Below are 230686 nucleotides of genomic sequence, written 5' to 3' on the forward strand. Positions count from 1 at the left end.
GGTGCGGATGACATTACGACGGATCGCCTCGGTGACGTCGACGATCGAGGTTCCGTACTCGGCGACGATGGTGAGGTCGATCGCCGTCTGCTTCTCGCCCTTTTCGACGGAGACCCCGCCGGAGAGGTTGGTCTGCGAGCCCGGGATCCGGTCGGCGAGGGTGTCCAAAGCGCGGCGGGCCGCATTGCCCATGCTGAACACGCCGGGAACTTCACGAGCGGCGATGCCCGAGAGCTTGGCGACGACGTTCTCGGCGATCGTGGTGGTGCCTGTCTCGGTGACGAGGGGACTGCGCACCGAATCGTCGGTCCCGGCCTGCTGGGAGGCGGCGGAGGGTTTGTCGTCGGGCATTCTTCGTTCCTTGTCGTCGCGAGGGGTGAATCGTGTGGTCGGTGCTGCCAACAGTACAGACGGCGGTGATCGACGAACCTCACGCACGTTTTCAAAAGAATTCTCCCGTGCTTGCGGAATGGACATTCTGCGGCGTGGAATGCGTGCTCACGACGGGTGTGGTCGCATACGATGTGGACATGACAGGGCACGATGATCGCTTCGATATCGTCACCCTCGTCGTGCGTGCGAGAGAAGGCGACATCGATGCCTTCGAGTCGCTGGTGGACCGGTATGAGACAAAACTCCTGCGGTTCTGCCTGCGCACACTCGGTGGCCGGCAGGACGCCGAGGATGTCGTGCAGGACACGCTGGTCCAAGCATGGAAGTCGATGAACACCCTGAGCGAACCGGCGGCCTTCGGCACGTGGATCTACCGGCTGGCGTCGAACAAGTGCACCGACATGCTGCGCCGGAGGATGGCCAGACCCTCCGATGCGCAGGATCCCGATGACATGAGGATCCACGCCGACAATCGGGTATCGGTCGAGAAATCCGTTGAGGCACGCACCGCTCTGGAGCATTTCTCAGAAGTTCTCCAGACGCTTTCGTCTCAGCAGCGAGTAACCTGGGTGCTCCACCAGATGGAGGGCCTCAGCTACGCCGAGGTGGCCACGACCCTGGGCGTCAGCGAAGGCAGTGTGCGCGGTCGCATCCACAGGGCTCGAGCCGCCCTCGTCGAGGGGATGGAGGGATGGACATGAACGAGCATGTCGCAGGATCCGGCGCTGAACCAGACCCGGCCGATGCTCACCCGGAGTCGGACGCTGCGCTTCGCGGTGTCATCGATGACTATATGAGCACGTTCGAACCAGAACCAGAGGACACCGCTGGACTGCGCGAACGCATTCTCCGGCTGGTCAGAGATGACTTGTATCGGGGGCCCTCGACCCATCTCCAGACCGGTCGCGGGAACCCCTTCTCGATCTCCACCGCCTCGGTGCGATCGATTGTGCGCATTGCCGTCGACTCGGTCGACGGGATCCGGGCCCGCAGCGTCGACGTCGAGCCCGCCGGGGATCCCGAGGGCAGTGCGGCGACCGTGGCGCTGACCGTTGCCATGCGTGCCGGCATCCCCTTCGCCGCCACCGCCGAGGTGATCCGAGGGTCCGTGGCCGCTGCGGTTCTGGCGGAGCTGGGGATCCCGGCCGTGAGGATCGATATCAATGCTGAGGATGTGTACGTTGACTGATCAATCAGAGGCCAATGGCCTCAACCCCACAGGCAACGGCCTGCCCCGCACCAATGGCGCCGGTGCCGAGGGCAGAGGCGAGGAGATTGCGGAGTCAGTGCGTGTGGCAGACTCCGTGACCTCGGTCGCCGGCGTCAGGGCGCTGGCGCCGGGACTGCGAGATCTGGTGGCCACCGCCGCGGCCAAGGTGCTGCGGCGGTCCGGTGACGAACCGGTCGGTGTTGACGTGAGCCGCAGTCGTGACAGCGTGAAGGTGAGGATCGACGCCCACCTCGACGACACCCGTTCGGTCGCCGAGGTCGTCGATGAGATCTTCTCCGTCATCGCCGCCGACCTCAGCGGCGAAGCCGCGGAAGCCGACGGGCGCCTCGACATCGACCTGCGGGTCGTCAGCCGCAGCCGATGAATATACTCTGTCGGACTTGGTCAGTCGGCCTTGGTCTTCGACTTCGACATCTTTCGGCTGATGAAGCCCCAGACGACGAGCACGATCAGTGAGCCGCCGACTGCGCACAGCCACGTGGAGATCGAGAAGAACTCGTTCATGTCGGCGCCGAAGATGGCACCGCCGATCCAGCCTCCCAGCATGGCTCCAATGACACCGACGATGAGTGTGGCGATCAAGCCGCCACCTTGCTTGCCGGGCAGAATCGCCTTTGCGATAGCGCCGGCGATGAGTCCGAGAACCAAATATGCGATGAAACCCATGGGGCTCACATCCCTTCAATAGTGGTCGCTGATCGGGCTTGTCGAGTGCACGTATCTTCAATGTTAGATCCGATGACCGCGGTTCCGACAGCCCCACCTGATTGTTGATGACATTTGTACGGACGTTGGCATGTGCGAAACCTCACGGACATGGTGAGCTCAGACGGTGTGAGCCCAGTCACGGGCACCTCGGTGGCGGTGTGTGACGGGCCTGGTCTGCACACCGGCACAGGCCGATTAGACTTGTGGGCATGACCGATAGCGCAGACACCCGCCGACAACTGCTCGACCTCATCGACGAACTCGCCGTGGTTCGAGGCAAGGTGACACTCTCATCTGGCAGGGAAGCCGACTATTATCTGGATCTGCGCAGGGTCACCCTCGACCATCGCTCCGCACCGCTGATCGGCGATGTGGTGCTCGACCTCCTGGCCGCCGAGGGCCTGCTTGAGACGATCGATGCCGTGGGCGGACTGACGATGGGCGCCGACCCGGTGGGCACCGCCGTCATGCACCGGTCCGTCGTCCGCGGCTCCCCGGTGGACTCCTTCGTCGTCCGCAAGGAGGCGAAGAAGCACGGGATGTCCCGTCGTGTCGAGGGCCCCGACGTCACAGGCAAGCGGGTCGTCGCGGTCGAGGACACCTCGACCACGGGCGGTTCTGTGCTCACCGCGGTCGAGGCTCTCAGGGAGGCCGGCGCCGAGGTGGTGGCCGTGGCTGTGGTCATGGACCGTGACACGGGAGCCAAGGAGCGGGTCGAGGCGACGGGCATTCCGTATCTCACTGCTCTGACGACAAGTGATCTTGGTCTGGACTGAGGCGTCGGCCCAGATCGGACGGGCGAGACTGCGCTCCGTCGATCACCAGCTGGGACTCGACTGGCAATTCTGTCGAAATCGAGGTCCTGGTTTGAAACATCGAGGTCGATTCAACACGATGGATGAGACACTCCCACAGTACTGCTTCTGGAAAAGTAAGGATGACGCGTGCTCACACTGAAAGAGGTTTCCCTGCGCAAGGGAAAGCGAACTTATCTCGACGAGGTGAGTTTCACCGCGCAGGCAGGCCGGATCACCGCAATCGTCGGAACCCGTTCGGCCGGCCGGACCGAGCTGGTTCGCGTCATCATGGGGCTGATCTCGCCCGATGAGGGCACCGTCAAGCTCGAGGACTTCGAGCTCGACTTCGGCGATCGTCAGAACTTCGGCTATCTGCCCGCCGAACGCGGCGGCTACCCGAATATGCGCGTGATCGATCAGATCGTCTACCTGGCGCGTCTGCACGGCATCACGCTGGGGGCGGCCGAGCGCAATGCGCTGACTCTGCTCTCGCGCCTCGAACTCGCCGATCGCGGTTACGCACCGCTGAAGAACCTCAGCGGCACCGAGATCGCCCGCGTCGACATCGCAGCGACTCTGGCCGCCGACCCCGATGTCGTCGTCATCGACGACGCCTTCTCCGGGCTCGACGCACAGTCGACCGAGCTCGTGATGTCGCTGCTGCGCGCCCATGCAGCCTCCGGGGTGCCCGTCATTCTGGCGACCGACAATTGGGAGGCCGCTCAGGCCCATGCCGACGACGTGGTCGTCCTCAATCAGGGCCGGACCAGCGTGTCCGGCAGTGTGCAGGAGCTGCGCTCGGACGTGATGTACCGAGTGAAGGTCAGCGACGCCGAGGCGGCTGCGAAGACAGTGGAGAAGCGCGCGGGCATCAGCGACGTCGCAGTTCTCGATTCGGAGGACAGCGTGATCAGCTTCCGTGCCGCCGATGCGGGCTCTGCCGCGCAGACCGTGGCAGCGCTGAATGGTGTGAAGAGTTTTGAGAGTGTTCGCCCGACATTGGCCGAGCAGTACAAGGAGGCTTTGTGATGGCAGGCAAGGACGAAAGCCCAGACGGAGACTCCCCGGAGGAGCCGCTGGTGTCGAAGGGCACCGCAGGCGAGGGCATCGATGATCTGGGCGTTCCCATCGGCGATGACGTCACAGCGACCGATGACGATGCAGACGCGAAGAGCTCCGCGGCCTCATCCGCCAAGAGCGGCGAGTCCAGCAAGAGCGGCGAGTCCAGCAAGGGCGGCGAGTCCAGCAAGGGCGGTCAGTCTGCTGCGGGTGCAACGTCTGCCGATGACGAAGCGGATGGCGCCGACGCAGACGATGCGACCGAGGGGCTCGACGAGGTTCCATTCGAGCTTGCCGAGGACAATCCCTCATCCGAGGAGCTTCCCGAGACTGGTCTGGTCTCCGAGTTCGTCGACGTGAATAAGCGTCAAGCTGCGTGGCTGGTGTCGAATCGCGAGAGCTCGACCGCCCTGCGCAGTCCTTTCTTCCTGGTCACCGGTGCCGTCATCGTGCTCGGAATTATCGCCGCGATCATCTCCGGCGCTGTCGCGGGATCAGATTCGAAGTCGGGCACTCCGAGCATGGCCATGGTCGGAGTGGGCCAGCAGGCCGCCATGTACGAGCAGCAGCTCGGCGTGAAGATCACCGACGCGAAGGACGCCCAGGCCGCAGAGAAGCTGGTGCGCGAGGGCAAGGTCGATGCGGCCTTCATTCAGGACCCCACCGGACAGGCGCAGCCGACGATCATCGCTTTGGACGAACAGCCCGAGGTGCTGCTGGAGAAGCTGGCGCCGAAGACTGAGGCGACACTGCTGAATGAGCCGGCAGTCGGCGACGAGGTCGCCACTCCGCTGCTGTGGGGCATGGCCGTGTTCGCACTGCTCGTCGTGACTACGCTCGGCGCAGCGCTCTACCAGAACCTGCGTCTGGAGAAGCGCAACCGGATCACTGAGATCATCGCGGCCACGATCCCTCCTCGCGCCTCGGCGTCGGGTCGGATCACGGGCATGATCTCGCTGACAACAGTGCACCTGGTCGTCGCGATCGTCGTGGCCGAGCTTGGACTCTCCATCACCGGCAAGACGTCATTGGCATTCGCCATGCTGCCCGGCCTGGGCTGGTTCGCACTGACCCTGCTGTTCACGGCCTGGACCATCTACGCGCTCCTCGTGTGGGCGTCGACCGTGACCGGCAGCAAGGCACGCAAGACCTTCGTCTCGATCATCGGCGTCATCACAGTGGGCGGCTTCATCGCTCCTGTGATCGTGGGTGCAACGGGAACCGTCGCCAAGGTGCTGTCGTGGACTCCGTTCACTTCGCCGCTGGGCATTGCCGGACGCTTCTTCGGGAGCTCACCCGAGTGGTGGGAAGGCCTGGTCGCCGCTGCCATTACCGCGGTCGTGGCACTCATCGTCCACTCGATGGCCAGCAGTGCCTACGTCCGCGCGGTACTCACCGGCGGCGGACGCGGCGGCAAGACAGTGAAGATGAGCAAGCGTGCGAAAAAGGTCTCCGTCGGCTCAGCCAGTGAAAAGAAGGCTGGTGCCAAGGGAGCGGCTGCGGACTCGGACTCCAAGGACAAAGGCGATTCGGACGGCGCGAGTGATTCCGACGCGGACGCTTCGGACGATTCGGACTCCGACGATGCGGACGCTGACGCCACCTCGGCGAAGGCAGCGAAGTCCGAGGAGTCGGCGGATGAAACCGATGCGGACTCCGATGGCGTCTCGGCGGATGAAACCGATGACAAGAAGTGACTGAAGACAGCGCGCCGCAGTCGAACGCGCCACAGGTGGGGGTCGGTCCGTGGACCGGCCCCTGGCCTGTGTCTGAGCACTTCGATCCCGAGCTGTTGGCAGACGGCGATCGGCGCAATGTCGTCGACAAGTATCGCTACTGGAAACTCGACGCGATCATTGCCGACCTCGACGCATCGCGACACGAATTCCACGTCGGCGTGGAGAACTGGCAGCACGACCTCAACATCGGTTCGGTGGTGAGGACAGCTAATGCCTTCAACGCCGCCGCTGTGCACATCGTGGGCAGAAGGCGGTGGAACAGGCGTGGGGCGATGGTCACCGACCGGTACCAGCACATCATTCACCACCCGAGCATCGACGACCTCCTGCAGTGGTGCACCGACAACTCAGTGCCCCTGATCGGAATCGACAACTTTCCTGACTCGGTGCCGTTGGAGACCTATGACCTGCCGCGAAACAGCCTGCTGCTGTTCGGGCAGGAGGGTCCTGGACTCAGCGAGGAGGCGCACGAGGCGAGCACTGCAGTGCTCTCGATCGCGCAGTACGGTTCGACCCGGTCGATGAATGCGGCCGCAGCGGCAGCGATCACCATGCACTCCTGGATCCGTCGCCACATCTACGACCAGCCGGTGGGCTGAGGGGCTCTGAGCGGCGGCTGTGGCTGCCGCAGCCGCAGCCGCCGCGGCAGCCACAGGCGCTGCAGCTGCCGCTGTGGCGGTCACCTGTCAGCTGCGGTCGAAACAGTCGGTAAGCGGTGGTCGAAGTCCGTGCCGCTGGCGACCACGAGTTACCGACTGTTCCCAACGGTTGGCACACAGAACTTCGACGAGAGCACAGAGAGGGCGGTCCGTGTCGATCCCAATGCTGGAAACGACGCGGACCGCCCTGTGCTCTACGCTGTGAGCTCGATTCTGTTCGGCTGCCCCAGAACCCGGCGGAGGGGTAGCCTCAATCGCGATACTGTTTGACCGCCTCAGTTCAGGTCGGCGGCGTTCGGCTCGATGAGACCGCCGATCTCTGCGAGTTCGGCAGTCAGCGAATCAGCATCGTCGAAGGTGCGTGAGATGACGGTCAGCCGCTTCGCGTAGTGGCCGATCGGGTATTCCATCGTCATGCCGATGCCGCCGTGCATCTGAATCGACTCCTGGCTGATGTTGCGTGCCGATGCGTCGATGATGATCTTGGCGGCGATGACGTCCCGGTGACGATCCTTTTCAGAGCCGGCTTCCTCGTTGGTGACCGCGAGACGCGAGAACAGTGCCATGCTACGGGCGTACTCGAGGTCCGCGTAGAGGTCGGCCGCACGGTGCTGCAGAGCCTGGTTCGCGCCGATTGGGGCACCGAACTGCTCGCGGGTCTTGAGGTACTCGGCGGTCATGGTCATCGAGGCCTCCATGACACCGACAGCTTCGGCCATGATGGCGGCGTTGGCAGTGTCGATGATCTCGGCGACGACGGCATGTGCGTCGGCGGCGCCGAGGGGCTGTGCCGGTGCGTTGTCGAACTTCACGCTCGCGCTGCCCTGGCCGTCTGCCTGGCGGTGAGCGACGCGGCTGACACCCGTCGCTGATGCTGCGACCAGGAACAGTCCCAGAGTGCCGTTCTCGGTTGCGGTGACGATGAAGTGGTCGGCGACGTCGCCGCCGTGCACGCCGTTCTTCTCACCGCTGATGGTGAAGGAGCCGTCAGCGCCCGCCGAGGCGGTGGTGGACGGGGTGTCGATTGCGTAGCGCAGGCCGGGTTCGAGGGCGGCGAATGCGAGGAATGTCTGTCCCTCGGCGACTGCGGGCAGGATTTCCTGCTTCTGCTCTTCGGTGCCGGCCGCGGCGATCGCATTGGCTCCGAGTACGGCCGTGGCCAGGAACGGTTCGAGCACGAGACTGCGACCGAAGGCTTCCAAGACCACGGCAACCTCGGCGAAGGTCATCCCGGCCCCGCCGTAGTTCTCGTCGATAGCGAGACCGAGGAGGCCCATCTCTGCGAACTGTTCCCATTTTTCACGGGAGATGCCCTCGTCGCTTGCCAGGATGGCCTCACGTGCCTGGGCGTCGTATTCGGTGCGCAGGTACTTGTTCAAAGTGCTGGCGAGTTCTTGCTGAATGTCGTTGAGTTCAAGATCCATTGTTGTCCTCTTCTTAAGTGTCCTGGGTTTGGGGAACCTCAGAGACCAAGCAGTGCCTTCGAGATGATTCCGCGCTGCACCTCGGACGAACCGCCGTAGATGGTGACCTTGCGGGTATTGAAATACGCGGGGAGGGCGTCGACGGCGCCGAGCGGAAGATCAGACAGGCCCTCGCCCTGGACGCGGTCGGCGACGAAGTCGAGACCCTGCGGGCCGAGGACGTCGACGAGCAGTTCGCTGATGTCCTCCTGCAGCTGCGAGCCCTTGAGCTTGAGCACAGAAGAGCGCGGATCCGGCTTGTCCGAACCAGCCGCCTGAGTCGAAAGGATCCGCAGCTGAGTCATCTCGAGAGCAGTGAGCTCAGCTTCGATCCGGGTCAGGCGCGCGGAGAACAGCGGATCGTCGAGCAGAGTGCCACGTGCTGTCTTCGTCACCGCAGCGTAGGCCTTGGCGCGTGCGAGGTTGACCTTCGAGCCGCCGATGCGGGCGATGCCGGTGCGCTCGTTGCCGAGCAGGAACTTCGCGTAGGTCCAGCCCTTGTTCTCTTCACCGACGAGGTTCTCAACGGGGACCTCGACGTTGTCGAAGAAGACCTCGTTGACCTCGTGACCGCCGTCGATGAGCTGAATCGGGCGAACCGTGACTCCGGGGGTCTTCATGTCGATGAGCAGGAAGGAGATGCCGGCCTGCTTCTTCACGTTCGGGTCGGTGCGGACGAGGTTGAACATCCAGTCGCCGTACTGGCCCAGGGTCGTCCAGGTCTTCTGCCCGTTGACGATGTACTTGTCCCCATCGCGGACCGCGGACGTTTTCAGCGATGCGAGGTCGGAGCCGGCATCTGGTTCGGAGAAGCCCTGCGACCACCAGATGTCGATGTTGGCAGTGGCCGGAAGGAAGCGCTCCTTGATCTCCTGGCTGCCGAAGGTGGCGATGACCGGGCCGACCATCGAGACGTTGAAGGGCAGCGGCTGGGGTACGCAGGCCAGCTGCATCTCTTCGAGCCAGATGTGGCGCTGCACAGGAGTCCAGTCCTGACCGCCCCATTCGACGGGCCAGTCCGGGACGGCATATCCGTGCTGATTGAGGATCCGCTGGGACGTGACCATGTCGTCCTTGGTCAGCTCCTGACCGGTCGCGACCTTGAAGCGCAGCTCCTCGGGGATCTCCGTGCGATAGAACTGACGCATCTGCTGCGCGAACTCGCGCTCCTCTGCATTCAGCAAGGTGTCCATGAAAACTCCTGATTGATCGTTCGGTAACTTTACTCAATAGTACGTTTCGGTGTTCAGGCTCACAAGTGGGGAGTGGGAATCGGCGGTCCCCTGCGGGCGAGCGGGAAGCGGAAGGATACCGGCAAGTGGTGTTGAGTGCTTCGTCTGCGTCGAAATAAATCAGTGCGGATTCTCGTCTGATGCAGTAAAGTATGACAGTTATAGTAGGAGTTTTCATCTAATCGGCGCTGCTCTTGGCACTCGGCGCCGAACGACATCCACTCAAACGGAATGCGGGCCGACCGGCACCGAAGGCGCTGGCCGATGTTCACGGGAGACTCGAAGCTGAGGTAATCCCGTCGCTGACCGCGCAGTGGGTTGCAAGCGGTACAAAGAAGGCTGAGCAGATGTCCACTGCTGTTCGATCGGTCCAACATCAGATTCTCGGGTACACCGACGAAGTGACGGCCGTGGTCAAATCCCTGACAGACCCGGATGGTTGCGGTGCGCTGATCATCGGTGCTGCCGGTATCGGGAAGACCACGATGATGAACACGGCCCTGGCACGCCTCGACAAGGAGACTCCTGTTCTGCGCTTCCGCGGTTCGGAGACCCTGCGTGACCGGGATCTGGGAATCCTCGAGATACTCCTCTCCCAGTCCGGGAGCGCAACCACCGTGGGCGCGGGCGCCGCACTGTCGGCGATCGGCAGGGCACTGAGCATGCGATATTCAGACTCGGTCCCCATCGTGCTCATCGACAATGCGAATCTTGTCGATGCCACCTCACTGTCGGTGCTGACTCAACTCGCTGTGGCAGGACGGACCAAACTTCTCATCGCGGCGGAGTCGATTCGACCGCCCATCGACCTCGCCACAAGTCTCTGGCTCTCCGGCGGCCTCATCCGGGTCGACCTCAGCGGTCTTGATGAGGCCACTGTGGCCGCGTTGGCCGAGACCTCCGGTTCGCGTCCGTTCGAAGAGCGGTCGGTGACCCGTCTGCATGCACAGACCGGAGGAAATCCGCTTCTGCTCAGCCATGTCCTCTTCAATCACGATCACCTGCGCACCACGGACCGTATTCTGTGGAACATCGATCCGGAGCTGCGCCCCGTGCTCGAAATGGTTGCGATGACCGGAGCGGTCCACTATGAGACTCTCCTGCAGCTCTGTTCAGCCGATGGGCTCGATTCCCTGGTCGATGCCGGGATCATCAGAATGTCCCGGGGCCGGCACGCCGCAGTGAAGATCGTCGAGCCGGTGATCGCGGCCGCGCTGAAGTCACAGGTCAGACCCTCCCATTCACTGTCCCTGTGGAAGGGACTGAGCGACGTCGTCGATATCGATTCGATGGACGGGCCTGCCCTGTTCGGGTACTTGTCTTGGGGGTTGAGTTTGGGCTTCGATCAGCCAGCCGACAAGATCCTCGCCGCCGTGGCCTGGGCCAATCGGGAAGGCAACTATTCCGGTGCGGCCGAACTCGCCGACTGCTCGCGCGAACACTCTGATGAACTGCTCCTCGAAACCGTTCGTGCACAACAGGGAAGCGGCAACATCAGAGCGGCGCGCAGGGCGTTTGACAGCATTCTCGATCGTGTTGAGCAGAGATGGACGGAGATGAGCCCGGAGCTCCTCTCCCGAGCGGCAACGATGGACATGCGCCTGACCGACCCGCGTGAGCCGGATAGACTCCGCATCGGCTGGCTGCGCGAACATCTCGACGCCTCCTCCGACCGTGGCAGATTCGATGTCACAATTGCCCGGTTCGACCTGAAGGGAGGGCGATTCGCCGAGGCCATCGAACGTGCCGAACGTGTCTACCGCGACCATTCGTGTCTGACCCGTCACCGACTCCGTGCCTGCGCCGTGCTCGGAACGGCCTCGGTCCTCACCGGCAATGTTGAGACCGGGCTGAAATTCATCGAGCAGGCGGAGCTGATGTTCGGCCTGCCAGGAATGACGAGTCTCGAACGTGAAGATTCGGCCCCTCAGTTCTTCATCGCCAGATACACCGCCGGTGACTGGGACAGGGCCCGAGCAGCGCTGAGCTGGACGGAGGCGAGAACGTGGAAGAACGTCAGCCCGATGCTGTCCGGGTTCGTCGGAGCCCTCATCGACCTGCGCACCGGCCACCCGGCCCGAGCGCTGGCCGTGTTGGAGAAGATCACGACGACCCGCGAAGACATCGGTTATGTGGGCATCAACGCGGCAATGGACTTCGCGCGCGCACTGTTGGGAGATGCCGTCCCCAAGGAGTCGCCAAGGCGCAGCAGCCAACCGCCGGTCGGTGACGACTATTCGTACTGGGTGGAGTTCGAGTCCTCGCTGTTCCAGCTGCAGACCCTGGCGTTGACGAAGCCGGATGAGGCTGCCGATCGCCTGTACACTCTCGGCGTTACGGCACGTTCGACCGGCGCCGCGACGTTGGCCGCTTCGGCTTGGCTGGAGGCAACATGCCTCGGTCATCGAGCGGCCCTTGTCGAACTCGGAGGAGCGGCTGCGGAGATCGATGGACGACCGGGACGTCTGGCCGGCATTGTCGCAGCTGCGATGACCGACGGATCACCGTCGGCTCTCATCGAGGCGGGCAGAGGTGCCTCAGAGTACGGCGCCGTCGTCCTCTGCTCCGCTCTTGCGAAACTGGCTCAGTCCCGCGCCGTCGATGCTCACGATCAGCAGGCGGCCAAAGACGCCCGCATCCTCATCGGCAACAGCCTGCGGGCGATCAGATTCAGCGCCTCGGGTCCACGACTGCCGGCGGTCCTGTCCGATCTCGAACGGCAACTCGTCGACGGGATCATGGCCGGTCGCAGCAGTCAGGAACTCGGTGCCATGCAGCATCTGTCGGCACGGACGATCGAATGGCATCTCAGCAGGATCTATCGCCGCCTGCACGTGGCCAATCGACGCGAACTGCGCGAGGTGATCGCCTCATGGGAGGACCGTCCATGAGCCACACCGGCGAAGCCATCGTCTTCGGGCGCACCCGCGAGGTCCAAACGATGGAGAACTCGTTGTTGGACTCTTCCTCCGGAGGAATCCTCATCGAAGGTGAAGGAGGCGTGGGAAAGACCTTCCTTGCCTCGCTCCTCCACCGTCGCCGAGGTGGGACAGACCTCTGGCTGCGAGGGAACCGAATATTCAGGTCGGTCGACTTCGGGGCGCTCGGACTGTTCGTGGACCTCGATAAGGACCCGGGCGATCTGCTCTACCGCGTCGTTTCGGTGCTGACAGGAGACCGACCCACCCCCGTGATCTTTGTCGACGATGCCCACGACCTCGACCGTCGGAGCCTCGGCGTGCTCTCGCAGCTGGCCAATGATGGTGATATCAAGATCGTGGCGACACATCGACGCGACTCGACCAGTCGTGAGCATCCGTTCGAGGATCTCGTCGCGGACCACATTCTCGACCACATCGAACTCAGCCCGCTCGATTCCGACTCCTATGCGGAGATGGTTGAGCACCGCCTCGGCGGGATCGTCTCACGTGGGGTTCTCGACATCGTCGAATTCCATTCGGGCAGAGTGCCGGGAAAGATGGTCGAACTCCTCGGCTATACGAATCGGACCGAGAGGTTCTACGACCGACAAGGGGTCTGGGTCCTCGACGGCCGCGATGTCGACTACGACGAACGTGCACGCGACGTCACGCGCATCGATCTTGAAGAGTACCCGGCGCGGACGCGGGACGCTCTTGAACTCGTCGTCCTCGCTGGGGAAGTCGATGTTGAAGTCATGCTCACTGCGGGCCTGGGAGAAGCAGCCGATGCTCTTGCGGCCGCCGGGGAGATCCTGCTCGAAAACCGGGGTCGACGCGTGTACGTGGCTGTGGAGAACCATAAGTCCGAGACGATTCGGTACACGATTCCTGACGGCCGGAGCCGGCAGATGTATGACTTCGTTCTCACCAGCAGTGCGTCGCCCCCGTCCGAATGGGCGCGCATGCTGCGGATGGACTGGGCGCTGGGCTGCGGAGCCGCAACAGAGGTCCAGGACCTCATCGACGCCGCACGCGTGGCGGCACGGATCGGTGAATGGCAGAGGGCGCTGCGAATGCTCATCGAAGTGCCGACCGATCAGATGGAGGCACATGAGCTCTGCGATCTCGGACGTCTCTATTGTGAGGTGAATCAGGCGGCTCTCGGCTTTGATGTGCTTGCGCAAGCTGTGCAGAAGGCCTGCTGTGCCGACGTCATCGTCGAAGCGTTCGTCGTCTGGGTCTACCGGGATTTCGACCACAGCTCTCCGACCTTGACCCTCGACAGGTTCCGTGACGCGCTTGATCATGTCGAAGCTCTTGAAACGAAGGTGCTTCTGCACGGCGGCATCGACCGCGACTCCGACTGTCGCGTGGAAGCAGGCTGCAACGGGCTCGATGTGCACACCGCTCGTGACGTCATCGACCGCCTGGGCACTCGTCCGCTGCTTGTGGGCGCGGCCGATCAGCAATTCCTGACTCGAACTCTCCGCGATGAGCGACTGCCCGATTCCCTGCGCGTGCTTCTGACTGTTGCACTGGTTGACCGGCAGATCGAGATGGGCCGCAATGCGGATGCCCTTGATCTGCTTGACCACGAGTCCGGCCGCAACTACTTCGTGGGGACCGGGTCGATGATCTTGTCCATGGTCCGAGCCAGTGCGCTGACCAATGCCGGCGACACGGAGCGGGCCAAGCGGATTCTGAACGAGTTGCCGAGTAAGGACATCGCATACCTCACCGCTCGCAGCGGCCCCAGCGACCTGGTCTGGAACCGTGTCCACACGCAGGACGGAGCATTGCCTGAGGCGACCCGTTCATCCCACGCAGCCGTCGAAGGACTCGAACACTGGAACCAGACGGTATTTCTCGCGCTGGCAATCGCAGAGGCCGCATACGTGTCCATCGTGGGCGGCAACGTCGACGTCGCTGCGAACTACGAGGCCCGATTCGATGCGCTGCCGACTCGCGGTCCCTACATCGAGTACCGCCGTTCGGTGATCATGATCCATGTCGCGAAGGGACTGCGCACCGGCGCGACCGTGTGGGTCGAGAAGCTTCGACAGCTGCTCGCCGAGGCGATGAACGATGACTTGTTCGGGCTCGCCGCGCTCATCAGGTTCATGCTGTTCAGACACTTCGAGGTGATCGAACCCGAGGAGATGTGCCTGCTGGCCGAGTGCGGAACCGGGGACCTGTTCCGGCTTCTCGGTCAACTGGGAATAGCGCTGCGTGACAAAGACAGTGCGGCTCTGCTCGAGATCGCAGCGACCCGAGACCGGAGTCTCCCGGACCTGGTCGCGCTGTGCCGCACGCTGGCTTCTCGACTCATTGACGGGGCGGAGCCCCGGACGGGCAGAGGCAGTGACGGCAGACTTACACTCACCGTTCGAGAACGCCAGATCAGCAGGCTCATCATCTCCGGCAGCACGAATTCGGAGATCGCGGCGGAACTCGGCGTCCGGGTGAGGACCGTCGAGGGGCACACCTACAGGCTGTTCCAGAAGCTGGGAGTCACTCGACGCGAGCAAGTCGCTGAAGCTCTCGAGGAGCTGCGAGCCGACCGCAACCCGATCGTCCCTGTCTCGCGCCCCACCCGAGCGGACAGAAACGACGGTGCGAGCGAATCTGAGCAGTCCCAAAAGTAGCGTCGCTGCAGGCGGCGATTTCGGGGGCCGCGCTGCCCGCGACGGCCGGACGAACCATATCTGGTCCTTGCGTCTGAGCAGGTGGAAAGCGGATCGAGTACCGGTCCTGCACGCGGATGAGGCTCTCTGGAGCACTGAGTAGCGGCAGTCCCGTAATGACCCTGTGATGACTGAGTAATGATGGAGCAATGTCCAGGATCGACCACCTATTCCTTCGACTGTGCCTTGGCGATGATCGAACCATGAGCATTTCACAGTCACAAGGCACTGACGCCGGCGCGGTGCGAAGGATCGAGCAATGAGTTCCAGGATCAGGCAACGTGAGTTGGACAGGGTCAAAGCGATCCTCGAACAGAATTCAGGGGCAGCCGTCATCGGCGGCATAGGTTTTGGACGATCCTCGCTTCTCCGAGCGCTCGAACGCGATTGGGTCGGCCAGGTCGTCTGGGTGCCCTTCAATCGTTCCGAAGCCGCCACACGCTTCTCGGGCCTTGAGATCCTACTGGCCGCCATGAGCGTTCTGGATGCCGAGGCATTCGAATTCTGGGACGAATTGAGTTCGGAAGGGATGTCCGAGCCCGAAGCGAGCGAATGGGTGATGACCGCATTCAGACAGGCACGGATCCCTGACAACACCCTCATTGTCATTCCCGATGCGGATGGGATGGATACATCGTCCCAGGTCGTGCTCGGACAGATCGTGCGCCGACTTCGGACGGGGCGACTGCGGATCGCAGTCACGGCGCGGCTGGTGCCGGAGGAGAGCCCGCTGTCCGGAATGCCCAGCCTCGAACTTCGGCCGCTCGATGCGACGGATATGACCGAATTCGCCCATGACCTGACTTCGGGACATATCGCCGAGGAGGTCGTGCAGTTTTCGACGCAGATCGCTTCTGGCCGACCGCTCGCGCTCCGACTCATCCTTGCGCAGATGACCCCGAGCCAGAGGCTGGGGCGAACCGCTCTGCCGATGCCGGTGAGGGTCGGTCGGGCAGTGGATCCGATGGTGCGTGAGATCGTGGGCGAGTCCGACCCGGAAGCGGTCACCCTACTCAAGTTGCTGGCGGTGGCGCCTCTGACACCCTTTCGCCCGTTGAGGAGGCAGTTCCCACAACTGTGGGAACACGTTGAGGACTTGGAGACCCGAGGGGTACTGGAGCGCCGAGGGGCCTACATCTTCATTGCTCACGGAATCGTGCGAGCCTCCGTCCATGCGCAGATGGGCGCTGCTGAGCGACTTGCCCTCCACGAACGGCTCGAGCAGCTCTGCGCTGATTCGACTCCGGCGCTCTCGGATTGGCACGCCTCGTTCTCCAGCTTCGACGGTGCTGACAGACTGGCAGACGCGGGTCTCAGCCTCATCGCCGAGGGCTGCCGGGAGGCAGGAATCGAGTTCACCGAGCGTGCGATCAGACTGTCGCCAGATATCGGATTCATCGGGCAGCGCCTGCTCGTTGTCGCGGGGGCCCTCTACGCTCGCGGTGACCTGTCCTTCGCCTCTCGGTACATCCGCATCCTGTCGACGGTCGAAGACTCCGGTCTCATGGTTCGGGCAAGAGCGCTGAAAGTTGAGATCGAGTTCGTTCAGCATCAGCGAGTTCCTTCGCGACTTCTGGACAGTTGGACGAAAGCTGAGATGGATGAGGCTCCCGACGCGGTGGCACGGCTGCAATTGGTGCTCAGCCAATGCCACCTCGAGCGCAGAGAATATGCCGAGGCGCAGCAGCTTCTCCGTGCCGCATCGAGCCTGCAGGAGCGATTCGGTCCTCGAGAGCAGCAGCTGTACGACGCGGCGCGTCTGCGTCTCGATTGCAGCAGAGGCAACGATGAACTGGCACTGCAGAAGTTCGCCGAACTGGGGGAGCGGGAGATCGACTCGGTCGATCCCAACTACCTGCTCTCGATTGCTTCCGGACTCCTCATCACTGAGCACTATGCGTCCGCTCTGGCCGTCCTCGATCGGCTTCGCAGCCGTCATGGGCGAGAAACGATCTGGTGGACTTCAGCCGTGTACCTGCAGGCGGAGACCGCTATCCGATCTGGCAGCATCAGTGTGGCTGTGGAAACCATCGAAACCGTGGGCTCTCAGGTCGGTGCGAACCCCCCGATCAGGTCTGACCGCTGGCTCATGTTGAAGTGCTGGAGTCTGCTGGCGCAGGGGCTGGCCAGTGACGCCGAGCCCGTCGAGATGCAGTTGGCGGCCCATGCGGCGAGCACGCACAACCGTGACCTGATCGCATCCCTCAACGCTCTCCAAGGCTCGTACCTGTTGCGAGCCGGTTATCCTGCCGACGCCTCTCGCCACCTTCTTCGCTGCCAGGAGCTTGCAGGCAACTCGGGGAATGCGAATATTCATCGATATGAGCCAGACCTCATCGAGGCACTCATGCGTGTAGGTCGGAGAGAGCACGCGAGCTTGGTGTTCCAGCAGCTGAAGAAGAAGGTCGAGCGTGCTGATTCCCGCTGGGGTGAACTGGCTCTGAGCCGATGCGAGGCGATGCTGACGGCCGGGGACAAGTCCGTTGAACTCTTCCTCCGCGTGCTGCGGGCATGGACGTCTCAGGATTCTCAGTTTGAGAGGGCGCTGACGCATGAGGCACTCTCGCGCCGCTTGGCCGAGCTCGGCTCGCACGGCCAGTCTCGAGAGCATTCGCACATTGCAGGCACTTTGTACTCCGAGGTGGGTGCTGACCGTTTGGTTGAAGCGCCTCTGGGAGCAGATCGCGAATCAACACCGGAGACACCACAGCTGCCGGAGCTCTTCGAACTCAATGAGGAAGAGCTCAAGGTCGTCGAATTGGTTCGTGCGGGAATGAAGAACCGTGACATCGCCCGCCGAGTCTTCGTGTCGCTGCGCACGGTCGAGCTCCGTCTCACGTCCGTGTACAGGAAACTCGACGTCGCCTCGCGCACCGAATTGGTGGCACGTCTGGCCGGCAGCCCCCGCTTGGCCGCGGTCTGAGCGATCCCCTTGGCGGCTTGCCGCACCCCCGTCGCGGGGCCCCGCACATGCACTCCGCAGGCGGCGAAACAGCGGTGGATCGGATCTAGTTTTGACAGTATTCGCGGTCGGCACGAGCCTCCGCGGTGCACAACATTTATCAGCAGCAGGTCGGAGCCGGCTGCGTGGACAGCGGAGATTGATATGACTGCATTGACCCAACCGAGTCTGGCCGCGGGGTCGACCGGGGCCGGCGCTCTCACACGACTCACGTCGGGTATCTGGGAGCGACGGACATGGCTACAGGTGGCGATCGATATCAGCGCCTGGATATCCAGTGCTCTGCTCGCGTGGCTGGCTCTGGGCTTCAGCTGGGTGGGTGGGGGTGAATTCACCATCGCACTCAGCGCCGCGGTGGCGATCCAACTGGTTCTCGGAGCGATATTGCGACTCTACGGCAGCCGGTACCACTATGGCAGCTTCTCCGAGTACGGCAGCCTCATCGCCATTACGGTGATGATCTCAGGTGCTCTGCTGCTCGTGACCTTCGGAGACACGGCTTTCGTGCTGTTGATGGTCTTTGCCGGACTGATCACCATGTCGGCGAGCCGATACCTCATCCGCTACGTTCACCAGATCGTGACTCGTCCCATCCGTGGCGAGCGAGTTCTCATCGTCGGCGCAGGTTCCGCGGCCGAATCACTGATCCGACAGATGCTCTCGGATTCAGGCGGGTCCTATCTGCCGGTCGGACTCATCGATGACGACCCACAGAAACGTTACCTGCGCATCCACGGGGTGCGGGTTCGCGGCAAGAGCGAGGACATCGCCGAGGTGGCTCACAAGCTCGGAGCCGTCGGCGTCATCGTCGCCATCGCCGACTCCGATGCCCAATTCCTGCAGATCTGCCGCGAGCGGCTCGAGCCGACCGGACGCTGGCTGCGCACGATTCCGCCCCTGGCCGAGCTCGTCGACCGCAGGGTGGAGGTCGCCGACATCCGCGACCTCAAGGTCGAGGACCTGATCGGTCGAAGCCCGATTCACACCGACATGACTGAGATCGCCAGGAACATCGCTGGAAAGCGAGTCCTGGTCACAGGTGCTGGTGGCTCGATCGGCAGCGAACTGTGTCGACAGCTGTTCGCACTCGGCCCGGAAGCGCTCATCATGCTCGATCGAGACGAAACCGCATTGCACGGAGTAGAACTCAATCTCTTCGGGTCGGCGCTGCTGACCTCGCCGAACATCGTGCTCGCGGACATTCGTGACAGGCAGGCACTCGACCGGATCTTTGAGGAGACCAGGCCGGAAATCGTCTTCCACGCCGCTGCGCTCAAGCACCTGCCGATGCTGCAGAGATTTCCGGAGGAGGCGTGGAAGACCAACGTGTACGGCACTCTCAATGTGCTCAGCGCAGCGAGGAGAGTCGGAGTCGACCACTTCGTCAACATCTCCACGGACAAGGCTGCGTCGCCGACGAGCGAATTGGGCAGGAGTAAGCGCATAGCCGAGCGCCTAGTGAGCGGATTCGCCGCCGAGGCGGAAGGAACCTACCTTTCGGTGCGATTCGGCAATGTGCTCGGCTCACGCGGATCCGTACTTCTCTCATTCCAGGAGCAGATTCGCCGAGGCGGTCCGGTCACAGTGACCGACCCCCGAGTGCGCCGATACTTCATGACGATTCCCGAGGCGTGCCAGCTCGTGCTGCAGGCTGCAGTCATCGGTGAGGACGGATACGTCATGGTCCTTGATATGGGAGAGCCCGTGCGCATAGTCGACATCGCCCGCAGCCTGGTTGCGATGTCGAACCAGCACACGGAGATCGTGTTCACAGGCCTCCGTGAGGGCGAAAAGCTCGATGAGGAGCTGTTCGGCGATTACGAAGGCATAGTCGTGAGAATCCACGAGAAGATCAGTCGTGTCGAGGCTCCTGAGCTCGACGCTGCGGCTCTGCCTTCTGATATGGCGTCGAGACAGGAGATCGACAGCTTCTGCTCTCGGTCCTGCCGCCCGTCGCTGGTCGTCACCGACGTCACCAGCGTCACTGACGTCACCAGTGTCACCGACGTCATCGAAGCGGATGCGAGTCGGACGGTCGGTGAGCCTCATGCGGTCTGAGACTCTCGCCCGATCCGAGAACGAAACGATGATGAAGCAGCAGAGCTCTGCGGCAGCTGCGCGCATGCGCATCCTCGATGCCCAGGATCGAGAATCGTGGGACGAATGGCTGAGCGCGTGGCGTCGCTGCGCGAATGGAGACATGTTCTCCCATCCCGCCTATCTCGTCGATCGCGCCGAGTCCGGTCAGACGCCATTGGCGGCGGAGTTCGACGACGGCCGCGGTTCACGCGTGCTGTTCGCCTTCCTTCTGCGCAGGATCGACTCCGATGTCCTCGGACGGTCGTCGGTCGCCCAGAAATTCTTCGACATCACTACGGCGCTCTACTACGGCGGGCCGCTGTGCTCGCTTGCCGACGGGACCGAGGAAGCGACACTGCTGGAGACGTTCTGGGACCGGTTCCGTCAATGGGCTCGTTCTCAGAGGATCGTGAGTGAATTCCACCGTGAGAACCCTGTGTCCGGAGGGTTGAGCAGCTACCCCGGCCAACGCATCGAACAGGCGGGGCACGTCGTCAAGGAGCTGGGTGGGAGGACTGAGGCAGATCTCCTCGGTGACACGTCGAAGAGCTTCCGCCGCAGCGTCCGCAAGGCGGAGGCCGCCGGCATCAACGTCATCGTCGATGAAACGGGAGAACGTCTCGACGACTTCCTCGACCTGTACTACGCCACCATGGACCGAAATCATGCGAGTGCGAGATTCTACTATCCTCGCGAATTCTTCGACATGCTCAACACCAGTCTCGCAGGCAGAGTGGCGTATCTCTATGCGTTGGACAATGGGCGGCCGATCTCTGCAGAGCTCGTGGCGTATTGCGCTGAGATCGGCTACTCGGTTCTCGGCGCCACCGAAGAATCGAGCCTGCGGACCGGAGTGAATAGCCTTCTGTCGCATCAGGCATTCCTCTATGCGCAGACCCGCGGGATCAAGCACTATGTGCTGGGCGGAGGCGTGACCAACGCCGCCGACGACAGTCTGCTGCGCTACAAGCTGTCGATGGCGAAGTCGGGACTGCGCAGCTACTTCACTGCGCAGCAGGTGATCGATGAAGAGCGTTACATTCGCCTGAGCAGCGGCCATTCCTGCAACTCGACGTTCTTCCCGACCTATCGGTCCGACTGCTCTTGTGGATACGGGGACCAGATCGCGGATTCGGAGTCGAAGAGATGAGCGGTGTGCTTTCGGTGCTGAACGCGGATGTTGAGGCCGACCGGTCGGTGTGGTCTCGGCTGTGGGCGGCATCGCCGATGCAGTCGCCCTTCGCCCACCCAGACGTATGCCGGCTTCTCAGCCCCGGTCGGGCCACATTGATGGCAGCTGTATGGACGGAAGACAGCGGCCACATTCTCTACCCGTTCTTCATGCGAAGCATCGAAGGCCCAACGAGGGGTGGGGACGGAAGGTTCGAGCTGAGAGACATCATCTCACCCTATGGCTACGGCGGGCCACTGCACTGGGGTCTTGCGGATGCAGCAGAATCGGCAGCGCGGTTCTGGGCGGATTTCGATTCTTGGGCCCGGGACAACAACGTCGTCAGCGAATTTCTCAGGTGCTCACTGTTCGACGAGGAACTCCTTCCGTACCCGGGCAGGTTGAGACAGCGGCAGACGAATTTCGTACGAGACCTGACAGTCTCCGCCGAGGAGCTCTGGACCGGGGTCTTATCGAAGGTTCGACGAAATGTCAGACGTGCGAAGAGAGAAGGCGTGAGCGCGGTCATCGACACCGAGGGTGAGTTGATTGACGAATTCCTCAGAATCTATCTCTCCACGATGGATCGCCGGTCGAGCGCACAGTGGTACCGATTCGATCGAGAATTCTTCGCCGGTCTGCATGCAGCGCTGCCCGGCAAGTGCGCCTACGTCTTCGCGCAGCACGAAGGTCGGCTGATATCGGTCGACCTGCTGCTTCTCGGCGCAGATGCAGGCTACTACTTCCTCGGAGGCACCGACGAGGCCGCTTTCTCAGTGCGACCCAACGACTTCGTCAAGTGGGAAGTCATGAACTGGTTGCATGAGCGGAAGTACCGCAACTACGTCCTCGGAGGCGGCGTCAGATCCGACGACGGCCTCGAACGATACAAACGTGGATTCGCTCCCGACGGTGGGGTCGCGTTCCTGACCGGAGAGAGAGTATTCGCGACCGAGGAATACGAGAGACTGACCGCTGCCCGTCGAGCCGGCGTGGACGAGAGCGGTCTGACCTGGGACGAAGAGTTCTTCCCTGCATACCGGCAAGGTCCTGATTCGGTAGCCGAATCCGACTTCGAGACTGTGAGGATGTGAAATGGTCGACTACCAACGGGTCAAACGCCTATTCGACTGCATCGCCGCGGCGTTCGGGCTTCTCCTGTGCTCCGGACTCATCGCTGTGACCGCATTGCTGGTGCTCATATTTCACGGCTTACCGGTCCTGTTCGCTCAGGAACGAGTGACCAAAGACGGACGAGTGTTCCACTTGCGGAAGTTCCGCAGCATGCGGCCCTTCGACCCGTCGCGCGGATGGACGAGCGATGAGACTCGACTGACCGGATTCGGTCGGCTGCTTCGCGCAACGAGCCTCGACGAGCTGCCCGAACTGTGGAATGTGCTCGTCGGAGACATGAGCATCATCGGTCCACGGCCTCTCACCACCGACTACCTGCAGCTCTACACTCCACAGCAGGCGCGCCGACATGAGGTTCGAGGGGGCCTGAGCGGACTCGCTCAGGTCAGCGGCCGAAATGCGCTGTCCTGGGATGAGAAATTTGATCTGGATGTCGAATACGTCGACTCACTCTCCCTGATGACCGACCTGAGAGTCAGTCTGCGGACTGTCGGCACAGTCCTCGGAAGGCAGGGAGTCGAGGTCGACGAGGTGGCGACCACGGACAGCTTCGGCGGCAGTCTGCGCTCGGAGCTCGTCATATTCGAACCGGTCTCCCGCACCCGTGAACTCACGGAGTGGGCCGTGCGCACCGTTGGCGGTGCTCCAATCGGCAGGTGCGCGATGCTGAGAATCGACGAGGTGCATCGGATAGTCCGAATCGATCCGACACAAGAGGGAAGAGGAACTCTTACCGGGCAGCCCGTCGTGTATGCAGAAGTCCTCAGGCTGCTCATCAACCGAGCCCGAGGGGCGAACGCGGACCTCGCACTCTGCCCCATACCTTCGGTCGGTTCGGCTGCCGCTGCATACGCCGCTGCTGGATTCCGCACGGTGCCGCCAGAGTTGGAAGCATCAATTTCGGCGGCATTGACGCGGCACACACAGCAGCAGCCGGAGGACGAGGGTTTCCTGTACTGCGATCTCTACCCGGATGAAGCGACAAACGAGAATCTGAGGCTTGCATCATGACGATATCCGAGGCGGAACCCAAGCTGACCACACCAACGATCTCGCAGGAGCGCGTCCTGCTCTCGACCCCTGACGTCGGACCACTCGAGGAAGAGTACCTGCTCGGCGCCTTCCGCAGCGGCTGGATCGCACCCACAGGACCCGACCTCAGAGCGTTCGAAGACGAATTGGCGGCCAAGGTCGGTGTTCGACACGCTGTCGGACTCGCCTCAGGGACGGCAGCCCTTCACCTGGGGCTGCTCGGTTTGGGAGTCCAGCCCGGCGACCGCGTCGTGACGTCGACGATGACTTTCGCCGCAACGGCGAACGCCATCACCTACAGCGGCGCCATCCCCGTGTTCGTCGACTGCTGCAGCGACGGGAACCTGGATCCGCTCATTCTTCATCAAGTGCTCAAGGAGTCGAGTCGGAGTGGAACGCTTCCGACGGCGATCGTTCCAGTTGATCTGCTGGGCAGGCCGGCCGACTACGGACGGATCCTGCCGATCGCCGCCGAATTCGACGTACCTGTTCTCATCGACGCTGCGGAGTCGCTGGGGTCGATGCATGAGGGCGTGCCGGTGGGCAGTCTCGGCCGATGCGCTGCGGTGTCGTTCAACGGCAACAAGATCATGACTACCTCAGGGGGTGGGGCACTGCTGACCGACGATTCCCGCTTGGCCGAATACGCAGCCTATCTCTCCTCGCAGGCGCGGGAACCGGTGGCACACTACGAACATCGGGAGATCGGCTTCAACTATCGACTGAGCAATCTTCTCGCCGCAGTCGGAAGGGCTCAGCTCACCCGGCTCGAGTCCATGATCGAGCGGCGCAGGCAGAACCGGACCCGTTATGCGGACAGACTGGCCTCACATGACGGCATCGCCGTGTTCGGAGCCGAGAACACTCACTGGGACAACGCTTGGCTCACTGCCATCCTCGTCGATGAGTCCCTCACTGGATTCACGGCAAGTCGTCTGGGGCAGTGGCTGGCATCCAGGGGCATCGAAACTCGACCACTGTGGAAGCCGATGCATCTTCAGCCGGTCTTCCGAGACGCCCCGATGGTCGGAGGGCAGGTTGCGGAGGACCTGTTCGCCACAGGACTGACTCTGCCCAGCGGTTCGACGTTGAGCGACGCTCAGCTCGACCGCGTGATCGAAGCTGTCGACGAGCTTCTCTGCGGTGGGCCGCATTTGTGATGCGGACGCCCGTACTGACGCGCGTGAACACTGCCTCGGGCAGGCACGCCGCGCATAGTCTGGTCTCAACTCGGACCGCCGGTTCGAGCTCAAGCATGGTTGCTGTGCCGACGCCTTCTGCGATCGCGCACAGTGCTCGACCGGAGTGGAACGAATCATGAAGCTCAAAGAATATCTGCACTTGCTGCGTCGCAACGCAGTTCTCCTCGTCGTCGCCGCGCTCCTCGGCGGGCTCGGCGGGTTCGGGGCGTCTGCGCTACTGCCGACCGCATACACAGCACGGACCGAGCTTTTCGTATCTGTGGCAACGTCCGGTGACCCCTACGAACTGCAGATGGGGTCGAGCTTCATCCAGGAGCGGATACAGACCTATGTCGACATGGCGGACACTGCGCCGGTGCTGCAGCCGGTCATCGACCGGCTCGATCTGAGTACGACGCCGGAGGATCTTGCTCCGCATGTCGCAGCCTACAGCGATCCGAGAACCGTCCTCATCTCGGTCGAGGCCACCGAGGGAAATCCCGCTGATGCTGCGCGGGTCTCGGGTGCCGTCGCCGACAGCCTCGTCGAGGTCATCGGCACCATGGAGAATCCGACGGGAGACGAAGACAGCCAGATCAGGATGACCGTGTCCAATCCTCCGGCTCCGCCCGTGCGCCCGGACGGGCTGTCGCCGTGGATGTACATCGCCATCGGAGTGACAGTCGGTTTGGCGCTTGGCCTAGGATTGGCTCTGCTGCGGTCGGCTTTGGACAACAAGCTGCGGACACGTGCGGATATCGAGCGCCTCACATCAGCCTCGGTGCTCGCCGCAGTACCTGAGGACCCGAATATCGGCGATCATCCTCTCATCGATGACCTGCCGATCGACGATCCGCGTGGGGAGGCGTTTCGGCGCTTGCGGACGAATCTGCGCTTCGCACAGGTCGACGACACGAATTCGGCGATCCTCGTCACCTCGGCGCAGGCACAGGAAGGGAAATCCTCGACGAGCATCAACTTGGCCATCGCCCTCGCACAAGCGGGGAATCGGGTGGCTGTTGTCGACGTCGACCTCAGACAGCCGACGATTGCCAAGAAGCTGGGCCTGGAGAATTCTGCCGGGCTGACGACCGCGCTTCTCGGCGCCGTTGATGTGGCCGAACTGCTTCAACCATGGGGGCAGGACGAACTGTACATACTCACAGCAGGGGTGATGCCCCGAACCCCGCAGAACTCCTCGACTCACGTGCCATGAGCACACTGGTCGCGCGATTGACGGAAGAGTTCGACTTCGTCATTCTCGACGGACCTCCGCTTCTGCCAGTCGCTGACGGTCTTGCTCTCGCAAAACTGGTCGGGCGAGTGCTCATCGTCGCCGGCGTCGGCCAAGTCCGACTCACGGATCTGCAGGAAACATTGAAGTGTTTGGACGTCCTCAGCGCTCCGGTCAACCTCATCCTCAACCGAGTGCCTCGATCGGGCGTCGAGATGAGCGGCTACTACCAGCGGTACTCAACCCGGTCCGAGGAGGGTGATGCCCTGCGCGAGGGTAGGGAGGCGGGAGCGGTTGGAGCTGAGGCGCAAACGTCACCGTCGAGACCGGCTCCGCCCACAGACTCTGGAAGAGGGAGCCTTCGCCGGACTCAACGCAGACGGCGCAGTCGAGGCGCTGCTCATGCACCGGAGGGTCCGTTGGGCTCCCTGGCCGAAGAGATCTGGGGAGCCGACGGCCAACCGCGACCACACACATGGCCAGGGCGGTTCGGGGACGAGCTCCGCACGCGCCAGGCAGACAGTCTCGCAGGCGAGCACGGCCCCAGCGAAGATCACGGCGCTGCTCCGTTTCGAGATTCCGAGGCCCTGGCCGACAGCCGGAGACCATCATGAGGATAGGACTGCTGGCCAGCGTCGGACATATGATCGATTCGTTCTTCCCAGGCATTGTCACGTCATGGACAGCTGCCGGTCACGAAGTCTTCCCGGCTGCAGGCACCCCCGGGGAGGACGATGCCTGCACCGTCATCGACGGACTCACGCGTCACCCCGGGCTCGGGATCCTCCGGGCTCGGGCCGGACTGCGACGCTGGGTGGCGGAACAGCGGCTGGACGTCGTCGTGACCAACTCGGCGACCGCATCTGCGATCGTTCGAGGCAGCGATGTCGGTGCCCCGATCGTCTACTTCTGTCATGGGCTGCATTGGAATTCTGGGCGACATGCGGCCGAACGCGTATGGCAGGTGCTGGAAGCAGGACTTCTGTCGACGACCGCAGGCGTGATCACGATCAACGCCGACGACCAGGCTTGGTTCGCTCAGCGGTTCCCCCGACGGAGGATCCTCCAGCTGCCCACGGGGGTCGGACTCGACCTCGCCGCCTACCCGGCGTCACCTGTGCCGCGGACAGATGAAGCCCTCCGCCTCCTCTGGATCGGTGAATTCAGTCCAAGGAAGCGGCCTGACCTGGCGCTCGATATTGCCGTCAGGCTCCAGTCGCTCGGTGTTCCGTTCGCACTCCGCATGCTCGGCGAAGGCAGTCTGCTCAAAGCGACCAGAGAGCGAATCCGCGAACTCCGCATCGACTCACTGGTTGAGGCACCAGGACGAGGGGAGGCATCCTCCGAGTTGGCCCGGACGCATTCGCTCATCCACACCTCGACCTGGGAAGGACTGCCCCGGGTGATGCTCGAATCATTGGCAGTCGGCCGCCGGGCATATGCCTTCGATGTCAAGGGCGTGCGCGATATTCCCGGCGCAATCTTGAGCACCGACGGTGATTGCGCCGGATTGGCTGATCGCATCGCCGTCGACTGGGCCTCAGGAGAATTGCTCAAGCCGGTGCGCTTCGACCGGGAGAAGCTGGACTCCTCGCACTCGGCCGGCATGATTCGCCTCTTCCTCGAGGAATCGATTGTGGGAGACCGTGACATCAACGCTCGGGAGAAGCTTGGGAAGCGCCAGGATCTGCCTGCAGCCGAATCCGACCTCATGGTCGAACCCGACGTGCAGAACGGGACGACATGACGGCGCCGCTGGTTTCGGTCATCATTCCCGTCTACAACGGCGAGAGGTCAATTCGAGGGTGTCTGCACTCTGTGACTGCTCAGTCCTATCGCCGTCTCGAGATCATCGTCGTCAACGATGGATCTGCAGATGCGACGGAGGGCATAGTTCGTGAGCTTCGTGATGAGGACCCACGGATCGAACTCATCGTGCAGGACAACCTCGGCGTCTCTGCTGCGCGGAACCGAGGACTCGCCGCTGCTTCCGGCGAGTGGGTGATGTTCGTCGATGCCGACGACGCATTCGCCGACCCAACGCTCGTCGAAGCAGTCGTGCGTGTCGGAGTCGGGGCAGAGCTCGTCAGTTTCGGTGTGCGCAGCGAAGAAGTATCGGTCGGTGCAGACCATGGTGGCGCGGGTGGGCGCCCGCGTGTGGCGGATGCGGCTCCACTCCTCGCTCAGCCCGCTCAAGATATCGAGCTCGAGCCGAACTCGGTTGCCGAGATGATCCTTGATGAGCGCGCGAATGCGCTGTGGGACAAGGCCTATCGGCAATCGCTGATCACAGAGCAGAGGGCCCGCTTCTGTGAGGGAATCAGAATGGGGGAGGACCTGTTGTTCAATCTCGCGTGTCTGCCGGGTGTGCGGCGCATGCGAGTTCTGCCCATCGACGGTTATCTCTACCGTCGCGGCAGTGCCGCATCCGCGACCCAGCGATATCTGCCGGACAGTTTCTCAGACCTCCTGTACGTCAACGATCAGCTGAGGGCATGGGCTCGGTCGACAGGCTCGAGGCAACTCATGGGCGCGGGAGAGTACATCAGAGCCAAGAATGTGCTCTCGTGCATGCGAGATCTCCACCATCGCGACTGCGAACTCCCTGCCGACCAGCGGCTGTCTGCCGCACGGGAGATCAGAGCGAAGGTGCCTGTCGTCAGTATCCGAGGGCTGAAAGGACGCCGTCGAATGCTGTGCCTGGCCTACAACCTGATCGGCTCTCGGTCGATGTTCCATATTGCACGGCTGACAGGTGCACTGCGATGAGCGGCAAATGGGACGTCACGGATCCGCAATTCCGGATACTTCTGGTCTGCACCGGCAACATCTGCAGATCGCCACTGGCCGAATATCTTCTGCGGGCTGGACTCGACGATCTGGCGCCGGAACAGTTCCGGATCTCCAGCGCCGGCACCCAGAGCTGGGAAGGTGGTCCGGTCACCGGTCAGATCAGGAAGATCGCGGAAGAGAGGGGACTGTCCATCTCTGATTTCACCTCGACCAGGCTGCAGCCGCAGCATATTGAAGACGCCGACCTGGTCCTCACCATGGACCGGTCTCATCGCAGCGATGTCGTGCAGATGGTGCCGGCATCTCTCAGGCGCACTTTCACACTTCGTGAGTTCGCGCGAATCCTGCCGTTGGTCCCACCCGAGGGGCAGACGCAGCCGGCGCAGAGAAGGCATTCTCTGGCTGTTCTGGCCCAACGCTATCGTCGTCCCGTCCGTGATCCGGCAGCAGCAGTGTCGGATGATGTGGTCGACCCCTTCGACCGCTCGGATGCTGTCTACGACGCGATGATCGAGCAGATGGTCCCGGCGATCGATTCGCTTATCGTATGGGAACGCCGATTCTGTCCGAAAGTGACATAGTCGCATGGTGATCGCTTGGTTCGTCCTCTGTTCAGCTTGGGTCCTGGCGTTTACCGTGATGGGCAAGCTTCCCTACGTCCGGCACTGGTCCAATGCGGTCTTTCCCCTTGCTTCCTTGGTCGCAATCAATACCTACGTGGCTGCAAGCGGGAACTACGACGTGGTCGACAAATCCCGGTACGCCCTCGAATTCGAGTCCTTGAGCTTCTCAAGCTTCGGTGAAGCCTTCGACAGCTTCATCACCGACGGCCGAGAACCGGCCTTCCTGCTGTTCAACTGGGTGATCGGTCAGTTCACGCATGACGCAGCGGTATTCTTCGCGATCACTGCGGCCGTGTGCAGCATTATGCTGGTCATCACTTTGTGGCTGATCCTCGGTTCCGGGTGGATGACAGCGGTCGTGTTCTACTTGACCTTCTGCTTTGGGTTCTTCACCAACTATTCGAGTTTTCTCCTCCGTCAGGGTCTGTCACTCTCATTCCTTGTTCTTGCTCTCGCTCTGGTCTTCAGGCGAGGCAAGCTCCGCTCGGTGGCGGTTCTGCTGGCGATAGGGGTCCTCTTCCACTGGTCGGCCGCAGTGGCGGCGATTCTCATCCTTGTCGTGCGTCTGTTCAAATTGCGCATCGAGGTTCTCTTGGGTGTTTGGTGCTTGCTGTCGATCACCTATCTGACCGGTGTCAACGAGATTCTGGCCGGTCCTTTGGGGAGCACCTTCAGTGATATCGAGACATACTCCGACCCCGACATGGTCGTCGAGTACACAAGCGGAACGAATCGACTCGATTTCTGGTTGTTGAGCGCAATTCCGCTGAGCTGTGGGTATATCGCCGTCAAGAAGCTCACGTTCCTCCCCGAGTGGTATTCGGGTCTGCTGAAGGCCTACATTCTTCTCAACTGCTATTACGTGGCGATGGGGTTCCTCTACTTCGGCGACCGTCTCGCCGCCTATTCGTGGTCATTGACACCCCTGCTGATGGCGGTGCCGATCTTATATTACGACGGCAGAGGGCAGAAGTTCGTCAGGCCGGGCATTGTCCTCGGTTTCCTGGCGTGGGGTCTGTACTTCGGCACCTTCGAGGCTCTCATCAACTGACGAGCGCAACTATGATGGCCGCTCTTACGAGGTTGTGCCACGTTCAGTAGGCGGCGCGCGAATAGATGCGAGCTGCCCGGTCCCGGTAGTCAGCGGCCGACCGAGTCCATGGTTCAGCCAGTGCGGAATCGTCGGAGTCGATCGCTGTGAGTGTGGGGGCCAGTTCTTCGAACCCGCGGACGAGGAAGCGCTGGTCGAGGCCGATGTCGCGAGCGAACGCGCCGCACTTCTCGTGGTGGTCGACGATCGCAGTGGGAACGCCCGATAGGTAGGAGGCGATCGCGCCGTGCAGTCGCTGGGACCACACCAATCGTGAGCTTCTCAGCACCTCGATGACGCCGCCGATGCCGATGGAGCCGTAGTCGAGGACCCGAACGGCCCGGCCCTGATCGCGCAGCCCGGTCGCGATGTCTTCGGCGATTCTGAGATCACCCAGGTGAGGATGGGAGTTGAGAGCCAGGACAGTGATGACGACATCGGTGGATCCGAGCGCGTTCGCAATCGCCTCGGTGAGCTGGGGGCCTTTGGTCTCAGCTGCAGAAGAGGGGCAGATGGTGATTCCAGCTCCGACCGGTCGGTCGGTGGAAAGCCATGGGGGTGAGAAGCGCCGACTCAACGCCGCGAGGTCTCCACCGAGTTCGCAGGCACCGGAGAGCCGGTCGTAGGACTCCCGATCGCGAACGACGACTCTGTCGAACATGCTCAGGACTCGCACAACGGCTCGGTGATCGTCGACATGGGCAAATGGCCCGACCGATATTCCGAGTGCCTCAAATCGATGAGAACTGAACAGGCGCGTGCGCAGCGCCGAGGTGCCCGCCAATTCGGAAAACACTGACCCGCCGCAATAGGCGAAGGAAGTCGCCCACATAGCCCCCTGAACTGCAGTCCCCAGTCGTCTCACACGAGTTCTGACCGATCGACGGGAGAAATTCGAGGTGTCCCCCTCGAAAGCACGAACCTGGCTCGCGGGCCACAGGCTCGAAGCTCGGTCCTGGCAGGTCTCGAGGAACAGGTCATCTCCGAAATTGCCCCAGCCGAAGTAGCCGAGCAGCTGTACTCGGGAGTTGGCGGTTGTTCCTGTCATGGCAGTCCAGCTTTCTGTTTGGGAGCAGGTGTACGACGGAGAGAGAGGGTATGGGACGACAGAAAGTCCGCACCCATGTAACGGGCGACGGCACTGGCGAGTACGGCCAGAGAACCGGCTTCGACGGGACCGGCGCCGACGTAACCGGCCGCCCCTCCGGCGAAGACGACAGCGACAATGGAGACTGCACCGACGATTGTCATGACCCAATAGTGATTGAGCACGAGATGCAGGGAAGACAGAAGATAGCTCGGCAGAACGATGACTGCCGAAAGTGAGAAGAAGAGCACGGAGAGCCTGCTGATGTCGAAGTCTGCTCCGTAGACGAGTGTGAGAAGGAACGGGCCGATGATGACAGCGAGGGCGACCAGCGGAGACATGACAACCACGGTGATGACGCTGTTCTTCCTGACCATCTGACGAAAGCGCGGCTTCCCCGACTCCCCGAAGCGACGGCGATAGTCGGTGAGGACAGTGATCTGGACCGAAGCCCCGAGAAGATTGGCGAAGGTCACCAGGTACGCGGCGCTCGAATACACGCCGATGTCTCCTGTGCTGCCCAGCCATCCGACGACTGCCAGAGGCAGATATGTGAGAACGGATTGGATTCCCTGGGACAGCGCCAGAGGCGCACCGTGGCGAATCAGGGTGAGAGCGTTGGGACCGAACCGCCCGGCTGAGGCGTCGGCCTGAGCAACGGTCGTTCTGAGTGCGAGGAGGATCGTGGCTGAGGCGCTTGCCACGGCCACCGCTGCGGCGGCGAAGACTGCGAACTCAACCGACCCGGTGTACGTCATAACGGCGGTGGTCACTGCAGCGGTGCATGCGGCGTCGAGAATGAGGAGGACGCCGAATGTGCGCAGGCATTCGGAGCGCTGCAGCCGTGCGAAGTACAGGTCGGCAGCGGAGTTCGCTGTCTTGATGAGGAGGATCGCCACTCCCATCGGCCATGCGGCGCTTGGAGCGAGCACAGCGAGTGCTCCGAGTGCGAGCGTCCCAGCGATGATGATTCCGCTGATTCGGATGGCCAGATAGACCGACCATGTCACCGCCGATTGCAAAGTGATGTAGAGATTGCGCAGCCCCAGTTGTGCAAAGATGAAGATGGGGGTCATATACGCGAGCAGCGATGAGTAGATGCCGACGGCTTGCGGCCCTGCTTCGCGAGCGAACAGCCAGATCAGATACCACTGCGCAGTTGCGACCATGATGTTTCCCAAAGTCACGAGAACCATGGATCCACGATGTCCGGCCACTGCGATTTCCTCCAAGACGCTTCGGCCGCTCAGCCGATGGACTTCAACAGGTGCCTGTCGGAACAGTCACGTGTGCTCACTCATGGGAATGCTATCGGCGTTCGCCCAACTGCAACTGGGATCCGGCGATTCCTTACGGGAAGCCGCACGACCCATGCGGGATCTCATGCTGTCATCGCTCCTGAACTCGTCCGTTAGCCACCGGGAATGGCAACGGTTTGCGGGTGGTTCAAGAGCTTCGCGTTTCGGCACTCTCGTGAGCGGGGGGCTTGGTTCTTGCATTGAGCTGGGGGACGCGCAGGAGAGCAGGAGACCTCCTCACAGTCCGCATGCCGTCCCTGAGCACCGACGAGGCACCCGTGTAAGCCAGCAGCAGCCGGGTGAAAGCCGCGTAGAGGAGCGGCTCGATAGGGAGGTCCCACGCTCCGATGTATTCGTGCGCATCCGCACCCATGTCGGCCTTGAAGCGCACGAGGCCGGAAGCAGCATCTGATTCATCGAGGGTGTCGTCGACTCCACCGATGTCGAACACCTCGGCACCGTCGGCTATCGCCTGACGGACGATCGCCCAATAGACAGCGTTCGATGGCTTCGCCTGCGGCCGCTCTGTTCCGGTCGCGGCGAAGACGCCCTGCGCACGTGCCCCCACTTGGGCGGTCCCACTTGCGGCGATGGCCGACCCCTCATGACGGGCGAGATGCAGCGAGAAGTGTCCGGGAAACCCCTCGCTGAGGCATGACCACATGGTCTCGAAGTATTCCATCGGCTGGGGAGAGAAGCCGTTTCGCTGCGCTGTCTGTGCATAGAGCCGATGGACGTCTGCCAAGTCTCCGCGAGTCCCGAAGGTGACTTCCACTCCTGCCCGTTCGGACTTGCGGATGTTCTTCCGCCAGCTTTTGGTCATGGAAGCGAGGACCGCGTCCTCATCGCCGCCGGCCAGGTCGAGCCAGAAATTGAACCGTGGCTGGCTGGACTCGGTGGCTGCATCATTGGGAGCCCGGCGCCATCCGAGGCTTGTGAGTGAGGAGACAAGATCACCAGAAGAGTGCTGGAGTCGGTCCGGTGGGAGGTCGGAGAGTCTGGTGATATCCGGGATTGAAAGGCCGGTCCTGATCGTCGAGGCATTCCACTGTCTGATACTGATCGGAGGCGTGATTCTGACTGCGAAGACCCGTCGTGAGGTTAGATAGGACTTCAACGGGGTGAGCAGATCGTCGATGTCATGCGCACTCCAGTCGGCGACGGGGCCCTGAGGCACGAAAGCGAAGCGGCGATCGAGACCGGGCAATTTCCGATATCGGATGACGGCGCCCGCGCGCATGACCCCCTCGGCATCGAACCACCCCAATAGTTCAGGGTCCCAGGAAGCGCCCCGTGCCGTTGCCCACTCAGGAGTCTGCTGATAGCCGACCGTGTGCCGGGAATGACTCGAGGCACGGTCGATGAAGAGCCAGAAGGCTGCGGAAGAGACTGTGCGAAGCGTGTACATCGAGCCAGAGTATGCCGCCGTCCCGTCCGGGTCCATAGGATCGAAGGCAACTGCACCATACTGACGGCAAACCGCATCGGCGGCCCACAACGGCCCAGTCGCTGTGGGCAAAGAGCCGACTCCGCAGCATCGTCCTTGCGGATATTGCGGAGTACCGTCATCTTCGCGCCCGTTTCCGCTTCATCATCGATTTCTCTCACTTCCGGGTCCGCCCTCGGACGACAATGAGATCCAGTGCCGGACTGGCGACCCTCGCAGCCTTCGACGGAATCCGCGTGCGAAACCAGCCCATCGGCGATTCAACCGAGGGAAGGACTCAGAACGTGGACTGCCTCGCCACCGAACAGCGACCTACGCGGCCGGACGCGGAACTCATCGACCGATGCCGCAGAACGGAAGATGGAGGCCACGGAGGAGACCACAGATTTGGAGGATGGGGAGTGAAGAAGCCGACTGGCGAGCAGAACCAGACCTCAGGCGTGGCCGAAAGCTCCACGGAATTCGCTCATGAGCTGGGCCTCAAAGACGATTCCGTGACTGCAGAGCTCTTCGCTGCCAGTGGCGGCAACCTCATCCTGGGCCGCGCAGCGGCGGGTGCTGCGGCCAGCGCAGTCGCCAACGAGGCCGATCCCTCGGAGGTTTCTGCGCTTCGGGACGTGTCTTCGACCGTGTTCGCCGATTATGTGGCGTCTCTGGTCTCTGATTTCGACCTCGGTCTCACGAGCTCGGACGCGTACCAGGCCGCGATCCTCTCACACCTGAGCATCTTCACGCGGCAGACAGCGCTCATGGTTGTCTCTGTCGTGGGACCGCGAGTCAATGGCGAATTCGGTCTCGGTCTGAGGGATCCGGAGGGCGTTCTCATGCGCTTGCGTATGGAGGGCACTCTCGTCCCCGTGCACACGGAGGATGAGCGCAGGCTCTACCGGATTCCCAGCCTGATCGCAGGCCACCTACGGCTGGCAATGGCGAAGTCTCCGGGCTCCTCAACTCTCATTTCGGCGCTCGTCGTCGCACTGGCCGATCACCTTGAGAACTCCCAGGTCGTCGAAGCGCACATCCTTGACGATGTGTTGACTCTGAGCAGACGATTCGAGCAGTGGCAGCAGTTGGCGCGAATCCAGGAGTCCGTGGGTCTGCCGATGTTCCTCATCGCTCCACACGCAGCCTGTGCGGCATTCGGGCATCTGCCGGTTCAGGTGCTTTCCGAAGTTCCCGTCCTCGGGTTCCTCGGAGCGATGACCGACGACGTGCTCGATCGGCTCGCCAACGGCAGTTCCGGTGAGGACATTCGCACCGTCGTGATGCAGGAGACGAAAGCTGGGCGGATGCGCGCTTTCTTCCCCGGGCCAAACGACCGTGGAAGAGGCAATCTGCCTCAGCGGCCCAGCCCGTACGCGGAACACAGTTCCACAGATTCCCAGCCCAACGCTGCACATCCGGAGTCCGGGGAGGCTTCGGAACCGGTGGGAACGTCGCCCGTTGATTCAGGACGTGCCGATTTCATCTCCACACTGGGACGAATGATTTCGTTGACGAGAGAGGACCGTCACGAGGAAGCGGTCTCAATCGGGCTCGCGTGGTCCTCGAGAAAACACGGTCGGTGGGCGCAGCTCACCGTTCGACTGCTCACGGCGATCAGTCTCTTCCACCGTTCACAGTTTCGCCGCTCAGTTTCGATACTGGGCGAAATCGAATCCGATGTGGTCAGCGGCCATGTCGACGGAGACTTCCTCCTGCCCGCAGTGACCGCATGGACAGCACTCGCCTCAGTAGTCAGCGGAGACCACGACCGTGCGGACAGGGCCCTGTCGGGATTGGACGAGGAGCTGCGCAGCTCGCTTCTCGTTGAAGAGCTCGTCCGTCCCGCCGCACATGTGGCCTCGGCGCTGCGAGCTCTTGACAGACTCGACCTCGAATTGGCGGAACAGGAGCTCGACAGCCTCTCCGCCTATCCTGAGAACCGGTCCCTCTGGGCCTACCTCCCTGCAATCGGTCGCACGATCGCCATCCTCACTGCTTCGACCGAGTCGAGCCTGCTCTTCGTCAACGACGACGTCGAGAAGTATCAGGACCCGTCTGCGATGTCCGCGACCGGCCGGGACCTGCTGGCGGCCAGCAAGAGCATGATCTTCATCGGCCTGGGTCAGCTCAAGAGGGCAGAAGTCGAGCTCGAGCATATGTCACAGACCTCGGATGCGCGGATCGCGCTCAAAGTTCGTGTCGAACTCGTCGCCGGCAGGCTGGAGAACGTCATCTCCATGGTCGATACCTGGTTCTACCACAGCAGCCTCACACCTGTGAGGCGTGCCGAGTTGGCCGTTATCAAGGCGGCAGCGCTGCTGCGGATCGGTCGGCAGAACGAAGCCGTGGCGGAGTTCGTCACCGCCATCGATCTGTCCACCTGGGTGAGTTCACTGCTGCCTGTTGCCATGCTGCCCCAGGCCGATCGGAACCGCCTGCTCGACCTCACTTCCTCCCACGAAGTCTGGGATGATGCCTACGCGCGATTCTCTGGCCACTTCCACAGCCGCGAAGAGCTCCTACTGCGCTTGCGCACCGTAGGATCAATTGCCGTTGGCAGCGCCACGATTCCGCAGCTGAGCTCCGGAGAAGCGCAGCTTCTCGAGCTGCTGTCCCAGGGCCTGTCCATCTCCCAGATCTCAACCGAGCTGCACCAGGTCACGGGCACGGTGAAGAATCGGCTCTCGGCTCTGTACCGCAAGTTCGATGTCTCAGGCAGAAGTGAAGTGATCACCCGGGCCCGCGCGATGGGGTTCCTCACGCAGTGACGAGGTCCCGCCGCCGGAACCCGAGCACACCGAGGACCACGAGAACCACGGTCGCCGCGGTCAGGACCACGACCGCCTCGGCGGACAGGTCCTGGGCCGGATACTGGCCGATGTGGACGAAGACAGAGGTGTCGAGGACCGCCTCGTCGAGTTGCATCATCTGTCCGAACATGGCCATGCCGGCGCTGTAGACGAAGACGAGCCAGACCAGACCCTGCAGCCTCGGCGCCCATCCGTAGAGTGCGAGGGCGAGCCCGAGGAGAATCCACACGGATGCGGTCTGCGCGACGTGACCGAGGACCGCCGGACCGATCAGCGACCAGTCACCGGTCGAAGCGGCGGCTCCCAGACCCTCGCCCACCCCTGCCAGAGTCATCAGCCAGAGTGAGCCGAGCAGGGTCACGAGTGTCCACGACAGCATCCACCGGCCGCGACCCACGGTTGTGGCGAGGACGGGCTCCGTGCGGAACCCTGCCTCCTCGGATCGCAGGCCAGACGCGGCGATGATCGCGTAGGCGCCGGCGATCATGGCGAAGTAGAGGGCCATGTAGCCGATGTAGCCGTCGACGATTCCGCGCGAACCGCCCATGATGTCGAGGATCTCCTTCGGCATCCCTGCTGCCCCGTCTTTCATGGCTCCGGTGAAGGATCCGAAGACGGCCGCCATAGTGAAGATTCCGATCGACCACCAGGTCAGACTCGAACGCTGCAGGCGCAGCGCCAGTCCCGTGCTCGTAGACAGGCCGGATGAAGCGTGGGCCCGGCCGAGGCGGTCGGCGAAGATGCCGGCCGACAGGTCACGGCGGGACTGGAGGAACAGGCTCACGGGGATGAGGACGACGACGGCCGCCGCCGACAGCAGCAGCGGAGTCCATCGGTCGAGTGTGTACGGAGCCGTCTGCTGCGACCACCCCAGAGGAGAGAGCCAGGACAGCCAGTCCAGGTCGCCTCCGGAGACGGCGGACATGTCGCCGAGACCGCGGACGACGAACGTCGCCGCCAGCACCGCACCGGCGATGCCCGATGCTGCGCGGGCGAACGAGGTCAGCTGCACTGTGACACCGGTGATCGCCGCGAACACGCAGCCGGCCGCGGCGATGCTCGCGCCGAAGAGAAGAGCAGAGGAGAAAGGATCGGGCTTCGCTTCGGAGAAGAAGAACGCCAGGGACATGAGGAATCCGGCCACGAGGTTCATCACCAGGGTGAGAACGAGCGCGGCGAGAAGCTGAGTGTGGCGGCCGGTCACGTTCGCCCGAATCAGCTCCGCGCGACCGGTCTGCTCCTCGGCCCGAGTGTGCCGGGTCATCGTCGTGATCGACATCATTGCGATACCGATCATGAGGAAGACCCCGTACATGCCCACGACGAAGCGAGCGATTGTGATCTCGTCCATTCCGTAGCCCGGGCCGGTGATCAGCCCCATCACAGGGTTCTTTGCGAACACCGCCATTGATGACAGCGAGTTCTCGTCCATGACCAGAGCGATCGCGTTGGAGAAGTAGGCGGTGAGCGCGGCAAGGCTGAGGATCCAGATGGGCGCTCGCCACCGGTCTCGTCTGCCCATGAGCCGCAGCAGGGTCCACAGTCCTGTGATTTCGGAGCCGGCGTGGTTCTCGGCGTGACGGCCGTGGTGGGTGCGGTTCAGTCGTGCATTGTTGCGGTTGGGGGTGTCATCGGCGCTGGTCAGCAGAGTCATGATTTCTCCCTGGTGAGGATCCCCTTGCGGGGTCTGGTGCGGGTGCTCGCGGAGTCACTGCCCTCGGCGCGGTCTGCGCCGTTGCCCGCGGATGGGTCGTTGGGGTCGCCGCCGGTAGGGTCGCCGTAGTGGCGCAGCAGCAGCTGTTCGAGTGTCGGGGGAGTCGCCGTCAGCGATTGGATGTCGTGCTCGCCGAGGGCGCGCATGATGGCGGGGAGTTCGGCGGTGTCGGCGCTGAAGTGCAGCCGTGTCCCCTCGCGCACCAGGTCGTGGATGCCGGGCATGGTCGTCAACTGAGGAATGTCGGTCTCCACCTGCACGGCGACTGTCGTCCGGGACAGGTGGCGCAGGTCCGACAGGGCTCCGGATTCGACGATCCGTCCGGATCGGATGATCGACACACGATCAGCCAGGGCCTCCACCTGCGCGAGGATGTGGCTGGAGAGGAGAACCGTGCGCCCCTCCTCCTTCGCTTCCCTGATGCACTGCTGGAACACGGCCTCCATGAGCGGATCGAGGCCGGCGGTCGGTTCATCGAGCAGCAGGAGATCGACATGTGAGGCCAGCGCGGAGATCAGTGCGACCTTCTGCCGATTGCCCTTCGAATACGTTCGGCCCTTCTTGCGCGGGTCGAGATCGAAGCGTTCGATGAGTTCATCGCGTCTGCGTGTGTCGACTCCGCCGCGCAGTCGCGCGAACAGGTCGATGGCTTCGCCTCCAGTCAGGCTGGGCCACAGTTCGACGTCGCCGGGGACGTAGGCGAGTCTGCGGTGCAGCGACACCGCTTTTGCCCAGGGGTCTTCGCCGAGGAGGCTGATGCGTCCCGAGTCGTGTTTGAGGATTCCGAGCAGGATCCTGATGGTGGTGGACTTACCGGCGCCGTTCGGACCCAGGAAGCCGTGGACTTCGCCGCGCGCGACGTCGAGGGACAGTCCGTCGAGCGCGCGCACCCGGCCGTAGCTCTTGACCACATCCTGCATGGAGATGGCCGCTGTGTCGTGGTCGGCGGTCGCCGAGGTGGGCGTTGGGGTGCTTGTCGTTGTGGTCATGGCTGATCGCCTCCAGAGGAATCGGTGGGTTCGGTGGGTTCCGGGGAGTCGGGGGAACCGGACGGGTCGGGCTCTCCCTCCGGGGTCGCGCTGAGGACGCCGTTGAGGTAGAGGTCGAGCAGATGGGGGGCGAGGCGTGTCATCGTCTCTGCCGTGTCGGCGGTGCCCAGCGATATCTGCAGCCGTTGGGCGAGTATTGACGGGGAGAGCGCGAGGACCGCGATCGTCGCTGCCTGCCCCCGGGGATCGTCGCTCTGCCGGAACGAGTATCCGGCGAAGCCGTGGGCGATGTAGTCCTCGACGAGGTCGACATAGTGCTCGAAGTACCGCTGACCGTGCTCGCTGGGATCGAGCAGGGACTTCATGAGGTAGTCGATCTTCGTGCTCATGCCGGGATCGCTGAAGATCATCTGCATGGCGTGGGCAGCGTATTCGGCGTGCTTGGCCTTCGACTCGGTGATCGCTGTGAAGACGTGATCGTCGCAGGCTGTGCGCAGGCCTTCCTTCGATCCGAAATGGTGGATGACGAGTCCGGGGGAGACCCCAGCCGCCGAGGCGATGCCACGAATCGTCGATTTCGTGAACCCGTGCTCGGCGAACGCTGCGATGGCAGCCGTGAGGATCTTCTCCGCTGTCTCCGGTGAGGCATTGGGGGAGCGGGTGCGTTTCGCCTCGGGCGCGCTGGGCTTTTTCGAGTTCGAATCGTCATGTGTTGAACGCATGTTTAATATTAAACGCATGTTCAAACAAGCTGTCAATGGCTGACTGAAAAATCCTTCACATACAACCAGGGAGTTGTATGATTTAAGTTATGGAAGCACTTCTCGACGATCAGGTGGATGCGATGTTCCAGGCATTGGCCGATCGCACGCGTCGCGATATCGTGCGGCGAATCATGGATGAAGAGCTTTCGGTGTCTGAGCTGGCTGATTCCTATGAAATGAGTTTCGCGGGGGTGCAGAAGCACGTTGCTGTGCTCGAGCGTGCTGGCCTTGTGTCGAAGCGGCGGGTCGGACGGGTGCAGATCGCGCACGTCGAAATGGGTGCAATCCGCGCCGTGACTTCAATGCTGAACGAACTCGAGGACATGTGGCGTGCGCGGGTTCAGCGCATCGACGATCTGCTGGCTTCGGATGAGGTCGACGGCCGATGAGGCGCGTGCCGGTCGATGAAGCGAACAAAGGGGTTGTCATGCCAGTCATTGAAACCAGCCACGACGAAGAGAACCTGACTCTGACGATGGTCGCCGATTTCGCGGCACCTCCCGAACGGGTCTGGGAGGTCTACGCCAACCCGCGCCAGCTTGAGAAGGTCTGGGGGCCGCCCACCTATCCGGCAACGGTGGTCGACCATTCTTTGGTGCCAGGGGGCCGGGTCACCTACTTTATGACCAGCCCTGAGGGTGAGAAGTTCTGCGGGCTCTGGGAAGTGTCCTCGGTCGACGCTCCGAGGCAATTGGCATTCCGCGACTATTTCGCGGACGAGGACTTCAACATCGATGAGTCGATGCCCGGCAGCAGCAGTGTCTTCACCTTCAGCGAGGTCGACGGGGGGACGCGAGCCACCTACGAATCGACCTTCGACTCCCTCGAAGGCCTCAAGACCGTACTCGAGATGGGCATGGTCGAAGGCGCCACGAGCGCGATGAGCCAGATTGACGACCTGCTTGCTCAGGACTGAGGCGGACTCGGCACGAGAATGCGAAACGGTTGGCAAGTTCTCTTCGATCTGAGACTCAATTATCGAAGAGAACTTGCCAACCGTTGGCGCAGCGGCGGCGCAGGCTCCAGCGGCGGTGCAGGCTCCCACATCTGCGAGGCGGCTCAGCGCTTGGTCTGTGCCTGCATCGACTTCGCCGGGGACTCAGGTTTGACCGGGATGATGAGGATCAGGCCGACGAAGAGTACGAGGAGGATCCCCAGGGTGCCGGCCCTCTGGAAGCCGAGGAGTGAGATGAAGACCGCGAACATGGCCGGGCCAAGGAAGCTCACGGCGCGACCGGTCGTGGCATAGAGACCGAAATTCTCCCCGGCCCGCTCGGTTGGAGTGATCCGGGCCAGGAACGACCGGCTCGAGGCCTGCACCGGTCCGACGCAGAAGCTGAGGACAAGAGCGCAGGCCCAGAACACGACCGGGTTGTCGCTGAAGAGGATCGGCATGCCGCCGATGAGGATGACGATGAGTCCGACGATGATGACAGGTTTCGGACCGAGCCGGTCATCGAAGTATCCGGCGATCATGGCGCCTGCGCCGGCGGCGACATTGGCCGCCACGCCCAGGATGATGATCTCCGAGGCGGAGAAGCCGTAGCTGCCCGCCGCGAGGACTCCGGCGAAGGCGAAGATCGCGGCCAGCCCATCGCGGAACACCGCCGAGGCGATGAAGAAGCGCAGCGTCTGGTGCTCCTCCCTCCACATCCGCACGAGACGTCGGACGAGTGCGCCGTAGTCGGCGATGAACGCCTTGATCGGGTGTCCGCCCGAGGGTTTTGAGGCTTTGGCACTGGGTGCGGTGAACAGCACGGGCAGGGCGAAGAGCGCGAACCAGACCGCGGACAGGGCGGCGACGACTCGGAATCTCAGGCCACCCTCATCGCCGGCGCCGAAGAGTCCCACCTCGGGCTGGATGACGAGGACGAGGAGGATGACGAGGAGCACGAGTCCGCCAGCGTAGCCCATGCCCCAACCGAAGCCGGAGACCTTCCCGACGTTGTCAGGGTGGGTGATGCGAACCATGATGCCGTTGTAGGACACCTCGGCGAATACGAAGAACACGTTGCCCATGGCGATGAGGAGGAGTCCCACCCACAGGTATTCGGGGGAGTCGCGGACGAAGAAGAGGCCGAACATCGTGAGAATGACGATTCCGGTGTGGACCCCCAGCCACAGCTTGTGCCGACCGCCGGAGTCGGCCCGGGTGCCTGCCGCCGGTGCCACCAGGGCGATGATGAGTCCGGCCGCGGCCGTCGACCATCCGAGAGCCGTAGAACCGGCCTCCTCGGTCGCCGCCACGCTTTTCGTCAGATACGGGGCGAAGACGAAGGTGATGATGACGGCGTTGAAGGACGCCGACCCCCAGTCCCAGAGGGCCCAGCTCAGTATCTTCGAACGGGAGCCCGCTGACGGTCTCGGATTCGTCTGCATGACGCCACTGTACTGAATCATCGTCGGCAGCCGCGGCCGACTGCGCCCGCCGACGCTTACCACGGCCGACTCCGCCCGCCGACGCTTACCGCGGCCGACTCCGCCCGTCGACGCCTACCGCACCAGCCGCGTTCGACCCTGTCGGCCTTCGGGCCGTGAAATTGGTGACTTCTCCGATAGTTCTCCGAGAATTACTTGATAGTGGCGGTGCTGTGCGGCAGAGTTGGTAGACGCTTACGTCCAATCGAACCGAAAGGTCCTATGACTGCCTCCGACGACAATGGGAACGGTGAGGCGGGGGAACGCCCACCTCGGCGCCGGTAGATGATGCCCGCCGCCCGCATATGCTGTTCGAAGACCCCGAACCGATCAGGCTGCACCTGCCACACGATGTCTCGATCACCGATGATGACAGCGACGAGCAGATCACCGCCAAATTGCGTGCTCAGGGAGTGCGCATCGGCAAGGGAATGGTGGCTCCGGCCGTCTTCTGGCCTTCGCTGATCGCCATTCTTGGCGTTGCGCTGCTTGCGATCTTCCTGCCCGATGGCACCAGCACGGTCCTGACGAGCATCAACGATTGGATCGTCGCCGACCTCGGTTGGTACTACATGCTCGTCGTCGGCGGATTCGTCATCTTCTCCATTGTGATCGGATTCTCGAAGTTCGGGAAGATCACGCTCGGCCGCGACGGGGAGAAACCCGAGTTCGGAGTCTTCTCCTGGTTCGCCATGCTCTTCGCCGCTGGCATGGGCATCGGCCTGGTCTTCTACGGCGTCGGCGAGCCGCTGACCTATGCCACATCCGGCCCCAAGCCGGGATGGGACGGCAGCGAAGCGGATATCTCCAAGCTGGCGATGGCCCAAACCTTCATCCACTGGGGACTGCATCCTTGGGCGATCTACGCGGTGATCGGATTGGCGCTTGCCTACGCGATCCACCGTCGCGGACGTCCCGTCTCGATCCGCTGGGCGCTCGAGCCTCTGCTCGGGCACCGCGTCAAAGGGTGGATGGGCGATATCATCGACATCCTCGCCATCTTCGGCACCGTCTTCGGCATCGCGACCTCACTGGGGCTCGGCGTGCAGCAGATTTCGTCGGGGCTCCAGGCAATCGGGCTGGTCGGCGAGGTCGACAACACATTCCTGGTCATACTCATCGTCGTCATCACCTTCCTGGCGACCCTGTCCGTGATCTCGGGAGTGGGCGCGGGAATCAAGTGGCTGTCGAACATCAACCTGTCACTGGCGGGCCTTCTGCTCATCGCCGTGCTGCTGCTCGGCCCCACCCTGTTCCTGTTCCAGAACCTCATCGAATCCCTCGGCGTCTACCTGGCGAACTTCTTCAACATGACCTTCGACGTCGGTGCCTACACCGGCGAAGCAGGCGCCGAGTGGGCATCCAGCTGGACGATCTTCTACTGGGGCTGGTGGATCTCCTGGGCCCCGTTCGTCGGTGTGTTCATCGCCCGCATCTCGCGGGGACGCACCGTCCGGGAGTTCATCGCCGGCGTCCTCCTCGTGCCCACCGTGGTCGGATTCATCTGGTTCGCTGCACTCGGCGGCACGGGAATCTACAAACAGCTCTTCGGCGAGGGCGGCCTAGTCGACCCGGAAGACGGAGTCGTGGCGGAGAAGGTGCTCTTCGATGTGCTCAGCTCCCTGCCGATGGGCAGCATCCTCTCTGTGATTGCCATCATCCTCGTGGCGATCTTCTTCATCACCTCCTCGGACTCGGGATCGCTGGTCGTCGACATGCTGGCCTCCGGCGGACACCCGAACCCGCCGGTGTGGTCACGTGTGCTGTTCGCCGCACTCGAGGGCGCTCTGGCGATCGGACTGCTCCTGGCCGGCGGCCTCGGTGCTCTGCAGGCGGCCTCCCTGGCGACGGCGCTGCCGTTCAGCATCATCCTGATATTCATCGCGATCTCGATGGTGCGGGCGTTCCAGATCGAATCCGTCAGAGCTCGGGAGATCGAGACCGGTCAGCGTTTCCACGAGGTCGGTGAGCACATCGCCGATGACTTCGACGAATACCTCGGCGACAAGGTCGATGCACGCATCGACTATCGGCTGTCACGGACCAAGGGTGTGTTGAACAGAGCACCCAAGGAGGAGCGGAAGCCCAAGGGCTCGCGGTAGGAGCCAGCCTTCCGTAGGCATCTGTCTGCGGAAGGACCCGTCGAAGCAGCAGAGGCGACCAGGGTATTGATCCTGGTCGCCTCTGCTGTCTGCGCTGGTGCTGTCCGCATTTTCGAGGAGAGGCGAGAATTCACTGTGCACGGCGGGGACTGCTTCTGTCGCCCGCCGGAGACCGAGTAGTCTGGGGGCAACCGAAAGCGCATTGAATCCACCGATCAAGGAGCCCGTATGCCCATTGCAAGCCCCGAAGTGTATTCCGAGATGATCAACCGTGCGAAGTCCGAGGGATTCGCCTACCCGGCGATCAACTGCACCTCCTCGCAGACGATCAACGCAGCCATCCGCGGTTTCGCAGAGGCCGGTTCCGACGGCATCGTCCAGATCTCGACCGGCGGTGCCGAATACATCTCCGGCCCGACGATCAAGGACCGCGTGCGCGGTGCCATCGCGTTCTCGGTCTTCGCCGCCGAGGTGGCCAAGAGCTACGACGTCAACATCGCCCTGCACACCGACCACGCCCCGAAGAAGGAGGTCGAAGAGTGGGTGAAGCCGTTGCTCGCCCTGTCGACCGAACGCGTGAAGAAGGGGGGAGAGCCCTACTTCCAGTCGCACATGTGGGACGGTTCCGCGGTCCCTCTGACGGAGAACCTCGTCCTCGCCGAGGAGCTGCTTGAGCTCTCGAACGCTGCGCGCTCGATCCTCGAGATCGAGGTCGGCGTCGTCGGCGGCGAAGAGGACGGTGTGGAGAACGAGATCAACGAGAAGCTCTACACCTCGGTCGCCGACGGTCTGGCCACGGTCAAGGCATTGGGGTCCGGTGAGAAGGGCCGTTACCTCACGGCTCTGACCTTCGGAAACGTCCACGGCGTCTACAAACCGGGCAATGTGAAGCTGCGGCCCGAGCTGCTCGGTGAGATCCAGACCGACGTCGGCGCGCAGGTGGGCAAGGACAAGCCCTTCGACCTCGTCTTCCACGGCGGCTCCGGATCGAGTGCAGACGAGATCGCCGAGGCGGTTCGCCACGGAGTCGTGAAGATGAACATCGACACCGACACCCAGTACGCATTCACCCGTCCCGTCGTCGAGCACATGTTCCGCAACTACGACGGAGTGCTCAAGATCGACGGTGAGGTCGGAAACAAGAAGATCTACGACCCGCGTGCCTACGGCAAGGCGGCGGAGGCCGGCATGGCCGAGCGCATCGTCGAAGCCTGCCAGAACCTCGGCTCCGCAGGCACCAGCATGAAGTAACGCAGTCACGCCGAACCAGCGCTGCAGCACAGCGGCGCGACACCAGCTTCGGCAACAGGTCGGGCAATACGATGCGAGGTCCGGGACGCCATTGTCCCGGACCTCGCATCGTATTCACTTGTGTTTTGCCGTGGTGAGGCTCTCGCCTCCGCCGAGCGGGCCGATCAGCCCTGCGGGGGCGCAGTGCCTGCTGGGGCCCGTTCGAGGCGCTTCTCCCAGAGCTCGGCGTTGCGGATATTCAGGCTGCGCGGGTCGAAGACCGGATCCAGGCCTTGCTTCGTCTGACGTTCGAAGTCCCGGAGGAGCTTGAACGCCGGCTGCTGCAGGATGAGGATCGAGACGATGTTCAGCCACGCCATGAGTCCGACGCCGATGTCACCGAGAGCCCACACACTGCCCGAGGTCGACGTCGCGCCGACGGCCACGGCGACGAGGATCAGCAGCTGCAGGACGCGTTTGCCGACCGCGAGGACCATCGGGTTCTTGATCCGGCCCAGAAGGTACACGAGATTCGTCTCTGCCATGTAGTAGTAGGCGACGATGGTGGTGAGCGCGAAGAGGAAGATCGAGATCGCGATGAACCCGGCGCCGAAGCCAGTCATCATCGAGTCGAGACCGGCCTGCGGCCATTTCTCGCCCGGAGTCGCAGCGATCTCCTCGACCATCTGTCCGCGGCCCGTGCCGATGATCGTCTCACCGTCGGCACCGAAGACCCGGTACATGCCGGTGGAGAGGATCATGAACGCGGTGGCCGAGCAGACGAACAGGGTGTCGATGTAGACCGAGCCGGCCTGGACGAGGCCCTGCTTGGACGGGTGCGAGACCTCGGCAGCCGCGGCCGCGTGAGGTCCGGTCCCCTGGCCGGCTTCGTTCGAGTAGATCCCGCGCTGGACGCCCCATTGGACGGCCATGCCGATGATTCCACCGAAGGCCGCTTCCTGCCCGGCGTCCACCCCGAAGGCGGACGTGAACACGAGTTCGATCACCGGGATGATCTGGTCCGCGTTGATGAGGGTGACCGCGATCGCAGCGATGATATACAGGACTGCCATGAACGGAACGGCCAGCGAAGCGAAGTGCGCGATGCGCTTGATGCCGCCGACGACGATGAAGCCCATGATGATGACGAGGACGATCGCGGTGGCCCAGGTCGGAACGTCCCAGGCGTTATGCACGGCGCCGGAGATGGCGTTCGACTGGATGCCGGGAAGCATGAAGCTCATCGCCACGATGGTGACGAACGCGAACACCATTCCGTAGACCTTGAACAGGCCCTTGGCTTTGGTGTGCCGGTAGGCCTTCTCGATGTAGAAGGCCGGTCCGCCGCGGTATTCGCCGGACTTCGGGTCCTGCTCCTTGAAGACCTGGCCGAGAGTGGACTCGACGTAGGAGGTTGAGGCCCCCAGCAGGGCAGAGATCCACATCCACACCACGGCACCGGGTCCGCCGAAGCCGATGGCGGTGGCGACGCCGGCGATGTTGCCGACTCCCACGCGACCGGCCAATGACATCGCCAGAGCCTGGAACGAGGAGACGCCCTCATCGGAGCTCTTGCCACGGAACATCTGGCGGAAGATCGCCTTGATCTGACGAATCTGGACTGCGCGGGAACGGATCGTGAAGTAGACACCGGCACCGAGGCACAGGTAGACGAGAGCAGAGGACCAGATGATGCCGTTGAGCCATTCGAGGACTGCGGACACGCTTCTCCTATCAGGGGAGGCAGAGGTGGGACTGACGGTTTTCGTGTGCAGGCACAGCGAATAACGTGAGTTTTCGCTGTGATTGACCTCATAAGTCAAACGGATTGAGACCTGTGACGCAAATTCAATGGACGAAGCCCGAGTTTCCGGGTCGAGATGAGCTTTCGGTGCCGTCATTGACATGTTTCAAAGTGATGACATTGTGCCCCGAATCATAATGGCCAGTTCACTATTTGGGACGATAACCGTAAGATGTGGTGCGGATCTCTCCGAGCAAAGACGACACGGAGAGCACTTTGAATGACAAGGAACACAATGAAACGTCGAACTGGTGCAAAGGCAGTGGCCATCGCCGCTGCCGGCGCTTTGCTACTCTCGGCATGCTCGACCTCGACCACTGGTGGAGACGGCGACGGTGGCGGTGAATCCCTCACAGTGGGCACCACAGACAAGGTAGTCGCCCTCGACCCGGCCGGTGCCTATGACAACGGAAGCTCGCTCGTCGAACAGCAGATCTACCCGTTCATCCTGGCGTACAAGCCAGGTACTGCGGAACTCAACCCCTCGATCGCGGAGTCCGCGGACTTCAGCGAACCGACCAAGTACGAAGTCAAACTCAAAGACGGAATGAAGTTCGCCAACGGCAACGAGCTCACCTCCTCGGACGTGAAGTTCTCGTTCGACCGACAGCTGAAGATTCAGGATCCGAACGGACCGTCGTCCCTCCTCGGCGGCCTGGAATCGGTGGAGACCCCGGACGAGTCCACGGTCATCTTCAACCTCAAGCGCAAGAACGACCAGACCTGGCCCGGCGTCCTGGCCAGCGCCGCGGGACCGATCGTCGATGAAGACGTGTTCGAACCGGACAAGATCACCGAAAATCAGGCGATCGTCGACGGCAAGGCCTTCGCCGGCCCGTACACGATCGCCGGGTTCGACTTCAACAAGCTGATCACGTACAAGGCCTACGACGGCTACCAGGGCTACCTGGAGCCGGCGAAGACCGAAACCGTGCAGATGAAGTACTTCTCGGATGCCAACAACATGAAGCTCGACGTCCAAGAGGGCAAGATCGACGTGGCCTGGCGTTCGCTCTCGGCTACCGACATCGAAGACCTCGGCACCAAGGAGGACCTCAAGGTCCACAAGGGCCCCGGTGGCGAGATCCGCTACATCGTGTTCAACATGGACACGATGCCCTTCGGCGCGAAGACCGAGAACGCCGACGAAGAGAAGTCGTTGGCCGTGCGTCAGGCCATGGCGGACTCGGTCGATCGCCAGGCGATCGCCTCGCAGGTCTACAAGGACACCTTCACCCCTCTGTACTCGCACGTTCCGGAGGGGCTGCCCGGCGCCGACGATCCGCTCAAGTCGGAATACGGAGACGGGCAGGGCGGTCCCGATGTCGACAAGGCCAAGAAGGCCCTCAAGGACGCCGGAGTCGAAACCCCTGTCAAACTCAACCTGCAGTACAACCCAGACCACTACGGTCCCTCCTCGGGCGATGAGTACGCCCTGGTCAAGGATCAGCTGGACAAGACGGGGCTGTTCGATGTCAGCCTCCAGTCGACCGAATGGGTGCAGTACAACAAGGACCGCACCGCCGATGCCTACCCGATGTACCAGTTGGGCTGGTTCCCGGACTACTCGGACGCGGACAACTACCTGGTGCCCTTCTTCTACGACACGGATGAGACCCCGAGCTTCTTGGGCAACCACTACCGTGACAAGGAGATGAACAAGCAGCTCAACGCCCAGTCGTCCATCGACGACAAGGGCAAGCGTGCGGAAGCGCTGAAGAAGATCCAGGGGCAGCTTGCCGAAGAGCTGCCGACTCTGCCGCTGCTCCAGGGCAGTCAGATCGCGGTGTCCGGCAAGGACGTCAAGGGCGTCGATGACACCCTCGACCCCGCGTTCCAGTTCCGGTTGGCGCTGCTGAGCAAGTGAGCACTGCCGAACCAGTGACCCCTGTCGAACCAGTGAGGTCGCGAACCACACGCGTCGCCACCAGTGGGAGCGTGCGTACGGAAATGCCCCGACGAGCACCGAACTGATCGTCGACACGAGGTGCAGGTGAGCCCCGTCGGGCCCACCTGCACCTTGTGGTGCGTTCGCACCCCGGCGTCCCGACACCTGGGCACCCGGTCGCCCGGGCGGCGTCACGATCGACGCCCGATGAAATCACCGTCGACCGACGCCACAGCCGTCTATTGACGAAAGCCAAAAGGAACACATGTCTGCAGCCATCAGCGAACCAGAGGCAGAAGCCGCCGAGACTTCGGTCGCGGTGAAGAAGCCCGCGGGAGGCGGATTGGGACGCTACGTCCTCGTCCGGTTCCTCCTCATCATTCCCACCATCTTCATTCTCACCACACTCGTCTTCTTCCTCATGCGGATCACCGGTGACCCGATCACCGCATCCATGGGCGGACGCCTGACCGAGGCTCAGCTGGCCGAGCGCATTCAGGCCGCCGGCTACGATCGCCCACTTCTCGTCCAGTACTTCGAATACATGGGCAACCTGCTCAAGGGCGATTTCGGCACAGCGATCTCCGATGGACAGCCCGTGTCGAGCATTCTCCTCAACTACGGAGCCGCGACCGTCGAGCTCGTCTTCTACGCCCTCATCGTCGCATTGATCCTCGGCATCCCCCTGGGAATGCTCGCCGCCTACCACCGGGACAAGGCGCCGGATGCCGCACTGCGCATCCTCGCGATCCTCGGCTACGCCACCCCGGTGTTCTTCGCCGGCATGATCCTCAAACTGATCTTCGGCGTCTTCCTGCCGATCCTGCCCATCGCGGGGCGCGGAACCACGCAGACCGAATACATCATGTCCGGGGTGGTCTCGCCCACCCAGATCTACCTCATCGATGCGATCCGCATCGGCAACTTCGAAGTCCTCGGCGATGTGCTCGCCCACGCGGTCCTGCCGGCCGTCGCCCTCGGTGTGCTCACGGCGGGAGTCTTCCTCCGCCTCGTGCGCACCAACCTCATCGGCACCCTGGGCCAGCAGTACATCGACTCGGGGCGGTCCCGCGGAATCTCCGAATACCGCCTGGTCACCAAGCACGCCTACCGTCCGGCGCTGATTCCGATCATCACGGTCATGGGCATGCAGATCGCGCTCATGCTCGCCGGTGCAGTGCTCACGGAGACGACCTTCGGATGGCAGGGCCTCGGCTTCAAGCTGGCCGAATATCTCACCGCCCGTGACTTCGTCGCCGTCCAGGGAATCGTGGTCTTCCTCGCCGTCATCGTGGCGCTGACCAACTTCCTCGTCGACGTCATCGCCGCCTTCATCGACCCCCGAGTGAGGTACTGATGTCCACTCCAGACAACACAACGCAGGCCCCGGACAACACATCGCAGACCCCGGACGGCAAAGCTAAGAAATCCTGGTTCAGCCGTCTTCCGATCGTCTCCCACCTGCGGCAGTCGGTCGGCCTCCAGCGAGGGATGCTCATCACCGGGCTCATTCTGTGCGGCATCGTCCTCATCTGCGCGATCTTCGCGCCGCTGATCGCCCCCTACGGCTTCAACCAGCTCGGCACTTCCGAGGGCAACTTCGGGTCGAAGCTGCCGCCCGGCGGCACCCACATCTGGGGTACGACGGTCGGCGGCTACGACGTCTTCTCCCGCGTGGTCTGGGGCGCCCAAACCGCAGTGTCCGTCATCATCGTGGCCGTGATCATGTCGATCTTCGCCGGCGTCATCCTGGGACTCATCTCGGGCTACCTCGGCGGCTGGCTCGACCGAATCCTCGTCGTCATCGCCGACGCGGTCTACGCCTTCCCGACCCTGCTGCTCGCCCTCGTCATGTCGATTGCGATCTCCGGAGGGCAGTCGAGTGCGTGGGGCGGCATCGCCGCGGCCGCGTTCTCGATCACCGTGGTCTTCATTCCGCAGTACTTCCGCGTCGTCCGCGCGGAGACTCTGCGGCTCAAGGCAGAGCCCTTCGTGGAGTCGGCGATCGTCCTCGGCGCCTCGAAGACCCGGATCATCTCGAAGCACATCTTCCGCAATGCTACGCGCACCCTGCCGCTGATCTTCACCCTCAACTCCTCCGAGGCGATTCTGACTCTGGCCGGGCTCGGGTTCCTGGGCTTCGGAATCGAACCCACCTCGGCGTCGGAATGGGGTTACGACCTCAATAAGGCGCTGCCGGATGTGACCAGCGGTGTGTGGTGGACCTCCGTGTTCCCGGGCCTGGCGATCGTGCTCACGGTCCTGGGCATCACACTGGTCGGTGAATCGATGAACGACCTCAACGATCCGCGTCTGCGGGTGCGTCGCAAAGCGAAGACGAAGGGCGCCAAGGCGGCGAAGGCCGTCACCTCATCGAGCGACAACGAGACTGCGGAGGCCAAGTGATGAGTGAGAACGTGGGAAACAACAGCACCGGAGCATCGGGCGGCACAGAAAACCCGGGCGGCACAGTCGATACGGGCGGCACAGATAGTCCGAGCGGCACCGCCGGTGCGGCGAAGAGCATCCTCGACGTCGACGGCCTCGATGTCACGTTCTCCACCGACGGCGGCGACGTCCACGCGGTGAAGAACGTGACCCTGTCGGTCACCCCGGGGGAGGTGCTCGCGATCGTGGGCGAATCCGGCTCCGGCAAGACCGTGACCGCGCGCAGCATCCTCGGGCTCCTGCCGGAGACCGCGCAGCGTTCGGGTGCCGTGATCGTCTCCGGCAAGGACGTTCTCAGCGTCTCCGGAGAACAGCTGCGCAAGATGCGCGGGACCGACGTGTCGATGGTGTTCCAGGAGCCCTCGACGGCGCTCAACCCCGTCTACACGGTGGGATGGCAGATCGCCGAAGGCCTGCGTGCCCACAACAAACGAGCGAGCAAGGCCGAACTCAAGACCAAGGTCATCGCAGCGATGGAACAGGTCGGAATCCCCGACGCGCAGAACCGCTTCGACTACTACCCGCACCAGTTCTCCGGCGGGCAGAAGCAGCGCATCGTCATCGCCATGGCCCTGGCTCTCGGGGCCGAGCTCATCGTCGCCGACGAACCGACGACCGCCCTCGACGTCACCGTCCAGGCCGAGATCCTCGACCTGTTGCGGGACCTGCGCGACGAGACGGGCACCGCGATCGTGCTCATCACCCACAACATGGGAGTCGTCGCCGACCTCGCCGACAGGGTGGCCGTGATGTACCGCGGAGACCTCGTCGAGGTGTCATCGGTCAAGCAGCTCTTCAACGATCCGAAGGAACAGTACACGCGCGACCTCCTCGGCGCCGTTCCCCGACTGGGTTCGACGGTCGCCGGCAGTCGCAAGGCCGCTGCCGCGGAGGCTGCGGAAGCTGCCAGCCCCGATGCGAAGGACAGGGGCGAGGGCGCCCCGGCAACCGCCTCGGCGGGGGAGGCCCCGGACACGGGGGAGGCCCCGGCTGCTGCGGACTCCGGCAAGCCACGCGACGAACGCGAATCCGTCGTCGTCGCTCGCAACCTCGATATCGTCTACCCGGGAGGCTTCGGTCGCTCGGACTTCCAGGCGGTGTCGTCGGTCAGCTTCGACATCAAGGCCGGCGAAGTCTACGGGCTGGTGGGCGAATCCGGATCGGGCAAGACCACGATCGGGCGTGCCATTGCCGGCCTGACCAGGGCCAGCGGGGGCAGCCTCCAGGTGCTCGGACACGAAATGGTCGGGTTCAAGGAGCGAACGTTCTCTCCGATCAGGCGCCGGATCGGGTTCGTCTTCCAGGACCCGGCGGCCTCATTCAACCCGCACCTGACGGTCGGAGAGTGTGTGGCGGAACCGTTCGCCATCCATCGGCGGGACATGACGCCGAAGGACCGTGAGAAGCGGGTGCTCGAACTGCTCGACTCTGTGCAGCTGCCCAACGCCTATGGAGCCAGGTATCCGCACGAGCTCTCGGGCGGCCAGCGCCAGAGAGCTTCCCTGGCACGCGGTCTGGCCCTCGATCCGGAGCTGCTCATCGCCGATGAGCCGACCTCGGCCCTCGACGTGTCGGTGCAGGCCAAGGTGCTCGAGCTATTCGTCGATCTGCAGAACAGGTTCGACTTCGCGGCCCTATTCATCAGCCATGACTTGGCCGTCGTCGACATGCTCTCCGATCGCATCGGGGTCCTGTTCCAAGGCGAATTGCTGGAAGAAGGCACCGGCGAGCAGGTACTCGGCTCACCGAGCAGCGACTACACGAAGCGACTCATCGCCTCGCTGCCGGTGCCCGACCCGGACGAGCAGGCACAGCGCCGTGAACTCGCCCGCAACCTGCGCACCGCCGCGAGCTGAGGCCGCGGGTGCCGCGTCCGCTGGGGCTGGGTCGCGCCCGCTGGGGCTGGAGTGGCGGCTGGGGCTGAGCCGTCGGCTGGACTAAAAATACTCGAAGGGACTAATCACGCGCGGCGCCGGACGTGATTAGTCCCTTCGAGTTCAAATAGTGATTCCCGCCCGCGCCGAAGGCTGGCCCGCGCCGGGGGTCGGCCTTCGGCCGTGTGGGCTCAGTGCTGTGCGTCGTCGGAGATGAAGTCGAGCATGCCTGCCTGGTTGATCGGCAGGGCCATCAGGCGGTCGAGTTCCTCCGTGCTGGGATCGAGGCCCAGGATGCGCAGCGAGTACTGGGTGAAATCGCGCTCGATGACATCCGGCGTCAGGTCGCCGGTGGGCCGGTACCAGAGTGAGAGCGAGTTGCAGATCGAGTGGATCGCACGTGTCACAAGCTGTGCGCTGTCGACGTCGAACGTTCCGGCATCGATGCCTGATTGGACGATGTCGCCCATGATGTCTCGCGCCTCGCGCTGGAGCTCTTTGACGCGGGTGGCATTGTCCCCGGTCAGTCGTTCGGTGTCGCGTAGCAGCACAGTGGACACCGAGACGTTCTCCATGCGGTACCGGGACAGGTAGCGCACGGCCACGGTCAGCTGCTCGGTGGGATCATCGCCCACCTCGGCGATGACGGCTCGACTGTGTTCGCTGTACCAGGTGTACGCCGTGTGCACGAGCTCGTACAGAGCTTCCTGCTTGGACGGGAAGTAATAGTAGAGTGCGGACAGACTCAGTCCGGCGGCTTGTGCGATATCGCGGATGGAGGCACCGTCGAAGCCTTTTGCGGCGAAGGTGTCCCGAGCCGAGCGGAGGATGTTGTTGCGGCCGTTGGTAGATTTCACGGTGCTTGGACTCCTAGGCGGTCGGATATCGAACAATCTTTCACTTGCCAATCGAGAATACATGACGTTGCCCGGTGAATGGCCGCTTCCGCCCAGAATTCGCGGATCTGTGCGCTGCCGAGGGCACGCACGCTCAGGTCGGCATGAACCCGAGTGTCCGAACGAGCAGGCGAACGTGACGGCGATCACGCACGAATTCGGAATTATTGACGTTTCAACAAGGTTGCCCGGATGTGTGGAACACGGCAGGGGACTGCCGCTTCCGACCACCTGAAACCAGCACCACCAGAAACCGAACACCGACACCGAACAGAGGACGGACATGCTCAACATCGCCATCATTCCCGGAACTTCGCGCCCGCAGGCACTCAACCCGCAGATCGTCGCCTGGGCCAAGGAACAGCTGGCCGGGCGTGAGGACGTCCGCGCCGAGGTCGTAGACTTCGGTGACTTCGACCTGCCGCTGCTCGACGAGGTCATTCCGGCCGGCGCGAACATGTACCAGAACGACCACACCAAGGCCTGGGGCGCCAAGCTCGCCGAGTTCGACGCCTTCATCTTCGTCACCCCCGAGTACAACCACTCGATCTCCGGATCGCTGAAAAATGCGCTCGACTTCGTCGCCAGCGAGTTCAATCACAAGGTCGCTGGCATCGTGAACTACGGCGCAGACAAGGGTGTGCGCGCCGCCGAGCACCTGCGCCACATCCTCGCCAACTACAAGCTCGCCGTCGTGCGCGACCAGGCCTCCTTCAGCCTCTTCACCGACTTCGCCGACGGAGTCTTCACCCCGACCGAGGTCTCAGCGACCCCGTTCGCGTCCATGGCCGATGACCTCGTGAGCTGGGGCGAAGCCCTGAAGTCCGTGCGCGAGGACGCGGATTCCGAGGACCAGGCCGCCTGATCGTCGCCCAGCGCATCGTCTGCGGCTGAGGAGAAGACTCCTCCGCAGCTGACACCCTTGAAGCCCGCCGCACCGAAAGGTCGGCGGGCTTCGGTCGTGCCCGGACCTGACAGGCTTGCGTTAAAGTCGAACCAACTCAAACGTTCACTCAGTGATGCGAAGGACACTTATGGATCTCAACAACACAGTCGCACTCGTCACCGGCGGCGCCTCCGGGCTCGGCCGCGCCACCACGGAACGGCTCCTGGCCGCCGGCGCCCATGTCGTCATGGTCGATCTCAACGCCGAGGTGGGCCAGCAGGTGGCGGCCGAACTGGGCGAGAGCGCCCACTTCGTCACCGCCGACGTCACGAACGAGGACCAGGTCCAGGCCGCCGTCGACACGGCAACCGGTCTCGGGCAGCTGCGCGTCGTCGTCAACTGCGCGGGAGTCGCGACTCCCGGCAAGCTCGTCTCGCGCAAGGGACCGCTGGCCCTGGACGCCTTCTCGCAGGTGCTCAATATCAACGTCGTCGGCACCGTCAACGTGTGCCGTCTGGCCGCTGCTGCGATGCAGGCTCAGGAAGCCGATGGTGAAGAGCGCGGCGTCATCGTCAACACCGCCTCGGTCGCGGCCTTCGACGGACAGATCGGACAGATCGCCTACTCCGCGTCGAAGGGCGCCATCGCCTCGGTGACCCTGCCGATGGCACGCGAGCTGGCCGCCTCACAGATTCGTGTCGTGACGATCGCGCCGGGCATCTTCGAGACCCCGATGATGGCCGGCCTGCCCGAGGAAGCGCAGGAGTCCCTGGCGAAGTCGATCCCCCACCCCTCCCGGTTGGGCAAGGCAACGGAGTACGCGCAACTCGTCGAATCGATCGTGGCCAACCCGATGCTCAACGGTGAGACCATCCGCCTCGACGGCGCGATCCGCATGGCTCCGAAATGATCTGAACTCAGCGCCGGTCGTTCGGCGCCCGTCGCTCAGTGCCGGGCGCTGTCGCTCAGCGCCTCTCGTTGACGAGCAGGGCCAACTGGACGCGGGTGCTGACGTCGAGCTTGTAGAAGATGCGCGCCAGGTGTGTCTTCACCGTCGCGGTGGAGACGAACAGTGACCGCGCCACCTGCGCGTTCGTCATCCCCTGAGCGACCGCCTCGGCGATCTCCCGTTCCCGCGCCGTCAGCGGTTCCAGCGGATCGGGAGTGTGCGGATTCCCGGCCCCGAGAGGCCCTGCGCCTCCGTCCCCACCACCGGCCAGTCCCGTCGCCGAGGTGGTGCCTCGTCCCAGCAGGGACTCGACAGCACTCGGCGACAGGGTCCGGGTGCCGTTCGCCGCTGCCCTCACCGCGTGGATGAGTTCGTCCGGGGGAGTGTCCTTGAGGATGTAGCCGGCCGCGCCCGAGCGCAGCGCCTGGTAGACGAACTCATCGGTGCCGAAAGCGGTGAGAATGAGAACCTCGGGGTGAGAGGCCTGAGCCATGAGAGTCCGGGTCGCCTCGAGCCCATTCATGACGGGCATGCGGATGTCCATGAGGATGAGATCGGGACCCAGCTCACGGGCCAGGTCGATTGCCTCGGCACCATGGGCCGCCTCGGCGATGATCTCGATGTCATCGGCCGCGCCGAGGAGGAGGCGCAGTCCCGAACGCATCAGGGATTCGTCATCGGCGATGATGGCTCTGATGCTCATGCGATCTCCTCTTTCAGGTTCGGCACCGGGATCCGAGCCCGCAGTTCGAAGTCGGGATCCCGGGTCACGCTGAGGAATCCGCCCATGGCCTCCATTCTCTCCTTGAGACCGAGCAGACCCAATCCGGACCCGGCGATCGCCTGTTCCCGCACTTCAGCAGCGGTGGGAGCGTCAGAAGTATGGGCGTTGCGTGCGATCATTTCGACGCTCTCCTGCTCGGCAATCCACGACAGCGTGATCAGCAGCTTCTGACCGGGCGCGTGCTTGACGGCATTCGTGATCGCCTCCTGCGCGAAGCGGTAGATCGTCGTCCGCTCGAGCGCGCCGACAGAATGCAGCAGCTCGGCGGTGAGCGGTTCCCTGCAGTCCAGTTCCACAGTGTCTGAACGATCGGCGATGAGGCGTTCCAGGTCGGGATCGACCACGGTGTATTGGTCGTCTCCGCGCAACATCGTGAGCACCTCGCGCAGTTCGATTCCCGAACGCCGGGCGCTGGCAGCGATGAGGCGCGCGCTCTCATGCACGGATTCGGGATCGAGGTCCCGGCGCACCGACAGGGCACCGGAGTACATGGCGATGACACTGAGATGGTGCGAGAGCGAGTCGTGCATGTCGCGGGCGATGCCACGGCGCACCTCGGCGACTGCCCGATCCTGACGGGAACGTTCGCGCAGCAGAGTCTGCGCGGCGGAGTCGATGAGTCCCTGCTCGCGTGCACCACGGATGACGCCGATGACCACGAGCATTGCGAAGACGGTGCCGTTGACCAGGAAGAGAGGCAGTTCGAACTGTCCGACCGCGTTCGGCGTCAGCGTATAGGCCATACTCTGCGAGAGCACAGCCGCGGCGAGACAGACGAAGTCGAGTGACCAGCTGCGTCTGGCTGACAGTGTGATGAGGATGAATGAAGAGGCGAAGGCGCCGAGGAGGCTGATCGTGCCGACGAGGATGCCGAGGATCCCGACGGTGACCGGAATCCATCCGCCGGGTCGACGCTGCAGGGATTCGACGGACCCGTCAGCGGCGAGGAACTCCTCGCCTCCGCGTCCGCTCGTCGTCAGGAACTCGCGGAACTTCTCGGCGGCGAGCACCTTGGGTCGCAGCGATCTGCGGGGAATTCTCCTGCCGTCGAAGCAGAGGACGACCGGCAGGCAGGCCAGGGCGATGATGCCGAAGACGATATGGAGGAGCAGCTCGGCGCCGAGCGCCCCGGCTCGATCGCCCGCATCTTCGAGGTAGGGCCATTCGGCGCTGACACCGATGACCACAAACACCGCGCCGATTGCCAGGGAGATGCCCGTCCAAAGGAGGGCATGCATGAGATTGCGGCGGACGGGGTGAGGAGTCACAACTCGAGGTTACCGGTGACGGTCGGCCGGTGTTGTCGCCCGAAAGGATGAAATCATTGCCGCCGATGGTTGACCGCGCGAAGCCCGTCGGCGCGAAAGGCTGAAGGCATGACACCACACTATATTCGTCAGTTCCGATCACAGCCGGGCCACAGATGGTTCAGCCCGCTTCTCCTCGTTGCTCTCGCCGCCGTGTTCTACGGGGTGGGCCTGATCGTCCAGTTCACGGGCTTTCTCATCTGGGGCCTGATTGCCGTCGGCGGTGGCGGCGACTTCGATGCTTGGGCCGAGTCGATGATTGATTTCAATACCGTCTCCGGGATGGTGAACGGGTTGGCCAGTGTCATCCTCATGTGGCCGGCCGTGGAGTTCGCGACGCGCATCGTCTACCGCCGGTGGTTCTGGTCGATGATCTCAATCGGCCGAGGCCTGCGCTGGGGTCGCCTCGGTCGCTTCGTGCTGCTGGCTTTGCCGGTGTGGGTGATCGCAGCGACGGTGATGATCGTCGTCTCGCCCGGATCAATGGGCGATCTGACCGCCGGTGTGCAGTGGAATCGGCACGTTCTCACGATGCTCATCGCCGTGATCGTTCTCGTGCCGTTCCAGGCCGCTGCCGAGGAGGTCGTCTTCCGCGGTCTGGCCATGAACATCATCGGCAGCTGGTTGAAGCATCCGGCGTGGGTCGTCCTCATCCCGGTGCCGTTCTTCGTCTACGGCCACCTCTACGATCTGCCCGGCCTCATCGACGTCGGCATCTTCGCGGTCATCGTCGGCGTCCTCACCCTGTACACGGAGGGTTTGGAGGCCGGCATGGCCTTCCACATCGTCAACAATCTCTTCGCGCTGGGGCTCGGGGCCCTCTCCGGTGCCGATCTGAATGCGACAAGCGGGCCGGCGATCGAGACCGTCATCTCGATCAGTGCCCCGGTTGCCTTCGCCGGCCTGGTCGTCTTCGACACCCGCCGTCGGCAACGCCGCGATGATCTCGGAGAAGCCGCCGATCCCCGAGAAGCCGATGATCTCGAAGAAGCCGTCGAGGAGGGCGCAGCCCCCACCATGACAACTACACGAACCTACAGTCAGGCGAACCAACTGTGAGCTACTACAACGACCTGGCCCAGAGTCTGCGCAAGCGCGGCTGCGAGGAAGCGCAGGTTCTCGATGTCCTTGAGCACGTACGGGGAAACGGTCGAAACCACCGGGCTGGAACCTGATAAGGAGTTCGGCGCTTCGGATGACTGCGCGAGTCAGTGCACCGGACCGCGTCGACGTTCCCCGGGGTCAACGACCCTGAACGTCTTCGGTGCCCTTGGGCTGATCTGCGTCGTGGTCTACGCCGTTCGACCAGATCTGTTCGCCTTCACGACTCCGGTGATCAGGCAATTCGCGGGAATGATCGCAATGCTCGTCCTGCTCCTCGTGGGTGCCTTCGTGGCAGCATTCGTCGACACCCGTCTGCCGAGGCAGTTCAGTTTGAACAGCGGTGGCTCCCGACCAGGCAGCGGTGGCTCCCGACAGTAGTCAGCTCAAGCAGATCGAGTGGCTCAGTTCGCCGGCAGCGTCGCGAGCACTTCGAATCCGCCCTCGGCAGTCGGACCCACCTGCAGCGTCCCGTCGAGTGCCTCGACCCTCTCGCGCATTCCCTTGAGACCGAATCCTCCGCCGAGGTGGCCGGCAACCGATTGGCCGGTAGCGGAGCGCCCCACGTCGGGGTGACCCTCGTCGGGTTGGACCGAGTTGGGCCGACTCGAATTGGGACGGCCCACCTCTGCGTCGGTCGCATCCGGAATACCGTTGACGACGCCGATCGACAGCTGCGCGCCATCGGTGCCAACGGACACGCGCACCGGAGCTCCGGGGGAGTGGCGAAGGGCGTTGGACAGAGCTTCCTGGACGAGGCGGAACGCGGTCAGGCCGGACGTCGGGTTGATGTCGTATGCATCAGTTGGGAACTCGAGCTCAACCTCGGCGCCCGAACTGCGAGTGGCCTCGACCAGGTCCGGAATGTCATCGACCATCGGCTGTGGGGCCAGATCGGCATCGCGGCCACCGCGCAGAATCGCCAGGAGACCGCGCATCTCATTCAGCGCTTGCCGGGCCGAGCCTGCGATCGAATCGAACTCGTCGACGCTGCGATGGTCGAGCTCGGGCAACCGATAGCGGGCCGTGGTGGCTTGAACGCTGATGACGGACATGCTGTGGGCGACGACGTCGTGGAGCTCCTGCGCGATCCGATTGCGCTCCTCGAGCTCCTGGCGCTTGGCCAGCTGCTCGGCGCTGAGCCGGCGTTCGGTGGCCAACTGGGTGCGGCCGCGAATCCACAGATTCCCGACCACCGCAATGGCCGAGACTCCGGCGGTGAGCGAAGCGGTCGTAATGGCATTGGCCATTGCCCCGGACAGGCCTCCTGCGTGGGGCAGAGCCAGGCTGAGCCCGCCCACCACCGTGGACAGCGACCACAGGAGGACGAGGTGGAGCCAACTGTGCCGCAGTCCGACGATGAGGTGGAGGAAGACCAGCGCCAGGATCGACGTCACCGTCCACGGCCACACCAGTCCTGACGTGCCCGCGGTGAGGATGATTCCAGCCGCAGCGGAGGCCACTCCGACGATGATTGCGAGGACCGGTTGGCGCACGGCCAGCACCAGAGCTGCGCTCTGAGCGAGGACGACGAGCATCGCGAGGACCGTCGAGGAATCGTAGAGCGTCGCCGTCACGGGCCATCCGACGGACACGAGCACCACGCCGACGAAGATGCTGAGCAACCAGAACCAGCCCTCGCCGCCGGCTCGCGTCAGCATGGTTTCGGTAACCGGGTTCGCGACGGATTCCGCCCCGTCCGGATCGCGGCCCGATTCGTCACCGGCTCGTGCTTTTCCCGCCGAGGTGGCCCCCTCGTGACCGGGCGCCAGCCCTGCCGTGATCGCCGCGATCTCCAACCGGGCCATGGCGTGGAGGACGAAGGGGAAGCTGAGAAGAAGGACGAGGCCCGTGATGAACTGGACGGTCGCAATGGTGCCGAATTCCAGATTCACCAGCGAGGTGTCGTTTGAGGCCGCGACGATGAGCTCGATGAGTTCGGTGTTGCCCTCGGGCAGGAACCGCCCCCAGAAGAAGTAGGTCAGCCCGCCCAGCGCACCGAGGAACCAGGGCACGGACACGGAGAATGCGACGAGCCGAATCGGCAGGGCGAAGACGGCTTCGAAGAGCAGGTCGAGCCAGCGCCGCCCCTCGGCCATGGCACCGATCCACCCGCGGAATCCGCGTGCACGGGAACGATGGACAACCTCGGCGATGGGGACGCCCCACTGCCGGGCACGGGCCCGGGACACGTTCGCGAATCCGGTCGCCACGAAGAGCGTCAGCGGCAGGAGCAGCGCGCCGATCCAGATGACGAAGGTCGCGATCGAGACCGAGAACAGCGTGATGAGCACGACGAACCCGATGAGGGAGATGAAGAATCCGGGCACGACAAGGACGCTGTCGCGGCCCATGTTGTGCCACATCCGCGACCACCACGACCGGGTGGGATCCGGGGCCTGGTGAGGGTGCGGCTGCGTCAGGGATTCTGCGGGACGGGGCACGCTCTCAGGGTACGTGTTCGGCCGCGGGGACGCATCGGAATGCGCGTCGGAATGCGCATCGAGGTGCGTATCGATGTGCGGGGAGTCGAAGATCTGGTTCATGATCGGGTACCTTGTTCTTTTCGGGTGAGTGTTCGGGCGCTCGACATGGCGTGCGTGGAGGATTCCGACGGGACGGGTGAGTCATTGAACGCGGGTGCTGCCGTTGGTGACGGACGGTCGTGTGGGGTCTTCGCGTCGAGGACGCGGGGATGGAACTGTGAGAGCATCCAGACCCCGCCGATTCCTCCGGCCGCGGCAGCCAGAAGCAGACCGATGGCCATGGGGGTGAGGCCCGTGTACTCGCCGAAGAAGGCGGCACCGATCACCACTGCCACGATCGGGTCGATGACGGTCAGTCCCGCGAGGACCGTCTCAGCAGGTCCGCAGGCGTAGGCGGTCTGGACCAGCCAGAATCCCACCGCCGAGGCCAGCCCCACCGCGGCGAGCACCATCCACCACCGCGCGCCCAGGAGGTCGAATCCGGGCAGTCCGCCTGCGACGACCGTGCGGGCGAGCACATGGGTGGCGGCCGCGACCGTGCCGAAGATGATGCCGGTCATGACAACGCGTGGGATGTGCCCGGCGGTGCTGAAGGCGAAGAGTGTGCCGAAGACGGTGAGCGCGACGAGGATAGCCAGCATCCAGGTCACCGATTCCTGGGTGGCGACGAGTTCGTGGGAGAACTGCGCCGAGGTGGTCACGAAGGCGAAGATTCCGAACATCGTCACCCCGATGCTGATGAGCAGTGGGGCACCCAGCGCCAGACCGAAGAACCGGCGGCTGATGAGGGCGGCGAAGACGAGGGAGATCGCGCCGATGGGCTGGACGATGGCGACGGGGCCGAGTCCCAGAGCGATGACGTTGAGGACGGTGACCATGCCCATCAGGCCCAGGCCCGTGATCCATGTGGCTCGGCGTTTGGGTCCGGGTGCCATGGTGGCCACGGCGTACTGCTGGAAGTGCGTGCCGAGCGCCAGGCAGAAGGCTGCGAGAGGGGCGAGGATTATCGCGGTGATGATCATGGTGTGCACGCTAAGGACACGGTGTCATGGGGCGCATCATACGAAGGAGTGATTGTGCGGACGGGGGAGTGGTACTTTCGGATGAAATCGATGCCGGCGAGGATGTGATCGCCGAGTTGTCACGGTTGTCAGGGCCGCCGACGGTGCCGGTCGGGTAGCGTGAGACCATGCCAGTTTCAGGAGCACCAGGGGCGAGTTCGGGAGCATCGGGGGCGGGGTCCACTCCGAGTCCCACTCCGGGATCGGGGTCCACTCCGGGGGCGACGCCGAGTCCCACTCCGGGATCGATCGCGAGCGACGGGGTGCCGCCGCCGTCGGCCGAGACGACCCGTGTGGCCATCGTCGACGACCAGGCCATGGTCCGACAGGGATTCGGCGCCCTCCTCGATGCACAGCCGGACATGAGTGTCGTCGGCAGTGCCGAGGACGGTTCGCAGGTCGTCGACCTCGTGCGGCGGACCGCGCCGGACGTCATCCTCATGGACATCCGGATGCCGAGGCTCAACGGGCTGGACGCCACCCGTGCCATCTTCTCGATGCCGGGGGACCACCCGAAGGTCATCATGCTCACCACCTTCGACGCCGATGAGTACGTGTTCTCCGCGCTGCGCGCCGGGGCCAGCGGCTTCCTGCTCAAGGATGCCACGGCCGAGGACATGATCACGGCTGTGCGTGTGGTCGCCGAGGGGCAGTCGCTGCTGGCACCGTCGGTGACCCGACGTCTCATCTCGGAGTACGTCAGCGGTCCGAAGGTGGCCAAGGACACCGCGGTCCTCGGGCAGTTGACCGACCGTGAGATCGACGTCATGTCGCTGGTGGCCAAAGGCCATGCCAACGCCGAGGTGGCCAAGCAGCTGTTCCTGGCCGAGCAGACCGTGAAGACCCACGTCTCCCGGATCCTGTCGAAGCTGGGGCTGCGCGATCGCACCCAGATCGTCGTCGCAGCCTATGAATCCGGACTGGTCGTCGCCGGAGGGTGAAGCAGTCGCGAGTGCCCGAGCGCCGAATTTCCGAGCGCCCGAGTGCCCGAGTGCCGCAGCCACGCTCGAAGCCTTCTTAGGTGGTCGTTTTGGGCTGAAGAATCATTGTCCGATCCGACCAAAACGACCACCGAAGCCGCGCGCGGACACTTCCTGCCCGAGCAGCTTCCCGCCCGAACGGCAAACTGCCATACTCGATCCATGGCGAAAACATGGCTGTCCATCAATGTCGAGTTGCTCGGAGGCGGTGGAACCGAGCTGTGGCCCTGGCCCGGGCGAACGTTCGCCGTCGGACCATCACACACGTTCGAGGACCTGGCTGAAGCCATCAACGTGGCCTTCGCCCGGTGGGACCATTCTCACCTCTCGGTATTCACCCTGAGCGACGGCCGCATGCTGACAGATGGGTTCAACGGCCCGGAACTGGGCAACACAGCATTCGGACCCATCCAGGAGGTTCTCGACTTCGCGCGAGTGAAAGTGGCGCGGACCGTGAAAGCCGGTGACGAATTCAAATTCACCTTCGATCTCGGCGACGATTGGACCCACCATTGCACCGTGGACCGGACAAAGGTGGATCCGCTTGAGGTCCTCGGCATCAAACCCGCCAAGCCACTCGCCTATTGGGGATGGGGCTCGATGCCCGACCAGTACGGCAGACGCTGGGCCGACGACGACGGATCAGCAGCGCCACCGCACGAACCGCCAGAACCGCATCCGATGGTGCGCGGTGATTGGCCGAACACCGTCGAGATCCCTCTCGTCGACGATGCCGTGGTCAGAGCGGCCACGGCGAGCAAGGACGCCGATCGGCTCCTCTCAGCGATCTCCGGCAGCACCATCGACGAGGCCCTGCAGCAGCTCGGCGCGGGAGTGTCCATGGCACTCGAACAGCGGCGGGAGCGGGCCGAGCCGATTGCCCTGTCCATGGTCAACCGATTGACGTTCCGTGCGTTCCCCGGTGACAGCGAACTCGCCGAGGCGCTGCTCGCCATGCTGCGGAGGGAACCGAGTCCCGGCCTGGACCTGGACATCGACGTTGAGATGCTCTCGGCCGTCCACGAAGGAATGATCGACGAATCGACCGGAGGATATATCGACCTTGAGACCGGTGACGTCGTCGACGCAGCTGCGGTGGAGTATGGGGACTCCGGTGACGACATCGACCTCGAGAACGACCCGGACAGGTGGTTGGGCTTCGCCCGATCCGAGACGCGGGAGGCATGGGAGGACATGAGCGCTTTCATCGACAGATTGCGGGAGCCCGCGCTGCGTGAACGCGGACAGAACGTCATCGAGGGCAAGGGTGCGTTTCGGCGATTCAAGTCGTTCGTCGACGACCACGACCTCCTCGACAGGTGGCGGTTGTTCTCCGAAGACCGGAAGTTCGGGCGGGCACGCGTACTTCTCGCGCAGAACGACATCAGCGTCATCTGAGTCATGCTGGTGCCCGCGTGCGAGGCCTACGGCGCGGTCAGCTGCGAGAGAACCGTCCGCCGAGCTCCTTGACGATCGTCTCTGCTGAGCCTGTCCGGGCGCTGCGATAGCCGGTGCCGGCCCACAGGTGCAGACCCTGCGGATCACCGTTCTTCTTCGCATGGGCGCGAAACGTCTTCGTCAGATGATGGACCGCCGGGTAGGCGTCGACCGCGATCGGATCGAACTTGCGCACGAAGTCGTTGACCAGTGCGCGAGCGGGCCGACCTGTGAATGCCCTGGTCAGCTGTGTCTCATTGAAGTCCTCGGACTGCAGTGCGGCGCGATGAGTGGCTGCAGTCCCTGCCTCATCGGACAGCAGCAGAAGAGTTCCGACGACAACAGCGCTCGCCCCGGCCTGCAACAGCTCGTCCACGGCGTCCACGCCGTCGACCCCGCCTCCTGCAGCCAGCGGCAGATCCACCTCGGCGAGGACATCGCGAACGAGATCGACGGTGGCACGATCGTCGATCGATCGCGTCGGATCGGCCGTGCCCGAGTGCCCACCAGCCCGAGGACCCTGCACGATGAGAGCGTCGACTTCGCGCTCGGCGGCGGTGCGAGCCTCGGCGGCGGTCGTCACGGTGGCCACGACCTGGGTGCCGACGGAATGGAGACGATCGACCACCTCGGCGGTGGGGATGTTGAACGTCATCGACACCAGGGGCACAGGATTGTCGATGAGGAAGTCGACCTTTTCGTCGTAGTGATCGTCGTCCTCGACGGGTTCGGGGTCGACGCCGACCCCGCGATCGGCCGCGACAGGCTCGAGCGCCGAGGCGAAGGCGTCGAAGGCACCGCGATCGATGGGCACCGGGTTCGGAGCGAAGAGATTGACGCCGAAAGTCTCGATCGTCTCCCGCATGCGTGTGACGAGCGGGGCGAGTGCCTCGGCGGTGAGGTAACCGCCGGCCACGAAGGGGAATCCGCCGGCTCGGGCGACCGCGGCGGTGAGCTCGGGTGTGGTGGTTCCTCCGGCCATCGGTGCGCCGATGATGGGCAGGTCGGTTGTCTCGAAGGCGATCGTCGTCATCGTTTCGTGCTCCTTGCTCGGACTTCCCGGTTCGCTGGATTCCTGATCGGGTGATGCTCTCGTTGCCATTCTTGCACCCCGTCGAGGGGGTGGCGGTCCGGGGTGGGGCAGGCGCGGTTCACTCGGAAGTAGTGCTTGAGGGCGCTCAGATCGAGACTCGGAGGTGATGTGCCGAGGACAACCGCGCTCGTAGCTTCGGTTCAGTCGCACACCGCTGAACCGTTCAAGGAGTCATCATGTCACTTACCTTCGCTGGGAGTTCCGAAGCACCTGGGGTGCCCGAGGTGCCTTCGGCGCCCGAAGCCTCCGGACGCTCCGCGAACCGGGCCGCCGTCAACCTTCCCCACCGCGACGGTGCTATCGACCTCATCCGGTTCGGCTGCCTCGTCGTCGTGGTGATTCTGCATTCCCTGATGAGTGGGGCGGTCCTCGGGGCCGACGGGGAAGTGGTGCCGACCGTGGCGCTCTCCGGAACCGTCGGTTTCACAGTCGCCTCATGGCTCTACCAGATCATGCCGCTGTTCTTCTTCATCGGCGGATATGCCGCCATCAACGGCTGGCGGCGCACCCAGGCCACCGGAGGGACCTGGGCCGACTACATTCGCGCTCGTCTGCGACGCCTCGTCATCCCGGTCGCCGTGCTCATCGGCGTTGCCGGCGTCGGCCTGTCCATCGCCTCGGAAATAGGAGTGCCCACCGGCCTGCTTGCAGAAGCAAGCACGCGAATCGGCCAACCCCTGTGGTTCCTCGCCGTCGACGTCGGACTGACATCACTGGTGCCGTTGGCGGTGCACTTCCACGAAAGAGCGCCGAGGCGGTCGATCGCAGTGCTCGCCGGTGCCGTCATCGCCGTGGACGCCGTAGTCGCACTCACGGGGGTGACTGGGCTGGGCTATCTCAACTTCCTGTTCGTCTGGCCCCTGATTCAGCAGTGCGGCTTCTTCTATGCCGATGCCATTCATCGTCCTGTGCGGGTCGGGTTCGCGTGGACGACGATGGTTCTCGCCCTGGTGGCGCTCGGAGTGCTCGTCGGAGTCGGGGTCTACAGCCCGAACATGCTCGTCAATCTCAACCCGCCGACAGGTGCATTGGTGCTGCTGGGAGTGGCGCAGATGTGCATCCTGCGCCTGAGCCACGCGCGTCTCAACGAAATCGTCTCCGGCCGGCGAGCGGGTACGGAGCGTGCACGCGAATACCGTGCCCGCATCTGGCAGCGCGTCATCACCTGGGGCAACACCTACGGCATCCAGGTCTACCTGTGGCACATGCCCATCGTCATCACCCTCATCGGGATCCTCGGTTTTGGCGCGAATCTGGTGGCCGGGGCATCATTCGGAGACGGCGTGCCAGCGGCAGGCATCCTGCTGCCCGAGATCGAATCGGCGTGGTGGTGGCTGACGCGACTGTCCTGGCTGCTCACGGTGATGGTGTTGGCCGGAGCGTCGGCCATGGCAATGTCGAAGGTTCCGTTCCCCGGCGAGGAAAGACTGGCACGGGCCTGGCAGGCAGTTGGCCGAGTCGCCCGTGAGATCGTCGGTGAGATCGCCGGGCACCGGGAAAGTCGCCCCGCAGGTGAGACCCGCGTCGGGTCGGGAGTGCAGCAGCTGGGTGAGCACCTGTCGAGCCCGGCCGGCCGTGCCATCATTGCCGTCACTTCGGCGATGAGCGGCATTGCGATCGCACTTCTCGTCGGCATTGCCCCACTGTTCTGGGCACTCGTCTCTGTTGCGGCACTCATGTCTTCCCTGGTGCTTGCCGCCGGGTTGAAGGCACGGGTGCCCGAGTCGGCTGCGGTGCCGGAGCCGGCTGCGGTGCCCGAGTCGCTGAGCGCTTGAGGGCGGCCGGCGTCATGGGGAGGTGCCGAGGCGAAGCAGACCGATCGAAGTTGCATAGCCCCGTTTTGAAGAGGGGCTATGCAACTTCGATCGATCCCCAACTGGGCCCAACCGTTTCCCAACGGGCACAACTGCTGGGCCCCAGCAGGTTCGAGCCGCAGTGACTGGGCCCCAGCCGGCACAACTGGGACCCCAGCCGGTCCGAACCGGAGCGCACGCCGGAGTCGGCTGCGTCACTCCACCGACTTCGCCAGCTGTTCGGTGACTGTGCCCCAGCCGTCGAAGAAGCCCAGCTCCTCGTGACGGGCGCGCTGTTTCGGGCTGCCATGGCGGACGACGGCCTGATAATCGGTGCCATCCTCATGATCGGTGAGGATGATCTCGGTGGTCATGGAGACGGGGTCGGGAAAAGCCGGGTGCCAGGAACTGTTGACCGCGTTGGTGAACACCAGGCGGCTGTTGTCCTCGACGACGAGGAAAACCGCGTCGACATGTGGTGAGAAAGATTCGCCATCCTCGCTCATGTGAGTGACGAAGGCACCACCGGGATGGAGTTCAAGGGCATCGACGCGAAGCGTCAGCGGTGCAGGTATCCACCATTGCGCCAGTTTGTCGGGCTCCGTCCAGGCTGACCAGATTGTTTCCTTGGGTGCCTGGATCACTCTCTGGATCGTGAGGTCGAGAGCGGAGTCGAAATGTCGGGTACGAGCGAGATGTGCGGTCATGATTCTTCCCTACTGTGAATGTTGCCACCGTTGCCACCGTTGCCACCGTTGCCAGCGGCAGCGCCGTGTGCAATCTCGTCGTCTCGGGCGGTGTCGTCAGCGTCAGTGCTGTCAGCGACAGTGCCATCGGTGACGAACCGTTCGAGGCGATCTGTGCTGGCCTCCCAGATGCGTCTCTGCTCGGCGAGCCAATCGTGGAGCAGGTCCAGGCGGTCGCGATTGAGTACGCAGGTGCGCACCCGACCGGTCTTCTGGGTCCGGATCAGTCCGCATGATTCCAGGGTGCGCACATGCTTCATGAAGGATGGGAGCGAGATCGACAGCGGCTCCGCCAATTCTCCGACGCTCGCCGATCCGCGGCCCAGACGATGGACCACAGCGCGTCGTGTGGGATCGGCAAGTGCGGTGAGTACCGCATCGAGCTGATCCGAATACTTAGCCATGAAGCTAAGTATTTCACCAATCGGCACAGAAGAACAGGTGTCTTCGCGTATATCTGTGTCCGGAGGCATCATCGCCACCGCTCTCACGTGACGAAAAGTGACGCCGGAAGACAGGCGCATGACAGTCGGTGACACCCCAGGTCGTCGACGATGCCCAGCCGCGCCCGAGACCAACACACTGGTGGTACTTCGGCAGCGAAGTCGAAGTGTCATCAGTCAAGGAAGGACCCGCCATGAGCATCACCCAGAACGGAATCTCGACCCGCTCGGTGCATTCGGGCGCCACCCCCGAATCGCACACCGGTTCCGTCGTCGCCCCGATCTTCCAGACTTCGACCTTCATGATGGACACTCCCGGCCAGACCCGCGCCGGCTTCGACTACGCGCGCACCGGCACACCGAACCGCAGTGATCTCGAACAGGTGCTGTGCGAATTGGAGAACGCGAGCTTTGCCGCGGCGGTGAACTCTGGCACCTCGGCGGAGGTCGCTGTCTTCTCCGCACTTCTGCGTCCCGGCGATGAGGTCATCATTCCCCGCGACATCTACGGCGGCACCTACCGACTGCTCGTCAACGAATACGTGCGCTGGGGTGTGGGCGTCCGCACCGTCGACCTCACCGACGCCGAGGCGCTGGCGGCCGCGATCTCGGAGAAGACCGCGATCGTGTGGGTCGAGACCCCGAGCAACCCCGGGCTCGACATCGTCGACATTGCGGAGACGGCCAAGCTGGCCCATGCCAACAACGCGATCCTCGCCGTGGACTCCACCTTCGCCACGCCCATCCTCCAGCGGCCGATCGAGCTCGGCGCGGACGTCGTCATCCATTCGACGACGAAGTTCATCAACGGCCATTCCGATGTCATCGGCGGTGCGGTCCTCGCCGGTGGCGGCACTACCTGTCCCCGTGCCGCCGAGGTTGTCGAGCGTCTCGAGTCCCACCTCGCATCCGTGGGGCTGGGCATTGCCCCATTCGACGCGTGGCTGACCCGCCGTGGCATCAAGACCCTGCCGGTGCGGATGGCCAAGCACTGTGAGAACGCGCAGGCCGTGGCCGAATGGCTGGAAGGCCGCCCCGAGATCGCCGAGGTGTACTACCCGGGACTGCCCTCCCACCCTGGTCATGAGGTTGCGAAGAAGCAGATGAGCGGGTTCGGGGGAGTCGTGTCGTTTCGCACCGACACCGAGGCGCGCGCCCTGTCGCTGGTTCAGAGCACGGAGCTCATCGCACTGGCTGAATCGCTTGGCGGGGTCGAGTCCCTCATCGACCATCCGGCGACCATGACCCATCTGGCAGTCGCAGACTGCGAGTCCAGCGTCTCACCGACATTCATTCGCTTGTCCCTGGGTATCGAGGACATCGCCGACATCCTCGCCGACCTCGATTCCGCGCTCGCCGCGACGGTGCAGACTCCGGACCGCGTGAGTTCGGATGTGGAGACATCGGGCGCGGAGACTACGGTCGCGGGCGTGCAGACTCCAGTTGCGGACCCCTCACCGGCAGCTCCTAAGCACCCTGTTGCAAAGGTGTGAATAGTGACCGACGGTGCCGAGCGCCGTGCTAACGGTGACGTGTGGAAGCGCGGGTAGGACTCGTTGCTGACGGTGTGTGGTGCGAAGGTCGGCATAGCGCGTAACGGTGCGGCAGTGGTGTAAAACGTGCGCTCGGTCACCGGTGATGGGGGAAAACCCGATGCAGGGTCGGCGGTCAACGTGCTGTTGGCGGCTCGTTGACTCCCGTAGCGTATTTGCTATGAGTGAGAACACCCCGAAGAACCCGCAGGAATCGGAGCCGCAGGACGCCGATTCTCCGGAGTCGCAGAGCCCCGATTCTCCGGAGTCGCAGACGCCAGGTGAGGAAAAGTCCATCGGTGCCGAGGCGATCGTCAACGCACCACCGACCGCAGAGGTCTCCGAAGCGTCGGGCACTGGCGCGACCGAGGAGTCCGCAGGCACGCCTATGGCAACTGAAGCCGGTCAGTTCCGGACGGCACCGATGGATATGGACCTTCCCTTCAGCCCCAACCCCAGCGCAAGCCCCGGCAGCGCCCCCGGCGCCGGCCAGCAGTACGGGTCGGCTCAGTCTCCGCAGTCGCCAGCGACGGACTTTTCGGCGCAGCAGCACACGCGGCCCTACCCTCAAACCCGCGCAATGAATGCGAACTCCCCGCAGGGAGTCTCGCAGCAGGTTCACCCACAGCCGGTGCCCTCGCAGCAGACCCCCTCGCAACAGGCTCCCCAGCAGCAGGTCCCCTCGCGGCAGGCGCCCCCTCAGCAGCCCACTCAGGCGTACCCACCCCAGCACCCCCAGCCCTATGGCCCCGGCAATCCTCCACACTCTGGGAATCCTCAGCAGCCCGGCTACCAGCCGCGCACCTACTCCAACCAGCACACCAACCAACATCCCGGCCAGCAGCCTGCGCCCGGACCCAGCGGGCAGATGCCGAATCGCCCGATGCAGACGATGCAGCCACCTCGGCGGAAGAAGCCGAAGTCGGAGAACGTCACCTACGCACCCGTGACAGGGGCAATGCCCCTCACGCGCGACGAAGCGACCGAGATCCCCGCGGACGGCCCGATCGAATGGCCACGCAGGCGAGCCGGAATCGTCGGCGTCGCGAACCTCGTGCTCTCTGCCGTCATGGCAGTGATCTGGGCCTGGATTCCGCTCGGCCTGCTGTTCACCGGCATCGGCGGAATCTTCGCGCTCGGCCTCGGCGTGCTTGCTCTCATCGTGTGGGTCGTCGTCCAGCAGGGCGCGAACGTGTTCGAACGCTACCGCGCTGAACTCATCTACGGCGACCGGATTCCGGTTCCGAGGATCGAGCGCAGCATTCGCGATTCAGGTTTCGCTCGCTTCTTCCATAACCGCTGGCTGCACGTGAAGTCCGGCTCCTTCTGGCGCTCGACGGCTCACCACTACGTGAAGATGCTGCTCGGTGCAATCATCGTCGTCGGCACCATCGCCGGCATCTGCAGCGCAATCATCGGCATCTTCAGTGCCATCAACCCTGAAGGCATCGCCACGTACTTCCTCGCCGGACCCACCGGCGGGCTGGGGCGCGTCGGCGTCGCCATCGGCTCCCTCATTATCCTCGCCAGCTCCGTGGCGATCCTGTGGTTCGCCCCTTACCTCGACCGAGCCCTGGACCGCAGCCTCCTCCCACCAGCGCGGACCGCGGCGCTGCAGGCCGAGGTCACCGAACTCGATCGGGCCCGCATGGCCGGGATCGAAGCCGCCGGCGCAGAACGCCAGCGCATCGAACGCGACCTCCACGACGGAGCCCAGCCCCGCCTCGTCGCGATGAGCATGACCTTGGGCATGGCGAAGTCGAAGATCGACAGCGACCCCGAGCGCGCCAAGGAGCTCGTCTCCGAGGCCCACGCCGAGGCGAAGGGAATCGTCAACGAACTCCGCCAATTGGCACGCGGAATCCATCCCGCAGTGCTCACCGACCGCGGACTCGACGCCGCCGTCTCTGCTCTGGCCGGGCGCTCGACGATCCCCGTCGAGGTCGATGTCCGCCTGGCCGGACGCATCGATCGCGAGGCCGAGACGGTGGCCTACTTCGTCGTCGCGGAATGTCTGACGAACATCGCCAAGCATTCGGGCGCCACGCATGCCCGAGTCTTCGTCGCTCCGATCGAGACCGGAGTCCAGATCGTCATCACCGACAACGGTCAGGGCGGGGCGCGCATCGACCGCTCGGGTCGTCACACCGGAATCGCCGGTTTGGTCGATCGCGTCGAAGCCGCTCGTGGGACACTGAACCTGACCAGCCCCGCAGGCGGGCCAACTACTGTCGTTGTGGAGGTGCCATGCGCATCGTAATTGCCGAAGACTCTGCCATCTTGCGAGCCGGACTCGAGAGGCTTCTGGTCGATGCCGGGCACGAGGTGATCGCCGCGGTACCCGACGCCAGCGAGCTCCTCGCGACAGTCCACAACACTCCGCCGGACCTCGCCATCATCGACGTGCGCATGCCGCCGACGTTCACCGACGAAGGCATCCGCGCCGCCGTGCTCATCCGCAAACAGAACCCCGACGTCAAGGTGCTCGTGTTCAGCCAATACGTGGAGGAGCAGTACGCATCCGAACTCATCGCGGAGAACACAGGTGGCTTCGGGTACCTGCTCAAGGACCGCGTCGCGGATGTGGAGGACTTCCTCGCGGCCGTCGACGAGGTCGCCTCCGGCGGCACCGTCTTAGACCCTGAAGTCGTCTCCCAGATCCTGGTGCGCACACGCAAGAAGGACGGGCTCTCAACCTTGAGTCCGCGCGAACTCGAAGTCCTCCAACTCATGGCCGAAGGCAAATCGAATGCCGCAATCGCCCGCATCCTCTACCTCAGCGCCGGAGCAGTTGAGAAACACATCAGTTCGGTCTTCACCAAGTTCGGCCTCACCGCCGACACCTCGGACAACCGACGCATCCTCGCCGTCCTCACATTCCTCGGAGCATAGAATGCCTGCCACAGTTCACGTCAGCGAATCCACCCGCACGAGCATGCGTGTCATCATCACGATCGCCGCTCTCGTCGTCCTCCTCATTCCCATCGCCTTCAGCGTCGCTCACGGAGCCTCACGTCTGAACTACACGAAACTCGAGGTCACGAAGCCGCTGCCGGCCTCGGTCACAGACCTGAACTTCGTCCTCGACACCAGTGCCTCGCTCGTCGTCAAGACTGCCGACACCGATGAGCCATCGGTCAGGCTCAACGCCACCGGGCCGAAGGACGAGGCGCCGAAGTTGCAGGTGAGGGAGTCCGGCAACGCCTCGACCGTGTCCGTCGACGAGCACCGACACCTCGAGAACTCGCGGATCGAGGTCATCCTCCCAGCAGCAACCTCGGAGAAGATGAAGCTTGACTTCAACGGTGGCTTCGGTGCCATCAACATTGCGGGTGACTACCAGGAGATCGTTGCCAAGACAGACGGCGGATCTGTTGAGGTCAGCGGTTCGGCAGAGACTCTGCAGACCTCGACGGACTACGGCATGACGGAGTTGAGCGGAACCTTCGGCACCATCGAATCCAAGACCGACGTCGGCACCATCGATGCAGCGAACCTCAACGTTCGTGACCATGTCGACGCCGTGACCTCGACAGGCACGATCGACCTCGACTTCTCCAACGACATGGTGCCGATGTCCGGCATCGTCGCCAAGGCCGACGAAGGCACGATCGACATCCGTCTGCCGCGTCTGGACCTAGCCCAGGAGAAGATGGCCGCCGAGGCTGCCGCCTCCCAGGCTGACGACGACAGTGCCGATGACGCCAAGGACCTCTTCTACCGCATCAACGCGAACTCGAATCAGGGCAGTGTGGATCTGGCCAAGGACCTCAAGAAGTACGATGCGTCGTCGCATCGGGGGCAGGACGCCGATGGCAAGACGATCATCCCAGTCTCGGCCAGCGCCGACACCGGAACGATCACCATTGAGCAGAACTAGGTACAGAGAAGCCTGAGGCAACAGGCCTAGACTGGCGCTCACGGTGCCCGTCGGCGCAACCGTCGGCGGGCACCGTAAGCCGACCAGCGACTTTTGTGGATCGCCGGTCGACCAGCTGCCCGCTGACCGGCCGGTCGACCAGCCGCCCGCCGGCCCGGCGACACAGCACGCGCCGATCCACCGACATCAGGGGATGAGACATGCAGATCACCGTCTATGGAGCCACCGGCACATTCGGCCGCAGACTCGTGACACATCTACGTGAACGTGGCCACTCGGTGGTCGCCGCCCATCGCGGCATCGGTGTCGACACCTACGCCGGAGAGGGCGTCACCGAGGCGGCCGAAGGCAGCGACGTCCTCGTCGACTGCGCCAACTACATGACGAACAACCGGCACAAGGCACTCGACTTCTTCTCCCGCAGCTCCCGATCGATCGCCCTGGCCGCAGCGGAGAACCCGGGCGCAGCAATGGTGTGCCTGTCCATCGCGTTCCGGCCCGAGGTCGCCCAGTCCAAGCTGCTCGGCTACTACCAGGCCAAAGATCTGCAGGAGCGCGTCTATCGTCGGCTGGTGCCCGCCGATCAGCTGCTGATGTTCCGGTCGACTCAGTGGTTCGAACTCGTTGAATCGATGACATTCACCGCAGGTCCGGTGGCGTTCGTCCCCAAGATGCGAGTCCAGGCACTGGCCGCAGACGAAGCTGCGCGGATGATGGCCGAGGCCATCGACGCTGGAGAACGCGGCACCATCGAGGTCGCCGGCCCCGACGTCAGCGACTTCCCGACGATCGCCGGCAGAATCGCAGAGGCGGACGCAGGGACGTCTGTGACAGCTGGTTCACGACCGAAGCGTGTCCCGAAGATCGTTCCCATTCCGATCCCCGGCCCGATGTCGGCCAATGGGCTCATTCCCGATTCGCCGAGGCTCTCCGCCGTCACCGTCGATGATTGGGTCCGCTCCCGCTGAGTCCCACCCACCCCATTGGCGCTCCGGATACTGGCGCGTGCCCCGTCCCGTGGCCGAGGCGGAAGCGTGAAGTTGTAAGATCCAGTCGGGAGGAGAAATATGGACTGGAACTGGATGGAATTCGGACTCGACGGCATCGACGCGGCGAGGATCATCATCTCCTGCATCGTGTTCTACCTCGGCATCGTCCTCCTTGTCCGCGCCTTCGGCCAGCGCACACTGGCAAACCTCTCGAGCTTCGACCTGGCCGCCATCATCGCCCTCGGCGCAATCATCGGTCGTGCGATTCTCGGCGACACCCCGACACTCTTCGCCGGTGTGCTGGGGCTGGCCACCCTGCTGGTTCTGCAGGCGCTGACCGGGAAGGCCCGTCACTTCCACCGCATCGCCGGCATCGTCAACAGCCCAGCCGTCGTCCTCATGGCCGGCGGCGATCTGCTGACCGACAATCTCGCCAGGGCCCATGTCGACGCGTCCGAGGTGTATTCGAAGCTGAGGATGGCCGGTATCCGGCAGCGTGCCGAGGTGGCCTGCGTGATCCTCGAGCCCACTGGTCAGATCAGCGTGACCCAGCGAGGGACGCCGATCGACGAGGAGCTGCTGCGCGGTGTCATCGGAGCGGAGAGAATTCCTCACGAGGACTGAGTCCGCGCAGACTGATTCCGCGAACTGCTCGAGGTGAGAGCTCAGCTCTCCAGCCCGAGGACTCGCGCTCCGTTGCGCCATAACACCGAGCGCATCCAGTCGTCGCCGAGGCCCAGCCCGGCCAAGCCGGAGATCTGATCCACATAGGGATAGGGGATGTTCGGGAAGTCCGAGCCGAGGATGATCTTGTCCTGCAGACCAGCCAAGCGTTGACGGTAAACCGGGTCCACCTCGGCGGGGGAGGAGAAGAATCCGGACGCGTACATGGTCGTGTCCAGATGGACTCCGCTGTAGTTCTCGGCGAGGTCGGCGAAGGCGTCGTATTCGGGCATGCCCATATGGGCGATGACGAACTGCAGGGACGGGAAGCGCTCCAGCACCTTCGCCACCGCCTGCGGGCCGGTGTAGGTGCCGGGCAGCGGCTCGGAGCCGGCGTGGATGACGATGGGCACCTGCGCCTCGGCGAGTGCCGCCCACGCGCGGTCGAGCACGTGGTCGTCGGGGGAAAAGCCGCCCACCTGGATGTGGACCTTGAACAATCGGGCGCCGGCCGCCAGCGCCTCGGGCACGTAGTCGGCGGATTCCGGCTCGGCGTAGAGAGTTGCGCAGTGGATGACATCATCGTGGGCGGCGGCAAACTCACGGTTCCACTCATTCAGCCAAGCCGCCATGCCGGGTTTGTGCGGGTAGGTCAGGGCCGGTATCGCGCGGACGCCCAGGTCACGGACGATGTTCAGACGCGTTTCGGTGTCATAGCGGTAGTGGATCGGCCACGGGTAGCCGTAGCTGGCCTCGGCGGCGTCGAAGTAGGCCCACACCTTGTCGAGGACGTTCTGCGGCAGGAAGTGGATGTGGATGTCGGCAAGTCCGGGGATGCCCAGTGCGTCGAGATAGGCCGGGATGTCGGCATCGGTGCGCGGTGGTTCGGCCGACGTTGCGGTCGCGGCCGAGCTCGCGTCCTTGCAATCGGGAAGTGTGAAGTCGTCCATGCCACTACCTTAGACTGCCCCCATGGAGTTCACCGATCCGTACGAGATCGACGTCCCGCCCGGCACACGTCACGTGGGTGATGGCCCGTTCTGGGCCACCGGCGAGACCGTGACCTGGTCGTTCAGGCGTTTCGACTTCGACCGTGACCACGCCGAGGTGCGTCGCCCGATGCGTGTCATCGAGGACGGTTCCGACGGTGCGGTGCTGTGGCTGGCCGGAGGCACCGAGACCCGCGACACGAGAATCGTCGGCTGGGAGGAGTCGAATCCTCACGAAGTGCCCCTGACCGCTCGCTTTCGTCCGCTCGCCGAGGCGCCTCGACGGATCAATGTTCCCGGCAGCTGGCACGGACTCGGGGTGCTCAAGATCGTTCCGCCCAGGGTGCCGTTCTCCGTGTGGGTCCTGCTCAAGCCTGGTGCAGAAGGCGAGGGAAGCGCTGGTTCGATCTCGACGCTCTGGTACGTCAATCTCGAAGCCACGCACCGTCGCACGGATGATGACCTTTACACGAGCGACCACATCCTCGACATCACGTTCCCGCTCGAGCGCGAGCCACTGCACCGGTCTTCCGGACGCGGGGCGGGCGGGGATGTGTTGCTCAACCCGAACGGGGCGGTATTCAAAGACGTCGATGAACTCGCCGCCGCGGCCAACTACGGCGCCTGGCCTCGTGCATGGTCGGATATCATCCGGCGCAATGGTTCGGAACTGCTCGACCACCTCGGCGAGTTCAGCTGGGCATTCGATCCGAAGTGGGAGACGAAGGCACGCGAACTCGTCGCCGGGGCAACGGCCGGTTCGGCTGCGGCTGGGTCGGCGTTGGCCGGGGCGACGTCGGCCGGTTCGGCCACTTCGGCATCGAAGGCCGAGCTGGGGGGCGCAGAGACACAGGATTCGGAATCTTTTCGAAAGCAGGAACATCACCGGGTTCGAGGCGGTTGCTACGACAAGGACCGGATCTAGGCATCGCCGGTCAGGTTCGCAGACATGCACCGACTCACGCTCAACGACAGACATGCAGTGACCGTGCGCAGACAGCACACGGCGTCGATGAAAGGAAGCATTTCCATGACGACCAACCACAGGATTCGCCTGAACTCCCGCCCGGTCGGAGCACCGGCGGCGGAAAACTACCTCCTCGACGAGGTCGATCTCGGTTCGCCGGGGGAGGGCGAGGTGCTGCTGCGCACGCTGTACCTCTCACTCGACCCGTACATGCGCGGACGGATGTCGGATGCCAAGTCCTACGCGAAGCCGGTCGAGGTCGGCGATGTCATGGTCGGCGCCACGGTCTCCGAGGTTGTCGAATCGAATTCCTCTGACTTCTCCACCGGCGACACAGTCCTCGGCTACGGCGGATGGCAGGAGTACTCCGTCGAGAAGGCCTCCCATCTGCGCCGCGTCGACCCGGAGATTGCTCCGATCAGCACCGCCCTCGGCGTTCTCGGAATGCCCGGCTTCACCGCATACTCGGGCCTTCTGGAGATCGGCCGCCCGCAGCCCGGTGAGACCGTGGCCGTCGCCGCCGCCACCGGTCCCGTCGGCTCTGTTGTCGGTCAGATCGCCAAGATCAAGGGCGCGAAGGCCGTCGGCATCGCCGGTGGTCCGGACAAGGTCGCCCACCTGGATGAGCTCGGTTTCGACGTGGCGCTCGACCACAGGACCGGCAACCTCAAGAACGAACTCAAAGAATCGGTGCCGCAGGGCATCGACGTCTACTTCGAGAACGTCGGCGGAGACGTGTTCAAGGCAGTGCTGCCGCGCCTGAACACCTACGCACGCGTGCCCGTCTGCGGACTCGTGGCCAACTACAACCTCACCGAACTGCCCGAAGGCCCCGACCGTTCGGGTGCGCTCATGGGCAACATTCTCACGAGGTCACTCAACATCCGCGGCTTCATCCAGACCGAATTCGTCGAGAAGCACCACGAGAACTTCCTGTCCGACATGAGCGGATGGGTCAAGGAAGGCAAGGTCCGTTACCGCGAGGACATCCGTCCCGGCTTGGACAAGGCCCCAGAGTACTTCAACGACCTGCTCACCGGCGGAAACTTCGGCAAGATGGTCGTGGCAGTCGGCGCTGAGAGCTGAGGCTGTTCGCGGCGCTGCAGATTTCACCAAACAGTCGGCAAGTCCTGGTCGAATTTAGCATGATCTTCGACCAGGACTTGCCGACTGTTTGCCGTCTTGGGAAAGTGGCCGTCGACAGCAGACACTATGCGAAGGGACCATGGGATGTGACCTCGGCACTCACATGAACGCAGCAAACACCTTGGCGGGGTCAAGACTCATGCTCAGGGCCAAGGTCAGGACGATGCGAGCCTTGCGGGCGTCGAGGATCCCTGCAGGGATCAGCCCGGATTCGAGCAGCCCGATCTCCCCACCGGGATAGCCATAAGTATTCGTCAGACTCGCGCCCGAGCCCGGCCGTGATGCCAGGACCACGGGCATTTCTTCGCCGAGGCGGGTCACCGCTGGTACCAGATGCTCGGGGACGTGGCCGCCGCCGACGCCGGCGATGACAGCACCGGCGAAACCGGAGTCGATGAGCTGGGTCAGTGTCTCCTCGGGTTCGCCCATCCCCACCTCGGCGAGGGCGACCTTGGCCAAAACCTCCGGGCGCGGGAGGCCCGCGAACGGTGACGCGTCGGCAGCCTTGGGCGCGTGGGGGAGACGGACGGTGTCCTCGCTGAGCCAGCCGATCGCACCGAGGACGGGACCCGAGGAAAACGCCGCGGTCGAGGTCACATGCGATTTGCGGACGAAGCGCGGATCGTGGATCTCATCGTTGAAGACCAGGCTCGACGGCAGACCCTTCGATAGTGGCGAGAGTGCGGTCAGGGCCGCAGCGCGCACGTTCGCGGGGCCGTCGGCGCCGGGCAGCGTCGGGTTGCGCATGGCTCCGGTGGCGGCGATGTGGGTGCTGGAGTCGTTGAGCAGCCAGAGGGCGAAGGCGCTCTCCTCGAGGGTGTCGGTGCCCTGGGTGAGAACAATGCCGTCGGCCTCGGTAATGCGGGCGAGTTCGCGGACGTCGAAGAGCATGTCGAGGGTGACATTGGCGCTCGAGACCTGCGACACCTGGGTGAAGTCGGCCTGCAGATCCGGCCAGATCTCGTCGAGTCCGGCGGCCGCGGCGATCTCGGCTCCGCTTAGGGCGGGTGCCACACCGCCCGACTGGTTCGAGGTCGAGGCGATGGTTCCGCCGAGGGCGGCGACAAGGAGGTGGGGAGCGTTGAGCGACATGGGCATGATTCTATCGGTCTGCTGGTGAGGGCGATGCTGTTTGAGATGGGACGATGCTGATTCGCTCGTCCTGTGTCATGACCGTTTGCTAGTCTCCGAGGCATGGATCCTGACACCGTACTCACCCTCGCCCACAACCAGGCGATCCAATACCCGTTGGTGGAGATCGAGTACCCGTTCGGCCCCGAGTACGCCGTGTACAAGGTGCGCGGGAAGATGTTCATGATGTTCTTCGATCTGCGCGGCGCGCCCAGCATGAACCTCAAGATCGACCCGCTCGACCGGGAGGTGCTCCGCGACGCCTATGAGGAGATCACTGCCGGATACCACATGAACAAGAAGCACTGGATCACCGTGGCTGGTGGCGGTACCGACCACGGTGCTGGTGCAAGCGCCGGTGACGAAGACAGCCAGTCTGAGGGCGGCCATGCCGGGACCCCGCTCGACGCGGAACTTCTCCACGACCTCGTCCTCGAGTCCTATTGCCTCGTCGTCGCGAAGATGGCGAAGAAGGACCGCCCCGTGGACCCGGAGACCTTCGGCGAAAGGGGTGAGGAGCAGAAGGCGCAGTGGTAGCGATGTGAGGCTGTGCCGAGTCCGGGGCCCGCCCGTCAGTGATGGTTTCGGTGCCGCTCGATGAGCCGCTCGCGCAGCACCTCATCCGCAGCTGCCATGGCCATCGCCCGTGCCAATCCATAAGCTCCGTCGAGCACAGCCGAATCCGCCGAGGCGCTCGTACCGTGATCGGCGAATGCCCTGTTGTGATTGACCGCTCCGTTGACCTCGTAGCCGATCAGCGGATGAATGGCAGGGACGGTATGGGACACGTTGCCCATGTCCGTCGACGCGACCGCCTCGGCGTCGGTGGGGACATCGCGCCCACGTTCGGCCATCGCTGCCACGTAGGCCTGCACCAGACCGTCGTTCTGGCGCAGATCGGCGAAGGCGTGGCCCTGCGGTTCGACGGTGATCTCGCAGTCGGTGGCCAAAGCCCCGGCACGTAGACACTTGTCGACCCGGTCGCTGATGACCTCGAGATCTTCTGCCAGCGGTGAGCGCATCTCAACCATGAGCTCCGTGTGATCGGGAATGATGTTGACGGCGTCACCTCCGCGAGTGACCACTGTCGAGACCACAGATCGCGGCGGCAGCTGCTGGCGTGCCACAGCGATCGCAGTTTGCGCGATCTGAACCGCGTCCAGAGCGTTGATGCCGGCGGCGGGGGCACTGGCCGCATGCGCAGCGACTCCGGTGTAGGTGACTTTCCACGCGTTGAGCGCCAGCGAGGAGTTGCCCGCAGAATCATATGCCGAGGCATGGACCATGGCCGCGGCATGAGTTCGTGAGAAGAACCCCTCCTCGATGAGGTCGATCTTGCCGCCATGAGCCTCCTCAGACGGCGTGCCCAAGACATGAACAGTGAGGTCGAGTTCATCGGCCAGAGGAGCCAGCGCCAGAGCGGCACCCAGAGCCGCCGCTGCGTTGACGTTGTGCCCGCACGCATGGCCGATGTCGGGAAGAGCGTCGTATTCGACGCAGAAGGTGACGACGAAGTCAGAGGTGCCGAATGTCGCGCTCAGCGCGGTCGGAGCACTGGGCTGAATATCATCGAAGGCGAAACCGGCCCGCCGGAGGATCGAACGGGTCCTCTCGGCGGCGCGATGCTCATCGCCGCTGACCTCCGGGTCGGCATGGAGTGCGTGACTGAAGTCGAGCAGCAGTGCGCGGTGATCTTCGATCTCGTGAGCAATTGTGTCGGCAGTGGACCGAGGAGGCGTATCAACTGCGGCCTCGGCTGCGGCTGAGCGGGCAAAGACGGAACTCATAGCGCGGCCTCCTTCGTTGTGGGATTGATAGTGGCGGGATAGCGAGAGCCTGCGACCGCGGCGATGAGCGCGGCGACCAGCAGACTCGACCAGATCAGAGTGAGACCCGTCGGGGAGATGGTGCCCGAATCAGTCACCGTCGCCGAGGAGATCAGCTTGATCACAGCGGCACCGACGGCGATGCCGACCGACAGCGCCAACTCGTTGAGTCCGGCTGCACCGGCGGTCTCTGTCACGGGAACACCCTCGACCGACAGTGCCCGTGTCGCCGATTGGTACATACCGAGCGCCAGGTTGAAGAGTCCGAACCCGAGGATATAGGCGACGATGCTGTCGTGGCCGAGCATCATCACCGCGAAGCCGATCGCCAGGATCCCTCCGGCGAGGACGAGCGCATTCCGCTCCGACCAGCGAGACATCAGCGGAGCCGTGACCACGGAGGACAGGAGTGAGAGCACCGAGGCGGCTGCGAGCACGACGGCGATGAGCATCGGTGAGAAGCCGAACCCGTACCCTGCCGCGGAGACCTCGGAGTTAAGGAAGATTCCATTGGTGCCGAAGTAGCTGATCGAGGCGAATCCGAAGAAGAAGGTGGCGAGGGAGACGCTGCGCAGAGAGCGTCGTTTCAACAACCTCAGGTCGATGAAACGTCGAGTCGATTCCGATGACCGGGAGTCGAGCCGTCCCCAGAGGCTGAGCAGACCGACACCCACGACGAGCAGTGCGATGGTCTTCCAATTCTTCCATCCGAAGTCCGGTCCCTGCGACAACCCGGCAACGAAGGTTATGAGACCGATGAGGCAGGCACTCATCGGCGCCAGTGCCAGTGGTTCATGTGTGGGAGTACCCGCATCAGGGAGGAAGAACGAGCAGATGAGGGCCGCCAGAGCGAAGGGAACGCCGATCCAGAATCCGTGGAGCGGGTTGATGGCACCGAGGATGCCGGCGATGAGTCCGCCGACGCCGATCGTGATCATCAGCGTGCCGATGAGGTAACTGACACCGGTGCGGATCGAATCAGGATGGGTGATGCGCAGAATGCCCATCATCAGCGGGATGAATCCGACTACGCCGGTGATGAGGACGACTCCGAGGATGATCGTCGGCAGGCTCGGCACGAAGGCCATCAGCAGAGCGCCGATGGCCACCATCACCGTACTTCCGCGAAGAACGAGACGATAGCCGTAGCTGTCGCCGAGGCGGGAGATGAGCGGCGTGAACACCGCGAAGGAGATGTTGGAGATGAGGAAGATCCCATTGATCGTGGGCGCATCGATGTCGAACACAGGTCCGAGCGCAGGGAGGATGGGATTGAGATATCCCTGAACGACTCCGCTGAGCGATTCGATGACGATCATCAGCGCAAGAACGCCGACGAATCCGTTCCGGGTGCCTGTGATTGACGGGAGCGGGGCGGACGCGCCGTGCGTGCCGATACCGTGCGTGCCGGTGTCGTGCGATGTGGAGTCCATGGCTGAGTACTTTCGACGATGAATGCAGGTTGCCATCTCCAAAACTATTGTCAGCAGCGAAGCAGACTGGAAATTGGACGCAATCTTCCATGAATTGATCGATAATAAGTCGAATCATCCACTTTGAATGAGGCCAGCATGCTGAATGAGACCGATCTTGCGATCGTCAACGTCCTCGAGGTTCAGCCGAGGATCGAATTCACGGCGCTGGCAGATGCTCTGAAGCTGTCCCCGGCCACGGTCGCCAGACGGTGGGAGGCCCTTGTCGACGCAGGTCAGGCGTGGGTGACGATTTCACCCGGTCCGCGACATCACGAGATCGGCTGGTCGGCGTTCCTCTCCATCGCAGCCAACGTCGGTGAACAAGACCGGCTGGCCGAGTGCCTGTGCGCGGAACCCAGCTTCGCCTCGGTGCTGTTGATGTCGGGGGAGAACCAATTCCTCGTCGACTGCTTCGCCACCTCGGTCGAAGAGTCCATGAGACTGCTCACCGAGGTGTTTCCACGACTGCCCGGAGTGGTCCGCCGTCGAATCGATCCGATCACCAAGATGTACCGCCTGGGCAGTCAGTGGCGCTCAGGGGCTCTCGAGACACCGGTGCGCAGAGCACTCGAATCGGAGGCTCCGCGGATCTCCGGCCAGCGAATTCCTGACGCTGTCGATGCAAGGCTGCTTGAGGCCCTTGCCGTCGATGGGCGGGCCGGATGGCAGAACATCGCAGACGACGCCGGAGTGTCGGCACAGACGGCTAAGCGTCGTATCACCAGCCTCCTCGAGTCTGGATTCATGACGTTTCGGGCCGACACCTCGACTCTGGAGCGGTCGGGGCTCCAGGAGGTCGTCATCGACTGGGCGATTCCGATCGATTTGATCGACGAGGTCGGGGCCGCGGTGGCCGCCGATCCGATGTGTCGGGTGTCCTCGCAGGTGTTGGCTGCAGCGAACTTCACCGCCACCCTGTGGGTTCACGACTATGGTCAGGTGCAGGACCATGAGGCGAAGGTTCTCCGAATTGCACCGCGAGCGAGAGTCGTCGAACGCAATGCGGCGCTGCGCCCCTATAAGCGGATGGGGCAGATCCTGGGCACCGACGGTAAGAGGCTGACCACGGTTCCAGTGACCTGGTGGTAGACGACCCCGGACCGGCCGCAGCCCTCGCCACTCAGGCGGTTTCGGCAAGCGCTGATTCCTGCCTGCGGTCGGCCTCGCGGAGAAGCGCGAGCGGTCGAGGCCGTCGTCTTCCGTTGCCGGTGACCCAGGCACCCAGGGCCACGGAGACCCAGCCGATGGCCATGCCTGCGATGTCGTCGACGATGTAGTGCCAGCCGAAGTAGAGCGTGGCCAAAACTGTGAGCCCGAAGAAGATCCAGGTCAGAGCTTGAAAGAGAGGCTTCTGACGGGTGTACATCATGAAGAGGGCCGCGGCGAAGGTCACCGAGACATGGAGAGAGGCGAAGGCGGCTACTCCCTGGATCTCTCCGCTGCCGATGGGGTCGGCAAGATAGTCAAGACGCGTGTTGATCAGGGCATCCTGCAGATCACTGACTCCGGTTTCAGTGAGGCTGTCGTAGAGCCCGGGCCGGGCGAACGCGGGCCCCAGGGCGGGCAGGATGTAATAGCTGACCGTGCCCAGCACCCAATTGAGGCTCAGCGTCGTGGCATACCAAGCACCGATGGCGAGGTTGCGACTGAGGATGAGGGCAGCCCCGAGGCTGATGGGAATGAGTGGAAGGTAGGCGAGATAGACGAAGGAGAGAACTTCCGCCATGAACCCGGTGCCGAACAGATCGTGCAGGAAGACCGCAGGATTGATTCCCCCGGCCAGCCAAAGGTCGGACTGCGACAGCTGCTGGTCAAACAGAACATCGTCGCGGTAGATCGGCAGATCGCTCTTGAGGTTCCGATAACTGACATAGCAGATGTAGAAGCTGAGCATGCCCGCGGTGATGCAGAGCGCTCGGCGCAGGCTCCATTCGTTCTTCACGACATTGAGCATCCCGGTGGGCAGGTGCTTCCACCCGCTCGTTCGCACAGCGTCGATGAAGACGCCGCCGCCGAAAAACAGCAGCGCCAGCAGCGGCAGCCGAATATAGGCTGGGCCGAGGAATCCGTCCGGGTCCCGGAGCGGTCGACCGAGATGGATCGAAGAAGCAAGCGCAATCATCGCGACAGCGATGGAGAGCAGCATGGCGAAGGTGTAGGGCCATCGTCGTATCCGAGTCATCGGCACACGATATAACAATTCCGTATCGTTATGCCGAATCCTGTGGGGCGAGTCACGAGCTGAACAAATCATGAACTATGGCCCAACAAGCGATGACATGCGGGTGATCCGCCCTGCATCTGAGGCATGCGAGGTTCGGCTCCCATTGGATTGCGAACCCGAAATTGGCAACGGACCCCACCGGCGCAGACAATAGGTGACATGTCCGCCCTCAGCTCCGCACTCGCCTACCGGCGACTGCTCGATACGAATGCCACACTGCGCATGCTGCGGGCCGACCATCTTCCGGTCATGGCGGCGACGCTGGGCACTCACCTCGGCAAGCCCGGCACCCGTGTGTCCACCGAAGACCTGCACGAGTCCATCGACTCCGACCTCGAAGAGCTGCGCGACCACTTCGACCTGTCCACACGGACGGCGAAGGCCTACTGCGACGATTGGCGACGGGCAGAGATCCTTGTGAGACGCCCGGCCACCTCGGCGAGGGGTGAGACCTACGAACTCTCCGCGGCCGGATTCGACGCCATCCGCATGCTCGAACAGCTGCGCACCCCACCTCAGACCGCGACCGAATCGCGGTTGGTCAGCCTCGCCCAGTCGGTGCGGCAGCTGGCCATCGACACCGACCCTGACAGCTCCCGCCGCCTGGCGTCCCTGCGGGCCGAACGCGACCGCATCGATGCAGAGATCGCCCGCGTCAGGCGAGGCGACCCCCGCTCCATCGTCCTCGACCGGCGCCGCGCGAACGAACGCGTCGGCGACATCCTCCAACAGGCACAGGGCCTGCCCGCGGACTTCGCCCGGGTCCGCGCCCGCTTCGAGGAGCTCAACCAAGAGTTGCGGATCTCGATCCTCGCCGCCGAGGACTCCCAGTCCCAGGTACTCGACGAGGTGTTCCGCGGCGTCGACCTCATCGAATCCTCCGACGAAGGCCGAACGTTCTCCGCCTTCTCCGCACTCGTCCGCGACCCGGAGCAGGCTTCGGCATTCGATGAGGACATCGCGGCCATCCTCGACCGTGACTTCTCGGCGACGCTGACGGCCGAGACCCGCCGGTCGCTGCGCACTCTCATGCGGCAGATGAAGGACGGCTCCCGCGAGGTCTCGGACATCCTCTCCGAATTCGCCCGCGGACTGCGCCGCTACGTCCACTCCCACGAATTCCAACGCGACCGCGTCATGCGCACCCTGATCCAGGACGCGTTGGCGGCAGCGGCCCCGGTCTCACAGGTGCGCAAACCCTATGACGACCTCGGCGTGGATCTTGAGCTCTCGAGCGTGGGGCTGGCCAGCGTCGGAGAGGTCGTCCTCCACGACCCCACCGAATTCGACGCGGGTGCGGAACTGGGCGAGGCCGAGGAGATCGAAGTCGACTTCGCCGAACTCATCGCCGTGGCCCGGGAATCCGAGATCGACTTCTCGGAGCTGTCCGACAACGTCAACAGGGCAATCCGGGGGACCGGTCAGGTCTCCGTCGCCGAGGTGCTCGACCATTTCCCAGCCTCACAGGGCCTGGCCAGCGTCGTCGGCCTCCTGTCCCTGGCCAGCACCTACGGACATGTCGACCCCGAGTCACGCGACCGACTCGAATGGTCTGGGGTCGACGGAATCGGCCGCAGCGCCACGATCCGCCGCCACTACTTCACCGAAGGCATCACACTATGAGCGATCCCGCAGGCACCGCCACCGACGTCGCGGCGCAGGAATCCGCGGCTGACGAATCCGCCCGCAACCCGAGCGCGCTCTGGTTCGCCGACACCGGCACCCTGGGCGAACGCACCCGCCGTGTCCTGCTCGAACTGCTCAAGGGCCCCTACGTCTCCGGTGCGCAGAGCCCGCAGCTGTGGTCGGCCCTCGTCGCCGATGAAGGGATCGTGCGCTCACGACTGCACGACCTGTTCCTCGAGCTCGTCATCGACAAGATCGACGAATTCGCCTTCACCCGCAAGGTCGTCACCGACGAAGTCAATGTGCCGGCGGCCGTGCGCAGCGAACGACTGACCTTCCTCGACACCGCCATGCTCCTCGTCCTGCGCCAACTGCTGCTGGCCGCGCCCGGAGAACAGCGCGTGATCATCGATCGTGAGGAGGTCTACGAACGCCTCGCGATCTATCGCACCGGTGACGAGTCGACGTTCCAACGCAACCTCAACGGTGCGTGGAACCGGATGAGCAACCGGCTGCGCGTCCTCCACAAGGCCGGTGAAGACCGCTTCGAGATCTCGCCGATGGTCAAGTTCCTCATCGACGAGGACCAGGTGCGTGAACTCATCGACGTCTACGAGCGCATCGCATCGGGCGAGGCCAAGGGCTCCATCGCCGAGGCGGGGCCCGGTTCACAGGACACCGACGAATCCGATCCCGGCGACGCGACCGATAACGAGCCTGAGGACGGTGAAGCATGACCGAGGCCCTCTTCCCGATCGATGCCGCGCTCATCGCGGACCAGGCTCGTGCCCGTGGCGCCCACCGTCCCGACGTGGGCAGCCAGTGGCGGCTGTCCGAGATCCAGATCGCGAACTGGGGCACGTTCGACGCGGACATCCACCGCATCCCCGTCTCCCACACGGGTCACCTCATCACCGGGCCCTCGGGCTCGGGCAAGTCTTCGCTGCTCGACGGCATCGCCGCCGTCCTCACCCCGGACAAGTGGCTGCGCTTCAACGTCGCCGCACAGACTGCCGGCAGCCGCATCGATCAGCGCAGCCTCGTCAGCTATGTCCGCGGGGCGTGGACCCGCACGGCCGATTCCGATGAGGACCGGGTCGTCAGCAAGTACCTGCGCCCGCGTGCCACCTGGAGCGGCATCATCCTCCGCTACGACAACGGCACGGACCGGCCCCTGTCACTGGCCAGGCTCTTCTTCATCAAGGGCTCGGGCACGAAGATGACCGACCTGTCCGATGTCTGCATTCTCGAACGGGCCGGCCTCGATCTGGCCGACCTGCAGCAGTACGCCCGGAGCGGTCTCGAGACCAGGAAACTCAAGTCCGACCACCCCGAGGCCCTCATCACCTCGAACGGGTCCCACGCCAGGTTCTATGCCCGGATGCGCAAGGTCTTCGGCATGGCCAGCGAATCGGCGCTGCAGCTGTTGCACAGGACCCAGTCGGCCAAGAGCCTCGACAGCCTCGATCGCCTCTTCCGCGATCACATGCTCGAACCACCGGTCACATTCGATCTGGCCGAGACTGCAGTCAACCAGTTCGGGGACCTCAAGGACGCCCACGATCACGTCGTCGAACTGCGCCGGCAACGCGACCACCTGCTCGAACTGCGCGAGGCCTCGAACCGATACGACTTCGCTCATGAGTCCGCGGCGAAGGCGATCTCCCTCAACGATTCCCTGCTGCCGTTCCAGAAGCGGCGCGAACTCGACCTCATGCGCTCAGACCTCTCCGCCCTGCGCCGCGACCTCGTCGAACTCGAAGTCGCTGCCGACCGGGCGAAGAAGGACTACGACGCTGCGGTCGACGAATACGACCTCGCCCGGCGCGCGACCCTCGAACTCGGCGGCTCGGAGGCCGAGCACCTGCAGCAGCGCATCGACACTGCTGAAACCGAACGTCGCGCGATTGCCGATCGGTGGGCCAGCCTCGAGCGACAGCTGAAGCAGGCAGACATCGAACGAGTGCCCGCCTCGGCGGTGGAATTCGCCGAACTCCAGACCCAGATCGCGTCCACACTCGACGAGGAAACGCAGGCCGCGGGACCCAGCCACGCCGACCACGACCGTTTCTCGAAAGCTCGAGCGCAGGTGAGGGAAATCGAAGCCGAAATCGACTCCCTGCGCCGATCAGGCTCGACCGTGCCGAACAACCTGCTCCAGATCCGACAGGAACTGGCCGAGGGCACCGGACTGAGTGAGAAGGCGCTGCCCTTCGCCGCCGAACTCATCGAGGTCGACCCCGAGCACGCAGCCTGGACCGGGGCGATCGAACGCGTTCTGCGCCCATTGGCGCTCACGGTCCTCGTGCGCAGCGAGAACCTCGGCGCAGTCCGGTCCTGGGTCGACTCCCACCGGATCAGGGGACGACTCGTGTTCGAGGAGATCCCCGCCCAGGCGCCGAAGCCACGCCCCGTCAACAGCGCGAAATCCCTGGTCAATCGGGTCAGCGTGGCCGATACCGGGTTCGGTGAATGGGTGCGCTCCACCTTGTCCGAACGCTTCGACTTCGCCTGCGTCGACAATCCCGAGGAACTCGACGACCATCCCCGTGCCGTGACCATCAAGGGGCAGGTCAAGACCTCCCGCACCCGCTATGAGAAAGACGACCGGCGACGCATCGACGACCGCAGCCAGTGGGTCCTCGGTGATCGGGAAAGCAAGCTCGAAGCGCTCATCGCCGCCCTGAAAGAAGCCCAGACGGAACTGGCCGAGGCCCAAACCATCGTCGAGGCCGCAAACGCTGAGACCGCGCAGGCCAACCGCCGGAAGGGCATCCTCGCCGGCATCCGCGAACAGTCCTGGCGCGACGTCGACCTCGCCGGAGCGCAGGAGACGATTGCGAGCCTCGAGAAGTCTTTGCGCGAACTCGAGGACGCAGACGGCGACCTGCAGCAGGCGATCGGCGCCGAACGTGACGCCCGTGCCGCGAAGGAAGCCGCCGAGGCCACAACGCGGGACTCCGACTACGCTCTGCGCCGCGCGAACGAAGAGATCACCGGCCTGCGTTCTGGCCTCAACCGCCTCGAGGACGACGTCGCGGCCGGGCGCATTCCCGAGGTTGATCCGACGATCGCCGAACAGCTCGAGGCCCGGTTCACGCGTATCCAGCGCAGCATCAGACGCGAGTCTCTGCCGGAGATCGGCCAACAGGTCTCCCAGGCCCTGCAGGCAGAGAAGGACAAGGCACAGGCAGCGGCGAGTGACGCAGGCCAGGCCGTGACCCGATTGGCAGCCGAATTCAAGGCCGCCTGGTCCTCGGTGGCCTCCGACCTCACCGCCGATGTCGCCGACCGCCACGACTACATCAGCATGCTCGACGAGATCCTGGCCCACGGTCTGCCCGATCACGAGAACCGATTCCGGGACTTGCTGCGCCAACGTTCCCGGGACCTCATCGGCGAGCTCCTCAACGAGATCCACGCCGCCCCGCGCGAGATCGAGGACCGGGTGGCTCCGATCAACTCCTCCCTGCTGCGCTCGCAGTTCGACGAGGGCCGCTACCTGCGGCTGAAGGTCAAGACCCGACGCAGTGAGACCGTCAACGCCTTCATCGCCGACCTCCGCAAGGTCGCCGGGGGCACCTGGGGCGAGGAGGACATGGACACCGCGGAGGAGAAGTACGACACCCTCGCCGAGGTGATGCGCCGGTTCTCCTCGAGCGAGCACGTGGACAAGGTGTGGAAGAACCAATGCCTCGACACCCGTCTGCATGTGTCCTTCCTGGCCGAGGAGATCGACGATCACGGTCGTGCCCACGCCACCTACGATTCAGGTGCCGCGATGTCCGGCGGCCAGCAGCAGAAGCTCGTGATCTTCTGCCTCGCGGCGGCGCTGCGCTACCAGTTGGCCGACCCCGATGAGGCGATCTCGAAGTACGGCACGATCATCCTCGACGAGGCCTTCGACAAGGCCGATACGAGGTACACCCGCATGGCGCTCGACATCTTCATCGAGTTCGGGTTCCACATGGTCCTGGCCACCCCGCAGAAGCTCCTCCAGACCATCGAGCCCTATGTCGGCGCGGCGACTTCGATCGAGAACCCGAGCCGACAGAAGACACTGGCCTCGACCATGGTCTGGGACACGGAGGGCGCAGATGCGGGACGCAGCGATGCGGAGAGCTGCGACGAAGGTGACATTGACGAAGCGGCCGCCGGTGCTGCTGCAGGCAAGGGTGAGAATGACGATGAGAACTGACCGGGTGAGGCGTCGATGACGATGCTCACCGTCGCCGAGGCACGGGCGAAGGCTCGTACGCGCCTGCGTTCGTCCATGTCGACCTGGGCCACCCAACCCACCCCGACAGCCGTTGAGATCGCACTGCACCCGCCGACAGAGAAGCAGGTGCTCGACGACCAGCGAGCCGCGATGGACTGGGCCGCGAGCTGGCGGGAGATCGCCGCCCCGGGCGCTGACGATTCGACGGCGGAGAATCTGCACGACGCGGAGAGCCCTCACGGCCCGATCATCGACTGGACCGAACGCTCCTGGGCCAGGGTCGGGCGCCAACAGATCCCACTCCGATTGCGTCTGAGAACACCGGATGCGGTGGCGAGATTCGTCGGTGGTGACGAGGCTCGGCAATGGCGTCGCCTGCGGGAGCGGACCAAGACGATCAGGTCGCGGTTCGACGATCAGGACCCAGCCATCTCGGCGACTGTCGAGGACACCGGTGGTGAGGCCGACAATGATCGGATCGTCGATCCGATCGGCCCGGCGATCAAGGCTCATGCGAAACGGATCCTCGGTCTCGGGCAGGCGGAATTCGACACCCTCCTCAGCGTCGTCGCATGGCTGCGCGACCACCCGGTGGGAACCCTGCGACCACGGCAGCTGCCCATCCGCGGGGTCGACTCGAAATGGTTCGAAACGCACCGCTCCCTGGTCACAGCTCTGCTGACGGCAGCCGGGCGGCCCGAGGCGGTCGACGTCCTCGACGCCCAACCACGGATGAGAATGCGCATCCTCGACCCGGATCTCATGCCGTCCGGGCTCGGCGATATCACCGCACCGGCGCCCCAACTGAGTCAGCTGACGATCGCCCCCAGGCTCGTCTTCGTGTTCGAGAACCTCGAATCCGTGCTCGCGATGCCCGACTGGGCCGATGCTGTGGCCGTGCACGGGTCGGGATACGCCGTCGACAACGTCGCCCGCCTGGCCTGGGCACACAGGGCGCGGGTCATCTACTGGGGCGATCTCGACTCGCACGGCTTCGCGATCCTTTCGCGACTGCGCACTCACCTGCCGCACGTGGAATCGACGCTCATGGACGAAGGCACGCTCACCGCCCACCGGGACCTGTGGGTGCAGGAACCGAAACCGCACCGGGGAGAATTCTCGGGTCTCAGTGGGACGGAAGCCCGTGCGCTCGCCCGCCTGCGCGCCGAGGGCGATGTTCGCCTCGAACAGGAGCGCATCCCCTGGGACACGGCGCTGGAACGGCTGACCGCCTCGGCGGGGGAGCCGACAACCTCGGCGAGTGAACCTGCGGCCCCGACAGGGGAACAGGGGTGACCGACCGACCTCGCGGTGGCTTGGCCGCTCTGTGCGTTGCCGAACTGGCCAGCTGGGGCCTGCTCTACTACTCGCTGCCGGTAGCGGTGACACCGATCTCCGCGGACATGGGGTGGAGCCATACAACGGTGACAGCCGCGCTGACCGTGGGGCTCATCGTCTCCGCCCTCGCCGGTGTGCGGGTCGGACGGCTGTTGGATTCGCACGGGCCACGCGCACTCATGAGCCTCGGGACGGTCATCGGCATCGTGGCTTTGCTGCTGGTGGCGGCGGCGCCGAACCTCATCGCCTTCTTCGCAGCCTGGGTGTTAGCCGGGTTCGCCCAGGCAGCGACCCTCTACCCGCCGGCCTTCGCAGTCGTCACCCGCTGGTATGGGTCCGACCGAGTCAAACCGCTGACGACCATCACCCTCGTCGGCGGGCTCGCCTCGACCGTGTTCGCCCCGATCATCGCCTGGCTCATCGACTCCTGCGGCTGGCGGACGAGCTATATCATCCTCGCCGGGATCCTGGCGGTCACGGCACTGCCGATGCACTGGTTCTTCCTCAACCGCAGCTGGACCGACGAGGCAGCCGGACAGTCACGAACACCATCGCGGACAGAGATCCGGAGGGTCACGAGATCGACGCGGTTCATCGTCCTGCAGATCGCCGTTGCACTGTCGACCTTCACCCTCTTCGCGGTGACGATCAACATCATTCCGCTCCTCATCGAACGCGGAGCCGAGTACGGACTCGCGGCGATCGCCCTCGGTCTCGTCGGCTTCGGCCAGGTGACCGGACGCTTCTTCTACCCTGCTCTTGAGCGTCGTTCCAGTTCGCGGGCCAGGACCGTGCTGCTCTTCGCCTGCGGGGCAATCGGGTTATGGCTGTTGGCGTTCGTCCCTGGCCCGATCTGGCTGCTCATCGGCATCGGCATGCTCGCTGGCGGTGTGCGCGGCTGCATCACGCTGCTGCAGGCGACCGCCGTCGCCGACCGGTGGGGGACCAAGAACTTCGGTGCGATCAACGGAGTGTTCGTTGCTCCCATCACCGTCGGCACCGCACTGGCTCCTGTTGCCGGCCCGGCTCTGGCCGGGGTCGTCGGCGGTTACCCGATGATGGCGATCGTCATGGCCGTGCTGCTGACCGCGGCGACGGTGCTGTCGGCGAAGACGTGAATCCGACGAAACGTGTAAAAAAATCGGCGATTTCTTTACACGTTTCGCCAACGTGACAAATCGCTTGTCATGTTCTCAGACGAGTCGCCTCTCCTTGATCAGCGGCCTCGTTCGACCCTGAACCCAGGGATCACAGCGTTTTGCCCAATCGATCACGGGCTCGTTTTAGACTGGTGGACATGTCGATGCCCGGGGTGCACCAATCGCGAAAGAGTCAGTCCCCTCTGCGTCGGCACCAGAATGAGGCTCTCGAGGCACTCGCAGGCTCGGTCGCCGACGATGCTCGCCGGTCCTGGATCGTGCTGCCGCCTGGCGCCGGGAAGACTCGGGTCGGCGTCGAGCACGCGAAGAACCTGCTCGACGCTGGTCACGTCTTCACTGTCGTGGCCTTCGGCCCCAACACCGCCATCCAGACCCAGTGGGCGAACGCGTGGAACGATCTCGGGGCCGACCGTGCCGGACTCGACCGCGATCTCACCACCAGATTCACCGCACTGACCTACCAGTCACTTGCTGTTTTCGACGATGACCGTGACGCCACGACAAGCCTCCTCGACGAACTCGCTCCGGGCGGTCGGGAACTCGTCGACCGCCTCGGCGATGGGGGTCCAGTGCTGCTCATCCTCGACGAATGCCATCACCTGCTCGATGTGTGGGGCAACCTGCTGGCTGAACTCCTCGACCTGCTGCCGGGCGTCTGGGTGCTCGGACTCACCGCAACACCTCCGGGAACGATGACGGCAGCGCAGTCGGAGCTGGTGTCCGGACTGTTCTCCGACATCCGCTACTCCGCCTCGATCCCCGCCGTCGTGAGAGAAGGCGACCTCGCACCATTCGCCGACCTCGTATGGGTGACGACGCCGACGAGCGAGGAGAACAGCTGGCTGTCCGGACAGGCCGTGCGCTTCACCGAGCTCATCACCGGCATCCTCGACCCCACGCAGGGGAGTGTGCCGTTCCTCGAATGGGTCGACCGACGCTTCCTGGGCACACGGGGCCAGACCGTCAGCTGGGTGGCCATGAGCCACTCGCACCCGGACCTGTGCTCTGCGGCCCTGCGTCTGCATCACGCAGACCTGCTGCGACTTCCTCCCGGCGCCAGCCCGGCCGAACAGCACCGGCGCGATCCGGATGCCGACGATTGGGCGCTGCTCATCGACGATTGGATGCGCCACCACCTGATGGCCTCCGAGAACACAGAAGACCGCGAACTCGCCGAGGCGATCCGACGTGCCCTGCCCGCCATCGGGTACCGCTGGACCCGGACCGGCATACGGGCAGGACGCTCACCGGTCGACCGCGTCATCGCCTACTCGGCAGCGAAACCACAGGCGACGACCGAGATCATCTGCGCCGAGGCCGCCAACCTCGGCGAACGCCTGCGGATGCTCGTCCTCTGCGACTTCGAATCGCTCACCGCGACTCTGCCCACCGATGTCCGCGAAGTGCTGAGCGAGCGCTCCGGGTCGGCCATGCTCGTCCTCGAAACGCTCGTCGCCGATGCCCGCACCACGGGGTTGAGGCCGCTCCTCGTGTCCGGCAAGACGGTGGCCGGGGCACCGGATGTGCTCAGCGATCTGCGTACGGCAATCGCCGAATCAGACGAGCCATTGGCCTCCCGCCTGCAGATCAGCGAACCGGAATCGGGTATCAGCCGACTCGAAGGGCCGTGGAGCAGCCGGGCCTGGGTGCCTCATGTGACCGAACTCTTCTCCACGGGCAGATCTCAAGTACTCATCGGCACCCGTGCCCTCCTCGGCGAGGGATGGGACGCACCGGCCATCACCGGGCTCATCGACCTGAGCACAGCCACCACTCCGACCGCGGTGACGCAGACCCGCGGTCGTGCCCTGCGCCGTGACCCGAAGCAGGCACGTAAGGTCGCGCTCAACTGGACAGTAGTGTGCGTCAGCCCCGACCACCCGCGCGGCGACCAGGATTGGGGGCGACTCGTGCGCAAGCATGACGGCTTCTTCGGCACCGACTCCGATGGTGACATCGTCGACGGTGTGGCCCATATCGACTCCGTGTTCTCGCCCTACGAGCCGCCCGAGACCGAGCTCGCCGATGAGATCAATGCGCGGATGATCGCCCGGTCCCAGGACCGTTCAGAGATCGCGCAGCGGTGGCAGGTCGGCCGTGACTACCGGGACGAAGAGGTGCGCTCGGTGAGGATCCTGCAGCCGTCCGACCATCGCGGATCCGAGCAGTCGGCACTGACCGAAGCTGACGCCGCGCGCAACGGCGAGATCAGACCGACGCCGCGCCACCTCGGCGGGGATCCGGGCCGTATTCTGCCGCTCAGGATCACAACTGCGACGGTCGTACCCTGGGTGGGGCTCGGACTGATTCTCCTGGTGATCGGCGTGGCACTGGGTGGGGTCGGAGGCACGGCTCTGACAGTTCTCGGTCTCGTGCTCTGGGCGAGCCTGCCCGTGATGCTGTCTGCGGCGGGAGCGCGACGGGCTCGGCTCTATGCGCGCCCGCCGACGGTGGGCCAGCTCGCCGGCACCATCGCCGAGGCCCTGCGCGAGACGAGGAAGAGCAGTGCCGGTCCGGAAGCGATGCGTCTTCGCGTGGATGCCCGTGGGGATCTGCGGTGTCACCTCGACGCGGATGCACAGTCCGCGGAGGCCTTTGCGCTCGCCCTCGACGAGGTGGTGTCCCCGATCGCCGATCCGCGGTACCTGGTTCCCCGGTGGTCTCTGCCGCAGCCGCAGACGGGTCTGCGCGGGCAGTGGGAGCGGCTGAAGTTCGGCTGGTCAACGCCGCAGCGCAACGACCCGATCTGGCACGCGGTGCCCACGGCGCTGGGTGCGAACCGGGAATCGGCGCAGGCCTATTCCCGGGCGTGGAACCGGTGGATCGGCGGTGGTGAGGCGATGTACACGAGGAACCCCGACGGGGCCGGAATACTGACCGCCTGCCGGGGGACGAACCCGATGCAGATGTCCTCGGTGCTGCGGACCTCTTGGCACTGAGTTCGTCGTTCTGCAGGCGGCTGCCCGGTGTTCTGACGGCGAATGCCCGGTGTTGTGCATGCAGACATGACAGAGCCAGTGTCGGTGCTGTCTCTCGTCTCACAGCTCCAGACCGCTGATGCCGGGGATAGACTGACAGGGCGGTACCAGCCTGCGTCGGCACTCTGACTCGGATGCCGGCGTGGTCCACCTCGGAGCGCTGACAGCTCCACGTGTTTCAACGGAAGGAACTTTATGCCCACCGTCGCCAGAAACATTGTCGATACGCTCGCTGCCAGCGGAGTCAAGCGCGTCTACGGCATCCCCGGAGATTCGCTCAACGGCTTCACCGACGCCTTGCGCGTCAATCCTCAGCTCGACTGGGTTCAGGTTCGCCACGAGGAGGCGGCGTCATTCGCAGCCAGCGGCGAGGCCGCACTGACCGGTGAACTCGCCGTCTGCGCCGGCAGCTGCGGACCGGGAAACCTCCACCTCATCAACGGCCTCTACGACGCTCAGCGCTCCCGTGTCCCGGTGCTCGCGATCGCCGCACACATCCCTAGCGATGAGATCGGCTCGAACTACTTCCAAGAGACCCACCCGACCGACCTGTTCCGCGAATGCAGCGTCTACCTCGAACATGTGGCCACCGCGGAGCAGATGCCCCGCCTGCTGCGCATCGCCATGCGCGAGGCCATCGAAAAGCGCGGAGTCGCGGTCCTCGTCATCCCCGGCGACGTCGCCCTGACCGAGATCGATGCCGCCGCCGAGGTGGTGCGGTCCTATGCGCCGCACGTGATCCCTGCTGATTCCCAGGTGGAGGCCGCAGCGAAGGCACTGAACAAGGGCAAGAAGACCACGATCCTCGCCGGTGCCGGAACGGAAGGCGCCCACGACGAGCTCATCGCCATCGCGGAGAAGCTGCAGGCGCCGATCGTCCACGCGCTGCGCGGCAAGCAATTCATCGAGTACGACAATCCCTACGACGTGGGAATGACAGGTCTGCTCGGATTTTCCTCCGGCTATCACGCGCTCAAGGGCTGCGACACCCTGCTCATGCTGGGCACGGATCTGCCCTATCAGCAGTTCTATCCCGACGATGCCACGGTCATCCAGGTGGATGTCCGAGGTTCTCAGATCGGGAGGCGGACCCCGGTCGACATCGGACTGGTCGGAACCGTGGCCGACACCGTTGACACCCTGCTGCCGTTGATCAAACCGAGCCGCAGCAGCACACATCTGAAGTCGATGACCAAGCACTACGAGAAGACCCGCAAGGAACTCGACGAGCTCGCAACACCGTCGAAGCGGACGATCCACCCGCAGTATCTGACTCGGCTCATCGACGAGGCGGCCGATGACGATGCCGTCTTCATCCCCGATGTCGGCTCACCGGTGACCTGGGCGGCCAGGTACCTGACGATGAACGGCAAGCGTTCGCTGATCGGGTCCTTCAGCCACGGCTCCATGGCCAATGCTCTGTCACAGAGCGTCGGCGTGCAGTCGGCCTTCCCTGATCGGCAGACCATTGCCCTGGCCGGAGACGGCGGGTTGGCGATGCTGCTGGGCGAGCTCCTCACCTTGACCCAGAACAAGCTGCCGGTCAAGACCGTCGTCTACAACAACTCCTCACTGAATTTCGTGGAACTGGAGATGAAGGCGGCAGGCTTCGTCACCTTCGGAACGGAGCTGGAGAACCCTGACTTCTCCACCATCGCCGAGGCGGTCGGCATCAAGGGCTTCCGCGTCGAGAAGTCCAAAGACCTGCCGAAGGTGGTCAAGGAGTTCCTCGCCTACGACGGCGCGGCGGTCCTCGACGTCGTCACCGAACGGCAGGAGATGTCCATGCCGCCGACGATCACCGCCGAGCAGGCCAAGGGCTTCGCGCTCTATGCGATCCGCACGGTGATGTCGGGCAAGGGCGACGAGCTCATCGACCTGGCACGCACGAACATCCGCCAGCTGTTCTGAGGGTCTCGCTCAACCGGTCGGGCTGTCGCTCGGTCTCGGCAGCAGCCGGCGAGGCAGAACGCGCCCAACGTTGAAACGGTCGGTAAGTCCGAGTCGATTTTGAGCCCAAAAGGGCCGTTCATCGACTCGGACTTACCGACCGTTTGCGATCGGACCCAGTTCAGGCGATCGGGTAGTCCGCCAGGGCCTGCGCGGTGACCAGGGCAGCGGTCATGGCTTCGTGGCCCTTGTCTTCCTGTGAGCCCTCGAGCCCGGCACGGTCCAGTCCCTGCTGTTCCGTGTCACAGGTCAGCACCCCGAATCCAACCGGTTTGCGGGAGTCGATGGCCACTCGATTGAGTCCGTCTGTGGCGGCTTGGCAGACGTAGTCGAAGTGTGGGGTGCCGCCGCGGATGACGACGCCGAGGGCGACCACCGCGTCGAAGTGCGGTGCCAGGCGTGCCGCGGCGAGGGGCAGTTCGAAGCTTCCCGGAACCCGAACCAGGGTGGCTTGGGCTCCGGCTTCGCTGGCTGCTCGCTGGGCACCGTCGACGAGGCCGTCCATGATCTGCGTGTGCCAGGAGGCTGCAATGATCGCGATGCGAGTGTCGGCAACAGAGACGGTGAGCTCAGGTGCTCCGGAGTGTGCCATGGGTGGATCCTTTCGTAGCGGCCGTGATGGCCAAGGTTTCTGGAAGCGTCGGTGGATGCCGGGAAGTGCGGGTGGTCAGCAGTGGTGCTTCTCGGCGATGGGTGTCGCAGGGCTGGCCGCCGAGGCGGTGGCGCTGCCGACCACCGAGGGCAGGGTCAGAGTATGGTGCATGCGCTCACGCTTGGTGGCCAGATAGTCCGTGTTCTCCGGGCGGGCGGGAATCTCGAGCGGAATGACCGCTTCGATGGTGATCCCCAGCGATTCGAGCGCTCGAGTCTTGTCCGGATTGTTCGTCAGCAGCCGGATGCGGGTCAGTCCGATCGAGCGCAGAATCTCGGCGGCCGCACGGTAGTCACGGTCATCGTCGTGGAAGCCGAGCTCACGGTTGGCATCGACCGTGTCCAGACCGCGGTCCTGCAGGGCATAGGCCTGCAGCTTGTTGCTCAGCCCGATTCCGCGACCCTCGTGGCCGGTCATGTAGATCACGGCACCGCCTTCAGCAGAAATCCGCTGCATTGCCAGATCCAGCTGTTCTCCGCAGTCGCACCGGTGGGAGCCGAAGACGTCCCCGGTCAGGCACTCCGAATGCACCCGAACCAGGGGTGCGGGCCCGCGCAGCGCAGGCTCCTGTCCCGTCGATGCTTCGTCAACGGCGGCAGAGTTCACCTCGGAGAACACGCCGAGGTGGTCGTGGCCGTCGATCGTGAATGCGCGGGCGGTGAAGCTCCCGTGCTTCGTCGGCAGCGGCACCTCGGCCGATGGTGCGATCGATCCTGAAGTCGCATCTGACTCACCCGGCACGTTTGTCGAGTCGGCCGTCGAATTCGCATCGAGCCCGTGACCGGTCTCGTTGAGGTATTCGATGAGTTCTTCGATCGAGACCATCACGAGCTGATGGGCATCGGCGAACTCGCGGAGGGAGTCGAAGCGCATCATCGACCCGTCGTCGTGGACGACCTCGCCGATCATGGCCACGGGGCTGGCCCCGGCCAGGCGCGCGAACTCGACTCCGGCCTCCGTGTGGCCCGGGCGTTCACGGACTCCACCGGCCTTAGCGATGAGTGGGAACACGTGACCGGGGCGCGTGATCGAGGCGGGGTCGGGCACTGCTACGGCAAGATGGCGCCCGGTCAGGGCGCGTTCGGCGGCGCTGATGCCGGTGGTCACGCCGACCGCATCGCAGCTGATCGTGTACGCGGTGCCCTTCGGGTCTTCATTGGCGGAGACCATGGGCGGCAGTTCGAGTGCGGCGGCGCGCTCGGCGTCCATGGGTGCGCAGATGACGCCGGAGGTGTAGCGGACGAAGAAGCCCATGGTCGCAGCCTCGGCGAATTCGGCGGCCATGATGAGGTCGCCCTCGTTCTCGCGGTCCTCGTCATCGACGACGACGATGGGCTGGCCAGCGGCGAAAGCGGTGATCGCTTCGTCGATCGGGTTGAGCCGAGCGTGTTCCAGGGATGTGTCGGGCCGATCAGTTCTCGGGGTGGTTTCAGTCATGGTCGGCTCCTTGCTGGGTGCTGTCGGTCGTGCGGGTGCTGTCGGTTGAGTTGAAGAAGGTGGTTGCTTCGTTCCGGAATGAAAGCAGGCGGGCCGTGTACTTCGCGAGCACGTCCACCTCGATGTTGACCGGGTCGCCGGGGGAGATGTCGCCGAACGTGGTGTGCGACAGGGTGGCAGGGATGAGCCCGACCTCGACCCAGGCGCTGGCCGCGGAGGGTTCGGAGACGTCGGTCAGAGTCAGCGAGACACCGTTGAGCGCGATGGACCCCTTGACCGCGGTGTAGGGGGCGAGGTGATTCGGGATTCCGATGCGCAGCGTCGACCACTCGGCGTGGTCGTCCCGGCTGGTCAGCTCGCCGCACCCGTCGACGTGCCCCTGCACCACATGGCCGTCGAAGCGACCCGAAGCAGGTGTGCACCTTTCGAGGTTGACGCGGTCTCCGGTGCGCAGAGCTCCGAGGCCGGTCAACCGCAGGGTCTCACCCATCACCTCGGCGGTGAAGGGGCCTGACACCGCGGCTGTGAAGGCACCCGGCGGCGAGGAAGCTTCGTCTCTGACCGAGGTCAGGCACACGCCGTTGACGGCCAGCGAGCCGCCGAGTCCGAGGTCGTCGACGAGGCCCTTGGCATCGATGGTGATGACGGCCGAATCGTCCTTGCTCTCGATGGCTGCGACGGTGCCGAGCTCTTCGATGATGCCGGTGAACATGTGCCCTCCGAATGAGTGTCCGATGAGTGAGTAGGTGGTCTGTCAGATGGTGTAGTTGTCAGCGCCGGCTTCGCCGACGACGAAGTGCAGCAGCACGTCCGGTCCGAGTTGAGACATCGCCGGCTCGGCGGTCTCGTCCGGAATCAGGCTGGCGGCATCGCTGAGCGTCGAGGTGTTCAGGCCGGACAAGCTCGAAAGCCCGGAGCCCACGAGCAGTGGAGCCTGGTAGCAGAAGACCTCATCGACGATCCCCGCGGCGAAGAAGGCACCGAGCACGCTGGGCCCGCCCTCGACGAGGATGTGGCGCAGGCCCCGGGCGTGCAGCTCGCCCAGCGCGGCGGTGATGTCGCGCGTGCGCAGATGGACGGTGTCGGGATTGAGCGCCAGGAACGATTCCGGCGGCAGGGACGTCAATCCGAGCACGACGGGCACCGGCTGAGTCTCCAACGGCTGCCCGCCGGGGCCCCTGGCATTGAGGCGCGGATCGTCGGCGAGGACGGTGCCGGTTCCGACGAGAATCCCGTCGACCCGGGACCGGAACTGATGCGCATGCTCTCGCGACGCCGCCGAGGTGATCCACTGGCTGGTCCCGTCGGCCGCGGCGACCTTGCCGTCGAGGCTCTGCGCGATCTTCGCAGTCACGAACGGACGTTCGGCCGCAACGGCACGACGCCACTGGGCATTGAGAGCCAGCGATTCCTCGTGGGCCAGGCCCGATCGGACCCGAACCCCCGCCTCGGCGAGGGTGGCTGCGCCCCCGGCAGCGGCATCGTTAGAATCGGCTGATGCGTAGACGACCTCGGGGATGTTGGCGTCGATGATCGCCTGGGTACACGGGCCGGTCCGGCCGGTGTGATTGCACGGTTCCAGTGTCACGAACAGGGTGGAGGCAGCGAGGTCGACGCCGAGGTCGATGGCCGTGGTGATGACGTCGACCTCGGCGTGGGGGGTGCCCGCACCTGCATGGTGGCCGACGACGACCTGGGATTCTCGCGTCAGGATCGCGGCTCCCACCAGCGGATTCGCGCCTCGGTGACCACGTCGCGCGGCCTGCAGTGCAGCGGACATCGCGGTCGTTTCGAGTTCGGAGAACCCCGCGTCCATGAAAAAACCTCCCGTGCCGATGCCGGGAGGGAGAATATTGCGGGTGCAACTATCAGGGCGTGCGATCATGTGCGCCAGTGCACTGGGATGCACCGAATCACAGCGACCGCGGTCGCCATGCTCCTCCCATCCAGACTCTGACTGTCGGTTTCGGAATTTCACCGAATCAGCTGCCTGCACGAATGCAGCCAGGTCGCGGACTATCACCGCCGGTACGGATTTTCACCGTCCCCGGAACATGTGAAAACAGACTAGCACGACCCTCGCTGAGGCGGCCATGACGTCCGTCACATGAGATGAGCAGGTGCCCTGCCGCAGGCGGAACGCGGATCACTGTGACCGGGTGGAGCGGGCCTCGGGTTGAGAGAGTGCATAACTTGGGTATATAACTGAGTTATGGATGATGTTGATTCGGCCGAGCTAGTCTCCGGCCTTGTCGTTGTCTCTTCGCGCCTGACCAGGGCGTTAAGACGAGTGATCGGCAACGAGAGCGATCTGGTCACTCTGCGTGCGCTCGGCGTCGTTGAGCAGTACCAGCCGGTCCGAGTTGGACATTTCGCTCAGGGCTACCTGTGCTCTCAACCGGCAGCGACGAAAGTCCTGGCTCGTCTCGAGGAAGCAGGTTACGTTCTGCGCGAAGCCAGCCCCGGCGACAGGAGAGCGTCACAGTTCTCCTTGACCGATGCAGGCCGTTCGAGGCTGACCGAGAATCGCAGCATCCTGGCCGAGCGGATGGAACCGTACTTCGAAGCCCTGACCCCCGAAGACCGACTCAGCGTCCACCGGGCGCTGGGCCTGGTGTCTCAGTATCTGCAGGATCAGCATCCGGTGGACGCCGAGGAGGTCGGCCAGGACGACGAGCAGGCGGACCGATGAGGTCAACCTCGCCGGTCGTCGAATCGAGCCATCGGATCACATCAGTCACACGACAATCGAACGAACGACGAAAGGGTGCGCAGGAACAGCAATGAGCGTGTCACCAGGGAATGAAACACAGACAGAGGATGGGCAAGGTGCTCAGGCATCCGTCCTGAAGCAGCCGCGTGCTGTATGGGCGGTTGCGTTCGCCGCGGTCATCGCCTTCATGGGCATCGGGCTCGTGGACCCGATCCTGCCCGCGATCTCCGCTGAGCTCGACGCTTCGCCGGCCCAGTCGATGCTGCTGTTCACCAGTTACCTGTTCATCACAGGCGGCATGATGTTCTTCACCAGCTTCGTGTCCTCACGCATCGGCGCGAAGACGACGCTGCTCATCGGCCTCGTCCTCATCGTCGCATTCTCGGCACTGGCCGGATTCTCCGGCAGCGTCGACCAGATCATCGGCTTCCGCGCCGGTTGGGGACTGGGCAACGCCCTCTTCATCTCGACCGCGCTCTCGACCATCGTCGGCGCTGCCTCCGGTGGTGCTGAGAAGGCGATCATCCTCTACGAGGCGGCGCTGGGCGTCGGCATTGCGACCGGTCCTCTGCTCGGCGGTCTGCTCGGCGGCATCTCCTGGCGCGGCCCGTTCTTCGGCACCGCGGTCCTCATGGCCATCGGCTTCATCGCCATCGTGATCCTGCTCCCCTCTGAGAAGTCGGGCGGCGGGAAGTCCCTCAAGACTTCACCCGAACCGATCAAGCTCAGTGCGACCTTCCGCGCTCTCGGTCGGCCCGGAGTCCTGGTCCTGGGCATTGCCGCGCTGCTGTACAACTTCGGCTTCTTCATCCTTCTGGCCTACAGCCCGTTCCCGGTCGAAGCCGCCGCGGCGAAGATGGGCATCGAGGACTTCGGCGCCATGGGACTCGGGTACGTCTTCTTCGGCTGGGGCATGTGCGTGGCGATCACCTCGGTGTGCGGCGCACCTCTGCTGACCAAACGCCTGGGGCGTCGTCGCAGCCTCGTCGTCTCCCTCGTGGCTCTGGCCGTGCTGCTGTTCGTGATGGCCTTCCTCGTCGAATCATTCGTCGGCATCATCGTCTGCGTGATCGTCGCCGGACTGATCTTGGGTGTGCTCAACACAGTCTTCACCGAATCCGCCATGGAGGTCAGTGACCTGCCCCGTCCGGTCGCCTCGGGCACGTATTCTGGTGTGCGCTTCATCGGCGGTGCTGTGGCGCCGATCGTCGCCGGATCCGTTTCCGAATCGATCGGCACCGGTGCCCCGTACTTCTTCGGTGCGGGTGTAGTGCTCCTGTCCGTCGTCGTCATTGCGATCGGGTGGAAGGCCGTGCGTCGCGTCGACGGTCACATCGACGAAACTCCTGTCGACGAAGCCTATGCGCTCACCGGCGGAGACGCCTGAGTCGAGCTCAGCGGCGCAGACGCTTCTGCGCACCCCGTGCCAGCAGCAGGATCAGCACCACCGAGGCGAGCATCGACCACGGACTCACCAGCGAACCGGTGACGATGACGGCCGCGGCGAGCGGTCCGTACGCCACCGCGTCGAATTGCCATGCGAGAATCATGAGGACGGAGATGTCTCCAGCCGGGGTCGGAATCGGGGTCGTCATCTGAACGGGCAGAGGTCCCTTGGTCGCGGCGTGGATGCGTGCCGCCGCAATCTGGATCAGACCCAGAACGAGGGTCCCGCCGAGGCTGGGGTCCCACAGTCCGCGACTGCCAGTGACGAGGGCTCCCAGGAGACAGATCAGCGGCAGGGTGAGGACCAGCATGAGCGTCGTGTATGCGGCGCCGCTTCGCGTCAGCATTGCGCCCGCGGTGAGTCGGAACAGGGGCGCACAGCCGGCAGTCTCGGCCACGAACTCGAGGCTGTCGGTAAAGGCGCCGAAACCCAGGTGGATGAGCGTGAGCGCCGCAGCGAGGACGAGCATGACCAGTGCGAGATCGGGGGCTGAGGAGTCGAGCCGCTCGTCCAAGGAGATGCCGCAGCCGATCAGCAGTGCGCCGAGGGCGATGAGGAGGATGCCGAGAAGAGGTCTCCGAGGCGCCCTCCAGGCCGAGAGCCACAGCCCCCACGGGGTGCGTGGGACCGCCGCCGTCCACCACCGCGGCAGCACCCGCATGGCCCGTCCCGTGCTGGGAGCCGACCGATGCCCACGGCTCGCCGCGCTCCAGTCGCCGGTCCTCGTCAAAGTGGAAGCCGCCTCGGCGAGGGCGGAATGTCTGAGCACCGTCTCCGTGCGCAGCCGTGTGAGGCAGAATGGAATCAGCCAGGGCGCCGAGAGCGCGAGCAGCCCGATCTCGACGAGGATGGCGACCGCGAAGACGTCATAGATGATCGCCAGGACACTCGTGGCGCCGAGAACGGAGGAGCACCATGCGCGAAGAGGCGCGACCTTGGCCTGACCGATCAGACGAGCATCGGCACACGCCATGCCCAGGACCACACCGCCGAGGCCCATCCAGCCGACGGTGCCCACCGACCAATCCAGTGAGATGGAACCAGCGGCGCCGAGGGCCAGACCCGCGGCGCCGAGGACCAGGGCGGTTGCGACGAAGGCTCTCAAAGACGTCGGGCCGAGGGATCTCCAGCGAGGCTGCGGGGACTGGAGGCGCACCGTGGCTTCGAATCGTCCCGGTGCGATCGGGCCCCGAAGCTCCCCGACGGCGAGGGCGACAAGGCTGACGAGTCCGCCGGCGAATGCCCAGTCCAAGGGCTGCGCCGTGCTCAGCGCGGCGGCGATGACGGTCTGGTCGAGGATGACGACCAGAAGGTTGATGAGCATCGGGGACAGGAAGATCGTGAACAGCGTGATGACGTAGACGGCCATCGTCGTCGACCCGAAGGCTCGCCCGATGCCCGCGTGGCGGGACCTGACGAAGGCCCCTGCGCCGCTGCCACTCACGAGAGTCCGGTCGCATCGCGTGTGAGGGGGAGATATTCCTCGCCGAGGCGGTCGATGACCTTCTGAGAGTGACTGGCAAGGACCAGCGTGGTGCCGTTCTGGGAGCGCTTCTCGAGAACGGTGATGAGGAGATCGAGTCGTGTGGAGTCGAGCCGCTGTTCGGGCTCGTCGAGGACGAGCAGCTGTGCAGGCCGGACGAGGACCATCGCCAGCTGCATGAGCTGAGTCTGGCCCGAGGAGAGTTCGTGGGCGAATCGTTCGGCGAGGAAGTCGATCTCGAGCTCCTCGAGCTGACGCATCGCTGCGGTGTGCGGTTCGCGAAGCGACCAGCTCATGGCGATGGCCACGAGGTGTTCGGCCACGGTCAGTTCTCGACTGATGGGTGCTCGGCCGATGAGCCCGGTGACGGCGGCACGGAACTCCGACTTTCGGTCGTCGGGTGCCAGCCCGCAGACAGTCACCGTTCCCTGTGTCGGTGACAGAAGTCCGGTGAGGGCGGAGAGCAGCGTCGTCTTCCCACTCCCATTGTCGCCGCCGATGACCAGATTGTGTCCGATGTCCAATGAGATGTCCGTCGGGGACAGCAGGGTGAAATCGCCCGTCGAGACGCCGAGTCCGTCAGCCCTGATGGCCGAGACGGCATCCGCGGTTCGTGCCTGCGAGTCCGTCGGACCCGAATCCCTTCGTCTGGATCCGGTTGGTCGGTTCATGGGATGGTCCTTCGCTGATGAGGCTGCGTGTCCAGCGTACTCGACTGGCAAGGCCGGGTCTCAAAGGAACGGCCTGGTCAGAGGAGTGGTGCAGGTCAAGCTGGTCTGCACGGCTTCCACGTTCCAGATCTGCAACGGAGTCGATACGGGAATTGCGGCCGTTGTGTAGCACAATTGGTATCGCACTTGATTGCACCACTTCATTGCACAGCGAATCTACTCCTAACACGAAGGTCATCATGTCCTACGATGCGAACAGCGCCTACAACGCGAACAATGCCTACCCTTCAGGCCCCGGGGCTCCCGGCCCTGGAGCGATGGGTCCTGGTGGCCAGATCCGCGGAGCTGCCAGCCCCGAAGATCTCTCCCTCCCGCTCTACGGCGCCTCGTTCGGCCAGGCCGTCAAGCGCTTCTTCAAGAAGTACGTCGTGTTCTCCGGGCGCGCATCACGCAGCGAATTCTGGTGGATGGCGCTGTTCTCTTTCCTGGTGCAGCTCATTCCACTGGTGCTGATCATTGTCGGCGCGGTCATGGCGGCGAGTTCCGCGGCGATGGTGGACCCCTACGATCCGAGTGCTGCGCAGGCGGCAATGTCGGGCCCAGGGGTGATTGTCGCGGGGATTGGCTATGTCATCGGTGGTCTCATCGCTCTCGCCATGATCATCCCAAACCTCGCGATCACTTGGCGTCGTCTGCACGACGCAAACTTCGCTGGTCCGTTCTTCTTCCTCAGCTTCATCCCCGGTGTCGGCGGACTCATCGTGTTCGTCCTTGAACTCATGCCTTCCAAGCCTGAAGGCCAGCGCTTCGACGTATGATCGCCTGAGCACTATTGCTGGAGCGAGATTTACACAGGGAAGACAAGTAGCTCCAGCGAATTGAAGCTGCCGCTTGCATACACTGCATGCGGCAGTTTTCTTACTGCCTCACGTCCCGCCAGCCGCACAACCTACCGTTGCAGATGTAGGAAATACGACTGACAGGGCGTTGTGCTGTGCACAGGCGCGCGGACTCCTCGGTTGCGGCGACGCACTGCACCGTTCTCCCGTATGCCGCGACACCCCGCCGCGACACCCCGCCGCGACACCCCGCAGCGACGCCCCACCGTCAGGCCGCGGAGATGCTGGGGAACCAGGTGACGATCGCGGGCACGCAGATGAGAAGCACGATGAGCGCAAACTCGATGAACAGGTAGGGCACCGCTCCCTTGATGATGTCGGCGATGTCGAGTTCCGGCACCACCGACTTCATCGTGTAGAGGTTGAGGCCCACCGGCGGAGTGATCACCGCGGTTTCGAGAGTGACGACCAGGATGACGCCCACCCAGATCGGGTCGTAGCCGAGCGTGGTGAAGATCGGCAGAACGATCGGTGTGACCACGAGGAGCAGCGAGGCCGCATCGACGAGGCAGCCCAGCATGGCGATGATCAGCAGCACGATGATCGCGATGAGCACCGAGGGCAGATTCAGCGAACTCACCGCTCCAGTGATGGCCTCGGGTGCCCGGACGACGACGAGAAGCTGTGTGAAGGCGAACGCCGCTCCGACGATGATGAGCAGGCTGCCGGAGATCTTCGTCGTCTCCACGAGGATCTTCTTGATGTTCGTCCAGGTCAGGGCCCGGTCAATCAGACCGACGATGAGTGCTGCGCCGATGGCGCCGATCGCGGCGGCCTCGGTGGCGGTGGCCAGGCCGGTGTAGATCGAACCGAGGACGATGATGATGAGCACCATGGCGGGAATGATCTTCACCAGAGAGGCGAACCTCGATGACCAGGTGATCGTCTCCGTCGTCTTCGGAGCCAGGTCCTTCTTGATCGTGGCGACGAGGATGACGAAGCCCATCATCAGCACGGCCAGGAGCAGCCCCGGGATCAGACCGGCGGCGAAGAGTTCTCCGACGCCGGCGCCGCTGATCGAAGAATAGAGGATGAACATGAGACTCGGCGGAATGAGCATCGCCAATGCGCCGGAGGCGACGACAGATCCCGAGGCGAGACCAGGATTGTATCCGCGACGCAGCATCTCCGGGACCGCCATGCGACCGACGACCGCGACCGAGGAGATGGACACCCCCGACATCGCGCCGAAGACGGTCGAGGAACCGACCGATGCGAGGGCAAGACCGCCGGGGATCCGTGCCAGCCATTGATGCGCCGCCCTGAAGATCGCCTGACCCAGGCCGCCGACGACGAGGATTTCGCCGAGGAGGATGTACATGGGAGCGGCCACGAGCGAATAGTTCTCCAACTGGCTGACGAAGGCGATCGGCATCTGCTGAATGCCGGAGAAGCCCTCGACGAAGAAGAGCCCGAGCAGCCCGGAGACACCGAGGGCGATGAAGATCGGTGTGCGGATGATGATGAGGAACAGCAGGAGGATCACTGCTGCGGTGACGACAAGAGCTTCAGTCATGGGTGCCCCCTCGGGCAGTATCGGTGGTGTCATCCTCGTCTTCGGCAGCAAGCGCCGAGGTGCGGGTCTGCCAAGGTGTGAGGATGACGACGAGAGCGAGCACGAGCAGCCCGACGGCGACGACCGCGTAGTCGATCCACACGGGAAGATTGAAGTTTCCCGAGGTTCGCAGTCCTCCGGCGAGGAAGTTGGCCGACGCCCCTGCCGCAGTGACTCCGACGACGATGCTGAAGAGAAGCGTGGCGGTGTTCGTGATGATGTCGGCGACGAGCTTCCCTCGCGCGCTGAATTTGCGGTAGAAGAGATCCATGGCGATGTGTGATCGCTGGGCCGCGATATTGGGAACGGCGAACATGACGATGATGACGAGTCCGAGCATGCACACCGGCAAGGACCATTCGAGCGGCTGCGCGAAGATGTAGCGCATGATGACGTCATAGCCGGTGATGAACATGAGAATGACGATGATGACTCCGGAGATGACCCGCATCCCTGCGGTGACGGTCACCAGGGCATCTGCCAGCGGTCCGAGGACTCGGTTGTTCCGCCTCGGCGATTTGGACGGCTGGTGGAAGATCGGACGCTGCTGCGATTCGTTGCTCATGCGGACCTCACCAACTTCAGTGCTTTCTCGGCCAGTTCGGGATCGTCGACCTTCTGCTTCCACCATTCGAGGACCGGAGTCGTCGCCTTCCGGAACGTTGCTATCTGCTGTTCGTCGAGTCTCAGGAGCTCGACTCCCGAGTTCTCGATGATTCCGCGATACTTGTCCTCATGAACAGCGACCTGATGGTCCGTCCCCTTCTCGGTCAGCATCTTGCCCGCGTTGTGGAGCGCTTCGCGGGTAGTACTCGGCAATGCGTCGTACCAGTCGACATTGGCGTAGGCGTCGACGCTGTAGTCGCCGAAGTGAGCTTCGGTTCCGTATCTGAGGACGTTCTGCAGGTCGCGGGAGATGACCGTCCCCATGTAACTGACCATGCCATCGATCGTCCCCCGCTCGAGGGCCTCGTAGAGTTCGGCCGAAGACATCGACACCGGCGATCCGCCGAGAGCCTTGACCATCTCGCCTTCGACCTGCCCCGCCGTGCGGATGCGCAGGCCGCGGACATCCTCTGGCTTCTCGATCGGACGGTCGACGGTGAACAGCCATTCGGGGGTGGTCGTCATGGATCCGAGGGAGATGAGTCCGCGAGGGCGCAGAGTCTCATTGATGAGTCGCGACAGGGGACTGTCGTAGGCCAGTGCTCGTCGGATCTGCTCGAACCCCTCATTGACGAAGGGAAGCTCGTAGACGCCGAGGATGGGGTAGCTCGTCGAGACGTAGGAACTTGTCTGCACCACCACGTCGGCAACGCCCTGGATCAGCCCGGGCATTGTCTGTGCGGCGTTGAGCAGTGTACCCGAATCGTAGAGATCGACGCTGACTCCCTCGGCCTTGGACGCGGTGTCGACGAACATCTCGATGCCGGGAAAGAGATCCTTGTACGAGGGTGTGAGGTAAGTGGCGACCCTGATATCGGATGCCGAACGTCCGCCCCTGGTCAGGGGGTTCGTTCCGACTGTTCCGCACCCGGCCAGCAGCAGCGGAAGGCCGGCCAGGGCCAACATGCTGCGCCGGCCGACTTGAGTGCCGGATATCGCTTTCGAAGTGGAACGGTCCATGTGAATCTCCTCCTTGAAATTTCAGGACCAATGATGGTTGCAGCAGGGTTCAGAATGAACGGGGCATACCCAGGACGTGTTGTCCGACGAACGAGAGGATCATGTTCGTCGAGATCGGCGCGATCTGGTAGAGGCGGGTCTCCCGAAACTTCCTCTCGATGTCGTATTCCGTGGTCACTCCGTAGCCGCCGTGAGTCTGCAGCGCGGTGTCCGCTGCCTTCCAAGAAGCGTCGGCAGCCAGGAGTTTGGCCATGTTCGCCTCGGCGCCGCAGGACTGACCTGCATCGAAGAGGTCGGCTGCCTTCCAGCGCATGAGGTCCGCTGCTTCGACGTCGATGTAATTCCTGGCGATGGGGAACTGCACTCCCTGATTCGCGCCGATCGGGCGCCCGAAGACCTCGCGCTCGCCGGCGTACTTCGATGCTCGATCGACGAACCACCGGCCGTCGCCGATGCATTCGGAGGCGATGAGGATGCGTTCGGCGTTCATCCCGTCGAGGACGTAGCGGAATCCGTGTCCTTCTTCTCCGATGAGCGCCGAGGCGGGGATCCGCACGTCGTTGAAGAACAGTTCGTTCGTCTCATGATTGACCATGGTCTTCAGGGGACTGACCGTGAGTCCTTCCAGCTCGCGGATGTCGATGATGAACAGCGAGAGGCCACGGGACTTCTTCTCAACCTGGTCCAAGGGCGTGGTTCGAGCGAGCAGGATCATGAGATCCGAGTGCTGGACGCGGGAGATGAACACCTTCTGGCCGTTGACGACGTATTCGTCGCCGTCACGGACCGCTGTCGTGCGCAGACTCGTCGTGTCCGTTCCCGCAGTGGGCTCGGTGACGCCGAATGCCTGCAGCCGCAGTTCGCCGGAGGCGATTCCGGGCAGGTACTGCGCGCGCTGTTCATCGCTGCCGTGGCGCAGCAGGGCACCCATCGTATAGAGCTGGGCGTGGACCGGGCCTGCGTTGCCGCCGTTGCGATTGATCGTCTCGAGGATCACCGAGGCGTCGCCGAGTCCGAGACCGAGCCCGCCGTATTCCTCCGGAACCAGAGCGCCGAGGCAGCCCGTCGTCGTCAGGGTGTCGACGAAGGCTTCGGGGTAGGCTTTCTCCTCGTCCATCTGTCGCCAGTACTCATCGGGGAAGTCGGCGCAGATCTGATTGACCAGACCGCGCAGATCATTGCGGACGTCGGTGGTGTTGTCGATGCTCATGTTTCAGTTCTCCTGTGATGTTGTCGGCGTGCTCGCCTCGGCGCGGGGGCCGAACCCTCTCCGGTAGACCATGACGGTCCGTTCGAAGCTGACGACGACCTCCTCGCGCTGGTTGAATCCTTCGGTCGCCACGCTGACGATGCCCACGCTGGGCCGAGAGCTCGATTCCCGCCGGTCGAGGACCGTTGTGCGTGAGTGCAGGGTGTCACCTTCGAAGACCGGCTTCGGGAGCTTGATCTTGTCCCAGGCAAGATTGGCGAAGACGTTCTGGGACACGTCGCCGACGGTCTGTCCGGTGACGAGCGAGAGCGTGAAGGCGGAGTTCACCAGGGGCTGACCGAATTCCGTCTTCTTCGCGTACTCGTGGTCGAAGTGCACGGGCGCGGTGTTCTGGGTCAGCAGCGTGAACCACATGTTGTCCGTCGTCGTCACTGTCCGTCCCAGCGGGTGCTCGTAGACGTCGCCGATGACGAAGTCCTCGAAGTATCTGCCGTGCCAGCCGGTGTGTGTGGTCATGGGTGCGCTGTCCTTTCGGTTGTGGATTCGATGTCAGCCGGCGAGAACTCCGCCAGCACCGACCGGGTGTGTTCGCCGAGGCGGGGCACGGTTCCGTACTCCCGCCCCTGCGATCCTGGCGCCCAGGGCGGAAGCAGGGTGCGGACAGGTCCGACCGGAGTGGGGGTGTCGATCCATCGGTCACGGGCCACGAGCTGTTCGTGGTCGGCGAGATCGGAGATTCCGTTGAGTCGGGCCACTGCGATGTCGGCGTCCTTGAGGAGTCCGAGGGCCTCGACTTGGGTGAGTTGAGAGAGCCGGGCGCTGATGATCTCTTCGAGCAGTTTGGCATTGCCGACGCGCGAGTGCTGCGAGTCGAAGCGTTCGTCTGCGGCAAGTGCCCGATCGGACATGACGATCTCACAGAAGCGCGTCCATTCCCGTTCGCTCTGCACGGCGAAGAGGATGATGTTTCCGTCTCCGGTGGTGAAGGCACCATATGGGGCGATCGTGGCATGTGACGTGCCGCGGCGGGCCGGTTCTCTGCCGCCGTGGAGAGCGTAGTGCAGGGGGTAGCCCAGCCATTCGGAGAGAGCATCGAAGAGGGAGATCTGCACAGGTTCAGCCCGACCGGTCCGGAAACGGTGGAGTAGAGCGGCAAGGATCGACGAGTAGGCGTAACTTCCGGCAGCGATGTCCGCGATTGAGATGCCGACCTTGGCCATCATGTCGCCGTCGCCGGTGAGAGCGATCATTCCGGTCTCACCCTGGACGAGCAGGTCGTAGGCCTTCGCATCGGCCATCGGTCCAGTCTCCCCGTAGCCGGAGACGGAACAGGCGATGACGTTCGGATGTCTGATCTGGACGGACCTCGGATCCAGCCCGGCTCGACGGGCAGCGGAGGGCGAGAGGTTCTCGATGAAGACATCGGCTCCGGCAATGAGCCGTTCGAGCGGGGCCTTTCCCTCCTCAGATTTGATGTCGAGCGTGACGGACTCCTTGCCCCGATTGAGCCAGAGGAAGGCCGACGATAGGGTGGGGGCCTCTTCTGCGTCGGCAAGCGGAGACGCCGATCCGGCCTGTGCAGCGGCCGAATCGCGTGTCACAGTGCGGTCGTAGCCGCGGGCGAAATCGCCTCCGTCGGGTCGTTCGATTTTGATCACCCGTGCTCCAAGGTCTGCCAATTGCCGCGACGCGAACGGTGCGGCGACGGCCTGTTCGAGCGCGACGACGGTGATGCCGGCCAGCGGGAGGTCTTTGGTGGATCCGGTGCTCACGACAGGACCTCCTCGGTGGGGACCACTGCGGCCGCAAACGTCTCGGCGAAGGTGGTCATGGACGACTGTGCGGACAGATTGCGCAGGGCAGAATAGGTCTGGTCATCGGTGGTGAGTCCGGCGAAGGTGAGGCAGTTGTCGAACTTCGCCCTGAGCCGGCGCTCATCGAGTGGTCGAGTGGCATGTCCGCGCGGGCGGTCGACTCGCTGCGTGCGCGTCTGCCCGTCCTGGGTCGTCACCGTGACGACGGCGTAGCCATCGGTCCATTCGGCTGCGCCGATCGGCGGCAGATCGTTCGTCACCGAGGTGATTCGGGGGATGAGGTCCTGCGCAGTGTGGCGATTGACGCTGTCATCGGTGAATGACTGCGGAGTCAGCACATGGTCGAGGAGTATCGCTGCCAGCGCATATTCCATGCTGAACTTGCCTTCCAGGCCAGTGACCGGGCGATGGTGGATGAGGGGGACCAAGCCTCCCGGCTGGACGCAGACCTCGATGGTCGCGACGTCGTCGGCCCGCAGTCCAGACTCGATGAGATCCGAAACCGCGTCCGCTGCAGCCTGGATGTAATAACAGCACGGGTAGGCCTTGATATTGAGACCGATCGGCTCGGTCACGGACTCTTCGATGGTGACCTCGCCACCCGAGGCCGTGCCCTCGCGCTCGCCTAAAGCCGCGCCTTCGCGTTTGCCTGTGTTGGACTCCGGCGAATGCAGGGCCAGGAAGCCCAGAGGGCTCTCGAGCTGCGAATCGTCGGAGGTGAAACCACCATCGGCCAGCAGTGCGGCGATTACGGCGTTGCTGGCTGCTGTTCCGGCGTGCAGCGGTTTGGTCATCGTGCCGAAGTTCTGCCGACTGCCGGCGGCAAGTGACCCCGCGACGCCGAGGGCGTGACGAGTGGCAGTGGGGTCAAGCCCGAGGAGACGGCTTGTGGCCACTGCCGCGGCGACGGTGCCGATTGTCGAAGTCGAGTGCCAGCCCAGCTCATAGTGGCCGTCTATGCCGATCTCAGCTGCGATGATGCGACCCGCGATGACCCCTCGAACATAGGCGTCAATGACAGATTGGCCGGGCAGATCGCGTACTACGCTCAGTGCCAGAAGGGCGGGTACGAGGACAGCACTGGGGTGGCTGATCGTGGCATCGTCGACGTCGTCGTAGTCGAGCGCATGTGCGGCCAAGCCACCGAGAAGGGCGACGGTCTGGGGTGCGGCGCCGGTGGAATAGGGAAGCCCGAGTATCGGGGAGCGGGACACCTCTGGGGCGAATGCCCGACTTGCGATCATCACCGCGGGTTCGCCCTGAGCCGCGATGGCACAGGCAAGCGTATCGACGAACGCACGTTCCGCGGCGTCACTCGTCTCGGTCGGATGCGGATCCTGCCACGTCGTCGCCACATGCGTCAGTTGGTCGGTCAGACCTTCTGCATCGCTGTTGAGCTGAGGCGCCGGGTGCATTTCGGCGACAGACGACGATGGGGGTGATTCTCGGTGCATCTGAATGCGGCTCCTTTGCCGGGGTCAGGCGAAATTTGCTATCGTGCCACTAGCCGGAACGCTGTTCCGTTCCTGGTTTATCATCGACGAGGTATCGTTCAAAGTCAAGGCCCTCCTGCATGGCAAGATGACGGAGGAAAGCATGAAGGGGTGACACGCGTGACCGGCTCGAATTCGGCAGGACCGATCCGTAGCGTTGTCAATGCACTTCGGGTCATTGAAGCTCTGGCCGCACATAAGGCGATTGGAGTCTCAGAGCTCGCCCGCCGACTCGAGATGCCCAAAACCTCGACTCAAAGGAGTCTTGAGACGCTGGCTCATGCGGGGTGGGTCACCTCTGCTGGAGGGGATCAGGCTCGCTGGTCCCTGACGAATCGCGCGCTCATCATCGGTCTCAGCACCGCCTCGGCGGGCAACCTCACGGAGCTGGCAGTGCGGGAGATGAACGCCGTGCGCGACGTCGTCGGAGAGACGATGCACCTGCTCATGCTCGATGGGCTCGAACACGTGGTCGTCGCCAGAGTCGATGGAACCAATCCGATCCGGACGTTCCTCGAACTCGGCACCCGTCCGATGTTCCACTCCACTTCGAGTGGCCGGTCACTGCTGTCCGTCATGGATGAGGCCGATGTGAGCGAGGTGCTCGACACGGAGGCGCGTGAGGAGGACTTCGACCGCGTCGAGGTGTTCGAAGAAATTCGTCTCACGCGTGAGCGCGGGTATGCGCTCAACCATGCGGAATGGCGGACGAACATCGCGGCAGTCGGCGTACCCGTGATCACTCAGCAGGGCAGCCCTCTCGCCGCGATCTCCATTTCGATGCCGCTGACGAGCTTCATCGAGCACGATCACGAAAAGGTGGGCCGACTGCTCATCGATGCCAGTGCCCGCATCACCGAGGCGCTGATTGGCTAGCCGCGCACAGTCGGCCGCCGTGCCAGTTTCGAGACCCCGCGCCGGTGTTGAAACCCCTCCCCAGTTCCGAAGCGCCCTACCAGTGACAGAACCTACCGCTGCTGGTGTAGGAAGTGGGGCTGACGCGAGGTGGTGCTCTACTTGCCAGTTGGGTCCGTGGGTGCCAGTCACAGAACGCCCCGTCGGCCGCGCAACCTACCACTGCAGATGTATGTCGCAGCGCTGGCTGGGCGTGACGCTCCCTCAGGCCGAGCTCAGGCCGAGCTGAGGCCGAGCTCAGCCTTGAACGGTAGTTCCAGCATTTGCGTTCGTCGACCGCACGAACGACCACACCATTCCGCAGAAGACGATCGCCCAGACGGTCAGGGCGATCCAGTACCACTGAGAGCCGATCCACGAGATGCTTGGCACTTCGTCGACCTTTCCCACGGTCGTGCTCGCCACGGAGTACATTCCCAGCGGGAAGACCATGCTCCACAGCGCGGCCGAGTATCCCAGAGGAATGCGGTGACTGAAGTGGCGCCACAGTCCGGCCAGGACGAGTGCGGGGATGAGCCAGGTCGAGATGGCCCACAGGATGGCCGAGGCGCCCGCGATGATGACGGTCGTCGCTGCGAAGATGGGTGACGTCCCGCCCTCGAGGATCTTCGATCCTGCGACCACTGTGATGGCCAGTGCGCCCATCATCACCCAGTACGGGGCATCGAGGTCTGCGGGGCCGATCCGGTGGAGCAGTGCCCTCATTCCCACGAAGACCGCGCAGGCGAGGTAGAGGCCGACGCCGACACTCCAGGCGATGACCGCGATGACTGCAAGCACGGAGCCGAGGCTGACTTCGGCGGCGGGGGTCGGAAGGTTCGCTTTCAGCCCGGATGCTGCGACGGCAACGGACTGAGCTGCGACCACACAGACGAACCAGGTGCCGTTGACCTGAGTGAGGATGGGCGAAGTCGACGAGCCGAGGACGGCGGAGAACGGAATGAGATAGCCCAGGATGAGCCAGGCTACGAGGCCGATGCTGAAGATCACGAGGGCGAAGCGGAAGTGCGACTGACCCTCCAGCGCGGTTGCCAGAACATTGGTCGCTGCGACGAAGGTGAAGAACCCGAAGGCCTTCGACGGGTTGTGCAGATCGGCACGCAGTCCATCGTTGTGCGAACAGGCGCGCCAGATGACGAGCGTCAGGAAGAAGACGTAGAGGATCACGGCCAGCCAGAACAGAACGGTGGAGAGGACTGTCAGGCCCTTGAGGTGTGCACCGACGGACATGATGCCGGTGGCCATGACCGAAGCGAAGCATCCCGGGGTGACCGTGCCCGGGCTCAGCCCCCACCTCGTCTGCAGGTATGTCAGGCTCGTCTCTCCAGTGCTCATTCTTCCATTATCGACATTTTGTGGGATTGGAGACATTCGGGGCGATTTCGAGACGATGTTCAGCATCGAACACTATAGTTACCTATGAGTAACTTGACCGGCGTCAGACCGTACGACTTCGAAAGAGCCCATGTGGCGTAATGTGCTTGGCAGGCAAGCGTGCCAGAACCGCGTTTCCGGCGTCAGCGGCCAGCACAAACGGTCGACATAGTCGCACACACTGGGAGTAGTAGGAATGCAGAGCAATTCACAGACGCTCACCGACGAGACAGAACAAGCAGTGAGCCAAGTCAGCCTCCGCGATTGGGGATTGTCGGGAAAACAAGGAGAAGTGTTCTCCGGAATCGACCTGGACGTGCCACGCGGCTCGGTGGTCATCATCCAAGGCGCTGCCGGGTCCGGCAAGACAGCCCTGCTGCTCTCCATCGCCGGCCGCATGCGCGTGACCTCAGGCGAGGGACATGTGGGCGAGCATAACATCCGCGAGCAGGCCCGTCGCGTACGCGAACAGGTCAGCGTCGGCCACATTGCCGGTCTCACCGACCTCGAGAATGACTTCACCCTCGCTCAGCATATCGCCGAGCGACTGATCATGCTTCAGCCCTGGTACAAACCGTGGGTCTCGAAATCCTCCCTGCGCGAGGTCGTCGACGTCATCCGCGAGACTTTCGAGTCCGCCTCCGAGGTGCTCGATCGCCTTCCCGAAGGGAAATTCTCGACCTCGGACGCCACACACGCAGACTTCCTCATCGATGACGAGGGGAAGACCTTCGTCTCAGAACTCAGCGAGCTGCAGAAGTTCCTCCTCGAACTCGGTCTGGCGAGCCTCGCGCAGGCACCGGTCCTCGTCCTCGACAACATCGACTATCTGCGCGAACGCGAAGATCGGGCTCGGGCGTGGGCGGCAATACTGATCTACCAGGAGCTGCGCAGGAACCGCGACCCCGAGAATCCACTCACGGTCATCGCCTCTTGTGAGGACTCCTCCGACGTCGACCTCGTCCTCGACGAGCTGCGCGCGGAGGTCTCACCCACCGCGGTAGACAAACTGTCACTCACCCCGCATCCCCGACACTGAGCCGACCACCTCAACCGCCGAGGCGGGCGAGACCAGCCGTCCCCCGCCTCCACCAGCTTCCGAATTCTTCGACGACAATAAGGTGTTTTTCGATGTTCTCTCTGCCTTGGCTCGAACTCAGCCGTTTCAAACGGCACACGATCACTCGCCTGGCGATCATCGTCGTTGCCATCATCCCCGCGATCTACGGCGGTCTGTATCTGGCATCGAACTGGGCTCCGACGGATAACCTCGACAAGCTTCAGGCTGCTGTGGTCAACACGGATGAAGGCGCCGAGCGCCCGAACTCGGACGGTGAGAAGCTCCACGCCGGAGATGAGCTCGTCGATCAGATCACCCCGGCGGGTGAAGGAGGGTTCGACTGGCAGGAGACATCGCTGAAGGAGGCCAATGACGGTCTGGCCGAAGGCAAGTACTTCGCGGTCCTCGAGATCCCGTCGAACTTCTCCCAGCGACTCGTCTCGACCGGGGGAGACGACCCGGAGCAGGCCGGGCTGAACCTGCGCACCGACGACGCCCACAATTTCATCGTGGGGCAGATGGCCGGAACCATCCTCAACGAGATCAAATCGGGGCTGAACGAGACCACCACCGCCGAGTACGTCTCCGAGGTTTACCTCGGCTTCAACGATATCCACTCCTCGACGGAGAAGGCCGTCGACGGAGCCTCCCAGCTCAACGACGGTGCGGTCGACCTGCACGACGGCACGGGTGAGCTCTCCGACGGTGCACACACCCTGGACAAGGGGGTCGGGACGCTGAAGACCGGCATCGGCGACCTCGATGACGGTGCGGGCAAGCTCGTCAAGGGCAGCGGAGACCTCAAAACCGGTGCTGACACGCTGGCCAAGGGCACCACCGAGGCCAAGGACGGTGCGAAGAAGCTCTCGACCGGTGCGGGCCAGGTCGCCGATGGAACCTCGCAGCTGCGTGACACTGCAGACGAGGCTACGGAGAAGGCCGAAGACCTGCGCGACCGGGCCGACGACCTCGTCAACGGGGCGCGACCCAAGCTCGATCGGGCCGAAGACGACATCGACTCGGCACGGAAGACGGTCAACGGCGATATGGACAAGCGGGTCGCGCAGCTGCGCGAGGATTATCCCGACGATCCGAATGTGGCGAAGCTCGCCGACGACATGGACAAGCTCGGCGGGGATCTCGACAAAGCCCATGGACGGGCTTCGAAGGCAGCCGACGAAGCCAAGGACCTCGAAGATCCGGTCAAGAATGCCGTCGATGACGTCATGGACAAGATCAAGGAGGCCGACAAGAAGATCGGCAAGCTCGATGACGGTGCGCAGAAGGTGGCCACCGGTGCCGACGACCTACATTCGGGGCTCATCAAGCTCGACAAAGGTGCCGGAGACCTCGCCGACGGTGCCGGTGACCTCAATGACGGTGCCATCAAGCTCAAGGACGGAACCGAGCAGGCCAAGACCGGCGTCACCGATCTCAAGGACGGATCCTCGCAGCTTGCCGATGGCTCAGATGAGCTCGACAAGGGCGCGAAGAAGCTCGTCGACGGTTCGGGAGAACTCGCCGACAAACTCGCCGAGGGCCTCAAGCAGATTCCGACCTATGACAAGTCCGACCGTGAGAACCGATCGGACGTCGTCGCGATGCCCGTCGACGCCGAGAAGGTCAAGGACAACGCCGTGGACGCCTACGGTGAGGGTCTCGCCGCCTTCTTCGTCGCCCTGGCACTGTGGATCGGCGGAATGATCACCTACATGGTCATCAATGCGATCCCGTATCGCGCACTGATGTCATCGGCGAAGACCACCCGCATCGCCTGGGCCGGCTACGTGCCCGGCATCCTGTTCGGGGTGGCCCAGGTAGGGGTGCTCTACGGAGTACTCACCTTCGCCCTCGATTTCTCCGCCGGATCCTGGATATGGACTCTGCTGTTCTCGATCCTCGTGGCGGCCAGTTTCCACGCGGTCCATCAACTCTGCGTCGCGGCTCTGGGAGGTGTCGGCAGATTGGTCGCCCTCGTTCTGCTCATGGTCCAGATCGCCTCGGCGGGCGGCACCTATCCGGTGGAGACGGCGCCTAGCATATTCCAGATCATCTCGCCGTTCCTGCCGATGACGCACGCGGTCAATGGCCTGCGGACCCTGATCGCCGGTGGGGACATGTTCATCGCCGCGCAGTCAGCAGTCATCCTGTTGCTCATGACCGCGATCGCTCTGGTGGCAACCGTGTTCGTCTGCGGCCGGAAGCGGATGGTCACGCTGACACAGCTGCACCCGAGCCTGACGCTGTAGGTCTCAGCCCTCGCCGAGGCCCTCAATCCTTGTCGAAATACCGCAGGTACCTCCAGGGGTCGTGGAGGAAGCGCCGCCGGTGGTCGACCATGTCGAGCCGATCCCACGCGGACTCGCGCAGCCCCCACTCGCCGACCTCGACGAGTTTGGCTCCCTCAGCCCGAGCGAGGACCGGGGAGTGCGTAGCCATAATGGTCTGCAGCCCCGCACGGTCTCGCTCCCGGATGAGCTGCAGAAGTGTCAGCGAGGCGGTGAAGGACAGCGCACTCTCCGGTTCGTCGAGGACCCACAGCCCCAAGTCCATGAACTGTCCCGACAGCATCTCGATGAGCATCTCGCCGTGCGACTGCTGCGAATAGTGGTGGCTGCGAAGGGCACCGATCCGAATCAGATAGGCCATGTTCTCGTGCATGGTCTCGGCACGGAGGAAGAAGGCACCACGTTTGGAAGCCGCACCGCGTACGATCTGCAGGTGCTCGCTCAATTCGGGAACCGCCTCGGCGTGCTCACGCACTTCCCAACCCGTACCTCCCCCGTGCGGAAGGTCGATGGCAGTGGCCAGGGCTTCGATGAGCGTCGATTTGCCGGAGCCGTTCTCGCCGACGAGGACGGTGGTGCGCTCGATTTCGAAGCCGGAGAGTAGGTCACCGACGGCAGGAATGTTGCGCAGCCAGGGGCTGAGCTCTGGTGGGGAGCGGGCATGTTTGGTCACCGATCGCAGCGGCAGACCTATCCGGGAGTCCATACCCAAGAATGTAAACGACGGCAATGACACGACAGGGGCGCCCCACCCGGTCGTGGACAGCGAAGGTGAAAGAGACCAGCAGGTCAGTGTTGACGTGACCAGGCAGTCGGCTCGCAAATATGCTGACCACATGGACGAGCGAGCAATCGCGTTGCTGCATAGACATGGGTGGAATCCCGGCGACGTTCTCGGAGCAGGCATGGAAGGCACAGTTGTTGATCTGTCTGCCGACGAAGTTGCCAAGGTCTGGCACGAACGGCGCCGGTCAGACCTCGAGCCATTGCTGCGATTCGGGTCGGCATTGGAGTCGTCGCCGATTCCCTTCCTCTGTTCACGTACGATCGAAATTCTGGAAGACGACGGTTTCGCTGTCACCATCGAACAGAAGGTGACCGGGCGGCCGCTGCGACCCGATGCACTGCCGAATGCGCCCCGGGCCACCGACGAAGAAGCGCGCCTGATGGGCGACGCGCTGGACGGGCTGTCACAAGCGCGCGCATCGGACCTGAGCGTTCTGCCGATCCTCCCCTCAGAGAAGCCGTTCTCCCGCCAAAGCAGTTTCGGCTCGTCATTGGCTGAACTCGCTGAGCGGCGGTTCGCAGCGCGACCGAAACTGCTGCGTCAGGAGATCGACGATATCGACGGACTGCTCGCCTCACTTCTGCGCAGATTGCGAGACCTCCCCGAGCCTGAGCCGGCATGTTTGATCCACGGTGATCTGATCCCCGCCAACGTGCTGATAGACGATGCTGAAGTCGCAGGGGTGGTGGATTTCGGATTCCTGACGACTGTCGGCGACCCGCAGTTCGAGGCAGCGATCGCCGCGAGCAGCTTCGACATGTACGGGCCGAACGCTCGTCAATCCGAAACAGCTCTCTCCGCTGCGTTCAGCGCCCGATTCGGCCACGACCTCACCGCTTATGGTCTCTATCGCGCAGCCTACGCAGTGATCACCCACTCCTACTTCGCCACGGACGTCCAAGACGGTCACTTCCGGTGGTGTGCACAGATGCTCAAGCGCGACGATGTCAGGGACGCGATCGTCTAGCTCGCCACGGCAGCCGCGACTCGTCAAACGTGAGCCGGCGCGTCCTCAACCGAACGCAAGCCTGGCGGCCAGGAACACCAACACGATCGCGATGAGGATGTCGAGCACCTGCCACACCCGCGGCCGAGCCAGATATCGCGAAAGTCCGCGGGCACCGTAGCCGATGCCCAGGAACCAGATGATCGACCCGAACATCGCCCCGATCGTGAATGGCACAACACCACCGGGGCCCTGCTGATTCGCCAGATTGCCGAGCATGACCACGGTGTCGAGGTAGACACCGGGATTGAGGAAAGTCAGTGCCAGCGTGGTCATGATGACCGACTTCAGGCTGCGCTGGTGAGTATCGGCTTGGAGCCCCGTCGCCTCGCGCGCCGAGCGCAGGCTGCCCCACGCGTACCAGAGCAGATAGGCCACACCCAGCCACCGCAGAATCTCCAACGCCCACGGTGCCAGGGCCACGATCGCGCCGATGCCCACCGCGCCCGATCCGATGAGCAGCACATCGGCAATGATGCAGATGGCGACGACCACGCCGAGGTGTTCGCGTCGAATTCCTTGCCGCAGGACAAGGGCGTTCTGTGGTCCGACGGCGATGATGAGCGACCAACCGGCAAGAGTTCCGCTGATGAGATGAGTGAGCACCTGAAAAGAGTATGACTCGAACGGAGATAAGAAAAACAACACAATCTACATCTGATGCAGAATGGCTTCATGAACATTGATCATGTCAAAGCCTTGGCCGCTGTCGTCGACGAGGGCACGGTGGAGGGTGGGGCCTTCGTCCTCGGCGTCACCCCATCGGCGACGAGCCAGCGCATCCGCACCCTCGAGTCCCGCCTCGGGCAGGTGCTCATCCGTCGCACCAATCCCATCACCGTCACCGAGGCGGGCGAGGCAGTGCTCAGATATGCGCGGGAGATCGAGCTCCTCGAGTCCGAAACCCTGGACCGTCTGCACGGCATCGACATCGACGCGCCCGACGGTATCGGTGCAGACAGTTCCACGGGCGTGCGCAGACGCGAGCCGACGGTGCTGCGAATCGGAGTCAACGCCGATTCCCTGTCGACGTGGTTCCGTCCGATCTTCGCCGAGGTGGCCGAATGGGATGATGCCGTCATCCGGATCGAGGTCGCTGACCAGGACAAGGCCCTGCCCCTGCTGACGTCGGGGGAGGTGCTGGGCACCATCACCTCGGCGGAGACCGGCGGCTACGGAACCCAGGTGCAGAAGCTCGGGTCGATGCGCTACGTCGCCGTCGCCACGAAGGGCCTGCTGAGTAAGTACGGCACGGACGTTGGTGTCGGATCGGTCGCCGAGGTGGACCTTGGGTCCCTGCCCATGGTGAACTTCGGCAAGGACGATGACCTGCAGTTCACCTACCTTCGCCGAGTCGGAACCCAGACGATTCCGCCGGTGTCGGTGGTGCCCAGCTCCTGGGAGTTCGCGGCCGCGGTCGAGGCAGGTGTCGGATGGGGGCTGATCCCCATCGCGCAACTAGGGGGCCTCAGCAAGGACCTCGTGCCGCTCTCGTCTGAGCCGAACATCGATGTCCCGCTCTATTGGCACCATTGGAACCTCGCCTCGGAGAAACTCGGCCGCCTCACCGAGGCTCTCCACCGCGCCGCTGCTCGGATGAGGTGATCAGCGTGCCAATCACTTCTGATCGGGTGCTGGCTCGAGCACCTTCGCGATCAGCCACCTGAGCTGGTCGAGGGCAGCATCGACAGTCACCCGCTCTGGAGTGACGATCGAGTGCAGCGCCAGCCCGTCGAGCATCGTGAACAGGGCTATGGAAGACGGGGCCGCCTCGGCGGGGTCGATATGGCCTTCGTCGGCGAGGATTCCGAGCCAGCGATGCAGACACGCGTAGGTGAAGTCGTGCCCGTACTCGAGGAGTCGGCGGGACACCTCGCGTCGATCGGGCCCGAGGGCGCTCAGGTGCATCGTGAACCACAGCTCGAGCTGCATATCGCGGTGTTCGTGCGTGGGGAGGAACTGCGCGCAGCATTCGAAGAGACGCTCGGCCGGGTCCAGGCTGGAATCAGCGATCGAGAAGTCCTTGACCGCGACGTCCATGGAACCGCGAGCGATCGCTTCGTGCAGGTCTGACTGGGTGGGGAAGTAGTGGCGCAGCGTCGACGCGCCGATTCCGGCCTCCTTGGCGACCGCCCGTACGCTGAGGCTGGCCTGTCCGGGCGGGGACGCTTCGGCCAGGCGGATCGCCGCAGAGATGATGTCATCGCGTCGGGACATTCGTGCTCCTCTCGGTCTCGCGCCTCATTGCCCTGTTCATGTATAGTACAACGTACTAGTACACTGTGCTAAGAGCTCTTCACACGAGCTCTTCACACGAGCTCTTCACACGAGCTTTTCACGCGAGCGTTGCACACGAGCGCTTGGACCGTGACTCCACCCCGATGAGAATGGAGCCCCCAAATGATCGAAAGCATCCAAGGGTTCGCCGACTCGATCCCCGACTGGCTGCAGTGGGCGGGGATCGTACTCGTGTCCGCAATACCCTTCGTCGAGTCCTATTTCGGTGCCATCATCGGCGTCGCGATCGGCCTGCATCCGGTCGTCGCCATCCTCATGGCCATCATCGGAAACGTGATCTCGATGCTCGCCTTCGTCTACGGCACCGGAGCCATCCGCGACAAGGCGACGAAGAACAAGGTCAAGGACGGCGAGCCGTCTCACAAGCGGCAGCGGCTCAAGCGCATGTTCGACAAGTTCGGCGTCCCCGGAGTCTCGCTGCTGGGCCAGACGATGCTGCCCTCCCAGATCACCTCATCGGCGATGGTCGGCTTCGGCGCCAACCGCAATGCCGTCGCCGTCTGGCAGATCATCTCGATCATCGGCTGGGGCGTGCTCTTCGGAGTCCTCGCCACCCTGGGAATCAACGTCGCCCTGCGGTGAGGGAGCGGGCAGAGGGGGTCGCGCCGAGCGGCCGCGTCAGCCCCGACATCTAGACTGGACCCATGACCGAATCCACCTCGAATGCAGCGACCATCGACGCCGACGAATTCGCCATTCAAGCCCAGCGCATTCTGACCGAGCTCACCGCGAACCCCGACGCGCAGTTCCGGGACGGACAGCTCGAATCGATTCGTGACCTCGTCGTCGGCAAGAAGCGGGTTCTCGTCGTGCAGCGGACCGGTTGGGGCAAATCGGCCGTGTACTTCGTGGCGACCAGAATGCTCCGTGCCACAGGCACCGGACCAAGCCTCATCATCTCCCCGCTGCTGGCTCTCATGCGCGACCAGATCGCCGCGGCCGAACGCGCCGGAGTCCGCGCGGCCAGCCTCAACTCCTCCAATGTCACTGAATGGGACACCGTTCTCGATGACCTTCGGGCAGGCAACCTCGACGTTCTGCTCGTCTCACCCGAGAGGCTGAACAACCCCCAGTTCCGTGACGAAGTCCTCCCGCGGCTTCTGGCCTTCCTCGGCCTCATCGTCGTCGACGAAGCGCACTGCATCTCCGACTGGGGGCACGACTTCCGTCCTGACTACCGACGCATCGGCCACATCCTGGCCGAGCTGCCGGGAAACACCCCGGTCCTGGCCACAACTGCGACAGCCAATTCCCGCGTGGTCACCGACGTGGCAGAACAGCTCGGGCAGCATACCACCGTGGTCCGTGGCGAGCTGGCCCGTGACTCCCTTCGGCTGGGTGTCCTGCCCGGTCTCGATGCGAGTGCACGCATCGCCTGGCTGAGCTCGCACCTCGGCGACTTTACCGGCTCGGGAATCATCTACACGCTCACGGTCAGTGCCGCCGAAGACATCACGCGGATCCTGCGCGATCAGGGGCATGAGGTCCGGTCCTACACCGGCCGCACCGACGCCGAGGAGCGTGCCGAACTCGAACAGCAACTCAAGGACAATCGGATCAAGGCGCTCGTGGCGACCTCGGCGCTGGGAATGGGCTTCGACAAACCCGACCTCGGATTCGTCATCCACATCGGCGCACCAGCGTCCGCCGTCGCCTACTACCAGCAGGTCGGACGTGCCGGACGCGCGACGGACTCCGCCGATGTTCTGCTCCTGCCCGGGGCCGAAGACCAGGAGATCTGGAACTACTTCGCCACCGCATCGATGCCCAGCCAGACTGATGCCAACGCGGTGCTCCAGGCCCTCGCCGAGGCGGACGGCCCTCTGTCCGTCGCCCGCTTGGAGACCCTTGTCGGAACCAAGCGCACCCGCCTGCAGCTGCTGCTGAAGACCCTCGAGGTCGAGGATGCCGTGACCAAGATCAAGGGTGGATATATCTCGACCGGTCGCGGGTGGACCTATGACCAGGAACGATACGAGAAGGTCGCGGCGGTGCGTGCTGCCGAAGCGCAGGCGATGCTCGATTATGAGTCCACCCGTGAGTGCCGGATGGAGTTCCTCATTCGTCAGCTCGACGACCCGGACCCCAAACCGTGCGGACGCTGCGACAATTGTGCCGGGGCCTGGTGGTCGGCCGAGATCTCGGACGAGAACCGGCAGGCGACAGCAGGGACTCTGCATCGCATCGGTCTGCCCATCGACCCGCGCAGCACCTGGCCCAGCGGCATGGCCAACATCGGCGTCCCCCTCAAGGGCCGAATTCCAGCGGAGGAGCTGGCTGCCGAGGGCCGGGCGATCGCGCGACTGAGCGACCTGGGACAAGGGCAGACCCTGCGTTCATTTCTCGCCCCGGACGCCCCTGATGCGGAAGTACCCGCACAGATCGGCAAATGGTGCCTCGAAGTGCTCGGCCAATGGGACTGGGAGATCCGCCCCGAAGTGGTCGTATCGGTGCCGAGCGCCCGGCGACCCGCGACCGTGAGATCTCTGGCGGCGAATCTGGCCTCCGCCGGCAGACTCATCGACGGCGGCCAACTGCTGCAGGTTCATGACCACGGCACTCCCGATGTCAACAGCGCATTCCGGGTCAAGGATCTCTACGACGCCTTCGTCGTCCCTCCCGAGGTCGAAGAGGCCGTGGCCGGAAAAGCGGTGCTCCTCGTCGACGACGAGGTCGTCTCCCGTTGGACGATGGCGATCGGCGCACGCCTGCTCAGACAGGCGGGTGCGACCGCGGTGCTGCCGTTCGCTTTGGCACTGCGCGCCTGACTCACGCTCACGGATTCTGCTGGAGCTGGAACGTCGCCCCTTCCGGATCGGTAACGGTGACGATGCGACCATATGGCGAATTCTCCGGCCCGGCGAGCACCTTGCCGCCGAGTTCGGCGACTCTCGTTGCTGTGGCATCGGCGTCGTCGACGTTGATGTAGTCACGCCAGAAGGACACCTGGGTCCATTCGCTGGCGTCGCAGATGCCGGCCACGGCATTCTCCTCGGTGCCATGAGTCGAATACGGGAAGCCCTCCATCGCAACAATGTCGAAGGAGAAGACGCTGCGGTAGAACTCCTGCGCGACAGGATAGTTGAGCGTCATGAGTTCGAACCACACCGGAGTTCCGGGCGTGAGCGGGGTATCGAAGCCGCTGAACTCACCCGGTTGCCACATGCCGACCTCTGCGCCGGTGGGATCGGTGATGACCGCCATTTGGCCGAGAGGACCGACGGACATCGGCTCGGCGACGGGAGCCGCCCCGGCGGTGAGTGCCGCGGCGTAGGTGTTCGCAATGTCATCGGTGTGGAGGTATGTCGTCCAGGCTGCCGGGATCATCGGGTTCGGAGTGCCGTCCATGTTGATGGCACGCATGGCTCCGCCGACAGCGGCTCCGTCCTTTGTGATCATATGGTAGTGGCCGAAGTCGGCCCCCTGATCCTCGAACGTCCACCCGAAGATCTCGGTGTAGAACTTCGTCGTGGACTCGAATTCGTGGCAGGTGTAATCGATCCAGACGGGCTGTCCTTCGCGAAGATTCTCAGGCATTGCGACTCCTCATCATTGCGGTTGACGTAGCGTGATCATTGCGGCTGGCGTTGTGCTCGTTCAATGCGCTCGAGCATGAATGCTCTCAGCGCCAGTTCACAGTCAGTGCCAGTTCCTGGTGAACTCGGCGAAGTAGTCATGCATTGTGGCCTGCAGCAGAGGCCCGAAGGTCACACGTTTCACGCCGAGGTCCTGCAGCTGGGAGAGGTCGAGTTCGTCGGGGACGGCGCCCTTGACCGGGTGTGCCGTGACGTTGAGCGGCAGAGTGACTTGGGACAGAACGGTCTTCAGGGTCTCGGTGTCCGGCAGCCTGACGGGGTAGACGGAATCGGCGCCCGCCTCGGCGCACAGGTTCAGACGATGGATCGCCTCGGCGGTGGTATCGGCGAAGTCGCCGGGGTTCTTGAACACGTCGGTGCGGGCGTTGATGACCACGTGCACCCGCTGTGCCTCGGCGGCGCGACGCAGGTCACCGATGTATTCTGCGTGCTCCTCTGCGCTGCGCAGCCGCCCTTCGCTGTGCACCGTGTCCTCGATGTTCACGCCCACCGCACCGGCTTCGAGGAGTCCGGCGATGAGATCAGGTGCCTCGGTATCGTAGCCGGACTCCAGATCCGCAGTGACCGGCACATCCACGGACCCGCAGACGCGGGCGATGCCCGCCAGTGCCTGGCTGAGGCTCATCACCTCACCGTCGGCAGACCCGACTGAGTCCGCGAGAGGGTGGGAGCCGATGCTCAGTGCTTCGAACCCGGAGCCGACCATTGCGCGCGCCGACCAGGCATCCCACACGGTCGGCAGGACGATTGGGCGGTCCTGATGATGGGCTTCGAGGAGAGCGGAGGCGCGTTCGGCAAGAACAGAGAAATCGGTCATGTCCAATACTGTTCCACCGATTGATGGCTACGATCCAGTAATCTGGCGAGTTCACCCGAAGGTTTCAGACTAATTCATCCGAAAGATCAGGCTCTGGTAGCATTTAGTGAACAATGTTTACAAAATGCGTTTGCGATCGCTGGATCCGTTGGAGGAGAGTCGTGCAGGTGCTCATTCTGGCTCCGGGGTCCTGGGGTGACGTCTCGCCGGCCCTGAGGATCGCCTCGGACCTCATCTCCGATGGTCATGCGGTCACCATGGTCGTTCACGCTGACTATGCGGCGGCGGTCGAGAGTGCCGGGTGCACGGCGGCACGATTCACGGTGGCACTCACGCCTCCCCAACATGCCGGCGGTGACTCGGCGCATGCCGGCGGTGGCTCCGGCCATACCGGCGGTGACTCGGGTCCGGGCGCACGAGGGTATCTGGCCCACCTGCGCGAATACATGATGGACCACGCCGAAGCCACCCTCACTGCAGTGCGAGCGGGCGCCATCGACGTGGTGCTCACCAACCCCATTTCGCCGTACGGTCACGACATCGCCGAAGCACTCGGCATCCCATCGGCCGAAGCGCTGCTCCAGCCCTCCGCTCCGAGCCGGGCCTATCCGCCGATGATCGCCTCGGCGATCGACTTCGGGCCGCTGCTCAACCGTCAGATCGGTCGTCTGGCGATGCGAGCACCCGCGCCCTACGTCCCCGCTGTGGCACGGGTCCGGGAACAGCTCGGCCTGCCTGCGAAGAAAGTCAGCACATCCCTGCGCGAACGGGCACGTGCCGGGATTCCGATCCACCATGGGATCAGCCCTATCGTTCTCCCGCGCCCCAGCGACTGGCCTGCGCATCTGAGCCTCGACGGCTTCTGGTGGCCGGTCGAGGACGAGGGGTGGACTGCGCCAGCCGAGCTCTCGGACTTTCTCGCGGCCGGACCTCCTCCAGTGCTCGTGACCATGGGCAGCATCGCCGAGGGGAGTCGGGCATCGGCTGCACTGTCAGAATTCGTGTCCTCGACTCGCCACCGTGTCATCGTCCAGGGCGCGAACGGGCACGCACTCGCCGAGGCGGCTCCAGGCCGGGTAGTCACCGCGGGCCAAGTGCCCCACTCCTGGCTGCTGCCGCAGGTCGCGACCACGATCCACCAAGCCGGTGCGGGAATCACCGCGGCCTGCCTGCGGGCCGGGATACCCGGTATCGCACTTCCGCAGCACACGGATCAGTTCTTCTGGGCGCGGACCGCAACCCGTCTCGGTGCCGGACTTCCGGCCCTCTCTGGTCGAAAGGTGACCCCTGGGGCGCTTCACCTCAACGTGGAAACGGCCACCGGTTCGAGCGAGCTGCATCGGGATGCGAGTGCAGCGGCGATTTCTCTGGAGCGAGCCGAGAACGAGCAGGGCGAGAGCACTCTGCCGCTGAGACGGTGGATCGCTGATTCTTCGCAGCGGAGAGGAAAGGCGTCGACATGACTCAGAGAAAAGTGGGCAGGCCCGCCCGCCTTGACCGCTCAAACATTGCGCGCGCGGGCATCGCGGTGGCGGATCGGGCTGACCTTGCTCAGGTGACGATGCGGGCAGTTGCCGCAGAGATCGGGAGCGCGCCGGCCGCCCTCTATCGACATGTCGGTGATCGGGGCGAACTCGTTGCTCTCATGATCGACGAGGTGCTGGCGGAGAAGGACATCGTCCGTGCGAGCGGGACCTGGCAGGCTGATCTGGCCGTATTCGCCGCTGGGTTGTTCGAGCTCTATAGGGCGCACCCCTGGCTGTCGACCGGAGTGCTTCCCCAGACCATGGGGCCGCGGATCGGCGAGGTGACGAATGAGGCGATCGAGCTGCTGAACTCGCACCCGGCACCAGTCGGCCGCAGATACGCGGCCATTGCAGTGCTCCTCGAGCTGGTCTCAGGATATGCGCGCTCAGCCGATCAGGTCGGTGTCTCAGCGGCGAAGGTCGTCGAGATGACCGGCGCCGCAGCAGCGCCTCACTCGCCAAGGACCGGAGCCGATGAAGACTACGCGATTGCGGTGATCATTGCGGCAGTGGGCGGAGTTCTCGATGCCGGCAGCCTCTGAACCTCACAGCCGATGAGTCTCACTGCCTCCCAGCTTCACAGTCGCGGCGTGCGCGGGGGCTCCTCACGGCGATCGCCGGTGGCCTCGAAGGCCGCGGCGAGTTCGATGAGATTCGTGTCATCCCAGCCGCGGCCGGAGATCGTCAGCCCGATGGGAATGCCGGTGTCGGTCATCGTGCCCATCGGCACGGTCACAGAGGGGATGCCCAGGTGCCGTGGGACCAGGTTGCCGTTGGCGACCCAGGTGCCGTTGCGCCAGCCGAGGTCCGCCGAGGCTTCGTCGACGTCCATATCGGCCGGACCCACATCGGCCATCGCGGGGTAGACGATGGCGTCGAGGCCGTACTCATCCATCCATTCTTCGAGGTCGATCCGACGAGTGACCTCCAGGCCCCGAACGCCGTCCTCAAGCTCGGGGATGTCCGTCACCGAGGCGTAGGGGTGATCCTTGACCTGCTGCGGGTATTCGGCGATGTCATCGTCGAAGCCGGTGTAGCGATCCGGGAGGGCGCCGTCCGGGTGAGGGAAGATCATGGCTCCGTCCACCTCGGCGAGGGAGGACAGCTTCGGGTCGCCGTTGGCGGCCAGGAAGTCATCCCAGGCCCATGCGGAGAGATCGTTGATCTCCCGGTCGAGGTAATCGGTGCTCACGATGCCACGGGTCCTGATCGTCGGTGCACCGGGTCGATCGCCTTCGTAGTTGCTCACGACCGGGAAGTCGGTTTCGATCACCTCGGCGCCGGCGGCCTCAAGGTCACGGCGGGCGGCTTCCCACGCCGCGATCACGGAGGCACGGGTCTCGACGCGCGTCCCGGTCGGCCCGCCGATTCCGCCCTCCGGATTCGTGCCGGCCTCGTCGTCGGCGTTGATGTACATCCTTGGGATGCCGAAGCGTTTGCCGGCCAGAGCCGAACGCGCGGCCGCGGCGCCGGACGGCAGCAGCTCGGCATACGAATCCGGGCGCACGGCAGAGGCGGCAGGAATCTCGACCCAGGGCTGGACGCGCCAGAAATCTCCGCGGGTCTCGGGATCGTCGGCGACGATGATGTCGAGGACCTCGCACAGGTCGGCCATCGACCGGGTGTGGGGGACGACGACGTCCATCGTGGGCACGAGTGGCCAATTGCCGCGCACGGAGATGACTCCGCGTGAGGGCGTGTAGGCGACGAGCGCGCTGTGGGAGGCCGGGGCACGGCCGGAGGACCATGTTTCCTCGCCGAGGCCGAAGGCGGCGAAGCTCGCGGTCGTCGCCGTCCCGGATCCGTTCGACGATCCGGAGGCGAATGCGCTGGTCAGCCACTTCGCGTTGTAGGGGCTTTCGGCCCGACCGTAGAGGCCGCGCTGCATGCCGCCATTGGCCATCGGCGGCATGTTGGTCAGGCCCAGGCAGATGGCTCCGGCGCCGCGGAGGCGTTCGACGGTGAAGGCGTCCTTGGTCGCGATGAGGTCGGCGAAGGCGGGGGAACCGGCGGCGACACTCAGCCCGGTGATCATGTAACTGTCCTTCGCGGTGTACGGGATCCCGTCGAGGGGGCTCAGCACCTGGCCGTCGGCGCGTCGCTCATCGGCGGCGGCCGCCTCGGCGAGGGCGTCCGGGTTGGCTACGATCACGGAGTTGAGTTTCGTGTCGGTGTCCGGGCCGTCGAAGGCGGAGATGCGCGCCTGGTAGGCCTCGACCAGCCCCACCGAGGTGGTCGTTCCGTCCTCGAGCGCCTGCCGCAGTGAGGCGATGGATGCTTCGACTACATCGAACTTCGTCATTCTCGTATCCCTCCGTGCAATTTCGGGGCGCGCGAGCCGCCCCGCCGGGTCGACGATACCCCGCTCGGGCCAGCCCGCAGTGAAACTGGTCGTGCCTCACAGTATTGCTCACTGACGTCGAAAAGGCTGCACGGATCCCGTTGCCGCCCGACGGCGCGAGCGTAGGATCGGGCCATGACGATCAGGGCGATCATACTCAGCGGGGGCCGTTCGAACCGTTTCGGCGGCGTCCACAAACCCGCCGTCGAGCTGGGCGGTGCCACGGTGATCTCACGAATACTGGGCACCGTGCGTACTGTCGACCCCCTCGCCGAGGTGTGGGTGGCCGGGCCGAGCGAGGGGCTGTCCGAGGCGGAGACGGAATCCGTGCATTCGATTCGTGAGGAACCGGCCTTCGCCGGTCCCTTGGCCGGGATCGCCGCAGCGTGTTCGGCACTTCAAACGGGCGAAGGCACCACCGTCGCTGGTGAGTCCGGAGATGTGACCTTGGTGCTGGCGGGGGACATGCCGCTGATCACTGCGGACCACCTCGGCGAGCTGATTGCTGCCTGTCGACGGGGTGAGGCCCCGGCCACGGGCACGGACGATCGTGGGAAGACTCAGTTCCTGTGCGCCGCGTGGCCCACGGCCCTGCTGCTCGCGCGGGTGGAGTCCATCCCGGACCCCGTCGATGGCGCTGTGAGGCTCCTGTTCGCGGGCCTCGAACCGACCCTCGTCGATGTGGAATCGAGCGTCGTCGCCGACTTCGACACGGCCGCCGACTTCGAGCGAATCCACGCCCGGTTTGACGAGGGCGTGCGATCCGATCAGCCTTGACGGCACTTGAAGCGGGGATTCTTCTTGTTGATGACGAAGACACGACCGCGCCTGCGAACGACCTGCGCCCCCCGGCTGCTTCTTGAGTGAACGCAGAGAATTTCTGACCTTCATCGCTGAACTCCTTATTGAGAACGAGTATTATTAACGGTAATGCTAGGTTCTTCGAGGAAAGGAAGCCACTGCTGAAGATGGAGGCCGACATCGATGTGATCGCCGTGACGGGCATGTGCGTGGAGGAGCGGCGCAGCTACGCCAGGCGTCTGGCTGCAGCACGCGGATTTGTCCTCGTCACCGCTGAACAGACCGCCGAGGGTGTCGAAGTGGTGGACCGAACGGTCGACCTCCTGCGCATGGCATCACACGCGCCGGGCATCGTGCTGGAATACCCCTTCGAGACGCCTGTGATGGAGATCGTGGGATCACTCAACGCGGCCGTCGTGGACACTCGCCTCATCGACCTTGTCTGCGTACTCGATGTCGGGCACATGCTCGTCGACGTAGGATCCCAGGAATACGTCAGCCTGACGGCCATGAGCGGCGAGGGTGAGAACGGTATCCTCGCTGCGAAGGCGGAGCTGCTCGTGAGTCAGATCGAGTTCGCCTCAACGGTGGCAATCGTCAATTCCGGAGCGTTGCAGACTGCGGAACTCGAGCAGGCTGCCGCTCTGGTCAGCCATCTTGCTCCGAACGCCGACCAGTGCCTCATCGCCGAATCCGGCGACGTCCATGGCGAGGTCCGGCAGCCCTTTGCCGATCGACCGCCGGACGCCGGCTGGGTTTCGATCCTCAACCGAGAATTCCGGCCGACGTTCCATTCGCGCGAGGTCGTGGCGTGCCGATACGAGCAGCTGCGACCGTTCCACCCTGGGCGTCTCCACCAGGCGCTGACCTCGTGCCTCTTCCCGGGGCATTGCGGACGGATTCTGCGTTCGGCCGGCTTCGCCCGTTTGGCCACCCGACCGCACATCACCGGCCAATGGGATCGGGTGGGAGGCTTCTTCACGCTCTCACCAGTATCGCGATCGATGAGCCCTTGCTGCGACGGGTCCTCGACAATGCTGTGCTCAATGATGCCGAATTGGCGGCCGGACCGATGGTCTGGGCCAGCTTCCCGGACCGATTCCCTGACTGGAGCACAGCGACGATGTAGTCCGACGAGGCCACTACTCGCTCTTCGCGGATGCGGCGCAGTCGGCACAGAGTCCGAAGATCTCGAACACATGTCGGGTGACGTCGAATCCGTGGGACTTGGCGACGGTGCTCATCCAGTCTTCGCTGGGTGGTTCGATCTCGACGGCCTTCCCGCAGTTCTCGCACACCAGGTGATGGTGGTGTTCGTCCTGCGCGCAGGCGCGGAACAGCTGCTTTTCGGCGATGGTGATGGAATCGGCGTGACCGGACTCGCTCAGGGCATTGAGCTGTCGGTAAACGGTGGCCAGCCCCACTGAATGGCCCTGGTCCTCAAGCGTCCGGTGGAGCTGTTGGGCGGAGACGAAGCGCTTCTGGGCGTCAAGCGCGGAGCCGATCACGGCCTTCTGAGCAGTGCTCCGAGTCTTCTTGGGTTCCTCAGCCATCATTTCTTCGTGCCTCCGACTGTGCTTCGCAGGTGGTTTTCGCAGGCATATGCGCGTGCGTTGATATATTCGGGAATTAATGAAAAACGTTACCATTAAGCGATGAAATGCGCCCGTGGCGACTGGTGTGGAGAGATTGTGAGGAGACATTGTGAGCAGAAGGCGATCCGGGAGCGCGGTGCCGGTCATCCTGCTGACCGGTTACCTGGGCGCGGGGAAGACGAGTCTGCTCAATCACCTGTTGCGCCACCCGGATGCGCGCATCGGGGTGGTTGTCAATGACTTCGGTGATCTCAACATCGATGCGGGCCTCGTCGTCGGACAGGTCGATGAGCCCTTCTCGATCTCCGGTGGATGCATCTGCTGCCTCAGCGATGACACCTCACTCGAAGATGCACTCAGCTCGCTCGCGAAACCACGCCTGGGACTCGACGCCATCATCGTCGAGGCCAGCGGTTTCGCCGAACCTCTCACCTTGGCACGGATGGTCACGCGCATGGGCCACCATCGCTTCCACCTGGGCGGGGTCATCGACGTCGTCGACGCCACCATGCATGCCGCCACGATCGACACGGAGTCGGCACCTCCGATGCGCTATGCGGCGACCACCTTGGTGCTGGTCAACAAGCTCGACCAGCTGCCCGTCGCGGACCGCGAGGCCGCTGTCGAGGCGATCGGTCAGCGGGTCCATCAGCGCAATCCGCGGCTGCTCGTCGTGGGCACGAGCTTCGGCCGCCTCGACCCCGCCCTCATCTTCGACCCCGGAACAGGCTCAGCCGGCGAAACCGGCGAAACCGGCGAAACCGGCGAATCTGGCGAATCCGGCGGGGCCACGGAACCGATCCAGGCCGAGCTGCCGATTCGGGAGCTCATCCGGCAGGCCTATGCCGAATCGGCTCAGAAGGACCTCGAGGCGCAGAAGGGCCCTGACGGAGAGAAGGACCTCGAGGGGGAGAGCGCCCCTGTGCACAGACACGCACAGTCGGTGACGGTGACCGGCCACGGGTGCGCCGACGCCGATGCGGTGCTCGACCTGCTTGAGGACCTGCCCGCCGGGGTCTACCGAGTGAAGGGTTCGATCCTCGTTGCGGAAAGCACCCGACACAGAATCTACGGTGCGCAGGCCGTGGGGCCGAATGTCTATGTGTCGAGCGCTGTGCCACAGGAGACGACCTGGGACAGTGCGGTGGTCGTCATCGGCGAATCCTTCGACGAAGAAGCCATCAGGGCGAGGCTGGAGAGGGCGCTTGGCAACGGCAGCGGTTCGGGCGGGGCCGAGCGTTCGGGCGGCGTCGAGCGACTCCGCCACTATCTCCGCCTGCACAGCTGACCCACGAATCGCCTGTGCCCACACAAAGCCGGAATGTGGTGTTACCGGCCCGATTGTGGTGTTACCGGAATCCAAAACGGAGGAAAACACCCGCGACCGCAAGTGGGGCGGGGCATAGGATCGAATCATGACCAAGTTCCCATCTCGCACTCAACCTTTCGGGGGAGGCAGAACACAACTTTCGGGGGACGTGCAAAACGGTCTGAGCTGAAAGACTGAAGTCACTCGCAGGCCGTTTCGACCATCACCCGATCCACCTCCCCTCGCAGCACCCGGACCAACCCACCCGGACCGCCCCGCCCGAACTTTCCCCGCCCGAACTATCCCCACCCGAAGCACCGCCCGCAACTCCCGTATGCCCAAAATCCGGAGGAAAACCCGTGTCCCTGATCACCAGGATGAGTCTGAAGAACCGTCTCATCGTCGGACTGCTCACCCTCGTGATCGCTGTTTTCGGCGTCGTCGCGACCACCTCGCTCAATCAGGAGACGATGCCCTCGGTCGAACTGCCCGGCACCTCGGTGCAGGTCACGGTCCCGGGAGCCTCACCCGAGGTCGTCGAGGAATCGGTGACCAAGCCGATCGAAACCGCGCTGGAGGGAGTCGGCGACCTCGAAGCGGTGACCACGACCACCTCGTCCGGGTCGATGTCGGCCAATGTCACGTGGCCCTTCGGCAAGGACGCGGAGGAGATGACCGACGCGGTCCGCTCCGCCGTCGACTCCGCGAAGGCGAACCTGCCCGAGGACGCCGAGGCGGAGGTGCTGTCCCAGCAGATCGACGATGTCCCGGTGGTCATGTTCGCGGTCTCCGGGGGAGACGACCCGCAGAAGCTCGGCGACCTCGTTGAGACCGAGCTCGTCCCCGAACTCCAGGCCGTCGACGGTGTCGCCGGCGTCGAGGTGGGCGGTCAGAGCGAGCAGCGGGTGAACATCACCTTCCGGCCCGACGACGTCAACGACAAGAACGTCGTCACCACATCGGTCCCCGATGAGCTCACCGCCGCCGGCACCGTCGTCCCGGCCGGGCAGAGCGCGCAGGGAGACAAGTCCCTGTCAGTCGAAGTCGGCAGTGAACTCGACGCCGTGAAGGAGATCGAGAAGACCCCGCTGCGCACCGCCGACGGAACGGTTCTGCTGGGCGATGTCGCCGATGTCGAACTCGACTCGGTGGAGAGGACCTCGTACTCGCGTGCTGATGGCAAGAATGCCGTGACGGTGTCGGTGACCAAGGGACAGGACGACAATGTCGTCGAGGTCTCCCACGGCGTCAACGAGGTCCTCGACAAGATGGGTCCCGAACTCGGTGACGACATCGCGTTCTCGACCATCTTCGACCAGGCGCCGGAGATTGAGAAGTCGATCCACGACCTGTCCGTCGAGGGCGGACTGGGGCTGTTCTTCGCGATCCTCGTGATCCTGGCCTTCCTCGGCTCCTTCCGGTCCACCGTGGTCGCCGCGATCTCCATTCCGATGTCGCTGCTCATCGCGATGATCGGCCTGATGGTCGGCGACTACACCCTCAACATCCTGACCCTGGGAGCCCTGACCATCGCCGTCGGCCGCGTCGTCGACGACTCCATCGTCGTCATCGAGAACATCCGCAGACGGCAGGGCACGAGCGACCTGACGATCGACGACATCGTCGCCTCGGTCAAACAGGTGGCCGGTGCCATCACGGCCTCGACCCTGACCACTGTGGCCGTGTTCCTGCCCATCGCCTTCGTCGACGGCATCGCCGGGCAGCTGTTCCGTCCCTTCTCCGTGACCGTGTCGCTGGCTCTGCTCGGCTCCCTGCTGGTGGCGCTGACGATCGTTCCCGTCTTCAGCTACTGGGTCCTGCGCAAGAGCCCGAAGCCGCTGTCGCCGAAGCGCCAGGCCGCCACCGATGCAAGCTATGAGGCGTGGTCCGAGAAGCACCGCCGACGTGGAGTGAAACGAGCCGAACGTCGACAGGCCAAGATCGACACGAAGAACGCCAAGCGCGCAGCCAAGGGCAAGACGCTGCTCCCAGCGGCGACCGCCGATGCTCCGGTGACGCCGATGTCCGGCGACGGTGAGGCCTCCGACAGGGTCGACCGTCTCCAGCAGCGCAGCCTGCCCGCCATTATGGCCGCCCTGCGCCACCCGTGGCGCACGATCGTCATCTCCGTGGCGATCTTCGCCGTGACGATGATGATGGCCAGCTTCCTCAAGACCGACCTCCTCGGTTCCGCCGGGCAGAACTCTCTCTACATCGCCCAGACCATGCCGGCTGGGGCCTCGCTCGAGGCCAGCGACGAGGCCGCGAAGAAGATCGAGGACGTGCTCGCCTCCGATCCCGACGTCGACACCTACTCGACGACCGTCAACGGTCCTGAAACCGGTGCCGAGAACTCCTTCAATATCACGCTGAAGGCCGACTCCGATGCGGAGGCGGCGACGAGCCGGATTTCGAACCAGATCGACAGCCTCGGCGACGATGTCGGTGAGATCGATGTCCAGGATGCCAGCGGCGGCACGAACGAGGACGTCGAAATCAAACTCTCTGGGACTGATATGGGTTCGCTGGGCGAAGCCGCCGATGCGGTGACGAAGAAGATGAGCGAGACGACGGGAGTCACGGATGCCCGCAACGACCTCGCCTCCGATCAGCCGATCATCCACGTCGACGTGAACCGGGGGAAGGCCGCGGACTACGGCTACAGCCAGGCCGAAGTTGGACAGGCCATCGCAGCCGCCCTGCACGGTAGCGAAGCCGGCACACTGAGTCTGGAAGGCAAGGAACGCGACATCTTCCTCGCCCCGACTCACCCGGATGCGACGCCGGATGAGATCCGGGCGCTCGAACTGCCCGTCACCGAGGTGCAGACGCAGAACGCACAGGAGGACGCGACCGACGCCGTCGAGGAGAAGACCGACCGCAGAGCCGACGAAGCCAAGGCCGAGGCCGAAGAGGAATCGGCCGATCAGCTCGAATCCGCGCGGGAGGCTCGTGACAACGCGGCCGATCAGCTCGAAGAGGCCCAGAAGGCACTGGACGAAGCGCAGAATCCACCTCCGGCGCCGAGTCCCGGTGAGATGGCGGCCGACCAGGTCGAACAGGCCGAAGAGGGTGTCGAGCAGGCAGAGAAGGGTCTGCAGGAAGCCAACGATGCCATCGATGACCTCGTCGACGGCCAGCGCGAGCAGGAGGAGAACCAGGCCGAGGAACAGGACCTCGCCGACGAACAGGCGGCCATCCCGGACATCAAGGGCGAGCCGATCACGGTCGACGAGATCGCCTCAGTCGACGAGACCGAGACGCCTGCCACGATCACCCGTGAGGACGGAGACCGCCAGGTCACCGTGTTCGCCACTCCTGCCGAAGGGCAGCTCAATCCCGTGTCCGCCGAGGCGCAGGAGCTGACCTCGAGCATGGATCTGCCCGATGGTGTGAGCTTCGATGTCGGCGGCGCGAGCCAGGAGCAGGCCGATTCCTTCGCCCAGCTCGGATGGGCGATGCTGGTGGCGATCGCGCTAGTCTTCCTTGTCATGATCGCGACCTTCCGCAGCTTCGTTCAGCCGCTCATCCTGCTCGTGTCGATCCCGTTCGCTGCGACCGGTGCCGTGCTGCTCCTGCTGCTGACCGGAACGCCGCTGGGCATTCCCTCGCTCATCGGACTCCTCATGCTCATCGGCATCGTGGTGACCAACGCGATCGTGCTCATCGACCTCATCAACAAGCTGCGTGAGCACGGGATGGGGCTGTGGGATGCGATCATCCATGGCACCCGGCTGCGTCTGCGCCCGATCCTGATGACTGCCGCTGCCACGGTCTTCGCCCTCGTGCCCATGTCATTGGGACTCACCGGCGGGGGAGTCTTCATCTCCCAGCCTCTGGCGATCGTCGTCATCGGCGGCCTGACCTCCTCGACCGTGCTGACCCTGATCCTCGTGCCCGCCCTCTACCTCCTCGTCGAACGGCGCAAGGAGCGCCGGGCGGAGCACCAGCGGGCCAAGGCTACGGCGAAACATGAGGCCGATGAAGCGAGAATCGAAGCGGAGACCGCCGAGGTGGCTGCCCGTCCCGTAGACGAGTGACGTTCCGTGCGGCGACGGTTCACCGGCGCGGGAGTTCTAATGATCGAATTCTGGTGAGTGCTCACCGAAACGCGAGCGCACCCTGGCACAGTTGGACGACGTGGTCGGCCCGAGCTGCCTGGGTGCGCTCGTGCGTGGCCATGACGATCGTGGCGCCGCGGCTGCGTTCGGAGTCGATGGCCAGGGTGATGTCCTCGGTCGCGCGAGCATCGATTCCGGCCAGAGGCTCGTCGAGGAGCAGCAGGTCCGCGCGTTGTGCCAGACCTTGCGCCACCAGAGCACGCTGACGCTGACCCCCGGAAAGGGAACCGAGGCGACGCGAGGCGAGGTCGTCGATGCGCAGCTGGGCGAGGCAGTCGTCGACGATCCGCTGATCATCACTGCCGAGGCGGGCGAAGAGGCCCCGTAGGCTCCATCTGCCCATGGCCACGACCTGTCTGACGGTGATCGGAAGGTGGTCCGGAGCAGAACTGCGCTGTGGCACGAAAGCCACATTGGACGGCAGGCCGGATATCGATCCGTGTGTCGGTCTGAGCAGGCCTGCCAGTGCCATGAGCACCGTTGACTTGCCTGAGCCGTTGGCGCCGACGAGTGCCGTGACTCGGCCCAGGGGCGCGGCCAGGGTGATCTGGTCGAGAGCGAGATGGGCACCATAGTGAGCGCTGAGGTTGGTGATGGTGATCGGATTGTCCACGCTCTAACAATAATGGTTATCATTATCGAATGGAATTCCTATTCGCTCCATTCGAAGTGTCCTTCGTCCTTCGCGCGCTGATCGCCGGCGTGCTCGCCGCCGTGCTGTGTGGGTGCATCGGCACCTGGGTAGTCCTGCGCGGCCTGGCCTTCTTCGGCGACGCGATGTCGCACGGAATGCTTCCGGGGGTGGCGATTGCCTCGATCTTGGGTGGTCACCTGATGTTCGGCGCTGCAGCGAGTGCCCTGGTGATGGCGGCCGGGATCACCTGGGTATCGAGAGAATCGAAGCTGTCCCAAGATGTCAGCATCGGACTGCTCTTCGTCGGAATGCTGGCCGTCGGCGTGGTCATCGTGTCCCACTCCCAGTCATTCGCCGTCGACCTCACGAGCTTTCTGTTCGGAGACGTTCTGGGGGTTCGCGCCGAGGATCTGGTCGTCCTGGCGATTGCCGCGTGCCTGGGCGTGCTGGCCTGCGTGGTCCTGCGCAGGCCGTTCCTTGCGCTCGCCTTCGATGAGCGCAAGGCGGCGACGCTGGGACTGCGGCCCGGCTGGGCTCATATCGCAATGCTGGTGCTCACGGCGATGGCGGTGGTCGCCTCGTTCCAGGTCGTCGGCACGATCCTGGTCTTCGGGCTCCTCATCGGACCGCCGGCGACGGCGTACCTGCTGTTCGTTCGCATCGGCGCCATCATGATTGCGGCCTCGGCGATCGGGGCCGCCGCGACCTTCCTCGGTCTGCTCGTGAGCTGGCATGCGGAGACCTCCGCAGGCGCGACCATCGCACTCCTGACCGTTTTGGCCTTCTTTGCAGTGCTCGTCGCGAAGCGAGTGAAAAGTGCGCTACGATACTTTCTGAGAAATGAAAACCATTATCAATAGAAAGATCTCATGAAGCGAAACACAGCATTCACCGTGCCGAGTGCGGCGCTGATCGCGCTGTTCGCCCTGTCGGGGTGCCAGGAGCAGTCCTCAGCTAATGGCACAGGTAGCGGCGCCGGCAGCGCCAGCACGTCTTCGGCTCCCCATGGGCACGTCGAGGGGGCGGAGGAAGCCGATGAGCCGCAGCTGCGCTTGGCCGTGCAAGATGCGGAGACCGGCGCGGTGTCTGTGATGGACCTGCTCAGCGAGGACATCGTTGCAGAGGTCGAAGGCACACCGGATACGCAACTGTCGGGGGCCGACTCCCGGTACCTCTACCTCGGCGACGGTGAGGTGGGCACAGTCACCGCCGTCGACACCGGGGTGTGGACCACTGACCACGGCGATCACAAGCACTACTACCGGGCCGAGCCGAAGACGCTGGGCCAGATCGACGGAGCCGACCCCGCCCACGTCGTCTCAGGGTCGACCGAGGTGGCCTTCTTCTTCGACGGAGAGGGACGAGCCAAGATCTACGACCGGACGGCCTTCGGCGACGGCGAGCTCAAGCAGCTCGGCACCGTGGCACCCGGACCCCACCACGGGGCGACGGTTCCCTTCGAGGATCACTTCGTATCGACGGTCCCCGGCGACAAGCCCGATGATCTGCCCTCCGAACTCGCCGTCTACGACGCCAAGGGCAAAGCCTCTGGGATCGAGGCGAGCTGCGCAGAGATCCACGGCACCGGCGTCACCCGTCAGGGCCCGGTCTTCGCGTGTGCCGACGGCGTGATCAGGGTCGACGATGAGTTCAACGCCGAGGTTCTGGACTATCCCGATGAGGCCGACGGGGCTCGTGCCTGGTCAATCGAGGTCGGCCGAGACCTCGCGGCCGCCCCCTTTGACGATGGTGGGATCGGCATCCTCGATGCGAAGTCCGGTAAGTGGACATTTGCCGCCACCGACGCCGAGGTGGTCTCCGCCGGCGTCGCCCACGACGACTCCGCCATCGTGGCTCTCGATGAAGAGGGCGCCGTCTATTCGCTCGACCCCGAAACCGGGAAGGTGCTCACGAAGAAGGAGCTCGTCGAACCCCATGCGGCCGACGACGACTCTGCCGGGCCCTCGGTGGCCGTGGACAGCGAACGCACCTATGTCAGCGACCCCGCCTCGGGCACGGTTCTCGAACTCGATCCGGCCGATGGCCTGCGTGAGGCACGCAGCTTCGACATCGGCGGGGCCCCAGCGGCCCTGGCAGTGACCGGCCGCTGATGGGCGGCGGTGCAGCTCGAACGCGCACGTTTCGACTATCGGCGGTGTCACTGGCTCTGGCCGTCCTCGGATCACTGACCGCCTGCGCGGAAGGACACGATGAGCCGTCGATCGTGGTGACGACGAACATCCTCGGCGATGTCGTGCACAGCCTCGTCGGAGACCACGCGGCGGTCACGGTGCTGATGAAGCCGAACTCCGATCCGCATTCCTTCGGCATCTCGGCGAAGGAAGCCGGAGCAATGGAGGATGCCGATCTCATCATCGGCAACGGACTGGGGCTTGAAGAGGGGTTGTCGGCGAACCTCGACAACGCGCGCAGCGAAGGGGTGCGCGTCCTTGAGGTCGGTGAGCACATCGATCCCCTTGAGTACACCTCGGGCGGCAGTGCGGGGACGCCCGACCCGCACTTCTGGACCGATCCCGCGCGGATGGTCGCCGCCGTCGATGTCATCACCTCGGCGCTGGGGAAGGAGGTCGGTGATGACCTCGCCGAGGCGATCGAACCGTCCGTGACCTCGTATCGGGGGCAGCTTGACGACCTCGATGCCGAAATCGAAGAGATCGCCGAGTCGATCCCTGCCGAGGACCGGAAGCTCGTGACGAACCATCACGTGTTCGGCTACTTCGCGAAGCGCTTCGACTTCGAGGTCATCGGGGCGGTGCTGCCAAGCGGAACCACACTGGCCTCACCTTCGGCAGCCGATCTCGAAGAGCTTGCCCGCACGGTCAAGGATGCCGGCGTGCCCACGATCTTCGCGGACTCCTCGCAGCCGCAGAAGCTCGCCGAGGCACTGTCTGATGAAGTCGACCTCGATGTCGAAGTGACAGCGCTGTTCTCGGAATCGCTGACCGAAGCCGACGGGGAGGCCGGAACCTACATCGACATGCAGCGAACCAACGCGCAGGCCATCGCAGACGGACTCGTGCCCCGCTGACGAGCGCTTCTCCGCGAGGCACACAGCCTCGCACCACCACAGATCACGGACACGCCATCATGGAAATAGGGAAGAGAGAAGAATGAGAACACAACGAACCCTGATCGCCCCACTGGCTGCGAGCGCGGCCGTCACCGCCCTCCTGCTGAGCGGATGCGGCGGCACCGGCGCGGAGGCCGACCCCGACAGCGGCGAGCAGGCAGACACAGCGGAAACCTCGGACGCCGAACAGGTCGAGGAGACGCAGCCACGGCTGATCACCACCTATGACGGCGGCATCCTCACTCTGGACGCGAGGACGCTCGAGGTCATCGACGACACGAAGCTCGAGGGCTTCAACCGAGTGAATCCAGTCGGCGACGGCCGACATGCGATGGTGTCGGTGGCCAGCGGATTCCAGCTCTTCGATGCTGGCGTCTGGACCGAAGAGCACGGCGACCATACCCACAGCTTTGCCGGCTCACCGCAGCTGACCGACAGGGTATACGAAACCGATACCCCAGGTCACGTCGTGCGCCACGGCGGTTCGACAGTGCTCTTCGGCGACGGCGACGGGCGTATGCAGATCTTCGACACCGACGCCTTCCATGACGGCGCACCCGAACCCGAAGTCAAAGAGGCAGAGGAGGCACACCACGGTGTGGCGGTACAATTGGAGAACGGCAACGTGCTGCACACCATCGGCAACGAGGAGGAGCGCTCGGGGGCGAAGGTCGTTGATGCCGAAGGAAATGAGATCGCCCGCAATGAGGACTGCCCGGGCGTCCACGGGGAGGCCGCTGCCCAGGACGAGGCGATCGCCGTCGGCTGTGAGGATGGAATCCTCTACTACAAGGACGGGAAGTTCACGAAGGTCGACTCCCCGGACAGCTATGGTCGGATCGGCAATCAGGCAGGATCTGATGACTCGCCGGTCGTGCTCGGCGACTACAAGGTCGACGAGGATGCCGAACTCGAACGTCCGGAGAAGGTCACCCTGACGAACACGGAGACCGGGACGATGAAACTCGTCGACCTCGACTCCTCGTACAGCTTCCGTTCCCTGGCCCGCGGACCCGAGGGTGAGGCACTTGTGCTCGGCACCGACGGCAAGCTCAACGTCATCGACCCGGAGTCCGGCACGATCTCCGACTCACACCCGGTCACCGAAGCATGGAAGGAACCTGTCGACTGGCAGCAGCCCCGGCCGACGCTCTTCGTGCAGGGGGAGAAGGCCTACGTCTCCGAACCTGACAAGAGTCAGCTTCACATCGTGGATCTGGCCACCGGCGAAGTTGAGAAGAGCGCCGAACTGCCCCACGCCAGCAACGAAGTCACCGGTGTGACCGGCTGACGCCCGCGCCCATCCGCGCTCCTGCCGGCCCCGCGCTCATCCGCGCTCCTGCCGGCTCTGCGTCAGGCGCGGCAGGGCGGCGGTGGCTGATCGGATATGGTCTTCGGTCCGCTGCACCGCGTGATCGGTGTCGCGGTCGACGATCGCCTGCATGATCGCATGATGTTCCTCCTGCAGCTGCGCCATCAGAGCGCGCGGATTCTCGACCTCGTGGAAGGCATCGAGGATGGGCCGACGCAGAGAGCCGCGGATGGCCTCCGTGAGATCTGAGAGCAGCTGATTCTCCGAGGCATGGGCGATGGCCACATGGAAGGCGGTATCGGCATCATTGAAGGTCTCCAAGCTCACGCCCGGTGTGTCCATGATCGCCAGTGAGGCATTCATGCCGGCCAAGGCGTCGTCGTGGACCCGTCCGGTCGCCAGGGCGGTGCTTGAGCGCTCGAGTTGGATGCGCGTTTCGATGGCCTCCTCGATGCTGAAGTTCGCCAGGGCCACATGCAGGCGCAGGAACCGAGTCAGGGCCTCCTTGGGCATGGAGGCGATGAAGGTGCCGGCCGACTTGCCGGAGCCGACGTTCGACACGACGACGCCGAGGGACTCCATGACGCGCAGCGCCTCACGCACCGCCGCGCGACTGACCTGAAGTTTGGCGGCCAGCTCACGTTCCGAGGGGAGCGGATCGCCGACGGTGAGGGACCCGGAGGTGATCTGCTCCTCGATCGCATTGATGACGAGCTCGTGGGTGCTCGATCGGGCAACCGGCTTCCAGCTCGGTCCCTGAGGCGCATTGACGGTGTGACCTGCGGCGGTGTCGTCGTCCTTGCTGACTGATTCACTGGTCATGAGTACTCACTTTTCGCACCTCGCCATCATCCCATGAGTGGGACCCTGCCTCATCGGGGGCAGAACCTTGACCTGGATCACATTCGGTCCTACACTCACTTTAGTGGTCTGACCACACAAAGGACATACTGAAACCCATCGAGTATGCATGTTCGGGCGCGTTCAACGTCGAAACGCAGACGCTGTAGTCGAGCACCGGCCGTGCAGGAGAAAATATGTACACTCCTGAAATCGCCCCACTTGCAGACAGCCTCCTGTGGTCATCGCTGGTTGCGCTGCTGCCGCTGCTGACCATCTTCGTCACCCTCGGGTTCTTGAAATGGAAAGCCCACTGGGCCGGCCTGGCGGCAGTCATCGTCGCCCTGATCGTTGCCATCTTCGTCTACGGCATGCCGGTCGGGCTGGCTGGCCTTTCAGCCAGCCAGGGATTCGCCTTCGGGCTGTTTCCGATCATGTGGATCGTCATCACCGCCATCTGGCTCTACGAACTGACGGTGAAGTCGGGACACTTCGAAGACCTCAGGTTGGTCATCAACGTCATCTCCGATGATCCTCGCGTGCAGGCGATCCTGGTCGCCTTCTGCTTCGGCGGACTGCTCGAAGCCCTGGCCGGATTCGGTGCCCCGGTTGCCATCACCGGTGTCATGCTCATCGCAGTTGGCTTCACCGCCATGCGTGCAGCAGTCGTCGTGCTGGTGGCCAACACCGCTCCGGTCGCCTTCGGTGCGATCGCCATCCCGATCATCACCGCCGGCAACCTCACCGGGATCGACTACAAGGAGATCGGAGCCATGGTCGGTCACCAGACTCCATTGCTGGCTGCCGTCGTGCCGCTGTTCCTCATCTTCCTCGTTGACGGCAAGCGAGGACTGCGTCAGCTGTGGCCACTTGCTCTGGTCGTCGGGATCGTGTTCGGAGCAGCACAGTTCGTCTCCGCGAACTATCTCTCGGTCGAAATGACCGACATCATCGCCTCGCTCATGGGCCTTGCCGCTGCAGTGATCATGCTCCAGTTCTGGAAGCCCGTCGGCGGCCAGGACGCCCTGGATAAGATGGCCGACGAACGCAGTCGGGAGAAGGCCAGCGCGCCTGATGCCGGTGGAGCAGCCGCTGCCGTGGCAACCTCCGTGGACACGAAGGCGGCACCGATGACCGGTAAGCGCGTGTTCATGGCGCTCTTTCCCTACCTCATCGTCATCGTCATCTTCTCCGGTGCCAAGCTGATCCCAGTCATCGACAAGTGGCTGGCCAGCACCGATGTCAAAATTCCTTGGCCGGGACTGGACGGGAACATCATGACCGCCGCAGGGGAGCTGTCGACGAGCACGGTCTACAACTTCCAATGGTTGTCATCACCGGGCACGATGCTGCTGGCCTCAGGCATAATCGTCGCCATCGTGTACAAGATGACCGCCAAGGACGCAGTCCAGGTCTTCGTCGACAATGTCGTCAAAATGCGATTCTCCATTCTCACCGTCGGACTTGTCCTGGCACTGGCCTACGTCATGAATCTGTCAGGACAGACGATCACAATCGGCACCTGGATCGCTGGAACCGGGGCGCTGTTCGCCTTCCTCTCACCAATCCTCGGCTGGCTCGGCACAGCAGTGACCGGTTCTGACACCAGTGCCAACGCACTTTTCGCGACGCTGCAGCAGACTGCCGCGACGAAGGCCGGAATCGATCCCGTTCTGCTGGTGGCAGCCAACAGCTCCGGTGGAGTCGTGGGCAAGATGATCAGCCCGCAGAACCTCACCATCGCAGCTACAGCAGTCGGACTCCTCGGCCAGGAAGCCTCGATCTTCCGCCGCGTCATCTGGTGGTCGCTGGGCATGCTCGTCGTCATGTGCCTGCTGGTTGGCCTGCAGTCGACCGTCCTGTCCTGGATGGTTCCCGGCGGGGCGTGAGGCCCAGCGAGCTGAAGACTGAACCCTGAAGAATACGAACTGAAGAGAAAGAGACCCCACCCATGGTCAAGAGGCAATTGCCCAATCCGTCCGAGATCTTCGAGCTGATGAAGTTCAAGAAGCTCGAGCTCGACTCCCGGAAACGCCGTCTTGAATCGGCGTTCACGATCGAGGATCTGCGCCAGATAGCCAAGCGACGCACTCCCGCAGCCGCGTTCGACTACACAGACGGCGCAGCGGAGGGGGAGATCTCGATGGAGCGCTCCGTGCAGGCCTTCCAGGACATCGAGTTCCACCCCTCCATCCTCAACGATGTCTCGCAGGTCGATACGACGACGCAGATCCTTGGCGGCAGCTCGGCGATGCCCTTCGGCATTGCGCCCACGGGGTTCACCCGGCTGATGCAGACCGAAGGCGAGACCGCCGGAGCCTCCGCTGCCGGCGCGGCAGGCATTCCATTCACCCTGTCCACCTTGGGCACGACCTCGATCGAGGACGTGAAGAAGGTCAACCCGAATGGGCGCAACTGGTTCCAGCTCTACGTTATGCGCCAGCGCGAGATCTCCTACGGTCTGGTCGAGCGGGCGGCTGCGGCAGGCTATGACACGCTCTTCTTCACCGTGGACACTCCGATCGCGGGCGCCCGGATCAGGGACAGTCGCAACGGGTTCTCCATCCCGCCGCAGCTCTCACCCAAGACAGTTCTCAACGCCATCCCCAGGCCCTGGTGGTGGTGGGACTTCCTGACGACGGAGAAGCTGCAGTTCGCATCCCTGTCCGAGACCGGCGGTACGGTCGGCGAGCTGCTCAACTCGGCCATGGACCCATCGATCGACTTCGACGACTTGGCCACGATCCGAAAGATGTGGCCAGGCAAGCTGGCGATCAAGGGCGTCCAGACTGTTGCCGATGCCAGGAAGCTCGCCGATCTCGGCGTCGATGCCATTGTGCTCTCGAACCATGGCGGGCGACAGCTCGACCGCGCTCCGGTTCCCTTCGAGCTGTTGCCATCTGTCGTGAAGGAAGTCGGCAAGGACCTCGAGATCATCGTCGACACGGGAATCCGCGATGGTGCCGACATCGTCGCGGCCATGGCCCTGGGTGCGGACTTCACACTCATCGGCCGGGCCTACCTCTACGGGCTCATGGCCGGTGGCAGGGAAGGCGTCGATCGCACGATCGCGATCCTCAGCGAGCAGGTTGAGCGGACGATGAAGCTGCTGCAGGTCTCAAACGTCGCCGAGCTCAACCCGGGCCATGTGACCCAGCTGCGCAGGTTCAGCCGGGATGGTCAGATGGACGGTGCGGACCCGGATACGAAGTCCGTGTGACTGCTGTCTGAGCGGCAGAGGTCTTCCTGAGCCGGCAGCGGTCTTCACCTCGGAGACCGCTGCCAGCTCACCTGCCACATGCGTTTCAGAGGGACGCTTCCTCCGCCAGATATCGTCCCGTGACGCTGTCCTTGTCATCGGCAACCTGGTTCGGAGTGCCGGCTACCACGATGCGACCGCCGTCCACTCCGCCACCTGGGCCCATGTCGATGACATAGTCGGCGTTGGCGATGACATCGAGGTCGTGTTCGATGACGACGACGGTGCCTCCCTGATCGACGAGTCGCTGCAGGACGCCGACGAGCACTCGTACGTCCAAAGGATGGAGCCCGATGGTGGGCTCGTCGAAGACGAACAGGGTGCCAGTCTGCGTCCGATCGAGTTCTGAAACGAGACGCAGACGCTGCGCTTCACCGCCGGACAGGGCCGGAGTCGCCTCGCCGAGGGTGAGATATCCCAGCCCCACCTCCTGCAGTGCCTGCAGCCGTGTGGTGACCTTCCTCAGGTCGGCAACGTGCTCGGCAGCCTCGGCGACGGTCATGGCCATCAGCTCGGGCAGCGCAATTTCACCGTCAGCACCGGGACGATGATGAACCTCGGCGTCGGGACCGTAGCGTCGGCCCTCGCAGTCGGGGCAGGCGATGTCGACGTCGGGGAGGAACTGCACGTCGAGGGTGATCTCACCGGTGCCCTCGCAGCGTGGGCACCGCAGAGAACCTGTGTTGTAGGAGAAGTCCCGGGCGCTCAGACCGGCGGCCTTCGACGAGTCGAGTTTGGCGTAGGCACGCCGGAGCTCATCGAGGATGCCCGAATATGTGGCGACGGTCGAGCGGACATTGACCCCGATCGGGGTGGCGTCGACGACGCTGGCCTTCTCGATTCCGGCGCCCTCGATCGAGGTGACGTGCGAGGGCGGACGGGCTTGATCCGTTGCGCGGAGTGCGGGAATGAGGCTGTCGAGAACCAGCGTGCTCTTCCCGGATCCGGACACTCCGGTGACAGCGGTGATCCGTCCCCGAGGGATCGTGACGTCGAGCGCATGCACGGTGTGGATGGGGGAGGTGCGCAGCCTGATCGTCCCCTTGTCGAAGACCTGATCGGGTGCCGCAGAGGTGCGGACAAGGCTTTCTTCTCTTCCGGTGAGGAACCCACCGATAAGAGAATTCGGATTGTCGCCGAGGCTGCTTACCGTTCCGGTGGCGACGACCGTCCCGCCGTCGTTGCCGGAGCCGGGGCCGATCTCGATGAGATGATCACAGTCACGCAGCACGAGCGGGTCGTGGTCGACCATGACAACGGAGTTGCCCTCTTCGAGCAGGTCGGAGATGACCCCTTGGAGCCCGCGGCTGTTCGAGGGATGGAGGCCGATCGAGGGCTCGTCGAGGACATAGAGGACCCCGGTGGTCTCGTTTCGTACGGCTCGAGCCAGCTGCACGCGTTGGCGCTCGCCGGTGGACAGTGTTGATCCGGCGCGATCGAGCGACAGATAGCTCAGGCCGAGGTCGAGCAGTCGCTTCGACATGTGCCCGAGCGTGCTGGTCAGTGCCTCGGACATGGAGCGCATCGTCTTCGGCACGGTGTCGGCGACAGTGCCGGCCCAATCGGCGAGTTCACTCAGGGTCATGGCGGTGACATCGGCGAGATTGAGATCGCCGATCTTCGGCAGCAGCGCTGCAGGCGTGAGCCGGGTGCCGTGGCACGTGGTGCAGGTGTGTTCGGTGAGGAACCGGCTCATCCGAGACAGTCGTTTCTCATCCGTGGCGCGTTTGAGCTCCTCGCTCACGGTCAGTCGCGCATTGCGGAAGGTGAAGTCGAGCTCGTGCAGACCCTTCTTCGAGGTGACGGCGATGTGCTTCTTCTCTTCCGGGCCATCGAAGACGATGGTCTTCTCCTCGGCGCTCAACTCCTTCCAAGGGATGTCCGTGCGGACGCCGAATTCTCGGGCGATCTGCGGTTGGACGTTGAAGCCGAACATCTGCCAGGGAATCACCGTTCCATCGTCGATGCTCATGTCCTCATCGCGGATGAGAGAAGCATCGTCGACCTCGCGCACGATGCCAGTGCCGTCACATGATGGGCAGGCTCCGACCGAATTGAAGGCCAGCTCCTCCGCTCCTGGAGCCTCGACATCTGCTCCACAGGACGGGCAGGCGAACGGCTCCTCTGCCGCAACATTGAGTGTCGGTTCCTGCCGGTGGCCGTTCGGGCAGACATGTGATGCCAGGCGCGAGAACATGAGCCGGACGACGTTGAGCAGTTCAGTGGACGTGCCGAAGGTCGACCTGACGCCGGGGATCCCCGGACGCTGTCGCAGAGCCAGTGCGGCAGGCACGTGACTGACCCGGTCGACGTCGGCACGCGGCGCTTGGCTCATCCGGCGGCGAGTGTATGTGGACAGGGCTTCGATGTAGCGCCGAGAGCCTTCCGCGTACAGGACTCCCATGGCCAGGGACGACTTGCCCGAACCGGAGACGCCGGCGATGCCGACGAGTCTGCCCAAGGGAATGTCGACATCGATGTTCGCCAGATTGTGCACGCGGGCGCCTCGAACCTCGACCACCTGGTGATTGCTCATGGCTCCATTGTCCTCGCGCAACGAAATGAGCGCGACCGAGACGGTACTTGCCCACATCGACTGCGCTTACCGTCAGCGTCTCCTGCATCCCTGCCGGTGACGGGGAGCTGGACATGTCATGTCTCGTTATCTTGTAGCGATACCCAGCTGTGCTCAGTCGGAAACCCTCGTCTATTACAGCAGCACTCGCGGCCGTCGCCGACCAGAGATCCAAAACAACACAGCGGCCAGCGCCGCGGCGACGAAGCCCAGCCAAAAGGTCACAACGAACCCACCAGGGCTCGGCGCCGCGAATCCGGCCGATGACTCCAGCTGCACCGCCAGCACCATTCCCGTCACAGTTGCACCCGAGCTCGTTCCCACACTGCGCATCAGAGCATTGACACCGATCGCGGAACCAGTCATCGAGTAGGGCACCTCGGCCATGACCAGAGTGGGAATGGCCGCATACCCTATCGCCACCCCTGCCAAGGCGAACACACTGGCGATGATGAGCTGCCAAACTTCGGCGTGCCAGACCACGGAAATGAGGTATCCGACCATAGAGATCACCGAACCCAAAACCGCAGTCACACGAGCTCCGAAACGATCGGTCATGGTTGCAGCGAGGGGCGCGACGGCCATCATCGCCAAGGAGCAGGGCACCAAGGCCATGCTCGCCCACAGGATACTCAGACCCAAGCCTGCTTCGGTGCGAACCGGCAGTTCGAGAATCTGCAGGAACGAAACCTCTTGGACGAAGAAGGCGAAGCCGAGAGCGATTGAACCCAGACTGACCATCAGCAGCGGGAACTTCGACATGATGCGCAGATCGATCAGCGGGTCGCGGGTGCGCAACTCGTGCAGGCCCCAGACGAAGAGCACAACGATCCCCGTTCCGCCGAGTCCAAGCGTCGCCAGCGAAGACCACCCCCACACCGGACCTTGGGAAACCGCCACCAGAATCCCACCCAACCCGGCAGAGAGCATCAACGCCCCAAGCCAGTCGAAGCGTTGCCGAAGGCGATCGGTGCTGGGCACAACGAAGAGGACAGCGATGAGATTGATGGCTCATCGTAATTGAGAGTGTAGAACCGGTCTGAAGCCACCGGACTCGAGCAGACACCTGGCGATGTAGTGGGTGATGTTACGGAACCCCAGAGCAGACCCGCGGAGATGTTCAAGCCTGCCGTTGATCGCTTCAGTCGGACCATTGGACGTTCCCGGTCGGGTGAAGAACGCGAGCACATCAGCAGCTCGACGCTTCAGAGTCCTTCCCAACCGTTTGAGCTCAACCAGCCCTGTCGGCAGATTCGTCGCCAGTGCGTCGATGACCGTTCTCAAGAGCTTCTTGCCCTCGTTCCGGTCGGCGGTTCGGTAGGCGTTCACTATGTCTTGGTAAACAGCCCAGGTGACTTCGACTTCGGTGAAACTCGAATCGGCGAACAGGCCCGCGATGCTCTCCTGCTGCTTGGTCGTGAGCAGATCAGCGCCTGTGTGCAGAGTCCTCCTCGCTCGATACAAGGGGTCTTTCGCTCGTCCACGATGGCCAGTTGTCTCCTGCTGAATACGACGACGAACATCATCGAGAGCATCACCGGCGAGCTTGACGACGTGGAAGGGGTCCATGACTTCGACAGCGTCGGGCAGTTCCTCAACTGAGGCTGTTTTGAAGCCGGAGAATCCGTCCATCGCGACGACGTCGATGCCATCACGCCAGTCCTTCGGACGGGCTTTCAACCATTGCTTGAACACCTGCTTCGAACGTCCGGGCATCATGTCGAGCAGACGTGCTGGGCCTGTTGCCTGGCTGATCGGGGTGAGGTCGATGATGACGGTGACGTACTTGTCGCCACGCCGGGTGTGCCGCCATACGTGCTCGTCGACACCTATGACGCTGGCCCCGTCGAAACGGGTCGGGTCGTTGATCAACAGCCGGCGACCTTCAGCGAGGATTGCGGAGTTCGCGGTGTGCCAGGACACGGCGAGTTTGCTTGCGATCACGGACACGGTGTCGTGGTCGATGACGAGAGCACGCAGCGCCCAGTCGAGGCCGGTTCGAGAGATCTTCGCTCGTGGTGGTGCCGCAGCAGTGGTGTCTTGACGCCATACGCGGCCGCACTCGACGCATTTGTAACGGCGGAGGCGAATATGAAGCGTGGTCGGTCGGTGGCCGAAGGGCTCGTGGGCCAGACGGCGGACGACGGTATCGCGAACGATCCCGTGGCCACCGCACCGACGGCACCAGTTATCGGTGGTGTTGGGCCGGCATTCCAGGATGGCTTTGTGTCCGGTGATGTGCTGGCCGATACAGGTCAGGTCGAGGGTGTCGAGTCGGCAAAATGTCGTGAGGTCAGGGGTCGAGAATATAGGCTTGGCCACGTCGAGGTCTTTCGGATGGGTTGTGTGAGAACTTCCATCATCGGAAGACCTCGACGTCTATCCGGGTAGCGACTCGCCGTGTCCTGGAATCACCGATCTACACTCTCAATTACGAAGAGCCAGATTGATGGTTCCAAGGACAGCCGTCGCCAGAAGAGAAGCTTCCAATCTCCGATCTCAGCGATCCACGCGGCGAGTGGCAGACCGATCGCGCCCCCGAAGCCCATGCTGGAGCTGATGATGCTGATGCCAGCGATGCGGATCTTGCGGTTATCGACCAGACTCATCATTGAAATGCCGACAGCTGTGGCTCCCATGCTCACGCCTTGGAGTGCCCGTCCGACGAGCAGCCAGGTCAGTTCGCCTGACAGTGCAGCTATCAGGGAGCCAAGAGTCATCATCGCAAGCAGTGCAATCATGACCCTGCGCATTCCGAGGATATCGCCCAGACGCCCCGAGATCGGAGTCGTGACGGCTGCGACCAGCAGAGCAATGGTCAGTACCCACGCGGTGGCACTCCGCGGAGCATCGAGAAGCTCAGGAAGATGGTTTTGGATCGGAACGACCAGGTCTGCATGAACGCGGTGCTCGTCGCGACACACGTCAATACGACCACGAGAACCCACGGGCGGCGAAGGAGGAAGTCGCCGTCTGCCACCGGTGTCCTCTCCGTGATGATCCTTGCTGCTTTCCGATCGTCGCATAAACCCTGAGCAATGACCCTATCGTGGAAGGACCCTCGCGATTCCGAACGGAATCGCCCATCGGGTGAGGAAATCAGTGCTTTGTCGCCGCTGATAAGAATGCTCGCGGTCGACTCGATGCCATCATCGATGGAACCTGCAAGCGGTCCCAGAAACTTTTTCTCCCCCGCGGAATAAACCCTCGCTCCGCAAAGTTGAGTCTAGTGTACGCAACTTTCATGATGCCGAGCTTGACTGCTCGGATCACGAAGATAATACTTGAGTGCAGTTGGCTCAATGTGTGCGGTCGAGTGGGTCCACCGCTCGTCCCCGCGGCAGGAAATGCCGTGGAAGCCAGGTGGTGGATCCGCCCGATCGCACACATTCGAGTCGAGATTACTCACGAGTGAAGGAGAGAACGTTATGGCACGTGCAGTTGGAATCGACCTCGGAACCACGAACTCCGTCGTCACAGTCCTCGAAGGCGGTGACCCCAAGGTCATCGCGAACGCGGAAGGCGGTCGCACGACCCCATCCGTCGTTGCTGTCAACAAGAACGGTGACTCCCTGGTCGGCGAAATCGCCAAGCGCCAGGCCGTCACCAACATCAAGAACACCGTTGCTTCGGTCAAGCGCCACATGGGCACCGACTGGTCCACCGAGATCGGCGGCAAGAAGCTGTCGGCGCCGGAGGTTTCGGCCCGCATCCTGCAGAAGCTCAAGCACGACGCTGAGGAATACCTGCAGGAAGACGTGACCGACGCAGTCATCACCGTTCCCGCATACTTCAACGACGCCGAGCGTCAGGCCACGAAGGATGCCGGTGAGATCGCGGGACTCAACGTCTCACGCATCATCAACGAGCCTACCGCTGCAGCTCTGGCCTACGGCCTCGAGCGCGGCAAGGAAGATGAGACCATTCTCGTCTTCGACCTCGGTGGCGGTACCTTCGACGTCTCCCTGCTGGAAGTCGGCAAGGACGAAGACGACTTCTCCACGATTCAGGTCCGTGCGACCTCCGGCGACAACCGCCTCGGCGGTGACGACTGGGATCAGCGTATCGTCGACTGGCTCGTCGGCGAGGTCAAGAACGGATACGGCGTCGACCTGGGCAAGGATGCGACCGCCCTGCAGCGTCTGAAGGAAGCTTCGGAGCAGGCCAAGAAGGAACTCTCCTCGGCCACCAGCACGAACATCTCGCTGCAGTACCTGTCGATGAGCGAGAACGGACCCATCCACCTGGATGAAACCCTGACCCGCGCGAAGTTCGAGGATCTGACCAAGGACCTCCTCGAGCGTACCAAGGCTCCGTTCCACGCAGTCATGAAGGACGCAAACGTGTCCGTCAAGGACATCGACCACGTCGTCCTCGTCGGCGGTTCGACCCGTATGCCCGGCGTCTCCGCAGTCGTCACCGAACTCACCGGAGGCAAGGAGCCCAACAAGGGCGTCAACCCCGATGAGGTCGTGGCAATCGGCGCAGCCGTGCAGGCTGGTGTGCTCGTGGGCGAACGCAAGGACGTTCTGCTCATCGACGTCACTCCTCTCTCGCTCGGACTCGAGACCAAGGGCGGCGTGATGACCAAGCTCATCGAGCGCAACACCCCGATCCCGACCAAGCGTTCGGAGACCTTCACTACGGCCGAGGACAACCAGCCCTCCGTGTCGATCCAGGTCTTCCAGGGTGAGCGTGAGTTCACTCGCGACAACAAGAACCTCGGCACCTTCGAGCTGACCGGCATCGCGCCGGCTCCTCGCGGCGTGCCGCAGATCGAGGTCGCCTTCGACATCGACGCCAACGGCATCGTGCATGTCTCGGCCACCGACAAGGGCACCGGCACCGAGCAGTCGATGACGATCACCGGCGGTTCCGCACTGCCGCAGGAAGACATCGACCGCATGGTCAAGGAAGCCGAGGAGAACGCAGACGAGGACAAGAAGCGCCGTGAGGCCGCTGACACTCGCAACAATGCGGAGAACCTCGCCTACCAGACCGAGAAACTCGTCACCGACAACGAGGACAAGCTGCCCGAAGAGGTCAAGACCGAGATCAACTCGGACGTCGAAGCTGTCAAGGAAGCCCTCAAGGGTGAAGACGACGACGCCGTGAAGTCGGCCTACGACAAGCTCGTCGAGAACCAGCAGAAGATCGGCGAAGCCATCTACAGCCAGGCAGGTGCCGAAGGTGCCGCTGGTGAAGAGGCTGCCGGCGATGCCGATGCAAGCGCCGATGACGATGTCGTCGACGCTGAGGTTGTCGACGAAGAGGACGAGGAGAAGAAGTAATGACTGCCGAGGGCAACGATCCGTCGTCCGAGGAGCCAGGCTTCACCTTCAGCGACAAGCGCCGCATCGATCCGGACACCGGTGAGATCCGCCCAGAGCCCGACGACCAGTCGGCCTCGGCGGAGGCCGGTGAGGCAGCTGCCGCGAACGACGCCGCTGGTGCCGACGGTGCCGACGACGTCCAGGACGCCGAAGAGAACCTGGCCGATGCCAGCGACCTCGGCGTGGACATCCCGACCGATGCCTCGACGTTGAACGACACCGAGGCCGCGCAGGGCGAAGAGGCTCCCGAACCCGCACCGGGAACTGAGGCCGCAGCGCACCTGGCCGACCTCAAGCGCATCAACGCTGAGTACGCCGCCTACCGGATGCGGGCCGATCGCGAACGCGAGCGGGCAGCGACCGGTGGCACGATCAAGGCCGTCGAGGCCCTGATCCCCGTGCTCGACGAAGTGCGCCTGGCGCAGGAGAACGGTGACGTCACCGGGCCTTTCGAGACCCACGTGAACAAGCTGATCGACTCGCTGAACAAGGTCGGCGTCGAGCAGTACGGTCAGGTCGGCGACGAGTTCGATCCGCGACTGCATGAGGCACTGATGCAGCAGCCGTCGGACGAAGTCGAGACTCCGACCGTCTTCCTGGTCATGCAGCCGGGCTACCGCCTCGGCGACCGAGTCATCCGTGCCGCACGCGTCGGCGTGCAGCAGCCGGAGGACTGAGAACCACACCCTCGCCGAGGTGGCCCCACCAAGGTGGGACCACCTCGGCGGCGGTCCGGATCATCCGGGATGACAATCCCGGGGTTGCGGATTGTGAGGAGACAATTGAATACACTGATGAAGAAGACACGGAAGGAGGTGCCAGGTGAATACCGGTCCTCAGAATGATTGGTTCGAGAAGGACTTCTACAAGACCCTCGGCGTCTCCAAAGATGCTTCCGATGCAGAGATCAAGAAGGCCTACCGCAAGCTGGCACGCAAGTATCACCCGGATGCCAATCCCGGTGATTCCAAGGCCGAAGACAAGTTCAAGGAGCTCGGCCAGGCGCATCAGGTGCTCTCTGACAAGGAATCCCGCGAACAGTACGATCAGGTCCGCGCCATGGGCGGCGGCGCCAGGTTCACCGGTTCCAGTGGACCTGCAGGCGGCGCTGGCGGCGGATTCGACGATGTGTTCTCCGACCTCTTCGGCGGTGGCGGACGGACACGAACCCGCTCGCCCTACGGCGCTGGCGGGGGAGACGTGCCCCCTGACCTCGCCGACCTGCTCAACGGCTTCGGCGGAGGCGGCGGCGGTGGTTTCGGGGGCGGTTATTCGCCACCCGTCAAGGGCGGCGACATCAAGTCCAGCACCACCCTGTCGTTCACGGAGGCCATCAACGGTGCCTCGGTGAAGCTGAACATGCCGGGCGGGAAGCCCCTGACCGTGCGGACGCCGATCGGCGTCAAGGACGGGCAGAAGATCCGACTGGCGGGCAAGGGCAAGACCAGCCCCAACGGCGGCGAGGCCGGCGACGTGATCCTCACGATCAAGGTCAAGCCGCACCCCGTCTTCACTCGCGACGGTGACAACCTGCGGATGGACCTGCCGGTCAGCTTCGACGAAGCGGCCCTGGGCGCCGAGGTCAAGGTGCCCACGCTCGGCGGAATGCCGGTGACGATGAAGATCGCTCCGGGCACACCTTCCGGGCGGACTATGCGTGTGCGCGGCAAGGGCGTGAAGTCGAAGAAGGGTACCGGTGACCTGCTGGTGACCGCGGAGATCGTCGTGCCGCAGAACCTGTCGAAGGAAGCTAAGGAAGCGGTCGAATCGTTCCAGTCGGCGACCGACAATGAGGATCCGCGGGACGGTTTGCTCGACAAAGCCAGGGCCAGCTGAGGTGGTGAAGCACGATGCACATATCGTCCAGTGCAGCGGTGTACGTCATTTCGGTGGCGGCGGATCTCGCGGGCATGCATCCGCAGACGCTGCGGCAGTATGACCGTCTGGGGCTCGTCATTCCCGAGCGTACCGCCGGCAGAGGCCGCCGGTACTCGGGGCGAGACATTGCCAAACTTCGGCTGATCCAGCAGCTCTCGCAGGACGAGGGCGTGAACCTGGTGGGCATCAAGAAGATCATCGACCTGCAGAACCAGGTCGATGCGCTCAAGTCCCGGAACGAGGAGCTGGAGACAGAAGTCAGGTCTCGGATGTCGGCGAAGGAACGCGAAGCGCGAGTCTTCGCCGCAGGCAGCACCGGTGGCGATGTCGTCTCGATCTCGCGTGGCAGGCGCCCGCAGGGACGTCCCGAGCCGGGCGCGATGGTCCTCTACAGCAGGTATCGGCGCCGCTGACTCGACGGGCCCACGGTCCGTCGTTCACGCGAACGGAACGCAGCAGCTCGAATCATGACACGACGAAGGGGCGATTCCAATTGGAATCGCCCCTTCGTCATACCCGGTCACTGCGAGTGACTCAGACCGGATCTCTCCGGTTCAGGTTACGGGATCAGATCTCTGAAGGACCCTGAGCAACCTTCTTGCGGCGCATGGTCATCGTGACTGCGGCTCCACCGATGAGGAGGAGTGCCGCGCCGCCGACGAGACCGGTGAGCTCGGTACCGGTGCGGGGCAGTTCGCTGCCACCGTTTCCGTCTTCATCGCCGTTGTCTCCGTTGCCATTTCCGTCTTCGTCGCCGTCCTCGTTTCCGTCGCTGCCGCCGGCATTGGCGTCTTCGCCGACCGTGAATGCTCCGGTCATCTCGTCGTCACCACAGGTGACGGTGACGTCGTAATCGCCGAGGTAGGCCGACGGGTCATTGGCAGAGGTGCCGTAGACGTTGACCGAGGCATTGCCCTCGTCGTCAGCCTGGACGGTGTTGTCGTAGGCGGTGACGTTCGAGTTGCCCTTGGGGGTGACCACGTAGTGGACGTCCGAGCCGGGCTCGCAGTTCTCGACTGCAAGGGTGACGCCGCCGTCTTCCTTGACGAAGTCAGCGGGGCTGATGGTCTCGGGTGAGACGGTCAGCTCGGCTTCGGCCGCCGGCGTGGTGGGCTTGGGCTCTTCGGTCTCGTCCTCGGTGACGGTGAACTCGGCGTAGTTCGAGGATTGCTCGGTCGCGGTGTCCACACCGTAGACCGAGTAATCGCCGGGCTCGAGGCCACTGTCGGGTGCCGTGACGGTGGTGCTGATCTTGCCGTCTTCGTCGGCTGTGACTTCGTCCTGGTAGAACGGTGACTGAGGCGCTGCACCGATGATGGTGACCGCACTGTTGGGAGTGAAGCCCTCGCCGGTGAACTCGAGGCCGTTATCCTCGAGGTCGGAGACCGAGATCTCCTCGGTATTGAGGGAGACCTTGGGGTCGGCTTCGGGTGCTTCTGGTTCTTCGTCGTCGCCGATGACCTCGACCTGCGCGGGAATCTCTTCGGTCTCGTCGCCACGCTTGATGGTGATCGTGAAGTTGAGGGTGCCCGGATCGATGGCTGCGGGGTCGCCGGTGACATTGTGGATGGTGAACTCCACTGAGTCACCTTCAGCTGTCACTTCTTCGTCGGTGAGGTTGTCCGAGACGACATCGCCGGCTTCAAGCCCAGTGACCGTGACAGTGAGGCCCGGGTCGAGGAGATCGGTCTGGGTGATTTCTTTCGGCGAAACCGTGACCGATGCTTCGATGGCCTGAGTCTCGGCGCCGTCATGGGCTCCTTCCTCAGCAGCTTCAGCTTCCTCTGCCTGGCTGTCGTTCTGGCTGACCTGGATGTTGGTCTGTCCGAAGGTGTCGGCGGAAGGGGCTGAGGGTGCAGCCATTACGGGGGATGCGGCGAGGCCGGTGATGGCCAGGGCCACTGCGGGGGCGAGTGCAAGCTTCTTCATAGTGTCCTTCGTTCTTACAGCTGAGAATGATCTCCTACGCAGGTAACAATAATGAAATAGTCACAACGTGCATAGTTGTGGTCGTTGTGTTCACATCTGTTGTACAGATCGGGGACAGGTGTCGTCGGCTGGCTCGGCCGGGAGACCAGCCGAATAGCGTCAGAACAGTCGAAAATGGGTGTGGCCCCGACCGAAGTCGGGGCCACACCCATTCAAGCGATCACATGATCACTCGCCTTGAGCGATCACTCGGGGCGCCTGATCAGAAATCGGAAGGCGACTGTCCGACCTTCTTGCGGCGACCGGTCATCGCGATTGCAGCTCCACCGACGAGGAGGAGCATCGCTCCCGAGGCGAGACCGCCGAGGTCTGCACCGGTGCGCGGCAGCTCGCTGCCGCCATTGCCGCCGTTGCCGTCATCACTGCCGCCACCGTTCGCGCCGGCTGTGACTGTGAACGATTCCTTCATGGAGTCATCGCCGCACGTCGCACTGGCCGTGTAGGAGCCGACGTATGCCGAGACGTTGTCGGAGGTGCCGAAGACATTGACCGAAGCCTTGCCTTCGTCATCAGCCTTGACTGTATTCTCATACGCGGTGACCTGGATGCCCTTGGGTGTCACCGCGAAGTGCACATCCGCACCGGGTTCGCAGTTCTCGACTGCGAGGGTGACGCCCTTCTCGTCGTTGGCGAAGTCGGCTGCTTCGAGTGTCTTCGGTGAGACCGAGAACGATGCTTCTGCAGGAGCCTCTGGGGTGTCTCCGTCCTTGCCGTCGTCGCCACCGTTTCCGTCATCACCGTCTTCCTTGTCTTCGGCGACGACGTTGATGTTGCCGTTCAGGGTCTCCGATTCGGTGCCTTCGCGGTCGATGGTGACTGTGAACGGCACCTTGCCCTCTTCGAGGCTGTCCGGGTTGCCTTGGTAGTAGAGGGTGAACTCGAATGCCCCATCGGCCTCAACCATCTTCTCGTCGCCGGTCAGGGAGTCGGTGAGCGTGTCACCCTTCTTCACGCCCGTGACAGTGACTGTCACGCCTTTGTCGGGGTCCGAGAGATCCTCTGCGGTGATCTCCTTGGGGTCGACCGTAAGCGAGGCGTCGATTGGGTCGACGGCGTCGTCAGTGACGGTGAATGTCTGTTCTGCGGCCTTCTCTCCGGTGTCGACATCAGTGGCGGTGACTGTGTAGGGGCCCGGGGCGAGACCGCCATCGGGAGCGGTGATCGGAACGGTGATCTTCCCATTGTCATCGGCGGTGACTGTTTCATCTTGGAAGAAGGAGTTGCCCGCTCCGGCGTTGATTTCGACGTCGCCGTTCGGGGTGAAGCCCGTGCCGGTGACTGTGACGCCGTCCTTGTTGAATTCGCTCTCGCTGATCTCCGTGTCGCTCAGAGCGATTTCGGGATCGACCTGAGCGGCGTCATCGGAGGTGATCTCGAAGCTCAGTGGAACGGTTTTTGTCTCTCCGTCGCGAGTGACTTCGACGTCGAATTCTCGGATACCGGGTTCGACAGCTGACGGGTCTCCGCCATGGTCATAGATCCGGTACTCGAGCACTCCGTCCGTGTTATCGGCATCGATCGTGTCGTACTGATTGGAGAGGGTGTTGTGCACCCTGTCTCCCGGCAGCAGCCCTGTGACAGTGAGAGTGACACCCTTCGACTCGTCTGAACCAGACTCGTCATCGGTGTAATCGGTCTGAGTGATCTTCTTTGGTGAGACTGAGGCCTGAGGGTCGAAATCAGCGGCCAAGATATTTATGGACTCGGTGAGCTTCTGTGTCTTCGCGTCACTCGTCTGGCTGGCCCGGGTGACCTGGATAGAGAGCGACTTCGTTCCCTCATTGATGTCCTTGGCGGGCTTGTCGGTCTGAAGGGTCAGCGCAGCAGAACCACTGGCGGCCGTCGTGGACTCCGCTGAGAGTCCGCCGCCCTTGACTGCGACCTTGTCGCCCTTCTCCAGGTGTGTGACGTTGACCTTGAGGCCATTCTTGGCGAGGTCCTCGGCACCGATGGACGAAGCAACCGTCACTGAAGCGTTGGGTGTTTCGACTTCGTCCTCAGAGTCCTCGGAATCATCCGAGTCCTTGCTCTTGTCGTCGTCCTTGGCGTCGGAGTCGTCCGAGTCCTTGGAATCGTCGTCCTTGGGTGCAGGCTTCTCTGTATCCTTGGCGTCGTTGGCCTCCTCGTCCGCCGCCTCCTCCTCGTCGGCGGCTTCCTCGGCAGCTTCTTTTTTGTCAGCGGCCTCTTTCGCGGCGGCTTTCTTAGCTGCTGCCTCTTTTTCGGCGGCCTTCTTCTTTTCTTCTTCGGCCTTCTTCTGAGCAGCTTCTTCCTTGGCGATCCTGTCGGCTTCAGCTTTCGCAGCCTCTTCCTTGTCCTTCTTCAGCTGCTCGGCCTCGGTCAACGTAGAGTCCGACTGGGTTGAGGGGGTTTCGGCGGCGGCGACTGGGGCGGCCACCAGACCTGTGAATGCAAGGGCGACAGCCGGTGCGAGAACGAGCTTCTTCATTGGAGTGCCTTCAATCTTGAGAGTGTGAGGGGGTGCACATCTGACAGACATCCTAGGCACGGAGAATTCCCGAAACTACTTATGTACGTTTTGTTCAGGGCAAAACGCGGTAACACTTTGATGAATGAAAAGAGCGCACCGAGATGCCCCTGTGATGTGACCGGCCAGTAGCCGGTCCCTCAGGCCGGCCGGTAGCCGCTCTCTCTCAGACGGGCCAGGCCTCCGCGCGGATCTGCTTGCGCTGCTCAACGGTGGGTACGCGAACGGTCAGTGCTGAGGGCAGGACCTCCATCGCCAGATACCCGGACTGGCCGATCGGATCCCCGTCCAACTGCACGTCGAGCTCCTCGCCGGATTCGATGACGACCTTCTGGCACTTCCGGATGTTCGTATGCAGCCCCTTCGACGCCTTACGCCCCAGTACGGAGGCCAGAACGCCCACCCATTGACCCAGGTTCTTGGGGCTGACGATGAGGACGTCGAGCATCCCGTCGTCGACGACCGCCTGCGGCAGCAACTGGATGCCGCCCTGCAGCTTCCCGCAGTTGCCGCCGAGCACCGAACGCACTCGCGCCGAGACCCGATGATCGTCATCGAAGGTTACCTTCACATGGCTGGGCCGACCGACGAGTTTCCGGGAACCTGCCTCGACATAGGCCAACCAGCCGAGTCGCGACTTGAGATCGGAGTTGGTGTCGGCCATGACCGCCGCATCGAACCCCAAGCCCGTGATCACGGTGAATACGTGAGTGTCCCCATCCTCGGCGGTCTTGGCGGTTCCGACGTCGATGTCCCGATTGCGGCCCCACAGTGCGATCCGCAGCGCCCATTCGGTCTTGTCGAGGATGAGGTCGAGGTTCCTCGACAACAGATTTCCCGTCCCCAGCGGAACGATGCCCATCGGGGTGGATGTCCCGGCCAGCGCCGAGGCGACGGCGCGGACGGTCCCGTCGCCGCCGGCAGCGATGATGACGTCGACCCCCTCGTCCAGTGCGCGAACAGTGGCACCTTCGCCGGAGTCCTCGGGCGTGGTCTCGATGACCAGCGGTGGGCTCCAGCCCTCGAAACGGCAGATCGCCTCGGCGGTCGAGGCCAGATTACGGACATCGGTCTTGGTTGGATTGACGACGAGAGCGGCCCGGTAACGGCCTGAGTTCTCAATCTCGGACGAGTCGGCGTTCGTTCCGTGGCCGGACTGCCGAACGCGTTTGAGGGCGCGCAGGGCTCCGGTGCGGCGGCCGAGGAAGAACGCGACGAGCAGCGCCACGACAATGCCGGCGATGACAAACCACATCATCAGGGGATCCAAAGCGACGGTCATGTCTCAAATTTACAGTGTTCAACTTGGGAGCGAGCTGGTCACCCACCGAAGAGGCGCCCGAATGTCGAAAACCATCGCGTGCCGTTAAGCTGAGAGGGTGATCGATCTAGCGCTTCTCAGAGAAAACCCGGACCTGTTCAAGGCATCGCAGGAGGCCCGCGGCTCGTCCGTCGACCTCGTCGACGACGTCATCGCTGCGGATTCCGCACGCCGCTCAGCCATCACGGCCTACGAGGACGCGCGCGCCGATCAGAAATCCTTCTCCTCTCAGATCGCGAAAGCACCAAAAGAGGACAAGCCTGCGCTCATCGCCGAGGGCAAAGAGAAGTCTGCCAAGGTCAAGGCTCTCCAGTCCGAGTCGGAGGAAGCCGCCTTCGCGTTCGACAAGCTCGCCGGTAAGCTCCCGAACCTCATCGTCGAGGGCATCCCCTCCGGCGGCGAAGAGAACTTCGTGACCCTGAAGACGGTCGGCGAACCGCGCGACTTCAGCACCGACGGCTTCGAGCCGGCCGACCACCTGGAGATCGGTGAGACGCTCAAGGCCATCGATACCGCCCGTGGCACCAAGGTCGCGGGATCGCGCTTCCACTACCTCACAGGATTCGGCGCCAAGCTGGAGATGGCTCTGCTCAACCTGGCCCGCGACGTGGCCGAGGAAGCCGATTTCATCCCGACCATCACACCCACACTGGTCAAGCCCGAAGTCATGCGCGGCACCGGTTTCCTCGGCGAGCACGCCGATGAGATCTACCGACTCGAAGCCGATGACCTGTTCCTCGTCGGCACCTCCGAAGTGCCCCTGGCCGGCTTCCATATGGACGAGATCGTCGACCTGTCCGACGGTCCGCTGCGCTACGCCGGAATCTCCTCCTGTTACCGGCGCGAGGCCGGCTCCTACGGCAAGGACACCCGCGGAATCATCCGCGTCCACCAATTCCAGAAGGTCGAGATGTTCGCCTACGTCGAGGTCGAAGACGCCGAGGCCGAACATGAGCGTATGCTGTCCCTGCAGGAGAAGATGCTGGGCCTGTGCGAGCTGCCCTACCGCGTCATCGACACCGCAGCCGGCGACCTCGGCGACTCCGCGGCCCGCAAATTCGACTGCGAAGCCTGGGTGCCGACGCAGGAGACCTACCGCGAACTGACTTCGACCTCGAACTGCACGACCTTCCAGGCCCGCCGCCTGCAGGTTCGCGAGCGCTACGACGGCGCCACCCGCCCCGTCGCCACACTCAACGGAACCATGGCCAACACTCGCTGGCTCGTCCCGATTCTGGAGAACCACCAGCAGTCCGACGGTTCGGTCACGGTCCCCGCGGCACTACGCCCCTACCTCGGCGGCATGGTCGCGCAGGGACCAGAGGGCCCGCGTTACTGAAGCCACGATCCCCACGCTTGGAGAGAAATTGCCCAAACACCTCATTGCGCTCGACATCGACGGCACCATCGTCAACTACGACGGTTCACTGTCCGCCCCTGTCCGTCAGGTCCTGACCCAACTCGCAGAGGCGGGCCATCACCTGGTCATCTCCACCGGGCGGGCACTGCCCGGAGCGCTAGAGGTCGTGCACGCACTCGAACTCAAGGAAGGGTTCGTCGTCTGCTCGAACGGATCCGTCGTCGTCAAGCTCGACCCGGCTCTGCCATTGGGCTGGGAAATGCACCATGTCGTGTCCTTCGATCCCAGGGACGCCCTGGAGAAGATGCACGAAGCACTGCCGAACGCATTGTTCCTCGTCGAGGACCCCGACCTGCATCGCTGGGCCTCGGGGCCGTTCCCCGCGGGCGAGCTCGCAGAGTCGGACACGCTCGACATCGTCGACTTCGAGCAGCTCCTCGAGAAGCGCGCCACCCGTATCGTGATGCGCGAGGTCAACGGCACCGCGGAGGAGTTCGCCGAGGCCGTCGAACGCCTCGGTCTCCACGAAGTCAGCTATTCGGTGGGCTGGAGCAACTGGCTCGACATCGCACCCGACGGGATCTCGAAGGCCAGCGGCCTCGAACTCGTCGAATCCGAACTCGGAATCGACCACGAGCTGAGCATCGGCGCCGGTGACGGACTCAACGACATCGAAATGATCGAATGGGTCCACCACGCGATCGTCATGGGCCAGTCGAAGGACGTGCTCAAGCAGCACGCTTCGGTCGTGACGAAGTCGGTCGACGACGACGGTCTGGCCGTTGCCCTCGTCGACTACTTCGACCTCGACCCTGCCGTGCTCGCACTCAGCGGTTCCCGCGACACCCACGGCTGAGGCGAACTCATCCACTAAATCTCCCCGACGTCACTAATTGCGCCCGGCGCCGTGCGCTATTAGTGACGTCGGGTATTTTTAGGCGGGGCCAGAGGCAGGATGGGCGTCGAGGGCCGCACCCAGATACCGTGCTACGCCGTCTTCGTCGACCGCGGTGGTGACGGCGGCCGCGATCTCCTTGACCGAGTCCAGTGCGTTGCCCATGGCGACTCCATGCCCGGCCCAGGTCAGCATCTCGATGTCATTGGGCATGTCCCCGAACGCCATCACCTGTTCGCGGGCCACGCCGAGGTGGTCGCACAGTTCCTCCAGAGTCTTCGCCTTCGTGACACCGGCCGGAGCCAGTTCGACGAGGCCGTTGACCGGGTCGGAGAACGACGCATGGCAGTCCGCTGCGACGAGGGGGTCGAGCAGATCGTGGAGTGCCTCGGAATCGTCGGAGCCGATGCTGACGAGGATCTTCACGACATCACGCGTGGCCAGCTCCGACAGGTCGTCCATCACGTTGGCGTGCCGGGGATTGCGCGAGATGAAGTTCTTGTCGACGAGACCGCCGGTGAGGGTCTCGAACGCGAAATGCGCCTCCGGGTGGGAGGCCGTAATCGTGGCGATGATCTTCTCGACCTCGGCGAACTCGATGGTGTGCGCCGAGACCACGGTCGCCGAGGCGATGTCATAGACGACTGCTCCGTTGAGGCAGATGACGCGGCCCAGGTCGGGGATCTGAGCGGCGATCGCCTCCAGCCACCTGATCGGCCTGCCGGTGACGAGGACGAAGGGGATGTCCATGTTCTGGCAGCGGTGGATCGCGTCGATGGTGGCCGTGGAGATGGGCTTCCAATCCAGCAGAAGCGTGCCGTCGATATCGCTGGCGACGAGACCTAAGTCGAAGTCCTCCGGCGATGTCATGAGAGATTGTCCTGTGCACGCCGGAGCAGTTCGGCGGCATCGGTGATGAACCGCTGCGTCGCCAGGGCGCTGGGACCGATCGGTCTGCCGGCGATGAGCTCTGTGCGCGCCATCGATGCCGCCAGCACCGCCTCGGCGACCTTCGATGAGGCCTTGGTCAGCAGTTCAGGGGTGTCACCGACAGCCTTGCGGGTGTGGCCGGGGACGACCTGCCCGGAGACGGGGTGGTGGGTGTGCAGCCAGGCGGTGATCTCATCGACGACCGGCACCAGATCATTGAGGCGCTGAGTCCCGTCGACGATCGTGTTCGCGTTCGTTGTTGAGCTGTCCTGGTTTGCGTCGGCAGACGCCTGATCGTCAGCAGAGCTCTGCACACCGGCGGGCAGCTCATGGATGGCCACCGAGGTGGTGTAGTAGCGGTCGACGGCGCGGATGAACCTGTCGCGGTTATGGCGCCAGAGCCCCGTGCCGAACTGCTGATCAGGGCCTCGGCGCGAGGGGCCGCCCGGCTTCTTCAGCCCGGAGAAGATGTTCTTCACAGGTAGTTGCCTGTGCCGCGGTCATCGGCATCGTCCTGGCTCTGCCCACCCGTCGTTGCACCCGGAGCAGCGCCGGGTGCCACCATGCCCGGTGGCAGCTGTCCGTGGTCGGCGAGTTCTTGTTTCGCCATCGCCTGTTGCGCCATGATCGCGGTCTGGATGCCGTGGAAGAGTCCCTCCAGCCAGCCGACCAGCTGCGCCTGAGCGATGCGCAGCTCGGAGTTGGTCGGGGGACCGTCGCTCGTGTTGAAGGGCAGATCGAGGCGCTCGAGTTCGTCGATGAGGTCCTTGGACAGACCGTCCTCGAGTTCGTCGATCGAACGGCGGTGAATCTTCGCCAGACGTTCGCGGCCCTTCTCATCCAAATCGGTGCTGCGGACCTCTTCGAGGAGTTGCTTGACCATGGTCCCGATTCGCATCACCTTGGCGGGGGAGGACACATCGACCTGAGACGAGGGCTCCGTGATGGAGTTCCTGGCGGGACTCGTCGACTGATCGGAGGAATTCCCGTCCTGACCAGCCGAGCTCTCGGACTGATCGGGATTGCTGATCATGATCGGTTACCTTCTTCCCGTGCTTTTCCTGCGCTGCGGCTCAGACGCGCTGGGCCCCAGCCGCATCGAACCTCAGACGCTCTGTGCTGACTTCGTAGCCTGTGCCGACTCGTCGACTATGAGCAGCACCTTCCCAATGTTTGCGCCCTCTTCCAAAGCGGTGTGCGCCTTGGAGGCCTCGGACAACGGCAGCGCCTCATGGACGATCGGGCGGATGCCACCGGAGATCACGGCCGGCCACAACTGTGCGGCCACCTCGGTGACGATGGCGATCTTCTGCTCCTTGGGCCGTGCCCGGAGCGTCGTTCCCGCAACTGACTTGCGCGGCTGCATGAGGGTGGCGATGCTGAGCTCGGCCTTCGCTCCGCCCTGCATGCCGATGATGACGAGGCGTCCATCGGTGCCCAGCGCCTTGACGTTGGACTTCAGGTACTTCGCGCCGATGATGTCGAGGATGACGTCGGCGCCGGTGGAGCCGTCGGGGCGCACGCAGATCTCGTGGACGCGTTCGACGAAGTCCTCATCGCGATAGTTGATGACGGCATCGGCGCCGAGGCTGCGGCAGAACTCGGCCTTGCGCTTGGATCCGACGGTGACGACGATCTTGACGCCGAGGTGCTTGGCGACCTGGATCGCGGCAGTGCCGATTCCCGATCCCCCGCCGTGGACGAGCAGCCATTCCCCGGTCTGGATGTTGGCGTTGCCGACGATGTTGGAATGCACCGTTGACAGGACCTCGGGAAGGCCCGCGGCTTCGGTGAGATCGAGGCTGTCCGGAACGGGAAGGAGCTGACCTGCGGGGACGGGCACCGATTCGGCGTAACCGCCGCCGGAGAGCAGAGCCGCGACGCGGTCGCCGACTTTCCAACCGGTGACCTCGGAGCCGAGTTCGGCGATCGTTCCGGAGACTTCGAGGCCGGGGATCAGTGTAGCGCCGGCCGGTGGGTCGTAGAAGCCCTGGCGCTGCAGCAGATCGGCGCGATTGACACCCGCAGCGTGAACGGTGACCAGAACCTCGTCGGGTGCGATGTCCGGGGTCGGCTCCTCGATGACTTGGAGAACGTCGGGGCCGCCTGGTTCAGAAATCGTGATTGCTCGCATGATTCCACTCTAGTGGTTCGGCGCCGATCTGGGCGGCCGCCCCGGGCAGTCTCGGCAGCTGGTCCCAGGCCCACAGTCGTGGCGACAGACCTCAGGCGATTGGCCTCAGGCGAAGAGACGGAACATGGGAGAGTTCTGGTGCACGCGCTCGATCTCGATCTGTGAGGCGTCCATACGTTCGAGCAGGTTCGGCAGGTCTTCGGCATTGCCGAGTTCGATGCCGACGAAGGCGGGGCCGGTCTCACGGTCGGAGCGTTTGATGTACTCGAACATCGCAATGTCGTCCTCAGGGCCGAGTACCTCATTGAGGAAGCGTCTCAGCGCGCCGGGCTCCTGCGGGAAGTCGACGATGAAGTAGTGCTTGAGGCCCTCGTGGACGAGTGAGCGCTCGAGGATCTCCGGGTAGCGGGAGATGTCGTTGTTGCCGCCGGAGACCAGGCACACGACGGTCGATCCCGGCTCGATGGTGATCGGTTTGCCGGTTCCCGGTGCCCCGATGGCCGCCGAGGCGATGGCGCCGGAGGGTTCGGCGATGATGCCGTCGACCTGATACATGGAGAGCATCTCCGTGGCCACGGCGCCCTCGGCTACGGGGCGGACATCGACGTCGAGGTCGGAGACGATGTCGTAGGTCAGTGCGCCGGCGCGTTTGACCGCGGTGCCGTCGGCGAAGGGATCGATGTTCTCCAAGGTCACCGGCCGTCCGGCTTTGAGGGCCGCGATCATCGAGGCGGCGCCTGCCGGTTCTGCGCCGATGATGGCGGTGTTCGGCATGTGCTCGGCCGCATAGGCGGCAATGCCGGAGACCACGCCACCGCCGCCGACTGGCACGATGATGTAGTCGGGGTCGGCCTCGAGCTGTGCCGCGATCTCCACGGCAACCGTGCCCTGGCCGGCGATGGTGAGTAGGTCGTCGAAGGCCGAGACGAGAAGAGCATCATTGCGGTCGGCGAACCGATGGGCCAGCGCGGAGGCGTCGTCATAGGTGGAGCCGGAGATCTCGATGGTCACGCGGTCGCCGCCGAAATGGCGGACGCGTTCGATCTTCTGCCTCGGCGTGGTCTTGGGCACGAAGATGGTGCCCTGGATGCCGAGCTCCTTGCACGCGCGGGCGAAGCCCTGGGCGTGGTTGCCTGCCGAGGCGCAGACGACTCCGCGGGCACGCTCGGTCTCGTCGAGCTGGAGCATGAAGTTGAAGGCGCCGCGGATCTTGTACGACCGCACCATCTGCAGGTCCTCGCGTTTGAGGTAGACGGTGGAGTCGGTGGCGGCGGACAGCCGCTCCGAAATGTGCAGGGGGGACATGATCACGGAGTCGGCAATTCGCGTCGAGGCCGCTTCGACCTCGTGCGCGAGTGTTTGCTGCTGGGGTGATACGTCTTTTTTCAACACGACTCCATTGTGCTCCTTCTGTCTCGCCCTTGTGCAACTCGTTCCGGAATAAGGACAGCTCAGGTCGCTTCAGGCCATATCAGGATGCCTCAGGATCAGGACGCTTCAGGGAACCTTGCCGGAGGTGGGATGACACTCCGCGGGTGTCGATTCTGGGACCGAGTTGATGATTTCTGGTGCGCCATGCCCAGCGGCGGGCCCCTATCATGGTTGGATGGATGGTGCCCGTAATTCCTTCAAGGAGGCGACATGGCCATCAGCAGTGAGCTGGAACAACTGTTAGCCGGCTGGATACCTCGACAGTCGTGGTTCCCCAAGCTCGCCGCAGATTTCGGAACCGACCCCGATATCACCCCCATGTCGGTGGCCCGCGCCTTCACATACAGGGCCGAGGAACTCGGTGGATTCGCCGGGCTCGTGGCCGTGATCTCCGTCGGCGACGGACCGACCCTGCGCCGGCTCAACATTCCGCTCTCACTGCGCGGAGTCGAAGACATGCACCTGCGCAAGTCGCTGATCGGCCAAGTCGATGACCTGGCCCTGGGGCACGTCTACGTCTACGACGGCGCGGCCGATCCCGTGTTCGTCAATCTCATGGCCGATGCGATCACGAAGCGCAAGGTCTTCGACGGCGGCCAGCTGAGCACCGAATCACTGCGCCACGGCCGGGAGAAGGCCGCCGTTCGAGACAAGCAGTCCAGCCAGCCGTTCCCGGTTCGACAGGCTCCAGCCCGCTCCGCAGACACCCCCGCCGAGGTGGTCCCACCGAAGCCGTCGAAGGCTGCGTTGGTCACGGATTCCCGTGAAGAGCTCCCCATCGACATCCGCCCGATCGAGGTCACTGATGCCGGTGCCCACAAATCGACGGTCATCATCCACGACGAGTACGAGCCGATGGAACTCAGCTTCTTCCGGGTGCTGGAGAACGAGATGCCGTCATCGCTGACGATCCCGGTCTTACTCACCGAGGCGGGCTCCCGCAGTGTGCCCGAGGTCGTCGGCTGGGGCTCGGGCCGGTGGTACGACATGTTCGAGGTCACCGAGATGGAAGCTCCGATGGCTCTGCTGACCCATGTGGACGTCGATGCCGAACCCGCCTGGCGCGAGGCCGTGGACATCGTGTGCGCCGTCGATTCGGGATCGATCGGTGCCTATAACGCTCAGGCCGCAGAGATGGGCCGACGCATCGGTGAGCTCCATTCCGACATGGCTGCCGAATTCGGCATCGTCGAAGGTCGAGGAGAGCCGTCGAGGCTCCTGGCCAAGAAGTGGATCGATCGCATCGACTGGGCGCTGGGCCGTGCACCTCTGGCTTTGGATTCCCTGGTGCCTGAGCTGCGTGCCCACCGTGCGAAGCTGCAGTCGCTGGAGTCGATCGGTGTGTTGCAGAAGATCCATGGTGAGCTGACGCTTGATCATGTGGTGAGCTCAACGACCGACGGATACTCGGTCGTGAAGTTCACGGATTCGACGAACTCGGATCCCAAGCCGGTGGCACTGGACCTCGTGGCACTGCTGCGCAGCGTCGACTACGCGGCCGGATTCGCCCGGCTGCAGCGGACTGGCGAACTCGAATCCGAGGACGGCGGACTCGTCGTCAACGGCTTCGGCAATGACCCATCTGCTCTGCGGGGCATCTACGATTCACCGGAATTCCTCTGGGCATCACAGGTGCAGAACTCGTTGCTCAGCGGATACTCCCGTGCCCGTGGTGAGAGCCTGGGCCTCGGCGATCCCGTCCTGCGCGCGGCACTCGTCGACAGGCTGCTCGTCGAGGTCGTCACCGAGCTGCGCAACCGCCCCAACTGGCTCTCGGTGCCCCTGGCAACTCTGACTCTGGTACTCAAGGGCAAGCCCGCCCGGTCCGGTGACTCGCCCGCCGAGGCGGAGACAAGTGCGCCCGCGACTGCTGCGGATGCCGCGCCGTCTGCGGATGCCGCTCCTGCCGCAGCGGGCTCAGACTCTGCGGGCTCTGCCGCTCGTGTCGCTGCCGGCCCAGGCGCAGATGCCGATCCTGCCACTGCTGACTCAGACTCTGCGGCTTCCGAAGCCGGCTCAGAGGGGTCAGACAAGCCTGGCCTTGTGGTCGAAGCTGACGATGCACTGGGTGCCTCGGACGCTGAGGGCAACGGTGGCGCTGAAACTGTCGGCGACGCTGATAACGGCTCAGACGCTGATAACGGCTCAGACGCTGAGAACGACTCAGACACTGCGGGCGGCTCAAACCCTGCAGACGACGAGAAATCGGCTGAACCTCAGCCGCGATCGGCCACCGCGTCGAACGGCGCTGCCCGGCAGAGCAAGATTCGGCGCCCAAGCCCTGCCGAGCAGTCGGAGACGGTCAATGAGGAATTCGAGGACGAGGAGGACGAGTTCGTCGTCTCACCCGTACCCGCGACGTTCGCCGCCCGCGGTGCCGCCACAGAGGATTCTGACTCGACCGGGCGGCACAACGTGCACGAGGCGAAGTCCGCCGCGCAACAGGAGAGCCCCGCCGCGCACAAGGAGAAGCACGCCGCGCCTAAGGGGAAGCGCGCGAAGTCGACGCCTGTCGATGCCGAGACACGGGAGACGATCGGTTCCGACAAGTCACAGACTGGCGGTTCCGAGAAGGGCACCGAGTCGAGTAAGCACTGATGCCGGTGTCATTGCGAATCGATTAGCAGAAGACAATCGGTCTATGAGAAACTATTGTGGCTCAGCCTCGTGCTGAGTAGGCCGTGGTTCATTGCGAACCATTGGAAGCGTGTCCGAGCGGCCGAAGGAGATGGTCTTGAAAACCATTGAGCGGCAACCCCGCTCCGTGGGTTCGAATCCCACCGCTTCCGCCAAATGAAAGTCCCCGTTCGCATCGTGTAAACGAAGGCGAACGGGGACTTTCGCATCCCTGCACGTGTTCGGAATTCTCCGGCCACAAAACGTTGAATTCCGTTGATGAATTCGACCTTTTGTCACCTGAAAATTTGAGTCTGAGGGCAGTCAGTCCCGCCCCAGCGCGTCTGAGTCAGCCCTACTCCTGCCTACTCCTGAGCCGCCTCCGGTTCGGACATCTCTGCATCGGCCTCGGGGTCATCGAAGCTGCGGACCGTCCGCTTGAAGCCGCGGGTCAGCACAGCCAGGTAGATGACGCCGATGGCCAACCAGATGGCGCCGCCGATGAGGGCGGTCTCGTGCAGGCTCACCCACAGGACGCCGGTGAGGATCGCGCCGATTGCCGGCATCACCACGTATTTGAACGCGGACTTGAAGTCGACGACCTGCTTGGTCCGGAACGCGAAGTGAGCGATGACCGTGAGGTTGACGAAGGTGAACGCGATGAGCGCGCCGAAGTTGATCAGCGCAGAGATGAACTCGAGGCTGAAGGACATCGCGAACAGGCACACCGCGCCGACCAGGATGATGTTGAACATCGGAGTGTGCGTCTTCGGATGGATGTAGCCGAAGGCCTTGCGCGGCAGCACGCCGTTGCGGCCCATCACCAGCATCATGCGGGACACCGACGCGTGGGACGCCAGTCCCGAGGCGACCGTGGCGGCGAAGGCGGCAGCGAGGAAGAAGCCCATGAAGACGGGGCCGCCGGTGAGGAGTCCGATCTCCGGCAGAGGATCGTCGACGACATTGAACTGCGAATTGTCGGGGAAGAGCTGCTGAGCGAAGTAGCTGGCGACGAGGAAGATGGTGCCACCGGCGAGGACTGTCAGCAGAATCGCCTTGGGCATGATGTTCACATGTTTGGCTTCGCTGGTGTACATCGTCACGGCGTCGAAGCCGATGAAGGAGAAGCAGACCACTGTGGCGCCGGTCAGCAGTGCGGACATATGCACGCCCTCGTGCATGAAGGGCTCGGGGCTGAAGACGACGCCTGAGCCCTCACCATTGGTCAGATTGACGATGGCGACGATGCAGAAGAGCGTCACCATAGTGACGGCGAAGACCAGAAGAACACCATTGAGGTTGGCTGTTCCACGCATGGAGACAGTAACGATGGCGGTCATGATCACGGTGTAGAGGATCACCCATATCCAGGCCGGGGCATCGGGGACGAGGGACTCCATATACAGCCGAGCGATGAGGCAATTGACCATCGGCAGCAGCAGGTAGTCCATGAGTGAGGTCCAGCCGACGAGGAAGCCGACGCCCGGACTCATGGTTTCGCGGGTGTAGGTATAGGCCGAACCCGCGGTGGGGAAGACCTTGACCATCTTTCCGTAGCTGAATGCCGTGAACACCATGACGATCAGTGCGATGAGATAGGCGGACGGCACCGCCCCGTTGGTTTCATCCGACACGATCCCGAACGTATCGAAGACCACCGTCGGCGTCATGTAACCGAGACCGAGCCCGACGATGGACCACAGCCCGAGGTTGCGTTTCAGTGAGCCTGACGCAGCCATATCAATCCTCCCCAATGAGTCTTGCCGGATGTCGTGGCGATTGCACCCGACCGTGCTTCCGCACAGGTGCAGAAGTGATCTGCGCCATAGATGCTATCGCTTCTGCAACCGAAAACGAAACCATTCCCACGAAATGAAACGATAACGTCACCTGACGCGCGTCATTCGCAACGAATCCAGTAGAAGTGAATGCTGATTGTCCACACCCGCCGAGGTTGCCCCACCCTCCCGCTCGGACTGTCCTCCCTGGTGGTGTCGGCTCCATACCGCCTATCGAACGACGTTTCAGTAACCGCGAAAAGAGAGTAAGTTGAGCAGCAATGGCAAAGTGGGCCCTCCTTGCGGGGGCCTCGATGGTTCGGCCCCAGGCGGGCCCCACCGTGATGCTCGACGAAGAGAGGCAATCTCAGCAATGGCGATCGAAACACTCAGCTCAGCACAGTCGGCGGCCTGGAAGGATCGGGTCCTGCCCGCAGTGGAGAAGGTCGCCGAAGGCGTGTGGGCGATCCCGGTCCCGATCCCGAACAACCCTCTCGTCTACACCTACTGCTACGGAATCGCCGACGGCTCGGGCCTGATCCTCATCGATCCCGGTTGGGACGGCAAGGACCAATACCTGGCGCTCACCTCGGCGCTGGAGTCCCTGGGATTCACGGTGGCGAACGTGCACGGAATCGCCATCACCCACTACCACCGCGACCACATCGGACTGGTTCCGGCCCTGCTGCACAAGAACCCCGATATGTGGGTGGCCATGCACGGCGAAGATCTGCGCTCGATCAAACAGTTCTTCTCGCAGAGCGTGGACCTGGGCACCGGGGTCGATCCGAGCATCAACATCGCTCGCGCCTATGGAGTGCCCGAAGACCGCTGGGCCGAAGTCGAGGCCCTCCAGGTCAGTGCCAAGAACAGCAGCAAGAACACCCGGGGCGATGCCGGTGCCAAGCCAGGTGCCGGTTCCAAGAACGAATTCGCACTGTTGATGAGCAGCATGCCCGACACCATCACCATCCTCGACGATGAATCGCAGCTGCCCATGGAGTCCGGCGCGCTGCAGGCGCTGTGGACCCCGGGCCACACCTACGGGCATTCGGTCTTCGTCCGCGACGAGGACCAGCTGCTGTTCTCCGGCGACCACGTGCTGCCCACGATCACCCCGAACATCGGGCTCGACAGCGGCGCGATCACGCACAGCCTCGGCGACTATCTCGGTTCCCTCGACAAGATCGGAAACCTGGACGCCGATGTGGCCGTCCTCCCGGCGCATGGGTTCCGCTTCCACGGACTCCACGACCGCAAGCGCGAACTCATCGAGCATCATCGCCAGCGCCTCAACGAGATCACCGAGCGCATGGACGCCACCGACGACCACAGCGTCTACTCGATCGCGCAGGGGCTGCACTGGTCGCGCGGATTCGATTCGCTGCACAACTTCAACCTGTTCGCCGCCCTGGCCGAGACCGCCGCGCACATGCACTACCTGGACATCGACCTGGGAGTGGGGTCGCTCGTCCCACAGGGATGAGATAATCAGGTCCACGAGAGAAGAGGAGTCGCCCGTGAGCACCGACTACGTTCCTGCCGCCGAGGTCAGGCCGGAGGTCTTCACCTCACATGCCGCTGACCACCTCCAACGCGGTGCCCAGCGGGGGCGCGAGCTGCGTACGGGGATCGACTCCGCGATCGCCGGCTACCGCCGCTACTTCGAGTTCCTGTCCATCGCCGAGGAGGACGTGCGCGGTGCCGCCGCCGCGAGTCACGCACGACTCCAGGAATGGTCACCGGAAGCCGCCGAGGAGGTCGCCGCCGTGGCCGGGGCCGCCGGAGTCTCCATCGACGAGCTCATGGAAGTCATCGCCCGCACGGAGATCATGACCCTGGCACCGGCCTCGGCGACCGAATGTTCGACCGTGAGCTTCACCCGCCCGGGGGCGTCGATCGCGGCCCAGAACTGGGATTGGGCGGCCGACTTCTCAACACTCTGGCACATCAACGACACCGGCTCCGTGCCCGGCCAGCTGCGCCACGTGGGCATCGCCGAATACGGGATGCTCGGCAAAATCGGGCTCAACGAAGCAGGCGTCGGCGTGCTGCTCAACATCCTCAAGCACGAGGGCGACGAGCCTGGGGGAGTGCCCATCCACATGATCCTCGAACGGGTGCTGTCGAAGGCTGAGACCCTGGACGAGGCGCTCGAGATCATCCACTCGGCCACGACCACGTCCTCGTCGATCATCACGGTGGTCACCGCCGACGACGTGGTTCAGGTCGAGATCGCCAACGCGAAGAAGGGCGAACGTCGAGCCGAGGACTCGAGCGCGTCCTCAGGTGTCGGCGAAGGGTTCCTGCTCCACACGAACCACTTCCTCCACCCTGACCTCGTCCCGGGCAGCCTCGAGCTCAACGCGACCTCGACCTCAAGGGCGCGTCAGGCCCACCTCGAACGGCGACTCGAGGAATACGCCGGTCCAGACGGATCGTCCAGCCGAGCCGGATCATCGGGCGGGCCCGAGTCGACGGCCGAGCTCGTCGACATTCTCACCACGGGGCAGGGGGAGGCTCCGGTGTCCTGCACACCGGACCCTGGTGCCGCCTATGGGAACCGGTCGGCGACTTTGGTCACCGTACAGATCGACCCGGCCCGCAGGCAGATCGACCTGGCCCCGGGGTCGCCAGCGGACGGGATGCGCGGCAACCGCCGCTATCAGCTCTGAATCGAAGGCTCAGTGAGCAGACCGGTCAGTTCTGGTCGGCACTGCCCGAAGCATCGGCACTGTCCGATTTGGTGGAGGCCTCTTCGTTCGCGGCCTCTTCCTCACGCATCGAGATGACCGTGTCGAGGCCAGCGGCAATCGAATCCGTGTCCTCGAGCGCCGTCTGCGTCAGGCGCCAGGGAACCATGTCGAGATTCTGGTCGCCGATGATGAACCGGATGAAGGGCTGTCGGCTGCGAGGGTCATCGGCTTCGAGATCCGCGCCGTAGCGCCACTGGCCGAATCCGATCCGGCGGATCGTCTCACCGATGAACCGCATCGCGCCCGCGACGAACGGAGTCTCCTCCTCGCTCATCATCTCATCACGCGAGTCGTAGCGAACCTTGATCTGCTTGCCCAGACGGACGAGGCTCTCACGCTCGTACGCCCACGAGGACGGGTCGGCCTGCTCCTGTGTCCAAGCGGCAATGCCCGGCTCCACGGTGCCGATGAAACGGGAGAGGAACTCGACCTCGTCCTCGCTGGAATTCTCGGCTGTGAGCATTCCCATCGCCAGACCGGTGCAGTTGCGTTTGGGCGAGCCGTCGCCGCCCAGGTTCTCGCGGGCCTTGTCGAGGACTGCCGTGAACACTTCGGCGGTTCGGGCATCGACCGCGGCGAGGATGATCGCCAGGATGGGGATGGGTTCGCCCTTCAGCGGCCCCTCTTCGGTGTCCGGGCGGATGAACGGCATTCCGTTGCCGGTTTCCTCGTCGTGGTCCCAGGCTCCGCCGATCGCACGGAGATAGGTCTCGCCGAGGTAGCGGATGAGGCCCTCGACGAACCTGCGGTTCTCCGGATCGATCACCTCGTCGGGGGAGGAGAAGCGGGAGAGGACGAAGAACTCGAGCATCGGCAGGGACTTGGGGCCGAAGTCCTTGGGGAACTTCGCCGTGGTCCCGTCTTCGTTGTCGAAGGTCTCCGGCAGGTCGGCGAGGACGAACGCGCCGAGGCGGACATCCATGTTGTTGATGAAGGCGTAATATTCGCGCTGTAGTTCATTCACGCCAACTACTTTAGTGCCTGAGGGGCTGGTCGTGGTGCTGACGATAGGTCCGGGAGGCAGAGGAGCCCGAGCGTTTAGGGCTTCTGCGAGAAGTCGAGCAGCCGGCTGAGGATGCGCACCATCTGGGTCGAGTCGATCTCGACGATCTCGTCCAACTTCTTCCCCGCAGCCGCGCGCAGTGATGCCTGCGAATGAACGGCGGTGAGTGCTTCGATGAGATCCTTGAGCGGAATCGTCGAGGCGGCTTCCGCGAAGCCGATGGCGTTTTCGATCAGCGATTGGATCCGCTGTCCTTGGAAAGAGTTCAGCTCCGCGTACCTGGGGTAGAGATCAGGCGTGCGCAGACAGTACAGCTCGATCTCATGCTCGGCGATCACCTCGGCGGCGGTGACCTTCTTCTGACTGAATGTGTCATCGATGAACTCGGTGAGGAAGTCCTCGATGTTCTCAGGGCCGCTGCGGTTGAGGCGATCACGCCAGCGCTCGATGGTGGCGTCGAGCATGTCGAGATCGTGGGAGGTGCGCTGTTCGATCGTGGCCAGGACCAGGTCGTCGCGGCTGGAGAAATTCGAGTAGAAGGCTCCCCGGGTGAACCCGGCGGCCTCGCAGATCTCCTCGATCGAGGCCCCATCGATGCCTTTGACGGCGAAGACGGACACGCCCGCCTCCACCAATGTGGATCGGGTCTGCCGTCTGCGGGCGCTGAGATTGTCTGTATTCATCGAACATTTCGTCGTTGTAGCGGTGGCACATCGTTGTCGGCTGGGGGCTGGGCATCCGATGAGAATCTTCACGAAACTCCTGATGCATTTGCGCTGAGGCCAATGCGTCAACAACAATACAGTACTGTATCCAATACACTTTTGTATCGAGGTCTTCGTGTCAACATTCCTGTACGCCCTGGGTCGTCGTGCCTACCGTGCTCCTTTCCGTTACATCGCCCTGTGGCTGGTGATCTTCGGACTCGTCGGTGCCGGTGTCGCGGCGTTTGCGAAGGACTTCGACGATGATTTCACTCTTCCCGGCTCCGAGGCGCAGGTCGCACTCGACTCGATGGAGTCGACCTTCCCCGAAGCCTCAGGTGTCGCCGCCGACGTCATCGTCGTCGCCGACGACGGAGACTCGGTCGAGGACTCCGCGTACAAGGACGAGATCGAGAAGGAAGTCGAGCGGCTCGAAGACCTCCCGCACGTCGACGCCGTGACCTCGCCGTTCGACGACATGGTCGAGGGCACCATCAGCGAAGACGAGTCGGCCGCGATGATCACCGTCCAGTACGACGGCACCCAGCAGGAGGTCGGCGAGGCCGCCCCGGACCAGCTCCTGGACGAACTGGACCCGTTGCGCGACGCGCTGCCCGAGGGTGCCCAGGTCGAAGGCGGAGGCCAGCTCTTTCAGATCACCGGTGTCTCCATCTCCTGGGTCGAAGGCATCGGCGTCGTCATCGCCTTCATCGTCCTGCTCCTGACCCTCGGGTCCTTCCGCGCGGCCGGAATGCCCCTGATCACGGCGCTCATCGGCGTCGGCATCTCCGTGCTCCTAGTCGTGGGATCCACGGCCTTCGGCGCGGTCAACTCCTCCTCGATCATGTTGGCGCTGATGTTGGGCCTGGCGGTCGGAATCGACTATGCCCTGTTCATCGTCTCCCGAGCCCGGGCTCTCCTGGCCGAGGGCCACGACCCGCTCGAGGCCACAGGTCGGGCCGTCGCCACCGCCGGCTCGGCCGTCGTCTTCGCGGGCATGACCGTGATGATCGCGCTGCTCGGACTGTCGCTGGCCGGGATCCCCTTCCTCACTGTGATGGGCGTCGGTGCCTCCGGCTCGGTCGTCATCGCCGTGCTGATCTCCCTGACGATGATTCCGGCGCTGCTGGGGCTGGTCAAGGAGAAGATCACGCCCAAGCCCACGAAGCGCTACCGAAAGGCCTTCGCCGCCGCCCAGAAGAGGGCGGACGACTCTGCCTCCCAGCCAGCGATCGCCGCCGAGGCTCAGGCTGCAGCCGGTGAGCCGTACCCGAAGACGATCATGAACAAGTTCTTCGCCGGTTGGCTGCACGTGGTGACGAAGATTCCGATGCTGACGGTCGTCATCATCGTCGGCGGACTCGCCCTGTTCGCGATCCCCGCCTCCAACCTCCAACTGTCCCTGCCCACCGCAGGCAGCCAAGAGGAGGGCACCCCCGCCCGCACCACCTACGACCTCATCGACAAGCACTTCGGCCCCGGCTTCAACGGGCCGCTGGTCATGACGAGTGAGATCGTGACCTCCGATGAGCCCCTTGACGACGTCGAGCGCATCGAGAGTGAGATCGAAGATGTCGAGGGCGTCGACCAGGTCGTCCTCGCCACCCCGAACCGGGACGCGACCACGGCCCTGTTCCAGATCATCCCCACCACCAGCTCCGAGGACCCGGCGACGCTCGACACCGTCGACCGGCTCCGGGACCTGAGCGCGGACATCGAGGACGAGGATGGTTTCGAGACTGCGGTCACCGGTGCCACGGCGATCCAGATCGACGTCTCCGATCAGCTCGGCAAGGCGCTGGTGCCCTTCGGCATCTTCGTCATCGGACTCTCGATCATCCTGCTGATGATGGTCTTCCGCTCGGTTGCGGTGCCGATCAAGGCCACCGGCGGGTTCCTCCTGTCGGTCTTCGCCTCGTTCGGCACCGTGGTCCTCGTCTTCCACGACGGCCTGTTCGCATCAGCGATGGGCATCGACTCGACGGGACCGGTGATCAGCTTCCTGCCGATCATCCTCATGGGCATCCTGTTCGGACTGGCCATGGACTACGAGGTCTTCCTCGTCTCCGGCATGCGCGAGGCCTATGTCCACGGGGCGACGGCCAGAGACGCGATCAAGGCCGGCTTCGCCTCCTCTGCCCGGGTGGTCTCGGCCGCGGCGATCATCATGTTCTCCGTCTTCGCCGCCTTCGTCCCCGCGGGCGAACCGATCATCAAGTCCATCGCTCTGGCCTTGGCTTCGGGCATCTTCGTCGACGCCTTCCTGGTGCGCATGTCCCTGGTGCCCGCCATCATGCAGATGCTCGGCGACAAGGCCTGGTGGCTGCCGAAGTGGCTCGACCGCATCCTGCCCAGGCTCGATGTCGAGGGCGAGGGATTGGCCCACGAGGTGGCCCTGCGGGACTGGCCGGAGCCGAACTCGAACTACCGGGTCTACGGCCGCGGCATCGCGGTCAGTTCGGGCCGACGTGGATTCGCCCAGGTCGACATCTCCCTCTCACCGGGCCAGATCCTCGTCGCCAGCGGCCAGGCCCGCAAGGCGCTCCTGCTCGCCCTGTCCGGTCGTGTCGGTCTGACCGCCGGGGAGATGAAGATCGGAGACATGGTCCTGCCCGAGCATGCGGGAAGGGTCCGTCGCCGGGTTCCGTACTTCGACCTGGATAAGCGGGGGCCGGGGACGATGCCAACCTCACGTGAGCTCTCACGGTTGGCCGCCTCGGCGCCGGATCTGTTCATCATCGGCGAAGCCGACGCATTGGCCGGTGACAACGGCCGGGACCTGCGCGACCTCGTCTATGATCTGCAGGCCGAGGGCGCGACAATCGTGCTGGGTCTGCCCGACGGCGATGTCACCGGGGTGCTGTCGCCGAACACGAACTATTTCCACCTCGACCTCGACGCGGCCAAGCCCGCGTCCGAGCGTGGAACCGACAATGGCGACGGCGGCGTGCAAGCCCACGCGGCCGGTCACAGCGAAATGGAAGGCGTGCAGTCGTGAGACTCGAACGTGCGAACTCGAAACGGCCCGTGACCTGGCTGTCCCTCCTCGGTGTGGTGCTCATCCCGATCATCGTGGCCGCCGGATTCATCTTGGCCACGTACAACAGCACCGACCGCCTCGACACGATCGAGGCCGCGATCGTCAACAACGACGACGGCGCCGAGGTCGATGGTGAGACCGTGCCGATTGGTCGGCAGCTCACCAGTGGGCTCGTGGGTGAAGAGGACAAGAACATCCACTGGGTCATCACAGACGAAGAGGACGCCGAGAAGGGCTTGTCCGACGGGTCCTACGCTGCGACCCTGACGATCCCAGAGGGATTCTCCCGCGCCGTGACGTCCGTCAGCGACGCCAAGTCCGCCACCCAGACGCAGCTCGACGTCGACGTCTCCGGAGTCGCTCCGGCCGCCGACACCCAGATCGCGCAGTCGGTGGCCGGAGTGGCGCGCACGACCTTCAACACGAAGATGACCGAGAACTATCTCGACAACATCTATGTCGGTTTCAACGACATGAGTGACCAGATGAAGGACCTCGGGGACGCCGCCGGTGAACTCGACGACGGTGCGAAGGACCTGTCCAAGGGCACCAAGAAGTCCGCGAGCGGTGCAGGCGAACTCTCCGATGGCATGAAACAGCTCGACTCCTCGGGAACCGAACTCAACAAGGGTGCCGGCGAACTGTCGAAGGGAGCCGGTGAACTGTCGAAGGGCACCGGTGAGCTCTCGGGCGGTCTGCAGGAGATGAAGAAGCAGACCGCGGACCTGCCCGACAGCACCCAGAAGCTTGCCGATGGTGCCGACGAGCTCTCCGGGGGAGTCGACGAATACACGAAGTCCATCGATGCGATCATCAAGGGCTTCGCCGGTTCCGGCGACGGCTCCGGCTCCGGTGAGGGCGGCGGCATCGACGACCTCGTCAAGGGCGGCAAGGACCTCGACAAGGGGGCCAAGGGCGTCTCCGAAGGTGCCGAGGGCCTGTCATCGGGCCTCGGGCAGTACCGTGACGGTCTCCAGGAGGGCGCGGACCAGGCCGATAAGCTCGCCAAGAGCGGAACCGTGACCGGACTCGATTCGCTGGTGTCGGCGGGCATGATGACCCAGGAGGAAGCCGACCAGGCACGCGCTCAGATGTGCCCTCCCGGTACACCGGATGAGGCCTGCGCGGGCATCGAGAAGGCGTACGCCCAGGGGCTGCTCAACGGCACCTCGGGCGGGCTGAACAGTGCCGTCGACGGACTGGAGCAGAAGCAGGACGGACAGTCCCTGCTCGGCGGTGCGGACAAGCTGGCCGATGGTGCCGGCGAACTCAGCGATGGCATGAGCAAGTTCGTCAAGGGTCTCGAGGACGGCCTCGGCAAGCTCACCGAGGGGATGGAAGACATCTCGAAGAACGCTCCGAAGCTGCTCGAGGCTTCGAAGGGCTTGCGCGAGGGCGCCTCCGGTGTCGCCGAGGGCAACCAGAAGCTTGCCGACGGGATGCCTGAACTCAGTGATGGCATCGCCCAGGTCGCCGACGGGTCGACCGAACTCGACAAAGGCGCCGACCAGCTCTCCGAGGGTCTCGGCGAGTTCACGACCGGCCTCGACAAGTACACCACCGGCGTCTCGACCGCAGCGACGGGAACCTCTGACCTCGCCACGGGGCTGGACACCCTGGCCGAAGGCACGGACAAGTACTCCGAGGGTGTCGGGAAGTTCGCCGACGGGGTGAAGGAGGGGGCGGACGAAGTGCCCTCCTACTCTGCTCCGGAACGCGACAAGCTCTCCACCGTCGCCGCGGAGAACATCAAGGCGCCGGACTCCTCCGACGCGGGGACGGACGTGCTGCAGGGGTCGACGCTCGCGCTGCTCATCATGCTCGCCCTCTGGGTCGGCGGACTCGTCACCTACACGGTGCTCAAACCGATCCCGGCCTCGACCCTGCTGTCGACGAAGTCCTCGGTGGCTGTGTGGCTGCGCGGCTTGGTGCCGGGTGTGATCGTGGGTCTGCTGCAGGCAGTGGTGCTGTTGATTCTGGCGGTGAGCGTGCTGGACATCGATGCGCTCAAGGGCTTCGACATCGCGGTCCTGACGTTCGTCTCCGCGCTCGTGTTCATGGTGCTCAACTTCGCCCTGGTGGCGTGGTTCGGCGGTGTGGGCAGGTTCCTGTCCGTGATCGCCGTGGTCCTCGCCGTGGCCGGTCGCACGATCGGTGCGGTGCCGGGCTTCTTCGACTTAGTCGCCCCGATACTGCCGTTGACGCCGGCGATGAACGGCTTTGCCGCGATCGCAGCCGGAACGACAGGTGTGGGTGCCGCCTACGGAGGCCTGCTGGCCTGGGCGATCATCGGAGTCGTGATGTCACTGCTCGCGATTGTGCGAGCCAGGACCACGAAGCCCGAAGCCGCCCTCGAGATGGCCGACGCATAGCTGCGGAGGTCCGCGCGGGGAGTCTGTACGGGTGGGAGTCCCGCATTGGGGGAGCCCCACGAAGCTGCGTGCGGAGTGTTCGCAGAAGCAGCTGGATCGAAGTTTCAGAGCTCGACTTCAAAGCAAAGCTCTGAAACTTCGATCGAGCTGTAAGTGACTCAGCGCTCCCGACCGCGCAGCATCGCGCCGCTGGGAGCCACCGCGAGCCTCAGATGAGGTCGAGGATCGCCGCTGCGGCGGCGTGGGAGTCGGCCAGTGTGGCGGCGTTCGTATTGGGGTTCGCCGCGATCGCCAGACCCCACTGGACCGAAGAGAGTTGGATGGACAGCGCGAATCGGCGGGGGTGCGCGGCGCCCTCGACATCGATCGTGCGGTAGGGCCGCGGCGTCAGCGCCAGGCCGTTGAGGAACTTCTCGCGACCATCGTCCAGGGTCAGGCGTGCGGGCGTGAGCTGGCCGCGTTCGACCATGCCGTGCACCAGCACATCAGCGGCCCGTGACACCGCATTCGTCGGTGAAGCCGCATCGATGACGACGCTTCCCGTGATTCCTCCGTCCACCTGCGCCGAGGTGACTGTGAAGATCTGCGGCAACGGATCCTTGCCCTCGTATGGGCTGCCCCCGCTCACGGGTGCGCTGCTCCCGCCCAACGGCGCCCCGCCCCCAGACGTTGCTGCGCTGCCCCCGTCCTTCGACGGGACTACGTCGGGATTCGCCTCGATGCGCATATCCGGGCCGATGAACTCGACAAGGCCGGCCTCGGCCAAGGCGAGGAGTTCGGCGATGCGCTGTGGGGGAGGTCCGTCGCAGAGGCCGGAGACGAAGCTTTCGAACCAGCCGCAGATCTCCATATCGATGCTGACCCGGTCGATGTGACCAGCGACGATGAGCTCTTTGAGCAAAAGTCGTGACTGCCAGAGCACGGTGAATAGCGACTTCTCGGCGCTGCCTTCGGGCCCGGCGAGGGAATCGTGGAGGTCGGTGCGGAGGAAGTCGAGCATCCATTCGTGCAGCGAATTCGACTCTCTGGGCCCGCGGCTGTCGAACTGGTGCCCCTCAAGAGGGTTGAGCAGTTCGTGCAGGGACATTCGGAAGGCAGGGTCAGGGACGAGGCTCTCCTCGATCTCCGACCACGCGAAGGCCTCACGGGTGACACGACCCTGGCGCGCGGCCTCGGCAGCAACGTCGCTGAATTCGCGCGACTCGGGGCGGGTCTCCTGCCAGGTGCGCCGGGTCAGGTGCCGGGACACAGCCTCGGCGATGGCTTCACGCAGCTGTCCTGGGTCCCCGGCGAAGGCATCGGGCCTGATCCGGGTCAGGGTGCTGTAGTAGGCGAGGCGCAGGTCGGCCAAGATGAGTGGCCACAGCTGGTCGTTGAATCGTGCGCCCGCCTTGCGTTCGCCGTCGAGGTCCTCGAGGCCGGCCAGAAGAGCGATGTTCTCCTTGGTGAAGTAGCGCAGAGGCCAGGGTGAGCGCGGGTGTGCCGGGCAGATGGGCTTGCTGCGGTAGGGCACGCCTCGGCGGGATCCGAGCAGCAGGCGCGGTTCCTCTCCGCTGCGCTTATAGAGCAGTTCGCCTGCGATATCGGGGTCCGGGTCGAATCGGCCCCCGCGTTCGTGAGTGAACAGGGTCTGCAGGTCGAAGTAGTTCAGGCCCATGCCACGGACGATGACACGGTTGCCGGGGGCCACCTCGGCGATGGGAGCTTCCGCCGGCAGACCTTGCGGGATGTAGCGCCCGCCGCTGCGCTGCGCGAAGGCCGCGAGCCGGGCACGCTCCTCGGTCTGGGCGCTGGGGATGTGGCCGACGGCGAGAACGACGGCGGAGGCGATGATGGCCGTTCCGTCTTCACACCGGACCAGCTGCGGTGGCACGGTCTCGTGATCTGTGGGCGTGTGCCCCAGCGGCTCGACCGGCGGGAGGTCGATGACTGATTCGACCTTCGTCGGGTGCTCGACGATCTCGATGAAGTCAGGCGCCGAGTCGCGGATGCGAGCATAGGCGTCGCGCAGATAACGGCCGTAGAGACTGCGGCTGGGAAACGTCGCATCGACGGGATCGGTTCCGCCCTCATCGCGATACCACTGCGCCATATCGGGTCCGAAATGCTTGGCCGCGGCATCGGTGCCGAGCCGGTCGGGTGCGTCGCTGGTACCGAGTCGGTCGGGTGCGTCGGAGTCGAGCTGGTCGGGGGAGAGGAAGGAGCAGCTGGAGTCGGGGAAGATCGTCTGCTCGGCGATCGTCGTGTTCATCAGCAGGGTCTCCGGCTGGTCCGTGCGCCAGACGATCCCCGCGCCGGGCGGATAGGGATCGATGAGGTGGACGGTGATGGCCGGTGGAGTGTCAGCACCGGCGCCGGTGGACCCTGCATCCGTGAAGCGTTCACCCGCGAAGTGTGCGAACGGGAAGCGTTCGGCGGCGAGGGCGACGAGCCTCTCGAGGACGGAGAGTCCGCGGGGCCCGGCGCCGATGATCGCGACTGAGTGGTCCTGCGCGTCACGACCGTCTGCGGCGGCTGCGCTCACTCCTCATCTCCGGCTCCCGGACCCGGGTAGCCGGGGAAGTCGTCGCCGGGCTCGTACCCCTTCGGGTAGCATTTGCCCTGAGCGTTGGGTTCACCCGGCTTGGTCGGCTCGGTGCTCTCCTGCCCGCCCTCGTCTGCAGGCTGTTCGCCGGCGGCCTCGTCCGCGGGCTCTTCCTCGGCGGCCGCGGAGTCCGTGGACGTTTCCGCGCTTGCGTCGTTGGTCGGCTTGGCAGTCTCCCCGCCATCGGATGCGCCCTTGACCTCACCTTCGATCCACTCGTGGAGCTTGTCGAAGTCGGGGTCGTAGGTGGGGGTGACATCGTTGTTGATCTGCACCGTCGTAATCTCACCCTTCTGCATGGCGAGAGCAAGTTCGATGAAGGCCGGAACCTCGTTCTGCGGAATCGAGGTGGCGATGTTCTTCGTCGCCGAGTTCGCGAGCTTGGGGTAGGCAGTGGCGAGCTCACGGGGGTCGATCTGGTCCAGGGTGGTTTTGATCATGCGCTGCTGGCGGCACATGCGGTCGTAGTTGTCGCTGCCCTCGCGGGAACGCACATACCAGAGTGCGTCCTTGCCCTTCAGCGTCTGCGGGCCCGGATCGACCCAGCCGTAGACCTCGTTCGATACACCTGACATGGACTTGCCGCCGCCCATCGGGATGGGGCGTTCGACGTCGATCTTCACTCCGCCGATGGCATCGACGACGTCTTCGAATCCGGCCATGTCGACTGATGCCCAGTAGTCGAGGTTGAGGCCCAGTGAGCCCTCCACCGCCTGCATCGTGGCGAACATTCCCGGTTCCAACCCGTGTGTGTCGCCGATCGAGTCCTTGTTCTGCTCGCCCCACTGCCAGACGGAGTTGATGAGGTCGACCGATGACTGTCCGGTGGGTCGGAATCCGTCCGGCCATCTCTTGTCCAGCTCGCTGCCTTCGGGGAAGATCGGGAACGCGAGGTTGCGCGGTACGGAGATTAGTGCAGCATTGCCCGTCTTCGTGTCGATCGAGGCGACGAGCATCGTGTCGGGACGCGTGCCCTCACGGTCATCACCATTGTCACGGCCCATCAGGAAGACATTGATGTAGGGCTTGTCGGCCCACAGGTCTTCAGCGGATTGGGCATGGCCCGTGCTGTCGCCGAACAGGCTCGAGACCGTGTCTCCCTGAACTTGGGCGTAGACCGACCCGACGCCGAAGGGGATGCCGATGATGAGTGCCAGAGAGACGACGAGCACGCCGGCCATCTTGTTCTGCCACGAGGCATAGCGGTGCCCCCTGCGCAGCCCGAAGTGGGAGACGATGATCACGAGGATCCAGATCACGCCGATGACGGCGAGGGCGATTGCGAGGAAGGTCAGCAGCGACGGGCTCGACACGACCGTGCCGAATGCGCGGACCGGTCCCTTGATGAGGACGTAGAGGAGGGCGATGACGAAAGTGAGGACGAATCCGCCGAGCAGGATGAAGCCCAGGGGCCGGAATCGTGTGCGCAGCAGACCGATGCCCGGAAGCAGGGTGCTCAGCGAAGTCCAGCCGACGAGGCTGGGGAATGCTTCTCCGACTCGTGACGAATGGCGTCGTGCGCGCGCGGTTTCGGCCGCGGCCGCAGTCTCGTCTACTCGGCGGTCTCTGCGCCTCGGTGTCGCGTCCGCATCGTCGGCGGAGCTCCCCGTCGATTCCCTCGCCGAGGCGGCGCCGCGGTCCCGTGTGCCCGCGGACTGGGCATGATCGCCGGAAGTCGGATTCGGTGTGCCGGAGTTCTGCTGTGGTGTGCCGGTCTTGTGCTCTGGGGTTTCGGAGGCTGCCGCCGCTCCTGCTGCGGAGGCTCCACTGGCTCCCGCGGAGACTCCGCTGGCGCCTGCGGCGCGAAGCATCCGTGCTTCGCGGCGAGTGCGCGGCGCTACCGGACGAGGCGTCGGTGCCTTCGACTGGTGCTGCGTGGAAGCCGGCTGCTGTGAATTCGACTGCCGTGCGTTGGAGGGAACCTGCGAGGTGGAGGACGGATGCTGCGAGGCGGGGGAATTCTGGGACTGGGGGGACGCCCGCTGAGACTTCGACTGCGAGTTCGCCGATGGGCGCAGCGAAGACGAACCATCATCACTGGCCGCGGAATCACCGCGGAACCGAGGACGAGAGGAAGCACGGAGACGGTGACCAGCAGGGCGAGAATTGGGGTCGTTCCCATTCGGCCCATGCTTGTCAGGGGGAATCTCTGGCAAGTTCTTAACTCCTCGTAGGTTACATCTCGTGCTGTGTGCTTTGCTCATCGCGCTGACCATCGGCGCGCATCACGAACGATGTCAGCGCAGGGGGCACCTCCGTAGCTTCGTTCCCGGACCTGTCAGAGAGCAAACCGCAGAGCACTTCGGAACGATTTTACGCCTGTAGATTGATGAATGCTGGAACTCGCGTGTACGCGAACAGAGGAATCGGGTCGCAAGCCCCGCTTTTCCAGTGATCCGACTCCAGCAATATTATGATCAAGGCCACTCTTGGCGTACACGCTTTGCTCTTCGCCGCTGGTTTCGCATAGGCTGTTCTTCGTAGTGGAAACTGCGGATTCGGCCCCTCCTCATCGAGGGGATCGAGTCGGTATATGGAGTCGTGGCTGAGCGGCCGAAAGCGTCACCCTGCTAAGGTGAAGTCCCTTGAACTGGGGACCGAGGGTTCAAATCCCTCCGACTCCGCGTTGTGATGTGTCGCGACATCGTTCATTCGATGTCGCGGCACATTTCTCATTTCTGCCCCGGGTCTGTCTCCCGTCATCGAGTTTTAACCCGTTTTAACTGGTGGCCTAGCCCGGTTCTCGCTCAGTCGTTCATGCGCCACCACAGCAGGGCAACGTGCAGAGCAGTGCGCGACTCAGCGTCGGCCAAAGAGACGCCGAGGCTGGACTCCAGTTTGGCGATGCGCGCGTAGAGCGCGGGCCGGGACAGGAACCCGGCCCGCGCCACCGCCGATTTGTTTCCTCCATGGGCCAGGAAGAGCTCGAGGAAATCGCGCATCTCCGTGTCGGCCGGTGTGCTGCCGAGCAGGGGTCCGAGCTCGCCTTCTGCGAAGGCGCGCAGTCGCGAATCGCTGCTGAGAACTGACAGCAGGCCCCGGAGCCTGACGTCGCCCGATCGGTAGAAGGGTCGCTCGCGCACCTCGAGGGTGGAAGCCACCTCGGCTACCTGTGCAGCGGAGTCCAGCCGGGCGACCGCGTCCAGCAGCGAGGTGGTGCTCCGGCCGATACCCACAGTCCAGATCGTCGAGTGCTCGACCTCCTCGGTGAGGAGGCGCTCGAGGGCCTGCGTCTCGTCTCGATTCCTGCTCAGCGCGAGGATGAGGCCGAATGAGCCCGACTGCAGACTTGTCGACAGGCAGGCCATGTGCTGGCGTGTCGCGGCGGAGACGAGCTCCGCGGTGAGTCCGCGCTCCCGCAGCTGGAGCCGAGTCGGATCAGCGGCCGGATCCCGGTCGAGTCTGACCACGACGGGCACCAGCGCGGCACCCTCCGGTGGGGCGAAGCCCAGTGAGCGGGCACGTGCCCGAGCGCGCTTCTCGTCGAGGTCATCGGTGTCTGCGATCTCCCTGACCAGGCCGCTCTGAGCCTGCAGCAGCAGATCCTGCTCGTCGCGATCAGCCATCCTCGTCAGCGTCAGCGCCTCGCCGGCCCGGTCGATGATCTGGTCGACCGGAATTCCGGATTCGGTGGGCCTGGGGACGACCAGTCGTCCCCATCGTCGGGCACGCAGACCCACGGGTGTCTGCTGCCATCTGCGCTCGCCGTCGGCGCTCAGAGCGGACACGAGATCCGACCAGTCCTGGATGATCGACTCGGACCCGCGCCCCGCGTGGGCGAGGACGCGGTGAGCGACGTCTTCGAGGACGACCGGGGCGGCGAGGAGTTCGGCAGTCCGGTCGACGATGGTCTGAACTTCGGCGCGCTCGAGGCTGAGCCGAGTGTAGGTCTCGTGGATCTCGCGGGCTCGCTCGAGCTGGGAGAGCTGCTGCGCGAGGAGCCTGCGGTGAGCGAGTTCCGTGATGCGCACGAACTTGATCCGATGACTCAACAGGATCACCGGCAGGTTCCGCCCCGCGGCGGCTCGACGCAGCACCTCGGCGGCTTCGAGGTCCGGTGCCGAGGCCTCGTCGACGAGTTCGACGATCGTACCGGAAGCGTCGACGCGTTCGAGCTGGTCGAAGAACTCTGCCATGGCTGCAGGCGACTCGCGAAAAGTGCGAGCCGTAGTGAGGACGAGCTCTCCGCCCTCGAGGAAGCGTTCGACCCGTTCGGAATCGGCGATGTGGACCCAGCGAATACCGTGGCCCAGCAGGTCATCTCCGGAGACGATCTCCGGTCCGCCGCTGCTGATCTCTTCGACCTCGAGGAGCTCGGCGACGGTCAGTGCAGCGACGGCCTGATCCGCTGCTCTCGTGTCATCGCCGTGTCGCTGAGTTCTCTCCTGTTCATCCATTTACACAGTGTAAAGGTCGGTAGAGAAATCCTGACAGTGTGAAGCTGTTGCGATTGCGCTGCTGAGAGCACACTGGTGTCAGCAGACAGACCGTCGACGATGAAGGATGAAATATGCCAACCGTTTCTCACTGGATCAACGGCCAGGACGTTCCCACCGATGCCGGGACCCGCCTCGGCGATATTATGAATCCCGCCACCGGGCGGGTCGCCGGGCAAGTCGCGCTGGCCTCACGCGCCACCGTCGAATCCGCGATCGCCTCCGCCGCCGAGGCGTTCCCCGCCTGGCGCGACACCTCCCTGTCCCGTCGGACCGCCATCCTGTTCAACTTCCGCGAGCTGCTCAACGCACGCAAGCAGGAGCTCGCGGAGATCATCACCGCCGAACACGGCAAGGTCGTCTCCGATGCACTCGGTGAAGTCGCACGCGGCCAGGAAGTTGTGGAATTCGCGTGCGGCATCGCACACCAGCTCAAGGGCGGCCACACTCAGAACGCTTCGACGAAGATCGACGTGCACTCACTGCGGCAGCCCGTGGGTGTCTCTGCGATCATCTCCCCGTTCAATTTCCCGGCTATGGTTCCGATGTGGTTCTTCCCCGTCGCTATCGCGACCGGAAACGCAGTCGTACTCAAACCATCGGAGAAGGACCCCTCGGCGGCGAACTGGATCGCCGAGCTGTGGAAGGAAGCCGGCCTGCCCGACGGAGTATTCAACGTCGTCCACGGCGACAAGGAGGCCGTCGACACCATCCTGGAAAGTCCCGAGGTCGCCTCGGTGTCCTTCGTCGGCTCGACCCCGATTGCGAAGTACGTCTACGAGAACGGAACGGCCACCGGCAAGCGCGTTCAGGCCCTCGGCGGAGCGAAGAACCACATGATGGTCCTGCCCGATGCGGACCTCGATCTCGCCGCGGACGCCGCCGTCAACGCCGGATACGGTGCAGCAGGGGAGCGGTGCATGGCGATCTCCGTGGTCGTCGCCGTCGAATCGATCGCCGATGAGCTCGTGGGCAAGATAGCCGAACGCACGCGCACCCTGCGCATCGGCGACGGCACCACGGAACCGGACATGGGACCGCTGGTCACCGAGGCCCACCGTGACAAGGTCGCCGGCTATATCGACGCCGGAGAGGAATCCGGTGCGACACTCGTCCTCGACGGACGGGAGCACGAGCACTCAGAAGGCTTCTTCCTCAACCCGACGCTGTTCGACCATGTCACACCCGACATGTCGATCTACACCGAGGAGATCTTCGGGCCCGTCCTCGCGGTCGTCCGGGTCCCGGGCTATGACGAGGGCATCGAACTCATCAACGCCAACCCCTACGGCAACGGCACAGCGATCTTCACCAACGACGGCGGCGCAGCACGACGCTACGAGAACGAGATCGAAGTCGGCATGATCGGCATCAACGTCCCCATCCCAGTGCCTGTCGGGTACTACTCCTTCGGCGGCTGGAAGAACTCGCTGTTCGGCGACACCCATGCCTACGGCGAGGAAGGAGTGCACTTCTTCACCCGGGGCAAGGTCGTGACCTCACGCTGGCTCGACCCCAGCCACGGCGGACTCAACCTCGGATTCCCCACCAACGACTGACCCACCTCGGCGCCTGACCCGCCTCGGCGGTGAGTGCACCGAACACCGCCTCGGTGGTGAGCGCACCGATCGCCGAGGCGGGCACCCACACTCGTTCACGAAAGCAGAACACTCATGACAACCATCAATACCACCATCGACGCTGTGACCGCTCCCGATGCCGAAGCCCGTGCGCATGACGAAAGCACGACCGCTGACGGTCGCACGATCACCGCGCAGCAGCTCAGTGCTGGGCGGCGGGCGCACGAACTCGACCGGGCACACGTGTTTCATTCCTGGCAGGCACAGGGGCCTTTCGACCCGATGACCGTGGTCGCGGCTGAGGGCCCATATATCTGGGACGGGGAGGGGCGGAAACTGCTCGATATGTCCTCGCAGCTGGTGAACGCGAACATCGGGCACCAGCACCCGAAGGTCGTCGCCGCAATCCAGGAACAGGCCGCATCGTTGTGCACGATTGCACCCCAGTACGTCAACGATGCCAGGTCCGAGGCGGCGCGGCTCATCGCCGAGCTCACGCCCGGGGATCTCGACCATGTGTTCTTCACCAACGGCGGTGCCGACGCCAACGAGCACGCGATCCGAATGGCGCGACTGCATACGGGGCGGACGAAGGTGCTCTCCGCCTATCGCAGCTACCATGGCGGAACCCAACTGGCTGTCAACGTCACCGGCGATCCGCGTCGGTTCGCCAACGACTATTCGGCCGAGGGCATCGTCCATTTCATGCCCGCCTATCAGTACCGCTCCTACTTCGGTGCGACAACTGAGGAAGAGGAAACCCAGCGAGCACTGCAGCATCTGGAAGACATGATCACTTTGGAAGGGCCGTCGAACATCGCCGCTCTCATCCTCGAAACCGTCCCCGGCACGGCGGGAATCTATGCGCCACCGGCCGGGTACCTCGAAGGAGTGCGGGAGTTGACTGCCCGTCATGGCATTGTCTTCATCGCCGATGAGGTGATGGCTGGTTTCGGGCGAACCGGTCGCTGGTTCGCCGTTGACCATTGGGACGTGCAGCCTGACCTCTTGACCTTCGCCAAGGGCGTGAACTCGGGATACGTGCCACTGGGCGGAGTCGCCATCTCCGACGCCATCTTCGAGACCTTCCGTGATCGCGTCTACCCGGGTGGGCTGACCTATTCCGGGCACCCGCTGGCGTGTGCCGCAGCGGTGGCGACAATCACCGCGATGGACGAGGAAGGCATGATCGACAACGCCGACAGGCTCGGGCGGGACGTCATCGGACCGGCCCTGGAAGAGATGGCGCAGCGTCATCCCTCGATCGGGGATGTTCGGGGCATGGGTTGCTTCTGGGCCATCGAACTGGTCAAGAATCGAGCCACACGGGAACCGCTGGCGGCGTATGGCGGCAGCTCTCCGGAGATGAACCGAGTGATTGCGGCGATGAAGGCAGGCGGCGTCCTACCTTTCGCGAACTTCAACCGGATCCATGTCGTCCCGCCGCTGAACACGCCCGATGCCGACGTTCGCTTCGGGCTCGAAGTGCTTGACGACGCACTGCGAATCGCCGACGAATACGTCAGCTGAGAACTGTCCCCCGTCGCCGGGCCGATTGTGAGCGTCGCAACATTCTCGGCCCGGTGGAGGAGAGTTCGGCCAGCTCAGAGATGAACGCAGAGTGACGTAAGTGGATTTGCGCGAAACAGCGGATGAAGAGTCGGGGAATTAGGCGGTAGACTCTCTGCTGATTGAGGTCGCTGCTCGCCAGCTGCATCATCCACGGTCCGAATTGTGTCTACGTTCAAGGTCGCTTAGTGGAAATCATCTTCGTCGTTGTGCTGGTCATTGTGCTGGCACTGTTCTTTGACTTCACCAATGGCTTTCACGACACGGCCAACGCCATGGCGACTCCGATCGCCACAGGAGCGATCAAGCCCAAGACGGCGGTCACGCTGGCAGCGCTGCTCAACCTCGTCGGTGCGTTCCTCTCCACCGAGGTGGCGAAGACTATCTCCGGGGGCATCATCAAAGAAGGCGATGGGGGAGTCCAGATCACTCCGGACTTCATTCTCGCCGGCCTCATCGGTGCGATCATCTGGAACATGGCGACGTGGCGCTTCGGCCTGCCATCGTCCTCCTCACACGCACTGTTCGGCGGACTGATCGGTGCCGCGATCGTCGGCGCCGGCCTCAACTCCGTCGACTTCGGCGTCTTCTTGTCCAAAGTGCTCCTGCCCGCAATTGCGGCTCCGATCATCGCGGGTGTGGGTGCCTACCTGTGCACTCGCCTGGCCTACTCGATCACACGACGCAATGGTGAAGGAAAGACCGCTCACCGGGCACCATTCAAGTACGGGCAGATCTTCAGCTCCTCTCTCGTTGCTCTGGCTCACGGCACCAACGATGCGCAGAAGACCATGGGCGTCATCACGCTCGTGCTCGTGTCCGCGAATCTGCAGGATCACGGAACCGGCCCTCATATCTGGGTGATCACCGCCTGCGCGCTGGCGATCGCCCTGGGAACGTATGTCGGCGGATGGCGAATCATCGATACCCTCGGCACGAAGCTCACCACCGTCAAGCCTGCTCAGGGCCTGGCCGCCGAGACGTCGACTGCCGCCGCCATCCTCGCCTCTTCCCACCTGGGCTTCGCCCTGTCGACGACGCAGGTGGCCTCCGGCTCGGTGCTCGGCTCGGGAATGGGGCGCAAGGGCGCCGATGTCCAGTGGTCCACCGCCGGACGCATCGCCTCGGGCTGGCTGCTGACCATTCCGGCCGCCGGAGCAGTCGGCGGCATCGCAGCCGGCATCGCCCACCTCGGCACCATCGGGGTTGTCATCGACACGATCATTGCAGTCATCGCCGTCCTCTGGATCTTCCTGAGCTCGCTCAAGGCCAAGCAGACGGACCTCTCGAACTTCGACACCGTCGGCGAAGCCGTCGGTATCCGCGGCCGCAAGCGCAAGATTCGCAAGGATCGCAACCGGCGGCGGGCGGCAATGAAGCGTGCCGCCCGGGCCGAAGCCCGAGACCAGAAAGCTGCCGACAAGGCGGACGCGAAGTCCGGTGGCAGCTCCGATGCTGATGCTGGGTCCGACGCCGATTCCAGCGCTGTGCGAACCCAACCGGTGGAGACAGATGCCGACGAGACACGTACAGACAAGGGAGATTCGAAATGATCGAGTGGAGCTCATTCCTCATCGTTGCGATCGCGACCTGGGTGTCAGCGGTCGTCGTCATCACGCTCTTCTCCACCGCTGTGCGGATGCGGGCAGTTCACGTCGACCTGGCAGCCGAAGGGCAGAACAAGCCTCTGCTCAAGGTGGGCTACTGGGCTGTCTTCGGTGTCTGCAGCATCGCGGTGCTCGTCGGCGTCTACCTGATCGTTCCGGCCCTGCATGGCGCCTGAGGCCCCAGCCTCGCTGAAGGCCGACATACACTCGAAACGTGAGTAAGTCGCAATCTGGTTCCGAGCTCTCCCCGGAGCTCCTGAGTGACATCGCCAAGGCGAACCAGAAACGTCTTGACCACTGGACGGAGGAGCTGGAGCGGAACGGTCATGTGGTGCTGCGAACCAGTTTCCTCAAACCTTTCGGCCTGGCCGTGACCTCATGGATATTCGTCGTTGGTCTCGTGACGATGTTCACCGTCACCCCGCTGGCCCTATGGAACCCCCCTATCAGATGAATTCGGTGGATGGGAGAAGTTCTTCTACGGCTCGGTGCTTTTCGTCGGGCTGATTCTCTGGTCCCTCGGCGCCGTGATGTGGACGTTCTTCTTCCCCCTGGTGCGACCGCGACTGATTGTGTCGATGTGGGGCATCCACACAGTCAGGTCGAAGCCAGGCGGACGATTCACGCTGTTCAAAGCTGCGTGGTCAGACATCGCCCGCATCGGTGGAATCCGCAGATCGACCAATTGGCCGTTTCCGCCACTAGTGCGCGTGACGATCATCGCGGGAGGAGAAAGCGTGGAGCGGAAGACACTGCTCCGATCGCGCGGAAAGCCCGAGACGGTCACTGGCACTGTGAGCAGATATCTGCGGGGGCGGCCGCGCGACGTGCTGGCGTTTCTTGTCCAAGTACGGGCGAAGGTCGGTGAGGAGCGCGCCAGGGGCCTCTAGCGGAGAAGACGACAAGCCCGGGCGAGCATCCTCGGCATCAGGATGCCCAGGTGCAGATTACGGTCACACACGAAAATCCCCCAACCACCTCGGCGATGGTTGGGGGATTCTCAGTGCGGCTCAAAGGCTCACTCAGAGTCTCAACGACTCAGTGCCTTCAGGCGAGACCCAGACGGCTGCGCAGGTTATCGACCTCTGCGCGCAGTTCGGCTGGAACCGAATCGCCGAGCTGCTCGTACCATTCGTCGATGAGTCCGAGTTCGGTCTCCCATTCCTCGGGCTTGATCTCGAGCGCCTTGCGCAGCTCCTCGTCGGTGAAGTCGAGTCCCTCGGTGTCCAGACCGCCCTCGACGGGGGTCAGTCCGAGTGGGCTCTCGGCGGCATCGGCGGTGCCGGCCACACGCTCGAAGACCCACTTGAGGACGCGTGAGTTCTCGGAGAATCCTGGCCAAATGATCGAGTTGTTCTCGTCGCGGCGGAACCAGTTGACGTAGAAGATCTTCGGCAGCTGGGCACCTTCGGTCTTGCCGATGTCGAGCCAGTGCTGCAGGTAGTCACCGACGTTGTAGCCGATGAACGGACGCATGGCCATGGGGTCGCGACGCACGACGCCGACGGCTCCGGTGGCGGCAGCGGTGGTCTCCGAGGAGAGCACCGAGCCCATGAACACTCCGTGGTTCCAGTCCTTGGTCTCGGTCACGAGCGGCATCGTGGTCTTGCGGCGTCCGCCGAAGAGGATCGCCGAGATCGGCACACCGTTCGGGTTGGTCCACTCGGGGGCCAGGGTCGGTACGTTCGCGATCGGGGTGCAGAAGCGCGAGTTCGGGTGAGCGGCTGGAGTCTCGGAGTCCGGAGTCCAGTCGTTGCCGCGCCAGTCGGTGAGGTGGGCCGGCTTCTCGTCCGTCTTGCCTTCCCACCACACGTCGCCATCGTCGGTCAGGGCGACGTTGGTGAAGATGTTTCCGCCGGCTTCGATGGCGCGCATTGCGGTCGGGTTGGTGGAGTAGCCGGTGCCCGGCGCGACACCGAAGAGACCGAACTCAGGGTTGACGGCGTAGAGCTGACCGTCGTCGCCGAAGCGCATCCACGCGATGTCGTCGCCCAGGGTCTCGGCCTTCCAGCCGGGGATGGTGGGCTCGATCATGGCGAGGTTGGTCTTGCCGCAGGCCGAGGGGAATGCGGCGGCGATGTACTTGACCTCGCCCTCCGGGCTCGTCAGCTTGAGGATGAGCATGTGCTCGGCCAGCCAGCCCTCATCACGGGCGATCGACGAGGCGATGCGCAGCGCGTAGCACTTCTTGCCCAGCAGGGCGTTGCCGCCGTAGCCGGAGCCGAAGGACCAGATGGAGCGCTCTTCGGGGAAGTGGGTGATGTATTTGGTGGGGTTGCATGGCCAGGGGACGTCCGTCTGCCCTGCTTCGAGCGGAGCGCCGACGGAGTGCACGCACTCGACGAAGGTGCCGCCGTTGGCCACGATCGCGTCGAGGGCGTTCTTGCCCGAACGCGCCATGACGAGCATGGAGAGCACGACGTAGGGGGAGTCGGTGACCTCGATGCCGAACATCGGCTGGTCCGCCTCAGCATGTCCCATGACGAAGGGGATGACGTACATGGTGCGACCGCGCATCGAACCGGTGAAGAGTGGTTCGAGGGTCTCCTTCATCTCGTCAGGGGCCATCCAGTTGTTGAGCGCGCCGGCGTCCTTCTCCTCGACGGAGCAGATGTAGGTGCGACCCTCCACACGGGCGACGTCCTCGGGGTCGGAGGCCGCGTAGAATGAGTCCTTGGTGCCGGTCAGGCGAACGATCGTGCCGGCTTCGACGAGCTGGTCGGCGATGGTGGCCTTCTGCTCATCAGAACCATCGACCCAGACGATATCGTCTGGAGTGGTGAGGGTGGCGACCCTGCTGACGAACGAGAGCACCGACTCGCTATCGGTCGGTGCGTTCTTCAGCTGGTCAGCGACGACATCATGGTCGAGGACAGTCATGAGTGGTCTCCTGGTCAATCGGGATTACGGGGTTCCGCCTGGCGGGTGGTACATCTCCACCGTAGGACTCGAACGGCGCGGAAAATCCCGGTTTTGAGTCATCGGAAGATGTGCATTGGATCACAAGAGCGTCCTCAAAGACGTGAATGACTCAAACGGATGACGTGTATTTGCATAGGAGTGACGTTTCTTTTCAATAGATGATTTCTCGTTCAAGCGGTGACCTCGGCACCCTCGCCGAGGTGGCTCTCCCGTTCCAGCCGAACCTCAAGTGAGCGATTTCCGGGGAGCTCCAGCCGTGATGGGGCCAGTCGATCGCGACCGAGGTCGAGCGGATGGACTTCAATACTACGACTAGTAGAATAGAGAACAGTTGTCGTCTTCGCAGACGACCTCGACCATGCTCTGTATCCAGAATCTTCTGACCGGAGCATCTTCGACCTCATCTGAGAAGTTAAGGAGCATCATGCCCCGCACCACCATCGGACTCGGTATCGTCCTCATCGCCGTCGGTGTCATCGCCTATGTCGCCACTGCCTTTGCCAGCTGGACTGCGCTCATCCCGGCCATTCTGGGCGCCGTCATTCTGATCTGCGGGCTCATCGGCCTGAAGAATCAGAAGCTTGGAATCCATATCGCTCTCGTCGTCGCCATCCTGGGCATCTTCGGCACCGCGATGAATGTCATGCAGGTCGGCGCGCTGATCGCCGGAGAAGCCGAACGTCCCGCCGCTGTGATCACCAGCATCATCACCTTCGTGCTGCTCATCGTCTACGTCGTCATGGGCGTCCGGTCCTTCATCGCCGCCCGTCGGTGGAAGAATTCGGCGCAGGCAGAAACCGCACAGCGGTAGTCTGCTGACTGCCGCTTGGAGGGGTTGCGGAATGCCGTTCCGACGGACGCAGCCCCGCCCGGTCGAAGTCGCAAATGTGGCGAAGGGCACTCGGGCCGAATTTGAGCTTGAGTGAATTCGGTGTGTATAGTTGATCGAGTTGCAGGGCGTGAGTCCGAGCGACATGCGCCACTAGCTCAACGGATAGAGCATCTGACTACGGATCAGAAGGTTGGGGGTTCGAATCCCTCGTGGCGCACAATATGAAAGCCCCTCACCAGCACGAACAGCTGGTGAGGGGCTTTTTCGATCATGAACTCCTGCGTCGCGGAACGTCTATGCCGCTAGTCCCTACGACGCGGAAAGCCCGGGGTGCTCGAGGGCCCCGGACGGTAGGATTGAGCCATGGCCGCAATCATCGCCGATGACGGCATTCGTCTCGAGTGCACGCAGACCGGAGATTCCTCCGGGCGCTCCGTGATGCTGCTGGCCGGGTTCAAGGCACCGGCGACCAGCTGGCGCTATCAGGTCGAACCGTTGGCGCAGGCGGGCTGCCACGTGCTCTCTGTCAATCTGCGCGGCCATGGCAGCGCCGACCACCCCAAGTCCGGTGTGACCATGGAACGTCGAGGTCAGGACGTTGCGCGAGTGCTGGAGTCTCTGGATCTCACCGATGTCCTGCTCGTGGGCGGTTCGATGGGCGGCAACACCATCTGGTCCTATCTCTCTCAGTTCGGAACCGAGCGCACCGCCGGAATCGCCGTCGTCGACCAGACGCCGAAGATGCTCAACACCGCTGACTGGCCCCACGGATACTACGGCTACGACGCATCCAACGTGGACACCTACTTCGCCGAGGGCATTCCTCCCACCGGACATGGCACACCCGTCTGGAAACGAGGCAAACGCATGCTGCGCCTGCTCAAGGCGATGAGGGGAGTAGACCATAAGCTCAGCCGCGGTGAGCTCGCGCTTCTGAACGACCACGCGAAAGCCGACTGGCGTCCCGTGATCGAAGAAACCGCCGTACCCGTGCTCTTCGTCGCCGGAGCCGAGAGCGAGCACTGGTCGTCAACGCATGCGGCTGCATCCGCGGGGCTGGCTCCGATCGGATCGTCGGTGGTCATCCCCAATGACGGCCACGCGGCGAACATCGAACAGCCCGAAGTTTTCAACCAGATCCTGCTCGAGTTCGCGAACTCTCTTTAGCGGCAAGCAGCTCATTCCGCTGCTCCGGTGACAGATGCTTCACCAATTCACGCATCGTCACGCCTGAGGCTCGATGGGCGCGCGGCAGCATCCAGTCGAAGACCAGCTCCGGCCGTTTGCGAGCGGCGTCGCGCAACACCCACCCGATTGCCTTTCGGATAAAGAACTCCTTCTCATCGAGCATTTCATCAGCGAAGCGCGCGAACCGAGCGAAGTCTCCTCGGCCTTCCCGCAGAGGTCGAAGGTGAGCCAGCAGCGCCGAGCGTCGGATCCAGAAATCTTCGTCGACCGCCCAGCGCTCGAGCACAGGACCGAAGCCCTCGTCATGTTCGCTCAGAGGGCCGATGACATCGCAGGCCAGGGGATCGACGAGTGCCCAGGTGCGTGCCTGACGCAACAGTCGTTCGAAGAAGTCACTGTCACCGGCGCCGAGGCGGTCCTTCGTTTGGATGAGCACCATCGTCGCCGCACTGCGGAGTTCGTAGACCGGAGCCCCGCTGGTCACTCCGCCCATGCCGTCCGCATCGCTTGCGGAGTTCCAAAGCACCTCGGCGAGAGCAATCACCGTGTCGTGGTCCAACTCCACTCCTCGCAACGCCTCGCGCACCACTGCGCGAGTCGCCGGCACGCCAACGCCAGAGTGGACGAGCTCGCTCTTGAGGTACGCCCGCTCTTTGGAAGCGCGTGCGGAGCTGCCACGGGCGCGAAGCTCGCAATCGATCACCTCGGCGAGGGAATGCGCTTCGGACGCCGCTGATGTCATGGCACGATCATCCCACTTCGCGCCGGAGGCGGCTCAACGGTCGTTAAATGGTGGTCGATCCAAGCGCTCAGATCGACCAGGACTGACCGACTATTCTGCACTTTCTGCACCGAAGGGGAGGTGTCGATGAAGGAAGCACCAAGTGACGGCCGCCCGAGCACGGAAAAGCCCACGCACTCAGTGAAGTGACTGTGTGCGTGGGCTTCGAGGACCACTGAGCCGTTGCCGGCTGTGCAGGTCCTGTTCAGTCGGTGCCGGCGTCGAAAGCGGCAGACAGGCCTGCGCGGTCGCCGGCTTCATCGACGTCGACGGTGGAGTTCGCGATCTCCTCGGCGCCACCGGCCTCAAGCGAGCCGACGAGCTCCGAGGTCGGGCCCGAGACGATGCCCATGGCCGCGTACTGCTCGAGGCGGGCACGCGAATCGGCGATGTCGAGGTTGCGCATGGTCAGCTGGCCGATGCGGTCCTCGGGGCCGAAGGCGGCGTCGCCGACTCGCTCCATCGACAGCTTCTCCGGGTGGTAGCTGAGGTTGGGGCCGGTGGTGTTGACGATCGTGTAGTCGTCACCACGGCGCAGGCGCAGCGTCACTTCGCCGGTGATCGCCGAGGCGACCCAGCGCTGCATCGATTCGCGCAGCATCAGCGACTGGGGGTCGAGCCAGCGACCCTCGTACATGCGGCGACCCAGGCGACGGCCCTCTTCGTGGTAGAGCGCGATGGTGTCTTCGTTGTGGATGGCATTGAGCAGGCGCTCGTAGGTGATGTGGAGCAGCGCCATGCCGGGAGCCTCATAGATGCCGCGCGACTTGGCCTCGATGATGCGGTTCTCGATCTGGTCGGAGACGCCGAGTCCGTGGCGGCCGCCGACCTCGTTGGCCTTGAAGACCAGGGCAACGGGATCGTCGAACTTCTCACCGTTGATCGACACGGGGCGACCGGCCTCGAAGCCGACGGTGACCTCTTCGGACTTGACCTCGACGTCATCGCGCCAGGCAGCAACACCCATGATCGGTTCGACGATGTCGAGCCCGGCATCGAGGAATTCCAGCGTCTTGGCCTCGTGGGTCGCGCCCCAGATGTTGGCGTCGGTGGAGTAGGCCTTCTCGGCGGAGTCGCGGTAGGGGTAGCCGTGCTCGACGAGCCATTCGCTCATCTCCTGGCGACCGCCGAGCTCGTCGACGAAGTCCGCATCGAGCCAGGGCTTGTAGATGCGCAACTTCGGGTTGGCCATGAGGCCGTAGCGATAGAAGCGCTCGATGTCGTTGCCCTTGTATGTCGATCCATCGCCCCAGATGTCGACGCCGTCTTCCTTCATGGCCCGCACCAGCATCGTGCCGGTGACCGCGCGGCCCAGGGGAGTCGTGTTGAAGTAGGTCTTGCCGCCGGAGCGGACGTTGAAGGCCCCGCACTGCAGAGCGACGAAGCCCTCTTCGACGAGCAGGCGCTTGGCATCGACGAAGCGGGAGATTTCCGCACCGTATTCCTTGGCGCGCTCGGTTACGGAATCGAGGTCGGGCTCATCGTACTGGCCGATATCGGCAGTGTAGGTGCAGGGGATGGCACCCTTGTGACGCATCCACGCGACCGCGCAGGAGGTATCCAGTCCGCCGGAGAAGGCGATTCCAACGTGCTCACCGACAGGGAGCGAAGACAGTACTTTCGACATGTCCACCACCTTAGCGGCCTGGCCGACTCATGTCGAATTGTTATGCATGGATATGTATTTTTATGTGCAGTGGTGGAAGGTCAGCCCCTCGCCGAGGTGGTCGCGGGCCGGAGGGCGCGGACAGATCGGACTGCTCGGCCATGCGAACGAGACCGATTTCATCCAGCCGGCGGAGGTGCGCATCGGTTCGGCAACGTAGGTTGGACTGTGAGAGTCAGTGAAGGGCTGAAGCGTCGGCGCAGAGCTGAGGCATCGGTGCAGGATCGGGGGAGAGCCGTGAGTACGGGAACAGATCACAACGACAACGCCATCGATGGCGCGGAACGGGCAGCCTCCTCGGCCGCGACGGGGGATGGAGGCGTGCCCGCAAGCATCCCGAGCCACGATGGCCCGGACGTCGACGCAACGGGCCGACCGCTGGCGATCGTGCCGGCCAAGGTGCCGTGGCTCGAGTTCGCGGTCTTCGTTGCGGTCGCGGTGATCCTGGCCTGGCTCGTGTGCCTGCCGTTGTGGTTGAGCGGTGAGGGCATGGGCAATGCACTGCTGGTGCAGATCTCGGGGGCGGCGATGATGTTCACCCCGCTGGTCGCTGTGGTCGTGGCGATGATCGTCCAGCGCCGCCGTGCCGGTGAACCTCGGGCCAGCATTCTCAGATACCTCGGCATGTGGCCGCTGCGTCCCTTCGGTCGGGTCCTGGGGATGACCGCGCTCGCCTTCTTTGGCGTGTTCGTGCTGGTCGCCGCGGCCTACCTGCTCGCCGCTGCATTCGGGTGGATGCAGGTCGATCTGCTTGGTCTCTCAGGTTTCAAGGCGCAGTTGGCACAGCTGCCCGGACTGGAAGAGATCCCGGTGGCCGTGGCTGTGATCGGCTATCTGGTGATCATGGCGCTGGGGTCGCTGTTCAACGTGACGGTGGCCTTCGGTGAGGAAGTCGGCTGGCGCGGATGGCTGCTGACGAGCCTGCGTCCCCTCGGCACCTGGCCGGCACTGCTTATCGTCGGAGTGATCTGGGGTCTGTGGCACGCACCGCTGATCCTGCTCGGATACAATTTCGGTCGCCCGGACATCACAGGCCTCGCCTTCATGGTCGGCGGATGCATCATGCTGGGGATCCTATTCGGCTGGTTGCGACTGCGCACCGGTTCGGTCTGGCCGGCCGTCGCCGCGCATGCTGCCCTCAATGGTTCGGCGGGAATGCTGCTCGGGCTGTTCATCGATGGTTCCGCGCAGGCCCCGGACATGGCCTTGGCCTCATTCCTGGGAGTGAGTGGGTGGATCGTGTCCGCTATCGTCATCGCCGTGCTCATCGCCACCGGCCAGTTTCGCAAGCAGCCCGAACTGGGTTTCAAACGGCAGCGGGTCGTCGCCGGTCAGGGTGATCCGGCAGGTCGTGGCGCGGTTGATGTGGGGCCCGAGCCAACCGCACCAGTGCCTCCTGAAGACTCAGCGCGTTGAGGCTGACGCCGGCCATCGGCTAGGCTCAAAACCCCAAACCTGAAGGAGAGCTCCATGGCACTAGGAACATCGTTGCTGCAGACAGCAGGGCGCGTACTCACGGCACCGATCTTCATCACCGGAGGGTATTCGGCACTGACCAGCCCCGGCGGCCGCGTCGCCGCTGCTGCTCCGACTCTCGCCGCGATCCGCGAATATGTGCCGGTCCTGCCCGAAGACGATGAACTCCTGGTCCGCGCCAACGGTGGACTTCAGCTGCTGGCCGGAACCACGATGGCGCTGGGCATCAAACCTCGGACCTCCGCGCTCGCCCTCGCCGTATCACTCGTGCCGACGACACTGGCCGGCCACTCCTTCTGGGAGATGGAGGGTGAGGATGCGGCCGCCCACAAGACCCAGTTCTCGAAGAACGCCGCGGCATTGGGTGGACTCCTCCTCGTCGCAGGCGCTCAAACGACCAAGCAGGCAGCCAAGAAGGCGGCCCAGAAGGCCGCTGCGAAAGCCGCAAAGCAGGCCGAGAGGAAGGCCCTCAAGCAGAGCTGAGCCTGAAGGCGTCACTCGCCGTTTCCGCGATGATCGTCACTCGACGTTGTCGTGATGGTCGGCAACGACGACCGTCAGCCACCGCGACGAATCTTCCTGTTAGCTTAGGCTAAGCTCAGTGAGTATCGGCTTGGCCGAGCATCAACGAGTGGGGGAAGGCGCATATGGTCAATTGGCAGCGTGGCGTGATGCGTCTGATGCGGATCACCAACCACGAGGTTGAGGTGACCCGGGTCGAGCGCTCACCCCTGCCCGCATCGACCTGCCCACGGACACGAACCACATCCTCCTCGCGGGAGACCTCACGGCGCTTCCGGCGATGAACTCGTGGCTGCAGGCCATCCCCGCCGAGGTGGCGGTGACGCTGGTCATCGAAGACGACCACGACGCCGATACCGTTCAGAACCTGCCGCGAACCGACCACCCGAACGCCCGGTGGGACTGGATTCGCAGCGATGGGCAGCTCGGTCATGCGCTCGCCGACCATCTGCGCACTCTCGGGCCGGGTCCGGACGGCCTCTATGTGTGGGCCGCCGGTGAGCGCGGACTCATCAAGCAGTTCCGTTCGGTGATCAAGCAGGAGCTGAAGCTGAAGAAGGACCATCACTTCTCGCAGTTCTATTGGTTCGAGGGCAAACCGACCGGCTGAGAGCGAAGCTGCGCTCAGTCGCAGGTCTGAATCCCCGTCGCGACCTCTGGAAAACTGGGCGAAAGCGCCTATGCTCGAGGTATGGCGAAGGCACTTCTCATCGTGGACATCCAGAACGACTTCACCGAGGGCGGCGCGCTCGGCGTGGACGGTGGTGACACCGTGGCCACCGAGGTCACCCGTCACCTTGACGCCCACGCCGGCGACTATGACGCGATCATCGCCTCCCGCGACTGGCACGATGCCGACAGCGACAACGGCGGCCACTTCAGCCAGACTCCCGACTTCGTCGACACCTGGCCCGTCCACTGCGTCGCGGACACCGAGGGCGCCGAGTACGATCCTCTGCTGAGCACCGACGCGATCACCCACCACGTGCGCAAGGGACGGGGCACACCCGACTACTCGGCCTTCCAGGGGACGACGGAAGCGGGGGACCGCCTCGGCGATCTGCTGAGAAACCTCACCGTCGCCGAGGTGGACGTCGTCGGGATCGCCACCGACCATTGCGTGTGCGCCACGGTCCTCGACGCCCTGAAGGGCGGCTGGTCCGTCCGTGTTCTGCAGGACCTCATCGCCGGTGTCGGCACCGACTCGTCGACGGTGGCGCTGGCCGAGATGGACGCGGCAGGAGCCAGGATCGTCTGACGCGGGCATGACTCCATCGAAAGTTGCAGGTTGAGTCTGAACTCCTAGGCGATGTTTCCAGCTCAGAAAATTGATGAGCTTGAGACATGAACACAACACTGACGAAAAGCGCACACACGCTCGTGTCGAAGCGCGGTTCGTGGTTCGTCCTCGGCGGGGTCGTCGTCCTCGTCTCGCTCCTCTTCGGACTCCTGTCCGGGGCAGGCGAGGACCGGGCCACCGAATCCGCTCCGGCCGATTCCGAATCCACCCAGACCGCCGAACTCCTGCAGAAATTCCCCGACGCCGACACACAGTCGGTCATGGTCGTGGCCTCCTACGATGACGGTTCGGTTCTCAGCGAGACCGACCAGACAGAGTTGGGGAAGCTGAGCGGTTCGATCAGCGACTACATCGACTCCGCCCAGTCCAGTGATTCGAGCGCTGACTCGACTGAAGCCTCAGATTCCTCTGCCGCCGACGGCGACTCCCAGGCCAGCGGCCCGATCATGAGCGAGGACGGCAAGGCCGCACTGCTCATGGTCCCCATCGAGGTCGGGCTGACCAACTCCGACACCGCCGAAACCGTCGACGGGCTCCGCGACTTCATCGCCGATGACTCCCAGGCCGGCCAGCTCGCAGACTCCGGAATGTCCCTCCTGGTCACCGGCGGTCCCGCAATCGGCGCCGACATCGCCTCGGCATTCAGCGGCGCGGACTTCACACTCCTCATCGTGACCATCGTCATCGTCGCCCTGCTGCTCATCATCACCTACCGTTCACCGATCCTGTGGCTGCTGCCCCTCATCGTCATCGGCACCGCCGACGGCCTCGCGTCCACAGTGACCGCAGCCGTCGGTGATGCCCTGGACCTGCAGTTCGACGCGGGCATCATCAGCGTCCTGGTCTTCGGCGCCGGAGCCAACTACGCGCTCCTGTTCATCTCCCGCTACCGGGAGGAGCTGGGCCGCGAGCCCGATCACCGCCTCGCGCTGGGCTCCGCCTGGACCCACACAGCATCGACGATCCTCGCCTCGAACCTGACGGTCGTCCTGTCCCTGCTCAGCCTCGTCTTCGCCGTGATCCCGGGAACCCGCGGACTGGGCATCACCGCCGCAATCGGACTCATCATCGCCGCAGCAGCCGTGCTCTTCGCACTGCCGCCTGTGCTGGCGATCTGCGGTAAGGGCGTGTTCTGGCCCTTCGTGCCCAAGGTTCAGGAGCGCGCCGAGGTTGCCGCAGCGAAACCCTCCATCTGGAGGACCATCGCGACTCGCGTGGTCAAGAAGCCGGGCATCCACCTCGGCGCCGGAATCATCATTCTCGGTGTCATGGCCACCGGACTCATCGGCACCTCGGTGGGACTGGACCAGTCCGAGAAGTTCCGCGTGCAGTCCGAATCGGCACAGGGACTCGACGTCCTAGCCGACCACTTCCCTCCCGGCGAATCACAGCCCATCTGGGTCGTCACCGACTCGGACCATGCGGAGGAAGTCAGGGACTCCGTGGCTGACATCGACGGGGTCGTGCGCGCCAACGTCATCGACGAAACGAGCACCGGCGGAGCCTCGATCTCGAAGGTCATGGTCACCGGCGAGTACGAGCCGGACAGCCCAGAAGGCCTCGACCTGGTCGAAGACATCCGCTCCGACGTCCATGCGATCGACGGTGCGAACGCACAGGTCGGCGGCGCAGCGGCGACCGAACTCGACGCCCGCGACGGCAACGCCCAGGACTTCCTCACCATCGCACCCCTGATCCTGGCCATCAGCTTCATCATCCTGCTCGGCATCCTGCGTGCACCTTTCGTCGCAGCGACCCTGCTCGTGGTCAACGTGGCATCCTCGGCCGCCGCGATCGGCCTCGGCGCATTCCTCAGCCGATTGGTCTTCGGCCAGGACGCCATCGACGCACAGGTGCCGATCCTCGCGTTCCTGTTCCTCGTAGCGCTGGGCATCGACTATTCGATCTTCCTGTCCCACCGCGCGAAGAAGGAATCCGTCGTCCACGGCGCTCGCCAGGGCATGATCGAAGCCGTCAGCCACACCGGCGGCGTGATCACCAGCGCCGGCATCGTCCTGGCCGGAGTGTTCGCGGCCTTGGGCATGCTGCCGCTGATGGTGCTGGGCCAGCTGGGCCTCATCGTCGGAGTCGGCGTGCTCGTCGACACGGTGCTTGTGCGCACGGTCATCGTTCCGGCCATCATCAGTCTGGTCGGCAACAAGATGTGGTGGCCCAGCAAGGCGATCACACGCTCGGAGCACACATTTGCCGATGCGGATGCTGCCGCGGCCGGGGCGAGTGGCGAACAATCTGGCGAGGCTCAGTCCGGCGAGGCTCAGTCCGAGAGCACTCGCAGCGAGGGAACTCATCTCCTCGTCGAATCCGACCGGAACGAGGCCACCGCCTCGGCCGGCCACGGCAGGCACTGACCGCACACCTCGCTGACGGCAGAACAGCCCAGGTGTAAGTGACGCGGTGGGGCTCGGCCATCGAGACACCGCGGTGACCGAGCCCATCTGTGCGCCCCGGCTGACAGCACACCGGCAGACAGCGCTCGGCCGACAGCACACCGGTCGGACGCCCACGGTTGATAGCACCCCGACCGACGGCACCCGCCGTCGAAAAGCGCACGCGGTCGCCGCAGATGTGATTGAGTTGGCAGGAATGACGACAAGCGCGAGGAACGAGTTGCAGGAAGGTGACACCGTGGGCACACGCGGGTGGACAGTGAGAACCATGGAGATCGGCCAGCACGCGATGGCCCTGGCCCTCACCGTGATCTCGTGCATCCGCGCCATCGATCGGGGAGCGTCACCCCTGGCCGCAATAGCCGTGAGCATCGTCTTCCTCGCCTGGTACGGCCTCGGCGCGGTCCGGGCAGCCCGCAGCGGAGCGATCGTTCTAGCCAAATGGTGGTTGCTGGTCCTGGCCGTCGCCTGGCTGTGCACCCTCCTGGTCTCCGCCGAATTCATCTGGATCGCCTTCGTCCTCTGGCTGCTCGCCGGCCACTTGTTCTCGCTGCGCATCGCCGTGGTCTTCACCGCGCTGACCTACATCGCGACGGTCGTGGCGCCCCTGGCCCATTACGGTGCGGTCGGCACCGCCAGCATCATCGGATCACTCATCGGCGCGATCTTCGCCCTCGGACTCTCGCGTGGCTACATCGAACTCCTGCGCGAGGGACGCAGACGCGAGGAGCTGCTGCAGTCCCTGGAGCAGGCCCACCAGAACCTCCTCGACCTCCAGGACGAACTGGCCCTGACCCAACGCCACGCCGGCGAGATCCAGGAACGCACCCGTGTCTCCCGCGACATTCACGACACGATCGCGCAGGAGATCTCCTCGATCCGTCTCATCGCCCACGCCGAGGTGGACAGGACCACCGATAAACACGCGAGTCAGGTCCTGCGCCAAGTCGAGGACCTCGCCGCGCAGAGCTCACGAGACGTGCGCCGGATCATCGTGGCGCTCGCCCCGGCCGAGCTCGAGGACGGAGCCCTGACCGCGGCCATCCGCCGTCTGCTCACCCGCCTGGAGGACGACACCTCCATCACCGGTCGTGTCGAGGTCGACGAGACCCTGCCGTCTCTGCCCGCCGAGGTGGAGGTCGCACTGCTGCGGACCGCGCAGTCCGCGCTCGCCAACGTCAGACAGCACTCCCGGGCCTCGCGGGTCATGGTCAGCCTCATGGACCTCGACGGTTCGATCCGCATGGACATCGTCGACGACGGCGTCGGCATGGCCGATCCCGACTCCCGGCAGCGCGAATCGGAGTCCGGGTTCGGCCTCGACTTCATCGGTTCGCGGATGCGGGAACTGGGAGGTGAGCTCGTCATCGAGACGACGCCGGGTTCAGGCTTCGCGATTTCAGCCACCCTGCCCAACAATCCGACCCTGACTTCCCGGCAGAACCACCTCGGCGAAGATGGGGACGTGGAAGGACAACGCACACAAGGAGACAGCGCATGACGATTCGAGTGATCCTCGTCGACGACCACCCCGTGGTGCGGGCGGGCCTGCGGTCCGTCATCGACGCCCCCGACCACATCGAAGTCATCGGCGAGGCCGGCAGCGGTGAGGAAGCACTGGCCGCCGTCGATGAGCTCACGCCCGACGTGGTGCTGTGCGACCTGCGTCTGGGCGCGGGCATCGACGGCATCGAGGTGACGAAGCGGCTGAACGCGAGGCCGACGAAACCCGCGGTCCTCATCCTCACGACCTTCGACAACGATGCGGAGATCGTCGCCGCGCTCAACGCCGGCGCAGCCGGCTACCTGCTCAAAGACATCAACCCCGAGGACATCTCGACCGCAATCGAGAAGGCCTCCCGTGGGGAAACGTATCTGCCGCCCGAGATCTCCTCGAAGGTCGTCGCCGCGATGCGCAACCCGGGCCCGAAGCTGACCCGACGCGAACGCGATGTGGTGAAACTGCTCGCCACGGGGGCCTCGAACGCGCAGATCGCGCAGGAGCTCTTCGTCACCGAGGCGACGGTGAAGAGCCATCTGGTCAACGTGTTCACGAAACTCGGCGTCGACTCCCGTTCCCGCGCCATCCGCGTCGCCGAGGACCGCGGGCTCGTGTAGGCAAGGGCCGGTGCATCCCGGCCCGGCGTATCCCGGCCTGGCGCATCCCGGATTGAGTGAGAATTGTCCTGAAGTTCATCGACGTTCTCTGCCGTAATGGCGGTTCGGATGAGTCGTAGGCACCAGAATGGTGAGAATGAGCGAAACGATGGCGGATGTGCGGGCCGGACGCAGGCATCCCGGCACGATCATGGAGGTGTTCTGGGCGTTCCTGCGTCTCGGCGTGACCTCGTTCGGCGGCCCGGTCGCGCATCTCGGGTTCTTCCGGGAAACCTTCGTCGGGCGTCGGAAATGGCTGAATGACGGGGCGTACGCGGATCTGGTGGCGCTGTGCCAGTTCCTACCCGGCCCTGCCTCCAGCCAGGTGGGCATGGCGATCGGTCTGCAGAGGGCGGGCATCGGCGGGCTGTTGGCGGCGTGGTTCGCCTTCACCATGCCCTCGGCCATCGTGTTGGTCGTCTTCGCGTTCGGTATCGCCACTCTCAGCGATGGCGCGGACATGGGGTGGCTGTATGGGCTGAAGGCCGCAGCGGTCGCCGTGGTCGCTCAGGCGGTGCTCGGAATGGCGAAGAATCTCACCCCGGATGCCAAACGCGCCACCATCGCTGGGGCGGCGATGATCATCATCCTGCTCATCCCGAGCCCACTCGTACAGGTGGCGGCGATCGTCGTGGGCGGTGTCGTCGGACTCGTCTGGCTGCGCCGAGAAGCGGCGCAAGACGAAGCTGCTCGAGACAAAGCTGCTCAAGACAGCGCGTCGAAGAGCCCGGACGCGGATGAGCAGTCCGACAGGGACGGTGCGCGACCAGACTTCGGGGTGCGCACCTCCCGGAAAGTCGGCGTCATTGCGCTGACGACCTTCCTCCTGCTGTTGATGGCACTGCCGATTCTGACTGTAGCGACCAGTGATCCGAGTCTGCGCCTGATCGACGTGTTCTACCGTGCCGGCGCGCTCGTCTTTGGTGGGGGGCATGTCGTGCTTCCGCTGCTTGAGACGGAGACCGTCGCGACCGGTCTTGTGGGCCACGATTCCTTCCTCGCCGGGTACGGCGCCGCACAGGCGGTGCCCGGGCCACTCTTCACCTTCGCCGCGTTCCTCGGGGCTTCCACAACATCGGGCCCGACCGGTCTGATCGGCGCCGGTATAGCTTTGCTTGCAATCTTCCTGCCGGCTGCGCTTCTGGTCATCGCGGCCCTGCCCTTCTGGGAGCGACTGCGTCGCGCACAGACTGTGCGACGTGCGCTGCTGGGAGTGAACGCGGCCGTGGTGGGCATACTCGCAGCCGCTCTCTATGACCCGGTATTCACCCAGGGCATCACCTCGCCTGCCACTCTGGCCCTGGCCGTGGGAGTCTTCATCGCCCAGGTGAAATGGAAACTGCCGGCATGGGCGGCCGTCATTGCTGCAGGACTGATCGGATTCGCGTTCCTCTGAGTGACAGCGGTGAGCGCTCACCGAAACACACATGGAGCGCCGCCGCCCCTATGCATGCACAGGAGTTTCGACACGGCGGCGTTGTATCGAGGTGGGGATCACACGAGTCTCGTGCCAGGAACCGTGCGCCGAGACATAAGATCAAGACATGACCTGGAAAAACGACCGATGAAGTGGACATCAGCCTTCGCAGTGGCGACGGCGCTGCTGGTTCTCAGTGGGTGCACGTCTGCGCCTTCGCAGGAGGCTGCGACACCGTCACCGGAGACAACTCCCACCCTCGCTGATCCGATCGACCTCGACTACCACGCAACCCTGATCGTCGACGACGGAGCGGGCCACGCACTGGTCTCTGACTGGTCTGCGGAAAAGCTGCGTGCGATCGACTCTGCAGGTGACGAGCTGTGGAGCATCGATGCCCAGATCAATGACGATCCGAGTGGAGGAGCCCAGGCATACTCCGCAGGAGAGAATGTGATCATCGACGACTATTCGGGTGAAGTGGTCGCCTATTCCTGGGCCGATGGTAGCGAAGCGTGGTCATTTGAAATCCCCGACGTGGCGAACGCCTGTCACCCGGCCAAGGGATTCAGCTCACAGACGACGGGAACCAGCCCCATCCTCGGCGACGGTGACCTGATCATCCTCGCGTACGAAGGAATGCTCGAAGAAGGTGGCTGTGAGCCGACCTCGGAGGACGGAAACGCATTTGTCTTTGCTCTCGACCCCGCAACAGGCGAAGAGGCATGGCCATCTCTGTCGACGGGACCTGAGGGGAAGACCTTCGGAGGCACCCCGATCCATGTGTCACCGGATCGTCAGTACGGCATCGTGTCCTGGCAGGACGGAGACGAATCGGTGATCACCCGGGTCGCGCTGGACACTGGACGACATACGACAGTCCCCATCACCTCGGCGCGCTCCATCGACGACACCGGAGTCGACCACTTCGACGTGTACCCGACCTCCGATCCGAAGTCACTGCTCTACGTCTATGGTTCGGAAGACCCGGACAATCCGTACAGCTCAATGGTGACGAGAGCTGCACAGCTGACACTTCCCAGCGGACTTCCTGACTCCGATTCGCCAACTCTTGACAGCATGGGCGAACCAGAGGATCTGACCATGAAAGACACCTTCGACGCGGTCTGCGCTACAGATCTGGCCTTCAGCCCGAACGGTGAGCCCGCATGTGTCCAACCCCAGCTGTTCGCCTCGGCGGTCAAATACCAAGGCTCGGATGGATCTCTGCAGGGGTGGTACGCGGATGCCCCCGAAATGGCGTTGGAATCGATCGGCGCATACGGGACACCTCAATTCTCTCCGGTCGACACCGAAGACGGAACACTTCTGATCGTGCCGGGGATCGAATCGGGCATCATGGCATTGAACGCGGCGACGGGAAAGACCGTCTGGGAGGCGGGCGACGCTGGGAGCGATATGCCCTGGGGCGGTCAAGGAGTTCTGCCGGAACTCGGCCTCGTCATTGTCACCGACAACAAGAAGACGAGTTTCTACGAATCAGCAACGGGCAAGCTCGTCGACGACTTCCGCGCAAGTGAGTATGCGCGGCTGAGCTCCGGGAAGCGTGTTGCACTTGTGGCGGACGAAGAGTCGACGACGATGTGGTCAGTGGTCGATTCCTGACGACAGGGGAGGGGTCTCGAATTCTCCTCATTGAGAATGTTCGTTCGTACTCAGAGTAGAGGCCGGGCGCCGGGAGGGCCATAGAATAGGCTCGGACCTCGCTCGGCGTCTCGCTATGAACTCTGAATGCCGGCCGAAACACTCATGGAGCGTCGAAGCATACCCGTGTGCACCGGAGTCTCGACACGACACCCGTGTGTCGACGTGACCAGAGTGCGATCAGCACAGAACTCACCGAGCTGGCCAGACTGTAAGTTGAATAACTGATTAGTAATCAACTTCAATGACGCACCTGGTGATAAGCCTGTCATCGCCTGAGATGCGGCTCGGTTTGTGCCTTCCATCCTGAACTCAACTGTGCTGGTTCTCCTCCTGCAGGTAGGCTCTTCCATGCAGATCGGCAGACCTTGCAGATCACGACCGGTGGAGGCGAACTATGGCAGATGGTGACAAGACCCTGCCCGGCTCCGTCGACGAACCACGTATCCGCCGCTTCGGCGCACTGTCGGGAAACACCAAGGGCATCAGACCACAAGGTGAGCAGACCGGCGACGCCACTAGTCCAGCCGACTCAGCAGAATCCCCAGTGGACCCAGCCGACTCAGCCGAACTCCCAGTGGAAGCACCGCCGCTGCCACGTGCAGGCGACCTCACCTCGGCGAGCGAAGATGCCATCGTCGATCCCTCCGAGGCGATCCTTGAGCGCATCGATCTTGACTCCTGGAAGTGGCCGAAGTATTTCGCCTTCGCACTGACCCGCATGGAGGAGATCTTCCCGACCGGCGGCATTCCGCGTGGGATCGGCCCGGTCCGAGAGCTTGTGACCGAAGAGAACGATTTCCGCCCCCTGACCATCGACCGCGAGAAATGGTCCGGCGCGGACGAGAACTGGTCGACAGTCGGCGACGTGCTGGTCAACACCTTCACCGATGCCTGGCTGGTCTCCCGCGACGGTGTCGCTCTGGCAGAAGAATATGCCTGGCCGATGAAGCCGGCCCGCCAGCACATGCTGTTCTCGATCTCCAAATCCGTCGTCTCCTCCGTCATCGGTGCGCTCACCGACGCCGGCCACCTCTCGCCGGAGGACCTGGTGATCACGCGCGTGCCTGCGCTGGCCAAGAGCGGCTACGCCGGGGCAACGATCCGCGACCTCCTCGACATGCGATCGGGCATCAAGTTCTCGGAGGAGTACCTGAAGAAGGGGTCCGAGATCCGTGCCCTGTTCGAAGCGGTCGATTTCGCGCCACGGACAGCCACCTCGGCGAACGGGATCAAGAACTTCCTCATGGGTCTGACCAGCGAGCGCGAACACGGGGGACCGTTCGTCTACCGCAGCTGCGAGACCGACGTCCTGGCCTGGATCTGCGAATCGGTTATCGGTCAGCCGTTCTCGGTCATCGCCAGCGAATACGTGTGGTCGAAGATCGGTGCCGCCCACGCGGCGCAGGTCTGCCAGGACAGGTGGGGCGGGTCCATCGCCGACGGCGCCATCAGCACCACTCTGCGCGACCTGACCCGGTTCGGTGAGATGATCGCTCGCGGAGGCACGACCGCCGAAGGTGAGCGTGTCCTGTCGGGCAAATGGGTCGACGACATCTTCACCGGAGGCGCCGACTCCGCCCAGGTCTTCGCCGATTCCCCGTCGGGACGGTCCTACCCCGGCGGCATGTACCGCAGCCAGTTCTGGGTGCCCTCGGCAAGCCGCGACGTGGTCATCGGCATCGGCATCCACGGCCAGATGCTCTACATCGACCGCGCGACCCAGACCGTGGGCGTCAAGCTCTCCAGTGATCCGCAGCCGGTCAGCCTGGCGCACCAGCACGGCACCCTGGCCATGTTCGAGGCCATCGCCGAGGCGGTTCCCCCGAAGCCCGAACCCGGAACTGTTCCCCCGGCGGCGTCCACAGCAAAGCCGGCGGCTGTTGTCCGCAGCGCAGCGCCCGTCGGAGGCGGATCGGCTGCCGACGCGCCGGACTCTGCCGCGACTGTTCCCGCTGCTTCGAGTTCAGCTGTCCCCAGCCCCGCCGCTTCGAGCCTGGCCGCTCCTAGCCCGGCCGCTTCGGGCCCAGCCGCCCCCCGCGCGGTTGCTCCGAGCCCGGTCGCTCCGAGTGCTGCGGCATCCGGCACCGTCATTCCGAACGTTGCCGTGCCTGCCGGTGCAGCACCGAGCATTGCTCCTCGCCCCTTCCCGGCTCAACCCGGCATCTACTGACGATCGCGCGTGCGTGCGTGAGGATCACCGACGCCATTGATGCCGTCGCTGATGCTGGCCTCCGTCACTGTGTGACGAAAACTGATGCAATCCCGAGTCCCGGGCAGTAGCGTGGCAGTTCGGAACGATTTCGATCCCAGGAGGTAGCGCATCATGACTGATTTCTTCGATCGCGAAGGCGACGGAAAGTACGACAAGGCCTATAAGGAGACCACTCCGGACATCCTCAAGGCCTTCGGCGATTTCAACAATGCCGTCTTCGCCGAGGATGGGCGCGAGATTCCGCTGAAGTACCGTGAGCTCATCGCCTATGCCGTCGGACTGACGACCCAGTGCGCCTACTGCATCGATGCGCACTCGAACGCCGCGGTCAAGGCCGGCGCCAGCGAGACCGAGCTGGCAGAGACCGCATGGACCGCCTCGGCGATCCGGGCCGGTGGCGCATTCGCCCACGGTCGACTCGGCTTCAAGCTCACCGGAGCCCACGACCACTGAGTCGGACCACTACTGATCGGGGCTCCCTGGTCGGACAGGGGGTCTCGGTCGGTCTGCGGAGGTTCGGACCCAGTGCTGATCTGTCGCAGTGCTGGTCTGAGCGGGTTGAGTGCCTAGACTGAAGGGCAATTATGACTGACGACTCCCGAACTCCTCTGCGCAGAACACCCCGTTCGCAGCCGCACCGAATTCTCGTGCTGGCTCTGGGCGGGGTGTCTGCCATCGATCTCGGGGTCCCGGTCCAGGTCTTCGGGCGTGGATCCAATGCGGTCAGCCCTCGCGATGTTGTCCACCCGAGCGGCATCCTCCCTGGCGGAACCTGGCCCTACACGGTCGAGGTCTGCGGGTCCGTTCCCGGGCTGGTCGCCGGGGCCGATGGGCTCTCCTACAGTGTCGATGTCGGACTCGAGGCACTGGAGTCGGCAGATACGATCGTCATCCCCGGAGCTGCCTCGGTCGTCGACGACGAACCAGCGGCGGCCGTCGTCGGAGCCCTGCTCTCCGCCTTCGAGCGCGGTGCCCGGATCGCCGCGATCTCGACCGGCACATTCGTCCTCGCGCGCACCGGTCTGCTCGCCGGACGGCGAGCCACGACCCATTGGTCGACGGCGAAGGAACTGGCCCGACGCTATCCCTCGATCAACGTCGACGAAAACGTCCTGTTCATCGATGAGGGGTCGCTGCTGACCTCGGCGGGAGCAGCCTCGGCGATCGATCTCTGTCTCCACCTCATCCGCCGCGACCACGGCGTGGGACTGTCCAACCAGGTCGCGCGCCGACTGGTCGCGGCCGCCTACCGCAGCGCGGGGCAGGCCCAGTACGTTCCACGCAGCGTCCCCGACCCTTTGGGTGAGGTCTTCGCCGACACGAGGGAATGGGCACTGCAGCACCTCGGCGAATCACTGACGCTGACGGACCTGGCGGCCAACGCTGGAGTCTCGGTACGCACATTCTCACGACGCTTCGTCGATGACACCGGCTACACACCGATGCAGTGGGTGCTCAGGGCACGCGTGGACCTGGCCAGAGAGCTCCTGGAGAACAGCGACCTGGGGATCGAGCAGATCGCTGACCAGGTGGGGCTCGGTACCGGAGCGAACCTGCGGATGCATTTCCAGCGCATCCTCTCGACCTCTCCCAACGAATACCGGCACACCTTCTCCGGCTGATTCCAGGCAGGATCCGGCACGGACACCACGTGCGCCGGTGATTGCTCACTCGGTGGTGGCTCACGCGGTGACGGCTTACACAGTGATGGCTCACACGCCGCCGGCTCACACGCCGCCGGCTCACACGCCGCCGGCTCACACGCCGCCGGCTCACACGGTGGTGGGCAGAACCCCGCCATCGGCACGAAGTGCAGCACCATTGGTCGCCGAGGACTTCGCACTTGCAAGGTAGATGACGAGATTCGCTACCTCGTCTGGTTCGATGAAACGTTGGATGAGCGAGGAGTCACGCACGAGCGAGGACTTCAGCGTTGCGGGTGAAATCGACTGCGCGGAGGCGATCTGCTCGACTGTGTCCGCCACACCGGTGGAATACGTCGGACCGCCCAGCACGGTGTTGACGGTGACGTCGGTGCCCGGGGTGAGTTTCGCAAGACCGTTGCTCAGTGCGAGCGCAGCCGCCTTGGTCGCGCCGTAGTGAATCATGTCGCTGGGCACGTCGACGGCGGATTCGGTGCCGATGAAGATGATCCGTCCCCACCCCTGCTTGAGCATCGGATCAAGAAGATGACGAGACAGGCGGACTCCGCTCATCACGTTGACCTCGAAGTACCGCAGCCACTCTGCATCCGGGATCTCCGCAAACGACGCCACCTCGAAGAGCCCCAGATTGTTGACCAGCACATCAACGGAACCGAGTGCCTCGAGGAGTACCTCAACCTGGCCAGGGTCAGCGAAGTCGGCGGCGATCCCCGAGACATCGCTGCCGGGCACCAAGGAGCGAAGCTTCTCAAGCGCTTCAGACACGCGTTGATCATCGCGACCATTGATCACCACGGAGGCTCCCTCTGCGGCCAAGCCGGCGGCTGTCGCGAATCCGATGCCCTGGGTGGAACCGCTGATGAACACTCTCTTGCCTGTGAGCTCTGTATCCATGGTGCATGTGTCCTTTCGAGCCGCCGTCTCCAGCAGAAGTTACTTTCCTGAGTAAGCCAATCCTAGGGCCATTCACTTTCCTGGACAAGTGAAATGCTAGGCTGGCGGCCATGAGCGATGACGAATCCGCCGAGGCCTTCAATCCAGATGAGCTCGAGACATGGTCGGCAGTGGCGACGCTTCTGGAATGGCTCCCCGCGGCGCTCGATGCGCAGCTGCAGAGCGATTCGGGGATCAGCCACTTCGAATTCGGGATCCTCTTCGCCCTCTCGGAGGCTGAAGAGCGCTCGCTTCGCATGAGTGAGCTCGCCGGCTACGCCAACAGCACGCTCTCACGCCTGTCACGCGCAGTCGCCAGGCTTGAGCGGAAACTGTGGGTGCGTCGAGCTCTGGACCCAAGCGATGGGCGCATTACGATTGCGACCCTGACCGACGAGGGGCAGGCGGCGGTGCGGGCGGCAGCACCCGGGCATGTCGGTCTTGTGCGCAGGCTCGTCTTCGAATCGCTGACTCGCACTCAGGCCCGTCAGCTGCATGACAGCAGCCGACGGATCACCGCCGCCATCCGCGCTGAAGGCGATTGGCGTCCCGGCGAATCGGGTGTTGCCGGACGCGACTGATCGGTGTCCGAACGGCTGGTTGATTTCGGTGTGGCCAGATACTTACGGCATCTGGCAATACGTCTGGCGAGAATCTTGCGTAGAATGTCTCTCTGGCCACTGTTGCCTGCTGCCCGAACACGAGACTATGGAGATGTACCCACAAGCAGAACCTCTGACAAGGAGTGACTTTGACTCGCATCGCCATTAACGGTTTCGGTCGCATCGGACGCAGCACCCTGCGCGCTCTGATCGAACGCGGTAGTGATCTCGAGGTCGTCGCCATCAATGACCTCGGCCCCATCGAGGATCTGGCCCGACTGCTCAAGTTCGACACCACCCTCGGTCGCTTCGCATACCCCGTCGAGATCTCCGATGATGAGATCATCATCGACGGAAAGCCGATCAAGATCCTGGCTGAGAAGCATCCCGAAAACCTCCCCTGGGGTGAAATGGACGTCGACGTCGTCCTCGAATCCACGGGACGCTTCACCAAGGCCGACAAAGCAGGGGCACACGTCACTGCCGGTGCGAAGAAGGTCCTCGTCAGCGCGCCGTCCAAGGGTGCTGACGTCACACTGGCCTACGGCGTGAACACCGAGGCCTACAAGCCCGAACACACCATCATCTCCAACGCCTCATGCACCACGAATGCTCTGGCGCCGCTGGCCAAGGTCCTCGACGACCTGGCCGGTATCGAACAGGGCTTCATGACCACGGTCCACGCCTATACCGGCGACCAGATGGTCCAGGACGGACCGCACAAGGATCCTCGTCGTGCCCGAGCCGCAGCGGAGAACATCATCCCGACATCGACAGGGGCTGCCAAGGCTATCGGCCTGGTGCTTCCGCAGCTCGACGGCAAGCTCAGCGGCGATGCCTTGCGCGTGCCCGTGCCGGTCGGCTCCATCGTCGAGATCAACACCATCGTGTCCCGTGAGGTCACCCGCGACGAGGTGCTTGAGGCCTACCGCACGGCTGCCGACGGAGAGCTCAAGGGCATCCTCGAGTACGAGACCGAACCAATCGTCTCCAGCGACATCGTCGGCCAGGCCGCGTCCTCGATCTTCGACTCCGCGCTGACTCGCGTCGAGGGCAAGATGGTCAAGGTCGTCGCCTGGTACGACAACGAATGGGGCTTCTCCAACCGTGTCGTCGACAACCTGGAGCTCATCGCCCAGGGCTGACCAGCGCCGACGTCCGGCACCTGATCGCGAGGATCCGCCGGGTCAGCTCACGGACGAAAAACGGCCTCGACCATGTACATCACATGGTCGAGGCCGTTGCCGTGTTCGCAGGTGATCTCAGACGTCGTCGTCGGCGGCTCGTCCGCCTTCGTCCTCCCAGCGCTCGATGGCGCGGACCTTGGCTCGGTTGAACTTCAGGCGCACACCGTAGCCGCCGTGCGACTCATCGCGGACGAACCAGGCTCCGAACTCCTCGAGCGCTTCGTGGACACGATGCTCCTGCTGCTCGGTGAGGTCCTCGAGTCCCTTTTCGAAGTTCTTGAGTTCGGACTTCTTCACATTCGCCATTGATGCCACATCCTTTGCGGAGACGCGAACCAGGGCGCGGGCCGCACGAGCCAATGGCCCGTCGAAGATCTGTTCATTGCTCATGGTCTTACCCTGCCAGAAGAACCCGGAACCTGCCAGAAGTCACCCCTGCTGCCCCGACATCTGTGCATTCTGCGCCGACAGCTGTGCGTTCTTCCGATGCTGAGCAGCCAGCCGGACGGGAGCGTCGGGTGCACCGAATCCGCGGTAGTCACCTCGGCGTTCGATCATCTCGAAGAAGACCGAGCCGATCGTTGAGGTGTAGAAGTGCAGGAACTGGCCGTGTTCGTCCCGATCGTAGAGGATGTGGTTCTCCTGCAGCTGCTGCAGGAATTCCGGGGCGAGATCGAACCGGGAATCGAGGTCCTCGTAGTAGTTCTGCGGCACGGGCAGGAAGTCCAGCCCGCGCGAGAGCGCTGTGGCGGCGGCATGGAAGATGTCCTCGCAGGCCACGGCCACGTGCTCCGGGTAGGCCTCGACCACTGAGCCGATGCCGCGACCCGCGACGGCCTCGGCATGCGGCTGGGGTGAGACGTTGAGCGGCATGCGAACCGATCCGTCTGTGCTCGACATGACCTGCGATCTGACCAGCCCCGATGGGCTTGGCACGTCCTGTGAGGGCTCGGCATGCAGCGCCAGCAGGGAGGTGTAGAACAGGACGGCCTCGTCGTAGTGGTTCGAGGGCTGAGCCAGGTTCACATGGTCGATGTGGGAGACCTGCTCGTCGTGGTCGTGTCCGAATTCCTGGATCCAGGCCGGCGTCGCCTTCTCGAACTGGTGGAAGAACACCTCGGAACCGTCGGGGGCGAACACGCCGCGCAGCACCTCGTCGTTGTGCGCCTGATCGCGGGGAACTTCGTCCGCGTGCAGCAGCGCGGCGCGTTCCATGGCCGATCGTGAGTCGGTGACTTCGAATCCGATTCCACGCAGGAACGTACCGTTCACCGGCGCCGAGGTGGTGCCGGCCTCGTCCGCGCTAGTCGAGCTCGTGCCGCCCGCGTCCGCGCCCGTGCCGACACCGTCGGTCACCTCGCTGACGATGATGCGGGCCTCGCCCCGCAGCCACAGCTGCACATGGGGTTTGCTGCGGTGGAAACCGATGAACTGGAATCCGAGCTGGTGCATCTGGCGAGTCAGGGCGCCGAGGTCATCGGTGCTCAGCTCGACGTAGTTGATGCCCCGCGGCTCCTCCACCTCGGGCAGAGGCTGCAGATCGAGTGCGGTGCTCGGACCCGCAGGCTCAGCGGCGCTGGCAGAGCCGGTCGGGGCCGCGATCGTGTCGGCGATGCTCGCCTCCAGCCAGCGCAGTGAGCGCAGACCGTCGACTGCTGTCCGGTTGGTGTCGCCCTGTCGGAATGAGTCGTTGAAGACTTCGAGTGAGACCGGCCCCGCATAGCCCGTGGCGGCGATCCTGGTCAGGAAGTCGCTGAGGTCCCAGGCCCCTTCGCCGGGGAAGACCCGGTGGTGGCGGGACCAGCTGAGGACATCCATGGTCAGGGCAGGTGCGTCGGCCAGCTGAAGGAAGAAGATCTTCTCGCCCGGGATCTCCGCGATGCGGCTCAGGTCCGTATTGCGCGAGAGGATGTGGAAACTGTCGAGGCAGGTGCCGATCCGGGGGTGGTCGGCGGCCTTGACCAGGTCCCAGGCGTGGTCGTATTCGGAGACGAACCGCCCCCAAGCCAGCGCCTCATAGGCGATGTTCACGCCGTAGGAGTCAGCAAGATCGCCGAGGCGGCGCAGCTGCTCGACGACCACGCCGTCATCGGTCATGGTTGCCGTGCCCACGTTCGAGCACAGCAGTATGGTGTCGATCCCGAGTCGGGCCATGAGCCGGAACTTCGTCTCCGCGCGCGTCAGGTTCTTCTGAAACTGTGCCTTGTCGACGCCTTCGAGGTCTCTGAAAGGCTGGTACAGATCGAGGCTGATGCCCAGCTCGCGGGCCAAGTCGGCGATGGCCTCAGGTGAGTCGGGGGAGACGACGAGATCCTGTTCGAAGATCTCGACCCCGTCGTAGCCGGCTCGCGCTGCGGCACGGAGCTTCTCCTCCAGGGTTCCTGACAGGCACACTGTTGCTATCGAGGTGTGCATCGACATCCTTCCTTCTGCTGGGTCTTCTTCATCGTCATAGGCAGTTCATCGTCACGGGCACGGTCTTCAGCGTGACCGTGCCTCGTGGACCGTGTCGATCTCTTCGAGGCTCAGCCCCTTGGTCTCCTTCGCCGTCATCGCGGCCAGTGCGGTGAAGACGCAGACTCCGGCGGTGAAGCCGGCGACCGAGACCCAATTCTCGCCCGAGGCTCCGGCGACGGCAGAGGCCAGGACCGGTGCGAGTCCGCCGGAGACGGCGAAGCCGATCTGGGTGCCCAGGGCCAACCCGGTGACGCGAACGGAGGTTGGGAACATCTCCGCGTAGAACGAGGGCCAGATCGAGTTGGCCATCGAGTAGGCGCAGCCGGACATGATGGCGCCGCAGATGAAGATCAGGGTCCAGTTTCCGCTCGAGACCGCAGCCAAGTAGGGGAACATCATCAGTCCGGCACCCAGGGCACCGGCGATGAAGACGGGTTTGCGGCCGAGGCGGTCCGAGAGGATCGCGGCTGCGGGAATTGCGAGCAGGGCGATGGCATTGGCGATGACGGACACCAGCAGCATCGTTGATCGCTCGAGGCCGACGATCGAGGTGGCGAACGACAGCGACCAGACGGTGAAGACCATGTTCACGGTGTTGACCATGGCGCAGGCCGCCACCCGCAGGACCGCTGCCTTGTGCCAGCGGAAGACCGCCTGCAGCGGAGGATGCGCATTGCGGGCCTCCTTGAAGGCCGGCGGCTCGTCCAGGCCGCGGCGAATCAGCCAGGCGGTGAGCACCACGAGGGCCGAGAGCCAGAACGGTACCCTCCAGCCCCAGCTGAACAGCGCCTCTTCTGGAAGGAAGGCGGTGAAGGGGATGAAGACTGCGGTGGCCAGCAGGGTGCCGGCCTGAGTGCCGTGCAGCGTCCAGCTCGTCGTCCAGGCGCGTTTGGTCTCTGCGGAGTGCTCGAGGGAGACGCTGATCGCGCTCGCCTGCTCACCTGCGGCAGACAGCCCCTGGATCAGTCGGCACAGCACCAGAAGCGCCGGTGCGAGGTATCCGACCTGGTCAAAGGTGGGCAGACAGCCGACGACGAAGGTCGAGAACCCCATCAGGAACAGGGTGAGCATGAGGACGAACTTCCGCCCGAACCGGTCACCCAGAGGCCCCATGATCAGGGCACCCAACGGGCGAACCACGTAGGCGACGCCGACGGTGCCCATGGCCAAGAGGATCGCCATGCCCGGAGCGGTTGTGTCCGGGAAGAACAGGACATTGAGCACCAGGGCTGCGGCGGTTCCGTAGACCGCGAAGTCGTAGTACTCGAGAGCCGAACCCGTCCAGCTCGACAGCGCCGCCCGCAGTGGAGTCTTGGCGGGACGAGCGTCTTCGGTCGCGTTGATCATGCTTCCTCGCATCTCTGTATTGCCATAATATGGAAGTCGTTGTTACAGTGTGGTTTACAGTGTGATCGAGATGACATAGTCTGTCAACGTTCAGTTCACCTCGACGAGCCAGATTCGGTTCGCTTCGACGAGGCCACACCAGTGAAGCAGCAGCGACAATGCAAAGGAGGTGACAATGCCGGCTAAAGGGTCCAACTCGGTGACCAAGGCCTTCGACATGCTCGAACTCCTGGGTGACCATGCCGAGGGCATCAGCGCAGCCAGGGCCGCGGAGCTCACCGGCCACCCCTTCAGCACCGCCTACCGGCTGCTCGGCGGCCTCGTCGAGTCCGGATACGCGGACTACGACCCCGCCACCAAGGCCTACACCCTGGGAATGGAGGTCTTCCGCCTCGGGCAGAAGGTCGCCCATCGCCGCGGATTCGCCGGATCGTCCAAGGACCTCCTGCAGGCGCTGACGACGAGCACGGGGGAGTCGAGCATCCTCTCCGTTCGCCGGGGCAACGCGGCGCTCACGGTGATCACGGTCGACGGCCCGCAGTTCCGGACCACGACGGATCCCGGAGACGAATCCCCGCTGCACACCTCGTCCTTGGGGCAGGCTCTCCTGGCGCATGATCCGAACCGGGATCGCACCATCGATGAACTCGAGCTGGAACCGCGGACACCGCACTCCCTCACCGATCCCGGGCAGCTGCGAACCAGGCTCGAACAGATCCGCGAAACCGGTTGGGCAGGACAGTCCGAAGAGAACGACGTGGGCATGAACGCCTTGGCCGTCCCCGTCTTCGACCTCGACGGACGACTGCTGGCCGCCCTCGCGCTGGCCGCACCGGTCTTCCGCCGACCCCTGGACGAACTCATCGAATTCGTCCCCCAATTGAAAGAGACGGCGACCGCGATCGCCGCCAGAATGCCCAGGTGACCATGTCCACAGTCCTCATCCTCAACGGCCCCAACCTCAACCTCCTCGGCGTCCGCGAGCCCGACATCTACGGTCACACCACCCTGGCCGACATCGAAGACATGTGCACCCAGAGTGCCGCCGAGGCGGGCCTGAGTGTCCGTTGTGTGCAGAGCAACCATGAGGGCGAGCTCATCGATGCCGTCCACGCGGCCCGGGAGACCACCGTGGGCGCCATCATCAACGCCGGCGCCTACACGCACACGTCACTGGCGCTCCACGATGCGCTGAAATCCTATGATCATCCGATCATCGAAGTGCACCTGAGTAACCCGCACGCCCGCGAATCCTTCCGCCACCTCTCCTACCTCTCACCCGTGGCGGCCGCGGTCATCGCCGGCGCAGGAGCCAGCGGGTACGTGCATGCGGTGGAGATCCTGGCGGAGAAGCTGCGCGCACCGACCACCGCGACCAATTGAACAGCAGCGTCCGCAGCAGACACGAACACCCCACGCGCTGCATGAACACGCACCCACCGCATGAACACGCACCACATGAAAGTGAGACTATGACCCGATCACTGCTCCTGGGGCTCATCG

Annotated in this window: 185 protein-coding genes, 3 tRNA genes, 2 pseudogenes and 1 riboswitch (2 of these 191 cut by a window edge); of the genes and pseudogenes, 116 read left to right on the plus strand and 74 right to left on the minus strand. The window is 63.9% G+C overall.

The genetic code is table 11. The features are described 5' to 3' along the window. Positions 1-351: the 5' portion of an Asp23/Gls24 family envelope stress response protein gene (locus BLT92_RS11445; RefSeq protein WP_092105766.1), read on the minus strand. 123 nt of this gene lie to the left of the window's left edge; 351 of the gene's 474 nt are visible here — the first part of the coding sequence; its start codon is at positions 349-351; its stop codon lies beyond the left edge, outside the window. 179 nt (positions 352-530) lie between these two features. Here BLT92_RS11445 and BLT92_RS11450 point away from each other — a divergent pair, with 179 nt between their 5' ends. Genes BLT92_RS11450 through BLT92_RS11460 form a run of 3 tightly spaced genes read left to right on the plus strand, consistent with a single transcriptional unit; the run spans position 531 to position 1988 of the window. Next, the gene (locus BLT92_RS11450) at positions 531-1094 is read left to right on the plus strand and encodes an RNA polymerase sigma factor (protein WP_092109190.1); all 564 of its coding nucleotides are present in this window, start codon (positions 531-533) and stop codon (positions 1092-1094) included. After that, a complete protein-coding gene (locus BLT92_RS11455) occupies positions 1091-1582 on the plus strand; it encodes an Asp23/Gls24 family envelope stress response protein (RefSeq protein ID WP_092109193.1) in 492 nt (163 codons plus the stop codon). The genes BLT92_RS11450 and BLT92_RS11455 overlap by 4 nt, the downstream gene beginning before the upstream one ends. Next, entirely contained in the window at positions 1575-1988 is a 414-nt protein-coding gene (locus BLT92_RS11460) for a hypothetical protein (RefSeq protein ID WP_092105768.1), read from the plus strand. The genes BLT92_RS11455 and BLT92_RS11460 overlap by 8 nt, the downstream gene beginning before the upstream one ends. 20 nt (positions 1989-2008) lie before the next feature. Here the strand turns inward: BLT92_RS11460 and BLT92_RS11465 are convergent, their stop codons facing one another. Further along, the gene (locus BLT92_RS11465; protein WP_092105770.1) at positions 2009-2290 is read right to left on the minus strand and encodes a GlsB/YeaQ/YmgE family stress response membrane protein; all 282 of its coding nucleotides are present in this window, start codon (positions 2288-2290) and stop codon (positions 2009-2011) included. A gap of 251 nt (positions 2291-2541) precedes the next feature. On the opposite strand from BLT92_RS11465, the gene pyrE reads away from it, so the two are divergent. The 4 genes from pyrE to BLT92_RS11485 all read left to right on the plus strand — a co-directional run bounded on the left by pyrE (position 2542) and on the right by BLT92_RS11485 (position 6526). Continuing rightward, the gene (pyrE, locus tag BLT92_RS11470) at positions 2542-3108 is read left to right on the plus strand and encodes an orotate phosphoribosyltransferase (RefSeq protein WP_009881824.1); all 567 of its coding nucleotides are present in this window, start codon (positions 2542-2544) and stop codon (positions 3106-3108) included. A gap of 168 nt (positions 3109-3276) precedes the next feature. Then, positions 3277-4158, plus strand: coding sequence for an ABC transporter ATP-binding protein (locus tag BLT92_RS11475; protein ID WP_092105772.1), 882 nt, complete (start codon positions 3277-3279; stop codon positions 4156-4158). Continuing rightward, complete coding sequence (locus tag BLT92_RS11480) at positions 4158-5885, plus strand: ABC transporter permease (RefSeq protein WP_231938786.1); 1728 nt, start codon at positions 4158-4160, stop codon at positions 5883-5885. Before BLT92_RS11475 ends, BLT92_RS11480 begins: the two co-directional genes overlap by 1 nt. Beyond that, positions 5882-6526, plus strand: a complete 645-nt coding sequence (locus BLT92_RS11485; protein WP_092105774.1) for a TrmH family RNA methyltransferase — start codon at positions 5882-5884, stop codon at positions 6524-6526. Before BLT92_RS11480 ends, BLT92_RS11485 begins: the two co-directional genes overlap by 4 nt. Positions 6527-6861: 335 nt before the next feature. Here the strand turns inward: BLT92_RS11485 and BLT92_RS11490 are convergent, their stop codons facing one another. Then, entirely contained in the window at positions 6862-8010 is a 1149-nt protein-coding gene (locus BLT92_RS11490; protein ID WP_092105776.1) for an acyl-CoA dehydrogenase family protein, read from the minus strand. Between the two features lie 38 nt (positions 8011-8048). Beyond that, entirely contained in the window at positions 8049-9242 is a 1194-nt protein-coding gene (locus tag BLT92_RS11495) for an acyl-CoA dehydrogenase family protein (RefSeq protein WP_092105778.1), read from the minus strand. Between the two features lie 386 nt (positions 9243-9628). Between BLT92_RS11495 and BLT92_RS11500 the strand changes: the two genes are divergently transcribed. The 14 genes from BLT92_RS11500 to BLT92_RS11560 all read left to right on the plus strand — a co-directional run bounded on the left by BLT92_RS11500 (position 9629) and on the right by BLT92_RS11560 (position 30146). Beyond that, the gene (locus BLT92_RS11500; protein ID WP_092109196.1) at positions 9629-12172 is read left to right on the plus strand and encodes a LuxR C-terminal-related transcriptional regulator; all 2544 of its coding nucleotides are present in this window, start codon (positions 9629-9631) and stop codon (positions 12170-12172) included. Further along, entirely contained in the window at positions 12169-14847 is a 2679-nt protein-coding gene (locus BLT92_RS11505; protein WP_157691421.1) for a helix-turn-helix transcriptional regulator, read from the plus strand. Before BLT92_RS11500 ends, BLT92_RS11505 begins: the two co-directional genes overlap by 4 nt. A 298-nt stretch (positions 14848-15145) precedes the next feature. Further along, positions 15146-17809 carry a helix-turn-helix transcriptional regulator gene (locus tag BLT92_RS11510; RefSeq protein WP_092105780.1) on the plus strand — a complete coding sequence of 888 codons (2664 nt, stop codon included), beginning with the start codon at positions 15146-15148 and terminating at the stop codon, positions 17807-17809. 183 nt (positions 17810-17992) lie between these two features. Further along, positions 17993-19906, plus strand: a complete 1914-nt coding sequence (locus BLT92_RS11515; RefSeq protein WP_092105782.1) for a nucleoside-diphosphate sugar epimerase/dehydratase — start codon at positions 17993-17995, stop codon at positions 19904-19906. Further along, positions 19896-21077, plus strand: coding sequence for a GNAT family N-acetyltransferase (locus BLT92_RS11520; RefSeq protein ID WP_157691422.1), 1182 nt, complete (start codon positions 19896-19898; stop codon positions 21075-21077). Before BLT92_RS11515 ends, BLT92_RS11520 begins: the two co-directional genes overlap by 11 nt. Positions 21078-21268: 191 nt before the next feature. Further along, entirely contained in the window at positions 21269-22192 is a 924-nt protein-coding gene (locus BLT92_RS20885; protein ID WP_231939159.1) for a GNAT family N-acetyltransferase, read from the plus strand. 1 nt (position 22193) lies between these two features. Further along, positions 22194-23243, plus strand: a complete 1050-nt coding sequence (locus BLT92_RS11530; protein ID WP_092105788.1) for a sugar transferase — start codon at positions 22194-22196, stop codon at positions 23241-23243. Then, positions 23240-24424, plus strand: coding sequence for a DegT/DnrJ/EryC1/StrS family aminotransferase (locus BLT92_RS11535; RefSeq protein WP_092105790.1), 1185 nt, complete (start codon positions 23240-23242; stop codon positions 24422-24424). The genes BLT92_RS11530 and BLT92_RS11535 overlap by 4 nt, the downstream gene beginning before the upstream one ends. A 157-nt stretch (positions 24425-24581) precedes the next feature. Further along, positions 24582-25661 (plus strand): YveK family protein, encoded by a 1080-nt coding sequence (locus BLT92_RS11540; RefSeq protein ID WP_092105792.1) that lies wholly within the window; start codon positions 24582-24584, stop codon positions 25659-25661. Then, complete coding sequence (locus BLT92_RS20620) at positions 25658-26293, plus strand: tyrosine-protein kinase family protein (protein ID WP_172802588.1); 636 nt, start codon at positions 25658-25660, stop codon at positions 26291-26293. The genes BLT92_RS11540 and BLT92_RS20620 overlap by 4 nt, the downstream gene beginning before the upstream one ends. Then, entirely contained in the window at positions 26290-27426 is a 1137-nt protein-coding gene (locus BLT92_RS11545) for a glycosyltransferase (protein WP_172802589.1), read from the plus strand. Before BLT92_RS20620 ends, BLT92_RS11545 begins: the two co-directional genes overlap by 4 nt. Then, positions 27423-28448, plus strand: a complete 1026-nt coding sequence (locus BLT92_RS11550; protein WP_092105796.1) for a glycosyltransferase family 2 protein — start codon at positions 27423-27425, stop codon at positions 28446-28448. Before BLT92_RS11545 ends, BLT92_RS11550 begins: the two co-directional genes overlap by 4 nt. Then, a complete protein-coding gene (locus BLT92_RS11555; protein WP_157691424.1) occupies positions 28445-29053 on the plus strand; it encodes an arsenate reductase/protein-tyrosine-phosphatase family protein in 609 nt (202 codons plus the stop codon). Before BLT92_RS11550 ends, BLT92_RS11555 begins: the two co-directional genes overlap by 4 nt. A gap of 115 nt (positions 29054-29168) precedes the next feature. Then, positions 29169-30146, plus strand: a complete 978-nt coding sequence (locus BLT92_RS11560; RefSeq protein ID WP_157691425.1) for an EpsG family protein — start codon at positions 29169-29171, stop codon at positions 30144-30146. Positions 30147-30189: 43 nt separating this feature from the next. Here BLT92_RS11560 and BLT92_RS20460 read toward each other — a convergent pair whose 3' ends face one another. The 3 genes from BLT92_RS20460 to BLT92_RS11570 form a co-directional block, all read right to left on the minus strand. Further along, positions 30190-31233 (minus strand): polysaccharide pyruvyl transferase family protein, encoded by a 1044-nt coding sequence (locus BLT92_RS20460; protein ID WP_157691426.1) that lies wholly within the window; start codon positions 31231-31233, stop codon positions 30190-30192. Next, a complete protein-coding gene (locus tag BLT92_RS20465; protein WP_157691427.1) occupies positions 31230-32489 on the minus strand; it encodes a lipopolysaccharide biosynthesis protein in 1260 nt (419 codons plus the stop codon). The genes BLT92_RS20460 and BLT92_RS20465 overlap by 4 nt, the downstream gene beginning before the upstream one ends. A 229-nt stretch (positions 32490-32718) precedes the next feature. Then, the gene (locus BLT92_RS11570; RefSeq protein WP_157691428.1) at positions 32719-33978 is read right to left on the minus strand and encodes a lipid II:glycine glycyltransferase FemX; all 1260 of its coding nucleotides are present in this window, start codon (positions 33976-33978) and stop codon (positions 32719-32721) included. A 440-nt stretch (positions 33979-34418) separates the two neighbouring features. Here BLT92_RS11570 and BLT92_RS11575 point away from each other — a divergent pair, with 440 nt between their 5' ends. Beyond that, complete coding sequence (locus tag BLT92_RS11575) at positions 34419-36770, plus strand: helix-turn-helix transcriptional regulator (RefSeq protein WP_157691429.1); 2352 nt, start codon at positions 34419-34421, stop codon at positions 36768-36770. On the opposite strand, the gene BLT92_RS11580 is transcribed toward BLT92_RS11575, so the two are convergent. Genes BLT92_RS11580 through BLT92_RS11590 form a run of 3 tightly spaced genes read right to left on the minus strand, consistent with a single transcriptional unit; the run spans position 36760 to position 40237 of the window. Next, positions 36760-38466, minus strand: a complete 1707-nt coding sequence (locus BLT92_RS11580; protein WP_197679611.1) for an ABC transporter permease — start codon at positions 38464-38466, stop codon at positions 36760-36762. The two genes, BLT92_RS11575 and BLT92_RS11580, sit on opposite strands and share 11 nt — an antisense overlap. Continuing rightward, the gene (locus BLT92_RS11585; protein WP_092105805.1) at positions 38463-39515 is read right to left on the minus strand and encodes an ABC transporter ATP-binding protein; all 1053 of its coding nucleotides are present in this window, start codon (positions 39513-39515) and stop codon (positions 38463-38465) included. Before BLT92_RS11585 ends, BLT92_RS11580 begins: the two co-directional genes overlap by 4 nt. Beyond that, entirely contained in the window at positions 39512-40237 is a 726-nt protein-coding gene (locus tag BLT92_RS11590) for a TetR/AcrR family transcriptional regulator (RefSeq protein WP_092105806.1), read from the minus strand. Before BLT92_RS11590 ends, BLT92_RS11585 begins: the two co-directional genes overlap by 4 nt. 89 nt (positions 40238-40326) lie before the next feature. On the opposite strand from BLT92_RS11590, the gene BLT92_RS11595 reads away from it, so the two are divergent. After that, positions 40327-40668: an ArsR/SmtB family transcription factor gene (locus tag BLT92_RS11595; protein ID WP_092105807.1), complete on the plus strand. Its 342-nt coding sequence runs from the start codon at positions 40327-40329 to the stop codon at positions 40666-40668. A 38-nt stretch (positions 40669-40706) separates the two neighbouring features. Further along, positions 40707-41195, plus strand: coding sequence for an SRPBCC family protein (locus tag BLT92_RS11600; RefSeq protein WP_092109208.1), 489 nt, complete (start codon positions 40707-40709; stop codon positions 41193-41195). 143 nt (positions 41196-41338) lie between these two features. Here the strand turns inward: BLT92_RS11600 and BLT92_RS11605 are convergent, their stop codons facing one another. Continuing rightward, complete coding sequence (locus BLT92_RS11605; protein WP_092105808.1) at positions 41339-42658, minus strand: MFS transporter; 1320 nt, start codon at positions 42656-42658, stop codon at positions 41339-41341. A 344-nt stretch (positions 42659-43002) separates the two neighbouring features. Here BLT92_RS11605 and BLT92_RS11610 point away from each other — a divergent pair, with 344 nt between their 5' ends. Then, the gene (locus tag BLT92_RS11610; protein ID WP_092105809.1) at positions 43003-44799 is read left to right on the plus strand and encodes a BCCT family transporter; all 1797 of its coding nucleotides are present in this window, start codon (positions 43003-43005) and stop codon (positions 44797-44799) included. Between the two features lie 228 nt (positions 44800-45027). Continuing rightward, entirely contained in the window at positions 45028-46050 is a 1023-nt protein-coding gene (gene fbaA, locus BLT92_RS11615) for a class II fructose-bisphosphate aldolase (protein WP_092105811.1), read from the plus strand. 164 nt (positions 46051-46214) lie between these two features. Here fbaA and BLT92_RS11620 read toward each other — a convergent pair whose 3' ends face one another. Beyond that, positions 46215-47753 carry an alanine/glycine:cation symporter family protein gene (locus BLT92_RS11620; RefSeq protein ID WP_092105813.1) on the minus strand — a complete coding sequence of 513 codons (1539 nt, stop codon included), beginning with the start codon at positions 47751-47753 and terminating at the stop codon, positions 46215-46217. A gap of 315 nt (positions 47754-48068) precedes the next feature. Between BLT92_RS11620 and BLT92_RS11625 the strand changes: the two genes are divergently transcribed. The 4 genes from BLT92_RS11625 to BLT92_RS11640 all read left to right on the plus strand — a co-directional run bounded on the left by BLT92_RS11625 (position 48069) and on the right by BLT92_RS11640 (position 54025). Beyond that, positions 48069-49700: an ABC transporter substrate-binding protein gene (locus BLT92_RS11625; RefSeq protein WP_092105815.1), complete on the plus strand. Its 1632-nt coding sequence runs from the start codon at positions 48069-48071 to the stop codon at positions 49698-49700. A gap of 286 nt (positions 49701-49986) precedes the next feature. Beyond that, positions 49987-51078 (plus strand): ABC transporter permease, encoded by a 1092-nt coding sequence (locus tag BLT92_RS11630; protein ID WP_092105817.1) that lies wholly within the window; start codon positions 49987-49989, stop codon positions 51076-51078. Beyond that, positions 51078-52127 (plus strand): ABC transporter permease, encoded by a 1050-nt coding sequence (locus tag BLT92_RS11635; protein ID WP_231938788.1) that lies wholly within the window; start codon positions 51078-51080, stop codon positions 52125-52127. The genes BLT92_RS11630 and BLT92_RS11635 overlap by 1 nt, the downstream gene beginning before the upstream one ends. After that, positions 52127-54025: a dipeptide ABC transporter ATP-binding protein gene (locus BLT92_RS11640; protein WP_231938789.1), complete on the plus strand. Its 1899-nt coding sequence runs from the start codon at positions 52127-52129 to the stop codon at positions 54023-54025. The genes BLT92_RS11635 and BLT92_RS11640 overlap by 1 nt, the downstream gene beginning before the upstream one ends. Positions 54026-54234: 209 nt before the next feature. On the opposite strand, the gene BLT92_RS11645 is transcribed toward BLT92_RS11640, so the two are convergent. Continuing rightward, entirely contained in the window at positions 54235-54900 is a 666-nt protein-coding gene (locus BLT92_RS11645) for a TetR/AcrR family transcriptional regulator (RefSeq protein ID WP_092105819.1), read from the minus strand. Positions 54901-55222: 322 nt separating this feature from the next. Here BLT92_RS11645 and BLT92_RS11650 point away from each other — a divergent pair, with 322 nt between their 5' ends. Both BLT92_RS11650 and BLT92_RS11655 read left to right on the plus strand, forming a co-directional pair. Further along, positions 55223-55804, plus strand: a complete 582-nt coding sequence (locus tag BLT92_RS11650) for an NADPH-dependent FMN reductase (protein WP_092105821.1) — start codon at positions 55223-55225, stop codon at positions 55802-55804. A 169-nt stretch (positions 55805-55973) separates the two neighbouring features. Next, the gene (locus tag BLT92_RS11655) at positions 55974-56735 is read left to right on the plus strand and encodes an SDR family NAD(P)-dependent oxidoreductase (protein ID WP_092105823.1); all 762 of its coding nucleotides are present in this window, start codon (positions 55974-55976) and stop codon (positions 56733-56735) included. A gap of 55 nt (positions 56736-56790) precedes the next feature. Here the strand turns inward: BLT92_RS11655 and BLT92_RS11660 are convergent, their stop codons facing one another. Both BLT92_RS11660 and BLT92_RS11665 read right to left on the minus strand, forming a co-directional pair. Further along, entirely contained in the window at positions 56791-57477 is a 687-nt protein-coding gene (locus BLT92_RS11660; RefSeq protein ID WP_092105825.1) for a response regulator transcription factor, read from the minus strand. Beyond that, positions 57474-58826 carry a sensor histidine kinase gene (locus tag BLT92_RS11665; RefSeq protein ID WP_092105827.1) on the minus strand — a complete coding sequence of 451 codons (1353 nt, stop codon included), beginning with the start codon at positions 58824-58826 and terminating at the stop codon, positions 57474-57476. The genes BLT92_RS11660 and BLT92_RS11665 overlap by 4 nt, the downstream gene beginning before the upstream one ends. A 108-nt stretch (positions 58827-58934) precedes the next feature. Between BLT92_RS11665 and BLT92_RS11670 the strand changes: the two genes are divergently transcribed. Continuing rightward, positions 58935-59924, plus strand: a complete 990-nt coding sequence (locus tag BLT92_RS11670; protein ID WP_092105829.1) for a CPBP family intramembrane glutamic endopeptidase — start codon at positions 58935-58937, stop codon at positions 59922-59924. A 63-nt stretch (positions 59925-59987) separates the two neighbouring features. Further along, on the plus strand, positions 59988-60347 hold the full coding sequence (locus tag BLT92_RS11675; RefSeq protein WP_092105831.1) for a hypothetical protein: 360 nt from the start codon (positions 59988-59990) through the stop codon (positions 60345-60347). A 23-nt stretch (positions 60348-60370) separates the two neighbouring features. Here BLT92_RS11675 and BLT92_RS11680 read toward each other — a convergent pair whose 3' ends face one another. Beyond that, positions 60371-62512, minus strand: coding sequence for a sensor histidine kinase (locus BLT92_RS11680; protein WP_092105834.1), 2142 nt, complete (start codon positions 62510-62512; stop codon positions 60371-60373). After that, a complete protein-coding gene (locus tag BLT92_RS11685; protein WP_092105836.1) occupies positions 62509-63474 on the minus strand; it encodes a DMT family protein in 966 nt (321 codons plus the stop codon). Before BLT92_RS11685 ends, BLT92_RS11680 begins: the two co-directional genes overlap by 4 nt. Positions 63475-63806: 332 nt before the next feature. Between BLT92_RS11685 and BLT92_RS11690 the strand changes: the two genes are divergently transcribed. Together BLT92_RS11690 and BLT92_RS11695 are read left to right on the plus strand one after the other, a co-directional pair. Next, positions 63807-64454 (plus strand): response regulator, encoded by a 648-nt coding sequence (locus BLT92_RS11690; RefSeq protein WP_092109216.1) that lies wholly within the window; start codon positions 63807-63809, stop codon positions 64452-64454. Between the two features lie 201 nt (positions 64455-64655). Beyond that, complete coding sequence (locus BLT92_RS11695) at positions 64656-65891, plus strand: UPF0158 family protein (RefSeq protein WP_092109219.1); 1236 nt, start codon at positions 64656-64658, stop codon at positions 65889-65891. Between the two features lie 37 nt (positions 65892-65928). On the opposite strand, the gene BLT92_RS11700 is transcribed toward BLT92_RS11695, so the two are convergent. Then, a complete protein-coding gene (locus BLT92_RS11700; protein WP_231938790.1) occupies positions 65929-67032 on the minus strand; it encodes a nitronate monooxygenase in 1104 nt (367 codons plus the stop codon). 167 nt (positions 67033-67199) lie between these two features. On the opposite strand from BLT92_RS11700, the gene BLT92_RS11705 reads away from it, so the two are divergent. Next, the gene (locus tag BLT92_RS11705; protein WP_092105840.1) at positions 67200-68798 is read left to right on the plus strand and encodes an acyltransferase family protein; all 1599 of its coding nucleotides are present in this window, start codon (positions 67200-67202) and stop codon (positions 68796-68798) included. 233 nt (positions 68799-69031) lie between these two features. Here the strand turns inward: BLT92_RS11705 and BLT92_RS11710 are convergent, their stop codons facing one another. Then, a complete protein-coding gene (locus BLT92_RS11710) occupies positions 69032-69523 on the minus strand; it encodes an SRPBCC domain-containing protein (protein ID WP_092105842.1) in 492 nt (163 codons plus the stop codon). Then, positions 69520-69966, minus strand: a complete 447-nt coding sequence (locus BLT92_RS11715; RefSeq protein ID WP_092105845.1) for an ArsR/SmtB family transcription factor — start codon at positions 69964-69966, stop codon at positions 69520-69522. The genes BLT92_RS11710 and BLT92_RS11715 overlap by 4 nt, the downstream gene beginning before the upstream one ends. Positions 69967-70199: 233 nt before the next feature. Here BLT92_RS11715 and BLT92_RS11720 point away from each other — a divergent pair, with 233 nt between their 5' ends. From BLT92_RS11720 to BLT92_RS11745, 6 genes are all read left to right on the plus strand, one after another. Beyond that, positions 70200-71498, plus strand: a complete 1299-nt coding sequence (locus tag BLT92_RS11720; RefSeq protein ID WP_092109222.1) for a trans-sulfuration enzyme family protein — start codon at positions 70200-70202, stop codon at positions 71496-71498. Positions 71499-71718: 220 nt separating this feature from the next. After that, complete coding sequence (locus BLT92_RS11725; protein WP_092105848.1) at positions 71719-73797, plus strand: sensor histidine kinase; 2079 nt, start codon at positions 71719-71721, stop codon at positions 73795-73797. Beyond that, positions 73785-74429: a response regulator transcription factor gene (locus tag BLT92_RS11730; protein ID WP_092105850.1), complete on the plus strand. Its 645-nt coding sequence runs from the start codon at positions 73785-73787 to the stop codon at positions 74427-74429. The genes BLT92_RS11725 and BLT92_RS11730 overlap by 13 nt, the downstream gene beginning before the upstream one ends. A 1-nt stretch (position 74430) precedes the next feature. After that, a complete protein-coding gene (locus BLT92_RS11735) occupies positions 74431-75417 on the plus strand; it encodes a DUF4097 family beta strand repeat-containing protein (protein ID WP_092105852.1) in 987 nt (328 codons plus the stop codon). A gap of 200 nt (positions 75418-75617) precedes the next feature. Beyond that, positions 75618-76385: an SDR family oxidoreductase gene (locus BLT92_RS11740; protein ID WP_092105854.1), complete on the plus strand. Its 768-nt coding sequence runs from the start codon at positions 75618-75620 to the stop codon at positions 76383-76385. Positions 76386-76484: 99 nt separating this feature from the next. After that, a complete protein-coding gene (locus BLT92_RS11745; protein ID WP_092105857.1) occupies positions 76485-77030 on the plus strand; it encodes a DUF421 domain-containing protein in 546 nt (181 codons plus the stop codon). Positions 77031-77071: 41 nt separating this feature from the next. On the opposite strand, the gene BLT92_RS11750 is transcribed toward BLT92_RS11745, so the two are convergent. Beyond that, complete coding sequence (locus BLT92_RS11750) at positions 77072-78019, minus strand: amidohydrolase family protein (RefSeq protein WP_092105859.1); 948 nt, start codon at positions 78017-78019, stop codon at positions 77072-77074. A gap of 22 nt (positions 78020-78041) precedes the next feature. Here BLT92_RS11750 and BLT92_RS11755 point away from each other — a divergent pair, with 22 nt between their 5' ends. Both BLT92_RS11755 and BLT92_RS11760 read left to right on the plus strand, forming a co-directional pair. Then, the gene (locus tag BLT92_RS11755) at positions 78042-78983 is read left to right on the plus strand and encodes a ribonuclease FAU-1 family protein (protein WP_092105861.1); all 942 of its coding nucleotides are present in this window, start codon (positions 78042-78044) and stop codon (positions 78981-78983) included. A 105-nt stretch (positions 78984-79088) separates the two neighbouring features. Continuing rightward, positions 79089-80111 (plus strand): NADP-dependent oxidoreductase, encoded by a 1023-nt coding sequence (locus BLT92_RS11760; RefSeq protein ID WP_092109226.1) that lies wholly within the window; start codon positions 79089-79091, stop codon positions 80109-80111. Between the two features lie 159 nt (positions 80112-80270). Here BLT92_RS11760 and BLT92_RS11765 read toward each other — a convergent pair whose 3' ends face one another. Further along, a complete protein-coding gene (locus BLT92_RS11765) occupies positions 80271-81263 on the minus strand; it encodes an asparaginase (RefSeq protein WP_092105863.1) in 993 nt (330 codons plus the stop codon). 102 nt (positions 81264-81365) lie between these two features. On the opposite strand from BLT92_RS11765, the gene BLT92_RS11770 reads away from it, so the two are divergent. Next, entirely contained in the window at positions 81366-81839 is a 474-nt protein-coding gene (locus tag BLT92_RS11770) for an MmcQ/YjbR family DNA-binding protein (protein ID WP_092105865.1), read from the plus strand. A gap of 35 nt (positions 81840-81874) precedes the next feature. Here the strand turns inward: BLT92_RS11770 and BLT92_RS11775 are convergent, their stop codons facing one another. Together BLT92_RS11775 and BLT92_RS11780 are read right to left on the minus strand one after the other, a co-directional pair. After that, positions 81875-83089 (minus strand): amidohydrolase, encoded by a 1215-nt coding sequence (locus BLT92_RS11775; protein WP_092105868.1) that lies wholly within the window; start codon positions 83087-83089, stop codon positions 81875-81877. Further along, positions 83086-84561, minus strand: a complete 1476-nt coding sequence (locus BLT92_RS11780) for an MFS transporter (protein ID WP_157691430.1) — start codon at positions 84559-84561, stop codon at positions 83086-83088. Before BLT92_RS11780 ends, BLT92_RS11775 begins: the two co-directional genes overlap by 4 nt. 138 nt (positions 84562-84699) lie before the next feature. Between BLT92_RS11780 and BLT92_RS11785 the strand changes: the two genes are divergently transcribed. Continuing rightward, positions 84700-85692 carry an Lrp/AsnC family transcriptional regulator gene (locus BLT92_RS11785; protein ID WP_092105871.1) on the plus strand — a complete coding sequence of 331 codons (993 nt, stop codon included), beginning with the start codon at positions 84700-84702 and terminating at the stop codon, positions 85690-85692. A gap of 31 nt (positions 85693-85723) precedes the next feature. On the opposite strand, the gene BLT92_RS11790 is transcribed toward BLT92_RS11785, so the two are convergent. Beyond that, complete coding sequence (locus BLT92_RS11790; RefSeq protein ID WP_231938791.1) at positions 85724-86785, minus strand: phosphatase PAP2 family protein; 1062 nt, start codon at positions 86783-86785, stop codon at positions 85724-85726. Between the two features lie 201 nt (positions 86786-86986). On the opposite strand from BLT92_RS11790, the gene BLT92_RS11795 reads away from it, so the two are divergent. The 7 genes from BLT92_RS11795 (at position 86987) to poxB (ending at position 100059) form a co-directional block, all read left to right on the plus strand. Next, positions 86987-88450, plus strand: a complete 1464-nt coding sequence (locus BLT92_RS11795) for a DUF3375 domain-containing protein (protein ID WP_092105874.1) — start codon at positions 86987-86989, stop codon at positions 88448-88450. Further along, positions 88447-89190 carry a DUF4194 domain-containing protein gene (locus BLT92_RS11800; protein WP_092105876.1) on the plus strand — a complete coding sequence of 248 codons (744 nt, stop codon included), beginning with the start codon at positions 88447-88449 and terminating at the stop codon, positions 89188-89190. The genes BLT92_RS11795 and BLT92_RS11800 overlap by 4 nt, the downstream gene beginning before the upstream one ends. Then, positions 89187-92651, plus strand: coding sequence for an ATP-binding protein (locus tag BLT92_RS11805; protein ID WP_231938792.1), 3465 nt, complete (start codon positions 89187-89189; stop codon positions 92649-92651). The genes BLT92_RS11800 and BLT92_RS11805 overlap by 4 nt, the downstream gene beginning before the upstream one ends. A 15-nt stretch (positions 92652-92666) precedes the next feature. After that, the gene (locus tag BLT92_RS11810) at positions 92667-93968 is read left to right on the plus strand and encodes a Wadjet anti-phage system protein JetD domain-containing protein (RefSeq protein WP_092105878.1); all 1302 of its coding nucleotides are present in this window, start codon (positions 92667-92669) and stop codon (positions 93966-93968) included. Beyond that, positions 93965-95128, plus strand: a complete 1164-nt coding sequence (locus BLT92_RS11815) for an MFS transporter (RefSeq protein WP_092105880.1) — start codon at positions 93965-93967, stop codon at positions 95126-95128. The genes BLT92_RS11810 and BLT92_RS11815 overlap by 4 nt, the downstream gene beginning before the upstream one ends. A 179-nt stretch (positions 95129-95307) precedes the next feature. Beyond that, positions 95308-98109 (plus strand): DEAD/DEAH box helicase family protein, encoded by a 2802-nt coding sequence (locus BLT92_RS11820; protein WP_092105882.1) that lies wholly within the window; start codon positions 95308-95310, stop codon positions 98107-98109. Between the two features lie 234 nt (positions 98110-98343). Continuing rightward, positions 98344-100059 carry a ubiquinone-dependent pyruvate dehydrogenase gene (poxB, locus tag BLT92_RS11825; protein ID WP_092105884.1) on the plus strand — a complete coding sequence of 572 codons (1716 nt, stop codon included), beginning with the start codon at positions 98344-98346 and terminating at the stop codon, positions 100057-100059. Positions 100060-100219: 160 nt separating this feature from the next. Here poxB and ribH read toward each other — a convergent pair whose 3' ends face one another. From ribH to ribD, 4 genes are all read right to left on the minus strand, one after another. After that, complete coding sequence (gene ribH / locus BLT92_RS11830) at positions 100220-100690, minus strand: 6,7-dimethyl-8-ribityllumazine synthase (protein ID WP_092105886.1); 471 nt, start codon at positions 100688-100690, stop codon at positions 100220-100222. A 75-nt stretch (positions 100691-100765) separates the two neighbouring features. Further along, the gene (gene ribB, locus BLT92_RS11835; protein ID WP_092105888.1) at positions 100766-102187 is read right to left on the minus strand and encodes a 3,4-dihydroxy-2-butanone-4-phosphate synthase; all 1422 of its coding nucleotides are present in this window, start codon (positions 102185-102187) and stop codon (positions 100766-100768) included. Next, positions 102180-102899, minus strand: coding sequence for a riboflavin synthase (locus tag BLT92_RS11840; RefSeq protein ID WP_092105890.1), 720 nt, complete (start codon positions 102897-102899; stop codon positions 102180-102182). The genes ribB and BLT92_RS11840 overlap by 8 nt, the downstream gene beginning before the upstream one ends. 42 nt (positions 102900-102941) lie before the next feature. Next, complete coding sequence (ribD, locus tag BLT92_RS11845) at positions 102942-104003, minus strand: bifunctional diaminohydroxyphosphoribosylaminopyrimidine deaminase/5-amino-6-(5-phosphoribosylamino)uracil reductase RibD (protein ID WP_092105892.1); 1062 nt, start codon at positions 104001-104003, stop codon at positions 102942-102944. Positions 104004-104117: 114 nt separating this feature from the next. Continuing rightward, positions 104118-104246: riboswitch (FMN riboswitch) on the minus strand. Positions 104247-104399: 153 nt separating this feature from the next. On the opposite strand from ribD, the gene BLT92_RS11850 reads away from it, so the two are divergent. After that, complete coding sequence (locus BLT92_RS11850) at positions 104400-104879, plus strand: MarR family winged helix-turn-helix transcriptional regulator (protein WP_092105894.1); 480 nt, start codon at positions 104400-104402, stop codon at positions 104877-104879. 91 nt (positions 104880-104970) lie between these two features. Then, the gene (locus tag BLT92_RS11855) at positions 104971-106287 is read left to right on the plus strand and encodes an MFS transporter (RefSeq protein WP_092105895.1); all 1317 of its coding nucleotides are present in this window, start codon (positions 104971-104973) and stop codon (positions 106285-106287) included. A 7-nt stretch (positions 106288-106294) separates the two neighbouring features. Here BLT92_RS11855 and BLT92_RS11860 read toward each other — a convergent pair whose 3' ends face one another. Beyond that, positions 106295-107791 (minus strand): hypothetical protein, encoded by a 1497-nt coding sequence (locus tag BLT92_RS11860; RefSeq protein WP_092105896.1) that lies wholly within the window; start codon positions 107789-107791, stop codon positions 106295-106297. After that, positions 107788-108501 (minus strand): ABC transporter ATP-binding protein, encoded by a 714-nt coding sequence (locus BLT92_RS11865; protein WP_092105897.1) that lies wholly within the window; start codon positions 108499-108501, stop codon positions 107788-107790. Before BLT92_RS11865 ends, BLT92_RS11860 begins: the two co-directional genes overlap by 4 nt. Before the next feature lie 239 nt (positions 108502-108740). Between BLT92_RS11865 and BLT92_RS11870 the strand changes: the two genes are divergently transcribed. Next, a complete protein-coding gene (locus BLT92_RS11870; RefSeq protein ID WP_231938793.1) occupies positions 108741-109319 on the plus strand; it encodes a DUF805 domain-containing protein in 579 nt (192 codons plus the stop codon). A gap of 289 nt (positions 109320-109608) precedes the next feature. On the opposite strand, the gene BLT92_RS11875 is transcribed toward BLT92_RS11870, so the two are convergent. Genes BLT92_RS11875 through BLT92_RS11905 form a run of 7 tightly spaced genes read right to left on the minus strand, consistent with a single transcriptional unit; the run spans position 109609 to position 117059 of the window. Continuing rightward, positions 109609-110916 carry a TRAP transporter large permease gene (locus BLT92_RS11875; RefSeq protein ID WP_092105898.1) on the minus strand — a complete coding sequence of 436 codons (1308 nt, stop codon included), beginning with the start codon at positions 110914-110916 and terminating at the stop codon, positions 109609-109611. Then, entirely contained in the window at positions 110909-111520 is a 612-nt protein-coding gene (locus tag BLT92_RS11880) for a TRAP transporter small permease (protein WP_157691431.1), read from the minus strand. The genes BLT92_RS11875 and BLT92_RS11880 overlap by 8 nt, the downstream gene beginning before the upstream one ends. Further along, positions 111517-112581 carry a TRAP transporter substrate-binding protein gene (locus BLT92_RS11885; protein WP_231938794.1) on the minus strand — a complete coding sequence of 355 codons (1065 nt, stop codon included), beginning with the start codon at positions 112579-112581 and terminating at the stop codon, positions 111517-111519. Before BLT92_RS11885 ends, BLT92_RS11880 begins: the two co-directional genes overlap by 4 nt. 49 nt (positions 112582-112630) lie before the next feature. Further along, positions 112631-113791, minus strand: coding sequence for an acyl-CoA dehydrogenase family protein (locus tag BLT92_RS11890; protein WP_092105900.1), 1161 nt, complete (start codon positions 113789-113791; stop codon positions 112631-112633). A 3-nt stretch (positions 113792-113794) separates the two neighbouring features. Beyond that, a complete protein-coding gene (locus BLT92_RS11895) occupies positions 113795-114307 on the minus strand; it encodes a MaoC family dehydratase (RefSeq protein ID WP_092105901.1) in 513 nt (170 codons plus the stop codon). Further along, a complete protein-coding gene (locus tag BLT92_RS11900; RefSeq protein ID WP_092105902.1) occupies positions 114304-115563 on the minus strand; it encodes a CaiB/BaiF CoA transferase family protein in 1260 nt (419 codons plus the stop codon). Before BLT92_RS11900 ends, BLT92_RS11895 begins: the two co-directional genes overlap by 4 nt. Next, entirely contained in the window at positions 115560-117059 is a 1500-nt protein-coding gene (locus BLT92_RS11905; protein ID WP_092105903.1) for an MmgE/PrpD family protein, read from the minus strand. Before BLT92_RS11905 ends, BLT92_RS11900 begins: the two co-directional genes overlap by 4 nt. Before the next feature lie 159 nt (positions 117060-117218). Here BLT92_RS11905 and BLT92_RS11910 point away from each other — a divergent pair, with 159 nt between their 5' ends. After that, complete coding sequence (locus tag BLT92_RS11910) at positions 117219-117974, plus strand: IclR family transcriptional regulator (protein WP_172802590.1); 756 nt, start codon at positions 117219-117221, stop codon at positions 117972-117974. Between the two features lie 276 nt (positions 117975-118250). On the opposite strand, the gene BLT92_RS11915 is transcribed toward BLT92_RS11910, so the two are convergent. Then, positions 118251-119348 (minus strand): tellurite resistance/C4-dicarboxylate transporter family protein, encoded by a 1098-nt coding sequence (locus tag BLT92_RS11915; RefSeq protein ID WP_157691432.1) that lies wholly within the window; start codon positions 119346-119348, stop codon positions 118251-118253. 331 nt (positions 119349-119679) lie between these two features. Between BLT92_RS11915 and BLT92_RS11920 the strand changes: the two genes are divergently transcribed. Continuing rightward, positions 119680-120426 carry an ATP-binding cassette domain-containing protein gene (locus BLT92_RS11920; protein WP_231938795.1) on the plus strand — a complete coding sequence of 249 codons (747 nt, stop codon included), beginning with the start codon at positions 119680-119682 and terminating at the stop codon, positions 120424-120426. Between the two features lie 92 nt (positions 120427-120518). After that, positions 120519-122696 (plus strand): YhgE/Pip domain-containing protein, encoded by a 2178-nt coding sequence (locus BLT92_RS11925; RefSeq protein WP_092105907.1) that lies wholly within the window; start codon positions 120519-120521, stop codon positions 122694-122696. A gap of 22 nt (positions 122697-122718) precedes the next feature. Here the strand turns inward: BLT92_RS11925 and BLT92_RS11930 are convergent, their stop codons facing one another. Beyond that, on the minus strand, positions 122719-123441 hold the full coding sequence (locus BLT92_RS11930) for an AAA family ATPase (RefSeq protein ID WP_092109236.1): 723 nt from the start codon (positions 123439-123441) through the stop codon (positions 122719-122721). Positions 123442-123571: 130 nt separating this feature from the next. Here BLT92_RS11930 and BLT92_RS11935 point away from each other — a divergent pair, with 130 nt between their 5' ends. Then, the gene (locus BLT92_RS11935; protein ID WP_157691433.1) at positions 123572-124489 is read left to right on the plus strand and encodes an aminoglycoside phosphotransferase family protein; all 918 of its coding nucleotides are present in this window, start codon (positions 123572-123574) and stop codon (positions 124487-124489) included. 45 nt (positions 124490-124534) lie between these two features. Here BLT92_RS11935 and BLT92_RS11940 read toward each other — a convergent pair whose 3' ends face one another. Continuing rightward, on the minus strand, positions 124535-125134 hold the full coding sequence (locus tag BLT92_RS11940; protein ID WP_092105909.1) for a LysE/ArgO family amino acid transporter: 600 nt from the start codon (positions 125132-125134) through the stop codon (positions 124535-124537). A 69-nt stretch (positions 125135-125203) separates the two neighbouring features. Between BLT92_RS11940 and BLT92_RS11945 the strand changes: the two genes are divergently transcribed. Next, a complete protein-coding gene (locus BLT92_RS11945) occupies positions 125204-126133 on the plus strand; it encodes an ArgP/LysG family DNA-binding transcriptional regulator (protein ID WP_231938796.1) in 930 nt (309 codons plus the stop codon). 12 nt (positions 126134-126145) lie between these two features. Here BLT92_RS11945 and BLT92_RS11950 read toward each other — a convergent pair whose 3' ends face one another. Continuing rightward, positions 126146-126745: a TetR/AcrR family transcriptional regulator gene (locus BLT92_RS11950; RefSeq protein ID WP_092105911.1), complete on the minus strand. Its 600-nt coding sequence runs from the start codon at positions 126743-126745 to the stop codon at positions 126146-126148. A 183-nt stretch (positions 126746-126928) separates the two neighbouring features. Here BLT92_RS11950 and BLT92_RS11955 point away from each other — a divergent pair, with 183 nt between their 5' ends. Further along, complete coding sequence (locus BLT92_RS11955; protein ID WP_092105912.1) at positions 126929-127408, plus strand: hypothetical protein; 480 nt, start codon at positions 126929-126931, stop codon at positions 127406-127408. Between the two features lie 62 nt (positions 127409-127470). After that, a complete protein-coding gene (locus BLT92_RS11960) occupies positions 127471-129594 on the plus strand; it encodes a RecQ family ATP-dependent DNA helicase (protein ID WP_092105913.1) in 2124 nt (707 codons plus the stop codon). 7 nt (positions 129595-129601) lie between these two features. Here BLT92_RS11960 and BLT92_RS11965 read toward each other — a convergent pair whose 3' ends face one another. Together BLT92_RS11965 and BLT92_RS11970 are read right to left on the minus strand one after the other, a co-directional pair. Next, positions 129602-130363 carry a VOC family protein gene (locus tag BLT92_RS11965; RefSeq protein WP_092105914.1) on the minus strand — a complete coding sequence of 254 codons (762 nt, stop codon included), beginning with the start codon at positions 130361-130363 and terminating at the stop codon, positions 129602-129604. 102 nt (positions 130364-130465) lie between these two features. Then, positions 130466-131239: an isocitrate lyase/PEP mutase family protein gene (locus BLT92_RS11970; RefSeq protein WP_092105915.1), complete on the minus strand. Its 774-nt coding sequence runs from the start codon at positions 131237-131239 to the stop codon at positions 130466-130468. A gap of 161 nt (positions 131240-131400) precedes the next feature. Here BLT92_RS11970 and BLT92_RS11975 point away from each other — a divergent pair, with 161 nt between their 5' ends. Continuing rightward, entirely contained in the window at positions 131401-132702 is a 1302-nt protein-coding gene (locus BLT92_RS11975; protein WP_092105916.1) for a glycosyltransferase, read from the plus strand. Then, positions 132699-133307, plus strand: coding sequence for a TetR/AcrR family transcriptional regulator (locus BLT92_RS11980; RefSeq protein ID WP_092105917.1), 609 nt, complete (start codon positions 132699-132701; stop codon positions 133305-133307). Before BLT92_RS11975 ends, BLT92_RS11980 begins: the two co-directional genes overlap by 4 nt. Positions 133308-133342: 35 nt before the next feature. Here BLT92_RS11980 and BLT92_RS11985 read toward each other — a convergent pair whose 3' ends face one another. Beyond that, positions 133343-135067: an amidase gene (locus BLT92_RS11985; protein ID WP_092105918.1), complete on the minus strand. Its 1725-nt coding sequence runs from the start codon at positions 135065-135067 to the stop codon at positions 133343-133345. Positions 135068-135241: 174 nt separating this feature from the next. Here BLT92_RS11985 and mobA point away from each other — a divergent pair, with 174 nt between their 5' ends. Continuing rightward, complete coding sequence (gene mobA / locus BLT92_RS11990; RefSeq protein ID WP_092105919.1) at positions 135242-135883, plus strand: molybdenum cofactor guanylyltransferase; 642 nt, start codon at positions 135242-135244, stop codon at positions 135881-135883. On the opposite strand, the pseudogene ykgO reads toward mobA, so the two are convergent. Next, positions 135874-135997: pseudogene (gene ykgO / locus BLT92_RS11995) on the minus strand (type B 50S ribosomal protein L36). The gene mobA and the pseudogene ykgO overlap by 10 nt on opposite strands. 419 nt (positions 135998-136416) lie before the next feature. Between ykgO and BLT92_RS20890 the strand changes: the two are divergent. Continuing rightward, positions 136417-136899: pseudogene (locus BLT92_RS20890) on the plus strand (GTP-binding protein); the annotation flags it as partial. Positions 136900-137049: 150 nt separating this feature from the next. On the opposite strand, the gene BLT92_RS12005 reads toward BLT92_RS20890, so the two are convergent. Further along, positions 137050-137649 carry a Fur family transcriptional regulator gene (locus BLT92_RS12005; RefSeq protein ID WP_331712204.1) on the minus strand — a complete coding sequence of 200 codons (600 nt, stop codon included), beginning with the start codon at positions 137647-137649 and terminating at the stop codon, positions 137050-137052. Between BLT92_RS12005 and BLT92_RS20470 the strand changes: the two genes are divergently transcribed. Beyond that, the gene (locus BLT92_RS20470; protein ID WP_157691434.1) at positions 137612-138790 is read left to right on the plus strand and encodes a CobW family GTP-binding protein; all 1179 of its coding nucleotides are present in this window, start codon (positions 137612-137614) and stop codon (positions 138788-138790) included. The genes BLT92_RS12005 and BLT92_RS20470 overlap by 38 nt on opposite strands. Before the next feature lie 398 nt (positions 138791-139188). Continuing rightward, positions 139189-142851, plus strand: a complete 3663-nt coding sequence (locus BLT92_RS12015) for an efflux RND transporter permease subunit (RefSeq protein ID WP_172802674.1) — start codon at positions 139189-139191, stop codon at positions 142849-142851. Between the two features lie 61 nt (positions 142852-142912). On the opposite strand, the gene aztA is transcribed toward BLT92_RS12015, so the two are convergent. Next, the gene (gene aztA / locus BLT92_RS12020; protein ID WP_092105922.1) at positions 142913-143545 is read right to left on the minus strand and encodes a zinc ABC transporter ATP-binding protein AztA; all 633 of its coding nucleotides are present in this window, start codon (positions 143543-143545) and stop codon (positions 142913-142915) included. Positions 143546-143574: 29 nt separating this feature from the next. Here aztA and aztB point away from each other — a divergent pair, with 29 nt between their 5' ends. The 4 genes from aztB (at position 143575) to aztD (ending at position 147948) form a co-directional block, all read left to right on the plus strand. Beyond that, a complete protein-coding gene (aztB, locus tag BLT92_RS12025) occupies positions 143575-144426 on the plus strand; it encodes a zinc ABC transporter permease AztB (RefSeq protein ID WP_092105923.1) in 852 nt (283 codons plus the stop codon). Between the two features lie 9 nt (positions 144427-144435). Continuing rightward, positions 144436-145677: an outer membrane protein assembly factor BamB family protein gene (locus tag BLT92_RS12030; RefSeq protein ID WP_092105924.1), complete on the plus strand. Its 1242-nt coding sequence runs from the start codon at positions 144436-144438 to the stop codon at positions 145675-145677. Positions 145678-145721: 44 nt separating this feature from the next. Beyond that, positions 145722-146615 (plus strand): zinc ABC transporter substrate-binding protein AztC, encoded by an 894-nt coding sequence (aztC, locus tag BLT92_RS12035; RefSeq protein WP_331712205.1) that lies wholly within the window; start codon positions 145722-145724, stop codon positions 146613-146615. 82 nt (positions 146616-146697) lie between these two features. Next, the gene (aztD, locus tag BLT92_RS12040) at positions 146698-147948 is read left to right on the plus strand and encodes a zinc metallochaperone AztD (RefSeq protein ID WP_092105926.1); all 1251 of its coding nucleotides are present in this window, start codon (positions 146698-146700) and stop codon (positions 147946-147948) included. Between the two features lie 36 nt (positions 147949-147984). On the opposite strand, the gene BLT92_RS12045 is transcribed toward aztD, so the two are convergent. Next, on the minus strand, positions 147985-148791 hold the full coding sequence (locus BLT92_RS12045; protein ID WP_092105927.1) for a FadR/GntR family transcriptional regulator: 807 nt from the start codon (positions 148789-148791) through the stop codon (positions 147985-147987). 215 nt (positions 148792-149006) lie between these two features. Between BLT92_RS12045 and BLT92_RS12050 the strand changes: the two genes are divergently transcribed. Next, positions 149007-150698: an L-lactate permease gene (locus BLT92_RS12050; RefSeq protein WP_092105928.1), complete on the plus strand. Its 1692-nt coding sequence runs from the start codon at positions 149007-149009 to the stop codon at positions 150696-150698. Between the two features lie 62 nt (positions 150699-150760). Then, complete coding sequence (locus BLT92_RS12055) at positions 150761-152029, plus strand: alpha-hydroxy acid oxidase (RefSeq protein ID WP_092105929.1); 1269 nt, start codon at positions 150761-150763, stop codon at positions 152027-152029. Between the two features lie 85 nt (positions 152030-152114). Here the strand turns inward: BLT92_RS12055 and BLT92_RS12060 are convergent, their stop codons facing one another. From BLT92_RS12060 to BLT92_RS12075, 4 genes are all read right to left on the minus strand, one after another. Then, positions 152115-154604 (minus strand): excinuclease ABC subunit UvrA, encoded by a 2490-nt coding sequence (locus BLT92_RS12060; RefSeq protein ID WP_092105930.1) that lies wholly within the window; start codon positions 154602-154604, stop codon positions 152115-152117. 174 nt (positions 154605-154778) lie between these two features. Continuing rightward, positions 154779-155573 (minus strand): MFS transporter, encoded by a 795-nt coding sequence (locus tag BLT92_RS12065; RefSeq protein ID WP_331712249.1) that lies wholly within the window; start codon positions 155571-155573, stop codon positions 154779-154781. 81 nt (positions 155574-155654) lie between these two features. Continuing rightward, the gene (locus BLT92_RS12070; RefSeq protein ID WP_092105932.1) at positions 155655-156965 is read right to left on the minus strand and encodes an ISL3 family transposase; all 1311 of its coding nucleotides are present in this window, start codon (positions 156963-156965) and stop codon (positions 155655-155657) included. A gap of 89 nt (positions 156966-157054) precedes the next feature. Then, entirely contained in the window at positions 157055-157669 is a 615-nt protein-coding gene (locus tag BLT92_RS12075; RefSeq protein ID WP_092105933.1) for an MFS transporter, read from the minus strand. A 402-nt stretch (positions 157670-158071) separates the two neighbouring features. Here BLT92_RS12075 and dnaK point away from each other — a divergent pair, with 402 nt between their 5' ends. The 4 genes from dnaK (at position 158072) to BLT92_RS12095 (ending at position 162267) form a co-directional block, all read left to right on the plus strand. Next, complete coding sequence (dnaK, locus tag BLT92_RS12080; RefSeq protein ID WP_092105934.1) at positions 158072-159934, plus strand: molecular chaperone DnaK; 1863 nt, start codon at positions 158072-158074, stop codon at positions 159932-159934. Continuing rightward, complete coding sequence (locus tag BLT92_RS12085; protein ID WP_092105935.1) at positions 159934-160653, plus strand: nucleotide exchange factor GrpE; 720 nt, start codon at positions 159934-159936, stop codon at positions 160651-160653. The genes dnaK and BLT92_RS12085 overlap by 1 nt, the downstream gene beginning before the upstream one ends. Before the next feature lie 145 nt (positions 160654-160798). Beyond that, a complete protein-coding gene (locus BLT92_RS12090) occupies positions 160799-161812 on the plus strand; it encodes a DnaJ C-terminal domain-containing protein (protein ID WP_092105936.1) in 1014 nt (337 codons plus the stop codon). A gap of 14 nt (positions 161813-161826) precedes the next feature. Continuing rightward, positions 161827-162267, plus strand: coding sequence for a heat shock protein transcriptional repressor HspR (locus BLT92_RS12095; RefSeq protein WP_092105937.1), 441 nt, complete (start codon positions 161827-161829; stop codon positions 162265-162267). A 154-nt stretch (positions 162268-162421) separates the two neighbouring features. On the opposite strand, the gene BLT92_RS12100 is transcribed toward BLT92_RS12095, so the two are convergent. From BLT92_RS12100 to BLT92_RS12110, 3 genes are all read right to left on the minus strand, one after another. Beyond that, positions 162422-163783 (minus strand): LPXTG cell wall anchor domain-containing protein, encoded by a 1362-nt coding sequence (locus tag BLT92_RS12100; protein ID WP_092105938.1) that lies wholly within the window; start codon positions 163781-163783, stop codon positions 162422-162424. A 262-nt stretch (positions 163784-164045) separates the two neighbouring features. Continuing rightward, entirely contained in the window at positions 164046-166289 is a 2244-nt protein-coding gene (locus tag BLT92_RS12105; protein WP_092105939.1) for a hypothetical protein, read from the minus strand. A gap of 205 nt (positions 166290-166494) precedes the next feature. Continuing rightward, a complete protein-coding gene (locus BLT92_RS12110; RefSeq protein ID WP_231938797.1) occupies positions 166495-167610 on the minus strand; it encodes a diacylglycerol/lipid kinase family protein in 1116 nt (371 codons plus the stop codon). Positions 167611-167707: 97 nt separating this feature from the next. Between BLT92_RS12110 and serS the strand changes: the two genes are divergently transcribed. Together serS and BLT92_RS12120 are read left to right on the plus strand one after the other, a co-directional pair. Then, positions 167708-168988: a serine--tRNA ligase gene (gene serS / locus BLT92_RS12115; RefSeq protein ID WP_092105940.1), complete on the plus strand. Its 1281-nt coding sequence runs from the start codon at positions 167708-167710 to the stop codon at positions 168986-168988. A 28-nt stretch (positions 168989-169016) separates the two neighbouring features. After that, positions 169017-169865 (plus strand): HAD family hydrolase, encoded by an 849-nt coding sequence (locus BLT92_RS12120; protein WP_092105941.1) that lies wholly within the window; start codon positions 169017-169019, stop codon positions 169863-169865. A gap of 78 nt (positions 169866-169943) precedes the next feature. Here the strand turns inward: BLT92_RS12120 and BLT92_RS12125 are convergent, their stop codons facing one another. From BLT92_RS12125 to ilvA, 5 genes are all read right to left on the minus strand, one after another. Beyond that, on the minus strand, positions 169944-170774 hold the full coding sequence (locus tag BLT92_RS12125; RefSeq protein WP_092105942.1) for an HAD family hydrolase: 831 nt from the start codon (positions 170772-170774) through the stop codon (positions 169944-169946). Continuing rightward, a complete protein-coding gene (locus BLT92_RS12130; RefSeq protein ID WP_092105943.1) occupies positions 170771-171313 on the minus strand; it encodes a hypothetical protein in 543 nt (180 codons plus the stop codon). Before BLT92_RS12130 ends, BLT92_RS12125 begins: the two co-directional genes overlap by 4 nt. Further along, positions 171310-171867, minus strand: coding sequence for a bacterial proteasome activator family protein (locus tag BLT92_RS12135; RefSeq protein ID WP_092105944.1), 558 nt, complete (start codon positions 171865-171867; stop codon positions 171310-171312). Before BLT92_RS12135 ends, BLT92_RS12130 begins: the two co-directional genes overlap by 4 nt. Positions 171868-171939: 72 nt before the next feature. Beyond that, on the minus strand, positions 171940-172968 hold the full coding sequence (locus tag BLT92_RS12140; RefSeq protein WP_092105945.1) for an NAD(P)H-quinone oxidoreductase: 1029 nt from the start codon (positions 172966-172968) through the stop codon (positions 171940-171942). 105 nt (positions 172969-173073) lie between these two features. Then, a complete protein-coding gene (gene ilvA / locus BLT92_RS12145) occupies positions 173074-174360 on the minus strand; it encodes a threonine ammonia-lyase IlvA (protein WP_092105946.1) in 1287 nt (428 codons plus the stop codon). A 249-nt stretch (positions 174361-174609) separates the two neighbouring features. Here ilvA and BLT92_RS12150 point away from each other — a divergent pair, with 249 nt between their 5' ends. Together BLT92_RS12150 and BLT92_RS12155 are read left to right on the plus strand one after the other, a co-directional pair. Further along, positions 174610-176997, plus strand: coding sequence for a maltokinase N-terminal cap-like domain-containing protein (locus tag BLT92_RS12150; protein WP_092105947.1), 2388 nt, complete (start codon positions 174610-174612; stop codon positions 176995-176997). A gap of 103 nt (positions 176998-177100) precedes the next feature. Beyond that, positions 177101-177191, plus strand: a tRNA-Ser gene (locus BLT92_RS12155). A 189-nt stretch (positions 177192-177380) separates the two neighbouring features. Here BLT92_RS12155 and BLT92_RS12160 read toward each other — a convergent pair. Then, positions 177381-178754: an APC family permease gene (locus BLT92_RS12160; RefSeq protein WP_092105948.1), complete on the minus strand. Its 1374-nt coding sequence runs from the start codon at positions 178752-178754 to the stop codon at positions 177381-177383. 412 nt (positions 178755-179166) lie between these two features. Here BLT92_RS12160 and BLT92_RS12165 point away from each other — a divergent pair, with 412 nt between their 5' ends. After that, a complete protein-coding gene (locus BLT92_RS12165; RefSeq protein WP_092105949.1) occupies positions 179167-180279 on the plus strand; it encodes an MBL fold metallo-hydrolase in 1113 nt (370 codons plus the stop codon). A 34-nt stretch (positions 180280-180313) separates the two neighbouring features. After that, a complete protein-coding gene (locus BLT92_RS12170; RefSeq protein WP_092105950.1) occupies positions 180314-181468 on the plus strand; it encodes a C45 family autoproteolytic acyltransferase/hydrolase in 1155 nt (384 codons plus the stop codon). 25 nt (positions 181469-181493) lie between these two features. Here BLT92_RS12170 and BLT92_RS12175 read toward each other — a convergent pair whose 3' ends face one another. Beyond that, positions 181494-182513, minus strand: coding sequence for a hypothetical protein (locus BLT92_RS12175; RefSeq protein WP_092105951.1), 1020 nt, complete (start codon positions 182511-182513; stop codon positions 181494-181496). A gap of 74 nt (positions 182514-182587) precedes the next feature. After that, a complete protein-coding gene (locus BLT92_RS12180; RefSeq protein ID WP_092105952.1) occupies positions 182588-183235 on the minus strand; it encodes a TetR/AcrR family transcriptional regulator in 648 nt (215 codons plus the stop codon). Between the two features lie 157 nt (positions 183236-183392). Here BLT92_RS12180 and BLT92_RS12185 point away from each other — a divergent pair, with 157 nt between their 5' ends. Further along, a complete protein-coding gene (locus tag BLT92_RS12185) occupies positions 183393-186254 on the plus strand; it encodes an MMPL family transporter (protein ID WP_092105953.1) in 2862 nt (953 codons plus the stop codon). Next, complete coding sequence (locus BLT92_RS12190) at positions 186251-188668, plus strand: YhgE/Pip family protein (protein WP_092105954.1); 2418 nt, start codon at positions 186251-186253, stop codon at positions 188666-188668. The genes BLT92_RS12185 and BLT92_RS12190 overlap by 4 nt, the downstream gene beginning before the upstream one ends. 208 nt (positions 188669-188876) lie before the next feature. Here BLT92_RS12190 and BLT92_RS12195 read toward each other — a convergent pair whose 3' ends face one another. Together BLT92_RS12195 and BLT92_RS12200 are read right to left on the minus strand one after the other, a co-directional pair. Beyond that, positions 188877-191192, minus strand: coding sequence for an FAD/NAD(P)-binding protein (locus BLT92_RS12195; protein WP_092105955.1), 2316 nt, complete (start codon positions 191190-191192; stop codon positions 188877-188879). After that, entirely contained in the window at positions 191189-193063 is a 1875-nt protein-coding gene (locus BLT92_RS12200; RefSeq protein WP_092105956.1) for an LCP family glycopolymer transferase, read from the minus strand. The genes BLT92_RS12195 and BLT92_RS12200 overlap by 4 nt, the downstream gene beginning before the upstream one ends. Positions 193064-193787: 724 nt before the next feature. On the opposite strand from BLT92_RS12200, the gene BLT92_RS12205 reads away from it, so the two are divergent. Beyond that, positions 193788-193876 (plus strand) — tRNA-Ser (locus tag BLT92_RS12205). Between the two features lie 123 nt (positions 193877-193999). Here the strand turns inward: BLT92_RS12205 and BLT92_RS12210 are convergent. Then, positions 194000-195649 (minus strand): PucR family transcriptional regulator ligand-binding domain-containing protein, encoded by a 1650-nt coding sequence (locus BLT92_RS12210; RefSeq protein ID WP_092105957.1) that lies wholly within the window; start codon positions 195647-195649, stop codon positions 194000-194002. A 113-nt stretch (positions 195650-195762) separates the two neighbouring features. Between BLT92_RS12210 and BLT92_RS12215 the strand changes: the two genes are divergently transcribed. From BLT92_RS12215 to BLT92_RS12240, 6 genes are all read left to right on the plus strand, one after another. After that, positions 195763-197247: a CoA-acylating methylmalonate-semialdehyde dehydrogenase gene (locus tag BLT92_RS12215; protein ID WP_092105958.1), complete on the plus strand. Its 1485-nt coding sequence runs from the start codon at positions 195763-195765 to the stop codon at positions 197245-197247. Positions 197248-197361: 114 nt separating this feature from the next. Continuing rightward, entirely contained in the window at positions 197362-198798 is a 1437-nt protein-coding gene (locus tag BLT92_RS12220) for an aspartate aminotransferase family protein (RefSeq protein ID WP_092105959.1), read from the plus strand. Positions 198799-199025: 227 nt separating this feature from the next. Beyond that, positions 199026-200390 (plus strand): inorganic phosphate transporter, encoded by a 1365-nt coding sequence (locus BLT92_RS12225; protein WP_092105960.1) that lies wholly within the window; start codon positions 199026-199028, stop codon positions 200388-200390. Beyond that, entirely contained in the window at positions 200387-200620 is a 234-nt protein-coding gene (locus BLT92_RS12230; RefSeq protein ID WP_092105961.1) for a hypothetical protein, read from the plus strand. Before BLT92_RS12225 ends, BLT92_RS12230 begins: the two co-directional genes overlap by 4 nt. A gap of 38 nt (positions 200621-200658) precedes the next feature. Beyond that, entirely contained in the window at positions 200659-200898 is a 240-nt protein-coding gene (locus BLT92_RS12235; protein ID WP_092105962.1) for a hypothetical protein, read from the plus strand. A 34-nt stretch (positions 200899-200932) separates the two neighbouring features. Beyond that, positions 200933-201334: a hypothetical protein gene (locus BLT92_RS12240; RefSeq protein ID WP_092105963.1), complete on the plus strand. Its 402-nt coding sequence runs from the start codon at positions 200933-200935 to the stop codon at positions 201332-201334. 157 nt (positions 201335-201491) lie between these two features. On the opposite strand, the gene BLT92_RS12245 is transcribed toward BLT92_RS12240, so the two are convergent. Further along, positions 201492-203324 carry a phosphoenolpyruvate carboxykinase (GTP) gene (locus tag BLT92_RS12245; protein ID WP_092105964.1) on the minus strand — a complete coding sequence of 611 codons (1833 nt, stop codon included), beginning with the start codon at positions 203322-203324 and terminating at the stop codon, positions 201492-201494. A gap of 466 nt (positions 203325-203790) precedes the next feature. Between BLT92_RS12245 and BLT92_RS12250 the strand changes: the two genes are divergently transcribed. From BLT92_RS12250 to BLT92_RS12260, 3 genes are all read left to right on the plus strand, one after another. Next, positions 203791-204177, plus strand: a complete 387-nt coding sequence (locus BLT92_RS12250; protein ID WP_092105965.1) for a hypothetical protein — start codon at positions 203791-203793, stop codon at positions 204175-204177. Between the two features lie 165 nt (positions 204178-204342). Then, a tRNA-Arg gene (locus tag BLT92_RS12255) sits at positions 204343-204415 on the plus strand. 146 nt (positions 204416-204561) lie between these two features. After that, positions 204562-205365, plus strand: a complete 804-nt coding sequence (locus BLT92_RS12260; protein WP_092105966.1) for an alpha/beta fold hydrolase — start codon at positions 204562-204564, stop codon at positions 205363-205365. Here the strand turns inward: BLT92_RS12260 and BLT92_RS12265 are convergent. Both BLT92_RS12265 and argG read right to left on the minus strand, forming a co-directional pair. Continuing rightward, a complete protein-coding gene (locus BLT92_RS12265) occupies positions 205328-206128 on the minus strand; it encodes a DNA alkylation repair protein (protein WP_092105967.1) in 801 nt (266 codons plus the stop codon). The two genes, BLT92_RS12260 and BLT92_RS12265, sit on opposite strands and share 38 nt — an antisense overlap. Before the next feature lie 244 nt (positions 206129-206372). Then, entirely contained in the window at positions 206373-207794 is a 1422-nt protein-coding gene (gene argG / locus BLT92_RS12270) for an argininosuccinate synthase (protein ID WP_092105968.1), read from the minus strand. A 46-nt stretch (positions 207795-207840) separates the two neighbouring features. Here argG and BLT92_RS20475 point away from each other — a divergent pair, with 46 nt between their 5' ends. From BLT92_RS20475 to BLT92_RS12330, 13 genes are all read left to right on the plus strand, one after another. Further along, entirely contained in the window at positions 207841-207993 is a 153-nt protein-coding gene (locus tag BLT92_RS20475) for a hypothetical protein (protein WP_157691437.1), read from the plus strand. Between the two features lie 77 nt (positions 207994-208070). Further along, a complete protein-coding gene (locus tag BLT92_RS12275; protein ID WP_092105969.1) occupies positions 208071-209249 on the plus strand; it encodes a CPBP family intramembrane glutamic endopeptidase in 1179 nt (392 codons plus the stop codon). 54 nt (positions 209250-209303) lie between these two features. Beyond that, positions 209304-209792: a DoxX family protein gene (locus tag BLT92_RS12280; RefSeq protein ID WP_092105970.1), complete on the plus strand. Its 489-nt coding sequence runs from the start codon at positions 209304-209306 to the stop codon at positions 209790-209792. Positions 209793-210075: 283 nt separating this feature from the next. After that, positions 210076-210441, plus strand: a complete 366-nt coding sequence (locus BLT92_RS12285) for a siderophore-interacting protein (RefSeq protein WP_269457394.1) — start codon at positions 210076-210078, stop codon at positions 210439-210441. A gap of 81 nt (positions 210442-210522) precedes the next feature. Continuing rightward, positions 210523-211089, plus strand: coding sequence for an isochorismatase family protein (locus BLT92_RS12290; protein WP_092105972.1), 567 nt, complete (start codon positions 210523-210525; stop codon positions 211087-211089). 86 nt (positions 211090-211175) lie between these two features. After that, positions 211176-213500: an MMPL family transporter gene (locus tag BLT92_RS12295; protein WP_092105973.1), complete on the plus strand. Its 2325-nt coding sequence runs from the start codon at positions 211176-211178 to the stop codon at positions 213498-213500. Positions 213501-213735: 235 nt separating this feature from the next. Next, positions 213736-215040: a sensor histidine kinase gene (locus BLT92_RS12300; protein ID WP_231938798.1), complete on the plus strand. Its 1305-nt coding sequence runs from the start codon at positions 213736-213738 to the stop codon at positions 215038-215040. Then, positions 215037-215657 carry a response regulator gene (locus BLT92_RS12305; RefSeq protein ID WP_092105974.1) on the plus strand — a complete coding sequence of 207 codons (621 nt, stop codon included), beginning with the start codon at positions 215037-215039 and terminating at the stop codon, positions 215655-215657. The genes BLT92_RS12300 and BLT92_RS12305 overlap by 4 nt, the downstream gene beginning before the upstream one ends. Positions 215658-215793: 136 nt before the next feature. Beyond that, the gene (chrA, locus tag BLT92_RS12310) at positions 215794-217092 is read left to right on the plus strand and encodes a chromate efflux transporter (RefSeq protein WP_092105975.1); all 1299 of its coding nucleotides are present in this window, start codon (positions 215794-215796) and stop codon (positions 217090-217092) included. Between the two features lie 168 nt (positions 217093-217260). Continuing rightward, positions 217261-218739 (plus strand): outer membrane protein assembly factor BamB family protein, encoded by a 1479-nt coding sequence (locus BLT92_RS12315; protein ID WP_092105976.1) that lies wholly within the window; start codon positions 217261-217263, stop codon positions 218737-218739. Between the two features lie 436 nt (positions 218740-219175). Continuing rightward, the gene (locus tag BLT92_RS12320; RefSeq protein WP_092105977.1) at positions 219176-220951 is read left to right on the plus strand and encodes a serine hydrolase domain-containing protein; all 1776 of its coding nucleotides are present in this window, start codon (positions 219176-219178) and stop codon (positions 220949-220951) included. Between the two features lie 153 nt (positions 220952-221104). After that, entirely contained in the window at positions 221105-221446 is a 342-nt protein-coding gene (locus BLT92_RS12325; protein WP_092105978.1) for a carboxymuconolactone decarboxylase family protein, read from the plus strand. A 131-nt stretch (positions 221447-221577) separates the two neighbouring features. Next, positions 221578-222615: a GlxA family transcriptional regulator gene (locus BLT92_RS12330; RefSeq protein WP_092105979.1), complete on the plus strand. Its 1038-nt coding sequence runs from the start codon at positions 221578-221580 to the stop codon at positions 222613-222615. 150 nt (positions 222616-222765) lie between these two features. On the opposite strand, the gene BLT92_RS12335 is transcribed toward BLT92_RS12330, so the two are convergent. Next, positions 222766-223551, minus strand: a complete 786-nt coding sequence (locus tag BLT92_RS12335; RefSeq protein ID WP_092105980.1) for an SDR family NAD(P)-dependent oxidoreductase — start codon at positions 223549-223551, stop codon at positions 222766-222768. Positions 223552-223661: 110 nt separating this feature from the next. Between BLT92_RS12335 and BLT92_RS12340 the strand changes: the two genes are divergently transcribed. Beyond that, entirely contained in the window at positions 223662-224171 is a 510-nt protein-coding gene (locus BLT92_RS12340; RefSeq protein ID WP_092105981.1) for a MarR family winged helix-turn-helix transcriptional regulator, read from the plus strand. A gap of 170 nt (positions 224172-224341) precedes the next feature. Beyond that, positions 224342-225337: a type I glyceraldehyde-3-phosphate dehydrogenase gene (gene gap / locus BLT92_RS12345; RefSeq protein WP_092105982.1), complete on the plus strand. Its 996-nt coding sequence runs from the start codon at positions 224342-224344 to the stop codon at positions 225335-225337. A 117-nt stretch (positions 225338-225454) separates the two neighbouring features. On the opposite strand, the gene BLT92_RS12350 is transcribed toward gap, so the two are convergent. The 3 genes from BLT92_RS12350 to BLT92_RS12360 form a co-directional block, all read right to left on the minus strand. After that, positions 225455-225769 carry a transcriptional regulator gene (locus BLT92_RS12350; RefSeq protein ID WP_092105983.1) on the minus strand — a complete coding sequence of 105 codons (315 nt, stop codon included), beginning with the start codon at positions 225767-225769 and terminating at the stop codon, positions 225455-225457. Between the two features lie 39 nt (positions 225770-225808). Next, positions 225809-227794 carry a bifunctional sugar phosphate isomerase/epimerase/4-hydroxyphenylpyruvate dioxygenase family protein gene (locus tag BLT92_RS12355; protein WP_092109246.1) on the minus strand — a complete coding sequence of 662 codons (1986 nt, stop codon included), beginning with the start codon at positions 227792-227794 and terminating at the stop codon, positions 225809-225811. 66 nt (positions 227795-227860) lie between these two features. Then, the gene (locus BLT92_RS12360; RefSeq protein ID WP_092105984.1) at positions 227861-229183 is read right to left on the minus strand and encodes an MFS transporter; all 1323 of its coding nucleotides are present in this window, start codon (positions 229181-229183) and stop codon (positions 227861-227863) included. A 175-nt stretch (positions 229184-229358) separates the two neighbouring features. On the opposite strand from BLT92_RS12360, the gene BLT92_RS12365 reads away from it, so the two are divergent. The 3 genes from BLT92_RS12365 to BLT92_RS12375 all read left to right on the plus strand — a co-directional run. Then, entirely contained in the window at positions 229359-230108 is a 750-nt protein-coding gene (locus BLT92_RS12365; protein WP_092105985.1) for an IclR family transcriptional regulator, read from the plus strand. A gap of 2 nt (positions 230109-230110) precedes the next feature. Then, positions 230111-230566 carry a type II 3-dehydroquinate dehydratase gene (gene aroQ / locus BLT92_RS12370; RefSeq protein ID WP_092105986.1) on the plus strand — a complete coding sequence of 152 codons (456 nt, stop codon included), beginning with the start codon at positions 230111-230113 and terminating at the stop codon, positions 230564-230566. 89 nt (positions 230567-230655) lie between these two features. Continuing rightward, a protein-coding gene (locus BLT92_RS12375) for a shikimate dehydrogenase (protein WP_092105987.1) crosses the window boundary here: on the plus strand, positions 230656-230686 show its 5' end (the start). The gene runs 812 nt beyond the window's last position; the window shows 31 of its 843 coding nt (coding positions 1-31); its start codon is at positions 230656-230658; the stop codon falls past the right edge of the window.

Source organism: Brevibacterium picturae, from assembly GCF_900105045.1.
Taxonomy (GTDB): Bacteria; Actinomycetota; Actinomycetes; order Actinomycetales; family Brevibacteriaceae; genus Brevibacterium; species Brevibacterium picturae.

Excerpts from the sequence above, each read along its gene's own strand:
- mobA (WP_092105919.1), top strand. The coding sequence starts at position 135,242 with ATGACGATCAGGGCGATCATACTCAGCGGGGGCCGTTCGAACCGTTTC.
- BLT92_RS11505 (WP_157691421.1), top strand. The coding sequence starts at position 12,169 with ATGAGCCACACCGGCGAAGCCATCGTCTTCGGGCGCACCCGCGAGGTC.
- BLT92_RS11625 (WP_092105815.1), top strand. The coding sequence starts at position 48,069 with ATGAAACGTCGAACTGGTGCAAAGGCAGTGGCCATCGCCGCTGCCGGC.
- argG (WP_092105968.1), bottom strand. The coding sequence starts at position 207,794 with ATGTCGAAAGTACTGTCTTCGCTCCCTGTCGGTGAGCACGTTGGAATC.
- BLT92_RS12215 (WP_092105958.1), top strand. The coding sequence starts at position 195,763 with ATGCCAACCGTTTCTCACTGGATCAACGGCCAGGACGTTCCCACCGAT.
- BLT92_RS11455 (WP_092109193.1), top strand. The coding sequence starts at position 1,091 with ATGAACGAGCATGTCGCAGGATCCGGCGCTGAACCAGACCCGGCCGAT.
- BLT92_RS11745 (WP_092105857.1), top strand. The coding sequence starts at position 76,485 with ATGGACTGGAACTGGATGGAATTCGGACTCGACGGCATCGACGCGGCG.
- BLT92_RS11730 (WP_092105850.1), top strand. The coding sequence starts at position 73,785 with ATGCGCATCGTAATTGCCGAAGACTCTGCCATCTTGCGAGCCGGACTC.
- BLT92_RS12335 (WP_092105980.1), bottom strand. The coding sequence starts at position 223,551 with ATGGATACAGAGCTCACAGGCAAGAGAGTGTTCATCAGCGGTTCCACC.
- BLT92_RS12220 (WP_092105959.1), top strand. The coding sequence starts at position 197,362 with ATGACAACCATCAATACCACCATCGACGCTGTGACCGCTCCCGATGCC.
- BLT92_RS12100 (WP_092105938.1), bottom strand. The coding sequence starts at position 163,783 with ATGAAGAAGCTTGCACTCGCCCCCGCAGTGGCCCTGGCCATCACCGGC.
- BLT92_RS11555 (WP_157691424.1), top strand. The coding sequence starts at position 28,445 with ATGAGCGGCAAATGGGACGTCACGGATCCGCAATTCCGGATACTTCTG.
- BLT92_RS11640 (WP_231938789.1), top strand. The coding sequence starts at position 52,127 with ATGAGTGAGAACGTGGGAAACAACAGCACCGGAGCATCGGGCGGCACA.
- BLT92_RS12245 (WP_092105964.1), bottom strand. The coding sequence starts at position 203,324 with ATGACTGTCCTCGACCATGATGTCGTCGCTGACCAGCTGAAGAACGCA.
- BLT92_RS11520 (WP_157691422.1), top strand. The coding sequence starts at position 19,896 with ATGCGGTCTGAGACTCTCGCCCGATCCGAGAACGAAACGATGATGAAG.
- BLT92_RS20885 (WP_231939159.1), top strand. The coding sequence starts at position 21,269 with ATGCGAAGCATCGAAGGCCCAACGAGGGGTGGGGACGGAAGGTTCGAG.
- BLT92_RS12030 (WP_092105924.1), top strand. The coding sequence starts at position 144,436 with ATGAAGCGAAACACAGCATTCACCGTGCCGAGTGCGGCGCTGATCGCG.
- BLT92_RS12095 (WP_092105937.1), top strand. The coding sequence starts at position 161,827 with ATGCACATATCGTCCAGTGCAGCGGTGTACGTCATTTCGGTGGCGGCG.
- BLT92_RS11865 (WP_092105897.1), bottom strand. The coding sequence starts at position 108,501 with ATGAACCGACCAACCGGATCCAGACGAAGGGATTCGGGTCCGACGGAC.
- BLT92_RS11870 (WP_231938793.1), top strand. The coding sequence starts at position 108,741 with ATGTCCTACGATGCGAACAGCGCCTACAACGCGAACAATGCCTACCCT.
- BLT92_RS12330 (WP_092105979.1), top strand. The coding sequence starts at position 221,578 with ATGACTGACGACTCCCGAACTCCTCTGCGCAGAACACCCCGTTCGCAG.
- ribB (WP_092105888.1), bottom strand. The coding sequence starts at position 102,187 with ATGACTGAAACCACCCCGAGAACTGATCGGCCCGACACATCCCTGGAA.
- BLT92_RS12350 (WP_092105983.1), bottom strand. The coding sequence starts at position 225,769 with ATGAGCAATGAACAGATCTTCGACGGGCCATTGGCTCGTGCGGCCCGC.
- BLT92_RS12290 (WP_092105972.1), top strand. The coding sequence starts at position 210,523 with ATGGCGAAGGCACTTCTCATCGTGGACATCCAGAACGACTTCACCGAG.
- BLT92_RS12200 (WP_092105956.1), bottom strand. The coding sequence starts at position 193,063 with ATGCTTCGCGCCGCAGGCGCCAGCGGAGTCTCCGCGGGAGCCAGTGGA.
- BLT92_RS11925 (WP_092105907.1), top strand. The coding sequence starts at position 120,519 with ATGTTCTCTCTGCCTTGGCTCGAACTCAGCCGTTTCAAACGGCACACG.
- BLT92_RS11590 (WP_092105806.1), bottom strand. The coding sequence starts at position 40,237 with ATGCGTTCAACACATGACGATTCGAACTCGAAAAAGCCCAGCGCGCCC.
- BLT92_RS20460 (WP_157691426.1), bottom strand. The coding sequence starts at position 31,233 with ATGACAGGAACAACCGCCAACTCCCGAGTACAGCTGCTCGGCTACTTC.
- BLT92_RS12230 (WP_092105961.1), top strand. The coding sequence starts at position 200,387 with ATGATCGAGTGGAGCTCATTCCTCATCGTTGCGATCGCGACCTGGGTG.
- BLT92_RS11680 (WP_092105834.1), bottom strand. The coding sequence starts at position 62,512 with ATGAACCAGATCTTCGACTCCCCGCACATCGATACGCACCTCGATGCG.
- BLT92_RS11570 (WP_157691428.1), bottom strand. The coding sequence starts at position 33,978 with ATGTACACGCTTCGCACAGTCTCTTCCGCAGCCTTCTGGCTCTTCATC.
- BLT92_RS11540 (WP_092105792.1), top strand. The coding sequence starts at position 24,582 with ATGAAGCTCAAAGAATATCTGCACTTGCTGCGTCGCAACGCAGTTCTC.
- BLT92_RS11705 (WP_092105840.1), top strand. The coding sequence starts at position 67,200 with ATGTCACTTACCTTCGCTGGGAGTTCCGAAGCACCTGGGGTGCCCGAG.
- BLT92_RS11785 (WP_092105871.1), top strand. The coding sequence starts at position 84,700 with ATGCTGAATGAGACCGATCTTGCGATCGTCAACGTCCTCGAGGTTCAG.
- pyrE (WP_009881824.1), top strand. The coding sequence starts at position 2,542 with ATGACCGATAGCGCAGACACCCGCCGACAACTGCTCGACCTCATCGAC.
- BLT92_RS11545 (WP_172802589.1), top strand. The coding sequence starts at position 26,290 with ATGAGGATAGGACTGCTGGCCAGCGTCGGACATATGATCGATTCGTTC.
- BLT92_RS11945 (WP_231938796.1), top strand. The coding sequence starts at position 125,204 with ATGAACATTGATCATGTCAAAGCCTTGGCCGCTGTCGTCGACGAGGGC.
- BLT92_RS11880 (WP_157691431.1), bottom strand. The coding sequence starts at position 111,520 with ATGAGCAACGAATCGCAGCAGCGTCCGATCTTCCACCAGCCGTCCAAA.
- BLT92_RS12300 (WP_231938798.1), top strand. The coding sequence starts at position 213,736 with ATGACGACAAGCGCGAGGAACGAGTTGCAGGAAGGTGACACCGTGGGC.
- BLT92_RS11515 (WP_092105782.1), top strand. The coding sequence starts at position 17,993 with ATGACTGCATTGACCCAACCGAGTCTGGCCGCGGGGTCGACCGGGGCC.
- BLT92_RS11805 (WP_231938792.1), top strand. The coding sequence starts at position 89,187 with ATGACCGAGGCCCTCTTCCCGATCGATGCCGCGCTCATCGCGGACCAG.
- BLT92_RS11605 (WP_092105808.1), bottom strand. The coding sequence starts at position 42,658 with ATGCAGACGAATCCGAGACCGTCAGCGGGCTCCCGTTCGAAGATACTG.
- BLT92_RS11950 (WP_092105911.1), bottom strand. The coding sequence starts at position 126,745 with ATGTCCCGACGCGATGACATCATCTCTGCGGCGATCCGCCTGGCCGAA.
- BLT92_RS11775 (WP_092105868.1), bottom strand. The coding sequence starts at position 83,089 with ATGAGTTCCGTCTTTGCCCGCTCAGCCGCAGCCGAGGCCGCAGTTGAT.
- BLT92_RS11660 (WP_092105825.1), bottom strand. The coding sequence starts at position 57,477 with ATGAGCATCAGAGCCATCATCGCCGATGACGAATCCCTGATGCGTTCG.
- BLT92_RS11720 (WP_092109222.1), top strand. The coding sequence starts at position 70,200 with ATGAGCATCACCCAGAACGGAATCTCGACCCGCTCGGTGCATTCGGGC.
- BLT92_RS12005 (WP_331712204.1), bottom strand. The coding sequence starts at position 137,649 with ATGACCGGCACCGCGCTCCCGGATCGCCTTCTGCTCACAATGTCTCCT.
- BLT92_RS11670 (WP_092105829.1), top strand. The coding sequence starts at position 58,935 with ATGACACCACACTATATTCGTCAGTTCCGATCACAGCCGGGCCACAGA.
- BLT92_RS11635 (WP_231938788.1), top strand. The coding sequence starts at position 51,078 with ATGTCCACTCCAGACAACACAACGCAGGCCCCGGACAACACATCGCAG.
- BLT92_RS12125 (WP_092105942.1), bottom strand. The coding sequence starts at position 170,774 with ATGACATCGCCGGAGGACTTCGACTTAGGTCTCGTCGCCAGCGATATC.
- BLT92_RS12165 (WP_092105949.1), top strand. The coding sequence starts at position 179,167 with ATGGCGATCGAAACACTCAGCTCAGCACAGTCGGCGGCCTGGAAGGAT.
- BLT92_RS11700 (WP_231938790.1), bottom strand. The coding sequence starts at position 67,032 with ATGGCAACGAGAGCATCACCCGATCAGGAATCCAGCGAACCGGGAAGT.
- BLT92_RS12105 (WP_092105939.1), bottom strand. The coding sequence starts at position 166,289 with ATGAAGAAGCTCGTTCTCGCACCGGCTGTCGCCCTTGCATTCACAGGT.
- BLT92_RS11760 (WP_092109226.1), top strand. The coding sequence starts at position 79,089 with ATGACGACCAACCACAGGATTCGCCTGAACTCCCGCCCGGTCGGAGCA.
- BLT92_RS12295 (WP_092105973.1), top strand. The coding sequence starts at position 211,176 with ATGAACACAACACTGACGAAAAGCGCACACACGCTCGTGTCGAAGCGC.
- aztD (WP_092105926.1), top strand. The coding sequence starts at position 146,698 with ATGAGAACACAACGAACCCTGATCGCCCCACTGGCTGCGAGCGCGGCC.
- BLT92_RS11935 (WP_157691433.1), top strand. The coding sequence starts at position 123,572 with ATGGACGAGCGAGCAATCGCGTTGCTGCATAGACATGGGTGGAATCCC.
- BLT92_RS11765 (WP_092105863.1), bottom strand. The coding sequence starts at position 81,263 with ATGTCGCTCAACGCTCCCCACCTCCTTGTCGCCGCCCTCGGCGGAACC.
- BLT92_RS12320 (WP_092105977.1), top strand. The coding sequence starts at position 219,176 with ATGGCAGATGGTGACAAGACCCTGCCCGGCTCCGTCGACGAACCACGT.
- BLT92_RS11955 (WP_092105912.1), top strand. The coding sequence starts at position 126,929 with ATGATCGAAAGCATCCAAGGGTTCGCCGACTCGATCCCCGACTGGCTG.
- BLT92_RS11960 (WP_092105913.1), top strand. The coding sequence starts at position 127,471 with ATGACCGAATCCACCTCGAATGCAGCGACCATCGACGCCGACGAATTC.
- BLT92_RS11965 (WP_092105914.1), bottom strand. The coding sequence starts at position 130,363 with ATGCCTGAGAATCTTCGCGAAGGACAGCCCGTCTGGATCGATTACACC.
- BLT92_RS11970 (WP_092105915.1), bottom strand. The coding sequence starts at position 131,239 with ATGACCGATTTCTCTGTTCTTGCCGAACGCGCCTCCGCTCTCCTCGAA.
- BLT92_RS12280 (WP_092105970.1), top strand. The coding sequence starts at position 209,304 with ATGGCACTAGGAACATCGTTGCTGCAGACAGCAGGGCGCGTACTCACG.
- BLT92_RS12305 (WP_092105974.1), top strand. The coding sequence starts at position 215,037 with ATGACGATTCGAGTGATCCTCGTCGACGACCACCCCGTGGTGCGGGCG.
- BLT92_RS11875 (WP_092105898.1), bottom strand. The coding sequence starts at position 110,916 with ATGACTGAAGCTCTTGTCGTCACCGCAGCAGTGATCCTCCTGCTGTTC.
- BLT92_RS12160 (WP_092105948.1), bottom strand. The coding sequence starts at position 178,754 with ATGGCTGCGTCAGGCTCACTGAAACGCAACCTCGGGCTGTGGTCCATC.
- BLT92_RS11725 (WP_092105848.1), top strand. The coding sequence starts at position 71,719 with ATGAGTGAGAACACCCCGAAGAACCCGCAGGAATCGGAGCCGCAGGAC.
- BLT92_RS12085 (WP_092105935.1), top strand. The coding sequence starts at position 159,934 with ATGACTGCCGAGGGCAACGATCCGTCGTCCGAGGAGCCAGGCTTCACC.
- BLT92_RS12325 (WP_092105978.1), top strand. The coding sequence starts at position 221,105 with ATGACTGATTTCTTCGATCGCGAAGGCGACGGAAAGTACGACAAGGCC.
- BLT92_RS11985 (WP_092105918.1), bottom strand. The coding sequence starts at position 135,067 with ATGACGAAGTTCGATGTAGTCGAAGCATCCATCGCCTCACTGCGGCAG.
- BLT92_RS11810 (WP_092105878.1), top strand. The coding sequence starts at position 92,667 with ATGACGATGCTCACCGTCGCCGAGGCACGGGCGAAGGCTCGTACGCGC.
- BLT92_RS20475 (WP_157691437.1), top strand. The coding sequence starts at position 207,841 with ATGGATATGTATTTTTATGTGCAGTGGTGGAAGGTCAGCCCCTCGCCG.
- aztB (WP_092105923.1), top strand. The coding sequence starts at position 143,575 with ATGGAATTCCTATTCGCTCCATTCGAAGTGTCCTTCGTCCTTCGCGCG.
- BLT92_RS11755 (WP_092105861.1), top strand. The coding sequence starts at position 78,042 with ATGGAGTTCACCGATCCGTACGAGATCGACGTCCCGCCCGGCACACGT.
- BLT92_RS11740 (WP_092105854.1), top strand. The coding sequence starts at position 75,618 with ATGCAGATCACCGTCTATGGAGCCACCGGCACATTCGGCCGCAGACTC.
- BLT92_RS12045 (WP_092105927.1), bottom strand. The coding sequence starts at position 148,791 with ATGACCAGTGAATCAGTCAGCAAGGACGACGACACCGCCGCAGGTCAC.
- BLT92_RS11980 (WP_092105917.1), top strand. The coding sequence starts at position 132,699 with ATGACTCAGAGAAAAGTGGGCAGGCCCGCCCGCCTTGACCGCTCAAAC.
- BLT92_RS11650 (WP_092105821.1), top strand. The coding sequence starts at position 55,223 with ATGCTCAACATCGCCATCATTCCCGGAACTTCGCGCCCGCAGGCACTC.
- BLT92_RS20620 (WP_172802588.1), top strand. The coding sequence starts at position 25,658 with ATGAGCACACTGGTCGCGCGATTGACGGAAGAGTTCGACTTCGTCATT.
- BLT92_RS11790 (WP_231938791.1), bottom strand. The coding sequence starts at position 86,785 with ATGACTCGGATACGACGATGGCCCTACACCTTCGCCATGCTGCTCTCC.
- BLT92_RS11585 (WP_092105805.1), bottom strand. The coding sequence starts at position 39,515 with ATGACCACAACGACAAGCACCCCAACGCCCACCTCGGCGACCGCCGAC.
- BLT92_RS12050 (WP_092105928.1), top strand. The coding sequence starts at position 149,007 with ATGTACACTCCTGAAATCGCCCCACTTGCAGACAGCCTCCTGTGGTCA.
- BLT92_RS11675 (WP_092105831.1), top strand. The coding sequence starts at position 59,988 with ATGTCCTTGAGCACGTACGGGGAAACGGTCGAAACCACCGGGCTGGAA.
- BLT92_RS12015 (WP_172802674.1), top strand. The coding sequence starts at position 139,189 with ATGAGTCTGAAGAACCGTCTCATCGTCGGACTGCTCACCCTCGTGATC.
- BLT92_RS11715 (WP_092105845.1), bottom strand. The coding sequence starts at position 69,966 with ATGGCTAAGTATTCGGATCAGCTCGATGCGGTACTCACCGCACTTGCC.
- BLT92_RS12140 (WP_092105945.1), bottom strand. The coding sequence starts at position 172,968 with ATGCGAGCAATCACGATTTCTGAACCAGGCGGCCCCGACGTTCTCCAA.
- BLT92_RS11530 (WP_092105788.1), top strand. The coding sequence starts at position 22,194 with ATGGTCGACTACCAACGGGTCAAACGCCTATTCGACTGCATCGCCGCG.
- BLT92_RS12055 (WP_092105929.1), top strand. The coding sequence starts at position 150,761 with ATGGTCAAGAGGCAATTGCCCAATCCGTCCGAGATCTTCGAGCTGATG.
- BLT92_RS12260 (WP_092105966.1), top strand. The coding sequence starts at position 204,562 with ATGGCCGCAATCATCGCCGATGACGGCATTCGTCTCGAGTGCACGCAG.
- BLT92_RS12075 (WP_092105933.1), bottom strand. The coding sequence starts at position 157,669 with ATGCGACGATCGGAAAGCAGCAAGGATCATCACGGAGAGGACACCGGT.
- BLT92_RS12065 (WP_331712249.1), bottom strand. The coding sequence starts at position 155,573 with ATGCTCTCTGCCGGGTTGGGTGGGATTCTGGTGGCGGTTTCCCAAGGT.
- BLT92_RS12135 (WP_092105944.1), bottom strand. The coding sequence starts at position 171,867 with ATGATCAGCAATCCCGATCAGTCCGAGAGCTCGGCTGGTCAGGACGGG.
- BLT92_RS11490 (WP_092105776.1), bottom strand. The coding sequence starts at position 8,010 with ATGGATCTTGAACTCAACGACATTCAGCAAGAACTCGCCAGCACTTTG.
- BLT92_RS12250 (WP_092105965.1), top strand. The coding sequence starts at position 203,791 with ATGCCCCGCACCACCATCGGACTCGGTATCGTCCTCATCGCCGTCGGT.
- dnaK (WP_092105934.1), top strand. The coding sequence starts at position 158,072 with ATGGCACGTGCAGTTGGAATCGACCTCGGAACCACGAACTCCGTCGTC.
- BLT92_RS11695 (WP_092109219.1), top strand. The coding sequence starts at position 64,656 with ATGGCGAAAACATGGCTGTCCATCAATGTCGAGTTGCTCGGAGGCGGT.
- chrA (WP_092105975.1), top strand. The coding sequence starts at position 215,794 with ATGAGCGAAACGATGGCGGATGTGCGGGCCGGACGCAGGCATCCCGGC.
- BLT92_RS12315 (WP_092105976.1), top strand. The coding sequence starts at position 217,261 with ATGAAGTGGACATCAGCCTTCGCAGTGGCGACGGCGCTGCTGGTTCTC.
- BLT92_RS11630 (WP_092105817.1), top strand. The coding sequence starts at position 49,987 with ATGTCTGCAGCCATCAGCGAACCAGAGGCAGAAGCCGCCGAGACTTCG.
- BLT92_RS11480 (WP_231938786.1), top strand. The coding sequence starts at position 4,158 with ATGGCAGGCAAGGACGAAAGCCCAGACGGAGACTCCCCGGAGGAGCCG.
- BLT92_RS12340 (WP_092105981.1), top strand. The coding sequence starts at position 223,662 with ATGAGCGATGACGAATCCGCCGAGGCCTTCAATCCAGATGAGCTCGAG.
- BLT92_RS11495 (WP_092105778.1), bottom strand. The coding sequence starts at position 9,242 with ATGGACACCTTGCTGAATGCAGAGGAGCGCGAGTTCGCGCAGCAGATG.
- BLT92_RS12150 (WP_092105947.1), top strand. The coding sequence starts at position 174,610 with ATGGCCATCAGCAGTGAGCTGGAACAACTGTTAGCCGGCTGGATACCT.
- fbaA (WP_092105811.1), top strand. The coding sequence starts at position 45,028 with ATGCCCATTGCAAGCCCCGAAGTGTATTCCGAGATGATCAACCGTGCG.
- ribD (WP_092105892.1), bottom strand. The coding sequence starts at position 104,003 with ATGGACGCGGGGTTCTCCGAACTCGAAACGACCGCGATGTCCGCTGCA.
- BLT92_RS11450 (WP_092109190.1), top strand. The coding sequence starts at position 531 with ATGACAGGGCACGATGATCGCTTCGATATCGTCACCCTCGTCGTGCGT.
- BLT92_RS11795 (WP_092105874.1), top strand. The coding sequence starts at position 86,987 with ATGTCCGCCCTCAGCTCCGCACTCGCCTACCGGCGACTGCTCGATACG.
- BLT92_RS11610 (WP_092105809.1), top strand. The coding sequence starts at position 43,003 with ATGCTGTTCGAAGACCCCGAACCGATCAGGCTGCACCTGCCACACGAT.
- BLT92_RS11535 (WP_092105790.1), top strand. The coding sequence starts at position 23,240 with ATGACGATATCCGAGGCGGAACCCAAGCTGACCACACCAACGATCTCG.
- BLT92_RS11750 (WP_092105859.1), bottom strand. The coding sequence starts at position 78,019 with ATGGACGACTTCACACTTCCCGATTGCAAGGACGCGAGCTCGGCCGCG.
- BLT92_RS12265 (WP_092105967.1), bottom strand. The coding sequence starts at position 206,128 with ATGACATCAGCGGCGTCCGAAGCGCATTCCCTCGCCGAGGTGATCGAT.
- BLT92_RS11850 (WP_092105894.1), top strand. The coding sequence starts at position 104,400 with ATGGATGATGTTGATTCGGCCGAGCTAGTCTCCGGCCTTGTCGTTGTC.
- BLT92_RS11580 (WP_197679611.1), bottom strand. The coding sequence starts at position 38,466 with ATGACTCTGCTGACCAGCGCCGATGACACCCCCAACCGCAACAATGCA.
- BLT92_RS12355 (WP_092109246.1), bottom strand. The coding sequence starts at position 227,794 with ATGCACACCTCGATAGCAACAGTGTGCCTGTCAGGAACCCTGGAGGAG.
- BLT92_RS12110 (WP_231938797.1), bottom strand. The coding sequence starts at position 167,610 with ATGACCGTCGCTTTGGATCCCCTGATGATGTGGTTTGTCATCGCCGGC.
- ribH (WP_092105886.1), bottom strand. The coding sequence starts at position 100,690 with ATGGCACACTCCGGAGCACCTGAGCTCACCGTCTCTGTTGCCGACACT.
- BLT92_RS11465 (WP_092105770.1), bottom strand. The coding sequence starts at position 2,290 with ATGGGTTTCATCGCATATTTGGTTCTCGGACTCATCGCCGGCGCTATC.
- BLT92_RS11915 (WP_157691432.1), bottom strand. The coding sequence starts at position 119,348 with ATGAGCACTGGAGAGACGAGCCTGACATACCTGCAGACGAGGTGGGGG.
- BLT92_RS12180 (WP_092105952.1), bottom strand. The coding sequence starts at position 183,235 with ATGAATACAGACAATCTCAGCGCCCGCAGACGGCAGACCCGATCCACA.
- BLT92_RS11905 (WP_092105903.1), bottom strand. The coding sequence starts at position 117,059 with ATGCACCGAGAATCACCCCCATCGTCGTCTGTCGCCGAAATGCACCCG.
- BLT92_RS11840 (WP_092105890.1), bottom strand. The coding sequence starts at position 102,899 with ATGTTCACCGGCATCATCGAAGAGCTCGGCACCGTCGCAGCCATCGAG.
- BLT92_RS11855 (WP_092105895.1), top strand. The coding sequence starts at position 104,971 with ATGAGCGTGTCACCAGGGAATGAAACACAGACAGAGGATGGGCAAGGT.
- BLT92_RS11655 (WP_092105823.1), top strand. The coding sequence starts at position 55,974 with ATGGATCTCAACAACACAGTCGCACTCGTCACCGGCGGCGCCTCCGGG.
- BLT92_RS12365 (WP_092105985.1), top strand. The coding sequence starts at position 229,359 with ATGCCGGCTAAAGGGTCCAACTCGGTGACCAAGGCCTTCGACATGCTC.
- BLT92_RS11780 (WP_157691430.1), bottom strand. The coding sequence starts at position 84,561 with ATGGACTCCACATCGCACGACACCGGCACGCACGGTATCGGCACGCAC.
- aroQ (WP_092105986.1), top strand. The coding sequence starts at position 230,111 with ATGTCCACAGTCCTCATCCTCAACGGCCCCAACCTCAACCTCCTCGGC.
- BLT92_RS11885 (WP_231938794.1), bottom strand. The coding sequence starts at position 112,581 with ATGGACCGTTCCACTTCGAAAGCGATATCCGGCACTCAAGTCGGCCGG.
- BLT92_RS11595 (WP_092105807.1), top strand. The coding sequence starts at position 40,327 with ATGGAAGCACTTCTCGACGATCAGGTGGATGCGATGTTCCAGGCATTG.
- BLT92_RS12060 (WP_092105930.1), bottom strand. The coding sequence starts at position 154,604 with ATGAGCAATCACCAGGTGGTCGAGGTTCGAGGCGCCCGCGTGCACAAT.
- BLT92_RS11890 (WP_092105900.1), bottom strand. The coding sequence starts at position 113,791 with ATGAGCATCGACAACACCACCGACGTCCGCAATGATCTGCGCGGTCTG.
- BLT92_RS11710 (WP_092105842.1), bottom strand. The coding sequence starts at position 69,523 with ATGACCGCACATCTCGCTCGTACCCGACATTTCGACTCCGCTCTCGAC.
- BLT92_RS11550 (WP_092105796.1), top strand. The coding sequence starts at position 27,423 with ATGACGGCGCCGCTGGTTTCGGTCATCATTCCCGTCTACAACGGCGAG.
- poxB (WP_092105884.1), top strand. The coding sequence starts at position 98,344 with ATGCCCACCGTCGCCAGAAACATTGTCGATACGCTCGCTGCCAGCGGA.
- BLT92_RS12210 (WP_092105957.1), bottom strand. The coding sequence starts at position 195,649 with ATGGATGAACAGGAGAGAACTCAGCGACACGGCGATGACACGAGAGCA.
- BLT92_RS11820 (WP_092105882.1), top strand. The coding sequence starts at position 95,308 with ATGTCGATGCCCGGGGTGCACCAATCGCGAAAGAGTCAGTCCCCTCTG.
- BLT92_RS11930 (WP_092109236.1), bottom strand. The coding sequence starts at position 123,441 with ATGGACTCCCGGATAGGTCTGCCGCTGCGATCGGTGACCAAACATGCC.
- BLT92_RS11500 (WP_092109196.1), top strand. The coding sequence starts at position 9,629 with ATGTCCACTGCTGTTCGATCGGTCCAACATCAGATTCTCGGGTACACC.
- BLT92_RS11600 (WP_092109208.1), top strand. The coding sequence starts at position 40,707 with ATGCCAGTCATTGAAACCAGCCACGACGAAGAGAACCTGACTCTGACG.
- BLT92_RS12360 (WP_092105984.1), bottom strand. The coding sequence starts at position 229,183 with ATGATCAACGCGACCGAAGACGCTCGTCCCGCCAAGACTCCACTGCGG.
- BLT92_RS11895 (WP_092105901.1), bottom strand. The coding sequence starts at position 114,307 with ATGACCACACACACCGGCTGGCACGGCAGATACTTCGAGGACTTCGTC.
- BLT92_RS11800 (WP_092105876.1), top strand. The coding sequence starts at position 88,447 with ATGAGCGATCCCGCAGGCACCGCCACCGACGTCGCGGCGCAGGAATCC.
- BLT92_RS11685 (WP_092105836.1), bottom strand. The coding sequence starts at position 63,474 with ATGATCATCACCGCGATAATCCTCGCCCCTCTCGCAGCCTTCTGCCTG.
- BLT92_RS11510 (WP_092105780.1), top strand. The coding sequence starts at position 15,146 with ATGAGTTCCAGGATCAGGCAACGTGAGTTGGACAGGGTCAAAGCGATC.
- BLT92_RS11735 (WP_092105852.1), top strand. The coding sequence starts at position 74,431 with ATGCCTGCCACAGTTCACGTCAGCGAATCCACCCGCACGAGCATGCGT.
- BLT92_RS11770 (WP_092105865.1), top strand. The coding sequence starts at position 81,366 with ATGGATCCTGACACCGTACTCACCCTCGCCCACAACCAGGCGATCCAA.